The following is a 228,866-nucleotide window of genomic DNA, read 5'->3' on the forward strand; positions in this document are numbered from 1 at the left end:
GTTCGCCGTGTTCGCCGTGTTCGCCGTGTTCGCCGTGTTCGCCGTGTTCGCCGTGTTCGCCGTGTTCGCCGTGTTCGCCGTGTTCGCCGTGTTCGCCGTGTTCGCCGTGTGGTCCGCCATCCCTCGTGCCCTCCCCGTGTGCAGGGCACGAGCGTAGGGCAATCGCCCCTCACGCCACGGTCAGAATCCCGCGCATGAAGTGGTGGAAGGTGCAGAGGTACGAGTAGGCGCCCGGTTGGCTCGGGGCGGTCAGGGTGGCGGCGGCGCCCGGGGCGATGGGGCCGGTGTCGAAGGTGCCGTCCTGGGCGGTGAGGGTGTGGGTGGTGGTGCCGGTGTTGGTCACGGTCACCACCGCGCCCGGGCTGACGGTGAAGCTGTCGGGCTCGAAGGAGAAGTCGCGGATCGTCACCGTTCCCGCGAAGGGAGTGGGCGACGGGGCCGGAGAGGACGGCGCGGACGGCGCCACGACGGGGCTGGTGGTCTCTTCCGGCCCCGGTACGACGAACGAGCTGATGCAGCCGGTCAGCAGGGGACCGGCTGCGAGCAGCAGGGCGGCGGCCCGGACGGGCGACCGCATCAGGCGGTGGTGGCCAGCTTGACCCGCTTGGCGTCGGCGGCGGCCGACGGGGCGGCGCCGATGTTGGAGACGGTGGCGGTGAGGACGGCGTCGACGTCCGGGAGCCAGTTGGTGGTCTTGGACTGGACGACGACCTGCCGTTTCTGCGGCGTCCCGTCGCAGATCACGTCCGTCTCCGCCGTCCGGCTGGAGCCGAAGGCGATCGACGAGGTGTCCTCCGGGTCCTTCTGCTCCGCCGTGACGGTGAGCGAGCGGGCTTCGTCGGCGACGGTGCAGAGGTAGTCGACCTCCACCCGGATCCGGCCGGGGAGCCTGGGGTCGATCTTGGCGTCGCCGATGGTGACGCTGGTGGCCTCGGTGTCGGGGGTCTGCGTCGGATCGTCGGCCAGGGCGGGTACGGCGGCGCCGGTGAGACCGGTGAGCGCCGAGGTGAGTACCGTCAGGATGATCCACCGCTGCACTGCAACCTCCCGGTCCGAGAACGTGTTGCGGCCGACGCTAACCGCCCGGCGGCTCGCCCGCTCGCCCGACCGTCCCGAACGTCATACCAACAGCTCATCGCCCGGCGCCCGCCCCGCCACCGCCGCCGGAGCCAGACCGCTCAGGTCAGCGCCGAGCAGCCCGCGTACGCCACCAGAAACCCCGTGTACGCCGCGTCCCCGTTGCCGCCGGCCAGGAAGGACTGCCGGAAGGCGAGGTTCACCAGCACCCCGCCGAACGCCCCGATCGCGCCCGCGAGCCCGATCAGTGCCGCCGACCTGCGCCGGGATTCGGCCTCGGCAGTCGCGGCCGGGATCCGACGGCTTTCACCTCGATCTGCTTGCTGCTGCGGGAAGTTCGCTCGCTGTGGCCCGAACTTCCGTTCCACTGCTGCTTCCTGGACTTCGCCCAACCGTCCCTCCCCGAGGCTCTCGCCCAACTCGCGGACGCACAAACGGTCCTGGTTCCGCTCCTGATCTCCACCGGCTACCACCTACGGGTCGACCTGCCCGCCGCCCTCACCGTCATCGGCCTCCCGCTCACTCACCTCGCCGGCGCCCTCGGACCGCAGCCTCTGCTCGCCGAGGCCCTCGCCGACCGCCTTGCCGAAGCCGGCGCCGCGCAGCACGCCCCCGTGGTACTGGCCGGCGCCGGCTCCTCCGACCCCACGGCCCTCGCCGACACCACCCGGATGGCCGACCTCCTCGCCCATCGCCGTGGCCGCCCGGGCGGCCACGGCGCTACGGTCGGCCGCCTGACCGACCCGTCCCGATGGTGTGCGTGAGAAGTCGACCCGGCCGACTTCCCACGCGCACCGGGAAAGGGCGGCGGCCCGTGCCCCAGGACGCCTGGGGCACGGCGGAGCGCGCCGGGCGAAGCGGTGAAGACGGTGTCGGGGTCATCGCTCTCACGGATCCTGATAGTGCTGTCCGGAGCCGCCGCGAGTCAGGGTCTGTTGCGAAAGTGGATCAAGAATCGTGGTCGGCTCGGGCAGCTGTCCGGTCTGACCAGCCCCGCGACAGGGGGAGACGGCCGGATCGGAGCGCGTTGCGCTGTTCGGTCACCCAATGCTCAACGTGGTCCACGGATTCCGCGACGGGCTGATTCGTGGTGTCGAGCAGGTGGGTGCACCATCGCCGATCGTCAGCAGTCCACCCGGTCCAGCGGTGCCAGGCCATGCGGTGCCAGCTGTCGTCGATGATGACGTCGGGCCGGTACCGGGGGTCCTCGGCGTGCCGGCGGTGCCAGGCGGCCCAGCCGAGGAAGGCGTCAACCGCCGGAGCGTCCCATCGGCCCGAGTCGCGCATGGTGAGCCTGTCGCGCCGGACCTCGTCGGACACGTCGACCAGACACAATGCGATTCCGTCCAGCAGCGGGGCGGAAGGGCTGGCCAGGACCTCTCCCATCGGGGACTGCCCGGTCAGCAGGAGGTCGAAGCCGCAGTCCTGGTACTCCAGCGCGCGACGCACCCACCTCTCGGTCATATGGTTGCGCCACCGGCGGTGGGCGCCTTCCGGTACGCCGAGCTCGTCGAAGTCGTGCACGGCGACCCGCTCCAGCCGCTCGCCCACGGCGTAGGCGAGCGTGGTCTTGCCCGAACAGCTGGAGCCGGTCAGTTTGAGCAGCATCCGACCAGGATGGCGGGTCAGTAGTGGTGTCCTCGAAGGGTTTTCTGCGAGATGTTCCGCGCCCCCCTTGGCAGGTCCGTGAGCAGGCCCAGCACGAATGCCCGTGCACGGTGGCGCGGTTCCCCTCGGGAGAACCGGCCCGCCACCCGACCCATCAGGGCCTCGAAGACATGCTGCCACCGGGCGGGGTCTACGCTGTCGCCCACGGCCACCGGCTGATCTTCGTCTTTCCACACAACCGCCGGTGATCAACAGTGGTCGTCTCCACCTCCGGAAGCGCCCAGCAGACAGAACTGTGCGGGCGCGAGGCGGGCTGTCGAAGACTCGGCCAACAGTGCCGGGCGGGGAGCGGAACGTGATGGATGACACGGGGCAGGGCGCCGTTGCGCTGGCAGTGGCCCTTCGAGATGCCCATTTCAGGCTGAAACGGCTGGCACGGGCGTGGGAGGAACGCACACCGGCCGGTTCCGCACGCGGGCGTGAGTCGCTGGGGCCGCTCTGGCAGTACTCGGACGCCCCGGACGATGCCTCCTACACCGATGGCCACGTGCTCGGGCTGGCGGGCAACCTCACAGTGGTCTTCGAGCTGTCCATCAGGTTCAGGGCCAGTGGCACGGACATGCTGGCCGGCATCTCCGTCGAGGACAGTGCGGGGAACATCGCGGAACTACTGTCCGCAGGACCCGAGGAGTTTCCCCTGAGCGCCGACGATCTGGGCATCGAGATCGGCCGGTGCCTGGACCGCATGGAGCAACTGGATCTTTCGGACGTGATCCGCTGACCCAACCGATCACATGGCGGACTGCCCGAGACACGGTCTCGCTACGTGATCACGACCTGCAGCTGGAGCACGAGAGGCAGTTTGCTGCGTCTGCGCCGAAGCTGGACTTCTGCCAGTCATGAGCGGCCATGCGTGTGCGTGAGAAGTCGACCCGGCCGACTTCTCACGCACACCGGGGAGATGACGGCAGCCCGCGCCCCAGGACGCCTGGGGCACGGGCCGAGAGATGCACACCGCACAGGTCACGTCGTCAGGTGGTCGAACTCTCCCGCCCTCACGCCGCACAGGAGCGCGCCGAGCGCGCCAGGCGAAGCGGTGAGGACGGTATCGGGGTCATCGCTCTCACGGAGCTTGACGCTGTGATCAGGGTCTACGGCAAGGTAGATGCAGTTGGCCGACTCGGAACTGTAACTGGACTTCTGCCAGTTGAGGGCTGCCATGCGCGCTTCCTCTCAGGTGTCCTTCTCGATGCAGGCAATGAGATCACGTGACTTGGTAGGGCTGAGGGCGCAGGCTTCCATGATGTCCAGGACCTTCTGGTACTTCACCAGTTGCGCATGGGCGTCAAGGAACTCGGAGCCGTGATACGTGTCGAGCTGCACGGTGTCGAGTTGGGACACGACTGAAGAGCAGTAGACGATGGACTGCCCGGAGCCCGGGAACGTGCCCGCACCGAAGGGAATCACGAGAACCGAGACGTTCTCGCGGGTACTCGCCTCAAGCAGCTGCCTGAGCTGTGCACGAGCCACTGCGGGTCCACCGAACCCCATGCGCAGAGCGGCCTCATGGACAATCGCCGTGAGCGGGATCGCCCGCTGACCATAGAGAACGACCTGCCGTTTGATCCGGTACGACACCCGATGTTCCACCTCATGTGGAACCAGAGGCGGCACGGCACTACTGGCAAGCACACGCGCCTGATCGGCGGTCTGGAGCAGGCCTGGGATATGAATCACGGAGGCGATGCGCATCGCCGTGGAGTGGTGTTCCGTTTCGGCGAGATCGAGCATGTTCGGCGGCAGGATGTCGCGGTATTCCTCCCACCATCCGCGAACCCGCCGTCCCGTCATGCCGGCGAGAGCGTCGATCAGGTTCTGGTCCGTGCAGGTGTACGCGCGAGCGAACGCGCGGACCCGGTCTGCGCTCACCGCGTAGCGGCCCGCTTCGATTCGGCTCATGTGGGCCTGACTCACTCCCACCCGAGTGGCGGCGGCAGTTGAGCTGAGCCCAGCGTTCTCACGGAGTTTGCGCAGTTCGAACCCGAGGCGCTGCTGCCGCAAGGTCGGGGCGTCGCTCGGTGACATCGCGATCCTCTCGTTCACTGCCTGGAGTGAAATAGCAAGTCTTCAATGGACTGCATGGAAAGTATGCCACGCCAGCGCTACCGTATGACATGGATCAGTTACCGAAGGTGCTGTCCGTTGGCTCACCCATGCCTTGAGGCAGGAGACTTCCATGAGTGCTGCGCCCTCGCCAAACTCCCACTCGACCACGCCTCACCCGCCGGCCGGCCTGACCTTCGACCAGGAGCTGCGCGGGCTCGTGATCGACACCGCACCCCGACTCTTCGCCGTCGTTCAGGTGTGCGGCGAGGACGCTGACGGGTGGGTCGCGGCCTGGGGGCTCGCCGACTCGGACGGCCGGACCCACGTGATCGGCGTCGACGGGCGGACGCGCATGACCCTCGCGTCACCCGAGCGGGCCGTACGTCACTTCTCCAGGCGGCCGGATGTCACCGCCCGGCTGATCTGGCTCGCGCAGCCGGAGGCCGCCACGGCAAGCCGGAGCGCAGCCGCCTGACTCCGAGCCGGCGCCCTTCAGATCTGTTCACAAGCGGAACGGCGCGCAACCGTAGCGCGAACGGGGCACCCGTGCCAGCCTGTTCGAGGCCTCGGGGGCAGTGGTCCGCACGGGACTCGGCCCGCCCGGCCTTCCTGCACTGTCGACTGGGACGGGAGTACGGAATGCGCATCAAGATCGGACGGCGCACGGCCAGCATCGCGGCGGTGGCGGCGTTGACAGCCGGCACGGTGGCCATGGCCACCGGGAGCGCCTACGCCGCAGGTCCGGGCGGGGTGGAGGCGTGCCCCAACGGCAGCGTCTGCCTGTACTACAACTCGCCGGGAGTCGGCTGGGGATCGTTCGACAACTTCTCGCCGAACCAGAACCTCGACCTGCACAACTACACGTTCGCCCGCTACGCGAACGGCTCCGGCTACGGGGTGACGATGTACAACAACGCCGCCTCGATCGTGAACAACACCGGCCACACGGTGTGGGTCAGCAAGATCAGCGACGGCCTCTGGGTGCCCTTCGACAACGGGTACGCGGGATCGCTCAACGCCGCGGCGAACAACGACGCCCGCCTGTTCTCCTGACGCACCGCAAGACGCTCCGCAGGGCCTCCGCCGCGCGGGGGCCCTGCGGGCCTTCCAGGACTACCGCCCGACGGCGCCGATGAAGCCCAGCAGCCGTTCGTTGACCGCCTCCGGCTGTTCCAGGTTGAGTCCGTGTCCGGCGCGTTCCAGGATCTCCGCCCGCACGCCCGGCACCAGCCTCGTGACCCGCTCGACCACCTGGCGCGGCCGCAGCAGCGCACTGCGCCTGCCCACCAGGACGAGCACCGGCAGCTCGATCGACGCCAACTCCTCGTCCGTGAACGGCCGGGCCGGCGGGCGGCTGCCCGGCTTGTAGCTCCGCATGGCGAGCATCAGCGGGGCGATCATCTCGCGCGGCGCGCTCAGTGCCGGGTTGGCGAGCAGTCGGCCGACCGCCGGGCGCAGCGGGCGCGGGGCGAGCATGCCGAACAGGCCGCCGATCATGTGGGCGTAGAACCGGGCGGGGACCTTCTCGATCCCGCCCGGGTCGAGCGGCGCGATCGAGGCGAGCCGCTCGGGCGCGTGGATCGCCTGGTTGAGCGCCAGCCAGCCGCCGTACGACACCCCGACCAGGTGGACCCGTTCCAGCCCGAGGCCGGCCAGGACCTCCCCCAGCCAGGCCGCGTTCTCCTGCGACCCGGCCGCGACGGCGCGCTGCACGCTGCGGCCGGGGTCGTCCAGGGTGTCGATGGCGTAGACGGGGTGGTGTTCGCCCAGCGCCGCGATCTGCGGGTACCAGTTGGACGGGTGTCCGGCGTGGCCGTGCAGCAGCACGATCGGTTCGCCGGTCGTGGCGCCGTAGCGGTGGACGTGGACGCTTCCGTACGCGGTCTCGATGTCGAGTTCCTGGCGCGGGCCGGGCCACAGCTCCATCGCCCGGTCGTACGCCGCAAGGAACTTCGCCCGGGCGGCCTCGCTGACGAAGTGTCCGACGCTGGTCCTGGTCATGATCCCTCCCCTGTTTGGTGGTATGGTTGTACCACAAAAATATCCGGAAGGAACCCGATGCCGAAGCTGGTGGATCACGAGGAACGGCGGGCCCACATCATCGACGCGCTGCTCCGCTCGGCGGCGAGCAGCGGCCTGCACTCCGTCACCATGCGCTCGGTGGCAATCGAGGCGGGCGTCTCGGTGCGCCTCGTGCAGTACTACTTCGACACCAAGGAACAGCTGCTGCTCGCCGCCATGACCCGGCTGACGGCCCGCATGGGCGAACGGGTCCAGCGGCGCGTCCGCGCGAGCGGCGCCGCCGACCCGCGCGGCATCATCGAAGCCGTCCTGCTCGAAGCCGTCCCCACCGACGAGGAGAGCCGGGCCTTCCACCTCATCCACACCGAGTACGCGGTGCTCTCCGTCACCGATCCGGCGCTCGGCGGCCCCCAGTTCCTCGCCGCGCCCGACGAGATGGAGGCCTTCCTCGCCGCCCAGCTGACGGCGGCCCAGCAGGCCGGAGCCGCCGACCCCGGCCTGGACGCCCGCCACGAGGCCGTCGTCCTGCTCGCCGTCTCCGCCGGCCTGGGCCTCAGCGTCCTGCTCGACCAGCGGACGGCGGACGAGGCGACCACCGTCCTGCGCTACCACCTCGGGCGACTCTTCCCCGACTAGGACCTATACCAACACCGCCTCCTGGTCGGCGGGTTGGCGCGGAACGCCGTGGAACACCTGGCGCGCGTGCCACTCCCGATGCCGGTCCGCGACCGGCGGACGGCCGGGCTGCGGGCCGATGACCGGCCGTCCGGCCAGTGCGAGCACATGCCGGCGGCTGGCCTCACCGCGGCCGACGAAGCGGTCGGAGACCAGGATGCGACGGCCCTCCCCCAGGCCCAGCACGCCCTTGTCGAACAGCTTGTGGTGCAATGAGCACAGGCACAGGCCGTTGTCGACCTCGTCCGGCCCGTCGTGCGACCACCAGCGCACGTGCGCGGCCTCCAACCCGACCGGGCTCCCGCCGAGGGCGCCGTCGTAGCCGCAGAACGCGCACTGGAACTCGTAGGCGGTGAGTATCAGTTCACGCATCCGCCGGTCCCGCTGCCGCCGGGCCGCGACCTCGGTCCCGCCCACGGCCCCGGTCTCGGCCCGCTCCAGGTCGAGGCCGACGGCCTCGCAGAGGTCGGCGTGCAGGGACGCCGGGAAGTGGGCGTCCAGCAGCACCCTGGCCATCCGCCCCAGCATGGCCGGCTCCTCGCCGAGCGCCGCCCGCAGCGCGGGTGCGAGCCTGCCGGAGGCCCCGCTCGACCGGAGGATCCCGACCCCGCTGCCGGGGCTTCCCGCCCCCTGATCGGTGCGAACCTCCCACACCCCGTCGCCGACCAGGTGGTGGAACGGGTAGGCGGGGGTGGTCGGACGCGACGGCCCGTACTCGGCGAGCAGCCGCTTCAGCTCGTCCTCGACCGCGCTGTACCGCAGTTCGCCCTCCGCGTCCCGCTGGTACCCGCCGAGCGCGTAGAGCAGCAGCAACGGCTTGTGCGGCGCACGAACGCCGCCCTTCGTCCAGCGTCTCAGCCGCGCCACCCGATCGAGCCAGTCCGTGCCGGCCGGCGCAGTTCGCGGCACGGCGGAGGAATCAGCCGGGCCGATGGTCCGATCCGCCGTCATCCGGCGCTCAACTGATCGTACTGGTCCAGGAGTTCGGCCGTCGTGGCCTGGTCCGGCGCGAGCTCCAGGGCCGCGGCGAGGTGCTGGCGTGCCCGTCCGTCGCCGAGGATCCCGTAGACCACCATCAGGGCGCCGTGCCCGTAGCAGTCGAGCGCCTCGGTGGCGGCGAGGCCCTCGGCCAGCCACAGCGCCTCGGCGACGTTGCCGATGCCGACCTCCACCTGCACCAGACAGCGCTGGACGTCCGGGTTGTTCGGGGCCGTCCGGTACTGCGCCCGGAGGTCCCGCAGGGCGTGGTGGGCGTCGGTGGTTTCGGAGGAGGCGACCGCGAGCAGTCGGTCCGGGTTCGGAGCGACGGCCGGCGGGGCCGCGCGCCAGTGGTCGAGGTGCCCGGATCCGGGAGCGACCCGTTCCAGCGCCAGCAGCGCCGCGCGCCACTGCGGCTCGGCTCCCGCGTGGTGACTCGCCGCCGCGAGGATTTCCAGCACCTGCTCGTCGCCGTCGTCGAGTTGATGGGCCCGCTCCAGAACGCCCACGACCTCCGGCCAGTCCACGCCGCTGCGCGGGACCGCGGCCAGCTGGTACAGCACCTTCCCGAGGGCGAGGTGCTCGGTCGCACCGCCCGCCCCGTCGGCGGTCAGCAGGGAGAAGACCTCGGCCTGCTGCCGCAGGAGGTCCACGGTGTCCCCGTGCCACCGCAGCCAGGCCCGGACCTCGGCGAGCTGCCGGACGGCCGCCGGCCACTCGGGCCGGTCCGCGAGGATCCGCTCCAGTTCCCGCCCGGCCCGGTCCGCACTGCCGATCCGGGCGTAGGCGCCGGCCAGGTCGTAGCGCACGGCCGGGTCCTCCGGCTCCAGGAACGCCAGGAACTCCAGCAGTGGAACGGCCTCCGCCGGCCGCCCCGCGAGCAGGTGGGCCGACGCCAGCGCGTGCAGGTCCCCCACCTGCGCGCCCTCGGCCCGGGCCAGCTCCTTCAGGGCGGCCAGCCACCCCGGGTCCGACGTGGAGACGAACCGCTCGTAGCACTCGACGACCTGAGGGTTCGAGTGGGCGCCCCGGTACTGCGGCTCCCAGTCGATGGTCGGTTCCCCGCTCACAATCGCCTCCCCGGTCACCCGTTCGCTGCGTGGAATACCCAGGCCCCGTACGGTCTCACGCCGCACCGACACCCCGTCGCCCCCGCCCACCGCAGTGCTGCTCCGCGGTGCGCCAGGCGGCGGTGACGGCGCGGTGGGCGGCGGCGGTGGCCTCGGGGATGTCGCCGGGCAGGTGGAGCGGGGCGCCGAGGTGGACGTGCAGGGCGGGGCGACGCAGGGGGGCGGTGGCGAATCCGGCGAGCTGCTTGACGGTGCCGCCCGAGCTCAGTCGGCGGGCTCCGCACTGGCCGAGCGGCACCACCGGGGCTCCACTGGCCGCCGCGAGCCGGGCGAGGCCGGTGCGGAAGGCGCGCGGTTCCGCGTCGCGGGAGTCCCGGTGCTTCGGCAGGCCGCCCTCGCCGTAGATGAGGACGACCCGACCGGCGGCGAGCGCCGCGGCGGCCGCGTCCAGGGCGCCGGCCGCCCGGGTCGTCCCGCGGTGGACGGGAATGTGCCCGCCGGCACGCAGCGCCCCGCCGAGCACCGGCGCCCGCCACAGCCCGGCGGCGGCCATCACCACCGGTTCGGTGCCCAGCCGGCGCAGTGCGGCCAGCACCACACCCGGGTCGGCCAGCGAGCTGTGGTTGGCCGCGACGATGCTGCCAGGGGCGACCGGGCCGGCCGTCTCGGAGGTGACGGACAGCCGGCCGAGGGCGGGTACCAGGACGGCGGCGATCGTGCTGAGCATGGCTGTTCCCCCGTGTCCCGCGGCGATGTGGCACCTCCATGCTCGCGGTGCGCCGCCGCCGGCCGCCTGAGTAGCCGTACTCAGACCGGGCCGGGTGCCGGCCGGGTCAGCCGCGCTGCACGGTGACCCGGTCCACGGCCGTGCCGTCCTCGGTCAGGGAGCGCACCTCCATCCGGGCGGGCCGGCCCGCGGCGGCGGGGGTCACCTCGACCGCGACCAGGCAGTAGCCGGTGTAGCGGACCCTGGACCAGGTGACCTTGACGGTCTGGCTGTGGCCGCTCCGGTCGGCGACCACCATCGGCACGGGCTTGTCGTTGGCGCTCTCGTGCCCGAGGTAGGTGTCGGAGACCGGGAAGGAGTAGAGCCCGCCGCCACCGCCGCCCGCGACGACGTAGGTGGTGCCGTCCTTCGCGGGGTCGACGGTGTCGCCGGAGGCGGCCTTGCGGGTGGCCTTGCCGGCCCGGATGGGGTCGGTCCGCTCGTAGACGTGGTTGTGGCCGCTGAGCACCAGGTCCACCTGGTACTTGTCGAAGAGCGGGGCCCAGTCCTGCTGCGCGCCGAGTTCGGCGCCGTTGTCGTGGCAGGTGGAGTACGTGCACTGGTGCAGGTAGACGACGATGAAGTCGATGCCGGTGTCGGCGCGGAGCGCCGTGAGCCGGCTCTCCAGCCACTTCTTCTGCTTGCCCTTGGTGTAGTCGAGGTTGGCCGGGGTGTTGTAGCAGACGTCGTTGCCGTCGAGGCTGATCAGCCCGACGTTCTGGTACCGCCAGGAGTAGATGCCGGTGGACCGGCTCCAGGCGTTGTCGGGCGTCGTGAACCGGGCGCGCATGCCCCCGTAGCCGTCCGTCCCGTACCACGGCTCCATCTCGTGGTTGCCGATCGCCGGCATCCACGGGGTCCGTGCGGCGACGGGCTCGTTCTGCACGAAGAAGGAGTCCCACAGGCGGGCGTCGTACGCGTCGCTGGTCTTGCCGCTGCCGCCGGCGTTGGCGTAGGACAGGTCGCCCATGTGGAGGTGGAAGGCGGGGTCGAGGCCGGCGATCAGGTTGCCGGTGGCGGCCGCGTTGTACCCGATCCCCTGGTCGCCGAAGGCCGTGAAGGTGAACCCGCCGCCGCGGCCGGGGGCGGGTGCGGTGCGGAAGCTCGCCACGTCGCCGAGCCGGGCGCCCTGGCCCGCCGGGTCGTGGCCCTGGTGGCCCACGACGTAGTAGTACGTGGTGTCCGGGATCAGCTGGTCCAGCTGCGCGTGCAGGTAGTACTGGGTGACGGTGGTGGGCTTGATCAGCGGCTGGTCCTCGACCGGGTGCTGCCAGGAGAGCTTGCTGACCAGGGTGCGGACCTCGGCGGCGATCGGGGCGCCGAAGTCGCCGGGCTGGACGCCGATCCGGACGAAGGGCGCGGTCACCGCGTCCGGCACCTGCCAGGAGACGACGACCTGCTGGGAGGGGTCGGCCCCGTAGGCGAGGTGACGGCCGAAGGGCCGCAGCGCGGACCCGGCGGTCCGCTCGCTCCGGGGTGCGGGGCCGGTGGTGGCGGCTCGGCCGGTGGTGGCGTCGAGGGCGGTCGGGACGTCGAGGGCGGTCGGGCGCGGGGCGGCCAGGGCCGTGCCGGGCAGCAGCAGGCCGCCGGTCGCGAGGGCGGCGCCGCCCGCCGCGCCGGCCCGGAGGAGGTCGCGCCGGGAGTGCCGTGGGGTCTCGGTCTCGGACATGACATCAAGTTAGGAAACTTCCCTAACCTTTGACAAGAGGCCCGACACCATCGGATGTGCTTTCGATTCCCTTGCACCGCAGGCGAGTTGGAGCTTACGCGCGAGCCCGCCGCGCACCGTGCGCGACGGGCCCGCGGCGGCTCCTCGGCAGGCCCTCGGCGGATCCTCAACGGGTCCTCGGCGTCCGCCGGTGACAGGCCCGCCACCGGCGGGCGACGAGGACGACGGCCGATCGGCCGCGGGCCACCGAGGTGGTACCGGGCCGCCGTGCGGGTGACCTTCCGGACGTGTCGGCGCCGGAACACCCCGTCCGGCGTGCATGGGTGGAAGGGCGCCGTCCGCGGACGGCGCAGGTTCTGTCCCCCAGTCCGAGAGCCGCCCATGCCTCCCACCGTCTGTCTGCGCCGCATCGTCCCGACCGCGCTCTGCGCCCTCACCGTGGCCCTCGCCGCCGCCCCGGCGGCCCACGCCGCGCCACCGGGCCGCGACAGCGGGTCCGACCCCGGAAGGGCGGACGGCGGCAGTTACGACTGGGACCGCGTCGCGGCCTGCGAGAGCAGCGGCAACTGGCGCATCAACACCGGCAACGGCTACTACGGCGGCCTCCAGTTCGACCGGCCCACGTGGCGGGAGAACGGCGGCCTCGCCTACGCACCGCGTGCCGACCTCGCCACCCGCGAGCAGCAGATCGCCGTCGCCGAGCACCTGGCCGACCACCGCGGCCTCTCCCCCTGGCCCGTCTGCGGCGCCCGCGCCACCCGCGGCCACGGCCGCGAGGGCGTCCTGCCGCCGCCGGCCGCCGCCCCGGCCAGGGCCGTGTCCAAGGACGGCACCTGGACCGTCCGCGAGGGCGACACCCTCGGCGGCATCGCCGAAGTCCTGCGCGTCCCCGGCGGCTGGCCCGCGCTGTACGAGCTCAACGCCGCCGCCGTCGGCGAGGACCCGGACCTCATCGAGCCCGGTCTGGTCCTCGACCTCCCTTCCTGACCCCCGCCCCCGACCCCTTCACCGCCCCACCGACCCGCCGCCCGCGCCCGCCCCGGTGCGGGCGGCGGTCCGTCGTTCACGCCGTTCCCGTCCGACACCGTTCCCGTCCGACACGCCGACGGCCCGCCCGCTCACTCGGAGCGGACGGGCCGTCGGCGTATCGACCGGGCGGACGGGGCGGACGGGCCCCGGTCAGCCGACGTGCACGCGCGGGCGGCGCGAGCGGTCCGGCTCGGCCTCGCGCAGCACCTCGCGGGTGACCGGCGCGACCTCGCCCTGCCCGAACAGGAAGAACCGCAGGAACTGGGCGAAGGGGCTGCCCTCGGTCCACTCGAAGTAGAGGTGCGGCTGCTGCCCGGTGCGGTCCCGGATGTTCAGCGCCAGCGCGGCGAGCGCGTTCGGGATGCTGGAGCTCTCCAGGGTGAGCACCCGGTAGCGGCCGTGCAGCACCTCTCCGCGCACGGTGAGCTCGGCCTCGAAGTCGGAGGCGTCGCGGACGGTCACCTCGACGAAGACCAGGTCGTCCTCGCCGGGGATGTCGTTGTCGGCGCGGATCTGGCGGATCTTGTCGCGGTACTCGGCGACGTCGCGGTGGCTCGGCTCGTTGGCGATCAGTCGCAGCGGGCGGTGCGCGTAGTCCCTGATGAAACGTTCCGCCACATCGTCCATGACCACATTGGTGACACGCAGCTCGAAGGCGCGGCGCAGCCGGGAGAGCAGCGAGACCAGGATGATCCCGGCGATGAAGCAGGCACCGATCTTCAGACCGTCCGGCCGCTCCAGCACGTTCAGCACGGTGGTGTAGAGGAAGATCGCCGAGATGACCGCGAACGCGACGGTCCAGCCGCGCTCGCGCTTGCGGTAGGCGGCGATGGTCACCGCGATGGCGGCGGAGCTGATCAGCACCAGCACGCCGGTCGCGTACGCGCCGCCCTGGGCGTCCACGTTCGCGTCGAAGATCCAGGTGACCAGGAAGCCGATCAGGGTCAGCACGATCACCATCGGCCGCACCGCGCGCGCCCAGTGCGGGGCCATGCCGTAGCGCGGCAGGTAGCGGGGCAGCAGGTTGAGCATGCCCGCCATGGCGGAGGCGCCGGCGAACCAGAGGATCGCGATGGTGGAGAGGTCGTAGACGCTGCCGAAGGCGCCGCCCAGGTACTCGTGCGCCAGGAACGCCAGGGCACGGCCGTTGGCGTCGCCGCCGGGCTTGAACTGGTCGGCCGGGATGAGCAGCGTGGTGATGAAGCTGGTGGCGATCAGGAAGCAGCTCATGATCACGGCGGAGGTGGTCAGCAGCTTGCGGGTGCCGCGGATCCGGCCCGCCGGGTCGGCCTCGGTGTCGGTCGGGTCACCCTTGATGTGCGGCATCACGGCGACACCGGTCTCGAAGCCGGACAGGCCGAGCGCCAGCTTCGGGAAGGTCACCAGGGCCACGCCGACCATGACGATCGGGTTGCCGTGCTGGAGGGTCAGCGCGTGCGACCAGTCGGTGACCACGTGCGGCGCCTCGATGATCTTCCAGAGGCCGACGGCCACCACGACCACGTTCAGCACCAGGTAGGTCCCGACCAGGAACACCGCCAGGCCGATCGCCTCGCTGAAGCCCTTGAGGAAGACCGCGCCGAGCAGCGCCACCAGGACCAGCGTGATCACCACCTGCTTGCCGCCGAGGAAGCCGGTCAGGTGCGGGTTCTCCACCAGGTGCGCGCTCGCGTCGGCGGCGGACAGGGTGATGGTGATCAGGAAGTCCGTGGCCGCGAAGCCGAGCAGCGCGAGGACGAACAGCTTGCCCTTCCAGAACGACAGCAGCCGCTCCAGCATCGCGATCGAACCCTCGCCGTGCGGGCTCTCCTTGGCCACCCGCCGGTAGACCGGCAGCGCGCCCAGCAGGGTGACCACCACCAGCACGATGGTGGCGATCGGCGACAGCACGCCCGCGGCGAGGGCCGCGATGCCCGGCTGGTAGCCGAGCGTCGAGAAGTAGTCCAGGCCGGTCAGGCACATCACCCGCCACCAGCGCTGGCCGGCCTGCGCACCGTGCCCGGCGGAGTCCCCCGCCGCCGGGCCCTCGGGCGACGCCTCCGGGCCGCCCTCCGCCGCGGTCGGCTGCGCGGGCTTCTCCGCGGTCACGTCCTCCAGCAGCCAGCTGCGGAGGCGTATTCGCGCCGACGGCGCGTCCGTCTCCGCCGTCCCCGTCGTACCCGACGAAACCACCTTGCACCTCTTGTTTAAAGACCCCGTAAAACGCCGTCGGGCGACGGCCGTGCGAAACGCTATGCGACGGCCGTTAAGGATCCGTCATCGGGCCGCGTTAAGAAAACGTCATTACGGCGCAGGTCGGCGCGGGTGGCCGGGGTGGCACGGGGTGGCACGGCGCGACCGGACGGGTGCCGGGGAGGAAATGACCCCGAACCGTTCCGCCGGTTCGGGGTCATTTCGGGGGTCAAGTCCGGCATCCCCTTCCTCGGGGGGGGGGGGAGCCCCGGGTCAGGCCCGGTAGCCGAGGACGGTCATCATGCCCGTCTCCGCGTGGTAGACGTTGTGGCAGTGCACCATCCACAGCCCCGGGTTGTCCGCGTCGAAGTCGACGGCCAGGGTCGCGCCCGGCAGCACGACCGCGGTGTCCTTGCGCGGACCGTCGCCGGGCAGCGCGAAGCTGTGGCCGTGCAGGTGGACGGGGTGCCACATGGTGGTGCTGTTGCGGAACTCCAGCCGCACCCGCTCGCCCGCCGCCACCGGGTGGCGCTGCGCCGGGTCGTACCTGCGGCCGTTGAACGCCCAGTCGGCCTTCGCCATCCCCCCGGTGAGCTCCAGCTTCACCGTGCGGTCCGGCGCCCTGGCGGGCAACCGCACGCCCGGGGCCGCCCTGAGCTGCCCGGCGGTGACCAGCCGGCCGTCCAGCTCGGCCGGGCGGACGGCGGCCCCGGGGGCGGCACCGCCGCCGGTGCGCAGCACGGCCAGGGCGGTGGCGTTCTTGCCCTCGGCCAGCGCGGTCAGCGGGAAGACGCCGTCCCCGGCGGTGACCAGCACGTCGTAGCGCTCGCCCATGCCGAGCAGCAACGCCTGGGTGGTGGCCGGTTCGACCGGGAAGCCGTCGGTGTGGGTGACGGTCAGCTCGTGGCCGCCGAGGGCGACCCGGTAGGCGGTGTCGCCGCCCGCGTTGATCAGCCGGATCCGGATCCGGTCGCCGGGTTTGGCGGCGAAGGTCTCGGGCGCGGTCGCGAGCCTTCCGTTGACCAGGTGGAACGGGTACGCGACATCGCCGGCGTCACCGCCCAGCAGCGGGCTCCGGGCGCCCATCAGCATCCGGCCGGGGGCCGCGCCGCTCGGGGCGCCTCCCGTCCCGGGTGTCCCGGGCGTCCCCGGCGTCCCCGGCATGTCGCGGCCCGACATCCCCGACATTCCCGGCATACCCGTCATGTCGTGTCCGGAGCCGCCCGAGTGGTCCATCCCTCCCATGCCCTTGGCGAGTTCGGCGAGGACGGCGTCCGGGGTGCTGCCGTCGACGCCGTCCACCCAGTCGTCCAGGACGACGACCCACTCCTTGTCGTAGGCCAGCGGCTCCCTGGGGTCCTCGACGATCAGCGGCGCGTACAGGCCGCGGTCCTGCTGGACGCCGGAGTGCGGGTGGACCCAGTACGTGCCCGGGTGGGAGAGCGCGAAGCGGTACTCGAACGAGCCGCCGGGCCTGATGTCGGCCTGGGTCACACCCGGCACGCCGTCCATGTCGTTGCGCAGCGCGAGGCCGTGCCAGTGCAGCGAGGTGGACTGCGGCAGGTGGTTGGCCAGGGTGACGGCGAGGGTGTCGCCGAGGGTGGCGCGCACCTCCTGGCCGGGCAGCCGGTCGCCGTACGCCCAGCTGCGGACGGTGCGGCCGCCGAGGTCGAGGGTGGCCTCGGTGGCGGTGAGCGCGATCCTGCGCTCCGGGCCGGGGTTGCGCGCGGCCTCGGCCGCGGCGACCTCGGGGCCGTTCGGGGCGAGGTAGCCGGCCGGGGCGGCGGACGGGCCGGCCGAGCCGCTCGGGCCGGTCGCTCCGGTCGCTCCGGTGGTGGAGCCGTGGTTCATGGACGCGTGGTCCATGCCCTGCATGGAGTCGGAGGAGCAGGCGGCGAGCAGGCCGGTCCCGGCGGCGGCGAGCGCGGCGCCGAGGACGGTACGACGGGTGGGTGTGCGCATGGCGGAGTGCACCTCGTGCGGTGGGTGGGTGTGTACAGGGCGTCGCGTCGGCCGTTCCGTGCGCGGGCGCTGCGGGGCGCGAGCGGGCACATGGAGGTGCGCGCGGGCGCTCCCGAGCGGGCGCGGGCACGGGACGGCGGGCACGCGCCTACTGACGCAGCACCGAAAGCCGGGTGAGGAGGATCCGCCCGCCCCCGGGCGGGGGCAGCGCGCGGAGGGCCCGCAGCAGCCGGGCCCGTACCTCGGCGGCGGCATCGCCGCTGCGGCGCAGCAGCGGGCCGGTGAGGAGCAGCACCAGGGTCCAGCCGGCCAGGACGGCGAGGCAGACCGCCATCGGGTCCATGCCGCCGGGGACGGCGGGGTCGAGGGTGCCGACGGCGGAGGCGGCGGCGTGGACGGGTTCGGCGGCCGGGCTGTGGTGGACGGCGCCCGACTGGTGCATCGCGGAGGCGTGCATCCCCGGGCCGTCGTGCCCGACGGACCCGCCGTGCCCGCCGCCCGGATGGCCGAGCGTGTGCATGGTCACGACGCCGAGCAGCAGCGCGGCGAGCAGCAGCAGGCGCAGGGCCCACGGCACCGGCGGACCGAACGGCCGCGACCGCGCCATCCTCCGCCTCCCGTCCCCGACGCCCGCCAGATGTACCCCCGCAGGGTATCCCGACCTTACGCCGTCGGCCGGGCCAGGCCGCGCCGGACCGGGCCGCGACGCCCGCCCTCCTGTTCACTCCGTGGCGTGCGGGCCCGCACCCAGCACCGCCGCCGCCACGTGCTCGCGGAACCAGCGGTGGCCCGGATCGGCCGCGTTGCGCGGGTGCCAGGCCATCCCCAGCTCCAGCGGGGCGAGTTCGAGCGGGATCGGGAAGGTGCGCAGGCCCAGTGCGGCGATGGTGTCCGGCAGCCAGTCCGCCGGGACGAGGGTGATCAGGTCGCTGTCCCGGGCCAGCAGCATCGCACCGGTGTGGCTCGGCACGACGACCGCCACCCTGCGCTTCAGCCCGAGCGCGGCCAGCGCGGTGTCGATCGGGCCGAGGCGCTTGCCGCGCCGGGAGACGCCGATGTGGTCGGCGGCGGCGAAGCGACGGGCGGTGATCCGGCGGCCGTCGAACAGCGGGTGGCCGCCGCGGGCGAGACCGACCAGCGGGACGCTCATCAGCCGACGGGTGCGGACCTCGGGGTCCAGGTGGCCGAGCACGCCGAGCTCGACGTCCACCAGGCCCTGCCGCAGCGCCGGGCCGCCCTCCAGGGTCTCCGGCAGGAACACCACGTCCACCCGCGGCGCCTCGGCCCGCATCCGCTCGGCGAGCGCGCCGGCCGTCCGCACCAGCATCAGCTCACCGGCCTGCACCGTGAAGGTGCGGTCGAGGTGCACGGGGTCGAACCCGGCGCCGGGGCGCAGCACGCTGTCGCAGCCGCGCAGCAACGCGCCCACCTCCTCCCGCAGTTCGAGCGCCCGCGGGGTCGGGACGAGTCCCTGCCCGGCGCGCACCAGCAGCGGGTCCTCGACGGCGCGGCGCAGCCGGGCCAGCATCCGGCTGACCGCCGCCGGCGAGGTGCCGAGCCGCTCGGCCGCACGGGTCACGCTGTTCTCCTGGAGCAGGGCGTCCAGGGCCCGCAGCAGGTTGAGGTCCATCGATCACACGCTCCTGAGCTGTGTCTTTGCTTTTCGCGCAACTATCCGATGCCGATCCTTGCATTGTTCCCACCGGCACCGGGCCCCGAAGGTGGAGGTGACAGGTGATCACCTGTCACTCCTCGACCGCCCCTCGGAGCCCTCGTGTCCCAGCCCTCCCGCACCGCCCGCGCCTCCCGTGCCGCCCGTGCCGCCCGCGCCGGCGACGTCCTCGCCGTCGTCAGCCAGAGCGGCCCGACCGTCTCGTTCTTCGACGCCGCCACCGACCGGCACCTCGACACCCTCCAAGTCCTCGCCGAGCCGCACGAGTTGTGCTTCGACCCGACCCAGCGGCTGCTCTGGTGCAGCAGCGCTTACCACTCGGGCTACTACCACGCCAACAGCGGCCGCCGCACCGAGCTGACCGTCATCGACGCCGACACCCGCCGGATCGTCGAGGTGATCGACCTCGCCCCCGAGCACGGCCCGCACGGGCTGGCACTGGACACCGCCCGGGGCCGCCTCTACGTCAGCGTGGAGGGCGGCGAGGACCGCCCCGGCGGCGTCGTGGTCATCGACACCGCGACCCGGCGCCCGCTCGGCCGGATCGACACCGACGCCCCCGGCCCGCACTGGTTCGCCGTCTCCCCGGACGGCCGGACCGGCTTCGCCACCAACAAGGAGGCACCCTTCGTCTCGGTGGTGGACCTCGAACGGGGCACGCTGACCGCCAAGGTGGAGGTTCCCGGCAGCGAGGGCCTGGCCGTCTCCCCCGACGGCACCCGGGTCTACGCCGCCGGCCCGTACTTCTCAACCTCCGCCGCCCCCGCCGCGGCGCCGGGCATCCGCGTCATCGACGTCCCGACCGCGACCGTCACGGACGTCCTCCCGACGGACTTCCCGGCCCTGCCGGTCCACCTCACCTCGACCGGCCTGCTCCTGGCCGGCGAAGTCCGGTCGGCCCCCGCCCCCGGCTCCGCTCTGGGGCGCCAACTCCCGGGCCGCCTCACCGTGTTCGCCGCCGACGACCACCGCCGCCTCGGCTCCGTCGAGGTGGGCCTCTTCCCCCTCACCATCACCTCCTCCCCGGACGGCGGCCTCGCCTACGTCGCCGGCGTCGTCTCCTCCACCGTCGACGTCATCGACCTGGCCACTCTCACCCCCGTCTCCCGCCTGACCGTCCCCAAGCTCGCCGACCCGGGCGCCCACGGCCTGGCCTACCTCCCCCGCGCCGAGTGAGCCTCCGAGCGGCCGGGAGGTGACCGCCGGGATGCGGCCGCCGGGCAGCCGCCGTCCGGTCGAGGTGGACCGGCGGCCGCCCGGCGGCCGCGCCGCGTCATGATTCCGGTGACCGGTTCACCACCGGCGACCCCTTGGACGACACCCCTGGAGGGAAGACCGATGCGCTTTCGCAGCCTCGGACCTGACGGACGGTCCGCCAGTGCGCTCTGTCTCGGCACGATGACCTTCGGCACGACCGTCGACGAACGGACCGCGACGGCGATCCTCGACCGGTTCACCGAAGCCGGCGGAACGTTCATCGACACCTCGAACAACTACGCCTTCTGGGCGCCCGGCGCGAACGGCTACGAGAGCGAGGAACTTCTCGGCCGCTGGCTGGCCCGCAGCGGCAACCGCGACGACCTGGTGCTCGCCACCAAGGCCGGCGCCCGCCCGGTGCCCGGGCTGCCCTTCCCCGAACACGTCGAGGGCCTGTCCGCCCGCGCGCTGCGCGAGGCCGCGGAGGGCAGCCTGCGCCGCCTCGGCACCGACCGGCTGGACCTGTACTACGCGCACGTGACCGACCCGGCGACGCCGCTCGAAGAGACCATGGGCGCCTTCGCCGGGCTGGTCGCCGACGGCAAGGTCGCCGCCCTGGGCTGCAGCAACCACCGCGCCGCCGACCTGGCCGCCGCCAACGACCTCGCCGCCGAACGGGGTTGGCCCGGCTACCGGTGCGTCCAGCAGCGCCACAGCTATCTGCGGCCGCGCCCCGGCGCGGACTTCGGCATCCAGCGGCACGCCGACGAGGCCCTGCTCTCCCACCTCGCGGCCCGGCCGGCGCTGACGCTGCTCGCCTACTCCCCGCTGCTCGGCGGCTCGTACTGCCGCCCCGACCGGCCACTGCCCGAGCAGTACGGGTGGCCGGCGGCGCGGGCGCAGCTGGCCGCGCTGGCGGAGGTGGCCGAGGAGACCGGCGCCACCGTCAACCAGGTGGTGCTCGCCTGGCTGATCGGCCACCCCGTGCCGACCGTGCCGGTGCTCGGCGTCGGCTCCGTCGCCCAACTGGACGAGAGCCTGGCCGCGTTGGACCTCGTCCTCGACGAGGAGCAGCGCCGGCGGCTGGACACCGCGGCCTGACCCTCCGCCCCGCCGTCGGGGCCTGTCGTGCGGGACAGGCCCCGGCCCGCGCCGACCGACCCGCGCCCCGTCCGCACCCGTGGGCGTGGCGCGCTCCGTGCCAAGTTCGCGGTTTTCCACGATGCCCGAGCGTGGCGGTCGCGTGCCAGTCTGTGACCACCACCGCACCCCACGGCCGGGCCGGGGCGGGACCGATCCGCCACGGGTGACCGGCCGTTCACGTGGAACACCAGGAGGGACTTGTCATGAACAGGCGAATTCGCGCGGCTTCGCTCTGCGCCGCTCTCGCCGCCGCGGTTCTCGTCGGCGGCACCGCCCAGGCCTACGCCGCCGCGGCCTCCCCCGCCCCGGCGCACGCCGCCGCGACGCCCGCCGTCCAGGAAGGCGCCTCGACGCAGGCGATCGAGATCTGGCGCTACGCCGGCCGGTACGACTCCTTCGTCGCGGCGCAGGCGGCCTACTGGGTGCTCTACGGCCTCGGAAGCGCCATCAAGGACAAGATCGAGCAGGTCGTGGTCGACGGCGCGTACCGGTGGGACCTCTACATCCAGTGAGTCCCCCGGCGCCGGCATCGAGCCGTGACGCCCTCCGGATGGAAACAAGGCGAGCGTGAGACACGTCCGCTCGCCCGGCCTCGAAGAGAGTTGGTAGACCCATGCAGCGTACGACGTCCATCACCGGTCTGGGCCGCACGGCCGCCGGCGCCCTCACCGCCCTGCTGATGGCGGCCGGAGCGGTCGCCCTCGCCCCGTCCGCCCAGGCCGCGGCCGGACAGACCGGGCCGCAGGCGTCCGCGGCGCAGCGCCCGGCCGCCGAGAGCGAGTCGGCGAGCGTGCCGCGGATCACCGCGGACCGTTCAACGAAGGTCACCCTCTCCAACAACAGCGGGTCCGGCCTGACCAAGACGTGGGAGAAGCTCGACCACGGCTGCTGGACGAACGACATGCTGCCGTCCGACTACGTCCCCAACACCAAGTCGGCCAGCTGGCAGAGCGAGTCCTGCGGCTTCGCGACCGGGACCGAGGGGAACATCACCTACACGCTCGCCGACGGCGGCGAGGTCAAGCTGCACTGGAACAACCCCTACTGGGGCAGCAACGACTACAGCTGCTCCGTCCCGTACGGGTACACCTGCTCCCGGAGCGGTGGCAGCGGGGACAACACCTCGGTGACGTTCAGCATCGGGCGCGCGTCCCTGGCCGCCGCGTCCCCGGCCGCCGCGGAGTCGCCCAGCCTCCTCTCCGCCGCCCGGAGCACGTCCGTCAACCTGACCAACAACTCCGGCAAGCTGCTCACCCGCTCCGGCGCGAGCCTGCAGTGGGGGATCTGGTCGGACGGCGGGATGCCCCCGTCCATGGTCCAGTCCGGCATCACCGCGAAGTGGGCGAGCGAGTCGGACGGCTTCATGACCGGCACGGAGGGCGACGTCACCTTCGACGTGCTCGGGGAGCAGAACAAGGTGAAGGTGCACTGGAACAACCCCTACACCGGCAGCAACAGCTACAGCTGCGAGGCCCCGGCCGGGTACAAGTGCACCTGGCAGGGGGGCGGCGGTGACAACGCCGCGGTCTCCTTCACCCTCTCGAAGTCCTGATCGCGCCGCATGAACCGGCGCCGCCCCCGTCCGGGCCGGGTGCATCCGCACCCCGGGCGGGGGCGGCGCGATCCCCGGCCCGCCGCGGGTCCGGCCCCGCCCCGCCCCGGACCCGCCCCCGGTCGCTCGGTCGCTACCGCTCCAACACCGCCACCAGCTGGGTGCGCCGGGCGATCCGCAGCTTCCGGTAGGCGTTGGTGAGGTGCGTCTCCACGGTGCGGCGGGTGAGGCAGAGCGCGGAGGAGATCTGGGCGTTGGTGTGCCCCGCCGCCGCCAGTTCGGCCACGCGCCGTTCGGCGGGGGTCAGGGCGTGTCCGCCGTCCCTGTTCCGCACCCCGCCCTCGCGCAACGCCTCCTGCGTCAGGCCGAGGAGACGGCCGACGACGGCCGGCCCCCCGGCCTCCGGAACGGGTGCGGCCAGTCGCCGGGCCACGGCGTGCGCCTCGCGCAGCGTGTCGCGCCCCTTGCGGCCGTTGCCCGCTTCGAGGTGGGCCCGGCCGAGATCGACCAGCACCTCCACGAGTTCCACGGGAGCGGAACCCGGCCTGAGCAGTTCGGCGCCCTCGGTCAGCGAACACAGGGCCAGCCTGCCGCCCACGGTCGCGGCGTACGCCCGCAGCGCCCGGCCGACGGTGCGCGCGGTGCCCCAGGTCCGGGCGTGGCGCAGCTCCTCCTCGGCGAGTTCGCGCGCCTCCTCCCGCCGCCCGAGCCGCACCAGGGCGAGCGCCGCCCCGGAACGCCACGGCGTGGCGACCGGACTGACGAAGTCACGGGCGCTCTGGCCGGCTCCGCAGCGCAGGTAGTCGTCGAGGGCGGCCTGCCAGTCGCCGTCCGCCGCGTGCAGCAGGGCGCGGGTGTAGCCGAGTTCGTTCCACTCCCAGGACTTGTCGCTGCCGGACGGGCCGGCGAGGGCCACGGCGTCCCACGCCCCGGCGCGCCGGCCCGTCTCGCACAGGGCCGTCGCCACCATGGCCGCCAGATGCGGCAGTCGCACGCCCTGCCCCGCGGTCGCCGCCACCAGGGCGGCGTTCTCCGCGATGACGCGGTCGAACTCCCCCGCCCAGAGCGCCGCCTCGGCCCGGACGCTGAGCAGACACTGCAGACCCACGTCCGTCAGGTCCGGGGGGACGGGCGGGACGGGCAGGCACAGGCCGGTCAGCTCACGCGCCTCCTCCAGGCGGTCCGCCCACTGCAGCAGGGTGGCCGCGCTGCCGAGCCAGGCGGTCCGCAGCCGCGGGTCCACCGGCACCGCCAGGCGCGGCCGGACCCGGGCGAGCACCTCGGCCGCCGAGCGGAGGCCGGCCCCGGCTTCGTACTCGGTGATCAGTCCGCACACCAGCGGCTCGATGGCCGGGGGTACCGTCGGGGCCAGCGCGCGCAGGCCCGCGACGGCGCCGCGCCAGGCGTCGCCGTCGTGGGAGGAGACGAGCGCGCCGAGGGCCTGCAGCACCTGGACGAGCTCGTCGTCGTCGGCGGCACGGCTCACCTGGTGAAGGACCCGCAGCGCGGTGTCGGGATCCCGGCCCGCGACGAGGGCGGCACTCAGGGCGGTCGCCGCGGTCGCCCGTTCCCGCAGATCGGTGTGCAGTTCCAGCCCGGTGTGGAGCCTGCGGATGCCGGCGGTCGCGTTGTTCGGAAGCTCCAGGGCGCCGAGGCGCAGGCAGAGGGCGGCACGCCGGTCCGGATCGAGCGGGCCGCTCAGCGCGTGGCGCAGATACGCGGCGGACTCCGCGACCTGGCCGGCGCGCATCGCCTCCTCGGCGGCGTCGGCCAGCGAACGGGCCATCCACACCTCGCTCGGCCGGTCCACCCGCAGGAGCCGGGAGGCCACGGCCGTCGCCGGCGCACCGCTCTCGTCGAGCAGTTCCGCCATGCGCGTGTGCAGCTCGGCGACCTCCTCCGGTTCGGCGGCGGCGAGCACGGCCTCCCTCGCGAGGGGATGGCTCAGCAGCCTGCTCAGGCGGCGCACCGACCGCTCGCCCGGGGGACGCCGGGGCGTGCAGAGGCCGGAGAGCCGGCGGAGGAGGCCGGGGCCGGCCGGCATCCCCTCCTCGACCGCGACGACGAGGGCGAGGCAGGCGTGGCGCAGGCAGGGGTCCGCCCTCCGCAGCCAGTCGGCGATCGTGTCGCGGTAGCGGCTGTGCGACCGGGCGGACGACGGGCGAGGGAGCGGCCCGTCACCGAGGTCGGCGATCAGCGCCCGCACCAGGGCCGGGTTGCCGGCACCCGCCTCGACGCAGGTCGCGGCGGCCTTCTGGTCGAGGCCCGCGGCTCGGGCGATGCGGATGACCGCCGACACGCTGAGCGGGTGCAGGGCGACGGACGCCCCCGTGGCGGGCGGGAAGGCGGCCGGACCGGACCGGTCGGCGCACTCGGTGGCCACCAGCAGCACGGGGATGTCGGCGATGCGGCGGGCGAGGTAGCCGATCCAGCGGCGGGACGGCTCGTCGGCGTGGTGGAGGTCGTCCACCGCGAGCAGCGCCGGCCGCTCGGCGGCCGACCGGGCCAGGCGCGTCACCAGCCGGTGGAACAGCCGCTGTTCGTCCGGTCCGCCCGGCGCCGAGAAGGGAACGGCCTCGTCGTCCGCGAAGAGCTGCCGGACCAGCCCGAACGGGAACGCCGTCTCCTCCGGTACGCCGCGCGCCCGTCCGACGCGCATGGCGTCGCCGCCGGCCTGCTGCCGGACGATCGCCTCCAACGCAGCGGTCCGCCCCCGGCCGGCCACCGGCGCCGAGAGCAGGACCGAGCGCCCGCTGCCCGTCCGTACGGCCGCCGCTGCTGTCGCAGCCATGCCAAGAACCTCGTCGCGCTCCAGGAGCATCCGATCCCGTCCCTTCGTCCTGTCCACCCGCGGCGCCGGCCCGGGCCCGCCTCCCCCGCCCGGGCATCGCCGCCCGCGGCCACCGGATCCGCATTTCCGCGGTAATACCGTGGCGTTTCCCTTCCCGGTCCGATCCTCACCCAGTAGCGACACGAACCGACTCACCGCGCGGAAAACGGCGCGATCACGATTGTGGCAGAGCTTGATCCAGCCGCTTTTATCACGTTTCACGCACGAACTTTCCGCCCGCGACAACGGAGCGCACCGACCCCGAACCCGTCCGGCCGCATCCGGGACCAGCCCCGCGCAGGCAGCGGCCGAGGCGGCGGACCGCCACCCGCTCCCGCCTGCCACCGCGCGCCCACCGGTTCGCGCCGATACGGACCGATTCCCCCGGCCCGCCTTTCGACCGCCGGCCCGGCAGAGCCGGGTGAACCGGGAGTTCACCGGTTCGCCCACGACGAGCCGCTCGTCACCACCACCCCGGCACCGGGCAGCAGCACAAAGGGAAAGGCGATATCCGACAGTCCGTCGCGACGCACCCGGCAAATCCCCACGGGGAGTTGACGCCACCCGGACCCCTGCCCGAGACTGCGTCCCGGACCGGACCCTGAGGAACAACCCCTAAGGGCGTAGACACGCCCACCGGCGGGCATGGCACGGTCGTAGGGCAACGCCATCGGTCGTGAGAAGGTACCAAGCATGAGCGCAATAAGGTTCATCCTCAATGTCATCTGGTTGATTTTCTGCGGCATTTGGATGGCGCTTGCCTACACGCTCGCCGGAATCATCTGCTGCGTACTCATCGTCACGATCCCGTTCGGCATCGCGTCCTTCCGGATCGCCGGCTTCATCCTGTGGCCGTTCGGGCGCACCGCGGTGGAACGGCCGGACGCCGGGCCGGCGTCCTGCGTGGGGAACGTCATCTGGCTGGTCTTCGCCGGGTGGTGGCTGGCGATCGGGCACCTGATCACCAGCATCCCGCTGTTCCTGTCGATCATCGGCATCCCCTTCGGCTGGGCCAACCTCAAGATGATCCCGATCTCGCTGATGCCGCTCGGCCGCGAGATCGTGCCGACCGACCAGGAGTGGGGCGCGCGGTAACCGCCACACCCGCCGACGGCCGGAAGGCATGATGCCCTCCGGCCGTCAATGCTTCGCTGCTCAGGACAGCGTCAGCCGGAAGCGGAGCGGCGAAAGTGCACCATGCTGAGCATCCGAACGCGATCCCGACGTCATCTGGTTCGTCTTCGCCAGATGGTGGCTGGCGATCGAGCACCCGGCTTCGTCGCCAGCCTGATCGTCGAACTGGCCGCACGGGCAGCTTGCGCCACGCCGTCGACGCGGAACATCGACCCGCAGTTGCGAGGCGTTGCGGGCCTACAGCGCGATGGCCGGCAGGACGTCCCGCCTGGGGTCGCTGCTGATACCGCTGCCCCGGCTGTCGCTGTCGTCGTCCTGGTCAAGGTCCTCGTGCACGGATCCTCCGGGCAAGGCTATGGGGCGTTCCGGCGGCGGTGGGCCAGGTGCCGGAACGCGCGTGGGCGGCGGCCTGCCGAAGTGAGGGCGCCGGGGCGTCCGGGAGCTGCCCGCACCACCCTCCACGGATTCCGTGACCCGGACGTCGGCCGGCCCGCACAGGGTCGGGCGCAGCAGTTCAGGCGCGCGGTGGTCGAGTTCGGGGTCTCGGCAGGTGAGGACGGCCTGGAGCGAGTCGGGCCGTCGTCGTGGGAGAGGAGCACGAGGGGGCGACTCTTGCTGGGGTGTGTTCGCAGGGGAAGTCGCGGGGTACGGCGGTGAGTTGGTGTTCAGGCATACGGGGAGCTCGGTGCGGTGGAAGGCGCGCCACGGGGCATATGGCACAGAAAAGGGTGGAGTTCCGCTGGTGGGCGGGCTGCTGACGTGCCCCCGCCGGGTGGTGAGGCAGTCGCCCCTTGCTGGTTCCGCCGGTGCCACCGGCGGCCCGGGCCTGTCCGGCTGTAGGCCACTGCACTCGAGCTCTCACAGGGGCAGGGCCGGCAGCCGAACGTCGCAACCCACATGCGCGAGCGCGGCGGTCAGACCAGCCATCGCCTTCAAATGCCGGGGCCCACGGCGCTGTTCGCGTCGTGGGCCCCGGGGGGGTTGTAAGCGGTTACGGGTTGACGGGCTGGGGCGGGGTCCTGAGGGCGGGGAAGCTCCAGGTCTGGGCGGGTGTGCCGTTGCAGGTGAAGGCGGCGAGACGGCTGCCGGGGGTGGTGTCGTTGTTGGGCAGGTCGAGGCAGTGGTCGGTCGCCGGGTTGTAGAGACTGCCGTCGGCCCGGGGGAGCCAGACCTGGCTCGAGGCACCGGGGGTGCAGGGAGACAGGCCGATCCCGGCTCCGTTGGCGGTGTTGTTTCCGGTGATGTCGAGGCACATGCCGCGCAGGCTGATGGTGCCGTTGGTGGAGTCGACGGTCAGGTTCTGGGCGGCGGTGTTGTTGCAGGTGGTGATCTCGAGTCCCTGGCTGGTGTCGTTGTAGGGGACGTCGAGGCAGTTGTTGCTCGCGGCGTGGCGAATCGCCATGGCCGCGGTCGGCGGGTTGACGGGGGTGTTGTAGACGCCGAAGTTGGTGACGCTGCCGTTGAAGTACCCGCTCGGCTGGCCCTGGTACTGGTAGCGGCCGAGGACCAGGCCGCCGCTGGGGGCGGGGCTGGTGGCCGCGTTGTGGTGGCCGCTGCCGGCGAGGGTGCCGTTGACGTAGAGGCTCATCTGGCCGGTGTCGGCGTTGTAGCTGGCCGTCAGTCGGGTCCAGGCGCCGTTCTGGACCAGGGCGGCGCTGTTGCTGACCTTGGTGAAGTCGTAGGGCCAGGTGTTGTCGTCACCGCGCGCGAGCGCGAAGCGCCAGGCGCCTCCGGTGCCTTCGCTCCAGAGGAGGAAGCTGCTGGCGTGGACGGTGTTCTGGCTGGCGACGATCTGGCCGCTGCCGTTGGACTTCGCCCAGGTGCTGATGGTGAAGCTCTTGCGGGTGTCGACGACCGGCTTGTCGGTGGTCATGGCCGAGGTCGTGCCGTTGAAGACCGCAGCCTTGGTGCCGCGGCCGTCGACGGTGTCGTCCGCGAAGGCGAGGTCGGTGGCGGTCGTGTTGTAGGCGATGGCCGGGTCGGCGCTGAGGGCGGTCGTGTTGCCCTGGAGCTTCCACTGGGCGGTCGGGGCCTGGGTGTTGCCGCGGTAGTGGTCGGTGCCGAAGCCGGTGACCGTCTTGCCGGTGAGTGAGCCGGGCCAGGTGTGGAGCTTGCCGGAGCTGTCGAGGGCCCACAGGTCCGGGACGCCGTCGCCGGTGACGTCGCCGTCGGCGCCGACCGTCGGGAAGGCCCCGCTCGTGACGTCGGTGCCGATGCGGTGTGCGCTCGCCGGGGAAACCGCCGTGACGGTGGTGTACGCACCGAAACCGTCGGCGCGGGTCTCGGTGGTGAGGGTGTACTGGAGGATGTCTCCGGCAGTCCGGTTGCCCGTGGTGGTGCGGGCGCGTGCCCACAGGGCCGGGGCGGCCGGGGTGGTGCCGGCGGGATCGACGGCGAGGGTGTTGCCCGGGACCATCAGGTCGAGGGTGTCCCATCCGCCGGTGGAGACGAGGTTGGGCGGGAGCAGGGTGTGATTGGAGTCGGCGGCGTAGTACCAGAGGTTGCCGGCCTCAACGGCGAGGATGCCGGTGGCGTCCTTGACCTCACGGTTGGGGGTGCGGGTGTCCTTGGGCGAGCCGATCGGGGTGATCTGGGTGGTGTAGCGCCACTGCTCGTCCTGGTGGTAGCCGGGGCAGGACACGTCGCCACCCACACAGTTCGGGCGGTCCAGGACCCTCTTCAGGTTCAGGGTGAACCGGCCGGGGTCGGACTCCTTGTTGGCGTAGTAGTAGAGGAAGTTGCCGCCGTCGCGGTGGACGAACAGGTCGTCGGTGTTCCTTCCCGGGTCCAGGGAGCCGCGGTGGGTGACGTGGAAGTCCTTCCACGTCCGGCCTGCCTCAGGGGCCTGGTTGGCGGGGGCGGCGGTGCCGGTGGGCGGCACGTCGGTGCTGCCGGGGTCGGTGGCGCGGCCGTGGGTGATCAGGTTGCCGGCGCTGTCGGGGACGAGGATGTCGGGGTTGGCGTCGCCGGTGGTGTCGCCGAAGGCGACCGGGCCGGGGGCCCAGGGGACGTAGAAGGAGTACGACATGGTCTGCGAGGCGTTCGCGGCGTCGTCGAAGACCTGGGCGTAGAGGACGTTGGTGCCCCAGTGGGTGGGCTTCGTCCTGATCTCCGTGACGTTCAGTGTGTTTCCGGCCGGAGCGCAGTTCTGGGTGTAGTCGGTGAGTTGCGGGTCATAGCCGTAGCGGACGCAGACGACGCCCGAGGCCAGCAGGCCGGAGGGGTTGGGGTCGTAGGCGGTGAAGGGGATGGACCCTTCCTGGCCGAGGCGCAGGTTGGTGGTCTGGCCGTTGCCGGACGGCGGGAACTGGGTGTTCGGGTCGGTGAAGGTGCCGAACGCTGCGACCGGCGGGGTGGTGTCGACGGCGAAGTGGCACGCGGCCGTCTCCGGCCCGCGGAGGTAGCTGTCGTCGCCCTGGGCGGCCCAGCTGTAGTAGTGCCCGTCCTGCAGGGTGAAGCGGGGGACGTTGTAGGTGGCGCGGCTGCCGGTGGGTACGTAGGCCGACCAGCCCTTGCTGACTTCGGGTGAGCCGCCGACGGCGTTGTCCCAGAGCCTGACGTACTCGGTGAGTATTCCCTGGTTGTGGCTGCTGACGACGGAGGTCAGGTTGACCGTGGTGTCGGTCATCCAGCGGAAGGAGGAGACCGTTCCGTCGCCGCAGGCGTCGCCTTCGCCTCGGGTGACGCTGCGCGGGGCCGGCAGGGCACGGGGGTCGCCCGGTTGGAGCGGAACGTGGTCGAACTCGGTGGACAGGACGGCGTCGTAGGCGAAGCGCTTGAATGCCGCCTTGTCGCCGGTTCCTTCCGGGCCTCTGATGGCGAACGCCAGGGGTGTGCTGGTGTCGGCGAGGGCGTTGCGCATGGCGCTGGTGACGTTGAAGTCGACGGGGACGCCGGCCATGCAGGCGGCGTTGCCCCCATTGCCGGGGACGTTCTTGCCTTCGAGGAATTCGAAGATGTGGTGGGTGCTCCAGGAGATGCTGCTGTCGAAGGCTCCGGCCCGGTAGGCGCTCACCGGGTACGTGGTGGTGCACGAGAAATCGGCGGAGACGTACTGCCAGACGCGCAGGTTGGCGTAGTTGATGGCGGTGTCGGGCAGGTAGCCGTTCAGGTTGAACTCGTACAGTGCCCGTTCGATGCCTTTGGTGGTCTCCCAGCCCTGGTAGCCGACGCCGGGTCGGTCACGGTCGGTGGCGCCGGTGCGGTCGAAGTTGCCGGTCGTGTAGGCGGATTGGACCCAGGCATGATGGCTCTTGCCCCGGGCGTCGTTCGACCACGTCGGGTCGACGTAGATCGGGTAGCTGGTGTTCGGGCCGTCCAGGAGTTCCGGGCTGGGTGACAGGACGATGCTCTTGCTGCCGTTTGTGCCTGTTCCGGTCGTCACGGGGATGTCGGCGACCGTGGCCCCGGTCCCGGGGCCGCCTGCTGTACTCGGGGTGTTCGGTGACTGGCGGGCATCGCCGGAGCCGCTGCCCTTGGTGGGCGTGCTGGTCGGGGTGGGTACCGCCGCCGAGACCTGGGTGGTGAGCGATGCCTTCACCGATGTGGGGGCCGGCGTTGGTGTGGTGCTCTCCGGCGGGAGTCCGGAGGCCGGTGGTGCGGCCGACCACATCTGCGGCTTGGGGGCGGTGAAGACTTCCTTGCCGTCGCTGAGCGCCTTCAGGCTTCCGTCCTCGTTCGTGGACAGTTCCACGCCCTTGGTGCTGGTGGGGAAGGTGAGGGAGCGGACAGCCGGGTTCGCGGCGGCGGCGGGTGTGTGGAGGATCAGTACGGTGCTGTAGCCGCCGAACCGGGTCGCGGTCACCTGCAGGTCCGTGTCCGGTGCCACGGACGCGTACAAGGCGCTGTTGCCGTTCACGGTCGGGGCCGGCAGGGGTCCCGGGAACGGTGAGCCCACGGCGAATTGCTTGCCGTCCCTGGTCGTCATGGTCGCCAGCGTGCTGCTGCCGCCACCCGAGATGACGAGGTCCTCACTCGCCGCCGCGGGAGTGAGTGTGCCGTCGGTGCGCTTGAGCAGTGTGTCGTCCAGAGCCGCCCACGATCCGTCGGCACGCTTCACGCGCTGGGCGTCCAGGTGCCGTTCCTGGCGGAGCCTGCCGGAGGGCGTGGCGACCATGGTGCTGAACTCGTCCGTCAGCGACGGGACGGGGACGTCCTTGCCGATCTTCTTCGCCTCGATGATCGCGAGCTCGGCGGGCCGGGGATCCAGCAACTCCCCTGCGCGCTTGGCGTCCCCGGCGGTGACGGCTTCCTGCGCTGCCTTCCACGGGTCGGCGGCCGGGTCGGCTGCGGCAGGAGGCGAGGTGAGGCCGGGCAGCGTCACCGCGAGTGCCAGAAGTGCCGCCAGTGACGAGAAGCGGGGGCGAGCGGGGCGCGGTCTGGCGGCGCGCTCGGGCGATGGTCGACGGTCAGTCATATCCCTACCTGGAGCACCCATGGCATTTTTCCCTGGTCCGAACCCTCGGCGCCGGACGCGCAGAGGCCAGGCGGACGGTCTCAGCGAATCGGACGGGTCGTCAACGATTTTCTTTCCGAAATATCCGCATTGACTGGCATACACACCCCCACGCATCGCCGAGTGATACACGTCACGCATCGCGTTCTTGATACGAAGAGATCAACTTCCAGTCGCACCCATAGAATCCACCAGCCCTTTACCAGACCTTAGTTAACTCGCAGTCAGCTAAAGGACCGTCGATGCGTATTCGCAGAAGAAACGGGTCGCCACCGGTGAGCAGGCGCATAGCCTGCACCGTGGTGCTGGCCCTGACCTCATCACTGTTGGGCCCTGTCGTCTCCCAAGCCATCGCGGCGGAGCCCGACTTCTCCCGGGTCTGGTCGCCGCCCAACACCCCGCTGCCGCGAACCCCGTCCGTCAGAGCCGAGGCGGCACCGAAACCGTCCGAGACCGCCCCTCACTACCCCGTACCCGTGGCCTCGAACACCGTGCCTGCCAGGACTCCGGTCGAGCGGAAGAGCGCAACAGCCAGCCTGACAACAACTCCTTCGCAGGCGGGATCCCTCCCGGTCTGGGTCAGCGCACCTGAACAGGGCTCTGTGTCAGGCTCGGTCACGGTGGTGCAGGCCGACACGAAGACTGCGGACGCCGCCCAGGTGAGCGGCCTCCTGTTCTCCCTGAGCGCCGCCACACCTGCGGCCGGCGCACAGCCCGCAGGAGACAACGGTGCGCAGAAGGCGGCCGTGAAGGTGGCCGTCGATGCGGCAGCGCTGGACTCCGCCGGTGACTTCACCTCCCGCGGCCGACTGGTCACGATGCCGTCCTGCGCTCTGACAACACCGCAGGAGCCGTCCTGCCTGGTCCGCACCCCGGTGACCAGCACCTACGACGCCGCGTCGAAGCGACTGGTCGCCGACCTGGAACTTCCCACGGGCCACACCGGCGCGCAGAGGGCCAGCGGAGCGGTCAAGGCTGCGTACTCCGGCACCTCGACAACAGCTGCCAGCGTCGGAAGCATGCTTCTCGGCGCGGAAACGGGTCCTTCCGGCGGCGGTGGCACCTACCAGGCCACCAGCCTGTCGAGCTCCTCCGGCTGGGCAGCCGGCAACTCCTCCGGCGCGCTCACCTACGGCTACAACATCGAGGTCCCGCCCGCGCTCGGCGGAGCCGCACCGCTGGTGTCCCTCGGGTACAACTCCTCCTCGGTCGACGGGAAGACCTCGGCCACCAACGCCCAGGCGTCCTGGGTCGGTGACGGCTGGGACTTCAATCCCGGTTTCATCGAGCGCAGTTACACTCCGTGCGACAAAGACGGCATCACCAACTCCGGCGATCTGTGCTGGGGCGGCTTCAACGCCACCCTGTCCCTCGGATCGCACGCCGGGCCGCTCGTGCGTGTATCGAACACGGCTGCCGCGTCGGACGAAGCCACCGGTGTGTGGCGGCTGAAGAACGACGACGGTACCCGGATCGAGTTCGGTGCCGATCCTCGCAGCGCCAATGGCACCTACAACGGTGCGTACGCCAAGGTCACCGACATCTCCGGGACGGTGTTCTACTTCGGACTCAACCATTTGCCCGGTGGTGACCGGAGCGACCCTGCCACCCAGTCCGCCTCCACTGTTCCTGTCTATGGCCCTAACAGCGGCGACCCGTGCTTCGACGCCGTCAAGAGCAAGGCATCCTGGTGCCAGATGTGGCAGCGCCTGTCCCTCGACTACGTCGTGGACGCCCACGGAAACCTGATCACCTACACCTGGACGCCGGAGTCGAACTACTACTCCCGGGGCGCCGGCCAGAGCAATGGCAACGGGACGCGGACCTCGTACACCCGGGCGAACACTCTCGCACGTATCGACTACGGCCAGCGTCTCGTCGACCAGGTCGCGGCGAAGGGCACCCTCCAGCCCGCGGCCCGGGTCACCTTCACCACCGCCGAGCGGTGCCTCGCCGCCGGATCCGCCTGCGACCCGGCGAACCGCACGGTACCGAACAAGAACAACTGGCCGGACGTACCGGTGGACCAGGAGTGCAAGGACACCGGCACGTGCACGGTTCCGAGCCCGACGTACTTCACCACCAAGCGGCTGACCTCGATCGCCACCCAGGTGCGGGTCAACAACGCCTGGCAGGACGTCGACTCCTACGAGCTGAAGCACTCCTTCCTCGATCCCATGGACGTCACCAGCGACCCCAAGGACGCCCTCAGCCAGCGCGTCCTGTGGCTCGACTCCGTGCAGCGCACCGGAAAGACCGCCACGCCGAACCTCAGTACTCCCGCGGTGTCGTTCACGGCGGTCATGCTGGCGAACCGGGTCGACGGATCCGATCTCGTCCCAGCGCCACCGCGGATGAACCGGCCACGCATCCAGCAGATCCGCAACGAGACCGGCGGCGTCCTCACCGTCGACTACAACGAGCGCGACTGCTCCCGCGTCAACCACGTGATGCCGACCGCTGAGGACGACAACACCCGGGCCTGCTTCCCCGTGCGCTGGTCCGTACCCGGCTCTATCACCGGCTCCGACCCGGTCCTCGACTGGTTCAACCACTACACCGTCCGCACGATCGCCGAGAACGACTTCGCCACCGGCGCGCCCGCGAGAACCACCAGCTACGAGTACGGCCCTGCGGCCTGGCACCGCGACGACAGCCAGTTCACCGACTCCAAGGCCCGCACCTGGAACGACTTCCGCGGGTTCACCACGGTGACGGCCACTGTCGGCAGTGGCAACGACGGCCCCAAGACCCGGACCGTCACCACCTACCGGCCGGGCATGGACGGCGACATCCGCAAGAACGGAACCCAGCGCACCGTCCCCCCTCTCACCGATGCCCTCGGCCGCAACGTCACGGACGTCGAATGGCTCTCCGGCCAGGTTCTGCAGACCGAGGCAGTCGATCTGGCGACCGGCAAGACGATGGCTCAAACCGTCAATGGCCTGAGCCGGGAGTCGACCACAGCCACCCAGCCGCGTGGCAGCGGACTGCCGAACCTCGTCGCACGCTATACGGCCACGGTCAGCAGCACGACCAGCCGCACGCGCAAGGCAGATGGAACCTGGCGGGCCATCACCAAAACGATCACCGGCGACGAGAACCACGGCAACCGACCGATCACCTCACTCGACCGGGCCGACGGCCTGTCGGACCTGTGCACCCGAACGGCATACGCCACCGGACCGGACCCCCAACGCATCGATCAGATCGCCGAGACCCTGACCGTCTCCGGAGACGCCGCCTGCACCACCACGGCCACGGCAAGCAACACCGTCTCCCGCCAACGGATCTTCTACGACGGCAAGCCCTATCAACAGGCTGACACGACCGCTGACCAGACGGCCAAGCAGGTCCTCGACCGCTACGACAGCACCGGCGCCGCCGTGTTCACGACCGTGAGCACCACCGCGTTCGACGCCTACGGCCGACCGGTCTCCGTCACCGACCCGAACAGCACCGACGCCCAGCACCCCAACGGCACCACGAACACAACGTCCTACACAGCTCCTGCCGCCGGTGAGCTTTCCACCGCCATCACCGTGTCGGCTCCGGTGCCCGGTGCTGTCACCGGAACCTGGGAAACCGTCAGTACCTTCGACAGCCGGCGGACCCTGCCGCTGACGGTCAGGGACGCCAACGGCAAGACGGCCACCGAGACCTACGACGCCCTCGGCCGCCTGACAGCTGTCTGGTCACCCGGCCGCACCCCGGCACTCAACCCGAGCGCCAACCTGACGTTCAGCTACAACGTCTCCAACACCACCGGCGTCCCGTCGACCACCACAACCTCCACCCTCACCGTCGACGGCGAGCCCCCCGTCTACGCGCGGGAGGTCACCCTGTCGGACGGCTTCGCCCGTCCCCGTCAGACCCAGTCCACCCCGGCCGGCCCCGGGTACACCGGCCGGCTCATCACCGACACCCAGTACGATTCCCAGGGCCGGGCCTGGGCCTCCAACGCCACGTGGTACAACCAGGCATCGGGCCCCTCGACGACGCTGGTCATCGCCCCGGACAGCGACATCCCGGCACAGACGCGCCTGACCTTCGACGGCCTCGGCCGAACGGTCACCTCGGCGTTCTGGTCCCTGGGCGTCCTGCAGAACCAGACCACCACCGCCTACCCCGACGCCGGCCGGACCGACGTCATCCCCCCGCAGGGCGCCTGGCCCAGCACCATCCTGACCGACGCCCGCGGCCGCACCACCGAGGCGTGGCAGTACCGCACCGCCGTCGCCACCGGACAGGCCTCAGACGCCGCCGTCTCCCGCCGCACCTACACCCCGGCCGGACAGATCTCCGGCATGACCGACGCCGCCGGGAACACCTGGAGCTACACCTACGACCTGCGCGGACGCCAGACCAGCGCCACTGACCCGGACACCGGAACGACGACCCGTACCTACGACAGTGCGTCCCGCGTATCCACTTCCACCGATGCCAAGGGCCAGGTCCTCACCTCCACCTACGACCTGCTCGGACGGAAGACCGGCCTCTACCAGGGCACGGCCACCCCCGCCACGCAACTCGCGGCGTGGACCTTCGACACGGTGATGAAGGGCAGGCCCGCCTCCTCCACCCGCTACGTCGGCGGCAACAACGGCGGCGGCCAGGCCTACACGACCACCGTCACCGGCTACGACAACGGCTACCGCCCGACCGGCACCACCCTGACCATCCCCGGCACCGAAGCCGGCCTGGACTCCGGCACCTACACCTACGCCACCACGACCACCTACGACCAGATCACCGGTAACCCCAAGCTGACCACGTTGCCCGCCACCGGCGGACTTCCCCAGGACAGAGTGGCGTTCTCGTACAACGACTACGGCCAGATGTTCTCCTACGCCGGCGCCACCACCTACGACGTCCAGAGCGAGTACGACGCCTACGGCCGGCCCCTGCGCTCGACCGTCAACCCGTGGGGCTCCCAGGTTGTCGCCACCAGCGACTACGACCAGGCCACCGGCCGCGTCCGCGGCCAGTTCCTCGACAAGCAGACCTCCACACTCGGAGCTGTTCAGCAGACCAACTACACCTACAACCCCGCCGGCTCGATCACCTCGATCACCGACATCCCCGACAACAACCCGAGCGCGACCGACCGTCAGTGCTTCACCTACGACTACCTCGGCCGCCTCACCACCGCCTGGACCGACACCGGAAGCATCACCACCCCCGACCCGCTCCAGCACAAGACCCTCGACCAGGGCGCCTGCACCAACACCACACCCACCAGCGGCGCCATCGCCCCGGCCAAGACCACCGTCGGCGGAAGCACCCCCTACTGGCAGGAATACACCTACGACCTCACCGGCAACCGCACCTCCCTCATCCAGCACGACCAGTACGGCGACCCCTCCAAGGACGTCACCACCACCCAGCAGTTCCCGGCCCCCGGAACCGTCAACACACCGACCACCGCGGCCAACACCGGCGGCGGCACCGGCGGCGCCCACGCCCTGCTCGGATCCACCGTCAAGACCGGCACCACCACGACCGCCACCGGCACCACCCAGTACGACGCAACCGGCAACACCACCGCCATCCGCACCGGCGTCTCCGGCACCGGCACCTCAGCCCTGACCTGGAACAGCGAAGGCAAGCTCGCCGCCTACACCGCCCCCGCCCAGATCACCGGCAACGGCGGCACATGCATCACCACCACCGGCGGCAGCAACGCCAACGGCACCAACCTGCAGATCAACACCTGCAACAACAGCGGCAACCAGCTCTACACCGCCGCCAACAGCAAACTTGTCGTCCTCGACAAGTGCGTCCAGAGCATGGGCACCACCACAGGATCAGCCGTCCAGCTCCAGAACTGCGACAACTCCGCCGCCCAGACCTGGAACACCCGCCCCGACGGCACCATCCACAACCCCGCGTCCAACCTGTGCCTCGCCATCCCCGGCGACGTCACCACCAACAACACCGCCCTGGCCCTCGGTACCTGCGCCGGCACCGTCCCGGCCGGGCAGAAGTGGACCGTTCCCAACACCACCACCACCTACCTCTACGACGCCAACGGCAACCAGCTCATCCGCCGCAACCCCGGCCAGAACACCATCACCCTCGGCACCGACGAACTCACCGTCAACACGACAACCAAGACCCAGACCGGCACCCGCTACTACCCCATCCCCGGCGGCCTCACCATCGTCCGCCAAGGACCCGGCACCGCACCCGGAACCTTCGTCGTCCAGGCCACCGACCACCACGGCACCGGCACCACCAGCATCGACCTCGCCACCTCCGCCACCACCCGCCGCACCAGCGACCCCTTCGGCAACCCCCGAGGCAACCAGCCCCCACCCGGAACCTGGCTCGGCACCAAGGGCTACATCGGCGGCACCAAGGACGACACCACCAACCTCACCAACCTCGGTGCCCGCCAGTACCAACCCACCACCGGCCGATTCATCAGCCCCGATCCCATCCTCGACCAGACCAGCCCACAACAGTGGAACGCCTACGCCTACAGCAACAACAACCCCGTCAACCTCAGCGACCCAAGCGGACTGCGCCCACCAGGCAAGTGTGACGGCGACTGTCGCAACGTCGACGACAGCGTCGATCTCTGGGGCGGTGGCCCTGGCAACTGGCAATACGCCAATATTGCCGGACAGGTGACAGACACAGAGATCATCACCACCACCCAGTACATCAACTTCAAGGACCCCTCTCGATCCGTCATCGCCCAGGACAGGACCGCACGACCGAAGCCACCGAAGCCTGACAACCATTGCTACTACGCCATGGGATCGTGGGAAGGTCCCGGCTGCCACAGAGACGAACCCAAGGGCAACCCGAACTACCCGTCGACCTACATGAAGATCGACAGAGGTTCACTGGAAACCTGGCAGAAGATCCTCGTCGGTGTGATCGCGATCGTCAGCCTCGCGATTGTCGCCGCTCCTGTAGCCGCCACGGCAGCCCCAACCTGCCTCGCAGCGATCATTGCCTGCAGCGCAGCCATCGCCGACGTGGCGTCGGGCGAAGCCGCCGCAGGAAGCACAGCCCTAGCCGGCGCAGGAGTCACCACAGCCGCGCGCTTACTCGCTTGCAACGGCAATAGCTTCACCCCTGACACCCCAGTGCTTCTCGCCGACGGAACTGTCAAGCCCATCAGCGAGGTCAAACCTGGGGACGAGGTCGTCGCCACCGACCCGGCAACTGACACAACAAGTGTCGAACCCGTAACCGGCACCATCATCGGATCGGACGATCGTGACTTCACCAACCTGACGGTCGCTGACCCTTCCGATTCGTCCAAGTCGTCCACCATCACCTCCACCCAGAAGCACCCCTACTGGAACGAGACGACCAGGCGCTGGACCAACGCCAACGACCTGAGGATCGGCGACCACCTCCGAACCTCCGACGGCAAGGCCCGCTCAGTCCTCCAGGTTCGCAACTACCACACGAGCCCGCGGCCTGCCTACAACCTCACCGTCGCGAACCTCCACACGTACTATGTGGTGGGAGGGGATACTCCGGTTCTAGTTCACAACGCGGACCAGTGTGGCGGGGTGATAGCTGCCGGCAAAAGCATTGGTATGGCTACTAGGCAAATCCCTAGGGGTTCCGGGCAGCTTGATCATATCTCGCAGAGAGTAACCGAGCTCCAGCTCGATCAGAACCTGGCTGCGCAAGCTACTGATCACGCCGCCAAAGCTGCATTCGGCGAAACTGCTGGTGTAATTTCTTTGAAAAATGGAAATCTGGCAGTAATTCCCGCCCAACTGCAGGTTGGCGCATGGTTCGAAGTGACCCCTGGAGGGAGGGTATTCTCACAACGGGGGACGATCGGGTTCGGCGCCGATGGAATTGAGGTGACGCCGCACTAGATCACTCTGTCCATATGTTCTCTCAAAGGAGTTGTCAAGTGCCATCAAATGGCTTGGGAGTTCCCGAGTTTCAGAGGTATCTACTCAAGGTCATGGAACCTCCTACTGCTCTACTGGAGGCAGCCGTCAGGGGGATCGAATCAGATGGCAGAGTGACACAAGATGCAATCGAACAGATCTCCGAAATTCTCCGACTCGGACTCGGCAGGGCTGCAGAGGCCCGGGAGCTTCTGGCTGACGTACGACTGCCCCGTTCAAACTGTGCTGCGTCCGGAGAATCCATCGTCGAGCGGTACTCTCTTCCGCTCTGGCCTGATTTTGAATTCGAGATGGAGTTTGATCCATCGGGTCGACATCTAGTTCGGGCCGAGTTCTTCCGTTCATCCGAGTCATCTCTTCCAATTGGAATTCCCAGCCCCTGGAAATTTGTGAAGAGCGAGCTCTTCGGAGATTATGGTGATGTGCGGGATATTGATGGGTGGGGCCATTACGAGACATATTCTGCGTTGAGCATGGAGAGCGGGGGGAGATACTTCTTCAGGTTCGCCTGGGGCTTGCTGCAGGAGATCGAGGAGATGTAAGGATTACGTGTGCAGGCCAGACGGGATCGCACTTCACACGTATTGACCATTCAGTGACGACAGCGGCCCCAACGGAGTTTTGTTTCCGGTGGGGCCACTGTGGTTTGCAGGGTGGTACGACGGCAGTAATTGACGGCACCGTCTCCGGACGGGAGCTGCGCGAGGCGGTGGGCCCTCGCCTCATCGGGCCGGGCAGCCCAGTTGCCCCGGTCGTCGAGGACGTGGCCGAGGAGGTCGATGGCGTCGCCGCGAGCAAGAAGCCAGGGACACTAGGGCCGTGTTCCCGCTGCCGACATACGCCCCAGACTTGAACCCGCAAGAGGGCATCTGGCCGCTCGTCAAACGCGGCTGCGGCAACCTGGCAGCCGCCGACGTTGGCCAGGTCACGCGCGCCGTGAAGCGCAAACTCAGGATGATCCAGTGCCGGCCAGAGGTGATCGACGGCTACTTGGAGGGGACCGGACTGCCCATGCCGGAGCAATCATCAGAAGATCACGAAGAAGCGATGCCACCAGCGGGCCGCTGAACATGCGCGGGCAGGCGACTCGGCCCCTCATACCCGCCCTCCAGCAACTCTTCGGTAGCCACTGAGGAAGGAGGTCCTTGTCGGCCATCAGCGTTCGACGCTGTTCAGGCCTGTGTCAGTGTCAGCCGGAAGCGGAGGGGTGAACCTGCGCCATGCTGAGCGTCCGAACGCGATTCCGTTCGGCATCGCGTCCTTCCGGATCGCCGGCTTCATCCTGTGGCCGTTCGGGCGCACCGCGGTGGAACGGCCGGACGCCGGGCCGGCGTCCTGCGTGGGGAACGTCATCTGGCTGGTCTTCGCCGGGTGGTGGCTGGCGATCGGGCACCTGATCACCAGCATCCCGCTGTTCCTGTCGATCATCGGCATCCCCTTCGGCTGGGCCAACCTGAAGATGATCCCGATCTCGCTGATGCCGCTCGGCCGCGAGATCGTGCCGACCGACCAGGAGTGGGGCGCGCGGTAACCGCCACGAGCACCGATGGCCGACGAGGACGGAGATCCTCGTCGGCCATCACTGTTTTCACCGGTCGGGCCCGTGGCAGCGCCAGCCGGAAGCGGAGGGGTGAACCTGCTCCGTGCCGGGCACCGGGACGCGATCCCGCTCGCGATGGTGCCGCCGTCGGATCCGGCTCGGCCCGGGCATCTTGCTCGCCACGCACTCGTTGACGTACTTCCGGGCGTGAACGGGCGGACGGTCTGGTCCTGTTGACTGGATGTCTGTACAGTCAACCGTCATGGCGGCCGAAGCCCTGGAGCCCGCGTGTCACCTCGCTCACCTCATGTCAACGCCCGGCTGCGGGAAGCGTCCCGCGAACGGATCGTCACCGCCGCCATCGACGTCCTGGCCGGGAAGGGCTTCCACCAGGCCACCGTCTCCGACATCACCGAGCAGGCGGGTGTCTCGCGCGGGCTGATCAGCTACTACTTCCCGACCAAGCACGCACTCGCGGACGAGTTGCTGGACCGCTACCTGGAGGGCATCCACCAGCTCCTGGACGTCGAGGGCACTCCGGACGAACGGCTGTCCACCATCATCGACCGCGCACTGCTGGCGGCCCACCGCACGCGTCACATCCAGCAGATGACCCTGGGTCTCATGATCGATCCGGGGACGCACCCGCTGTACGCTGCGGCGGAGGCCAGGAAGGACCGGCTGCTCAGCGAACTGGAGGAGCGGCTCCGCGAGTTGTTCCACTCCCGCGGGGCCGAGGACCCCCATTTGGAGGGGATCATGCTCCGCAGCCTGCTGGAAGGGGTGACGGTCAAACTCGTCATCTACGCCGACCAGTACCCACTGGAGCCGATCCGCCGCCGGATCCACGCGATGTACCAACTTCCGTGCCCAACAACAGATCTGATCGAGGATCGCCCACGGCCGGCCGGGCCGATGCGCGCCACCGGCGCGACGCCCGAGCCGACCGGCCCGTCGCAGTGAACCCACACGGCCGGGTCACCCACCGCGCCGGCACGTTCTGGAGACGCGTATGACGTCCGCTGATTTCGCCGTCGCGGCAGCGACGGCGGCCGACCGGCTGTCCGGGACCGGACCGCCGACCGTCGACCGACCGCCCGCCGCCACCGGCCCGTTCCCGATGGAGACGGTCGGGCGGGCCGGCGAGCTCGCCGAGGTACTGGCCGTGCTCGAACGGCCGGACGTCGACGGCGTGCTGCTGTCCGGGGCGCCGGGGATCGGCAAGAGCCGGCTCGCCGAGGAGGTCGCGCTCGCCCACCGGACCCGCACCGGCGGAACGATCGGCCGGATCGCGCCGGCGCCCGGGGACGGCTGGGCGGACGGCCTGCGCCGCTGGATCACCCGGACCCGCGAATCCGAGGACGCCCCGTCCGTGCTGCTGTTGGACGGCGCGCGACGCGACCCCGACCGGCAGGTCCTGGCCCGGCTGGCCCGGGCGCTGGCCGGGACGGGCGTCAAGGCCCTGGTCACCGCGCGCCGGCCGGTGGCGCAGGACGGCTTCGCACACCGGAGCGTTCCCCCGCTCCCGGTGCCGCTGGACTGCTGCGCCATCGACGTCGAGGCGCTGGCCTCGGTGCCCTCCGTCGAGCTCTTCGTGGCCTGCCTGCGCGCCTTCAACCCCGCTTTCCAGGTCGAGCGACACAACCAACTGGCCGTCGCCCGCGCCTGCGTGGAACTCCACGGCAACCCCGGGGCGATCGGCCTGGCCGCACGGATCGCGGCCCTGGAGGGGCCGGAGGTCCTCTGGGCCGCGCTCGACGGCCAGTCCCCCCGGGCCGGAGCGCTTCCGGACCGGCCCCGGCCCGCCATCGACGGCCTCGCCCGGTTACTGGACGCGTACGGCCCGGACGACACCGAGCCCGAGGCGCTGCGCGGCCTGAGCCACGCCGGACGCCGACTGCTCGCCTGCGCCCGCGTGTTCAGCGGCGGCGCGGGACCCGAGTCGCTCCGGCAGATCTCCGGGGTCGGCCTCGACGAGTACCCGGCCGCCCTGGAGTCACTGCTCGGCCGGCACCTGCTCAGCCTCTCCGCGCTTCCCTCGGGCCGTCTCGACGGCTACACCCGTACCCGGCTGCACCTCTCCTTCGGCCGCTGGTCGTACCGATCGGACAAGCAGACGGCTGAGTCGGCGAACGGGCTGGAGGACGTCCGGCTCGCCCACGCCCGGCACCACGCCCGGCTGGCCGGATCCACCGTCCGCCTCATGACGGGCGGCCCGCAGGCCGGGGGGATCATCGCGTTCCGCAGCGAGGAGGGGAACATCCGCCGGGCGCTCGACACACTGGTCGCCGCCGGGCTCGCGGAAGAGGCACTCGACCTCGCCGAGCTGTCCCGGGTGTACCACTACGCGATCGGCACCCCGTTCGACTGGCCCGCCGGACTGGCCTCGCTGGGCGGCCCCGACGCCGACCGGGACAGCCGGTGGCGGGCGGCCCTGTTGCTGGCCGAGGCCGCCGTCCGCAACGACGAGCCGGAAGCGGCGCTGGCCATCCTCGACGGCGTTCAGCCCGGCGACGCGGGACACGAGGCCCCGGCGGACGGTGGGTTCAGTGTCAGGATCACGCACCTGCGCGGGATCGCCATCACCCCGAGCCGCCCGGACGAGGGGCTCGCGCTGCTGCACCGGGCCATCGAACCGGGCGCCGACGGCGGCCATCTGGCCCGTCGCCGGCTGCTCGACACCGCGCTGGCCGAGTTCCTCCACCGCTCCGCGGGCACCGCGGCCGCGCTCGCCACCCGCGCGCTCGCCGAGGCCATCCAGGCCCGGGACAACCTGGTCGCCGGCCTCGCGCTGCTGCACTTGAGCGCGTTCGCGGCGGCGGCGGGACGAGCGGCCGACTCGACCAACTACCTCGACCGCGCACTGGCCACGCTGCGCCCGCTCGGAGCCCCGGCCGCGCTCGGCGCGCTCCTCGCCCTGATGGGCAGCCCGCTGCTGCCGGGCCCCGCCGCGCGCGCCGCCGCGGTCGCCCGGGCGCTGGGCTGCTTCCACACCGTCCGGCGCCACCTGCTCGACGACCCGACGGAACCCGACTTCACCGTCGGCCGGGTCGAGCGGCGGCTGCTGCTCGGCGACCGCGAGTCGCTCGCCGCCATGGCGGCCGGTTCAGTGGTCGAACTCCCGGACCTGATACGTGACTTCGCGCTCGGCTGCGTCGCCGCGCGGACGCCCGGCGACCCGTCGGAACCCGTTCCGGACCGGCCCGCCGTGTCCCCCCGGGCCACGGCGGCCGAGCCGTCCGCCGACGCGATACTGACGCCCCGTCAGAGCGAGGTCGCCCGGCTGATCGCCGAGGGCCTGAGCAACAAGCAGATCGCCCGGCAACTGACCATCTCCGAATGGACCGTGGTGAACCACATCCGCGAGACCATGCGCAAGCTCGGCTGCTCCTCCCGGGTGGCGATCGCCGGCTGGGTCCACCGCACCGCGTCGACCCCCCGGGAGCGCTGAGCGCCGAACGCCGCCGCCGACACGGCCCGAAGCCCGTGCCGGCGCCACGACACGGAGCCGAACGCTCAGTTGCAACCCCTCACGATGACGGTGACCAACACCGAGATCGAGACCGTGATCGCGGGCGTGAACCCCTCCGTCCCGTCGGGGATCGACACCAGGTCGTTCCGCGCCGCATTCGGCGTGGTGTAGGCGGAGTAACCACCCATCAGGTCACTGCTGTCCATGCTGACTCCATTCGCTCACACATCCGCTGCCGGTCGCAGCGCCACGGGGACCCCGCCCCTTCGGGCTCGGTCAGGTAGGCGGGCTGTACGGGGCGCGGAGCCCGGCCGCCACGGGATCGCGGCGGCACGGGGTCCGTGCCGTGGGAGCCCGAGCCGGACGCTCGGAGCGCCCCTCCTACAGGAGGGACATGGTGGCCGGGCTCACGATGATCGAGATCACCGAGATGAAGGTGACGACGGGCGTGAACCCCTCCGTCCCGTCGGGGATCGACACCAGGTCGCTCCGCGCCGCACCCGGCGTGGTGTAGGCGGAGTAACCACCCATCAGGTCACTGCTGTCCATGCTGACTCCATTCGCTCACACATCCGCTGCCGGTTGCAGCACCATCAGCACACCAGCCGCCGCCCCCACCCGCCCAGAGGCAGACAACTGCGCCCCCGGGAAGGCGAATCCGGATCTCGCGCCAGTTCCCTGCCGGCACGTCCGACGTCCGGTCGGAACCTCACCGTTGCGCCCGCCGTCCGGCAGGGACGTGCGGCGCACGACCCCGTCCGGCAGGGCCCTGCCACCCCCGCCGCGGGCCGTTCCCGGCAGGACCGTGCGGCTGCCCGTCAGGGGGTGCCGCCGCCTACCGTGGCTCCCATGGCAGCGACGATCACCGCGATCCGGGACACGGCCGGAACGCCGACGGGGCCGGTCCCCGCCACGGACCCCACCGGCGTCTTCGCACCGGTTCCACTCGACCACGTCCCCGATGTCGTCCAGGCTCTCGAACGCCTGGGCGTGGCACCGTTCGCGGACCGGACGCCCATCAGCCGGCCCGGACGGAACGACAACTGGGCGGGCCCGACCGCCGACGGCCGGGAGGTGTTCGTGAAGCGGCTCGCGCAGCCGCTCGCCGCCGAACGCTTCGACCGGGCCCGCGCGTTCGAACAGGTGCTGGCCGCCGGTCGCCCTCCGGAGCACTGGCACTCGCCGGCCTTCCTCGGCGCCGACCCCGGGGCCCTGCTGCTGGTGCACGAGCGCCTGGTCGACGCGGTGCCGGGCAACCTGCTCGCCGATCAGGGCCGCTTCGACGCCGCGCTCTCGCACCGGGCCGGCCTGGCGCTCGCGGAACTGCACCGCATGCCGGTCCACCCCGCCGAGCTGCCCGAACCCGCCACCGGAGGGCGGGAAGGGTCCACCGCCCGGCTGGTCGAGCTGACCGCCGAGGACTACGCCGCCGCCAGCGGGGGCGAGTTGGAGGTGTGGTCGATGCTGCAGCACGACAAGCGGGTGCGGGCCGCCCTGCGGGAACTGGCCGGGTCGAGCGCGGCCGCGCCCGCGGTGCCGATCCACGGCGACCTGCGGCTCGACCAGTTCCTGCTGTCCGGCGACGACCTGTACCTGACGGACTGGGAGGAGTTCCGGATCGCCGACCCGGCCCGGGACGTCGGCGCGTACGTCGGGCAATGGCTCCACCGGGCGGCCGTCGGAATGTTCGCGGGCCTCGGGCCGGACACCCCGGTCCCGCCCGCCGAGGTCCACGAGGCGCTGATGCGCAGCGGCGCCGAGCAGCTCGACGCGGTGCGTCCGCAGATCACCGCGTTCTGGTCCGGATACCGCCGGGTTCGCTCCGAACCCGCCGCCGACGAAGAGCAGTTCACCGCTCGGGTGACCCGGTACGCGGGCTGGCACCTGTTCGAGCGCACGATCGCCACGGCGGCCCTCACCCACCGCCTCACCGCCGTCCTCCGCGGGGCCGCCGGGGTGGGCCGCAACGCGCTGCTCGACCCGCTCCGGTCCGCCGAGGTGCTCGGCCTCGTCCAGGACTGACCGCGGGCCCACGCCCACTCGTACGGATCGACAACGGGATCAGGAGACGATCGTGTCCCATCAGCATTCCCCGGCCCCGCTCTCCCCTGCCCTGCGCGCGGCGCTCGGCGGCCTGCGGATCACCGACGGCACGCCGCGGGTCGAGGTCGACGACGACCTGGTGGTCGCCGCGGACACCTGGGGCGAACTGCGCTCGGCGCTGGCCGGCCTGCTGTACGAACGCTGGCACGCCGGCATCGTGCGCCAGGAGGGCCCGGCCCGGATGCCGCGGCGCAGCGAGACCTTCGAGCGCGAGCTGATCGCGGCCACCGGCCACACCCGGACCGTCGCGGCGGGTGTGCTCCGCTCGCCGGTCGAGGCCGCCGACGGCGGGGCGGACGGTCCGGTGCGGGTCGAGTTGGGCCGGGTGCTGGTCGGCGTGCGGCCCGGCGCGGTGCGCTCGGACGGGCCGCCGGCCGTCGGCCGGCCCTGCGTGGTCGAGCTTCCGGCGGTGCGTCCGGCGCTGTCGCCCGGCTTCCTGCTGGTCGACGGGCCCGACGGTTCGCCGGTCCGGTCCGGCGAGGTGCTGCGGCTGTACGTGCACCTGGCGGAACCCGGTGCCGCCCCGCCGGTGTGGCGGGCACTGCTGGAGCGGCTGGCTGGCCTGGGTGTGCGGTACCGGGCGAAGGTGCTGTCCCGTCCGTGGACGTATCCGCGCCGGGACGCCGTGGTGGTGTACCTCGGCGCCGCGGACGCGGCCGTCGCGCCGGTGCTCGCGGACGCCGTGGCGGGCCTTCCGGGAGTCGCCGGGGACGCGTCGGTCTTCGCCTCCCCGCTGCGCCCCGGTGTCGCGCTCGCCTGGGAGCCGCGCGACGAGCGGGACGGCTGGGGCGGGCGCAGCTTCGGCCAGCACCGGGCGGCGGCGGTCGCCGACGGTGTCGTGCGCCGTGCGACCGATCCGGCGGGCCCGCCGTTGGAGGAGCAGGTCGCCCAGGCCCTGCGCGAGGCGTCGGCGTCCCCCGCCGAGCCGGCCCGCAACCTCGGTTCGCCGGCCCTGCCGGCACCGGCCGTGCCGGTTGCGGATGTGCCGGATGCGGATGTGCCGGATGCGGAAGTGCTGGTCTGAGGTGGCGGGGATGACGAGTTCGCGCAAGGTCTCGGTGCTGTATCCCGTCCAGGTCCAGGACCCACGGGATGTCCTGCCGCTGGCCGAGCTGGTCCGGGAGGGGGGCGCCGCGCGGCTCTGGCTGGGCCAGTCGGTGGCGTTGGAGTCGCATCATGTGCTGGCGTATCTGGCGGGTACGGGCTACCGGATCCCGGTCGGCCTGTCCGTGGCGCTGACGGCGCTCCGGCATCCGTACGACGCGGCCGTGCAGGCCCGCACGCTCGGCGCGCTGACGGGCCATCCGCCGGTGGTGGGTTACGGGGCGGGCGAGCCCGGCTTCGTGGCCGCGCTGCGCGGCGCGCCCTACGCCCGTCCGGCGGCGGCGGTGGCGGAGTACCTGGACGTCCTGCGCCGGCTGCTGCACGAGGGGCGGTTGGACCACCACTCGGGGCCGCTGTTCCCGATGCGCGGGGTGGTGCTGCCCAGGATGTCGGCGCCGGCCGGAACCGCGCCGCCGGAGGTCGGCGCGGGTGTGCTGCGCCCCGGCATGGCCCGGGCGGCGGGTTCGGTGGCCGACACGGCGATCACCTGGCTGACGCCGCCCGCCTATGTGCGGGACGTCCTGGCTCCGGCCCTGGAGAAGGGCGCCCGCGACGCCGGGCGGGAGCGGCCGCGGATCGTCACCGTCGTCCATGCCGTGCTGGACCGGCCGGGGCGCAATGCGATGGTGCTCGCCCAGCGCGGGACCAGATTTCATCTGTGCGCGCCCCACTACGTGGACATGCTGCGCCGGGCGGGTCTGGACCTCGATGTGTCCGACCCCGTCTCGTCCGCCCGGGAGTTGGTCGAGGAGGGCGTCTTCCTGTTCGGCGGTCTCCGGGAGATCCGGGCGGGCATCGAGCGCCATTTCGAGGCCGGTATCGACGAAGTGGTGATCAACCCGGTCGCTGTCGCGGAGTCCTACGGCGTCCCGGCGGCGGTCGCCGACCTGCGGGAGATCCTGGAGGGCGGCACCCCGGACCGGTCCCTGAGGCACACCCCCTGAGGGCCCGCGGCGGGAGGGGAAGCGCAGGTCCGTACGGGAGGGCGGTCACCCCGTGAGCCGTCCCTCCAGGGCGCGCAGGTCCGCGGTGAGCGCGGTGCGCACCCGGTGGGACAGCAGCGGGCCGGTCAGGCGGAAGCCGCCGCGGACGCGGATGCGGGCGAAGGTGCCGGCCTGGGTGGGCTCGAAGGTGCAGGTGACGCGCATGGGCATCGGTCCGGCGACGGAGACCATGTCGAGGAGCGTCGGCGGGTCGTGGCGTGCCACCCGCAGCACGTACGAGAAGGTCCGGCCCAGGAAGCGGGCGGTCCGGGTGATCTCGGCGCCCGCGCCGAAGCCGCCGGTGTCGGCCTCCCGGGTGAGGGTGGCGTCGCGGATGCCCTGGGTCCACTCGGGGTCGTGGCGCCAGTCCATCGCGTAGGCGGCGACCGTGGCGGGCGGGAGGGGGATCAGGCGTTCCACTGTGACGTCGAGGGGCATGATCACACTCTCCCGCCGGGCGGGCCACCGCGCTCCCCGGACGCGCCCGGGCGGAGGGGCGCCCGGGCCGGGGCGCGGGGTCTACAGCCCCAGGATCCGCTGGGCCTCCGCCCGCATCTCGACCTTGCGGATCTTCCCGGTGACCGTCATCGGGAACTCCTCGACCACGTGCACGTAGCGCGGGATCTTGAAGTGGGCGAGCCGGCCGGCGCAGTACGCGCGGACGGTCTCGGCGGTGAGCGGCTCGGCGCCCTCCCGCATCCGGATCCAGGCCATCAGCTCCTCGCCGTACCTGGTGTCGGGGACGCCGATGACCTGGACGTCGAGGATGTCCGGGTGGGCGTGGAGGAACTCCTCGATCTCGCGCGGGTAGAGGTTCTCGCCGCCGCGGATCACCATGTCCTTGATCCGGCCGGTGATGGCGAGGTAGCCGTCCTCGTCCATCACCGCGAGGTCCCCGGTGTGCATCCAGCGGGCGGCGTCGACGGCCTCGGCGGTGCGCTCGGGCTCGCCCCAGTAGCCGAGCATGACGGAGTAGCCGCGGGTGCACAGCTCGCCGGGTTCGCCGCGCGGGACGGTGCGGCCGGTGGCCGGGTCGACCACCTTGGCCTCCAGGTGCGGGCCGACCCGGCCCACCGTGGCGACCCTGCGCTCGACCGGGTCGTCGACCCGGGTCTGGGTGGAGACCGGCGAGGTCTCGGTCATGCCGTAGCAGATGGACACCTGCGTCATGCCCATCCGGCCGATGACCTCCTTCATCACCTCGCTCGGGCAGGGCGAGCCGGCCATGATGCCGGTGCGCAGGCTGCCGAGGTCGTAGCGGTCGAAGTCCGGGTCGGCCAGCTCGGCGATGAACATGGTCGGTACCCCGTACAGCGAGGTGCAGCGTTCGGCGGCGACGGCGGCCAGGGTGGCGCCGGGCTCGAAGGAGGGGGCGGGGATGACCGTGCAGGCGCCGTGCGAGGTGGCGGCCAGGTTTCCCATCACCATGCCGAAGCAGTGGTAGAAGGGCACCGGGATGCAGATCCGGTCCTGCTCGGTGTAGTTGAGCAGCTCGCCGACGAAGTAGCCGTTGTTGAGGATGTTGTGGTGCGAGAGCGTCGCGCCCTTGGGGAAGCCCGTCGTCCCGGAGGTGTACTGGATGTTGATCGGGTCGTCGGGGGCCAACTCGCGCTGACGCTCGGCGAGTCGGGAGGGGTCGGCCCGCCTGCCGGTGGCGGTCACGACTTCCCAGGCGGGGCTGCCGAGCAGCAGGACGCGCTCCAGCTCCGGGCAGCGGTGGCGGACTTCCTCGATCATCCCGGCGTAGTCGGAGGTCTTGAAGCGCTCGGCGGCGACCAGCAGCCGGATGCCGGCCTGGTTGAGCACGTACTCCAACTCGTGCGACCGGTAGGCCGGGTTGACCGTGACGAGGATCGCCCCGAGCTTGGCGGTGGCGTACTGGGTGAGCGTCCACTCGGCGCAGTTGGGGGCCCAGATGCCGACCCGGTCCCCCTTGGCGATCCCGAGCTCCAGCAGTCCGAGCGCCAGGGCGTCGACGTCGGCGGCGAGTTCGGCGTACGTCCAGCGGCGGGCGGTGGCCCGGTCGACCAGGGCGTCGCGCCCGGGGAAGGCGCGCACCGCGCGGTCGAGGTTCTCCCCGATGGTGTCGCCGAGCAGCGGGACGTCCGAGGTGCCGGAGGCGTAGCTGCGCGGGGTCGGCGTGGTCGGCACGGGCTGGCTCCTGGGGACGGCGGTGCGGGACGGGGACCATGGTCGCGGGCCCCGGCCCCGCGCCGCCACCCCCGAACGGGGGTGCGCACGCGGCGCTGGGGCCGTCCGTCGCGGTCGACGGGCGGCCCCAGCGCACGGGGTCACTTGTTGATGCAGGTGTTGCCGGTGACCGGGTTGAGGAGCGAGATGATGCCGATCGAGTTCCCGCAGACGTTGGCCTCCAGGTTGATCGGCACCTGGATCACGTTGCCGGACAGGATGCCGGGCGAGCCGATGGCGGCACCGTTGGCGGTGGCCTCGCCGGCGGAGGCGGTGCCGGCGCCGGCGAGGACCGCCGTGGCGGCGAGGGCGGCGGCGGCGAAGGTGGTACGCATACGCATTGCGTCACTCCTTGTGAGCAGAGCGGGTCGAAGTGTGACGATCACACCTCGCCCACGATCACAAGCGATCAGCTCCTCCGCACGCCGGATTGCCCCGTCCTAGGGCGTGTCGGCCTCCCGCCCCACCCGCGCCGCCACCGCGGGAGCGGCGACGTTCAGCGATTCCAGCAGCTCCCGGGCCGGATACAACCCCGGCTCGGCCGCCACCGCGCGGTGCAGCAGGCCGAGGGCGAGCGACTCGTTCCCGGCCGCCAGGGCGTCCAGCGCCCGGTTGTAGTCGATCCGTCCGGCGTAACGCAGCCGGAACAGCACGGACAGGTCCTCCCGGCAGGAGGGGCAGCGCAGGGTCTGCGGATCCGCCGGGACCCTGCACAGCGGGCACGGCACCTCGGGCGCGACCGGGATCCCCTGGACCCCCGGGGCCGCCGGGACCTCCGGCACCTGCGGGAAGGCGTCCACGGCGCTCATCGCGGCCCCGCCTCCTCCGGGCGGACCGGGCCGAGCGACTCCTGGGCCGGCTCGCTGCCCAGCTCCCGCTGCGCCTGCGCGTACAGGGCCAGCAGATTCGACATGTGGGTGTTGACCTCCGCCATGTTGGGCGCCTCCACCGCCTCGTCCAGCCCGCGCAGCTCGGCCATGATCAGCTGGCCCAGGGCGGGCGAGACCATGTTCTGGGTCACGTAGACGTTGCACATGGTCAGCATCCGCATGGTGTGCCCGAGCGCGTCGCACAGCTCGTCCGCCCGCTGGGCCGCGCGCACCGCGCCCTCCCAGTCGGCGGCCTCACGGCGCAGCCGCAGCTCCGCGGCCACCGACCGCAACTGGTCCAGGTCGCTCGGATCGAGGTGCTTCTCGCAGTAGTGGATGAACAGGCTCAGGTACGCCTCCGAACCGCGCACCCAGCGCTGGGCCTTGAGCTGCTGCTGGGCCCGCTCCAGCGCCGCGTCCACCGACCGGCCCCGGGTCTGCCCGGCCGCCAGGTCGTCCAGGCTGTCCATCAGCCGCTGCGCCTCGCGCATCTCGGCCTCGGTCAGCTCGCCGCCCCAGCGGTCGGTGAAGGACTCGATCTGCCGCTGCTGCTCCTCGACCTGCACCTTCAACTCGGGGTCGAGGGTGACCCGTTCCAGCTTGACGGTCTTCTCGGCGCCGCCCTGGATCCGCACCGACAGGGTGATGGTGCGGTCCCGGTCGAGGCCGAAGGAGACCTCCACCGGGGTGCGGCCGCCCAGGCCCTCGGGCAGCCGCAGGGTGAGGTGGCCGATCAACTCGTTCTGCTGGGCGATCTCGTGCTCGCCCTCGTAGACCGCGATCTCCAGCCGCTGCCGACCGCTGCCGGAGACCACGAACTCCCGGCTGACCGGCGAACTCGTCGGGTAGCTGGTGTTCTTGGGGATGATGACGGCGAGGCGGCCGTCGTTCAGCTCGATGCCGAGGTTCTTCGGGGTGATGTCGAACGGGTTGGTGACCTGCGCCAGCTCGCCGCAGCCCGGGCAGACCTCGCAGCCGGGCGGGTTCACCAGGCCGCAGGAGGCGCAGCGCAGGCCCACGTCCTCGGCGGCGGTGCCGGCCACCTTGGTGTGGCCGGGGGCGGCCGAGTTGAGCGGCTCGCCGCACAGTTCGCAGGCGGTGACGCCGGGGGCGGCCGGGGTGCCGCAGCGCGGGCAGTTGCCGCCGTGCACCACGGCGGTGGCCCGGGTCTGCTGCGGGACCGTCGCACCGGACCCGGTGGCGCCCGAACCGTCCAGCGCCCGCTCGCACTTGGGGCAGGCGGCGGCGTCGGCGTCGACCGGAATGTGGCAGGTCGGGCAGGAGACCCGGGCGCCGCCGAGCAGGGTGGTGGCGCAGTTGGCGCAGTTGGAGGCGGACAGGTCGCCGGGGGCCCGGCACTCGGGGCACTCCACCTCGCCGACCAGCGCGGACTGGACGGCCGCGCCGAGCGCCACGCACTGCATCGGGTTGACGCCGCGCCGGATCCGGCGCGGGCCGAATACCTCGCCGAGCCGGCGGGCGACCAGCGGGATCGCGGTCGAGCCGCCGACCAGCACCACCTCGTCGATGTCCCCGACCGTCAGGTTGGCCTGCATGATGGCCTTGTGGGTCAGTTCGATGGTGCGCTCGATCCGGGCCTCGATCAGCTCCTCGAAGCGGGCCCGCTCGAACTCCGTCTCCAGCACCAGCTGCCCGGCGCCCAGGCCCGGCAGGATGACCTCGGAGGACTCCTGGTTGGAGAGCTCGATCTTGATGGTCTCGGCGGTGGCGGCGATCTTCGGACGGTCGCGCAGGTCGGGCTGGTACTCCGCGCCGTACTCCTCGCGGATGTCCTCCAGCAGCGCGGTGGTGATCCCGCGGTCGAAGTCGTCGCCGCCGAGCAGGTTGTCGCCCTCGATGCCGAGTACCGAGACCGAGCCGGGCACCAGCAGCAGGATGGAGATGTCGAAGGTGCCGCCGCCGAGGTCGTAGACCAGGACGGTCCGCCCCTCGTCGCCCGCCTCGGAGGTGATGCCGTAGGCGAGGGCGGCGGCGGTCGGCTCGTTGATGATCCGCAGCACGTGCAGGCCGGCCATCCGGCCCGCCTCCTGGGTGGCGGCGACCTGCCGCTCGCCGAAGTAGGCGGGGACGGTGATGACGGCGCGGTGGAAGGGCTCGCCGAAGCGCTGCTCGGCGTCCTCCTTGAGGCGGTGCAGGATGATCGCGGAGATCTCGATCGGAGTGTACGAGCGGCCGTTGAACCAGACGTTGACGTCGCCGTCGGTGCCCGCGGTGACCTTGTAGTCCACCTCCTTCAGGGCCGCCTGCACCTGCGGGTCCTTGAACTTGCGGCCCATGAAGCGCTTGACCGAGCGGATCACGTTGACGCCGTCGACGGCGATCCGGCTGCGCGCGGTGGAGCCCACCAGCAGCTCGCCCTTGCGGCCGCTGCCGACCACGGAGGGCGTGGCCTCCTGGTTCTGCCGGTTGAAGATGATCTCCGGCTCGCCCCGGCGCAGGTGGGCGACCACGGAGTTGGTGGTGCCCAGGTCGATGCCGAGTGTGCGGTACATGTCGTTCCCCTCTTGCCCCTCGTGGTCCTGGCTACTTCTTGCGCTTGGCCTGCTTGGCCACGGCCTTGCCCCGGCGGCGGGCCCGGGGCGGGGCCGCCTTGGGCTGGGCCCGGGTGATCGGGTCGACGGCGGCGGCGGGCGCGGTCGCGAACGCGGCGGCGATGGCGGGCGGGACGGCCTCGGCGGCCCCGGGCGTGTCCGGCGCCTCGGGCTCGGCGGGTGCGGTGGTCCCGGCGGTCTCGGCGGCTTCGGTGACCTCGGTGGCTTCGGTGGCCTCGGCGGCTTCGGGCAGCTCCGGCTCCGGGAGCGGCGGCGGGAAGTCCTCCGCCGCGGCCCCCACCGGCCCGTCCCCGAGCTCCGGCCGCGGATCCGGCTCCGGCGCGGCGACCACCACCTGGGCCCGGCGCAGCACTTCGTCCCCCCAGAAGAACCCGGTCACCACCGTCCGCACCACCGTTTCCGGCGCCACCCCGGCGCGGGGCTCGGTGCCCACGATCTCGGTCAGGTCCGGGTCCGCCGTCATGCCCTCCAGCCGCATCGGCCGCACCCTGGCCTTGGCGAGCTGCCCGAGCAGCCGCCGCCGGGTGGCCTCCAGTCCGGCACCGCGCCCGAGCGCCACCAGCTCGCGGTCCAGGCCGAGGGCGGCGAGCGCGTCGTCCACCTCGACCAGGATGCCCAGCAGTTCGCGCTGCTCGGCCCGGGCGGCCTGCTTCTGCTCCGTCAGCTTGCTCCCCAGCAGCGAGGCCCGGAAGAGCAGCCGGCCGAACGCCTGCTCCAGGTCGACGTCCTCGACGCCGGGCGGGATCTCCAGCCGCCGGCGGCCGTCGAGCGGGTCTGCGGCGGGCGCGAGAGTGGGAGCGTCAGTAGGTACGTGAGTGGGTGCGTCGGTCATTCGGGAACCTCGATCTGCGGCAGCACGGACAGGTCCGCCGCGTAGCGGGCGGGGACGGGCGGTTCGGGGTCGGCGCCGCCGGGGGCGGGCTCGGCGAAGTCGGCGGCCAGCTCGGCGCGGTGGAGGGCGGGCAGGGCGGCCGGCGGCAGCGGTGGGCGCTCGATCACCAGCAGCGGCTCGGCGAGCGCGGGGGCGAGCAGCTCGGCGGCCTGGTCGACCGGCTCGGGCGGGAGGGGCTGCTGGAGGTCCGCCTCCAGGCGCCGGTCCGGGTTGCGCAGCAGCGCGGCGGCCTCCTGGATCTGCTGGCGGGTGTACCGGCCGGCCCGCATCGCCGGTCCGACGGCGAGGTTGATCTCGCGCACGCCGGCCGTGAGCGGGATGCCCAGGACCTCGTACGGCGACGGTTCGTTCAGTGGCATGGCGGGCGGTCTCTCTCCTCACGGTGTCGGGGACGGCTCGGGGCGGCGGCCCGGGTGGCGGCCTGCGGTCTGCGGTCTGCGGCGTACGGTCTAGGACGACGCCAACTTCCCTGCGGTTGCCGTCAGTAGAGCGAGTTGATCCGCCGCTGCATGACGTGCAGCTCGACGTCGTCCGGGCTGTACTCGACGGCCTTGCGGGCCAGGTCCCGGGCCTCGCGCAGCTTCCGGGCATTGGCCTGCTGGACGGCGAAGGAGCCGTAGACGATGCCGAGTTCGCGGCGCAGCTTGTCGGTGTCCTCCGCGGTGCCGGACAGTTCGAGCGCCTCTTCCAGCAGCCGGATCGCCGCGCGGTAGCGGCGGCCCTCGTAGTGGCTGATGGCCTTGCCGCGCCAGACGCTGACCATCAGCCGGCGGATGTCGGTGGAGTCGTCGTAGGACCTGGCCTTCTGGAGCATCGCGGCCTGGTCGGTGAACGGCTGGTCCTCCATGCCGTCCACCACGTGGTTGGCGAGCATCACCGAGACCCGGCGCGGGGCCTCCTGTTCGACCCCGCCCTCCCATTCCGGGTCGGCGCGCAGCGCCTCGGCCATCCACTCGACGGCGCGCCGGCGGTCGTCGGCGAAGGCGGCCGAGCGGGCGAGCTGGCGCAGCACGAAGGCGAGGCCGAGCCGGTGGTCCGGATCGGGGTTGAGTTCGATCAGCGCCCGCCAGGCTTCGGCGGCCTCCACGAGTTCCGCGTCGGTGGCGTCGGCATGGCTGAGCTGGCCGGCCCGGTTGCCGAGGGCGGCCTCCAGGAAGTGGCGGGCGGTCGGGTCGCCGGGTGCCAGCTCCAGGCTCTTCTCCAGCAGGGCGAGGGCGCGGGGGTAGTCCTTGTCCTCGTTGTTGATCTTGCGCGCCCACTGGGCGTAGGTGGCACCGAGGTCGCCCTGCACCTCGGGGTCGTCGGGGGCCAACGCCAGGGCCTTCTCCAGGAGTTCGGCGGCCCCGGCCTGGTCGTCCAGGTTGTTCTTGAGCAGCGCGCGGGCCGCTCGCAGGCCGGACTCGGCGGCGATGGCGGCGGCGTCGGCGGGCAGCCTGGCACCGGGGACGGACCGGGCGCGGGTGAGGCTCTCCAGGGCCTCGCGCCAGTCCTGGTTGCGGTGGTGCTCGCGGGCCTGGCTGACCAGGGACTCGCCGAGCAGCGACTGCCAGTCCTCGCCGCGCCGCTGTTCGGGCACCGCGTCCAGGGCGGCGACGGCGGCGGCCTGCCGGCCCTGGAGCTGCAGGTAGCGCTGTGCGCCGAGGTCGCCGAACAGGCCGAGGGCCCGGGTGGGCGCGGGCGCGTCGGGGCCGGCGGGTCGCCGCCAGGCCCGTACGGCCTGTTCGAAGGCCTCGGCCCAGCCCGGGAGTTCGGGGTCGTCGCGGAGCAGCCCTTCGAGGGCGGGGCCGAGCGCGAGACGGCGGGCCGGGCGGCCGGGCAGGGTGATCCGGATGTCCTCCTGGGCGAAGGCGTCCGCGCAGTGCGCCTCCATGCCGAGGCGCAGCGTCCAGGCGGTGACCTCGTCGCCGCTGCGTCCGGCGGCCCGGTCCAGGGCGCGCAGGTCGTCGCGGAGGCGGTCGAGCAGGGCGGCGCGGGCGGCGGCCAGCCGCTGGGGTTCGGCGGTGCGGCCGGTGATCCGGGCGGACTCGGTCCACAGCTCGGGCTGGTGCAGGGCGGCGACCAGGCAGCCGAGCGTCCAGGCCCAGACCTCTTCGCCGGAGGCGTCGGGGACCTCGGGGACGCCAGGGGTATCAGGGGCATCAGGGGTGCCGGAGGCAGCGGCGGCGGCGAGCCGGTAGCCGGCCAGGCCGAGGGCGTGCAGCAGCCGGGGGTGGGCCGGGTCCTTGACCAGCAGCTCGCGGTAGACCTCCCAGGCCTCGCGGTGGCGGCCGTCGAGGGCGGCCTGGTGCGCCTCGTGCTCGGCCAGCAGGACGAGCGCGCCGGCCGCCCGCTCGCGGCCCGGCAGCTCGTGTCCGGGGGCGAGTCGGAGCGCCTGGCGCAGGTCGACGGCGGCCGGGCCGAGCCGCCCGGCCGCGAGGGCGGCGCCCGCCCGGCGGACCAGGACGGCGGCGCGGGCCGTCCCGGCGTCCGCGGGCAGGCCGGCCAGGGCGTCGTCCAGCCGGCCGAGTTCGGCGCGCAGCAGGGCCAGGTCGAGCCGGACGGGCGCGGCGGCTTCGCCCTCGCCGAGCGCCTCGGCCCAGCGGGCGAGCACGGGTTCGGCTTCTTCCGGGGTGCCGGCCCGGCGGGCGCAGTCGAGGACGGCGCGCAGGGCGGGGGCGGCGCAGCGCACGCAGCGGGCCGAGCCGGCGGCCTCGGGGGTGTGCTGGTGGTCGGTGCAGGCCTCGCGGCCGCAGCCGCCGCAGGTGCCGGCGGCGGGGCGGTCGCAGAGCGCGCAGTCGCCGGTGGGTGCCGCGCCCGCCGCCGTGCCCGAGGCCAGGAAGTACCGGTACCAGTCCAGTGCGGCGGCCCAGTTGCCGGCCCGTTCGGCGAGCAGGGCGCGCAGTCGGGCGGTCGCCGGGTCGCCGGCCGGGTCGGGCGGGCCGAGCAGGGCGATCGTCCGGGCCGGGCGGCCCGCCAGCAGGGCGACGGCGGCCAGGTGGTAGCGGTCGCGCAGGCCGCTGCCGGCGTCGAGCAGGGCGGTGACCGGCTCCGGGGTGCCCTCGGCCAGGGCGAGGGCGGCCCGCAGCCGGGCCTGGCGGTGGGTGAGGGCGCCGGGCAGGGTGTCGGCGAGGGCGAGCGCGGCGGCGGCGCGGGCGCGCGGTTCGGCGTGGTCCCGGCCGGTGACCAGCAGGTGGGCGGCCTCGCGCAGGGCGGCTTCGCGCAGGGCGGCCCGGTAGCCGGGGGCGGCCGGGTGGTCGGCGGTGGCCTGCTGCCAGAGTTCGCGGGCGGCGGTCGGGTCGGTGGCCAGGCGGGTGCGGGCGAGCCGGTCGCGGGCCAGGGCCCGGCGGGGGCCCAGGTCCTCGTCGTCGAGCGATTCCCAGCGGGCGAGGGCGCCGGCCGGGTCGTCGGCGCGGGCGCGGGCGAGGCCGTGGTGGAAGGCGGCGACGGCGGTCCAGCGGCTTCCGGGTTCGGTGTCGGCCTCGGCGCGCAGGACCGGCTCGGCCTGTTCGGCCTGGCCGGCGGCGAGCAGGGCGGCGCCGAGCCGGACCCTGGCGGGGCGCCAGTCGGGGGCCCCGCCGAGGCCGGCCCGGTAGTCGGCGGCGGCCTCGGCGGGGCGTTCGGCCCGCTCGTGCACCAGGGCGAGGCCGAACCGGGCCGGGGCGAAGTCGGGCCGGACGGTCAGGGCGGCGGTGAACTGCTCCCGGGCCGGTTCGTCGGCGCCGAGCAGCAGGGCGAGCCGGCCGAGGGCGTAGCGGGGGCGGGGGTCGGTCGGGCTCTCGCCGGCGGCGGCGGCGAGGTCGGCCCAGGCCTCCTCGGTGGCGCCGAGGCGCTGGCGGGCCAGGCCGCGGAAGAGCAGGCTGTCGGTGCGCAGGGCCGGGCCGCGCCCCCACGGGGAGGGTTCGCCGGGGCCGCGGCGCAGGGCCTCGTCGAAGGCGGTGACGGCGGGTCGGTCGCGGTGCAGGGTGTAGAGCTGGGCGCCCCAGCGGAACCAGAGTTCGCCGCTGCCGGTGGGGGCGGCGGCGGCGAGCAGGGCCTCGGCGTCGGCGGCCCGGTCGGTGGCGCACAGCAGGGCGGCCCGGGCGAGCACGGGCCAGTCCCGGCCGGGCAGGGCGGCGAGGGCGGCGGCGGTGACGTGTTCGCGCTGGTCGGGGGCGCCTTCGCGGCAGCGGTGCTGCAGCCAGTCGACGGTGCGGGCGGCGGCTTCGGCCTCCTCGCCGGGCTCGGCGCCCGCGGCGGTGGCCCGGAGGAAGGCGAGCAGCGGGCCGAGGTCGCCGTCGGGGGCCCGCATCCGTTCCTCGGCGAGGCGGCGCAGGCTCCACCGGGGCAGCTGCCGGGCCGGGTCGGCGAGCAGCGGGTAGGCCTCGCGGTGCAGGGCGAGGGTGGCCTGCTGGTCGCCGGTGGGGGCGGTGGCCTCGGCCTGGCCGAGCAGGGCGAGGCCGCGCTGCGGGCGCAGTTCCTCGGGGGCGTCGGCGAGTCGGCGGGCCAGCCGGGCGTAGCGGCGGCGGGCCTGGGCGGCCCGGCCGGCGGCGAGCCGTTCGGCGGCCGCGGCCAGCGCCTTCGTCACCGTCGCGGCGTCCAGGGTCCGCCGGCGGCGGGCCAGGACGACGGCGGCCGCACCGGCCAGCGCCAGTACGACCAGCAGCACCGCTATCAGTGCCATGCACCGTCCCCCTGTGTTCGGACACCGACCATCGCATGATCAACTGCCTTTGGGTGATCATGAGTTGACGTCGTGTCGTGATGTTGCCCGGGCGCCATCAGAATAGGCCCTCGATCGGACGGACGAACAGGAAAGAGCACTATCCTGGGCATCGCGTCGCCGGCGGAACGGCAGCACGGCAGCGGCTCAACAGCAGCGCGCCAACAGCGCGTCCACAGCGGTCAGTAGCTTCGGGGGTCGTGTGTCGGAGTCGCGTTGGGTGCCCGGGCTCCGGTTCGGGCCGGAGTTCGACCCGGAGCAGTACGAGCTCCTGGAGTTCCACCACCGGGGCGGTGAGGCCGAGGTGTGGCGGGCGGTTCGCACCGGACACAACGGGCGCAAGGAGCTGGTCGCCGCCAAGATCATGCTGGAGCGCGACCCGACCGAGGTGCGGCGCTGGCTCGGCCGCTGGGACGACGTCTCGCACAACGCGCACCGGCTGGGCGTCACCGACCTGGTGGTGCCCAGCTTCCTGCTCGGCCCCTCCCCGCACCGGCCCGGAACCCCGCCCGGCGGGGCGCTGCTGGGCTACCAGATCTCGCCCTGGGTCGAGGGCGCGCCGCTGCACACCTGGGCGCGCGGCCAGCGCGGCGGCCCGTCGGCGGTGGCGGAGGTGCTGACCCGGCTCTGCCGGATCGTCGACGAGCTGCACCGCAAGCGCTGGGTGCACCGCGACATCTCCCCCGCCAACGTCCTGGTGGACGGCCAGGGGCAGGTCAAGCTGATCGACCTGACCTTCCTCGCCCCGCTGGACCACACCCTGACGGTCGCGGTGTTCACCCCCGGGCACGTGCCACCGGAGGCCGAGCAGGTGGGCGGCTTCCCGACCACCGCCAAGGACCTGTTCGCGGTCGGCACCCTCGCGCGCACCCTGCTGCTGCCCGACCACGGCCGGCTGGACCACCGGCTGGCCGCCGAGCAGGCCCGCGCCGAACTGCTGGCCGCGGGCTACGGCGAGGAGTTGGCGCGCTGGGCCTGCGAGCCGCTGGCCCGCGAGCCGGACCGCCGTCCCTCCCCGCTCGGCCCGTGGGCCGCCCGCGGCCGCGAACTGCTGCGCGGCCACCGGCCGGTGGCGCGCACCGCGGGTCTGGCCGTGCTGCCCGACCCGGCCGGGGGGCCGCTGGTGGTCACCGGCGGCGCCGACGGCACCGCGCTGGCCGGGCCGGGCAGCCGCGACCGGCGCCTTCCGGCCGGCCAGGGTCTTTCCGCCGTAAGGGAGTTGAGCGCCGGCTGGGCCGGACCCCAGGGCGAGCTGGTGGTCTGCGCCGAGGACCGCGGCGGCACCCTGTGGGTCGGTACGGCGACCGGCTGGTGGGAGGCGGCCCGCGGGGTCAACGGCCTGGCGGGCGCGGTCGGTTCGACCGGGGAGATGACGGTCTGGACGGCGGCCGGCGGCGCGCTGCGCTCCTACCGCTGGGCCCCCGGCCGCACCCTGACCGGGCAGGAACACCCCGGCTGCCCGGCCGACCGGGTGCTCGCCGCCGAGGAGGAGCGGCCCGGCGCCTGGCTGCTGCTGGTCGAGCACCGCGAGCGGGTGCTGAGCTGGCGGCCCGGCGCCGCGCGGCCGCCCGTCCCGGTGGGCCCGGCCGGTCCGCTGCGCGCCGGGGCGCTGGCCCGCACCTCCGCCGGACCGCAGGCCGCCACCCTGCGGGCGGACGGCTCGGTCCAGTTGCACACCCTCGGCGCGGCCGGGGCGGGCACCGAGATCGGCGACGGCGAGCCCTCGCTCGGCATCGCCATGGTGGGCCACCGCGGCGGCCCGACCGTCGCACTGGCCGGCGCGGGCGGCGTACGGCTGCGGCTGCCGGCCGGCGGCGCCTCCCGTCGGCCGCGCTGGTGGCGGCCCACGCTGCGCCCGGCCACCCGGGTGGCGCTGGCCATGGGCGACGACTGGCGGCTGTGCCTGGCGGCGGTGGTGGAGGGCGAGTTGCAGGTGTGGCAGGAGGACGCGGCGTACCGCTGGCAGGCGGTGGGGCTGCCGGAGGACTGATCGGCCGGACCGACGCCCGATCGGCCGGACCGCGCCGAGGCCCCGGAACCCTTTGCGGGGTTCCGGGGCCTCGGCCCGGCGGTGGGGAGTGGCTCGGGTCCTCGGCGCCTCGGCGCCCGGACGGACGCGGGGTCCCCGCGGAAGCGCGGACGAGGCGGAGGCGGCCGCTCAGCGGAAGCGGCGCAGCCGGAGGCTGTTGCCGACCACGAAGACCGAGGAGAAGGCCATCGCGGCCCCCGCGATCATCGGGTTGAGCATCCCGGCCGCGGCCAGCGGCAGGGCGGCGACGTTGTAGCCGAAGGCCCAGAACAGGTTGCTCTTGATGGTGCCCAGGGTCCTGCGGGAGAGCCGGATGGCGTCCGCCGCGGCCAGCAGGTCGCCGCGGACCAGGGTGAGGTCGCCGGCCTCGATGGCGGCGTCGGTGCCGGTGCCCATCGCCAGGCCCAGGTCGGCCTGGGCGAGCGCGGCGGCGTCGTTGACGCCGTCGCCGACCATCGCCACGACCTTGCCCTCGGCCTGCAGCCGCTTGACGGTGTCGACCTTGTCCTGCGGCATGACCTCGGCGATCACGTGCTCCGGAGCGATGCCGACCTCGGCCGCCACGGCCTCGGCGACCAGCTGGTTGTCGCCGGTGAGCAGCACCGGGGTCAGGCCCAGTGCGCGCAGCTTGCCGATCGCCTCGGCGCTGGTCGGCTTGACCGCGTCGGCGACCTCCAGCACGGCCCGTGCCTCGCCGTCCCAGCCGACCGCGATCGCGGTGCGGCCGGCCGCCTCGGCGGTGCGCTTGGCCTCGGCCAGCGTCTCGGGCAGGTGCTGCGACCACGCGTTCAGCAGGGCCTCCCGGCCGGCCACCACGGCGTGGCCGTCCACCACGCCCTGGACGCCGAGGCCCGGGACGTTCTCGAAGCCCTCGACGGCGGGCAGTTCGCCGGCCTTGGCGGCGGCGGTGGCGATCGCCCGGGCGATCGGGTGTTCGGAGGCGTGCTCCAGGGCGCCGGCCAGGCGCAGCACCTCGGCCCGGTCCACGCCCTCGGCGGTGTGCACCGCGAGCAGGGTCATCTGGCCGGTGGTGACGGTGCCGGTCTTGTCCAGGACGATGGTGTCGACCTTGCGGGTGGACTCCAGCACCTCCGGGCCCTTGATCAGGACGCCCAGCTGGGCGCCGCGGCCGGTGCCGACCAGCAGGGCGGTCGGGGTGGCCAGGCCGAGGGCGCACGGGCAGGCGATGATCAGCACGGCCACCGCTGCCGTGAAGGCGGCGGTCCAGCCCTCGCCGGTGCCCAGCCAGTAGCCGAGGGTGGCCACCGCGAGGGTGATCACGATCGGCACGAAGACCGCGGAGATCCGGTCGGCGAGGCGCTGGGCGGCGGCCTTGCCGTTCTGCGCGTCCTCGACCAGCCGGGCCATCCGGGACAGCTGGGTGTCGGCGCCGACCCGGGTGGCCTCGACCACCAGGCGCCCGCCCGCGTTGACGGTGGCGCCGGTGACGGCGTCCCCGACCCCGACCTCGACCGGGACGGACTCGCCGGTCAGCATCGAGGCGTCCACGGCCGAGGCGCCCTCGACCACCACACCGTCGGTGGCGATCTTCTCGCCCGGCCGGACCACGAAGCGGTCGCCCACCGCGAGGTCCGCGATCGGGATGCGCAGTTCGGTTCCGCCGCGCAGCACCGTCACGTCCTTGGCGCCCAGTTCCAGCAGCGCCTTGAGCGCGGCCCCGGCGGTGCGCTTGGAGCGCGCCTCGAAGTAGCGGCCGGCCAGGATGAAGGCGGTGACGCCGGCCGCCGCCTCCAGGTAGATGTTGGACGAGCCGTCGCTGCGGCCGATGGTGAACTCGAAGCCGTGCCGCATGCCCGGCATCCCGGCGTCGCCGAGGAACAGCGCCCACAGCGACCAGAGGAACGCGGCGAGGGTGCCGAGCGAGACCAGGGTGTCCATGGTCGCGGCGCCGTGCCGGGCGTTGGTGAACGCGGCCCGGTGGAACGGCCAGGCGGCGTAGGTGACGACCGGGGCGGCGAGGGTCAGCGACAGCCACTGCCAGTTGTCGAACTGGAGGGCCGGCACCATCGCCATCGCGATCACCGGCACGGCGAGCGCCACCGCGGTGAACAGCCGCTGGCGCAGCGGGGCCAGTTCGTCGGCCGGCCCGGGCCGCTCGGCGTCCGCGCCGCCCGCCGCGGCCGGGGGCGCGGGCAGCGCGGCGGTGTAGCCGGTGGCCTCGACGGTGGCGATCAGGTCGGCGACCTCGACCCCGCCCTCGAAGGAGACCTTCGCCTTCTCGGTGGCGTAGTTGACGCTGGCGGTGACCCCGTCCATCCGGTTGAGCTTCTTCTCGATGCGGGCCGCGCAGGAGGCGCACGTCATTCCGCCGATCGAGAGTTCCACCTCCGCGGAGGCGGGTGCCTGGGTAGTCATCGTCGCTCCTCGTGACGTCGTCGTGCGGTACGTTCGGCGGCCGGGCCTTCATACCTAGGAGGGGTATCGGGCGGTGCCGGGTTCATTTATACCCCCGAGGGGTATCGACCGCAAGGGTTGAGCGATACCCCTGGCAGGTATTTTTCCGGGGCGGCGATCGCTTGACTCGATACCCCCATGGGGTATTCACTCAAGGCATCGAACCCCGCCGGAACCCCGAGGAGGACCCCATGGCCGGCTACCACGACGACAAGGACCGGCTGCTGCGCCGACTGCGCCGCGTCGAGGGCCAGATCCGCGGCCTCCAGCGCATGGTCGACACCGACACCTACTGCATCGACACGCTCACCCAGGTCTCGGCCGCCACCAAGGCCCTCCAGTCGGTCGCCCTGCAGCTGCTCGACTCCCACCTCGCCCACTGCGTCCACGACGCCATCGCGGCCGGCGGCGCCGAGGCGGACGCCAAGGTCGCCGAGGCCACGCAGGCCATCGCCCGGCTCATGCGGGCCTGAGCGCCCGCCCGACCCCCCTTTCGCTCCGCGCCACGAGGAGAAACCGCGTCATGAACACCCCGCTGCGCATCACCGCCTTCGCCGCCGGACTCGCCGCCGCCTTCGGCCTCGCCCTCGGCGTCGGCCACGCCACCGGCAGCGGCGGCCCCTCCCCCAAGCCCGCCATGGCCGGGCACGCGGGGCACACCGAGGAGTCGGGCGGCGGCGCCGAGCACCTGCCCGGCGGGCTCCAGATCTCCGAGCGCGGCTACACGCTCAGCGTCGACAACGCTTTCGTGACCGCCGGCCCCCCCACCGACCTGCGCTTCCGCATCCTCGGCAGCGACGGCAAGCCCGTCACCGCCTACCAGCAGGAGCACGAGAAGGACCTGCACCTGATCGTCGCCCCGCGCGACCTGTCGACCTTCCAGCACCTGCACCCGACCCTGGCCGCCGACGGCACCTGGAGCGCCCGCACCGCCGTCCCCGCCGCCGGGGAGTACCGGGTCCTCGCGGACTTCACCCCGGCCGGCGCCGCCGAGGGACTCACCCTCGGCGCCGACCTGCACGCCGCGGGCGACCTGCGGCCCGCCCCGCTGCCGGAGACCGGACGGACCGTCACGGTCGACGGCTACACCGTCACCCTGGGCGGCGACCTCACGCCCGGGCGCAGCGGCAGGCTGACCCTGAGCGTCAGCAAGGACGGCAGGCCCGTCACCGACCTCCAGCCCTACCTCGGCGCGTACGGCCACCTCGTCGCGCTGCGCGCCGGCGACCTCGCCTACCTGCACGTCCACCCGGACACCGGCGCCCCGGGCCCGGAGATCGGCTTCACCACCACCGCCCCGAGCACCGGCGGCTACCGCCTCTTCCTGGACTTCAAGCACCAGGACACCGTCCGCACGGCGGCCTTCACCGTGACGACGGACGGCGCCGCCGGGGCCCCGGCCCCCGCCGACCACCAGCACTGAGCGGGCCCGTCCGCGGGGCGCCGGACGATCCCGCGCCGACCGCCCCGCCCGGACGGCGCGTACGACGCGTACGACCGCCCCGCTCGTACGACGCGTACGGCTCGTACGGCCGCGGGCCGCCGGTCCGCGTCAGCGGGAGCAGCCGATCCCCCAGGCCGCGGCCCGGGCCGCGGCGGCCGCGCGGTTGGGGAGGTCGAGCTTGGCGAGGATGTGCTCGATGTGGGTCCCCACCGTGCGCGGCGTGATGTACAACCGCTCGGCGATCTCCCGGTTGGTGCGGCCGGCCGTCAGTTCGGCCAGGACCTGGAGCTCCCGGGGCGAGAGTCCGCCGGGCCGGGCCGACGCGGGCGGGACGGCCGCGGTCGCGCCCTCGGGCCGCGAGCCCGCCCGGGGGGCGACGGCCGCGGCGAGCGCCTCGCTGAGCAGAGTGACCACGGCCCGGGCGGGATCGGGCGCGCGCCGCGGCCGACGGGTGCTCACGTTCAGCATCCCGACGTACCGGCCGTCGACGGCGAACAGGCACTGGGCCACGCCGTCCTCGATGCCGAGGGGGCGCAGCACCTCCCGGAAGCCCGGTGAGGCCGCGAGGAGCCGCCCGGGGACGTCCCCGAGCCACAGGCCGCCCCGGGCCGGACTGCGGAGCACGGGGAACACCGGATCGCGGTGCAGGCGGGTCTCGATGTACGCGGTGGCGTCGTCCGGGTAGCTCCCGGCCAGGGTGGTGTGGTGCCCGCGCAGCGGATCCCACCGGGCCAGGGAGGCGTGGTCGTACTCCATCACCTCCGACAGTGCCGCCAGGACCGCGTCGAGGCCGGTCGTACCGGCCGCGGCACCCCTGGCGGCCTCGCGGACCCGGACGGCCGCGTCCAGGATGTCCGTCCCGTTCCGTTCCGCCCCGCTTCGCTCCGCCGCCACCGTCCAAGGATGATCATGTGCCCGGAGTTACGTCAATCGCGCAGGGCGTCGTGCACGATCCGCCCGTCCATGACGGTGAGGAGGACGGGCATCGTCGGGATGTCGCGGGGATCGGCGGCGAGCAGGTCCCCGTCGAGCACGCACAGGTCCGCGGCCTTGCCCGGCTCCAGGGAGCCCTTCCAGTCGTCGGCGAAGTCCTGCCAGGCCGGGTCGATCGTGTAGGTGCGCAGCGCCTCGGCCAGCCCGATGCGCTGCTCGGGGCCGCTGACCCGGCCGGCGGCCTTGGACTCGCGCAGCATCATGGTGGCGACGCCCTGGCGCCAGTCCGGGTGGGTGACGGGCGCGTCGGATCCGCTCGTGACCCGCACACCGGCGTCGACGGCGTCGCGGTAGGGCCAGGCGTACGCGGCCCGCTCGGCGCCGACGAGTTCCTCCTCCATGTCGGCGACGGTCCACTTGATGGTGGGGTTCATGTTGACGCCGAAGCCGTGCGCGGCCAGCACCTCCATGCTGTGCGCGGTGAGGAAGTCGCCGTGGATGACGTAGTGGCGGGCGTCGGGCCGCGGGTGCTCGGCCACGGCCGCGGCGAAGGCGTCCGCGACGGTGTCGATGGCCCGGTCGCCGGTGACGTGGACGCCCAGCTGGTGCCCGGCGGTGTGGGCGAGCCGGATCATGGCCCCGATCCCGGCGGTCCGCTCGGTGTCGGTGTCGCCGCCGACGCACAGGGAGCCGCAGCCGCCGCCGACGTACGGCTCGTGCATCCAGGCCGTCCTGTTGGGGACGATGCCGTCGGCGAAGACCTTGACCCCGTGGACCGCGAGGCGGCGCGGGTCCGTGTCGCCGGGCCCACCGAGGGCGGCGAGGCCGCGGGCGAACTCCTCGGTGGTGCTCGCCATGCCGGTGGGCAGCAGCAGGACGCCGACGCGGGCGGTCAGTTCGCCGTCGGCCAGCAGCCGGCGGTACACGTCGAGGGTCTCCTCGCCGAGCGCGCCCCTCATGATGCCCTCGCCGCCGGGGCCGAGCCCGGGCTCCGTGTAGCTGGTCACGCCGAGCCGGGCGAGGGTGGTGAGGGTCGTCCTGATCGCGGCGGTCCGCTCCTGCCGGCCGAGCGGCGGCAGCGCGTTCCGGACGAGGGCCTGGGCCCCCTCGTGGAGCAGCCCGGTGGGCTCTCCCGCCCCGTCCACCACGATGGCCCCGCCGGGCGGGGCGACGGTGTTCCGGTCGATCCCGATGAGCTCCAGGGCCTTGGAGTTGACCCAGGTGGCGTGTCCGGAGAAGGAGTACAGCACGACGGGGTGGTCCGGGCTCACGGCGTCGAGGTCGTGCCGCGAGGGCTGCCGCGAAGGATCCAGGAGGCACTCGTCGAGGTACCCGGTGTCCCAGCCGTGCCCGGTGGCCCACTGCCCGGCCGGGGTGCGTCCGACGGCCTCCCGCACCGCCTCGGCCACGTCCCCGAGCGAGGACACCGCGGGGTGGCCGAGGTCGAGGGAGAGCGGCGGCGTCGCCATGCCGAAGGCGCATCCGTGCAGGTGGGAGTCGTTGATGCCGGGAAGCAGCGTCGCCCCCCGAAGGTCGACGACCCGGGTGCGGGGCCCGATCAGCGGCGCGACGTCGTCCTTTCCGCCGACGGCGCTGATGACCGCACCGGTCACCGCCAGGGCCGAGGCGACGGAGAAGTCCGCGTCGACCGTGACCACCCGCCCGCCGAGAAACACCAGATCCGCATACGCCGCACACGTGTCCACAGGACGTCCTTTCGGGAACCGGGCGCACCGCGGCCACCCGCGCACGCTCCTGCCAGGACTATGGCCGCGCCCCCGCCGCCCGCACATCGGTCATCCCACCGATGCGCGCGGGCCCGGCGAGGTGGACGGGCCCGGCGAGGAGGGCGGGGCCAGTACGGCGGTCAGTGCGGCGGTCCGTGCGGCGGCGGCCCGGATCAGCCTGCCGCCCGCGGGAGTTCGCCGACACGGTCGACCGCCCCCTTGACGAGGACCGCGGACGTGCCGACCACCGTCCCCGCCGGCCCCGCCTCGCCGGCCTCGCTGAGGACCGTGCGCTCGCCGAGGAACGCGTACGTGGTCCGGTCGAAGACCCACTGCGTCTGCCGCCCGTGCGCCGTACGGGCCACGGCGACGCCCTCCCGGCCGGCGGCGTCCCCGGCCGACGGGACCACGGTGACCCCGGGGATCCGCTCGGCGGCCCGGTAGAGCGCGGCACTGACCCGCGGCGGCGCCCAGGTCTCGGCCAGCAGGTCGCCGATCGCCGCGAAGGCCCGCTGGTCCGGGTCCTGGCCGGCGCCGCCCCGGCCCGCACCGGCCTGGCCCGCACCGCCGGTCTGTTCCCGGATCAGCCTCAGCAGGGCGTCCGGGTCGGTGGGCAGGGAGGCGACGTACGCGTGGGTCGGTTCGCCGATCGACGGGCCGCTCCCGCGCGAGGCGTCGGGCCGCGGCGACGCCCCCGGCCGGTCGAGGAGGAGGACCGGCCCGTCCTCGCCGAGCCGGGTGTCGGGCCCGCCCTCCTCGCGCAGCAGGCCGGGACGGCTGCCGTCGGCGGACAGCCAGACCTGCCGGGTGTGCGCGGGAGCCATCGCCACGGGACCGCCCGCCGCACTCTGCGCGGCGTAGGCCACCCTGCTCTCGATGAAGACGAACCGGTCGGCGCCGACCGTCGGCTGCTCCGGCCCCGCCGCGGCGGCGAGCGCGATCCGGTCGAGGAGCCGAGCCGCTTCGGAGGTGACGGCGGCACCGCCCTGCGCCACCGTGCGGTCGCGCCCGGCCGTCCCCTCGCCCCCGAGGTCCACCGCCAGGACACCGGCGACCGCGAGCGCGCAGGCCAGCGCCGGCACCGCGATCCGGAACCTTGCCGGACGCCGGAACGGGGCCCGCGGGGCGGAGCGGCGGCCCGGCGGCTCCGCGGATGCGGCGGCCCGGCGCAACACCTGTTCCCTCAGCAGCAGTTGGCGATCCGCGCCCAGGCCGGGCACCGCCGGCGGCGGCAGCAGCTCGGCGAGCTCGCGGCGCTCGGACTCCTCGGACGCGTCCGATCTCCCAGGTTCCTCGGGCCCCCCGGACTCCCCGGGCTCCCCGGACGACGGGCGCGGCCTACCGCGCCATGGGGTGGCGTTCATCCGTGGCTCTCCTGGGTCGACGGCCGGAGCGCGGGGAGGCGGCCCGGTACGGGCAGGGCGGGGACGGCGGCACGGGCCCTGGCATGCGCCCTGGCCGCGGCTCTGGCCTCGGCACGGGCCTCGGCCTCGGTGAGTTCGCGCAGTCTGGCGCGGGCCCGGGACAGTCGCGAGCGGACCGTGCCGACCGGCGTGCCGAGCGCCTCGGCCGCGCTCGCGTAGTCCAGTCCGGCCCACACCACGAGGGTGAAGACCTCCCGGTCGCGGCGCCGGAGCCGGGCGAGCGCCCGGCGGGCGGCACGCAACTGCTCCACGTCCGCGAGGTGCGCGACCAGGTCGTCGGCGAAGTCCGGGACCGAACCGCGCTCCGGGATCCGGGCGAGCGCGAGGTCACGGCGCCGACGGGCACGGGCATTGCGGCGCATGACGTTGGTCGCGATCCCCAGCAGCCACGGGCGCAGCCCGTCGCCGTCGGGGTGCAGCCGCTCCCGGCCGCGCCACGCCTCCAGGAAGGTCGTCGAGACGACGTCCTCGGCCTCCGCCCAGTCGCCCGTCACGCGCAGGGCGTAGCGGTACAACACCTGGGCGTGCTCGTCGTACAGCTCGCCCAGGACGTCGGGGTCGCCGCGGCGAAGACGCGTTCTCATGAGTGCTTCCACACTCTGCCCTGCCCGGTCCGGCGCCCGGGTTCCGGTGACGTGCGTCACAGGAACTCCCCCGTCCGTCCGAGCAGTACAGGACATGACCGCAACCTCCGCTCCCCGTTCCGCACGCCGCTCCGTCGCTCGTTCCGTCCCTCGCTCCGCCGCCCGCTCCGCCTCCCGTTCCGTTTCCCGCCGGAACGCCCTCCGGGCCCTGGCCGTCGCCGTCGCCCTGGTCGGCACCTCGACCCCCGCCTTCGGCGGCACGGCCCTCACCGGCACGGCCTTCGCCGCGGAGCCGGAGACGTACACCCTCACCGTCAAGCACCTGGACCGCGCCGGCCGTGCGACCGCGCCGTACCGGACCAGCGTCACCGGGATCTCCGGCCCCGGCGCCGACACCTCGGTCCAACTGGACGCCCCCTCCGGCACCACCACCGTGCGGCTGCCCAAGGGCCGGTACCTGCTGGACAGCAATCTGACCTCGGGCCTGGAGCCGGGCGGAACGATCTGGACGGACTGGATCGTCCAGCCGCGCCTCGACCTCGACCACGACACCACCGTCACCGTCGACGCGCGGACCACCGCCCTCGTCGACGTCCGGCCGCCGGACGACACCGCGCGCTTCCGGCACAGTGGGATGTTCGTCGAGGTCACCCACGAGGGTGCCACCCGGACCGTCAACGTCGCCAACGGGTCGCCGAACCTGCGCGTCGCCCACCTCGGGCCGGAGACCGGGGCCGGGGAGGTGAAGCAGTGGTTCGACGTCAACTGGGAGACCGGCACCCGCGGCTACCTGCTCGGCAGGACCTTCTCCGGCACCCGCGCGCTGACCGGGCTCAGCAAGCACTACTCCGCGCGGGAACTGGCCACCGTGAACATCCGCGGTGCCGCCGGACCGGGCGGCGCCGGCACCGCGCTCGTCAGCCTCCAGCCGACCGACGGGGCGAGCATCGGCGAGTCCCGGAGCATCGCCACCCCCGGCACCGCCACCTTCCTCGTCGCACCCGAGCGCGGCACCTGGGACATCGGCGTCACCGTCCCCCGCGCCGACGGCAGCAGGCCGAACCACTACACCGCCGACCGCCTCGCCGTCCGGGCCGGCACCACGACCACCCACACCTTCGACGGCCCCGTCTTCGGCCCCGCACTCACCGACCGGCCCGCCGTCTCCCGCGACGGCGACCGGATCACCGCCGACGTCCCGCTGCTCGCCGACGGCGACGGCCACGCGCCGTGGACCCCGTCGTTCGACACCGCCCACACCTCGCTGTACCGCGACGGCGTGCTGGTCGGCGCCGCGTCCGGCGCGGCGGGACGCGGCGAGTTCACCGTGACCCCGGACAAGGCCTCGTACCGCCTGGCCGCCACCGCGACCCGCAAGGCCGCGGCCGGCGCGACCACCCGCGTCAACGCGTCCTGGACCTTCACCTCGGCCGCCACCACCGGGCCGACCGCCCTCCCGGTGAGCGTCGTACGGTTCTCGCCCGAGCTCACCCCGGCCGGCACCGCGACGGCCGGCAGCCCGCTGCGCGTCCCGATCACCGTGCAGGGCGCCGCCGCGGAAGGCCGCGCCCGCTCCCTGACCGTCTCGGCCTCCACCGACGGCGGCGCCTCGTGGACCCGCCTCCCGGTCGAGGCCGGCGCCGTCACCGTCCAGAACCCGCCGGCAGGCACCGCCGTCTCCCTGCGCGCCGAACTCACCGACGCCGACGGCAACACCCTCGACCAGACCATCTCCGACGCCTACCGCACCCGGTGACCCCCGCCCACACCTGACGGCCGCCCACCGGAAGTCCCGGCCTCGCACGGGTGGAGTCCAGCGGGGTGGCCGGGCCGGTTCTCACCGGCCCGGCCGCCCATGACCGCCAACGGCAAGGGGCTCCCCGCGGCCGCCGGCCTCGCGGAACGGATCTGCGGGGGGAGTTCGGGGTCAGGCGGGGGTGGCGGCCAGGGGGCGGGCCGTCGGGTCGAGGTTGCGGTGGATCTCCAGTGCGGCGGTGGAGCGGTTCAGGGTGATGTAGTGCAGGCCGGGGGCTCCCTCGCGGAGGAGGCGCTCGGCCATCCGGGTGGCGTGGTCGACGCCGATGCGGTGGGCCGCCGCGCGGTCGCCGCGGGCCGCTTCCAGTCGCCGCGCCAGGCCGGCCGGGAAGGACGCGCCGCTGAGCTCGGCGAAGCGGCTGATCTGGCGCACGTCGGTGGCGGGCATGATCTCGGGGATGACCGGGGTGTCGCAGCCCGCCGCGGCCAGCCGGTCGCGCAGCCGCAGGTAGTGCTCGACCTCGAAGAACATCTGGGTGACGGCGTAGTCGGCGCCGGCGCGGCACTTGGCGACGAAGTGCCGGATGTCGCCGTCCCAGTCCGCCGAGCGCGGGTGGCGTTCCGGGAAGGCGGCCACGCCGACGGTGAACGCGCCGCATTCCTTGACCAGTTGGACCAGCTCGGCCGCGTACCGCAGGCCCTGCGGGTGCGGCTGCCAGGCGCCGTTGGGGTTGCCCGGCGGGTCGCCGCGCAGGGCGAGGACGTCGCGGATGCCGGCGTCCGCGTAGCGCCGCAGGACGGCCTGGAGTTCGGCGGTGGAGTGGCCGACGGCGGTCAGGTGGGCCACCGGGCGCAGGGTGGTCTGCGCGGCGATCAGCTCGGTGGTGCCGATGGTGCGGTCGCGCGAGGAGCCGCCGGCGCCGTAGGTGACCGAGACGAAGGTCGGCGCGACCGCCTCCACCCGCCGGATCGCCGCCCACAGGGCGCGTTCACCGGCCTCGTCCTTGGCGGGGAAGAACTCGAAGGAGTAGGTCCGCTCGCCGGCCGCGAGGATCTCGCGCAGGCCGCGCGGGGCGGCGGGCCGGGTGCTCTGGTCCATGGGGTTCACCTCTGGTGGTGGTGTCGGTCGTCCGGGGATGCGAGGCAGCTCCCCCACCTTGCCCGGGCACCCGCAACAGGACTGTCACAGAGCCGTGTTGAGGCCCGCGCCGCGCCGGACAGCACTGCGCCGGCCGGACGGGAGGTGCCGCGGCGAACCCTCTTCATTACCCTAGGGGGGTATGGTATGTTCACCAGCGAAGCAGCCGCCCGGACAGCCCGGCCGGCGCCGGACATCCACGACAGGAGCACACCCATGAGCGAGACCACCGTCACCGTCGAGTCCGCCGCCACCGAGACCTCCTCCTGCTGCGGCTCGTGCGGCACCGGTGCCGGCGCGGCCCCGGCCGCCGAGTCCGCCCGGACCTCGGTCTTCCAGGTGAAGGGCATGACCTGCGGCCACTGCGTCACCTCGGTGACCGCCGAGTTGAAGAAGCTCGACGGCGTCGACGACGTCGCCGTGGACCTCGCCACCGGCACGGTCACCGTCGGCAGCACCCGGTCGCTCGCCGACTCCGAGGTGGCCGCCGCCGTCGACGAGGCCGGCTACGAGCTGGTCGGCCGCGTCCAGGGCTGACCCGCGGACGTCGGCCCGGGCGGGCACCACCCCGCCCGTCCGGGCCGACTCCCCCTACCGCGCCGCCGGTAGAGTGTGGGCACGCCTCACCGCACAGGAACCGGAGACGGCCATGGCCAGCTACAGCTCCCACAAGGACGACTTCCTCAAGCGGCTCCGCCGCATCGAGGGCCAGATCCGTGGTCTTCAGCGCATGGTCGAGCAGGACACCTACTGCATCGATGTCCTGACCCAGGTCTCCGCCGCCAGTCGCGCCCTCCAGTCCTTCGCCCTCCAACTCCTCGACGAGCACATCGAATGCTGCGTCCGGGACGCCATCGCCGAGGGCGGCCAGGAGGCGGGCACCAAGATCCGCGAGGCCAATCAGGCCATCGCCCGTCTGGTCAGGTCCTGACCTTCGTCAGCGACGCAGGCTCCACCCCGGCTCCCGGCCGCTCACGCGCCGGGAGCCGTCGCCGTTACGGGGTGGGGGTATGCCCGACGGCCATCCGGCTTGTGGAGATGCCGACTTGGGGGATCAACCGGGTCGTCGATCGATGACGCCCCGACACCCCGACGCCCTCAGACCCGGTCGAGCGGGCGGTGCGGGCCGCCGGGCAGCTCGACCGCGACGGTGTCGCCGGGCCGGACCGGGCCGCCGGTGCGGACGATGCCCATGATTCCGGCGCGGCGCACGATCGTGCCGTCCTCGGCGCGGCCGACGACCTGCTTGAGCAGGCCGGGCCGGTAGGCGTCGATCTGGGCGCACGGGTTGCGCAGGCCGGTGATCTCCACCGCCGCCTCCGGGCCGATCCGCAGCACGGCGCCGACCGGCAGGCCGAGCAGGTCCACGCCCTCGGTGGTGATGTTCTCGCCGAGCGCGCCCGGTGCCACGTCGAAGCCCGACTCGCCGAGTTCGGTGAGCAGTTCGCGGTGGATCAGGTGGACCTGGCGCAGGTTGGGCAGGGTCGGGTCCTGGGCGACGCGGGAGCGGTGCCTGACCGTCACCCCGGCGTGCACGTCGCCCTCGACGCCGAGTCCGGCGAGCAGCGTGATGCCGTCCCGGTTCGGCTTGGTGAACGAGTACTCGGCGTTGCTGCTGACCGCCACCACGGTGCCGCTCATGTTCCGGGCTCCCTTCACGGATGTTCGTTCGATCGACGCTGAGGCACGGCCACCGCGCGGTCAACCCTCCGAGGGTGCCCGCAGCAGCGGCAGCACGACCTCGTCCAGGATCTCCTCCACCACCCGGTCCGGCGCCACCGTCCCGCCCGTCAGGAAGGCGTCGCGCAGCAGGTCGAGCGGGAGCGAGACGACCCTCGGGGTGATCCGGCCGGGGTTGATCTCGCCCCGGCCGGCGGCTCTGCGCAGCATCGTCTCCAGGGTGTTCACCGGGCCGTCGGAGGTCAGCGAGCCGGTGAAGCGGGCCCGGAGTTCCGGGTCGCGGAGCAGGTCGACCAGGAAGGCGTGCACGGCCTCGCCCGGCAGGTCGTCGAAGCGGTGCAGCAGGCTGCGCATGAAGAGCAGCATGTCGGCGCGCAACTCGCCGGTGTCCGGCGGTTCCTGGAAGTCCGGGGCGTTGCGGCCGAGGGCGGCGATGACCAGGGCGGGGCGGTTCGGCCAGCGTCGGTAGAGCACCGGTTTGCTGGTCCGGGCACGGGCGGCGACGCCGTCCATGGTGAGCCGGTCGTAGCCGTGCTCGACGAGTTCGCCCCAGACGGCGTCCAGGATCGCCCGTTCCAGTTCGTCGCCGCGCCGCCGCACCGGCTTGCCCTGCTCCACGGGTTTCCGCACCCACCCCTCGTAGATACGTTGCGTTTCTTGTGGGCCCGAGTCTACAGTCGGAAGCAGGAAACGCGCCGTATCTTATGGCCGGACGGCCGAGGGGGATCCGTCATGCGCACCGTTCACAGCACTCGCCCCGCCCACACCGACCGTGCGACCGAGGTCCTGGTGGTCGGCGCCGGCCCGGTGGGCCTCGCGCTCGCCGTCGGCCTGGCCCGCGCCGGGGTCTCCTGCCGCGTCGTCGAGCGGGAGCCGGGCTTCCGCGACCGGGGCGTGCGCGGCAAGGGGATCACCCCGCGCACGCTGGAGGTCTTCCACGACCTCGGCGTCGCGGACGCGATCCTCGACCGGGGCACGCTCAACCTCAAGGTCCGCACCTACGAGGGCGACCGGATCGTCGGGGAGGTCGACCCGGCGCCCACCAACCGCCCGACCCCCGACCGCCCGTACAACGGCATGCTGCTGCTCGCCCAGCACCACACCGAGGCCGTGCTGCGCGAGCGGCTCGCCGGGTACGGCGTCACCGTCGAGACCGGCACCGAGCTGGTCGGCCACACCCAGGACGCGGACGGCGTGCTCGCCACCCTCCGCCGCGACGGCCGCACCGAGCAGCTGGGCGCCCGCTTCCTCGTCGGCTGCGACGGCGGCCGCAGCACCGTCCGCAAACTGGCCGGCATCCCCTTCCTCGGCGAGACCTGGGACGAGGAACGCTTCCTGATGGCCACCCTGGACGTGGACGGCCTGGACGCCGACCGCATGCACCTGTGGAACCACCCCCGACTGGGGGTCGGCGCCCTGGTGCTGGTCCCGATGCGCGAGGACGACACCTGGGCCGCGCACGTCCTCGTCGAACCGGACGGGCACGGCGAGCTGCCGGCCCCGACCCCGGAGACCTTCCGCCGGCTGTTCGCCGAACGGGCCGGCCTGCCCGGGGTCCGGCTGCACGAGCCGACCTGGTCCACCGTCTGGCGGCCGACGGTCCGGATGGTCGAGCGCTACCGCGACGGCCGGGTGTTCCTCGCCGGGGACGCCGCGCACTGCCACTCTGCGGCGGGCGGCCAGGGCATGAACACCGGCATCCAGGACGCGCACAACCTGAGCTGGAAGCTGGCCGCCGTGCTGCGCGGCGCCCCCGAGGCACTGCTGGACAGCTACCAGGCCGAGCGGCTGCCGGTCGCCGCCGCCGTCCTGGCCGCCACCTCCGCCCAGCACCGCAGGCTGTTCAGCGCCGACGGCGCCCGCGCCCTCACCGACCAGTTCCGCACCATGTCCAACGCGGCGGGGGCCGACTTCACCGGGCTGTCGGTCGGCTACCGGGGCGGGCCTCTCGGCCGCGACCTCGACGACACCACCGGCATCCGGGCCGGCGACCGCGCCCCCGACGCGCCCTGCACCACCGCCGACGGCACGCCGACCCGGCTCTTCGACCTGTTCCGCGGCCCGCGCCTCACCCTGCTGACGGTCGGCGAGCACCCGGCCCTGGCCGCCGGCTCCACCCCGTCCGTCCCGTCCGACCCGTCGGACCCGTCGGACCCGTCGGACCCGTTCGATCCGCCCGCCCTCCCGGGCCTGCGCCGGGCCGCCGTGCTCGATCCCGACGGCCACGTCGCCCGGGCGTACGGGCTCCGCGGCGACGCCGTCGTGCTGGTCCGCCCGGACGGCTACGTCTCGCTGACCGGCGCCACCGTCGACCGGGCCACCCTCGCCGCCCACCTGGCGGACTACGCCCCGGTGGGCTGAGCCCCGCCCCGGGCCCGTTCGTCGACCCCGGCTCCGGCCCCGCTGCCGCCCCCGCCCCGGGCCCGTTCGTCGGCGTCGGCGTCGGCGTCGGCGTCGGCGTCGGCGTCGGCGTCGGCGTCGGCGAGCCACAAGTACACCGGTGCGAGCCCGAGTTCGATCGCCATCAGCACCAGCTGGAACCAGTGCGGCCGGCCGTCCACCACGATCGACAGCACCCGCGCGAGGCCGCCCAGCAGGAGCACCGCCGCCAGCCACCGGACCGTCCCGGCGGGCACCGGCGCCTGCCGGGCGGCCCGGATCCAGGCGACGCCGTACCCGGCGAAGACCGCGCCCATGAAGCGGCCGAAGCTGCCGACCGTCGGACCGGCGTCCGCGATCCCGGGCATCGCGTCGTTTCCCAGCAGGATGTGGAGGAACCCGATCGCCACGCAGGCGATCCCCATCGTCCACGTGAGCACCCGTAACGCCTTGGCCATGACCCACCCACCCGTCAGAGGTCTGGTTGACACGTGTCTACCAACCGTGCCGCACCAAGCTAGCGCCGACAAGTAGACATGTGTCAAGTAGCCTGGCCCGCATGCCAGTCCACGAACGACGCCGTCGGCTCTCCCTCGCCGAGCGACGCGCCCAGCTGCTCTCCGTCGGCGCCCGGATGTTCGCCGAACGGCCGTACGAGGAGGTGCTGATGGAGGAGGTCGCCGAGCGGGCCGGAGTCTCCCGCGCGCTGCTGTACCGGCACTTCGCGAGCAAGCACGACCTCTTCGCGGCGGTCTACCGGGAGGCCGCCGACGGCCTGCTCGCCAAGACCCGCTTCGACCCGGCCGACACCCTGATCGAGCAGCTGGTCGAGGGCATGGACGCCCACCTGGACTACTTCATCGCCAACCGGCACGCCGTGCTCACGGCCAACCGGGTGCTGGCCGGGGACCAGGTGATCCAGACGATCATCGCCGAGGAGCTCGACGCCCTGCGCGGCCGGCTGCTCGGCGTCCTCCCGCTCGCGGACGAGCGGGCGCGGCAGGCGGTGTCACAGGTCCTGCGCAGCTGGCTGGTGTTCGTCCGGGTGCTGGTCATCGACTGGCTGACCGAGGAGACCTGCACCCGCACCGAACTGCGGGACGCCTGCATCGGTGCCGTACTGGGCGCCCTCCGGCCGCTGCTGCCCACCGATCCGGCACCCGACCGGGGGCACCGAGGGCATATCATCGGGGCGTAACGGGAGAAGCACCGCAAGCGTCCAATTGCCTATGAATATATGACAATTACGCGCTTCGACTCCCCTCGACCAGCCGGACCTCCGAACCCCGCGAAGGGACCCATGGACTCCGTCGCAGCCGACCCCCGGACCACCCTCCCCCCACTCCACCGGCTCCCCCTCACCCCTGCCCAGCCGCCCCACCCCACCACCCTCCCGGACGGCACCCCCGCGTGGCTGATCACCCGCTACCACGACGTCCGGCAGGTCCTCGGCGACCCCCGGGTCACCCGGGCCGACCTGCATGACGTCGGCACCGCGGGTGCCACCGCCGACGTGGCCGCCAACCCGGCGTCCCTGTTCAACCAGGACGGGCCCGCCCACCGCCGGCTGCGCGGCACCGCCCAACGGGCCTTCACCCCGCGCGCCATCGCCGGCTGGCAGCCCTGGGTCGCCGCCGCCGTCCAGCAGTCCGTGGACCGGCTGGTCGCCGCCGGCCCGCCGGCCGACCTCGTCCCCGCGTTCGCCCGGCCGGTGCCGTTCGCCGTCACCACCCGGCTGATGGGGCTCGACGGGGACGGGCCCGACCACCTGGACGAGGAGCGGCTGCACCGCTGGACGCTCGCCCTGCTCGCCCAGGGCGAGGACGAGGGCGGGAACCAGAGCTCGGCCGATCTCCAGGCCGAGGACCGACGCGGCACCGAGACCGGTCACGACGACACCCTCGCCGAATTCGGCGCCTTCATGGGCGAGTTGGTCGCCCGCCGGCGCCGCGAGCCCGGTGACGACCTGGTCAGCCGGCTGGTCCGGGCCGCGGACCAGGACGGCGGCGTCCCCGAGGAGTCCCTCGTCTTCCTGGTCGCCGGGCTCACCGCCAGCGGCAACGAGAGCGTCGCCGGGGCCCTCGCCAACGCCCTGGTCTACGTGCTCGGCGAACGCCCCGAGCACTGGCCGCGCCTCGCCGACCCGGCCATCGCCGAGCGCACCGCCGAACGCCTGCTGCACTACATCCCGCTCGGCGACGACGAGGCCACCATCCGCCGCACCACCGCGCCGATCGAGGTCGGTGACGTCACCATCCCGGCCGGCTCGGTCGTCGCCGTCAGCCTCGGCAGCGCCAACCGCGACCCGGCCGTCCATCCCGAGGGCCTCGACGCCGACCTCGGCCTCCCGCTCGCCGCCCCCACCCTCGCCTTCAGCGCCGGACCGCACTACTGCATCGGCGCCTGGCGGGTCCGGCTGGAGATGCGCGAGTCCCTGCACCGCCTCGCAACCGCGCTGCCCGGCCTGCGCCTCACCGTCCCGGTCGCGGACCTCGCCTGGCAACTCGGCGGCACCACCCGGAGCCCGGCCCGCCTCCCGGTGGACTGGTAGCCGCGTCCGGGAGCGCGGTCGGCGCCCCGCTCGGCGTCAACAGTCGGGCAGGGCGCTCGGTCACCGCTCCCGGCGCCGCTCGACGCACTCGGCGTCGCCGCGCCGGTGCTCATGTTCCCGCCGGACAGCGGCTGTTCCTCCGCACCGTTCACCCGAACAGCTCATCCGAACAGCCCGTCCCCCAGCGTCCCGCCCTCGGGCGCGCCCGGCAGCACGTAGGCCACCGCCGAGGCCGTGTGCTCGACGAAGGCGTTGAGGGCGTCGCGGGCGGCCAGCCGGTTCTGGACCCGGGTGAACTGGGCCGGGTCGCGCATGAAGGCGCAGAACAGCAGGCCGCGGTCGCCCGGGCCGTCGTCGTAGCTGTAGCCGCGCCGCAGCATCCGGGCGCCGCCGTCCAGCCGGGGACTGGAGAGGCGGACGTGCGCGGTGGCCGGGATGACGTACGAGCCGTCCGGGTTCTTGGTGTAGATGTCCGGCTCGTCGTGCTCCGCCGTGCCGGTGAGCGGGGCGCCGTCGCCGGCCCGGCGGCCCATCACCTGCTCCTGGCGGTCCCCGGGGAGGGCGGCGAAGGCGGCGGTGTCCATCCGGATCCGGCGGTAGACCAGCGTCGTCCCGTGCTCGTACGGTCCCGGCGGACCCCAGACCCACTGCCCGCTGTCCGTACCGTCCGGGTTCGCCGTGCCGTCCTTGAAGCCGAACAGGTTGCGCGGGGTGGCGCCCCCGGTCGTCCGGGCCAGGAAGCCGGACTGCGTCCAGCGCACCGTCGCGCCGGCCGCCCGGGCCGCATCGCCCACGTGCTCGGCGACCACGGACAGCGGCCAGCGGTCCACCGCGCACAGCTGGACCACCAGGTCGCCGCCGCCGCGCGCCGGGTCGAGCCGGTCCCCGGGGAAGGCGGGCAGCTCGGTCAGCAGGGCCGGCGGAACGTTCAGCCCCAACCGGGCGGCGAGGCCCGGCCCGACCCCCACCAGGCTGCTGAGCCCGGCCGGCCGGCCGTCCCGCAGCCGCGCGTCCGCCGGGCTGGCGCCCGCCGCCTCGGCCAGCACCCGGGTCAGCCCGCCGAGCAGGCCGCGCAGGGCGGCCCGCCCGTCCGAGGTCGCGGCGGGCGCCAGGTCGAGGGCCAGCAGCTGGGTGGCCGGCTGCTGCGGGGCCGTCACCCCGGCCTGCCGTTCGCCGTGGAAGGGTTCGGCGGACGGCTCCGGCGCCGCTGCCGGCCGGCCGGGGTCCGCCCGGCCGTCGCCGCCGCCCAGGGCCAACGCCGCGGCCCCGGCACCGAGTCCGGCGGCCGCCACCGCCCCGCCCGTGATCAGGGCCCTCCGACCCACACCGGTCCTGACGGTCGGTGTCCGGTCCTGCGCCTTTCCGGCTTCGGCATGCATGGGCGACATTGGAGACGATAGAACACGCCGTATGCAACTTTTGACCACCCGTCACCCCGGTCCGACCGAAGCACCCCCACGCGGGGCCCGAACCGTCAGGCGTCTGCCCGCGCTGCTCGCCGCCGCCGTCCTCGCCCTCGCCGGCTGCTCCTCGGGCGGCTCGGCCTCCTCCGACGCCAAGCACCCGGACGGCACGGTCATCCGGGTCCCGCAGCACTTCCCGACCGTCCAGCAGGCCGTCGACGTGGCCCGCGAGGGGGACACCGTGCTGGTCGACCCGGGCACCTACCGGGAGAGCGTGCGCCTCACCAAGCCCAAGATCGTGCTGCGCGGCACCGACCGCAACACCGTGGTCCTGGACGGCGGCCTGCGGCTGGTCAACGGCATCACCGTCTCCGGCCCCGGCTCGGTGGTGGAGAACCTCACCGTCCACGGCTACCTCGCCAACGGCGTGCTGTTCACCGGCGTCACCGACGAGAAGCTGCAGCAGCACGGCGCCGGCGGCTCCGCCTACGACCCGCTGGACACCGTCCGCTTCCCGCCCGTCCAGGGCTTCCGCGCCAGCAACGTCACCGCGTACAACAACGGCCTGTACGGCATCTACGCCTTCGACGCCCGCGGCGGAGTCATCGAGGACTCGTACGCCTCCGGGGGCGCCGACTCCGGCATCTACGTCGGCCAGTGCAAGCCCTGCGACACCCTGGTGCGGGGCAACACCGTCGAGCGCAACGCCGTCGGCATCGAGATCACCAACGCCTCCGACAACCTCACCGTCGTCGGCAACCTGGTCCGCGGCAACCGGGTCGGCGTCACCCTCAACTCCAACGACCTCGAAGCCCTCGCCCCGCAGCACGGCGCGGTGATCGCGGGCAACGTCGTCACCGACAACAACGCCACCGACACCCCCCAACAGGCCGACGGCGCCTACGGCATCGGCATCGGGATCGGCGGCGGCACCGTCAACCAGGTGCAGCGCAACCTGGTCCGGGGCAACCGCGCGGCCGGGATCCTCGTCACCGACCCGCCCGGGCACCCGGCGAGCGGCAACCGCGTCGAGGACAACCGGGCCACCGGCAACGGCACCGACCTGGTGCTCGCCTCCGTCGATCCGGGCAACTGCTTCACCGGCAACCAGCCGGCCGTCCAGAGCCCGGACGGCCTGGAGGGCCTGGCGGGCTGCGCCGTCCAGGGCCGCGGCGCCCCGCCCCTCGGCCGGACCAGCCCGGTCCAGTCGCCGCCCGGCATCCCGTTCAGCCAGGTCCCGGCCCCGCCGGCCCAGCCGTCGCTGCCGGACCCGACCGCGCCCGGCCGCCCGGCGACCGACCTCCCGGGCCCGGTCGACCCCGGCGCCTACCCGCTGCCGGAGGCCGCGGACGCCGTGCCGAAGCACTGACCCCGGGCGCGACCGGGGGCGCGGGCGCTCGCGTCGCCCCGCCCGTGCCCGCCACGCCCCGCCCCGGCCGGGCGGGGCAGGCGGGCGGGGCGAGCGGGCAGGCGGGCGGGGCGAGCGGGCAGGCGGGCGGCCGGGAATCCGGCCGGATCCACCGAAGCCCACCGGACACTCCGGACACCGGCGGATGACCCCGACACCCTTCCCGACACGGACAGTTCGGGACACCTCAGGCAGTTCGGAAACCGCCCGAACGGCCCTCCGCGGACATGACATACTGCGTCGGTGACCTCAGCCGACCTGGCCGCGAAGCCCTCGAAAAGCCGTCCTCAACTGGGCCGGAAGTTCCACCTGCTGTGGTCCGCGTCGGCGATCTCCTCGGTCGGCGACGGCATGCGGGACTCCGCCCTGCCGCTGCTGGCGGTGGCCGTCTCCGACTCCCCCGGCGCGGTCTCCGTGGTCTCCGTCGCCGCGTCCCTGCCCTTCCTGCTGATGTCCCTGTACGGCGGAGTGCTCGCCGACCGGGCCGACCGGCGACGGCTGATGTGGACGATCGACGCGGCGCGCGCCGCCGTCGTCCTGGGCTTCGCCTGCTGGATCTTCGTCGCCGACCCGCCGCTGGTCGCGCTCGCCGCACTGGCCTTCCTGCTCGGCTGCGGCGAGACGGTCTTCTCCAACGCCGCCACCTCGGCCGTCCCCGAGCTGGTCCGCCCCGACCAGCTCGACGCCGCCAACGGCCGGATGCAGGCCAACATGCTCGTCGGCGGCAACCTGATCGGCCCGCTGCTCGGCTCGGCGCTGTTCGCCGTGGCCGCCGCGGCCCCCTTCACGGTGGACGGCGTGTCCTTCGCGCTCGCCGCCGTCCTGGTCGCCGCCACCGGCCGCTCCACCGCGCCGCGCACCCGGGCCGACCGCCGCCCGGTGCTCACCGAGATCCGCGAGGGCGTCGACTGGCTGCTCCGCCACCGCGACGTGCGGATGCTCGCCGTGCTCTCCACCCTCGGCGCGCTCGCCTGCTTCATGGGCACCACCATGATGGTCCTGATGGTCACCAGGGTCATCCACGCACCCGCCGCCGCCTACGGCATCGTCCTCGCGGCCGGCGCCATCGGCGGCACCACCGCGAGCACGCTGGCCGGCCGGCTCAGCCGGCTGCTCGGCCGGGGCACCCGGATCGCCCTCGCCTTCCTGCTGATGGGCGTCTCGCTGATCCTGATGGGCCTGAGCACCTCGGTGGCCGAAGTGGCCGTGCTGTACGGCGTGGTCGGCTTCGGGATCGTCACCTGGAACATCCAGGCGATCTCGCTGCGCCAGCAGGCCGTGCCGAAGGAGCTGCTCGGCCGGGTCAACAGCTGCTACATGCTGCTGAGCCGCCTCGGCATCATGGCCGGCGCCGCCCTCAGCGGCTGGATCGCCTCCGCCGTCGGCATCCGCACCCCGCTGCTGATCGGCGGCGGCCTGCTGCTCGCCCTGCTGGTCGCGGTGCTGCTCCTGCTCCCGCGGATGGCCGCGCTGGAGGCCGTCCCGGCGGGCGCCGCGTCGAACTCCGGCGCCGGCGTCGAGGCCGGGTCCAGGTCCGGGTCCGAGGCCGAGTAACCCCGGTGCCGGAAGGGCGGCTTTCGCGTCCTCCCACTCAACGGCCCCTGCCGGCCGGTATGGTGACCCGAGGGGTGGCGCCGGGAAGACTGGTCGGTGCACAGCACCGCATGCCCTGAGGAGAGCCGTGAACGCCAACCACCCCACCGCCGCGGACCGGTCGACCGCCTCCGACTCCCCCCACTCCCCCGATTTCTCCGCTGCCTCCGCTGCCTCCGCTGCCTCCGCTGCCTCCCGCGCCGAAGCGCCGCCCGTCGGCCTCGGCCCCCTGGTGCGGATCGACGGCGGCTGGTTCATCGGCGACCACGAGAGCACGGCGCACCTCGCCGTCCTCCCCGGGGGATTCGAGCACCGCGTCGCCGGGCGGGATCCGTTCCTGGTGCCGTGGGACCGCCTGATGAGCCTGCAACTCGGGTTCACCCGCGGCCGGTTCCCCAGCACGCCGGTCGGCGGCCTCCTGAACTCGTACGACGGCGCGATCGGCGCCCACGGCTCCTGCCTCAGCGCCATGGTCCGGCACCCCTACGACCTGTGGCGGCCCCGGTTCGTCCACCACGGGTGGTGGTACCCGGCGCCCGAGCTCACGGTGCTGCGCCAACTGCTGGGGGACATCGTCGACCTCGGCCACGTCGAACGTCTCGGTGACGATGCCTGGCTGACCTCGGCCGTCGAGGAACTGGCGGCGGACCGCCACCTCCGGAAGTGGCGGACCGGAAAGGCCGTCATGGAAGGCGTGAAGGAGATCATCACCCGCGGGGCGTGACCTTCGCCCGGAGCCCCGGACTCCCCATGGACAGGTCAATCCGTTGTCCGTAGAATTCTTCTGACAGGTCGACAGATCGGGGCGGCCGTGACGGCGCAGCCCCGGTCGGCCCGTACCGGGTGATGCGGCAAGGCCGCAGCCCCCGACGCCGAGCCGGGCGCCGGATCGCTCCCCCGTCGATCCGGCGCCCCTCCGCCCGAATGTCGCGCGCAGGGCACGTCGCACCACCGACCGGGACCGTGATCTCGCCGCCGCCTCCGAGGGCCTCTTCTCTCTTCCTGCGAACGTCGCGCTTGCCTCGGGCGCCGCTTCCGTCAGGCCTCGCCCTGCGCCGGTTCGCCGGTGGTCCGCGGGCGCCCGGCGTCCCCGAGGTGGGGGAACTCCCCAGCCGGGGACGGGGGTTAGCCCCATGGTCGATGGCTTTCGCACCGGGATAGCGTCGTCGGGTCCGCCCCGCGACGGGGCCCGTTCAGGAACGTCCTCCAGATCTGGGGAATGACATGCGCCAGCAGTACGGCCGTCTCGCGTCCTTCGTCGTCCTCGCGGCCGCCGTGGGCGGTCTCGGTGCCTGCGGGTTGGCTCCCGACAACAACTTCGACGACGACGCCGCGGTGAGCGGGACGATCACCGCGGTGAAGCTCGACACCACCTCCGGCGGCGTGACCCTGCGCGGCAGGGACGGCCTCGACACGGTCTCCGTGCACCGGTCGGTCAGCTACAAGAACGACAAGCCGGGCGCGACCAGTCGGGTCGAGAACGGCGTGCTGGTGCTCGGCGGCTGCGGCCAGCACTGCTCGGTCACCTACACCGTCGACGTCCCCGCGGGGCTGCCGGTCAGCGGCCGGACCTCCACCGGCGCGGTCAGCCTCTCCCGGGTGGGCGCCGTGCAGGTCTCCACCCACTCCGGGGCGGTCGACCTGGACGGGGTGAACGGCAGCACCGAGGTGAAGACCACCAACGGCGCCATCACCGGGCGCGGACTGAACGGCGACGGCATCCGGGCCGAGACCCACAACGGCACGATCGACATCACCTCGACCAGGCCGCAGGACGTCTCCGCGTCGACCTCCAACGGCGCCATCACCCTGCTCGTGCCGGCCGCCACGTACAAGGTGTCCGCGAAGAGCGACAACGGCCACCAGGACATCGGGGTCTCCGACGACCCGTCCGGCCGGTACCGGCTCACCCTGAGCACCAGCAACGGGCACATCACGGTCAAGCAGGCCTGACGATCCCCGCGGCGCGCTGCCGCCCGGCGGTCGGCCTGGCGGCAGCGGCCCGCCGGCGGTCCCGGCGAATCCGGTGGGGCTCCGATCCTCGTCGCGAGGAGGCCCCTTCGTACGAGGTCGACAGCAGCGGTATATCGAGCCGCCCGCCGGCGCTCCGCGGCCTCGGAGCCGGGCCGTCCGCTCGGTCCGGCGCCCCGGCCGGCCGTCGGCCACCGGGGTCACAGGCCCAGGTCGACGGCCAGGCAGTTGTAGAAGTTCCAGGAGCTCTCGGGGTTGTACGCGTCGTTCGCCGCGCCGCCCGGGCCGCCCGCCGCCTCCTCGGTCATGTCCTCGAAGCGGATGCGCTCGGGAAGGGTGCCGTAGCGGGCGTGCCGCGCCTCGGCGGCGGGGTCGCCCGCGGGCTGCTTGCTCATGGCCACTCTCCTGACCGGCGGTCACGGACGGCGCCCGCACGGCGCCGGGGACGACCTTCAGGGTGCACCGTACATCGTCACCCGTCAAGACGGTGATGACATCTGGGGCAAAACACCCGCGCCTCACACGTGCCTGGCCGATTCCGCACTCCCGACACCTTGTTGAAGATGCAGGGATCCGCCCCCGCCCCATTTCCAACCTCTCTCCAGCGTCCATGAGTTACCGGGTGGTCCCGGCGTGACGACGCGGCGCGGCCTCCCCTTGGGCGCCGCACCCTTTTCCGCCCTTCGGGCGTCACCATCTTGACAGGTGACGATCGGGCGCGGCAGTCTCATCACCCGTCAGGGCAGTGATGGCTTCGGTGCTGCCGACCGCCCCTTGCGGGGCCGCCGCCCGCGCCACCGCCCACTGACGGCCCGCCCCGCACCCGCCCCGCACCCGCCGCCCGGCACCGTCACCCGGCGGTGCCGGGCACGGGCCTGCGCAGGGGCCGGCCGCGGGGCGCGACGCGCCGGACGGACCGACAGGAAGGGGACGCGGGGCCACGTGGAACCGACCAACGGGAGGATCGTCGGCCGCGAGCACGAGCAGCGGGTGCTGTCCGGATTCGTGACGGCCGCCGAGGGCCGTTCCCTCGTGCTGCGGGGCGACGCCGGTGTCGGCAGGAGCACCCTGCTGGAGCACGCCGCCGGGCTCGCCGCCGACCGGAACCACCGGGTGATCAGGGCGTGCGGCGCGGAGGCCGAACGGGAGCTGCCGTTCGCGGGCCTGCACCAGTTGCTGCACCCGCTGCTGGTCGACCTCGGCCGGCTGGACGACGTCGACCGGGCGGCCCTCGACGTCGTGTTCGGCCGCGGCGGAGGCCCGTCGCCCTCGGTCATGGCCCTCGGCGTCGCCGTCCTCGGCCTGCTCTCCCGCGCGGCGTCCCGGCAGCCCCTGCTGCTGGTGCTCGACGACGGCCAGTGGCTCGACGGCCCCAGCACCGAGGTGTGCGGGTTCGTCGGGCGGCGCCTGACCGTGAGCCCGGTGAAGCTGCTGGTCGGGCTGCGCTCCGACGTGCCCTGCGACTTCGACCGGGCCGCGCTGCCGCCGCTGCCGGTCGGCGCGCTGTCGGGGCCGGCCTCGGAGCAGCTCCTGACCCTGCGCCATCCCGGCCTGGACCCCCGGATCCGGCGGCTGGTCCTGGACGAGGCCAGGGGGAACCCGCTGGCCCTGGTGGAACTGCCGCCGCAGGTCCTGCGCACGGCCCCCGCGCTGCCCGACGGCCGGGCGGCGGGCGGCCGGCCGGAGCTGCCGGGGTGCGCGGGCGTCCCGCTGCCCCGCCGGCTGCGGCACGTGTACGGCGCCCGGATCGGCGCGCTCGGCGAGGCCGTCCGCGCGGAGCTGCTGCGCGGAGCCCTGGACGGCGTCGCCGCGGGCGCGGTGCCCGGCCGCACCCTCCGCTCGCACTACCGGATGACGGGCGCCGAGGCGGCGGCGGACAGCGGGCTGCTGGACGTCGACCCGTTCAGCGGCGAGTTCGTCTTCCGGCACCCCCTGGTGCGGTCGACGGTCGTCCAGCTGGCGACTCCCGGTGAGCGGCGTTCGGCGCACGCCGTGCTCGCCCGGGTGCACCGCGAGGACCCGGAACGGCGCGCCCTGCACCTGGCGGCCTCGACGGTCGGCCCGGACGAGGCGGTCGCGGCCGCGCTGGAGAGCGCCGCCGGCTCGATCACCCGGCGCGGCGGGGCGGTGGCCGCGGTGACCTGGCTGACCCGGGCCGCGGAGCTGAGCGGGAGCCGCGCGGAGCGGTCCCGGCGGCTGGGCGACGCGGCCTTCGTGGCCGGTCACGCCGGCTTGCTGGACCGGGCGCGGCAGCTGGCGCGCTGCGACGGCGCGTCCGGCGCGGGCGCCTCCCCGGCCTCGGTGCTCGTGTCGGCGTACGGCGCGCTCCACGAGGACGGGGACGTCCGGTCCGCACGGCGCCAGGTCCTCGCCGCGATCGAGGGGATCCGGGACAGCGGTGGGCACGAGCCGACCGAGGCGCTCACCCGGCTGGTCGACCTGCTCCTGACCGTGAACCGGTACGCCGCCGACGAGACCGGGTGGGAGCGGACCCACGAACTCCTCGCCTCCCTGGGCGACCTGGTGCCACCGACCTCCCGCCTCTGCCAGGACGCCTGGAGCGACGTGGTCCGGCGCGGCGCCGGGGTGCGGGAGCGGGTGGAGCGCGCGTTCGCCGGCCCGGACACACCGCAGCCCTGGGAGCTGGCCCGGCTGTCGGTCGCCGCCCACCACGTGGACGCCCTCGGCCGGTTCCGGCCGCACCTGCGGCGCGGCGTCGAGCGCGAGCTGCGGACCGGGGCCGCCACGGCCGGTCTGACCATGCTGCACCTGATCATGCTCGACCAGCTGGCCGCCGGGGAGTGGGACGAGGCCGAGCGGACCGGGGAGCGCGGCCTGGAACTGGCCGCCGCCCACCAGCACCCGCTGTTCGCCCAGCAGACCCGCGCGCACCTCGGCCTGCTGGCCGCGATGCGCGGCCGGGCCGACCGCGCGCGGGAGCTCCGGGCCGACGTCGACGCCTGGGCCCGCCCCCGCGGCGTCGGCCTCCTCACCCAGCTCGCCGACGCCGTCGGCGCCGCCGCCGCCCTCGCGGCCGGCGACTACGAATCCGCCTACCTGCACGCCACCGCCATCACGCCGCCCGGCTCCTTCGCGCCCTGCGCGCAGCAGGCCTCCCGGACGCTGCTCGACCTGGTCGAGGCGGCCCTGCACACCGGCCGCCGCGAGGAGGCCCGCCGGCACGCGCTGGCCGCCCGGGAGGCCGGCCTGCCCGACCTCTCCCCGCGCCTGGCCCTGGTCACGTACGGCGCGCTCGCCATGACCGCCGCCGACCCGGCGGAGGCCGCCGAGTGGCGCCGCCGCGCCGAGGGCCACCCGGCGGCCGGCGCCTTCCCGTTCGAGCTCGCCCGGATCCGCCTCGCCCACGGCGTCCGGCTGCGCCAGGCCCGGGGGCGGAAGGCCGCACGGTCGTCGCTGACCTCGGCCGCGGAGGCGTTCGAGCGGCTCGGCGCGGCCGGCTGGGCCGAGCGGGCCCGGGCCGAACTGCACGCCACCGGCGCCTGCCCGCCGGCCTCCCCGGCCCACGGCGCGGCCCGTGTCGCGGCCCTGACCTGGCAGGAGCGCCGGATCGCGGACCTCGCCGCGGGCGGTCTGACCAACAAGGAGATCGGCCTGCGCACGCGGCTGTCCCCGCGCACCGTCGGCTCCCACCTCTACCGGGCGTTCCCCAAGCTCGGGATCACCTCCCGCGCCGCCCTGCGCGACGCCCTCGACCGGATGCCCGCCGCCCCGGACGCGTGACCCCGCCGTACGGCGGCTGTCCCGGCCACCCGCCTTGGATCGTCACCACCTTGACAGGTGACGGAGGTGCATGGAAACCTTGCGTCACCGGTCAGAGCAGTCACTTTTGATGAGGACACCCACCATGGCAGTCGTACGGTTCCATCTCGTCTCCGTGCTCGGCACGGAGGACGTCCTGGCGGTGCTGACCGACTTCGGCCCGTCCCGCGCCGAGGCCTGGCCGAGCATCGACGCCGAGCACTTCGAGGTCCACGCGCTCGGCGACACCTGGGCCGAGGTCACCGAGGGCACCTCGGCCGCCTGGGAACGCGCCCGCTACGAGTGGGAACCGGGCGGCGACACCGTCACCGTCACCACCCTGGACTCCAAGCTCTTCGGCCCCGGGGGCGGCTGGGTCTTCCGGATGACCCCCGAGCAGGACGGCACCCGGGTCGACGTCCAGCTGACGCGACAGCCGAACACGCTCAAGGGCCGGATGCTCGCCGCGCTGCTCCCGGTCGCCGCTCCCCCGGCCCTGCGCAAGTCCTTCGCGGGGCCCCTGCGGGTCAAGTGACCCCGCACCGAAGGGGCCGACAGCACCGGCTGTCGGCCCCTTCGGCATGCCCCGGCCGAGGCGAAGGCCGCTGCCACGAAGGGCAGTTGCCGGTCGACACCCACCGGGGCGCACACCCGTCCGGCCGTCCGGCGGCCGGCGGCTCCTGCTACAGTGGCCGTGACCTGTAGTCGTGTGATCGAGGAGTGGCAGACATGGCGGGTGACGACGACATCTCCGGGTGAGACCCGGATCTGACGGCCACCGGCCGGTGCTTCAGGAGCGCCGCCGAGGTGGTCGGCTTCGTCGTACCCATCTTCCGCACGTCTGCCCAGGGCAGAGGTCCATCTTCCTGCCCTCATTCCCTTCGAGGTCATCCCCATGTCCGACGCTGCCGTCGTCTGCTCCAACGTCTCCTTCGCCTGGCCCGACGACACCCCGGTCTTCCACGACCTGTCCTTCACCGTGCCCGCCGGCCGGACCGGCCTGGTCGCCCCCAACGGCTCCGGCAAGAGCACCCTGCTCAAGCTGATCGCCGGCGAACTCAAGCCCGCCACCGGCTCGGTGACGGTCACCGGACGGCTCGGGTACCTCCGCCAGAGCCTGCCCCTGACCTCCGGCCTCACCGTCGCCGAGGTGCTCGACATCGCCCGGATCATCCGGGCCATCGACGCCGTGGAATCCGGGGACGTCGACGAGCGGCACTTCACCACCATCGGCGACGACTGGGACATCGAGGAGCGCACCCGCGCCCAGCTCGACCGTCTCGGCCTGGCCGACCTCACCCTGGACCGCAGCCTGAGCACGCTCAGCGGCGGCCAGATCGTCTCCCTCGGCCTCGCCGCCCAACTGCTCAAGCGCCCCGACGTGCTGCTGCTCGACGAACCGACCAACAACCTCGACGCGCACGCCCGGCACAAGCTCTACGACGTGCTGGAGGACTTCAACGGCTGCCTGCTGCTGGTCAGCCACGACCGCGCGCTGCTCGACCGGATGCAGCACATCGCCGAACTCGGCAACGGCGAACTGCGCTTCCACGGCGGGAACTTCACCGCTTACGAGGAGGCCGTCCGGGCCGAGCAGGAGGTCGCCGAGAAGAACGTCCGCAACGCCGAACAGGAGCTGAAGCGGGAGAAGCGGGAGATGCAGCAGGCCCGCGAACGCGCCGAGCGCCGCCAGAGCAACGCCGCCCGCAACCTCAAGAACGCCGGCCTGCCCCGCATCTTCGCCGGAAACATGAAGCGCGGCGCCCAGGAGTCCGCGGGCCGGGCCGGCCAGATGCACGCGGCCCGGGTCGGCGAGGCCAAGGCCCGGCTCGACGAGGCCGGGCGCGCCCTGCGCGAGGAGCAGCGCCTCTCCCTGGAACTGCCCGACACCCAGGTGCCCGCCGGGCGCAACCTCTTCCTCGGCGAGGGCCTGCAGGTCCGCCACGCCGGCCGGCCGGTGTTCGCCGAGGGCGGCGTCGACCTGAGCGTCCGCGGCCCCGAGCGCATCGCGCTGACCGGGCCCAACGGCGCCGGGAAGAGCACCCTGCTGCGCCTGGTCACCGGCGAACTCGCCCCGGAAAGCGGGGAGATCAAGCGCAACGACGGGCGGATCGCCTACCTCTCGCAGCGCCTGGACCTGCTGGACCTCGACCGCACCGTGGCGGAGAACTTCGCCGCGTTCGCCCCCGAGCGGCCCGAGACGGAGCGGATGAACCTGCTCGCCCGCTTCCTCTTCCGCGGGGCCCGGGCCCACCTGCCGGTCGGGGTGCTCTCCGGCGGCGAGCGGCTGCGCGCCACCCTGGCCTGCGTGCTGTGCGCGGACCCGGCCCCGCACCTGCTGCTGCTCGACGAGCCGACCAACAACCTCGACCTGGTCAGCGCCGGCCAGCTGGAGAGCGCCCTGAACTCCTACCAGGGCGCCTTCCTGGTGGTCAGTCACGACGAGCGCTTCCTCGCCGAGATCGGGGTGAACCGCTGGCTCCGGCTGGCCGACGGCACGCTGAAGGAGACCGGGGCGCCCGCGGTGTGAGCCGCCGACGTGCGACGCGGCCCGCCGAAGCACCGTGCCCGGCGGGCCCACCACCCCTCACCTCGGAAGGTTCCCCGTGCTCCAGCACGCCCTGATCGCCCACGACCTCGTCCGCGACCTCGGCGGCCGACGCGTCCTCGACGGCGTCGGCCTGACCGCCGCCCCCGGCCACCGGATCGGCCTGATCGGGGAGAACGGCGCCGGCAAGTCCACCCTGCTGCGGGTGCTCGCCGGCGTGGACGAACCCGACGCGGGAAGCGTCTCGCGCCCCGCGGACCTCGGCTTCCTGCACCAGGAGATGGCCTTCGAGCCCGGCGCCACCGTCGCCGCCGTCCTGGACGACGCGCTGCGCGAGGCCCGCGAGGACCTCGCGGAGCTGGACCGGCTCGGTGCGGAGATCGCCCGCGTCCCGGAGTCCGACCCCGGCCACCCGGACCTCCTGGACGCCTACGGCAGGCGCCTGGAACAGGCCCGGTACCGGGAGTCGTGGGACGCCGACCGCCGGGCCGAACTGGTCCTCGACGGGCTGGGTCTGGACACGCTCGGGCACGACCGCACGCTCGGCTCGCTGTCCGGCGGGCAGCGCGGCCGGCTGGCGCTCGGCGCGCTGCTCGTGCGACGGCCGGCCGCGCTGCTGCTGGACGAGCCGACCAACCACCTCGACGACGGCGCCGCCGCCTTCCTGGAGGAGCGGGTCGGCGAACTGCCCGGCACCGTCGTCGTCGCCACCCACGACCGGGCGTTCCTCGACGCCGTCTGCACCGATCTGGTCGACCTCGACCCGGCGGTGGACGGACCGGTCCGCTACGGCGGCGGCTACAGCGCCTACCTGGGCGAGCAGCGCGCCGCGCGGGAGCGCTGGGAGCGGCGCCACGCCGAGGAGCAGCAGGAACTGGCGCGACTGCGCCAGTCCGCCGGTGCGACCGCCCACCTGGTCGCACCGGACCGGGGACCGCGCGACCACGAGAAGATGGGCTACGGCCACCGGGCGGGCCGGGTGCAGAGCCAGGTCTCCCGCCGGGTGCGCAACGCCACCCGGCGGCTGGAGGAGCTGGAGCGCGCACAGGTCCCCGCGCCGCCGCGCCCGCTGCGGTTCGCCGTCCGGGCGCTGGCCGCGGAGGTCGAGGCGCCGGTGGCAGCGGAGGTGGCGGCGGAGGTGGCGGCAGCGGCAGCGGCAGCGGACGTCAGCGCCCCGGCCGCGGACGCCGGTGCGCCGATCGCCGGCACCGGGGAGGACCCGCGGCCGCTGGTGTCGCTCCGGGACGTCCGGGTTCCCGGCCGGCTCGTACTGGACGCGCTGGAGGTGGCGGCGACCGACCGGCTGCTGGTCACGGGCGGCAACGGGACGGGCAAGTCGACGCTGCTCGCCGTCCTCGCCGGGCACCTCGCCGCCGAGGGCACCGTCCGCCGGCACCCCGGCCTGGCGGTCGGGCTGCTCACCCAGGACACCGTGTTCGACCGGCCCGACCGCACCGCCCGTGCCACCTACCGGCTGGCGCTGGGAGCGGCCCGCGCCGAGGAGGTGCCGCTCGGCTCGCTGGGGCTGCTGCCCGCGGCGGACCTGGACGAGCCCGTCGGCCGGCTGTCCGTCGGGCAGCGCCGACGGCTCGCACTGGCGCTCCTGGTCGCCGACCCGCCCGGACTGCTGCTGCTCGACGAGCCCACCAACCACCTCTCCCCGCGGCTGTGCGACGAACTGGAGGAGGCCCTCGGCACCGGTCCCGGCGCGATCGTCCTCGCGAGCCACGACCGCTGGCTGCGCCGGCGCTGGCGGGGCCGCGAGCTGCGGCTGGACCCGGCCGGCGCCACGCGTTATTGCACCTCGACACAGTCACCTGTCAGCATGGTGATGTGAACCTTGACCATGTCTTCGTCTGCGGGCACCCGGCCCTGGACTTCGCGGCCACGCTCCGTGCACGACGCACGGTCCGGTTCGAGATGTTCGTGACGCCGGAGCGCCTGAACGCCTGGTACCTGGACTGCGGGCTGGTGGACACGATCACGCCCGGTGACGAGCACGACGTCCGCGAGGCGACGACCGTCCGCGAGGCGATCTACCGGCTCGTCACCAACCGGCGGCTCGACGAGGCCTTCGACCGCGAGGCGCTCGCCGTGCTCAACGCCGCCGCGCGCAAGCCGCCCGTGACACCGCAGCTCACCATGACCGGGCGGCACAACGAGGCGACCCCCGAGCAGGCGCTGGCGACCGTCGCGCGCCAGGCGGTCGAACTCCTCAGCGGCCCGGACGTCCCCCTGATGAAGGAGTGCGGCAACCCGGAGTGCACCCGGGTCTACATCGACCGCTCCCGGGGCATGCGCCGCCAGTGGTGCGGCATGGAGTCCTGCGGCAACAAGATCAAGGCCGCCGCCTACCGCGCGCGGAAGAAGACGCCGTCCACCGCGGGCGCCCGGTAGTCCCTCCACGACCGCGCGCCCCGGCGGCCGGACCCCGGCACGGGTACCAGGCATCGCCATCCGTGCCGAGGGGGTGAACGGTTGCGACCCGCCGTCCGGCCGCGTCCGCTCGCCCGGACCGGCGGAACACCGGTCCGGGAAGTGACGAACACGCCCGGCCGCCCGGAGGCACGTGTGCGCCCGGGAAGGCGCGTGCCGCCCGCGCGCTCCGGCCGGTCGTGCGGTGCGGGGCGGGGCGGGGATGTGGGCAGGTCCCGTGCCGGACGGGGGAACAGGCGCGGGACCCGCCGTCAGGGGGTGCGGCTCAGGCGGCGACGCCGGCGTGGATGACGACCGGGATGTTGTCGCGCGTGGCCTTGGAGTACGGGCAGATCCGGTGGGCGGCGTGCGCCAGCTCCTCGGCGGTGGCCCCGTCCACGCCGCCGAGCACGGGGCGGAGGACCGCGGAGAGCGCGAACTCGTCGTCGTCGCCGTGGGTCAGGGTGATCTCGGCGGTGACGGTGGTGCTGGTGAGCCGGATCCCGCGGTCGCCGGCCGCCCGGCGAAGGGCCCCGAGGAAGCACGCGGCCCAGCCGGCCGCGAGGAGCTGCTCCGGATTGGTCGCCGTACCGCCGCCGCCGAGCTCCTTCGGAATGGCGAGACCGGTCTCCAGCAGCCCGTCGGAGGAACGGACCCGGCCGCCGTTGCGGCCCTCGCCGTCGACGTCGACAACGGCGGTGTAGCTGACTGCCATGACTGGCGCTCCCCATCTGGATCGAATCGGTGTCCGACCCGTCACGGTGACGCACTCACACCTTCGAAGCATCACCGGTCGAGCCGGTGACGAAATGATGGCAACCCGATGCGTCACCAGTCAAGCCGGTGACGCGCTCCGATGGTCTTCGCACCGCCGCCGAACCGCCTGCGGGAGAACGGCCCTGACGCGACGCCAGGCCGAGCGACGGCGACCACGGGGCGGATACCACACAACAGGCGGAAAGCCGGAGAAGATGCCGAAGCCGAACCGCCCCGAGGCCGGTACGTGCTATGGCCGACCGGCCGCACACATGCCATGCTCTCCGAGGCGACGGATGGGGACCGACCGGCGGGGGTACCGTGGAGTTCCATGTGCTCGGAGCAGTCGAACTGTCCGTCCACGGAAGGCCCGTGGCGCTCGGCACCAACAAGCTGCGCTGTCTCGCCGCGGCACTCGCACTCGACGTCGGCCGACCGGTACCGCTGGACACCCTGATCACCCGGCTCTGGGGCGACGAGCCCCCGGCCAAAGCCCGGGAGGCCGTGCACTCCTACGTCTCCCGGCTGCGCTCCGCGCTCCGGAAGGCGCAGCACCCCGACGACGGCGCGCCGCCCGCGGTGATCAACCGCAAGTCGCACGCCTACGCCCTGGACACCGATCCGAACCGGGTCGACTGGCCCCGGTACGTCCAGCTGGGGCGACGCGCCCGATCGCTCGCCGACGCGGGCAACGACCGCCAGGCGCTCGAACTCCTCCGGCGCGCCGACGACACCTGGCGGGGCGAGCCCCTCGCCGGCCTGCCCGGCCAGTGGGCCCGGGCCGCCAGAAGCACCATGCGCGACCAGTGGCTCGCCACCATGCTGACCCGCTGCGAGGTCGAGCTCAGACTCGGACACTTCGCCGAACTCGTCCCCGAACTGGCCGCGTTGGCGGAACAGCGACCGACCGACGAGCGGGTGGCGGGCCACCTGATCACCGCGCTCTACGGCTGCGACAGGTTCGCCGAGGCGCTGGACGTGTTCCGGCGGACCCGGCGGGAAATGCTGGAGTACCTCGGCGCCGAACCCGGCGAACAGCTCAGGGCACTTCAGCAACGCATCCTTCGCCGCGCCCCGATCGGCGAGATCCTGACCCGCCCGGGGCGGCCCGTCGCTCCGCCCATCGCCGCCGAGCACGGCCCCGCGCGCAGCAACTACCTCCCCGTGCGGCACCGGATGGTGGGCCGCGACGCGGAACTCCGGCACCTGCTGTCGGCGCCCACGAGCGGCTCGCCGGACGGCGCGGGCGGCTGCATCCGCGCGGTCTCCGGCATGGCCGGCACCGGGAAGACCAGCCTCGTCGTCACCGCCGCGCACCTCCTGCGGGACCGCTTCCCGGACGGCCGGTACTACGTCGACCTCCGCGCCAACGGCGGCGCCCAACAGCCGCTGGACACCGAGGCGGTGGCGACCTTGCTGCTCAGACAGTTCGGGGTCCCGGCCGCCTCGATCCCCACCGACCGGGACGAGCTGGCGTCCCGGTGCCGCGGCCTGCTCGCCGAACGCCGGGCCGTGGTCGTGCTCGACGACGCCCGGGGCCCCGGACAGGTCCGCCCCCTGCTCCCGGGCAATCCCGCCTCCTGCATCCTCGTCACGAGCCGTCACCGGCTCGCCGAACTCCCCTGCAGTCCGCTCTACCTCGACCCCATGTCGCCCGCGGACGCGGCCGGACTCTTCACCGCGCTGGTCGGAAAGGAACGGGCCGGCGACCCCGCGGGGGTCGACGCGCTCGTCGAGCGGTGCGGCAGGCTGCCGCTCGCCCTCGACCTGGCGGCGAGCCGGTTCAAGGCCCACCCCACGTGGTCCCTGGACCACTTCGTCCGGCGGCTGTCCCGCAGCGGCGGCCGGCTGAACGAACTCCGCCACGGGCTCGAAAGCGTGGCCCTGGCCTTCGACGTGTCGTACCGCTCGCTCTCCCGCACCCAGCAGGAGGCGTTCCGCCGCCTCGGCCTGCACCCCGGCCCCGACTTCGGCCCCGACACCGCCGCCGCCCTGATCGGACGGCCGCTGCGGGAGACCGACCGGATCCTGGAGAGCCTGCACGACCTGCACATGCTCCAGGAGAATTCGCCGGAGCGGTACGTACTGCACGATCTCCTGCGCGAGTTCGCCGTCGATCTCGTCACGGTCGAGGAACGGCAGCAGGCGGTTCGACGGCTCATCGGATTCGCGCTGCGGGCGGCCGATCGGGCCGACCGCCTCCTCAATCCCCGGCGCTTCCGGCTGTCCCTCCCCCGAGCGCCGCACCCCGCCCCCGTGGACGCGCTGGTGGACGGGCTCGACTGGCCCGACGACAAGGCCGTCAGGGCCTGGCTCGGGGTGGAACTCCCCGGCCTGGTCTCCGTGGAGGCCCACGCCCGGGCCACCGGCATGACCGAGGAGGCGGCCTGGCTCGCCCACGCCCTCGCCGACCACCTCGAAACCGAGGGGCTGTGGCGCGAGGCCGACGAGATGCACCGGGCCTCGGCACACCACTGGCACGGCCGGGGCGAGGACCTGGCCGAGAGCCACGCCCTCCTGGCCCTGGCCTCGATCCGGATCCGCACCGCCCGGTACGCCCTCGCCCAGCGGGCCGCGGAGCGCGCCCTCGCCATAGCGCGAGCGGCAGGCAGCGCCGAGTGCACCGCGGCGGCGCTGGAGAGACTCGCCCAGATCCGGTGGAGCCAGAGCGATCTGTCGGCTTCGCTGGCGACGCAGCGCGAGGTCGTCGAGACTCACCGGCAATCGGGGGACGAGTGGAACACGGCCCGCTGCCTGAACAATCTCGGCACCATCCTCCTGCACCTCGGCGACAGCCGGGCAGCGCTCGACGCCTTCTCCGAAGCGCTCCCCCTCGCCAAGGCCCTCGGTGCCGCACGACTCAGTCTGCAGCTTCTCGGCAATCTCGGCGGAATACACCTCAGTAGTCAGAACCCGACTGCCGCGCGCGACGCATTCGAGCAAATTCTGGCAACCGGGGAAAACATCCTGCCGCCGAACGATCTTGCCGCCATCCGCGTGAACCTCGCGGCCTCCCTGCGGCTCCCCGCCGAGGCCGACCGAGCCGCAGATCTCTACCGGGCCGCGCTCCGAACCTTCCGCCAGACGGGAAACCGACGGGCCGAGGCCGACGCCATGAACGGGCTGGGCGCCGTGCATCTGGAGACAGGGCGGTACGACGACGCCCTCGACCAGAACTCGCGCGCGCTCGAACTCGCCCGATCGATCGGCGCCCAGCGCGAGGAGGCCGGCGCGCTGCGCGGGTCGGGCCGAGCCGAGCACGCACTCGACCGGACGTCGGAGGCGCTCGACCATCTCCGCCAGGCCGTCGCTCTCGCCCGGCAGATCGAGGCACCGGAGGAGGAGGCCCACGCCTGTGAGGCATTGGCCGAATTGCAGCTGCGAACCGGCCAGACGGACGCAGCCCGCACGACACTCCGACGCGCCATTGAACTTTCCGAGTCGACGCGCACTCCGGAATCGAAAACAATGCGCAATCTCCGCAGGAAATTAGATCAAGCAAGCGAATAGAATTCGCCCGGCCGACCACTGCAGGCCTCGGACTCGATTTGATGGGCCGGGCAGCTCTGGTGTATCAATTCCGGTGTTATGTTCAGACGAACACCTGGAAGAATGCTCATGCGTAAGATTTTCTCGTGTGCGGCAGCCATTCTGACCATAGGTCTGGCCGTCCTGTCCGTTCCCGTACTCGCCACTTCGCACCAGCCGGCGGCGACCGCCAAGGCCTGGCTGCCCATCTGGGCGTTCCGCGCCGCGGTCGATGCCCCCGCCGCCGGGATCGAACCCACGGCCGGCACGGCTGCCTGAAGCACCCCGGTGCAGGACCGGGCCGGCATCTCCCTCACCGGCCGACACCGGCTCGGCGGCGATCCGTACGCCCCGTAAAGTTAGCTGAGGCACACCTAAGTCACACAGGCCGTACCCCTTCTCGCCGCACCGGCGCGGGCGGCCCTCGTCTCCGACCGGTGTCGGCGTCGGGGTGTGCCGGGCGAACGCTTCGGGACAGGGAGAGAGATGGCGAGGGACGGTCAGGAGGCCAGGCGTCCGCACGGGGAACTGGTCGCGGACGTGATGGCGGTGCTGTGGGCGGCCGGTGAGCCGATGACCGCGCAGCAGGTCAAGGCGGCGCTGCACCAGGACCTCGCCCGGACGACCGTGGCGACGATCCTCACCCGCCTGCACGAGAAGGGGACCCTGGAGCGCACGCGGCCAGGGCGTTCCTTCGCCTACGCGCCGGTCGCGGACGCCGCCGGGCTGGCGGCCGGGCGGATGCGCCGGGAGCTGGAGAAGGAGCCGCAGCGGGACCTCGTCCTGAAGCGGTTCGTGTCCTCGCTGTCCACGGACGACGGGGACGTCCTGCGGCGCCTGCTGATCGAGGCGGAGGCCGCGCCGGCTCCGGCCGGGGGCGAGGCCGTGCTGGAGGGCGGGTCGTGACGCTGTTCCTGGTGGTCGTCGCCCTCACCGTCGTCCTTCCGTGGGGAGCGGCGCCCGCGGCCCGTCGTCTGGCCGGGCTGCTCCCGCCGCGCGAGGCCTCCCTGACCCTCGCGGGGGCGGCGGTGCTGCTCGCGGGCGGCACGGTCGCGGCGCTGACGGGGCTCTTCCACGTGCCGTTCCTGGCGGGGCTGGAGCACCTGAGGTTCGCCCGGGTGACGGCGGACTGGCCGGCGGTGGTGCCGGTGTCCGGTGCCGCCGGGGTCCTGCTGGCCGTGCAGGCGGTGCGGCTGGTGCTGGCCGCTCGCCGGCAGCGTGCGCTGCTGTCCCGCGCGTGGGCGCTGACCGGCGGGGGGACGGCCGAGGGCGACGTGCTCGTCGTCCCGGGTGAGGAGGCGGAGGCCTTCGCCCTGCCGCGTTTCCGTGGCCGCGCCGCCCGCGTCGTCGTGTCGGAGGGCATGCTCAGGGCGCTCGGGCCGTCGGAGCGCACGGTGCTGTTCGCCCATGAGCGGGCTCATCTCCGCGGGCGGCACCATGTGCTCTCGGCCGTCGTCGACCTGGCCTCGGCCGTGCATCCGGCGCTCGCGCGCCTGGGGCCCGCGCTGGAGTTCCACCTGGAGCGGTGGGCGGACGAGGCCGCCGCGACGGCGGTGGGGGACCGGAGGGTCGCCGCGACCGCCATCGCCCGCGCCGCGCTGGTCGGCTCGGCCGGGACGGGGGTGCGCGACAGCCGGCTCCTGTCCGTGAGCACGGGACCGGTCCCCCGGCGGGTTCAGGCCCTGCTGGAGCCGGAGCCCGTCGGGCCCAGGGGGCGCGGGCCACGTGCGGTCGTGTCCGGTCTCGTCGCCGCGGTGGTGGTGTCGGCCCTGCTGGCGCTCGGCCTCGCCTACGGCCTGCACGAGTTCGTGGAGCACGCGGCGAGGAGGATCGTCGGCCCCCGACCGATCTGACGACATCGATGTAGACCAACGATCGGAAGCGTGGGTATGGTGAGCCTCGGTTTGCTGCTTTCGACGCCGAGGGCGTCGCGCTTTTCCGATGATGGGGACACGGTTTGTACGACGGACGGCAGGGATCGTCGAGTCCGTTCGAGCAGTCCGTCTACCTCCTGTCGGAGGCCGGGCGGGCCGTCGACCGTCTGCTGGCGGAGCGGCTGGAACACCGGGGGCTGACCCCGGTCCACCACGCGCTGCTGTCGGCGCTGGCGCAGCTGGGACCGCACGGTCGGCACGATCTCACCTCCCGGGTCACGGCGCCCGCGGCCGAGGTGGACCAGGCCCTCGACGATCTCCTGTCGGCACGCCTGCTGCAGTCGATGGTCGTCCACGTCGGCGGTCGGCAGGAGGTGCTGACCATCACTCCCACGGGTGAGTCCGCCCTGGACGTGCTCCACACCGATGCGTCGGCGACGCAGGACGACCTGCTGGCGTCCTTGACGAAGGGGCAGCGCGTCGAGCTCAACTCCCTTCTCCGGCGCGTGTGCGCGGCCGCCGCCCGCGGGGCCGGGCAGCGGCCGCGGCTCCGCGGGACGAGCGGCTGGACCCTGACCCGCGGTTCCCGGCGGACCTGGGCCAGGGTTCAGGAGGGCGTCGGCCAGGCCGAGGGGCCGGACGTCGGAACGCCGGGCTGATCCCCCCTGCGCGGAGAGCTCAGTTCGGCACCGGGCTCGGGGCCGCGCGGTGCTCCGTGAGCGGCACCCCGTCGGCGCCGTCGAGGGTGAGGAGGAGGTCCGCGTGGGCCGAGAGCAGCGGCAGGTCGTGGCTGACGAGGACGACGGCGAGGCCCTGGTCGGTCCGTAGGCCGCGCAGGAGTTCCATGATGTCCTCGGCGGTGTCGGCGTCGAGGGCGGAGGTGACCTCGTCGCAGAGCAGGACGTCGGGTTCGGCGGCCAGGGCGCGGGCGATGGAGACGCGCTGGCGCTGTCCGCCGGAGAGTTCGTGGGGGTGGCGGTCGGCGTGGCCGGGGGTGAGGCCGACCGCGGTGAGCAGTTCGGCGACGCGGGCGTCGCACCGGTCGGCGGGCCGTACGGAGTGGAGCTTCAGCGGGCGGATGAGGGCGGCGCCGACGGTGTGGGCGGGGTTGAGGGCGCCGAGCGGGTTCTGCGGGACGAGTTGGACGCGGCGGCGCTGGTCGCGGGTGCGCCGCCGGTAGGAGGAGGCCAGGAGTTCGCCGCCGAGGGTGATCCGGCCGGCCTCGGGGTGGTGGAGTCCCGCGAGGGCGCGCAGCAGCGTGGTCTTGCCGCACCCCGACGGGCCGGTGATCCCGGTCAGCGTGCCGGGCCGCAGGACGAGGTCGAGGCCGGCGAAGACCCGGTGGCGGTTGCGGCCGGTGCCGACCCGGGCGTCGAGTGCCTCCACCTCGACGACGGGCACCGCGTCGGCGCGGACGCGAGCCGGTGCGGGCACCGGGGGCGTTGCGGGCGTGCCCGGGGCCGTGACCGGACGGTCGGGCCACAGGGCGAGGACGTCGTCGGCGCAGCGGGCGACGAAGTCGGGGTCGTGGCTGGTGAGGGCGATGGCGATGCCGTCGCGGTCGGCGATGTCGTGCAGCAGGTCGGCGATGTCGTCGCGCAGGGCGGCGTCCAGGCCGGCGGTGGGTTCGTCGAGGAGGAGGATCGCGGGGCGGCGGGCGAGGGCACGGGCGAGGGCGACGCGCCGCTGCTGTCCGCCGGAGAGGTGCTCGGTCCGGCGGCGTTCGAGGCCTTCGCCGACCGGCAGGCGGACGGCGCGCAGCAGGTCCGTGGCGGAGGTGCCGCGGCGGTCGGCGGCGGTCTCGGTGATGAGGCGGTCGACGCGCATGCGGGGGTTGAGTCCGGAGCCCGGGTCCTGGCCGACGAAGGCGAGCTTGTGGCGGCGCAGCCGGCGCAGTTCCTCGGGCGGGAGGGCGAGGATGTCGTGGCCGAGGACGGTGAGGCTGCCGGCGGTGACGCGCGCGCCCGGCGGGAGGGCGCCGACGAGGGCGCGCAGCAGGGTGGTCTTGCCGGCGCCGGAGGGCCCGGTGACGGCGGTGACGCGGCCCGGGGCGAGGGTGAGCGTGGCGTCGGTGAGCAGCGGGGTGTCCCCGAGGGTGACGGACAGGGCGGCGGCACGGGCAGCGGGGTCGGTGGTGCTCACAGCGGGGTCTCCGGGGTGGGCCGGGCGGGGGCGAGGGCTTCGGCGGCGAGGTTGACGCTGATGGCGAGCAGGCCGATGGCGAGGCAGGGTGCTCCGACGGCCCACGGGTTGAGGGTGATGCCGGCGGCGTTCTCGCGGATCATCAACGCCCAGTCGGCTTCCGGGGGTTGGGGGCCGAGTTGGAGGAAGGCTGCGACGGAGACGATGTAGACGCCCTCGACGAAGCGCAGGCCGAACAGGGCGAGGACGGTGGAGCGCAGGTTGGGGAGGACCTCGTGGACGGTGAGGTGCCAGAGGTTCTCGCCGCCCGCGGCCGCGGCCTCGACGAAGCCGGCGGTGGCGAGGGGGGCGGCCGCGGCGGCGACGATCCGGACCGCGTAGGGGATGCCGAGGAGGGTGGCTGCGGTGGCGACGGCTAGGCGTCCGCCGCCGGGCCAGGCCAGGGCGATCAGCATGATGGCGAGGACGGACGGCAGCAGGATCGTCAGGTCCGCGGCGCGTTCGATCCACCGGCCGAGGGCCGGGCGCAGCACGGCGAGGATGCCGATGGCGGTGGCCGCCGCGGTGACGACGAGGGCGATGGCGAGGGCGGTGGCGATCAGGGGCGCGCCCCCGGTCAGCAGGCGGCTGAGGACGTCGCGGCCGAGCTGGTCGCCGCCGAGCGGCGCGTCGCCGCCCGCTTCGGCGTAGGGGAAGGTGACCGGGGTGTCGATCGGGTGCGGGGCGAGGAGCGGCCCGGCGAGTGCGAGGGCGACGAGGGCGAGGGCGGGAACCGCGCGCACGAGCACCCGTCGCTTCCCTCGGGTGGCGGGCGCGGGGGCCGCTGTCGGGGCGTCGGCGGTCATCGTCGCTCTTCTCCGAGGGTGGTGGTGCGGACGAGGTCGGCGAGCAGCAGGAGCAGGCTGATGGCGGCGCCGGCCGCGGCCACGACTCCGGCGACGAGCGGGGTGTCGCGGTCGGTGATGGCGCCGGCCAGGACGGCGCCGACGCCGGGGTAGTTGAAGAGGGTCTCGACGACGACGGTGCCGCCGAGGAGCATGCCGGCGGAGGTGGCGATGCCGACGGCGACGGCGGGCAGGGCGCCGGGGAGCATGTGGTGGCTGAGGATGCGCCGGCGGGGCAGGCCGTCGAGGACGGCGGCCTGGACGTGCGGCAGGGCGGCCTGGTCGGCGAGTGCGCCGCGCACGATGCGGGTGTTCCAGCCGATCTGGGGGACCGCCAGGGAGAGCAGGGGCAGGACGATCATGGTCCACGACTCGGGTCTGCCGTCCGCGCCGGTGAGGGTGACGGCGGGCAGCCAGCCGGTCCACTGGGAGAGCAGCAGGAGCAGGGCGACCGAGACGACGAACTCGGGGAGGGCGAACGCGGCGGTGGACAGGGTGTCGACGGCGCGGTCGACGCGCCCGCCGGGGCGCAGCGCGGCCCAGCCGCCGAGGGCGAGGGCTCCGGCGGTGCTGAGGGCGAGGGCGAGGGTGCCGAGCAGGAGGGTGTTGGGGAAGGGGCCGGCCAGGACGTCGGTGACGTGCTGTCCGCGCGCGGTGGTGCCGAGGTCGCCGGTGGGCAGGCCGGTCATCCAGTCCAGGAAGCGCTCGGCGACCGGGCGGTCGAGGCCCATGGCGGTGCGGCGGGCGGCGAGGTCGGCGGCGGTGACGCCCCGGTCGGAGCTCGCGCCGGCGGCGTCGCCCGGGAGGAGTTCGACGGCCGCGAAGACGGCGGCGAGCAGGACGACGAGCAGGACCAGGCGCCGTACGGCCTGCCGGGCGACCCGGCCCGCACCGGGGAGGATGCGGGCCGGGAGGGTTCGGGGCGCTTTCGCGTCCGCCGGGTGAGGGGTGGTCAACGCGCCAACCAGGTCTTCTCGAGCTGGACGCGGCCGTAGCCGGGGAGCTTGGGCAGGTCGCGCACGGCCGCGCCGGCGAGGTCGATGCCGTCGGCCATGCCCCACAGCAGGTAGCCGGACTTCGCGAACTCGATCTCCTGGAGCTGGTGGAGCAGCTTGCCGCGCTCGGCGGTGTCGGCGGTGCCCATGGCCTTGCGGTAGGTCTCGTCGAAGCCCGGCTCGTTCCAGCCGGACTCGTTCTGGCCCGCGTCCGAGAGCATCGTCTTGGAGGCGAAGAAGACGACGGAGTCGTTGGTGCCCCAGTAGCTGGTGTAGAGCGTGCCCTTGAGCCAGGTGTCGTCCCAGAACACCTTGGAGTCCTGCTTCACCACGTTGATCTTCACGCCGGCCTCGCGGACCTGGGTGGCGAAGAGGGTCGCGGACTCGGCGAGTCCGGCGATGTCCTCGGTGGTGGTCAGGTCGTAGGTCCTGGAGGTGTCGAAGCCCGCGTCGGCGAGCAGTTGCCTGGCCTTGGCGAGGTCGCGGGTGCGCTGCGGGATGTCCTTGGCGAAGGCGGGGTCGCCGGTGCCGAGGACGTCGTTGGCGACGCTGCCGTAGCCGGAGAGGACCTGCTTGACCATGGCGTCGCGGTCGACGGCGAGCTTGAGGGCCTCGCGCACCCGTGCGTCGGCGAACGGGCCGTCGGCGGTGCGCATGACGACGGGCATCGCCATGTCGTTGGGCCGGCGGACGATCTGGACGTCCTTGCGGGCCTCGGCGGTGCGGGCGGCGACGGCGCCGACGTTGGAGGCGACGTCGATCTGTCCGGCGAGCAGGGCGTTGGCCATGGCCTGGGGGCTCTCGAACAGGCGGACCTCGACGGCGTCCAGCAGGACCTTGCCGCCGTACCAGTTGTCGTTGCGCACCAGGCGGGCGTTGCCGTCGCGGTACCAGTCGAGCTTGAAGGGGCCGGTGCCCGGGGCGCCGGCGACCGCGTCGTCCTTGGTGTCCTTCTTGAGGACGAAGGTGGTCAGGCGGGTCAGCAGCGGCAGGTCGGCGTTGGCGTAGTCGGAGACCAGGACGACGGTCCTGGCGTCCTCGGCGGTGATGCCCTCGGGCTGGATGCCGGGCAGGCGGCTCTTGCCCGCCGGGGTGTTGCGCAGCCGCTTCAGCGACCAGACGACGTCGTCGGCGGTGACCGGGGTGCCGTCGTGGAAGGTGGCGCCGTCGGCCAGGGTGAAGCGCCAGGTCTTCAGGTCGTCCGACGGCTTCCAGGAGGCGGCCAGGCGGGGAGCGGTGTTGGCCGTGGCCCCGGGTATCGCGAGCGTGTCGTAGATCAGGCTGATGATGAGGTAGTCGCTCTCGTTGGCCTGGGTGCCGTGCGGGTCCCGGGTGACCGCCGAGGCCTTGCCGAGCGCACCGACCTTCAGCGTCCCTCCGGGGCGGGGCTGCTGGCCGGTCCCACCGGAGGCCGCGGCTTCCCCGGCGCCACCCTTGCCGCCACCGCAGGCGGCGAGCACGCCGATCGCCCCGGCTCCGGCTCCGGCCCACAGCAGCTGTCGTCTGGTGACGCCCACGTTCGATCCTCGTCTCGGTTCCGTGCTCGATTTGCTTAGGGTTACCTACCCTAAATTCAAGACAAGTCGCAAGCCGCCCGCTGGGGCGCACACGACTTCCGGCCATGCGCCCCAGCGCCCCAATCCGGCCCGCGAGCAGGGGAGTTGCCCCTGCGCCGCACGTGCGCCGCCGCCCGGAACCGAGACTACGTAAATGTAGACATCCAGCCGGGTAAGGCTTGCCTTACCTAAAAGTCGTTGTTACGTTTCCTGTCGTCCGGCCGTTCGAGCCGCCCCGGACCGATGCCCCACGCGCAGCTCCCGTCGCCGTCCCACACCGGCGAGGTGACGCCACGTGCCCGCACCCCGCACCACTTCTCCCCCTGTCCCCGGAAGGTCCCGCCGTGCCCACCTGCCCTGCCCCGGTACGCCGTCTCGACGCCGACGCCGTCGCGGAACTCACCTCCACCGCGGCCGAACTGCTGGCCCTCCACGGCTCCGCGACCAGCCCCGCCCTGCTGGCCGACCTGCCCGTGAAGTGCGCCCGGCTCGGCGAACCGCTGCGCCACCGACTGCGTCCGGTCGACACCGCCGACGGCCTGTTCGTGCTGCGCGGACTGGAGATCGACGACACCCGCCTCGGGCCCACCCCCGACCACTGGTCGACCGTCGGCGACTCCGGCGCGCTCTGGGACGTGGTGCTGCTGCTCGTCTCCACGGCGATGGGCACCCCGATCGCCTGGGACGGCCAGCAGGACGGCCGGTTCGTGCACAACATCGTCCCCACGCCGGGCCACGAGAGCGAGCAGACCGGGGCCTCCAGCTCCGTCCTCCTCACCCCGCACACCGAGGACGCCTTCCACCCCGGCCGCGCGCACCTGCTGCTGCTGTGCTGCATGCGCAACCACGACGCCATCGCCACCACCGCGGCCAGCGTGCGCCTGACCGACCTGCCCGACGCCGACGTCGAACAGCTGAAGCGGCCCGTCGCACCGATCCTGCCCGACGACGCCTACGAGCAGGCCCGGAAGTTCGGCGGCCGGCCCGCGCCGGTCCCCACCCTCTTCGAGGCCCCCGAGGGCCTGACCATGCGCTACGACCCCGCCTACACCCCGCTGGACGGGGCGGACGAGGCATGGCGCGCGGCGTACCGGCGCCTCGGTGACGAACTGGCCCGCGTCTCGGTCGCGGTGAGCCTGGAACCGGGTGACGTCCTGGTCGTCGACAACGACGTCGTCGTCCACGGCCGGGTGCCGTTCCGGGCCCGCTACGACGGCACCGACCGCTGGCTCAAGCGCGCCTCGGTACGCGTGGAAGGCCGCCCCACCCGCCCGCTCGCCGAGCACGACGAACACGGCTACGGCCAGGCCGCCCTCACCGCCAGAGCCGCCTGAACCACCCCTGCCGCCGCCTCACCACCTCGAAAGGGCACCCCCATGGACCGGGACGACACCACCCTGCGCGTACTGTCCACCAGCGACCTCGCCGGCCTGGACATCACCCTCGCCGACGTCGTCGACACCGTCGAACAGGCCTACCGCACCCTGGCCGCCGGGCAGTCCGACAATCCGCGCAAACTCACCGTCAAGCCCGCCGACGGCCACTCCGTCTCCTACGCCATGCTCGGCCGCGACGGCGTGCGCAACGTCGTCGCCGTCAAGACCTCCTACAAGCACGGCCTCGACGAGAGCCGCGAGAACCAGCACTACTACACGACGCTGACCATCTACGACGACGTCACCGGCCTGCCCGTCGCCATGATGGACTGCTCCCGCATCGGATCCCTGCGCACCCCGGCCGTCTCCGCCCTGCTGGCCCGCGAGTGCGCCGCCCCCGACGCCTCGACCGCGCTGGTGATCGGCACCGGCACCCAGGGGCGCCTGGCGCTGCCGTTCCTGCTCACCGCCCTGCCCGGGCTGGAGCGTCTCCTCCTGTCCGGGACCCACCCCGACGGCATCGCCGCCGTCCGCGCCGAACTCGCCCGGCACTTCCCCGACCGCGAGCTCGAACTGGTCACCGACCTCAGGTCCGCCGCCAGCGACGCCGACGTCATCGTCGCGACCGCCGGCGGCCACACCCCCGCCGCCGTCGAGGCCGACTGGCTGAAGCCCGGCGCGGTCTCGATCCTGGTCGGCCACGGCCTCGCCCCCTCCACCCTCCACCGGGCGGACCGGGTGATCGCCACCAGCGAGGCCCAGATGCGCGTCACCGGCACCGACATGGCCGACGCCGACGGCAAGCTCCCGGCCGTCGACCTGGAGCTGCCCGTCGTCATCTCCGGCGCCGCCGCCCGCACCGCCCCCGGGCAGCGGATCTTCGCCTACAACAGCGGACTCGTCGTCACCGACATCGCGCTGGGCCACCGCTTCGCCCAACTCGCCGCCGCCCAGGGCCTCGGAACCGAGGTGGCCCTGTGGCGCTGAGCCTGCCCGCCCACCCCGACCCGCTCACCGACCGGATCCACGACAGCGGACTGCTCCACGAACTCGCCCACGGCCTGGACGGCCCCTTCCACTACCTGCTGCCCGAACGCTTCGACGACAACCTCGCCGCGTTCCGCGCCGCCCTGGCCGACGCCGGGGTCGAGGGCCGCGTCCACTACGCGAAGAAGGCCAACAAGGCCTCCGTGTTCGTGGAACGCTGCGCCGCGGCCGGCGCCGGAATCGACGTCGCCTCCCTCGGCGAACTGCGTGACGCCCTCGGCCACGGCGTGCGCGGCGAGGACCTCGTCGTCACCGGCCCCGCCAAGAACGAGCAGTTGCTGCGCGTCGCCACCCGGCAGGGCGCGCTGATCGCCGTCGACGCCCCCGACGAACTGGAACGCCTGCTCGGCCTCGACACCGACCGTCCCGCCCGCGTCCTGCTGCGCCGGCACCCGCCGGCCCAGCCGCGCAGCCGGTTCGGCCTGGACGACCCGCAACTGCACCAGGCCCTGCGGCGCTGCGCCGAGGCCGGGGACACCGTACGGATGGAGGGCTTCAGCTTCCACCTCTCCGGCTACGCGGTCCAGCCACGCGCCGACCTCGCCGGAGAACTCGTCGAACTCTGCCTCAAGGCGCGGGCGTCGGGCCTGCCGGCGGACCGGATCAGCATCGGCGGCGGCTTCCCCGTCGACTACGTCGCCGCCGATGCCTGGGACACCTTCCTCACCGAACAGGGCCCCGGGCACTACCACGGCGAGAAGGCCTTCGCCGCGGGCGACTTCTACCCGTACCACTCCCCCGTCGCCGGCGCGGACGCACTGCGCGCGATCCTCGCCGCCCGCCCCGGCGGTACCGGACCGAGCCTCGCCGAGCGGCTGCGGCAGGCCGGCGTGACGCTCCTGCTGGAGCCCGGCCGCGCCCTGCTGGACCGCGCCGGGTCGTCGGTGTTCCCCGTCCAGGGCGTCAAGGACCGCGCCGGGTACGGCATCGTCACCGTCGACGGCACCAGCCTCAGCCTGTCCGAGCAGTGGTTCAACAGCGAGTACCTGCCCGACCCGGTCCTGCTCGGCGACCGCGCCGGACCCCCGGGACAGCCGTACCGGGCCTGCGTGGGCGGGGCCAGCTGCCTGGACTCCGACCTGCTCACCTGGCGCAAGATCGCCTTCCCCGCCCGGCCCCGGGTGGGCGACCTGCTCGTCTACCCCAACACCGCGGGCTACCAGATGGACTCCAACGAGTCCCCCTTCCACGAACTGCCGCTGCCGCCGAAGGTCGTCATCGACCACCACGGCGACCGCCCGCGCTGGCGCCTCGACCGCTGACCCCCGCACGAACCTCCCCGCCCCGCCGTCCCCACGGAGCTCCACCATGACCGACGCCCTGAACCGCCCCCCGGTGGTCAGCCGGATGTCCGACCTCATCGGCCGCACCCCGCTGTTCGAACTCGCCCGCGCCGACAACGGCGCCCGGCTGCTGCTGAAGCTGGAGATGTTCAACCCCACCGGCAGCGCCAAGATCCGCATGGCCCGCCAGATGGTCCTCGACGCCGAGGAACGCGGCGACCTGCGCGAAGGCGGCCACATCATCGAGTCCACCTCCGGCAACACCGGCCTGGGCCTGGCCGTCGTCGCCGCCGAACGCGGCTACCGCTTCACCGCCGTCGTCGACAACCACGCCGCCGCCGACAAGCTGCGCGGCATGAAGGCGATGGGCACCGAACTCGTCTTCGTCGACGCCGACACCGACGGCGAGGAACTCCACACCGCGGCCCGCGAGGAACTCGCCGAGGACATGGCCCGCGGCAAGGACAACACCTTCTTCACCGAACAGCACAACAACCCCAGCAACGCGGTCGGTTATTACGCCGTCGGCCGCGAGATCGCCCAGGCCCTCGACAACCGGGTCGACGTGCTGATCGGCGCGGTCGGCACCGGCGGCGGCCTGTGCGGCACCGCCCGCGAGCTCAAGCGCTCCGTACCCGGCGTCGCCGTCGTGGGCGTCGAGCCGAAGGGCTCGATCGCCTTCGGGCCGCCCGCCCACGACTACTACCAGTCCGGCACCGGCACCCCCGAGGGCGCCACCATCGGCCTGCTGGTGGACTACGACCTCATCGACGAGGGAGTGAAGGTCGGCGACATCGAGGCCTTCGCGACCGCCCGCGTCGTCGCCCGCCGCACCGGCCTGCTCATCGGCGGCTCCGCCGGAGGCGTCGTCCACGAGGCCCTGAACCGCCTGCCGGCCCTGGCGCCGGATGCCGTTATGGTCGCCTTCATCAACGACGGTGGCGAGAAGTACATGGACACCGTCTTCAACGACGACTGGATGAACGCCCGCGCACTGCTCGACGAGGCCGTGGAGGCCGACATCGACGAAACGCTCACCAAACTCCGCAGGCCCTGACTTCCGAGAAACGTGACACCCACGATGCAGCAGCTAGCCACCCTCGCCCGCGACAGCCGCGCACTCGCCGCACTCGCCGTCCCGCTCGCCCTCACCCAACTCGCCCAGGTCGCCCTCACCACCACCGACACCATCATGATGGGCGTGCTCGGCACCGAGGCCCTGGCGGCCGGCGGCCTCGCCCTGGTCGTCTTCAACCAGCTGCGCACCATGGGCGTCGGCCTCGTCACCTCCGTCGGCAACCAGGTCGCGGCCGCCGCCGCGCGCGCCGAACGGGACGAGGACGCGGCCGACGACGGCGACGAGGTCCGCGGCCTGGTCCGGGCGGCGATGGCCGTCGCCACCCTGGCCGGCCTCGCGGGCGCCGTCCTGATGGTGCTCATCGGCCAGGCCGCCACCTGGCTCGGCCAGGACGCGGAAGTCGCCCACCGCGCCCAGGGCATGCTCGCCGCCCTCGCCCCCGGCCTGGTCCCCTGCCTCTGGTTCCAGGCGATCCGCCAGTTCACCGTCGGCATGCGCCGCCCCCAGGCCCTGCTGCAGATCACCATCGCCTCCGTCGCCATCAACGCCGGACTCAACTGGCTGTTCATCCACGGCACTTGGGGCCTGCCCAAACTCGGCCTCACCGGCATCGGCGTCGCCACCAGCAGCGTCTACCTGCTCTCCTTCCTCGCCCTCTACGCCTCGGCCCGCCGCGACCCTCAGCTCGCACCCCTGCTGAGCCCGGACTTCTGGCGCGCCGACGCCCCCACCGTGCGCCGCCTGCTCGGCCTCGGCACCCCGATCGCCGCCACCTACGGCTCCGAGGCCGGCTTCTTCTCCGTCACCGCCCTGCTCGCCGGAAGCTTCGGCGCCGCCGCGCTCGCCGCCCACACCGCCGTCAACCAGCTGATCTACATCGTCTTCCAGGTCGCCGTGGGCCTCTCCCACGCGGCCTCCATCAACGTCAGCCGCGAACTCGCCCTCGGCGAGTACGCCGCGGCCCGCCGGATCAAGAACACCGCACTCGCCTGCGGCGCCGCCGTCACCACCCTCGTCGGCATCGCCTACCTCACCGTGCCCGACCTCGTCCTGCGGCCCTACTTCGACCCCGGCGCGGCCGCCGACCAGCAGGGCCTGCGGATCGCCACCGGACTCCTGGCCGTCGTCGCCGTGCTGCAGTTCTTCGACTGCGCCCAGAACATCGGCGTCGGCCTGCTGCGCGGCCTCGACGACACCCGGAGCGGCTTCCGCATCACCCTGATCGGCTACTGGCTCGTGGGCCTGCCCGCCTCCTGGCTCCTCGCCTACCCCCTCGGCGGCGAGACCCGCGGCCTCTGGCTCGGCCTGCTCATCGGCCTCGCCACCACCGCCGTCCTCCTGCTGCGCCGCTACGGCCGCGCCCTCTCGGCCAAGGCGGTCACCTCACCCGAAGCGGCCGTCGCCGGCTGAGCCGGCCGGCGGCACCCTTCCCGCGGGTACGGCCCGATGAGTCCAAAGGGCCGACACCGGTCCGCAGGTCAGCGCTCGCGCCCCCGCGCCTTCAACGGGACGGCCGGCAGCTCCGGGGCGGGCAGCCGCTCGCCTTCGTAGCCGTGCACCTCGCCGAAGCGGTCGCCGGTCGTCCAGTCGGCGCGCGCCCGCGCGATCTCCTCGGTGGAGCGGCCGATGAAGTTCCACCACATGACGATCCGCTCGTCGAAGGGCTCGCCGCCGAGGAGCAGCACGGCGGCGTCGCCGTGGGCGCGCAGCGGGAGGTCGGGGCGCCCGCAGCCGAGGTAGAGCATGGAGCCGGGCTCGACCGGGACGCCGTCGACGTCGACGCGGCCGGACATGGCGAGGACGGCGTACTCGAAGTCGGGGGCGAGCGGGAGGCGGAGGTCCGCGCCGTCGGCGAGGGCGAGGTCGGCGCCGACCAGCGGGGTGTGGGTGGTCCCGGGCGAGGTGGCGGTGTCGAGGGTGCCGAGGATGACGGTGGCGCGCAGGCCCCGGCCGGTGACCACGGGCAGGTCGGGGTGGTGCTCGAAGGCGGGGGCGATGTTCCGGCCGGCCTCCGGGAGGGCCACCCAGAGCTGTGCGCCGTGCAGGTAACGGGCGTGCGGGCGCGGGGACTCCTCGGAGTGCGAGATCGCCCGGCCGGAGGTCATCAGGCCCAGCTCGTACGGCCGGACGGCCCGGAGGCTGCCGAGGCTGTCGCGGTGCAGCACCTCGCCCTGGTGGAGCCAGCTGACCGTCTGGAGGCCCATGTGCGGGTGCGGCGGGACCCGCATGCCGGGCTCGTCGGCGATGTCGTCGGGCCCGTAGTGGTCCACGAAGCACCAGGCGCCCACCATCCGGCGGCCCAGGTTGGGCAGCAGGCGCCGGACCACCGCGCTTCCGCCGAGCGGGAATTGACGGGCCGTCAGCAGATCCTTCACCGGGCCGGCGCTGGCCTCGCGGCCGCAGCCGGCCGGGGCGGGCCTGAGGTCGAGGTTGCTCATCGCGGTTCCACCACCGTACGGAGAGGGGCCGGGCACGGTCCTCGGGGGACATCGTCACCGATCATCCGCCACGGCGCGGCGTTCCTCCACCCGCGCCCGGCCATCCGGCGGTGCCGGCACCGCCCCGACCAGCCCGGTGGCCTCAGTGCCCGCAGGCCCACCAGGCGTCCGCCGTCGCCTTGTCGGCGAGGTCCCGCAGCTTGCGGACCGCCTCGGCCGGGTCCTCGGCCCCGTACACCGCCGAGCCGGCCACGAACACGTCCGCGCCCGCCTCCGCGCAGCGCTCGATCGTGTTCGCCGCGACGCCGCCGTCCACCTGCAGCCACAGCTCCAGGTCGTGCTTGGCGATCAGCTCCCGGGTGCGGCGGATCTTCGGCAGCATGATGTCCAGGAAGGCCTGGCCGCCGAAGCCGGGCTCGACGGTCATGATCAGCACCATGTCGAGCTCGGGCAGCAGGTCCTCGTACGGCTCGATCGGGGTGCCCGGCTTGAGCGCCATCGACGCGCGGGCGCCCTTGGCGCGGATCTCACGGGCGAGCCGGACGGGCGCGGCGGCGGCCTCGACGTGGAAGGTGACCGAGCCGGCGCCGGCCTCGACGTACTGCGGGGCCCAGCGGTCCGGGTCCTCGATCATCAGGTGGAGGTCGAGCGGGGTGTCGGTGGCGCGGGCGAGCGACTCGACCACCGGGACGCCGAGGGTCAGGTTGGGCACGAAGTGGTTGTCCATGACGTCCACGTGCAGCCAGTCGGAACCCCGGACGGCCTCGGCCTCGTCGGCGAGCCGGGCGAAGTCCGCGGACAGGATGCTGGGGTTGATCTGGGCCATGACCGACTACCTTCGTACGAGGACCTGCGGGGGCTGGGCGCCCCCCGGGAGCGGGCACCTCATCCCATCATCCCGCGCCGTACCGCCGCCGGGCGCACAGCACCACCTCGGCGTGACCGTCATCACACCCCCGGCAGGATTACCGGGGCCCCCGCCGTGGTCATCAGCCCTTGAACGGGCCACGGCCCGCCGCGGCTCCCGCCGGGCCGTCCCGACCGCCGAGCTCCCCGGCCCGCCCGGAGCTCCGTCCGAGGAAGGTCTCCCGATGACCGATCTCGTCCATCCCGCCCGCGCGCTGTGGTGGCTCTTCGAGCCGGTGCACGCCGTCACCTACTTCCTGCCCGAGGGCCGCGCCGCCTTCGAGGAGGCCGGTCTGCACGGCCGCCTGCACGGCTACTTCGCCACCCGATCGGCCCCGCTCGGCGCGGTGGACGCCCCGCCGGTGACCGCCGCCTTCTTCAACTTCTCCCCCTCGATGGTCGAGCGCGCCCTGCCGGAGGTGTGGAACCACGCGAGCCCGGAGGAGGCGCTGACCGCCCGGCTGAAGGCCTCCGCGACGATCCTGGAGGGGCTGCTGGAGCACGTGGACAAGGAGCAGGTCGAGCTGGTCGCCGAGACCCTGGAGCAGGCCGCCACCCGGCTGGACTGCGCCGGGCGGGTGCTGGCCGCCGCCAACGCCGCGCTGCCCCGCCCGAGCGGCCTGTACGAGCGGCTCTGGCAGGCCGCCACCGTGATGCGCGAGCACCGCGGCGACGGCCACGTGGCCGCCCTGGTGGCGGCCGGGCTGGACGGCTGCGAGGCGCTGGTGGTCCGCTGCGCGATGGACATGCGGCGCGAGATGCTCCAGCCGCTGCGCGGGTGGACGGACGCCGAGTGGGAGGCGGCGGCCGACCGCCTGGTCGAGCGCGGCTGGCTGACCGCCGAGGGGACGGTCACCGAGCTCGGCCGGATCCGTCACCAGACCCTGGAGGCCGCCACCGACCTGGCCGCGGCCCGGGTCTGGGACGACTACCCGCGGACCGAACTCGACCGGCTCGCCGCGGCGTTGAAGCCGATCTCGGCGCTCTGTCGCGGCCGGCTGCCGATCAACCCGATGGGACTGCCGGACAACCAGTGACCGCTCCGCGACGTCAGGGCGAGGAGACCCGGGGCGGGCCGAGCACGATCCCGCGTCCGGCGTAGAACCGCCCGAACGACCGCCACGGCACGCGCGCGAAGGCCTGCGACTCCCCCGGGAACCCGGAGGGGTTGTGGATCAGCAGCGCCGTGTCCGTGGCACCCACCGCCAGGACCAGGTGCCCGCCACGCCGCACCGGCTCCGGCCCGTACGGCTCCCGGATCGACGGGTGCACCGAGACCATCACCAGCCGGCCGTCGGCCACCTCCGACGACACCTCCTCGGGCGTCAACTCCCGTGCCCGCGCGGCCAGTCCCCAGCGCCGCTCGACGTACTCGGCGAACGGCGCGTGGATCAGCCCGCGCAGGCTGTCACCGTCCCGCAGGTAGGCGCCGGCCGCCACGCACTCGCCCGCGAGCGCCAGCGCCGCCGGGGTCACGCCCCACCAGTGCGCCAGCGCCATCCGCAGACAGGCCACCCCGCACAGCCGCCAGGACCACCACGCGTACTCCTCCGCGGTGGCCGCGCCGGACTGCCCCCAGCGCGGATCGGCGGACGCCTCCAGCCGCCCGTCGACGATCTCCCGCACCAGCTCCGCCGACTCCCACTGCGCGCGGTACGGCACCTCGTGCACCACCCGCACCGACCGCGCCGGCGCCTGCGGCCGCGCGTCGCCCCGATCCACCATTCCCCGACGCTCTCACGGCACGGCGGCCGGGCGGCCCACGACACTCCCGGCGCAGCCGTACTCAGGCACCGGGGGCCGGCGCGGCCCCGACCTCGGACTCGCCCGCCCCGCCCGGCACCGTCCGCGCCCCACCGGCCTCCGGCTCCGACCGGCCGGCCGACGGCTGCGGCTGCGGCTGCGGCTGCGAACCAGCGGTCTCCGGCTCCGGTGCCGGCTCACGGTAGGCCAGCCGCTGCGCCGCGTGCCGGCCGCGCGCCTCCACCGGCAGCGAGCCGGTGGCGCCGGCCAGGCCGAACGGCGGCATGTCGAAGTAGATCGACTCGTACCCGCCCGGCGGCGCGATGTACGTCTCGTGCCAGAGCCCGACGTGCCCGCGGGCCTTGCCCTCCCGCAGCTTGCGGTTGGCGATGCCCCACACGGTGTGGTGGAAGCCGTCCGGCGCGCTCGCGTAGCCGTACAGCTTCTCCTTCGACTCCCAGTACTGGACCACGTAGTAGGTGCGCGGCGAGGCGGTCAGCAGGATGCGGCCGCGCAGGCCGCGCTCGGGGGCGCGGCGCAGGTCGTACAGCATCCGGAGCATCGAGAACATCACCGGGCCCCAGTGGTGCACGGCCCAGAAGCGGTTGATCCGCATGCCGATCAGCAGCACCACGGTGTCGCCGGTGGCGGCGGCGGTGGTGTAGCCCGGCTGCGGCTTGGCGAACAAGGCCAATTGTGCCTCCCCGTACCCTTGCCCATGTAAGCGGTGACTAGACCAGTGCCGGACGGCCCGGTCAAGGCTCGCCACCCTCACAATTCGGCTACTGTGCGGGCGGGTTGACGCCCACCCACTGCCGAGGCCACCGGTCCCCGGCCGGTTCCCCCGGGTGCGCGCGGGGCCCCGGCCCCCGACGAAGGGGCCGGGGCCGGACGCGGACGGCCTACCAGGCGTAGTCCTCCGGGGCGGGCCGGTGGCCCGGGAAGAGCTCGTCGAGGTGGTCGAGGGTCTTCTGGTCGAGCTTGAGGTCGAACGCGCCGATGGCGGCGTCGAGGTGGGCCGGGGTGCGGGGGCCGATGATGGGGGCCGTGACGGCCGGGCGGGAGAGGAGCCAGGCGAGGGCGAGGTCGGCGGGGTCGGCGCCGAGTTCGGCGGCGAAGTCCTCGTAGGCCTGGATGCGGTCGCGGTGCTTGGCGAGGAGGTCGCTGACGTAGGGCATGGCGCTGCGGTCGCGGGTGCCCTCGCGCTCCTTGCGCAGGACGCCGCCGAGCAGGCCGCTGCGCAGCGGGGACCACGGGATCAGCCCGAGCCCGTAGTGCTGGAGGGCGGGGACGACTTCGAGCTCGATGGCGCGGTCGAGCAGGTTGTAGAGGGACTGCTCGCTGACCAGGCCGAGGAAGTGGCGGGCGCGGGCGGTCTCCTGGGCCTGGGCGATGTGCCAGCCGGCGAAGTTGCTGGAGCCGACGTAGACGACCTTGCCCTGGGCGACCAGGACCTCCATCGCCTGCCAGATCTCCTCCCAGGGCGTGGCCCGGTCGATGTGGTGCATCTGGTAGAGGTCGATGTGGTCGGTCTGGAGGCGGCGCAGGCTGGCCTCGACGGCCTTGCGGACGGCGAGCGCGGAGAGCTTGCTCTCGTTGGGCCAGTCGCCCATGTCGCCGTAGGCCTTGGTGGCGAGGACGGTGCGCTCGCGGCGTCCGCCGCCCTTGGCGAACCAGCGGCCGATGATCTCCTCGGTCCGCCCCCGCAGCCTGCCCTCGCTGTCGCGGCCGTAGGTGTTGGCGGTGTCGAAGAAGTTGATGCCCCGCTCGTGGGCGGTGTCCATGAGGCGGTGGGCCTCGGCCTCCTCGGTGTGGGGGCCGAAGTTCATGGTGCCGAGGCAGAGGCGGGAGACGGTCAGGCCGGTGCGGCCGAGGTGGGTGTACTCCATGGCGCCCCACCCAAGACCACACCGGCTCCGCTGTCCAGCACATTTGGCGGGAGTGCCGGAACCCGGCGGATCACCGCCCGTGGGTGGCGAACTTCCGTACGGCGAGCGGCATGCAGACCGCCAGCAGCAAGGCGCTCCAGAGCAGTGCGGCGAGGACGGCGTGCTGCGTGGGCCAGGCGGAACCGGCCCCCGAGGGGTTGCCGAACAGTTCCCGGCAGGCCTGGACGACGGAGCTGACCGGGTTCCACTCGGCGAGGAACCGCAGCCAGCCGGGCATGCCGCCGGTCGGCACGTACGCGTTGGTGATCATCGCCAGCGGGAAGACCGCCACGGACAGCTGACCGGCCGCCTCCTCCTTGCCGACGGCCAGGCCGAGCAGGGTGCCGACCCAGGTCATCACGAATCGGAAGAGCAGCAGCAGCGCGAACGCCCCTGCCGCGTCGGCGAGTCCGTTCCGGGCCTGCCAGCCGGTGGCGAGCCCGACCAGGGCCAGCAGGGCCAGGACGACCATGCTGACCAGCAGGTCGGCGAGGGTCTGCCCGAGCAGCAGCCCGGTGCGGGAGACGGGCATGGAGCGCAGCCGGTCGGTGACTCCGCGCGAGACGTCGCGGGCGGCGCCGACCATGGTCGGCATGATGCCGTTGGTGGCCACCATGGCGAACAGGCCGGGCATCAGGAACTCCCGGTAGTCGCCGCCGCCCGGCACCTGCATGGCACTGCCGAGGACGTACCCGAAGACCACCACCATCACCACCGGCACGCCCAGGGAGGCGGCCAACAGGCCAGGTGAGTGGCGGTAGTTGAGCAGGACGCGGAGCACCGAGGTCCAGCTGCCGGTGGCGAGCCGGCCGATGCCGGACGGTCGCGCCGGGGCGATGTGCGCAGTGGTCACCGGGCGGCCCTCCCGGCGTCCGCGGACTCCTGGGTGAGCGCGAGGAACACGTCGTCCAGCGAGGGCGCCCGCACCGCGACGTCCTGCGCGACGACCCCGGCGCCGTCCAGCTCCCGGACCAGCGACGGCAGCAGGACGGACACGCCGGGCGTGGTCAGCACCGTGACGGTCCGCTCGGCGACGTCCACCCGGGCGTCGCCCCCGGTCATCGAGGACAGCACGACGGCGGTGGCGGCGAGTTGTCCGGGGTCGGCCAGGGTGACGGAGACCTGGCTGCCGATCGCCGCCTTCAGCCGGTCGGGCGGTCCGGTGGCGATGGCGGCGCCGTGGTCGACCACCACGATGTCGTCGGCGAGCCGGTCGGCCTCCTCCAGGTACTGGGTGGTGAGCAGCACGGTCGTGCCGCCGTCCGCGAGCTCCTTGACGGTGTCCCAGATCGCCTGTCGGCTGCGCGGGTCGAGCCCGGTGGTGGGCTCGTCCAGGAAGAGCACCGGCGGGCTGGTGACCAGGCTGGCGATGAGGTCGAGGCGCCGGCGCATGCCGCCGGAGTAGGTGCGCACGAGCCGGTCGGCGGCCTCGGCGAGGCCGAAGCGGGTGAGCAGTTCGTCGGCGCGCTCCCGGGCCCGGCGGGCGCCGAGGTGGTGCAGCCGGCCGAGCAGGCGGAGGTTGTCGCGGCCGGTGACGCCCTCGTCGACGGCGGCGTGCTGCCCGGCGAGGCCGATGGCGCGGCGGACGTCCTCGGCGGCGCGGACGACGTCGTGTCCGGCGACCCTGGCGGTGCCGCGGTCGGGGGCGACCAGGGTGGCGAGGACGCGGACGGCGGTGGTCTTGCCGGCGCCGTTGGGGCCGAGCAGGCCGCAGACGGTGCCGGCCGGGACGGCGAGGTCGAGGCCGCGCAGGGCCTCGGTGGCGCCGAAGCGTTTCTCCACGCCCGCCATCTCGATGGCGGGTCGGGCGGTGTCGGACATGGCTCTGCCCCTCTCTAGGTACAGCGTACGTAGAAGCGCGCGCAGGCGCATCCTACTACGTACGCCGTACGTATCTAAGATGGGGAAAGCGAGGTGATCTTCCAGTGCCGTCCAGCAAGCCCACGCCGTCCAGCACGCCCGCACCGGGCGGGTCCGCGCCGGCGTCCAGCAAGCCCACGCCCCCCGAGGCCCCCGAAGTGATCTGGCTGCGCCCCGAGCGCACCGGCCGCGGCCCGCGCCCGGCCCACAGCCGCGACTCGATCGCCGCCGCGGCCATCGGGATCGCCGACGCCGAGGGCCTGGACGCGGTGTCCATGCGGCGGGTCGCGGCGGCGCTCGGCGCGGGCACCATGTCGCTCTACAACTACGTGCCGAAGAAGGAGCACCTGCTCGACCTGATGCTCGACGCGGCCACCGCCGAGTACCGGTTCCCGTCAGCGCCGAGCGGCGACGTCCGGGCCGACCTCGCCGACCTCGCCCACCAGCAGCTCGGCATCTTCCGCCGCCACCCCTGGCTGCCCGCACTGGTGCTGGCCCGCCCCGGCATCGGCCCCAACGCCCTGCGCTACACCGACCACTTCCTCGCCGTCACCGCCCCCACCGGCCTCGGCGGGAGCGACCGGATGGAGGCGATGGCCCTGATCAACGGCTTCATCGCCCAGTTCGCCCAGTTCGAGCGGACGGCGGCCGCGGGCGCCAAGTGGCAGTCCGAGCTGGTCGGTTACCTCGGCCGGGCGGCGGCGAGCGGCGAATTCCCGCACCTGGCCCAGGCCTTCGCCGCCGCGGGCCCGCCCGCGGACCCGGACCGGGCGTTCGACCGCACCCTGGACCGGGTGATCTCCGCCGTCCTGATGCCGGCGGGCGACAGCTGACGCACCGTCAGTCCGCGAGGAACTCCCTGGTCAGCAGCCCCGCCACCCGGCCGTCCAGCAGCACCAGCACCGCGGGGCGCCCGCCCGCCAGCGCCGCCCGCGCCTCGGCCGCCGACTGCCCGACGCCGACCGTCGGCAGCGCCGGCCCGAGCAGTCCGCCCAGCGGGTCCTCCGGCCTGGCCCTGCCGTCCGCGAGCGCCGCCGTCAGCACCTCCCGGGACACCGAGCCCGCCACCTCGGTCGCGTTCACCCCGAACGGGCGCGCCGGCCGCGCCAGCACCGCCGGGGCGACGCCGCCCGGCGCGTCCCGCAGCGCCCGGGCCGCCTCGCCGACGGTGGTGCCGGCGTCGACCGTCACCAGCGGCCCGGCCGCCTCCAGCAAGGGGCGCAGGCCCTCCGCCTCGTCCTCCAGGAAGCCCCACTCCCGCATCCACGCGTCACTGTGCACCTTGGACAGGTAGGAGCGGCCCGAGTCGGGCAGCACCACCACGACCAGGTCGTCCGGCCCGAGCGTCCGCGCCACCCGCAGCGCCGCCGCGACCGCAGTGCCGGAGGACGGGCCGGCCAGCAGGCCCTCCTCGCGCGCGAGCCGGCGCGCCGTCAGCAGCGACTCGCGGTCCCGGATCCGCTCGAAGGAGTCGATCACCTCCGACCGGTAGGCCTGCGGCCAGCGGTCCTCGACGGTTTCGGGGTGGAGGAAGTGCCCGATGCTCTCGACGAACCACGGGCTGCCGTCCCCGCCCCCGTACGAGGAGGACTCCGGGTCCGCGCCGACCACGGTCACCGTGCCGCCGGAGACCTCCTTCAGGTATCCGCCGGTACCGGTGATGGTGCCGCCGGTACCGACGCCCGCGACGAAGTGGGTGACCCGGCCGCCGGTCTGCTCCCAGATCTCGGGGCCGGTGGTCCGGACATGCGCGTCAGGATTGGCCAGGTTGTCGTACTGGTTGGCCAGCCAGGCACCGGGGATCTCCTCGGCCAGCCGCTGGACCACCTTGAACAGGTGCCTCGGGTCCTCCTGGGGCACCAGGGTCGGCGCGAGCACCACCTCGGCGCCGTACGCGCGCAGGATGTCCGCCTTCTCGGCCGCCGCCTTGTCCGCCACCCCGGCGATCACCCGGTACCCGCGCTGCCGGCCGACGATCGCCAGGCCGATGCCGGTGTTGCCGGAGGTCGCCTCGATGATCGTCCCGCCCGGCCTCAGCAGGCCGTCCCGCTCGGCGGCCAGCACCATCGACAGTGCGGCGCGGTCCTTGACGCTGCCTCCGATGCTGAGGAACTCCGTCTTGGCGTAGATCGGCGCGGCGATCCCGGCGCCGAGCCGGGCGAGGCGGATCAGCGGCGTCCCGCCGATCGCGTCGAGGACGGATTCGTGAACTGCGGCCATCGTCGGCCCCTTTCGCTGGCGCTGTCCGTCCGAGCCTGCCCAGGCCAGGGGCCCGGTAGACGGCGGCGACACCGTTCCTCACGGACCGCCTTCGTCCAGGCCGTCGAAGCCCGCCCCTCCCCGCCTCACCGCCTGACCGCGCCGGCTGCGCTTCCCCGGGCCCCCGGTCAGGGTGGCCCAGAAGCCCCGGCGCTCCGACGACGGGGCCGCCGGGGCCGCCTTCGCCTTCGGCTTCGGCTGCGGTTGCGGCTGCGGCGCCGGTTGTTCCGGGACGATGCCCTGGGCCCGGGCGGCCGCGAGCCAGCTCGGCAGCTCGGAGAGCAGCAGGTCGTACAGGTCCTCGTCGGAGACCGTCCGGGGATCGCGCCCCAGGTGGACGAAGCCCGCGTTGTCGATCGGCCGCTTCTCCGGGACGGGCAGTTCGTCCAGCTTCCGCAGGAAGTCGAACTGCTTGCCGTCCGGATCCCCGAAGCCGATGAACTGCCAGAAGATCGGCAGCGTCGCCGCCTCACACAGCCGCTTCTCCGCCGCGCTCTTGCTGATCGGGCCGCCGTCCGTCTGGAACAGGACGAAGGCCGGCGCCGTGGCCCCGCTCTCCCGGTAGTGCCGGACCACCGCGTCCATCGCCAGGTGGTAGCTGGTCTTCCCCATGTGCCCGAGGCCCGCGACGATCCGGTCGATCCAGCCCGCGTGGTCCGCCAGGGCGATCTCGGCCTGGGCGTCGACCTCGGTGGAGAAGAAGACGACCGGCACGCTCCCGTCGTCGTCCAGGTGGGCCGACAGCCCCAGCACCCGGTCGGCGAGCGCCTGGACGCTGCCGTCCTTGTAGTAGGGCCGCATCGAACCGGAGTAGTCGACCACCAGGTACACCGCCACCCGCTGGCCGTTCAGCCCGCGCCGCTCCACCGAGGCGCCGGCCGTCTTGTAGAGGCTCACCAGCCCTGGCGCGCTCCGCTCGACCTTGCTCAGACTGACGGCCATGTCCCGCTCCCTTGCCCACTGCGGCAGCCGAGCTGCCGGCGCGCGTGATCGTCAACGCGCTCCCGACACTCTGCGGGGCGGACGGCGGCCACGGCAAGCCTTCGCCCCGACCCGCCGCTCACCAGCCGTCCGGGTGCCGCGACAGCCAGTCGGCGTGCCGCTCCTTCAACCGGTCGCGCTCCTCCGGCGTGGCCAGGTGGACGTCCGCGCCGCCGTCGTACGGGTGGTACAGCCGCCGCATCCCGGTGTCCGTGACGATCACCCCGGCCTCCCGCTCGTCGGCGACCCGGCGCAGCAGCCGGTCCAGGCCGCCCCGCCGCCACTGCCGCCGTTCCACGAAGACGTGGCAGTAGGTGCGGAACTCCGGCTCGGGGTCGTCGCTCTGGAGCCAGGTGCGCCAGTGCCTCGCGTCCCGGCGCATCCGGGGGACGCTCGTCCTGCTCGTCCACCTGGGCGTGAGGACGTACACCTCGGCGCCGGCGAACAGCTCGTCCAGCACGGTGTTGTGGCGTTCCAGGACGATCGCGTACTCGCGCTCGTCGTCGGGGTACCGCTTGGACTCCGGCAGGCTGTGGAAGCGCACCCAGACGTCCCGCGCCCGGCTGTCGATCTCGTGCCCGACGGGCTCCGTGCCGGGCCACCGCCGCTCCCAGAGCGCGGTCAGCGCCTCGCGATCCACCTGGTCCCCTCCTCCGTGCCGACGGGCGAGTCTGCCACATCCGTCCCACCAGCCCCGGCCTGGTGAAATCCCCTCGTCACGGCCGCCCGGCTCCCGTAGCGTGGTTCGGTCGATCTTGAGGGCAGAACGGGGCACCACATCATGCAGCAGCACCACGGCTGGGCCGACGAGCGCTTCGGCGCCGTCGCGGACGCCTTCGCCGCCAACTTCACCGAGTTCCCCGAACTGGGCGCCGCCGTCACGGTGTTCTCCGGCGGCCGGAAGGTGGTCGAGCTGTGGGGCGGCACGGCCGACGACCGCACCGGCCGGGCCTGGACGCAGGACACCGTCGTACCGGTGTTCTCCTGCGCCAAGGGCCCGGTGAGCATCTCCGCGCACCTGCTCGCCCAGCAGGGCCGGCTCGACCTGGACGCACCGGTCGCCCGCTACTGGCCGGAGTTCGCCCGGAACGGCAAGCAGGCCGTCACCACCCGGATGATCCTCGGCCACCGCGCCGGCCTCCCGGCCCTGGACGCGGCGCTCTCCTTCGAGGAGGTCGCCGCCTGGGATCCGGTGATCCGGGCGATCGAGGCGCAGCGGCCGCTCTGGGAGCCGGGCTCCACCCACGAGTACCACGGCCATGTGTTCGGCTTCGCGGTCGGCGAGGTGATCCGCCGGATCACCGGGCTGACCCCGGGCGTGTTCCTGCGCGAGGAAATCGCCGAGCCGCTCGGGCTGCCGGTCCGGATCGGCCTGCCGGAGAGCGAACTGCCGCGCCTGGCACGGCTGGTGGAGGCCGAGGGCCGCCGTCCGATGCCTGGCCCGGAGCACCTGCTCACCCGGATCGTCACCATGAACGGCGCCCTGGTCTTCCCCGGCCTGGACGTGCCGCACGGCTGGAACGACCCGGACCTGCACGCGATCGAGCTGCCCGGCGCGGGCGCCGTCGCCTCGGCCACCGGCCTGGCGGGCCTCTACGCGGCGGCGGCCACCGGCCTGGACGGCGGCGAGCGGCTGCTCTCCGCCGACACCGTGACCGACGCGGTGCGCGAAGTCTCCTCCGGCGCGGGCTTCCTGGGCTTCGACCTGGGCGCCCGCTGGGGCTCCGGCCTGCTGCTGGACTCCCCCGCCTTCCGCCCCCTGCTCGGCGCGCGCAGCTTCGGCAACGACGGCGCCGGCGGCCAGTTCGCCTTCGGGGACGACGAGTTCGGCGTCGGCTTCGGCTACGTCGCCAACCGGATGATCGGCCACGGCGACGCCCGGGCGAACCGCCTGATCGAGGCGGTGCGCGGGTGCCTGGGCTGACGGGCTTCCTCCCGCTCGTCACCGGGCTGGCCACCACCGGCGGCCTCGGCGAGCTGCGCTACGGTGCCTCACTGCCCGAACTCGCCGCCCACTACGGCGATCCGTGGGACGGCGGCCGCGTCCACCGCGGCCACCGGTGGCCGCACGCCTTCGGCTGGGGCGACGTGCAGACGGTGTTCTGCCGCTGCCGCCGGCTCCACGCGCTGTCGCTGCCGGTCTGGCACGGCGAGCTCGACCTCCCCCGGCCCGGCGGCGGCTCGGTGACGCTCGACACCCACGTCTCCGAGCGGGACCTGATGGCGGCGCTGACCGCCACCGGCCACAGCTGGCGGACGGTGACGTACGAGAACCTCCCGGGCCAGCGGAACCTGGAGTTCTCGCCGGCCGAGGAGGTCCGGGTCGAGCTGGTGCTCACCGACCGCGACGGCTACGACCAGCCGCCGCTTCCGGAGTGGGTGCTGCACAAGGCGGTGCTGTGGGGCTTCGAGCACGTCGAGTGCCCCGCGCCGGACGGCGACCTGCCGGACGACGGCTGGGGCGCCGGCGACCGGTAGGGCCGCTGCCGACCGGTGGGGCGGACGCCCGCCCGGGCCGCCCCGTCCCCGGTGGAGGGTCGGCCCGCCGCAACCGCGGCGGCGCGCCTCAGCCCAGCGCCCTCGGCAGCACCACGCGCACCCACTCCTCCGGCTGCGAGAGGTGCGGCGCGTGCCCGGCGCCCGCGTACAGATGGCGTTCCGGCTTGGGCAGGGCGAGGTCGATCAGGTCCAGCACCTCGCCGAACATCGGGGCGCTGTCGTCGCTCTGGGTGAGCAGCGCGGGCTCGCCGAACCGGGACAGCCCGGTGAGGTCGAGGTCGAGCGCGTCCGGGTCGCGCAGCTCGTCGAGGTAGGTGGGCGCGTTGCGGATGTAGGTGTGCCGGACCGGCGCGGGCAGTTGCTCCCAGGCGCCGGGGCCGAGGGCGAGGCTGTCCACGTACAGTTCGGCGGCGGCGGCCGACTCCGCCTGCTCCAGCAGCTCCCGGACGGCGGCGATCCGGTCGGCGAAGGCGGTGCCGATCGGGCGCAGGTCCGGGTCGGCGAGCAGGATTCCGGTCCCCGGCGGCTCGTGCACGGCGATCCCGCGCAGCAGGTCGGGCCGGGCGGCGGCGAGCCGGAGGGTGACCAGTGCCCCGTAGGAGTCGCCGTAGGCGAAGGCGGGCGCCAGGCCCAGCCCCTGGATCAGCCCGGCCAGGTCGGCCGCGTCCTCGTGCACCGAACCCTGGGTGAGCGGGTCCTCGCTGCGACTGTGCCCCCGGCGGTCGTAGGCGACCGCGGTGGTGGACTCGGCCAGGCCCGGCAGCACCCGCGCCCAGGAGTCCGCATCGCTCCAGGAACCGTGCACCAGGACGACGCCGGGGCCCTCACCACGGGCCTCGTAGTGCAGCGCCACCCCGTTCACCCTGATCTCGGCCATCACGAGTCTCCCGATCTCGGCGGTGCTCCCCCACCAGCGTGACACAACCGCCCGGAAGGCTCAGGTCCTCCGGTGGCGGGCCCGTCGAGGGCGGCCGGGCGGATCGCGCCGGCCCTCTCCGCGGGTGGTCGGGCGGATCGCGAGGGCCGCCTCCCCTGGTGATCGGGCGCCGCGGGGCCGTGCCGGACCGCCGGTCCCCCGGTCACCGCGGTCACCGCGGTCGCCCGGCGCCCAGCCCCGCCCCGCCCCGCCCCGCCCAAGGCGGTCACCCGGCGTCACCGGCCGCCCCGCCACCGCCCGTTGCGATGACGGTCCGTTACCGGTGTCCCGGGCGCGGTCCTCAGCTCAGCACCCGCACCGGCGGCTCGTCCCGGGTCCCGTCCTCCGCGACCACCGTGAACCGCTCCGGGCCCGACACCGACAGGTCCACCGGGTAGAGCGACGCGGTGTCGTTGACGTCCAGCACGGCGCTCTGCCGCCCGGTCGCCACCTCCACCCTGGTCACCCGGCCCCGGGTCATCGCCCACACCGAGCCGCCGTCCACCACCAGGCCGGTCACCTGGTCGTCCAGCCCCGCCGTCCAGCGCCTGCCGCCGTCCGCGAGCGAGTACGCCAGCAGCCGGCCGGTGGCGGTCCGGCTCGGGTGCTTGCCGCCGCTGATGCCGATGTCGCCGGGCTTCTCCCCCGGCACGACGAACAGGTCCCCCACCACCACCCCGCCGAACAGCGGCCGGGCGGTGAACTCGTCGAAGGCGTGCAGCCCGCCCAGCATCACGTCCAGGTCGTACTCGTCCCCGGCGACCGGTATCGCCGCCCGCTGCCGGCCGGTCCGGTCGTAGCTGAGCACCGCGTGGGTGCCGCGCTCGGCCTGGGCGTCCACCCACACCGCGAGCGGGTCGACCGACACCACCGCGAGGTTCTTCAGCCCGCCCGTCGCGGGCAGCGCGATCCGCTGCTGCTCCCGGCCGTCCGCCGGGGCGAGCGAGCGCAGCACAGGAGCGGTGTCGCCGCACTGCGCGACCGTGACGGCGTCCCCGGGGCCGCCCGCGACCTGCAGCGGGGTGCAGCCGGGATCGGCCGCGCTGTGCCAGACGTCCCGGCCGTCCGCCAGCCGAACGGCGCGCCAGCCGGCCTTCTCCTGGAGCAGGGCCTGCTGCCCGGCCACCGCGACCACGTCCGGCGTCGCGTCGTCCCCGTCCCGGGCGGGCGCGTCCACGGTGGCGGTCCAGCCCTCCCGGCCGTCGGCGAGGTCGAGCGCGGTGACGGCGGAGCAGGGCCCGTCGTGCGGCGAGTGGCCGATCAGGCCGAGGGCGTCGCCGCGGGCCGTCCCGTCGGGCCCGGTGCCGCGGCTCATCGCGCACACCGTGTCCTGCCCGGGCGGGGACCAGCTCCAGGCGACGGCCCCGGTGGCGCTGCGGTAGGCCACCACCAGGTCCGGGCGGACCCGCACCACGAGGTCCCCGCTGGTCCAGCTGCCCACCGCACGGACCGTGGAGGGCCGGTCCAGCGGCGCCTTCCAGGAGTCGTTGAGCCCGTCCCCGGCGAAGCCGACGAAGATCGCGAGCCCCAGCAGTGCCCCGACCGCGGCCGAGGGGAAGCCGGCCCTCGGGTGGATCAGCGCCCAGACGAAGCCCGCACCGCAGGGCATCAGCCCGAGGATGCTGATGATCCCCATGTACGCGAGGCTCTCGCCGCCGAACCCGTTCGCCGGGCCGAACAGCACGGCGAGCCCCATGCTCGCGAACATCGCCCCCAGCACCCCGCCGGAGACCACCATCCAGGTCTCCTTGTCCCAGGCGAACCTGGCTCCCCACCTCGCCCGGACGACAGTGTCCTCGGGCCGAACGGCCATGCCGGTCTCTCCCCTGCGACGCGCCGCCCACCGCGTCGGGGCGACGATCATCGGATCGTCGCAGAGCGCGCCATGATCCGGAACAAAGAGCAGGGAAAACCCCGGCCATGACCCGCACATACCAGGCCCCGAGCGCCGGGACCGTGACGAATCCTCCCCCCGCGCGCCGGCTGCCGCCCGTCCGCGCCCCGTCCACCGGCGGCCCCGTCCGCCCCTGTCCGGCCGCCGTCGGATCGCCGTCCGCCCCCCGTCCGGCCCCTGTCCGACCGCCGTCCGACCGCCGTCCGACCGCCGGAAATCGATTGCCCGCCGCTGGGGCGCTGGCTAGCGTTGCCCGACATGACCGCGACACCCGCCATCCCCGACTGGCGCACCGCCAACCGTGCGAACTGGGACGAGCGCGTGCCCGTCCACGCCACCGGCCCGTTCTACGACCTTCCCGGCTTCGTCGCGGGCCGTGACACCCTCCAGGACTACGAGCCCGCCGAGGTCGGCGACGTCACCGGTCGCACGCTGCTCCACCTCCAGTGCCACCTCGGGCTCGACACCCTCTCCTGGGCCCGCCGCGGCGCCGTCGTCACCGGACTGGACTTCTCCGCCCCGGCCGTCGCGGCCGCCGCCGACCTCGCCGCCCGGATCGGCGCCGACGACGCCCGGTTCGTCACCTCCGACGTCTACGACGCCGCCGAGGCGCTCGACGGACGGACGTACGACATCGTCTACACCGGCTTCGGCGCGCTCTGCTGGCTCCCCGACCTCGCCCGCTGGGCCCGGACGGTCGCCGCGCTCCTCGCCCCCGGCGGCTTCCTCTACCTCGCCGAGCACCACCCGGTGGCCGACGTCCTCTCCCACGACGGGCGCAGCTTCGAGGAGGACTACTTCGAGCGCACCCCGATCCTCGTCGACCACCCCGGCACCTACGCCGACCCGGACGCCCGGCTCGACGCCACCGTCACCGTCCAGTGGCAGCACGGCCTCGGCGAGGTCGTCACCGCGCTGGCCGAGGCCGGCCTCCGTCTGGACTTCCTCCACGAGCACGCCCACGCCCACTTCCGCGTCCCCGCCGGCTCCCCCGCGCCGCAGTCCTACTCCCTGCGTGCCACCCGGCCCCGCTGACCCCTCCCGGGCCGCGCCCGGCTCTCCGGCCGGTTCCTCACCGGTTCTTCGCCCGGTTCTTCACCGGCTCTCCGCCCGGCCCGGCGGCCTGCCCACGGGCGCGCCCTGAACGGCCTCCCGGAACGGCCTCCCTGGCGGGCACATATTGGCCCCTCAGCCTCGGCCCGGTTCCCCGCCCGGCACCCAGTTGCCGTGCAGGCCCAGCGGTACCCGCACCGGCAGGTGGACACGGGCGAGGGGCTCGCCGGTGAAGTCCTGGGCGGCGAGGATCACCAGGTCCGCCGCGCCCCGGTCCGGGTCGTGGACGTAGGCCATCAGACAGCCGTCGTCCTCCGCCGTCGGCGACTCCGCGGGCACGAACACCGCCTCGCCCACCGCCCCGTCACGCCCGAAGTCGTGGACCTCGACGGTCCCCCGGCTCAGGTCGTGCTTGAGCAGGGCGTTGCGGAAACCCTCGTCCGGGCGGTCGCCCCCGGGGCCGGCCGCGGGCGCGTAGAGCTCGACGGCGGCCGCGTAGCCGTAGCGGTAAGGGCGCCCGGTGTGACGGGAGTTGACGCGCGGGAATTCCTGGACCCGGTCGTCCAGCCGCTCCTCCCGCACCGTCCCCGCCGCCAGGTCGATCGTCCAGCGGTCGAGCGTGGGCCGGCTCGCGCCGATGTCGCGCAGGTCGATGCCCGGCGGGTGCCGCACGACGTCGACCACCAGTGAATCCGCCGTCCGCTCGTACGCGTTGAGGGTGTGGCCGACCAGGTGCGGCGCGAGCTCGAACCACCGCACCGCGCCGCCCTCGCGCGGCATCACCCCGATCCGCGCGGCGCGCCGCCCGTCCCAGGTGAAGGGCACCCCGGTGGCCAGGTGCGCCGCGCTGAACACCACCGGCGTGTCGTACAGCAGCACGAACCGCTCGGTGAGCGCGAAGTCGTGCATGTACGGGTTCCCGGGCACCTCGATCAACGTGCTGCGCCGGACGGCGCCGGCGGCGTCCATCACGATGTGCTGCACCTGGTCGGAGCCGTACCGGAAGGCCAGCGAGTGCAGTTCCCCGCTGTGCGGGTCGAGGATCGAGTGGGCGTTGGCGCTGAACCCCTCCGGCGTGGCGCCCAGTTCGCACGGCCCCACCGTGTCCAGCTCGTAGGTGAGTTCGTACGGGCGGATGCCGCCCTCGATCAGCGCGTAGGTGCGCCCGGCGAGGCCCGCGACCTGCACGTTGGGGGAGATGTCCAGCCGCTCGTCGACGGGCGTGCCGCGCCGGGGCTCGCCGAGCCGGTCGGCGACCGCACCGGAGCGGACCCAGCGGTTGCGGTACCACTCGGCGCGCCCGTCCCGGATCCGGACACCGTGCACCATGCCCGCGCCGAGGGTCCACAGGTGCGCGGCCGGATCCTCGATGCCCAGCGGATTGGGGCCGTTGCGCAGGTAGCGCCCGTCGAGGTGGGCCGGTATGCGGCCGGTGACGGGCAGGTCGTGGGCGGTGGTCTCCTCGGTCACCGGGGCGAAGTTCCCGCGCAGGAAGCGGTTGCGGCTCGTGCCGTCACGGTCCGGACCGTCGGTGCTCATGGTGTCGACCTCTCGTCAGGTGATGGGGTGGCGGCAGCGAAGGCCCGTCCCAGCGCGGCCATCAGCGCCTCGTAGCGCGCCCCGGCCTCGGCCGGCGCGAAGTGGCCGGCGAGTTCCAGGCTCACCGCGCCGTGGGTGGCCGCCCAGAAGAGCTTGGACACCTCGTGGGCGTCGGCGGGCCGGAAGACCCCGGCCGCGATGCAGGCCTCCACCGCGGCCACCGAGGCACCGAACGCGCCGTCCGCGACGGCCAACGCCTCGGCGCCCGGCCGGAATCCGGGGACCGGCTGCTCGAACATCACCCGGTAGTAGGCGGGTTCGGCGATCGCCCGCTCCCGGTAGGCCCGGCCGAGCTCGGTCAGATGGGCCAATGGGTCGTCCCCGCGCGGGACTTGCTCCTGCGCCCGGCGCAGCCGCCCGAAGCCCTCCCGGTACAGCGCGTCCAGCAGCCCCTCCTTCCCGCCGAACATCGTGTACAGCACCTTGGTCGAGGAGCCGATCTCGGCGGCGATCCGGCGCACGGTCAGTGCGGCGGGGCCTTCGGCGACGAGGAGGGCGATGGCGCGGTCGAGGATCACGGCGCGCACGGCACCCTGGCCGACCCGCTGCGCGTCCTGGTAGGGCGTGCTCATGGGCAACAACGTAACCGACGGGAAACAGTGTTACCACCCTTTGCGCGCAACGGTTTTCGACACCCACCCGGCCCGACCGTCCAGCCGCCCCGACTAGACTGGCGCGCTCGAAAACCGAGGGGAGTCAGCGATGAGCGGTGCCACCCGCTGCGACCAGGTCGCGGCCGAGGCGGGCCTGGGTGAACGGCGGCGGCTGTACCGGACCAGCCGCCGGATCGGCGACGGAGTGGGCAAGTGGGGCCTGGGACTGCCCGGCATCCTCGTCATCGCCGCCTCCGGCTGGACCTGGTGGGGCGCCGTCCTCGCGGTCGCCGCCGTGACGGCGGCCGCCTGGGCCTACAAGAACGTGCCGCCGCGCTCCGGGCTGATCGCCGTGGCGCGCTACGAAGGCGGCCTCGTCCTCCACCACGCCGGCGGCGACTTCCGCGCCCTGCCCTGGGACGCCATCGAGAGCCACGAGTACATACCCTCCCGGATGGAATTCCGCGGCAACCTGAGCATCGAGCACTTCGGCCGCGTCGTCATCCTGGCGCGCGGCCGCGAAACCCCCTTCGTGGTCTCGAAACTGGCGGGCCGTTACGAACCGGGGCTGGCCGAGGCCATCCGCGCGGGCCTGATGCCGCGCTACACCGCGCCGCTGCACGAGCGGTTCGAGGAAGAGGGGCACGTCGTATTCGGGACGGTGCTCGCCGTGCTGCCCGCGGGACTCCTCGTCGACCCCGGCAGCGACCACGGCACGGCCCCGCTGCCGTGGAGCGACCTCCAGGACGTCACCGCCGAGAACACGCGCGAGCTCCGGATCACGGCGCGCACCGAACCGAGCCCGGGCGGACGGGTCGTCACCCGGGTCCTCGCCGATGCGGACGTCGTCGCGGCGTTCCTCCGGGAGACCCGGGAGAAACTCCTGCCGGAGCAGCACGCCGAGTGACCGGGCCACCCGACCGGGGCCGCGTGACCGGGGCCGCGGCCCCGCCCCGAGCGCACCGGTCGACTCGACGGCCGTCCGCCAGGGCGCGCCAACCCCGCGCCACGGTGCGACCGTTGACATGCGCCGGGCATCCGTCGCAGCACCGGCGGCACCGGGTCCGCGCGCCGTGCTGCGCCGACCGGGTCAACCTCGGCACCGGACTGTACGCGGACGCCCGGTCGGCTCGTTCTGCTGTACATGCCTCCCCCGATCCCGACGCCACCGCCGCTGCCCGCACACAGCACCGCACGGAACGCCGCTCGGAGGTTCCCGTGGCCGTGATCGGCCGTGCGGCGGCCACCGTGGTCGCACTGGGCATCCTGCTCATCCCGGCGGCCGTCACGGCGGGCACCGACCTGCCGCCCGAGCTCGGCGCGGGCTGGTGGGAGGTGTCGGCCAACGCCGCCAACGTCCGGGTCGACCACTTCGGCGAGGAGACCGTCGTCGGGTTAGCCCGTTCGGGTGACCGGGTCGAGGTCGTGGACACCTGGACCTCACCGCTCGGCGCCCGCTGGGCGAAGGTCATGGTGGTGCGCACCCGGGTCTCCGGCTGGGTCCTGTGGTCCCTCCTCGCGCACCGGGACCCGTCCTCGGAACCGTAGAATCCGCCTGTACACATCAGGAGGGATTTCGCGTGTTCCGAGCGCAGCGTCCGCGCACCGCAGAGCTGACCGCACGACAGGGAGAGGGGCCGGTCGACGGCGTCGCCCTGCTGCTGCCGGGCGGATTCCTCCGCAGTCGGCGAGCACCGCTGAAGGTCGCCGAGCTGGGCCTGCGGGACCTGGCCGCCGAGCTCACCGACCGCGGCCGGCCGCACGGCCTCGCGGTGCACCTGCTGCGCTACCGCCACGGCGGCTGGAACGGCGCGGACGCCGACACCGCCGTCGACACCCTGTGGGCGCTCGACGAGCTGGCCCGGCTGTACCCGGGCGCACCCGTCGTCCTGATCGGCAACTCGCTGGGCGGGCGCGCCGCCTTCTGGTGCGCCGGGCACCCGTCCGTGGTCGGCGTTGCCGGGATCGCGCCGTGGCTGCCCAGCGGCGACCCGGTCGACCAGCTGGCCGGGCGGCGGGTGCTGATCGTCCACGGCACCGGGGACCACAGCTCGGCCAGTGCCACCCAGTCCCTGGAGTACGCGCTGCGCGCCCGCCGGGTCGTCCCGGACCTCGCGCGGTACGAGGCCCCGGGCGCCAACCACCTGCTTATCCGCGAGTCCCGCGACATCAGCGCGCTGACCACCGCGTTCACCCTCGCCGCCCTGGGCGCCGAGCCCGCCCCGCTGATGACGGGAGCGGTCTGCACCCGGCTCCCGGCCCGGGTCTAGGCCCGGCCCCGGCCCCAGGCCCCGGCCCCGCCGCACCCCGCGCCGTCCCGCGCCCCGGGCCTCCCCTGCCGATCGACAGGGGAGGCCCGGTCGCTTTCCGGCGGGATTCCTGCCGATCGGCACATGCGCGAACGGGGTTCCGGCGATCAGTCTTGGAGTCACCGCGACGGCGGCCGCCCGGGCCGCCGCGGAAGGGAGCCTCCACCGTGTTCCACGACCACGATCTCCACCTCCGCACCCACCGGATGCAACTGAACGGCAGTCAGCTCCGTGTTCTCCGGGGCGGATCACTCCGCCCCTCACCCGTCCTCACGGCACCGGAGAACTCATGCCCGCCACCAAGCCCGCCGCCCTCGCGCTCGGCCTCGCCGCCCTGCTCCTCACGGCCGTGCCTGCCGCACCCGCCCTCGGCCAGGCGCCGCCCGGCGGTCCCGATCCGGTCGTCCTCGACGCCGCGATCGCCGCCCGGCCGGGAGACCCTGCGGCGGGCGTGATCGCCCGGGTGACGGTCGACGGCCGGGCCTGGCGCGGCAGTGCCGGCGATCCGGTGAGCGGGCGGCCGGTGGCGTCGAACGCCTCGTTCCGGATCGGCAGCATCAACAAGACCTTCGTCGCCGCGGTGGTGCTCCAGCTCGCCGCCGAACAGCGGATCTCCCTGGACGGAACCGTCCAGCAGTACCTGCCCGGCACGCTGCCCGCCGACTTCACCCTGCCGATCACCGTCCGTCAACTCCTCGACCACACCAGCGGACTGCCACAGGCCGTCGAGGGTCCGAACACCCAGGATCCCGACGAACTGATAGCGCGCCGCTTCGGGCTGGAGACGCTCGACCAGGTCGTCCAGAGGACGCTCCGCCCCGAGGACGGGCACGTGGTCACTCCGTCCTTCACCCCGGGCGCCGCCCAGGAGTACAACAACTTCAACTACCGGCTGGCGGGCCGGATCATCGAGCAGGCGACCGGGCACACGATCAGGGAGGAGGTGACGGCCCGCATCCTGAAGCCGCTCGGCCTGCGGCACACCGAGGTGCCGGAGGGCAGGCCCACGATGCCCGAGCCTCATCTGACCGGCTACTTCGCCGACAGGGCCGGCACCCCGATCGACGTCTCCGAGCAGGGCGGCAACTCGGAGTCGATGGTGTCCACCCCGGCCGACCTGGACGTCTTCCTGCGCGCCCTGCTGGACGGCGAACTCCTGCCGCCCCAGCAGCTGAACGACCTGCTCACCCTGCCGCGGGACGCCTCCGGCCGGCTGCTGCCCGTACGCGGAGCCGGCGAGTGCCGGTTCGGTCCGGACAAGGGACGGGCCTGCTACAGCGCCGGGCTGATGGCCATCCCCCTGCAGGACGGCACGGTGCTCTGGGGCAAGACCGGGCACGACCTCGGGTACTCCGACGGCTTCTTCACCACCCCGGACCTGCGCAGGAGGCTGGTCTACTCCGTCGGCACCGGGAACGGCACCCCGGCACCGGCGCTCCGCCTCGCCGCCACGACCTTCGGCCCCTTCGCGCCCTGAGCCCGACCGGTTCGGCGCAGCCGCCGCCGGTCCTCCCCGCCGCCGACCGACCGCCCGCGCGCCCACCACTGGAAGGAACCCGCATGATCACCGTCCCCGCCGGGCTCCACCGGACCACCGTCGACCGCGAGGGAGCCCCCGGCGCGGCCTGGATCGCCGAACTCCCCGGCCTCGCCGCCGAACTGCTGGATCGCTGGAACTGCGTGCCGGACGGCGCCGCCACCCACGGCGGCGTCGGCCTGATCCTCCCGGTCCGCCGGGCAGCCGGGCGCGCGGCCGTGCTGAAGGTGTCGTTCCCCCACCCGGGCAACGTGCACGAGCCGGACGCCTTCGCGGTGTGGGCGGGCCGGGGAGCCGTCCGGCTGTACGAACGGGACGACGAGCGCTTCGCCATGCTGCTCGAACGGGCGGGCCCGACGACGCTCGCGGAGGTCCGGGACGGCGACGAGGTGCTGACGGCCGCCGGGCGGCTCAGCCGCCGGCTCGCCGTCCCGGCACCACCGGGCCTGCCCCGGTTGAGCGAGCGGGCCAAGGAATGGGAGGCCCGGCTGCGCACCGACGCGGCCTCCCTGCCCCACGACCTGTCGGCCCGCGCGGTGGACGCCGCCCTCGCGACCGTCCGCGACCTCGCCCGCGTCCAGCCGGAGGTGCTCGTCCACGGCGACCTCCACCCCCGCAACATCCTGCGGGCCGAGCGCGAACCCTGGCTGGCCGTGGACCCCAAGGGCTGCGTGGGAGACCGGGCCCACGACGCCGGCACCCTGATCACCGTCCACGCCCTGACCCTGGTCGACGCGACGAGCCTGCTCAACGCGACGGACGTGCGCCACGCCGTCCTCCACGCGCTCGACGTCTTCTCCGAGGCCGCCGGGCTGGACCGAGAACGCACCCGCCGCTGGGCCCAACTCCACGCCGTCCAGGCCGCCTTCCGGGGCCGACGGCACGGGTTCCGGCGTGCCCGGGGAGGCCCTGAGCTCGCCCGGCTCACCCGGTACGCGGACGGCCTCGCCGAAGCACTCACCCCCGTGTGACCGCATCCACCCGACCGCCCCCGCCCGACCGCTTCCACCCGGCGCACCCGCCGGGTCCGCGCCGCCGCTCGATCACCGGATCCATCACCGGACCGGGCCGCCGCGCCACCGCGCCGCCGAAATCGTGTTGGCGGCCGGCAGCCCGTGCTGCCTATGGTCGGGGGATGACCACTCGAACCTTCCGCATCATGGTGCGCGGCGTCTTCGACGGCCTCACCGACGAACAGCGCGCCGAACTGCTCGCCGCCGCACCCGCGCACGACGTGCTGCACGCCGCCTTCACCCGCGAGGGCCACCTCAGCTACGACCTCTCCGCACGGGCCGCCTTCACCTTCCGCTTCCTCGACGAGGGCGAGGCCGAGGAGGACATCCTGGAGGCCACCGAGCGGGCCGAGCAGTCGGCGCGGGACTGGCTGACCGAACGCGGCTACGGCTGCAAGAACCTCCGCTCCCAGGCCGAGGACCTCTCCCAGGCGCCGCTCGGCAAGCGTCAGCGCCGCGCCGCCGCCACCGGTCGCTGAGCCGACCCCTCCCCCTCCGCCACCTCCTTGACGGCTTCCTCCCGGGATATACTTGAGCAGTCAAGGAGGTGGCAATGACAGACCAGCCGGTCCAGCCCGAGCAGCCCGAGCAGCCCGACCGATCGAAGCAGGTGGGACCCGTGCAGCAGACCGCGACCGCACCGGCCACGCCGGACCCGAACCCCGACCCGTTGGACACCGCCCTGCGGCTGGTCCGCGCCCAGACGGCCGTGGTCAAGCGCTTCGACGCGAGCCTCAGCGGCCTGCACGGCGTCAGCCTGGCCGACTTCACGATGCTGCTCCACCTCTCCCAGGCCCCCGGCGGCCGGATGCGCCGGGTCGACCTCGCCGAAGCCCTCGGGCTCACCGCCTCCGGTGTGACCCGCGGCCTCGCACCGCTGGAGCGGATCGGCCTGGTCGCCCGCGAGGCCGCCGCCCGCGACGCCCGGGTCGCCTACGCCGCCCTCACCCCGACCGGCCGTGAGCGTCTCGCCGAGATGCTGCACACCGCCCGCCAGGTCGCCGCCGACCACTTCGCGACCGAGCAGTGGAGCCCCGAGGACCTCGGCCGGCTGTCCACCCTGCTCACCCGCCTCGGCGGAACCGCCCCCGGCCAGCGCCTCACCTGATCCGCCCGCACCGCGCACCCACCACCCGCCCACCCTGCCCGCACACACCGCCACCGCCCCCGCCAGTCCCGCCGTCGGACCCCACCTCCTAGGCTGGCCCCGCACGACCCGTACCGCCCGCACCACCCGAACCGACAGCACCGACAGCACCGACAGCACCGCGCGCACCGCACCACCCCGGGAAGGACAGCACCATGACCGACACCCCCGGCACCGGGCCCGGCCCGGAAAGCGCCCTCGCCGACGCCCAACGCGCGCACTGGCAGCAGACCTACGCCGCCAACCCGGGGATGTACGGCGAGCGGCCCTCGGCCCCCGCCGAGTACGCCGCCGAGGTGTTCGCCGCCGCCGGAGCCCGGGACGTACTGGAACTCGGCGCCGGCCACGGGCGCGACACGCTGCACCTCGCCCGTGCGGGCTTCCGCGTGCTGGCCGCCGACTTCAGCCCGACCGCCCTGCACCAGCTGCGCACCGCCGCCACGGACCAGGAACTGGCCGACCGGCTCTCGGTCCTCACCCATGACGTCCGCGACCCGCTGCCCCTTCCCGACGCCTCCGTCGACGCGGTCTTCGCCCACATGCTGCTCTGCATGGCGCTCTCCACCGAGGAGATCGAGGCGCTCGTCGCCGAGGTCCGCCGGGTCCTGCGACCGGGCGGCACCTTCGTCTACACCGTCCGCCACACCGGCGACGCCCACTACGGCGCCGGCACCGGCCACGGGGACGACATCTGGGAGCACGGCGGCTTCGCCGTCCACTTCTTCCCCCGCGTGCTGGTGGACGCGCTCGCCGAAGGCTGGCGCCTGACCGACGTCCATCCCTTCGAGGAGGGCGAACTGCCCCGCCGCCTCTGGCGCATCACCCAGGAGACCCCGCGATGACCGCACCCGACGCCGCCGCCCCCGACGCCGCCAAGGCCGGCACCCCCGACGTCGCCACCCCCGGCACCACCGCCCCCGACCTCACCGTCGACGGCACCGGCCTGCTCTGCGTCCAGCTGCTGCTCCGGCTGCGCGCGCAGATCGCGCACCTCCCGGCCGGCGCCGTGGTCCACATCCACACCACCGACCCCGCCGCCCCGCTCGACCTCCCCGCCTGGTGCCATCTGACCGGCCACGCCTACCTCGGCCAGGTCCCGTACGAGGCCACCGACCGCGAGGTGTACGCGCTGCGGCTCACCTCCGCCCCGGTCCGCACCCACCCCGACCGCCCCTGGCACCCGGCACCCGCCACCGACTGACCGGCCCCGCCCTCCGCTCGCCCCACGCCGCCGCTCGCGCCGTCCCGCCGGACGCCCACCCCGCCCGACCGCGTCGCCCGACCACCCCGCCCGACCGCGTCGCCCGGAAACCCCGCGCATCCACCCCCACCGCCGGGACAGACTGCGTCCATGCCCGCAGCCGATGCCACGCCCGCACCCCCGCCCTCACCCACACCCCCCACCGCCAACCACCTCCTCGGCCACCCGCCCGACGCCCGCCTCCTGCTGCTCAACTGCGACGACCTCGGCCTGGACGAGTCCGTCAACCTCGCCGTGGTCGACGCCGTCCGGAACGGCATCGCCGCCTCCTGCAGCCTGATGACGCCCTGCGCCGCCGCGCCGCACGCGCTCCGGCTGCTGCGCCGGCACCCTGAGGTCCCCTTCGGCGTCCACCTCACGCTGGTCTGCGAGTCCGCGGACCGCCGCTGGGGTCCGCTCGCCGCCCGTGACCGGGTGCCCTCCCTCCTCGACGACTCCGGAGGGTTCTTCGCCCCCACCCCCGCCGGACGCGCCGCACTGCTCGCCCGGGCCCGACTCGACGACGTCGAGCGCGAGTTCCGCGCCCAGATCGACGCGGTCGCGGCGGCCGGCCTCGCCCCGACCCACCTCGACTTCCACTGCCTGGCCGACGGCGGCCGCGAGGACGTCCTCGACCTCACCCTCGCCCTCGGCGCCGAGTACGGCCTGGCGGTCCGGGTCTGGCTGCCGCCCGCACTCGCCCGGCTGCGCGCACAGGGCCTGCCCGTGGTGGACCACGGCTTCCTCGACAGCTTCACCGTCCCCCTGGAGGACAAGCCCGCCCACTACGCCCGCCTGCTCGCCGCACTCCCCCCGGGCCTCACCGAGTGGGCCCTGCACCCCGGCACGGCCGGCCCGAGGACGGACCCGAAGGGAGATCCGAACCATCACGGCCCGAACCGTCACGGCCCGAACCGCCCCGCCCCGGAGGACGGTTGGCGCGTCCGGCGCACCGACCACGCGTTCCTCGTCTCCCCCGAGGCCCGCCGACTGCTCACCGAGCTCGGCATCACCGTCCTCGGCTACCGCACGCTCCAGGAGGCCTGGCAGCGGGCCCGAGGACGGCTCGCGGCCGAGGCCCCCGGGCAGCCCGGTGTGCCACGATGAGGAGGTACGAACGATCCAGCGCCACAGGGAGGTTGACCGCCGTGGACCCGATCATCAGCTGCCGCTGGCAGGACCCGAACGGCGAGTGGGCCCTGACCGTCGGCCACAACGGCGACGACTGGGAACTGCTCGCCTCCGCCCCCGCCTGGTCGGAGTCGATCCCCTTCTCGAACCCGGACGAGGTCCGCCGGCTCGCCCAGGCGCTGCTGGACCTGCCCGCCGACCCCGAGCCGTACGAGTTCGAATGGCAGCTCTCCCGCGCCGGTTCGGCCCCGGCCGAGGGCAAGCAGCAGCCGCACTTCGCGACCTTCGCCGTCGGCCTCGACCCCACCGACGACCACCGCCCCTACCTCGCCTACCAGTCCTACTACGACCTGGGCCGGGCGACCGGAATCGGCCTGGAGGTGATCTGCGAGGACCCGCCGGTCGACCACCTCCGCGCCCAGGCCCACGCCTTCCTCACCACCTTCCCCGGCCCCGCCCGCCGATAGCCCCACCCCACCCTCCGGCACCCCCAGCCGCTCCGCCAAACGGTCACGCAGCGCCCCGGCATCTCCCGGCACCGCCCCCGCGCACCACCGCCCGTACCGCTCCACCAACTCCGCGACGACGGCCGCCGCCTCCACCGAGTCCGGCTCCACCCCGGCCGCGACCGCCGGTCCGGCCAACTCCCTTACTGCCACGGCCAGTCCGGGCCTCGGCAGATGCGCAGCGGCCCGCACCGCCACGACCACCCCCTCCGCCGCGTCCGCCGCTTCCGCCCCGGCCACCCCCTCCGCCGCGTCCGCCGCTTCCGCCTCGGCCGCCTCGGCCTCGGCGAGCCCGCGCAGCAGCGCCCGGAACCCGGTGTCCCCCGCCAGCCGCGCCAACTCCACCCAGGCCTCGACCTGTTCGACCGAGGGTTCCTCCGGCAGCTCCGGCGTCAACGAGCGCGCCACGGCGGCGAACCGCCCGCCCCTCCCGATCCCACCGTCCCCTGTCCTGCCGTCCCCTGTCCCGTCGTCCCCGATCCTGCCGAACACCCCCGCCAGGAACTCCCCGATCAGGTGCCCCCGTTCGTCCTCCGTGAGCCGGGCCAACTGGTGCACGAGCGTCAACTCCTCAGGTGTCGACCCGAGCCTGGCCACCGTCCCGAGCACGGCCCGCCGCAGTCGCAGCACCCGGATCTGGACGTCGATCGCCTCCGCCTGCGCGGCGGCGACATCGGCCGGCGTCAGTTCGCGCTCCACCACCCGCCGGATCGCGGGCAGTCCGAGCCCGAGCTCCCGCAGGGTGCGGACCAGTTCCAGGCGGGCGACGGCGTCGGCACCGTACCGCCGGTGGCCGGCCGGGTTGCGGTCGGCCGGCGGCACGATCCCCTGGTTCGAGTAGAAGCGGACGGTCTTGACCGTCAGCCCCGTCCGTCGGGCCAGCTCACCGATGGTGTACGTCGTGTCGCCGTTCATGGCACCACCCTGCTACCTCCCCCCACGGGAGGTGCAAGCCCCCTCACCCGCGAGGCCCGCGAGGCCTGCGAGACCCCCGGGCCCCTGGGACCGGTGGGGCCCGTCGGGCCCGCGCTGGTGCTCGCCCTCCCGCCCGGAGATCCCGGAGCGCCCGGAGCGCCGGGAGCGCCGGGAGCGCCGGGGCGTCCGCCAGGCGGCGAACAGGACGCCCGCCGCGCCGATGACCGCCTGGAGCGCCCCCGCACCGGCCGTCAGGCAGATCAGGGTGCACACCGCCAGGATCGCCATCAGGGCGATCAGGTCGAGCGTCCGGCCGTCCGTCACGGCCCGGCGCACCCCGGGTCCCCGGGCACCGTTCCCCGAGCCGGCGGGTTCCCGCTGCGGCCGCTGAATCTCCGATGACACTGCGCGTCTCCCACGGTCCGGGAGGGCAGCCGCCGGGGAACGCGCCCAGCACGCAGAACAGCCGCATCGCGCCGCATGTCTCGTGGGGTTGCTTCCCCGGCTCCGCCGCGCGACGCGACGAAGCCTGCCCCCCAAAGATCATGCAGCCGAGCGGCTACACGAGAACCATGGAAACCGACGCCTGACGCGGTGTCAACCCGCCCCGGGCCGACGGCGGATCCCTGACGGAACGAGCCGCCGGTGTCGCCTCCCCACCTGGGGGAGGCGACACCGGAAGGGCCTCAGGCGGTGCGGCGCAGCAGCGCCAGGTACATCGCGTCGGTCCCGTGCAGGTGCGGCCACAGCTGCACGTCCGGCCCGTCGCCGAGCGCCGGGACGCCGGGCAGCAGCGGGCGCGCGTCGATCCACTCGACCCGGCCGTCCTCGGCCCGCAGCACGTCGTCCACGACCGCGCGGGTCTCCGCGAGGTGCGGCGAGCAGGTCGCGTAGCCGACCACGCCGCCGACCCGGGTGGCCTCGATCGCCGAGCGCAGCAGGTCCCGCTGGAGCGGGCCGAAGGCCGCGACGTCGGCCGGCCGGCGCCGCCAGCGCGCCTCAGGGCGGCGGCGCAGCGCGCCGAGGCCGGAGCACGGCACGTCGACCAGCACCCGGTCGAAGCCGCCGGACCGCCAGGCCGGGCGCGTCCCGTCGGCCGCGATCACGGTGTACGGGCCGGGGTTGCCGGCCAGCGCCCGCGCCACCAGCCGGGCCCGGTGCGGCTGCTTCTCGCTCGCGACCAGGGCCGCGCCCCGCTCGGCGGCGAGCGCGCCGAGCAGCGCGGCCTTGCCGCCGGGGCCGGCGCAGCCGTCCAGCCAGAGCCGGTCCGGCCCCTCCAGCGGCGCCGCCGCCAGCGCCAGTGCGACCAGCTGGCTGCCTTCGTCCTGAACGCCCGCCCGGTTCTCCTGCACCGCCGCGATCGATCCCGGGTCGCCGCCCTCGGCGAGCCGCAGCGCGAACGGGGACCAGCGGCCCGGCTCGGCCTCCGGCAGCGCCTCGGCGAGCTCGCCGACGGTGGCCCGGCCGGGGCGGGCGACCAGGGTGACCTCGGGCCGCTCGTTGTCGGCCCGCAGCAGCTCCTCCATCGCGGTGCGCCCGGAGGCGTCCGGCTGCCAGCGGCCGAGCGAGTCCCAGAGCGCGGAGACGACCCAGCGCGGGTGCGAGTGGACGACGGCCAGGTGGTCCTCGGCGTCCTTGTCGTACGGCGGGGCGACCTTCTCGATCCAGGCGTCCAGGTCGTGGGCGCTGATCCGGCGGAGTACGGCGTTGACGAACTTGGCCTTGCCGTCGCCGAGCACCACCCGGGCCAGTTCGACGGTCGCCGAGACGGCCGCGTGGCTGGGGATGCGGGTGGTGAGCAGCTGGTGCGCGCCGAGCGAGAGCACGTCCAGCACCGGCGGGTCGACCTTGCCGAGCGGCCGGTCGATGCAGGCGGCGATGACCGCGTCGTAGGTGCCCTGCAGGCGCAGGGTGCCGTAGACCAGCTCGGTGGCGAGGGCGGCGTCGCGCCGGTCCATGCCCTTCTGCTCGGCCTCGCGGAGCAGTGAGGGCAGGATCAGGTTGGCGTACGCGTCCCGCTCGTCGACGGCGCGCAGGGCGCGGAACGCGACGATCCGGGCCGGGTCCTTCTTCGGGCGGCGGTGCGGGCGGGGGGCGCGGTTGGTGCTGGGGGTGGTCACAGGTGCCTCAAGGTGCTGCGGTGGTTATCGACGAACTCGGACGAACAACAGATTTGAACGAACAAGGGCGATCTCAATCGATCTCAAACGAACAGTAGCGCCAAACCGGAGCGTCAGCCCCCGAGGCGCTCCCCCTCCTCCAGCCGCGCGCCCCGGGCCCAGTCGGCGGCCCGCATCTCCTTCTTCCCCTGCGGACGCACCTCCCCCAGCTCCACGTCGTGGCTGCCGGTGCCGACCCGGACGCTGTTCTTGCCCGCCATCGCGACCTCGCCCGGCGCCAGCTCGGCGGAGTCCGGCAGCAGCCGGACCGGCCCGGTGACCTTCAGCCGCTCGCCCCGGAACTCCGTCCAGGCGCCCGGCGCCGGCGCGCAGCCGCGCACGACCCGGTCGATCCGCAGCGCGGGGTGGCTCCAGTCGATCCGCGCGTCCTCGACGGTGATCTTCGGCGCGAGCGTGACGCCCTCGGCCGGCTGCGGCACGGCGTGCAGGGAGCCGTCCTCGATGCCGTCCATGGTGGCCGCGAGCAGTCGCGCGCCGGAGTGCGAAAGCCGGGTGAGCAGCTCGCCGCTGGTGTCGGCCGGGCGGATCTCCTCGGTGATCACGCCGTAGACCGGGCCGGAGTCCAGGCCCTGCTCGATCAGGAAGGTGGAGGCGCCGGTGACCTCGTCGCCGGCCAGCACCGCGTGCTGGACCGGGGCCGCGCCGCGCCAGGCCGGCAGCAGCGAGAAGTGCAGGTTGACCCAGCCGTACTCGGGGATCTCCAGCGTGCCGGGGCGCAGCAGGGCGCCGTAGGCGACCACCGGGCAGCAGTCGGGCGCGAGTTCGGTGAGCCGGGCGACGAAGTCCGGGTCGCTCGGCTTCACCGGCTTGAGGACCTCGATCCCGGCCTCCTCGGCGCGCTGGGCGACGGGGCTGGCGACCAGCTTGCGTCCGCGCCCGGCCGGAGCGTCCGGGCGGGTGACCACCGCGACGACCTCGTGCCGGTCCGAAGCGAGCAGGGCGTCCAGGGCGGGAACGGCGACCTCGGGGGTGCCGGCGAAGACGAGTCGCATCAAGGGCCTTTCTGCAAAAAGAAGTTCGAGGAGCCGGCGGAACCCGACCGGAGTCGGCGGGGAGCCGGCGGACGTCGACCGAGCCCGGCCGACGTCAGCGGAGATCAGCCGGAACCGGCGGAAGTCAGCGGGCGGAACCGAAGGTGCTGTGCGGCGAGACCTTGACCACCGGAGCCGACCCGCCGTCCCAGTCCGCCTCCCGGATCGCCTTCAGCGCGGCCTTGCGCTGCTCGCGGTCGAGCCGGTCGATGAAGATGATGCCGTCCAGGTGGTCGGTCTCGTGCTGGATGCACCGGGCGAGCAGCTGAGTGCCCTCCAAGGTCACCGGATCGCCGTACATGTTGAAGCCCCTGGCCACCACGCCGTACGCGCGCTTGGTGTCGTAGCGCAGGCCGGGCAGCGACAGGCAGCCCTCGGGGCCGTCCTGCTCCTCCTCGCTCAGCGACAGGTCCGGGTTGATCAGGTGCCCGGTGACGCCGTCCACGTGGTACGTGAACACCCGCAGGGAGACGCCGAGTTGGGGCGCGGCGAGGCCGGCTCCGGGAGCGTCCAGCATGGTGTCGGTGAGGTCGTGGACCAGCTTGCGCAGTTCCTTGTCGAAGGTGGTCACCGGCTTCGCGGTGGACCGCAGAACGGGGTCTCCGAAGAGACGGATCGGCTGGATCGCCACGGGGTACGGGCTCCTGTCCGTAGGGGCGCGGGCTGCGGTCGGCCGCTGGTTCACCCGCCAGTCTATGCAACCCGTACGGCCGTCCGCCGGGGGCTTCCCCGGGGCCCGGATCGGCGGCCGGCACGGCCCGACTGTGCCCAGCCGCGTTACCCCGGCCCCCGCTTCGGCGTTGGTCAAGAGAGATTGACCGGGCCGGGCGCACGGGACACCGCGTGCCGGCCGAGCCGAACCGTACGGAAGGTGGCACGTAGGCCATGGCCGAGCAGATCAACCACGACGCACGGGCGCGGGCGAGCCTGCACCTGCTGGTGCGGGACATCGAGCGGGTGAGGCGGCAGGTCGACGCGCTGCGGACGCTCACCGCTCAACTGGGCAACGTCTACCGTCCGCGCCGACCGAGCACCTCGGCCGGCTTCGTGGTGTACGGGCGGGCGCCGGCGCCGACCGTGCGCCTGGCGCAGGAACTGCGGGAGAGCGTGGAGACCCTGGTGGCGGCGGCGGTCGAGTTCGACCGGGCGCTGGGCTTCTCCTGGGACTCGGTGGGCTCCGCCCTCGGGGTCACCAAGCAGGCCGTGCACCGGCGCTACGGCATGCGCCGCCCGACCAGCGAGCTCCTCGCCGCGAGCGGTGGCGTCCCGGGCCAGAGCCGCCCGGACCGCGTCGACGAGCTGCCCCCGGCCGTCGAGCGCACCGGTCTGGCCACGACCGTCCCGGCGGCCCGCCAGGGCGGCCTGGACCGCAGCAGCCTGGACCGCGGCGCCCTGGAGCGCAGCACGATGGACCGCAGCACGATGGACCGCACCGCGATCGAGCGGGCGACGATCGACCGCACCGCGATCGACCGCGGCCCGATGGAGCGCACCCCCGTCGACCGCGGCACGCCCGACCGCGGCACCCCCGCCGACCGCCCCCAGGCGGACCGACCCGGCATCCCGCTGCGCGGCTGACCGAGCCGCCGCAGCCGGGCCGTCCGGGGCGGGGTGGCCCACTCACCCCGCCCCACCCGCCCACCGGGCCCGAAGCCCACCGGACCACCACCCCCGACCCCGACCAAGGCCCAAGCACCGACCCCGACCCCGACCCCGACCAAAGCCCCGAGACCCGACCAAGGCCCGGACCAGGCCCCCGAGCAGCGCTCCGGCCGACGCCGCTCAGCCGATGTCCGTCGGATCCACCCGCACCCGCACCGGCTCCGCCGTCCGCAGCGCGATCCGCGCGATCTGCGCCGCCTTGAGCGCAGCCGCCAGCGCCGCCCCCTGCCCGGGCGGCACCCGCAGCAGTGCGCGTTCCTGCTCCTCCCCCCGCAGCGCCGGTACCGGTACCGGCCCGAGCACGTCCGCCCCCTCGGGCAGCCGGATCAGGTTCAGCAGGTCCGTCACCGCCGAGGGGGTCCCGCTCACCGAGGCCATCCGGGAGACCGGCGGGAAGTGCAGCTGGGCCCGTTCGTCCCGTTCCAGCCCGGCGTGCCCCAGCGGGTCCCAGCGCACCAGCGCCTGTACCGGACGGGCCGAGGGCTCGGCCACCACGACCACCGTCCCGCCGTCCGTCGAGGGCCGCACCAGCGCGGCCGCCGCGAGCCAGAGCCGCAGCGTCTCCTCCCCCGCCCGCAGGTCGGGCCGGCCGAGCAGCGCCCAGCCGTCCAGCAGCAGCGCGGCCCCGTACCCGCCGCCGCCCTCCACGACCGGCTCCGCACCGGGTGTGGAGATCACCAGTGAGGGCTCGTCGGGCACGGTGGTGAGCACCGCTTCCCGGCCCGAGGTCCGCACCGGGAGGCGCGGGAACGCCTTGCCGAGTTCCTCCGCCGTCCGCCGGGCCCCGACCACCTGGGCCCGCAGCCGGAAGGACCCGCACTCGGGGCAGTGCCAGTCGTTCTCCGCCTCCCCGCACCAGCCGCAGCACAGCGGGGCGTCCGCCGAGGGCGCCTCCAGCGGCCCTTCGCAGCGCCGGCAGCGCGCGGGGGTCCGGCAGCGCCCGCAGGCCAGCCGGGGCACGTAGCCGCGCCGGGGCACCTGGATGAGCACCGGGTGCCCGGCGGCCAGCGACTCCCGGGCGGCCTCCCAGGCCACCGAGGGCAGCCGGGCGGCCTGGGCGGCGGCGTCCCGGTGCTGGTCCTGGTCGGTGACGGTCCGCACCCGGGGCGCGACCTGCCGCACCGTCTCCCGGTCCGCGACCAGCGGGCGCGCCCAGCCGGTGCTGACCAGCTGGGCGCCCTCCACCGTCACCGCGTGCCCGCCGAGCAGCACCGCCGCGCCCTCCTCGGCGGCGCGCAGCAGCGCCACCTCGCGCACGTGCGGGTGCGGGGCGCGCGGGTCGCTGTGGCTGCCGTCCCCGTCCGACCAGACGACGACCAGCCCGAGGTCCCGGACCGGCGCGAACATGGTGGCCCTGGTCCCGATCACCGCGTGCACCGAGCCGCGGCTCACCGCGAGCCAGCGCTTGTAGCGCTCGCGCGGGCCGAGGTCGGCCTCCAGCGCCACGTGCATCCCGGGGCCGAGCAGTTCGGTCAGCGCCTGGTCGACCCGGGCCACCGAGCGCCCCTCCGGGAGCACGACCAGCGCGCCGCGCCCGCCGGCGAGGGTCGCGGCCACCGCCCGGGCGATCTCGTACGGCCAGCCGGGGCCGGGCAGCGCCGCCCAGACCGCGCGCGGTGCGCCGCCCCCGGCGAGCGCGGCGAGGAAGTCGGGCCCGGCCGGGTAGCGCTGCCAGCCGCCGGGGGCCGGGGCGGCCGGGCGCGGCAGCGGCGGCGGCGAGGGCTCGGCCTCGGCCTTGGCGTGCCGGGGCGGGACGGCCAGCTGGAGCACGTCGGCCAGTGTCCCGGCGTACCGGTCGGCGACGGTCCGGCACAGCCGCAGCAGCTGCGGGGTGAGCACGGGCTCGGGCGAGAGCACCTGGGCCAGCGGGGCGAGCGGTCCGGCGAAGTCGCTCTTCTCCAGCCGGGCGACGATGAACCCGTCGTGCAGTTCGCCGCCCTCACGCTGGCCCTTCACCACCCGGGCCCCGAAGCGCACCCGCACCCGTACTCCGGGCTGGGCCTCCTCGGCCATGGCGGCCGGCACCTCGTAGTCGAAGAGCTTGTCGATGGTGAGCACGCCCTTGTCCACCACGACCCGGGCCACCGGCAGGTGCTCGGCCCGCTTGGCCCCGTGCCAGGTGCGCGGCTTGGCCCGCTTGACCGTCTCCCGGATGAACGCCAGCTGCTCCGGCTCGGCGGCCCCGTTCTCCCCTGTGCTGCTCATCGCCACCAAGTACTACCAGGTCACACCGACAATGCACGAAGCGGCGCCCACCCCCGTTCGGGGGCGGGCGCCGCTTCAGGCGCTACGGGCGCACGGGCCGCGGGCGCGCGCGCCACTGGCGACGGGCCGCGGGCGCGGGCGCCGCGGACGTCAGTCCTGGACGGCGGCCTTCAGCTGCTCCACCCGGTCGGTGCGCTCCCAGGTGAACTCCGGCAGCTCACGGCCGAAGTGGCCGTACGCCGCGGTCTGCGAGTAGATCGGGCGCAGCAGGTCCAGGTCGCGGATGATCGCGGCCGGACGCAGGTCGAAGACCTCGGAGACGGCCTTCTGGATGGTGAGGACCGGCACGGTCTCGGTGCCGAAGGTCTCCACGAACAGGCCGACCGGCTCGGCCTTGCCGATCGCGTACGCGACCTGCACCTCGGCGCGGCGGGCGAGGCCGGCGGCGACGATGTTCTTCGCCACCCAGCGCATCGCGTACGCGGCCGAGCGGTCCACCTTGGACGGGTCCTTGCCGGAGAAGGCGCCGCCGCCGTGGCGGGCCATGCCGCCGTAGGTGTCGATGATGATCTTGCGGCCGGTGAGGCCGGCGTCGCCCATCGGGCCGCCGATCTCGAAGCGGCCGGTCGGGTTGACCAGCAGGCGGTAGCCCTCGGTGGTCAGCTTGATGCCCTGCTCGGCCAGCGCCTTCAGCTCCGGCTCGACCACGAACTCGCGGATGTCCGGGGTGAGCAGCGACTCCAGGTCGATGTCGCTGGCGTGCTGGGTGGAGACGACGACGGTGTCCAGGCGGACGGCCTTGTCGCCGTCGTACTCGATGGTGACCTGGGTCTTGCCGTCGGGGCGCAGGTAGGGGATGGTCCCGTTCTTGCGCACCTCGGTCAGGCGGCGGGAGAGGCGGTGCGCCAGGGTGATCGGCAGCGGCATGAGCTCGGGCGTCTCGTCGGACGCGTAGCCGAACATCAGGCCCTGGTCACCGGCGCCCTGCTTGTCCAGGTCGTCCTCGTCGCCCTCGACACGGGCCTCGTACGCGGTGTCGACGCCCTGCGCGATGTCGGGCGACTGGGCACCGATGGACACCGAGACGCCGCAGGAGGCGCCGTCGAAGCCCTTCTTGGAGCTGTCGTAGCCGATCTCCAGGATCTTGTCCCGGACGAGCTGGGCGATCGGCGCGTACGCCTTGGTGGTCACCTCGCCGGCCACGTGCACCTGGCCGGTGGTGATGAGCGTCTCCACGGCGACCCGGGACGTCGGGTCCTCCCGCAGGAGAGCGTCAAGGATGGTGTCGCTGATCTGGTCAGCGATCTTGTCGGGGTGTCCCTCGGTCACGGACTCCGAGGTGAACAGGCGGCGAGACACAGCGCTCCCTGGGGTTGCAGCGGCTGCTGACTGAAGTTCCCCGGGGCGACCCGGGGAACTCCGGAAAGACTTGATTCCTGGAGTCTAACGGTCTGGTTCCGCCGAACGTCACCCGCTTCAGGAATTCTCGACCGCCGCGCGAGCGGTTCCGATCAGTTGCCGCCCGTTTCCAGCCGCTTTGCGACCAGATCCCAGACCACGTCCGCGAGCGCCTCCTTCGGGCCCACCGGAACGGCCGTCTCACTGCCGTCCGAGCCCAGTACCACGGCCTCGTTGACGTCGGTGCCGAAGGCCTTGCCGTTGCCCACCTCGTTCACCACGAGCAGGTCACAGCCCTTGCGGGCGAGCTTGGCCCGACCGTTGGCGAGCACGTCGTCGGTCTCCGCCGCGAAACCCACCACGAGTTGACCCGAACGGGCCCGGTGGGCCGACAGTTCGGCCAGGATGTCCGGATTGCGGACCAGTGCGACGGGTGCCGGCTCGACGCCCTCGACCTTCTTGATCTTGCCGGTCGCGTACTCGGCGGGCCGGAAGTCCGCCACCGCCGCGGCCATCACCACGGCGTCCGCGTCCTTGACCGCCTTCAGCGCCGCCTCGCGCAGCCCCAGCGCGGTCGACACGTGCACCACGTCCACCCCGGCCGGGTCCGGCAGCTCGGCGTTGGCCGAGAGCAACGTCACCCGGGCCCCGCGCGCCGCGGCCGTCACGGCGAGCGCGTAGCCCTGCTTGCCGGAGGACCGGTTGCCCAGGTAGCGCACCGGGTCCAGCGGCTCGCGGGTGCCGCCGGCCGAGACCACCACGTGCCGTCCCGCCAGGTCGGTCGGCACCGCCCCGCCGCGGCGCAGCACGGCCCGGCAGGCGTCGAAGATCGCCGACGGCTCGGGCAGCCGGCCCTTCCCGGTGTCCTTGCCGGTCAGCCGCCCGACGGCCGGCTCCAGCACGATCACGCCCCGGCGGCGCAGCGTGGCCACGTTCTCCCGGGTGGCCGGGTGCTCCCACATCTCGGTGTGCATGGCGGGCGCCACCACGACCGGACAGCGGGCGGTGAGCAGGGTGTTGGTGAGCAGGTCGTCGGCGAGGCCGTGGGCGGCCTTGGCGATCAGGTCGGCGGTGGCCGGGGCGACCACCACCAGGTCGGCCTGCTGCCCGATCCGCACGTGCGGCACCTCGTGGACGCGCTCCCAGGTCTCGGTGGCGGCCGGGCGGCCGGACAGCGCCGCCCAGGTCGCCTCGCCGACGAAGTGCAGCGCGGCGGCGGTCGGCACGACGGTGACCTGGTGGCCGGACTCGGTGAAGCGGCGCAGCAGCTCGCACGCCTTGTACGCGGCGATCCCGCCGCTCACGCCGAGGACCACGCGGGGGGCGTCCGCACTCAGGGTCATCTACCGGCCTTTCTCCGCCTCGGGAACGCATAACGCATCGGGAACGCGTCGCGGCCGTGCCGCGAACGCGCCCACCCTACGGCCCCCCGGCCGGCCCCCGCACCGCGCCCTGCCCTCCGGCGAGCGCCGGAGGGTCGCCGGCGAGCGCCGAAGGTCCGTCGGGGAACACCCGAGGGCCGCGGGGAACGCCGAAGGGCCCGGCGGAAACGATTCCGCCGGGCCCTTCCGAAACTCTGCGACTGCCTCAGGCAGCCTCGATCGCCTCGGCGGTCAGCATGCCCGCGTTGATCTCGCGCAGCGCGATCGACAGCGGCTTCTCGTGCACGTGGGTGTCGACCAGCGGGCCGACGTACTCCAGCAGGCCCTCGCCGAGCTGGGAGTAGTACGCGTTGATCTGGCGCGCGCGCTTGGCGGCGTAGATCACGAGGCTGTACTTGGAGTCGGTGGCCTCGAGCAGCTCGTCGATCGGCGGGTTGATGATGCCCTCGGGCGCGGTCATGGAAGAGGACACGCTAAAACCTTCCGAAAGGGTGGAAAAGACAGACAGGTCAGGCTACACCGAGCAAGGCTAGCAGTTCGGCCGCTACCTGCTCGACGGAGGTGTTGACAAGGGTCGTGTCGAACTCGGGCTCGGCCGCGAGCTCGACCTTGGCCGCCTCCAGCCGCTTCTCGATCACGTCCTGCGGCTCGGTGCCCCGGCCGGTCAGCCGGCGGACCAGCTCGTCCCAGCTCGGCGGAGCCAGGAAGACCAGCTGCGCCTCGGGCATCGACTCGCGCACCTGCCGGGCGCCCTGGAGGTCGATCTCCAGGAGCACCGGCTCGCCGCGCTCCAGCTTCTCCTGCACGGCCGCGCGCGGGGTCCCGTAACGGTTCCCGGCGAACTCGGCCCACTCCAGCAACTCGCCGTTGGCGACCAGCTTGTCGAACTCGTCGTTGTCGACGAAGTGGTACTGGACCCCGTTCTTCTCGCCCGGCCTCGGGCGCCGGGTCGTCGCCGACACCGAGAGCCAGACCTCGGGGTGCATCTTCCTCATATGAGCGACGACCGTGCTCTTGCCGACCCCCGAAGGGCCGGAGAGCACGGTCAGCCGCGGACGCTCACTCATGCACCGATTATCCCGGATCGCGGGGGATCCTGGGACCACGGGGGCACGGTCAGGCGGCGCCACCGCCGAACTCCCGCTCCAGGGAAGCGATCTGGTTCGTACCGAGGCCGCGGACGCGCCGGCTCTCGCTGATGCCGAGGCGCTCCATGATCTGCTTGGCACGGACCTTGCCGACGCCCGGAAGGGACTCCAGCAGGGCCGAGACCTTCATCTTGCCGATGACGTCGTTGTCGGCCTTTCCGGCCTTGATCACCTCGTGCAGGGAGGCGCCGGAGTGCTTGAGCCGGTTCTTGACCTCGGCGCGCTCCCGGCGAGCCTCGGCGGCCTTGGCGAGCGCGGCGGTGCGCTGTTCAGGGGTAAGGGGCGGAAGGGCCACGCCGTTCACCTCAGGGTGTGGATGGATGGATTGAGCTAGGACTGGTTCGGTACCGAGGACACCGTCCGCAAGGGGAACCACAAGGCCCTGACCTGCGGGAGCCACCGAAATAGCGGCTCGCCGATGACCTATCGCCGGACACTACCCGGATTGCGGCGCCACGTCAGGAAAAGAACACGAAAAGTCCTGGTCAGCCAAGGCCGACCAGGACTTTCCAGGGCAAAATGACCGCGATTGCGAGACTTTGGCGGTGCCGATGTGACGGCGCTCACGTCGCTTCGACGGCCACCGCGCGGTCCTGCGGACACTCCGCAGGGTCACCGCGCGGCTACCTGAAGGACGGGTTCCGCTACTTGACGGCGTCCGCGAACTCGCCGACGAAGCGCTCCGCCGCCTCCCGAAGCGCCGGCACCGAGGGGCCGTGCCTGAGCACGTCCCGGCTGACGCTCGGCACCACGTTGATCACCGAGGCGCCGAACACCCGCGGCAGGTCGGCCATGGTCGCGCCCTGGGCGCCGATCCCGGGGGCCAGCAGCGGGCCGTTGATGGCCAGTTCCACGCCCGCGTCGGCCAGCGTCGCGCCGACCACCGCGCCGAAGGAGCCGAGCGGCGCGGCGCCCTCGTTCTCGGCCGCCAGCTGACGCAGCACCGAGGCCGCGACCGGCTCGCCGTCCGCGCCCACCGCGCGCTGCACCTCGGCGCCCTCCGGGTTGGAGGTGAGCGCCAGCGCGAACACGCCGCAGCCCTGCTCCCGGGCCAGGTCCAGGGCCGGGCGCAGCGAGCCGAAGCCCAGGTACGGGCTGACCGTCAGCGCGTCCGAGAACAGCGGGCTGCCCGGCGACAGGAAGGCCTCGGCGTACGCGGCCATGGTGGAGCCGATGTCACCGCGCTTGGCGTCCATCAGGACCAGCGCGCCGGCCGCCCGGGCCTCCTCGACGGTCTTCTCCAGCACCGCGACGCCCTTGCTGCCGAAGCGCTCGAAGAAGGCCGCCTGCGGCTTGAGCACGGCCACCCGGTCGGCCAGCGCCTCGACCACGGTGCGGCTGAAGGTCTCCAGCCCGGCGAGGTCGTCGCCGAGCCCCCAGGCGGCGAGCAGGGAGGCGTGCGGGTCGATGCCGACGCAGAGCTGGCCGCGGGTGTCGAGGGCCTGGCGCAGCCGGGCGCCGAACGGGGCGAGGGTCATGTCGTCTCTTTCCGGAGGGGTGGGGAGGGGGTTCAGGAGCTGCGCACGGCGCTGCCGACGGCGTCGGCCAGGCTGCGGAAGCCGCCCGCGCGGACCTTGGCGGACAGGCCCTTGTGGATCCGCCGGCACCAGAACGGGCCCTCGTAGATGAAGGCGCTGTAGCCCTGGACCAGGTCGGCGCCGTGGACGATCCGCTGCCAGGCGTCCTCGGCGGTCTCGATGCCGCCGACCGAGACCAGGGTCAGCCGGCCCTCGGTGCGGGCGCGCAGCCGCTGGAGCACCTCCAGGGCACGGGCCTTGAGCGGGGCGCCGGACAGGCCGCCCATGCCGATCTCCGCGACCCGCCCGGCGTCGGTGCGCAGGCCCTCGCGGCCGATCGTGGTGTTGGTGGCGATGATGCCGTCCAGGCCCAGCTCCAGGGCGAGGTCGGCGACCGCGTCGACGTCCTCGTCGGCCAGGTCGGGGGCGATCTTGACCAGCAGCGGCACGCGGTGGGCGGTGCTGCGGTCGGCGGCCTCGCGGACGGCGGCGAGCAGCGGCCGCAGGTGGTCCACGGCCTGGAGGTTGCGCAGCCCGGGGGTGTTCGGCGAGCTGACGTTGACCACCAGGTAGTCGGCGTACTTGGCCAGCCGCTCGGTGGACTTCACGTAGTCGGCGACGGCGTCGGCCTCCTCGACCACCTTGGTCTTGCCGATGTTGACGCCGATCACGGGGGTGGAGCTGGTGTGCGGGCGGGCGGCCAGCCGGGCCGCGACCCGGGCCGAGCCCTGGTTGTTGAAGCCCATCCGGTTGATCAGCGCGCGGTCCTCGACCAGGCGGAACAGCCGGGGCGCCGGGTTGCCGGGCTGGGGCTCGCCGGTGACGGTGCCGATCTCGACGTAGTCGAAGCCGAGCATCGACAGGCCGTCGATGCCGACGCCGTTCTTGTCGAAGCCGGCCGCCAGGCCGAACGGGCCGGGCAGGTCGAGGCCGAGGGCGCGGGTGCGCAGGGCCCGGTCGCGCGGGGCGAGCACCAGCCGCACCAGGGTGCGCAGGCCGGGCACCGAGGAGCCGAGGCGGATCCAGAAGAAGGCGAGGTGGTGGGCCTTCTCGGGGTCCATCTTCTTGAAGACCAGGTCGAACAGAAGCTTGTACAAGGGTGGTTCAACTCCCGGAGCGGAGAGAGCAGACGGGCGCGGGCGCCGCCCGTCGGAGGAAGGGTGGCGGTGGGTGACGGGCGGGGCGGTCATGGCAGTGGGGGGCACCCGGCTGTTCCGGTGCCCCCCACTGCGGTGGTGCTACTTGCGGCCGGCGTTGATCAGCTCGGCGTGCTCCTGGAGCGACATCACCCCGACCTCGTCGCGCAGCAGCGCGTCCATGCCCTGCACGGCCGCGCCCATCGCCTGGACGGTGGTCAGGCAGGGCACCGCGCGGGCCACGGCCGCGGTGCGGATCTCGTAGCCGTCGAGGCGGCCGCCGGTGCCGTACGGCGTGTTGATGATGAGGTCGACCTCACCGTCGTGGATCAGCTGGACGATGGTCCGCTCGCCGTTCGGGCCCTCGCCCTCGCTGTGCTTGCGCACCAGCGTGGACGGGATGCCGCCGCGCTGGAGCACCTCGGCGGTGCCGGCGGTGGCGAGCACCTCGAAGCCGAGGTTGACCAGCGCGCGGGCCGGGAAGACCAGGTTGCGCTTGTCCCGGTTGGCCACCGAGACGAAGACCTTGCCCTTGGTCGGCAGCGCGCCGTACGCACCGGACTGCGCCTTCGCGTAGGCGGTGCCGAACACCTTGTCGATGCCCATGACCTCACCGGTCGAGCGCATCTCCGGGCCGAGCACCGTGTCCACCCCGCGGCCGTGGATGTCGCGGAAGCGGCTCCACGGCATCACGGCCTCCTTGACCGCGATCGGCGCGTCGGCGGGCAGCGTGCCGCCGTCGCCCTCGGCCGGGAGCAGGCCCTCGGCGCGCAGCTCGGCGATGGTGGCGCCGAGCGAGATCCGGGCGGCGGCCTTGGCCAGCGGCACGGCGGTCGCCTTGGAGGTGAACGGGACGGTGCGGGAGGCGCGCGGGTTGGCCTCCAGCACGTAGAGGATGTCGCCGGAGAGGGCGAACTGGATGTTGATCAGACCGCGGACGCCGACACCGCGCGCGATGGCCTCGGTGGAGGTGCGCAGGCGCTTGATGTCGTGGCCGCCGAGGGTGATCGGGGGCAGCGCGCAGGCGGAGTCGCCGGAGTGGATGCCGGCCTCCTCGATGTGCTCCATGACGCCGCCGAGGTAGAGCTCGGTGCCGTCGTAGAGCGCGTCGACGTCGATCTCCACCGCGTCGTCGAGGAAGCGGTCGATGAGCACCGGGTGCTCGGAGATCAGGCCGGCGTGGCGCTCCAGGTAGGAGGCGAGCGAGGCCTCGTCGTAGACGATCTCCATGCCGCGGCCGCCGAGCACGTAGGACGGGCGGGCGAGCACGGGGTAGCCGATCTCGTCGGCGATCGCCTTGGCCTCCTCGAAGGAGAAGGCGGTGCCGTGCTTGGGGGCCGGCAGGCCGGCGTCGCGCAGGACGCGGCCGAAGGCGCCGCGCTCCTCGGCGAGGTCGATCGCCTCGGGCTGGGTGCCGACGATCGGCACGCCGTTGTCCTTGAGCGCCTGGGCCAGGCCCAGCGGGGTCTGGCCGCCGAGCTGGACGATCACACCGGCGAGCGGGCCGGCCTGCTGCTCGGCGTGGACGATCTCCAGCACGTCCTCCAGGGTGAGCGGCTCGAAGTAGAGCCGGTCGGAGGTGTCGTAGTCGGTGGAGACGGTCTCCGGGTTGCAGTTGACCATGACGGTCTCGTACCCGGCCTCGGCGAGCGCGAAGGAGGCGTGCACGCAGGAGTAGTCGAACTCGATGCCCTGGCCGATGCGGTTCGGGCCGGAGCCCAGGATGATCACGGCGGGCTTGGTGCGCGGGGCGACCTCGTTCTCCTCGTCGTAGGACGAGTAGAAGTACGGGGTCTTGGCGGCGAACTCGGCGGCGCAGGTGTCGACGGTCTTGAACACCGGGCGGATGCCGAGGGCGTGGCGCACCTCGCGGACCACGTCCGGCTTCAGGCCGCGGATCTCGCCGATCTGCTGGTCGGAGAAGCCGTGCCGCTTGGCGTGGCGCAGCAGGTCGGGGGTGAGCTCGGCGGCCTCGGCCAGCTCGCCGGCGATCTCGTCCAGCAGGAAGAGCTGGTCGACGAACCACGGGTCGATCTTGGTGTACTCGAAGACCTCCTCCGGGGTGGCGCCGGCCCGGACGGCGTCCATCACGGTGTTGATCCGGCCGTCGGTCGGCACGACCGCCTTGGCCAGCAGCTCCGCCTTGTCGCCGACGGGGCCGGTCCAGGAGAACTGGGAGCCCTTCTTCTCCAGCGAGCGCAACGCCTTCTGCAGCGCCTCGGGGAAGTTGCGGCCCATGGCCATGGCCTCGCCGACGGACTTCATGGTGGTGGTCAGGGTGGCGTCGGCGCTCGGGAACTTCTCGAACGCGAACCGCGGCACCTTGACGACGACGTAGTCGAGGGTCGGCTCGAAGGAGGCCGGGGTCTGCTCGGTGATGTCGTTGGGGATCTCGTCCAGGGTGTAGCCGACGGCCAGCTTGGCGGCGATCTTGGCGATCGGGAAGCCGGTGGCCTTGGAGGCGAGCGCCGAGGAGCGGGAGACCCGCGGGTTCATCTCGATGACGATGACCCGGCCGTCCTCGGGGTTGACCGCGAACTGGATGTTGCAGCCGCCGGTGTCGACGCCGACCTCGCGGATGACGGCGATGCCGATGTCGCGCAGGATCTGGTACTCGCGGTCGGTGAGGGTCATCGCCGGGGCGACGGTGATCGAGTCACCGGTGTGCACGCCCATCGGGTCGAAGTTCTCGATGGAGCAGACGACCACGACGTTGTCGTTCTTGTCGCGCATCAGCTCCAGCTCGTACTCCTTCCAGCCGAGGATGGACTCCTCCAGGAGCACCTCGGTGGTCGGCGAGAGGGTCAGGCCCTGGCCGGCGATGCGGCGCAGGTCCTCCTCGTTGTGGGCGAAGCCGGAGCCGGCGCCGCCCATGGTGAAGGAGGGGCGCACGACGACCGGGTAGCCGCCGAGCGTGTCGACGCCGGCCAGCACCTCGTCCATGGTGTGGCAGATGACCGAGCGGGCGGACTCGCCGTAGCCGATCTTGGCGTTGACGGCCTCGACGACGCCCTTGAAGAGCTCGCGGTCCTCGCCCTTGTTGATCGCCTCGACGTCGGCGCCGATCAGCTCGACGCCGTACTTCTCCAGCGTGCCCGCCGCGTGCAGCGAGATCGCGGTGTTGAGCGCGGTCTGGCCGCCCAGGGTCGGCAGCAGCGCGTCGGGGCGCTCCTTGGCGATGATCTTCTCGACGAACTCCGGGGTGATCGGCTCGACGTAGGTGGCGTCGGCGATCTCCGGGTCGGTCATGATCGTGGCCGGGTTGGAGTTGACCAGCACGACCCGCAGGCCCTCGGCCTTGAGGACCCGGCAGGCCTGCGTACCCGAGTAGTCGAACTCGGCGGCCTGGCCGATCACGATCGGGCCGGAGCCGATCACCAGGACGGACTTGATGTCACTGCGCTTAGGCACGCTGGCCCTCCATGAGCTTCACGAAGCGGTCGAACAGGTAGGCGGCGTCGTGCGGACCGGCGGCCGCTTCGGGGTGATACTGCACGCTGAAGGCGGGGACGTCGAGTGCCTGCAGGCCCTCGACCACGTCGTCGTTGAGGCAGACGTGGGAGACCTCGACCCGCCCGTAGGGGGTGTCGCTCACCTTGTCCAGCGGGGCGTTCACGGCGAAGCCGTGGTTGTGGGCGGTCACCTCGACCTTGCCGGTGGTGCGGTCCTGCACCGGCTGGTTGATGCCGCGGTGGCCGTACTTGAGCTTGTAGGTGCCGAAGCCCAGGGCGCGGCCGAGGATCTGGTTGCCGAAGCAGATCCCGAAGAACGGGGTCCCGCGCTCCAGCACGCCCTGCGCGACGGCGACCTGGTGGTCGGCGGTGGCCGGGTCGCCCGGGCCGTTGGAGAAGAAGACGCCGTCCGGGTTGACGGCGTAGACGTCCTCCAGGGTGGAGTTGGCCGGCAGCACGTGCACCTCGATGCCGCGCTCGGCCATCCGCTGCGGGGTCATCGCCTTGATGCCGAGGTCCAGCGCGGCGACGGTGAAGCGCTTCTCACCGATCGCGGGCACCACGTACGGCTCGGTGGTGGCGACCTCGGCGCACAGGTCGGCGCCCTTCATCTCGGGCGACTGCTGCACCCTGGCGAGCAGGGCGGCCGGGTCGGCCAGCGCCTCGCCGGAGAAGATGCCGCAGCGCATCGCGCCGCGCTCGCGCAGGTGGCGGGTCAGCGCGCGGGTGTCGATGCCGCTGATGCCGACGACGCCCTGGTTGACGAGCTCCTCGTCGAGCGGGCGCAGGGAGCGCCAGTTGGAGGCGACCCGGGCGGGGTCGCGCACCACGTAGCCGGCGACCCAGATCTGCTTGGACTCGTCGTCCTCGTCGTTCCAGCCGGTGTTGCCGATCTGCGGGGCGGTCATCACGACCACCTGGCGGTGGTACGACGGGTCGGTGAGGGTCTCCTGGTAGCCGGACATGCCGGTGTTGAAGACCGCCTCGCCGAAGGTCTCGCCGATGGCGCCGTAGGCCTGTCCGCGGAAGGTCCGGCCGTCCTCCAGGACGAGCACGGCAGGCACTCGTTCCCGCCGTTGGCGCTGCGTGGTGGGGGCAGGTGCGGTCATTGCGCGGCCTCTTCCGTCTTCGTCTTCGTACGTGTTGCGAGTAGAGCGATCGCCTCGACCCAGGCGGCGTGCTCGTCGGGGTGGTCGGCCCGGAAGCCGGAGTCCAGCTCGGTGCCCTCGTGCGCCCAGCTGACGACGAGCAGCCCGGAGGGGACGACCTTGCCGGCGATCCCGGAGTCCGTGCGGGCACCGGTCAGGTGCTCGGCCGGGATCCAGAAGTCGACGTCACCGGGGCGCTGCACCAGCAGGCCGTCCTCGCCGAGGGTGAGGTCGGCGCGGCTGCGGGTGCCCAGGCCGTGGGCGACGACCCGGTCGAGCCAGTTCCCGGCGGTGGTCGTGCCGTGGTACCGGCCGCTGGTCTCCAGGATGGTGCGCCCGGCGCGGTCCGGCACGGCCGGCAGCGGCGGGATGCCGGACTGCAGGGTGCGCCGCCAGTTCCAGCCCTGGCGCATCAGCCAGTAGACCAGGCCGATCACGATCAGCAGGCCGATGGACCAGCCGATGTAACCGGGCCAGTCGGTGACCTTCGCCTGCTCCTGGGCGAGCGTGGCGTGGAGCATCACTCCATGCCGCCCTGCTCGGCGAGCTCCCCGGCCAGCACGGTGGCGCGCCCGCGCAGGAACGTGGCGTGCACCCGTCCGGGCAGGTCCAGGCCCTTGTAGGGGGTGTTGCGGCTGCGGGTGGCGAAGCTGTCCGGGTTCACGGCTCCACGGTACGCGGGATCGAACAGCACCAGGTTGGCGGGCTCACCCACCGAGATCGGCCGGCCGTGGCCGCTGAGACGGCCGATCCGGGCCGGGCGGTGCGACATCCGGTCCGCGACGGCCTCCCAGTTCAGCAGGCCGGTGTCGACCATGGTCTGCTGCACGACCGACAGCGCGGTCTCCAGGCCGACCATGCCCATCGCGGCCACGGCCCACTCGCAGTCCTTGTCTTCGGCCGGGTGCGGCGCGTGGTCGGTGGCGACGGCGTCGATGGTGCCGTCGGCCAGCGCCTTGCGCAGCGCCTGGACGTCCTCGGCGGTGCGCAGCGGCGGGTTCACCTTGTACACCGGGTCGTAGGTGCGGACCAGCTCGTCGGTGAGCAGCAGGTGGTGCGGGGTCACCTCGGCGGTGACGTCCCAGCCCTTGGACTTGGCCCAGCGGACGATCTCGACCGAGCCGGCGGTGGAGAGGTGGCAGACATGCAGCCGGGAGCCGACGTGCGCGGCGAGCAGCACGTCGCGGGCGATGATCGACTCCTCGGCGACGGCCGGCCAGCCGCCGAGCCCGAGCTCGCCGGAGACCTGGCCCTCGTTCATCTGGGCGCCCTCGGTCAGCCGCGGCTCCTGGGCGTGCTGGGCGACGACGCCGTCGAAGGCCTTGACGTACTCCAGGGCGCGGCGCATCAGCACCGCGTCGTCCACGCACTTGCCGTCGTCGGAGAAGACCCGGACGCCCGCGGCGGACTCGTGCATCGCGCCGAGTTCGGCGAGCTTCTTGCCCTCCAGGCCGACGGTGACGGCGCCGACCGGCTGCACGTCGCAGTAGCCGGACTCCTGGCCGAGCCGCCAGACCTGCTCGACCACGCCGGCGGTGTCGGCCACCGGGGTGGTGTTGGCCATCGCGTGCACGGCGGTGAAGCCGCCCATCGCGGCGGCCCGGGTGCCGGTGAGCACGGTCTCGGCGTCCTCGCGGCCGGGCTCGCGCAGGTGGGTGTGGAGGTCGACCAGGCCGGGCAGGGCGATCAGCCCGGTGGCGTCGATCTCGATGTCCGCCTCGACCGTCAGGCCGGTGCCGATCTCCTGGATCACGCCGTCGGCGAGGTGGAGGTCCTGCGGGTCGCCGCCCAGGATCTTGGCGTTGCGGATCAGGTAGCTGGTCACTGGGCGGTCTCCACGGAGTCGGTGCGGGTGGTGTCGGCGAGGGTGGCTCCGCCGAGCAGCAGGTACAGGACGGCCATCCGGACGGAGACGCCGTTGGCGACCTGCTCGATGGCGGTGCAGCGCGGCGAGTCGGCGACCTCGGCGGTGATCTCCATGCCGCGGACCATCGGGCCGGGGTGCATCACGATCGCGTGGTCCGGCAGCTGGGCCATCCGGCGGCCGTTCATGCCGTAGCGGCGGCTGTACTCGCGCTCGGTGGGGAAGAACGCGGCGTTCATCCGCTCGCGCTGCACCCGCAGCATCATCAGCGCGTCCGTCTTGGGCAGCACGGCGTCGAGGTCGTAGCTGATCTCGCAGGGCCAGTTCTCGACCCCGATCGGCAGCAGCGTGGGCGGGGCGACGAAGGTGACCTGCGCGCCGAGGGTGTTCAGCAGGTGGACGTTGGATCGGGCGACCCGGCTGTGCAGGACGTCGCCGACGATGGTCACGTGGCGCCCGGCCAGGTCGTTGCCGCTGCCCGGGTTGAGGTGGCGGCGCATGGTGAAGGCGTCGAGCAGCGCCTGGGTGGGGTGCTCGTGGGTGCCGTCACCGGCGTTGATCACACTGCCGTGCAGCCAGTCGGACTGGGCCAGCCGGGCCGGCGCGCCGGAGGCGTGGTGGCGGATGACCACCGCGTCGGCACCCATCGCCTGGAGGGTCAGCGCGGTGTCCTTGAGGCTCTCACCCTTGGAGACCGAGGAGCCCTTGGCGGAGAAGTTGATGACGTCGGCCGAGAGGCGCTTCTCGGCGACCTCGAAGGAGGTCTTCGTCCGGGTGGAGTCCTCGAAGAAGAGGTTGACGACGGTGCGGCCGCGCAGCGTGGGCAGCTTCTTCACGGCCCGGCCGGAGAGCTGGGCGAGCTCCTCGGCGGTGTCCAGGATCAGCAGCGCGTCGTCGCGGCTGAGATCGGCGGCGGAGACGAGGTGGCGCTTCACGCGGGTTACTCCGGGAGGTGCGGTTCGGAAGACTGGGGTGCCAGGGCCTGCGAGCTGCGGGCGGCGAAGTCGCGGTCGCCGACCAGGACGGCGTCCACGCCGTCGCTGTCGGACAGGCGCACCTGAACGGCCTCGCGCAGCGAGGTGGGGAGGTTCTTGCCGACGTAGTCGGCGCGGATCGGCAGCTCGCGGTGGCCGCGGTCGACCAGGACGGCGAGCTGGACGGCGCGCGGGCGGCCGATGTCGTTCAGCGCGTCGAGCGCGGCGCGGATGGTCCGGCCGGAGAAGAGCACGTCGTCGACGAGGATGACGAGCTTGCCGTCGATGCCGCCGGGCGGGATCTCGGTGTGCTCCAGGGCGCGGGCGGGCTTCAGCCGCAGGTCGTCCCGGTACATGGTGATGTCCAGGGTGCCCAGCGGGATCTCGCGCCCGGTGATCTGGGCCAGCCGGCCGTGCAGGCGGCGGGCGAGGTGGACGCCCCTGGTGTGGATGCCGAGCAGCACGACGTCCTCCGCGCCCTTGGCGCGCTCGACGATCTCGTGCGCTATCCGGGTGAGGACCCGGGCGATGTCCGTGCCGTCCAGCACCTGGTGCGGTGCCCGGGGCGTCGGTTCATGGTGTGTGGTCATGCCGAAGCGGACCTCCTTCCCCGCCTCACGGGACGGGTCTTAAAGGATGTCTGGGGACTGCCCCCGCCGACCGGGCGCGGGCTTCGGGCCATCCTAGCAGCGCGCCGGATCGCAAACAGACGGCCATCATTCCGCTTCCCGGGGTTAACACTCCGGACGCGCCGACGATGCGGGCCATTCGCACGACTGCCCCATTCGGCTTGACGCAACTACCTTACTCTACGTAACCTCACAGTGAGTTACGAGACGGACGTCGGACCCACCGGTAACGGCGTCGGCAATCGCCCGTGACCCACCACTGAACGCGAAGCAATCTCGTCCGGGGAGATCAATGTCCAGCGACTACGCGAAGCAACTCGGAGGCAAGCTCCGAGCGATCCGCACTCAGCAGGGTCTCTCCCTGCACGGTGTCGAGGAGAAGTCCCAGGGGCGCTGGAAGGCAGTCGTCGTCGGCTCGTACGAGCGCGGTGACCGTGCGGTCACCGTGCAGCGGCTGGCCGAACTGGCGGAGTTCTACGGCGTCCCGGTGCAGGAGCTGCTGCCCGGCGGTACGCCCGGCGGCGCGGCCGAGCCGCCGCCGCGCCTGGTCCTCGACCTGGAGAGACTGACCCAGGTCCCTTCGGAGAAGGCCGGCCCGCTGCAGCGCTACGCGGCGACCATCCAGAGCCAGCGCGGTGACTACAACGGAAAGGTGCTGTCGATCCGTCAGGACGACCTGCGCACCCTGGCCGTCATCTACGACCAGTCGCCGTCGATCCTCACCGAGCAGCTGATCTCCTGGGGCGTGCTGAACCCCGACGCGCGCCGCGCGGTGCGCGAGGAGGACGCGAGCTGAGGCTCACCGCACCGGCTCCCGCCGGCGGATCCAGGGACGACCCGGCCTGATTTCCGGTCGTACCCGCAAGCAGAAACGTCACGGCGCGGCTCCCCTGACCGGGGGCCGCGCCGCGGTGTCAGGGCCCCGGGACGGGGCCCCGCGGCGGAGCCGTCAGCAGACCGTTCCCAGGCCGTAGCCGGGCTGCGCCGCCACGCCGTCCAGCCGGACCGGCCGCTCGGCCGGCGCCCACTCCTGCCCGCCGCTCGACCAGGCCCAGGAGGCCTGCAGGTACTCCCCGCAGGAGGCGGCCGAACCCTGCGAGCCGTGCAGCACCGCGACGCCCGGCAGCTCCAGGGCCAGCCCGGTGCAGAGCACCGCGCAGACCAGCTCCAGGTCCTCGTCGTTGATCCGGACCACGCCGTCCTCCCACTGGAGGACCCGAGCCGCGGCGGTCAGCTTCCCGCCGGGCGCGTCCACCCGCAGGCGCAGCTCGTACACGCCGGCCCCCGCGCCGACCAGCATCCGGCGGAACACCTCGCCCCCGCGCTGGTAGGCGGCGCGCACCCAGGCGGCGTGCTCCTCGTCGGGCGCGCCCGCGCCCCCGTACAGGCCCCCGTCGAGCAGCAGGTCGGCGTGGCAGAGCGTCAGCCCGTTCTCCCGGGCGCGCACCAGGCGGGGCACGAAGTCCCCGGCCAGCTCCTCGCCCTGATAGGCCAGCAGCTGGGTCTGCAGGGCCGGGTTGACCAGGTAGCGGTCGCGGGCGGCGGGCTCGGCCGGGTCCAGCCCGTGCAGCACGCAGAACTCCTCGAAGTCCTGCGGGTGGAACATCCGGGCCCGGACGGTGTCGAACCGCTCCAGCGCCTCGGCCAGCAGCTCGGCGGTGTCGGCCAGGTAGCGCTCGTGGTCGGGGGCGTCGGAGATCCCCCAGGCGCGGGCCCGGGCGAAGTCCGCGGCGTTGGTCAGCACCCCGATGACAAAAGCCTGCTCGGCGCCGCCGGCCCGCTGTGGCCGGTGCGACGCCCGCACCGCGGGCCGCGAGCCGCCGGCGGTGCAGTCGGAGTTACGGCGGGCGCGACCCTTTTGACTCATCGGTGGCTCCTGGCTTCGGGGGTTGACGGTCCGCGGCACGCTCGCCGCTGACCGTCTTCCTCCCCATCCGCGCGCGCCGCACACGTACGGCGTGTCACAGGAATGTAACCACCGGTAATGCGGGGTCGCCGGGTCAGGCCCGGGGCGCCCGGGCCAGCTGGCGGGACTGCGCGACCAGGCGGCCGGACTCGTCCCAGACCTCCGCGTCCTCCTCGAAGTAGCCGCCGGCCAGGTTGCGGGTCGCGTGGGTGACCCGCAACCAGCCGGGCACGGGCCTGGCGCGCAGGTGGACGGTCAGCTCGATGGTGGGCGCCCAGCCCGGCATGCCGAGGTCGAAGGTGACCGGCGGCAGCGCGTCGGCGACCAGCAGGAGCAGCAGCGGGTCGGGCTCGCGGCCGTCGGCGAGCCGGAACCAGCCCTGGATCCGCCCGTTGCCGGAGGGCTGCCCGAGCGCCCAGCCGATGGTGGCCGGGTCCAGCCGCAGGTCGAACCGCTCCAGCAGGGCGGCCTGGGCGATCAGCTCCTTGGGCGCGTGCTCGACGCCGATGCACTGGTCCGGCGGCGGCAGCTGCGGCGGCCGCGCACTGGTGCGCACCTCGCCGTCGGCGGTGGCGAGGTCGCCGTGGCTGGCCACCACCCGCAGCCGCTCGACGCCGTCCTGGCTGAGCGAGGCGGTGCCGGTGGACAGGCCGCGGCCGGTGCGCAGCACCTCGGTGCGGACGGTGGCCGGGCCGGGGGTGGAGGCGGACAGGTAGTAACCGCTGATCGACACCGGGTCCGGGTGGGTGCCGTGCTCCAGCGACAGCGCGTGTCCGGCCACCGCGAGCAGCAGTCCGCCGTTCACCCCGCCGCCGATCTGCCAGCCGGCGCCGAGCTCGGCGTCGTAGCGGCCGGCCTCCTCGGGGTGCCTGGTCAGGGCGATGCCCTGGTCGAACTCGCTGCGGATCGCGGTGGTCATCTGGGGGGACCTGCCCTTCACGCGTGGTTCCGGACGTCAAGTTACTGACAAGTAGGGCCCCACCCTACGCCGACCGGGTGAAACGCGGAACGGCCGCCGGACACCTGTTCGGGTCCGACGGCCGTCCACGACGTCCACCTGTCTACCGGCGGATGCTCGGCTTCAGCTCCAGGAAGCGGGCGAGCATGCCGTTGACGAAGGCCGGGGAGTCGTCCGTGGAGAACTCCTTGGCGATCTCGACGGCCTCGTCCAGGACGACGGCGTCCGGGACGCCGTCCTCCCAGATCAGCTCGTAGGCACCGAGCCGCAGGACGTTGCGGTCCACGATCGGCATCCGGTCGAGCGACCAGCCGACGGAGTACTGCTCGATCAGGTCGTCGATGCGACGAGCGTGCTGGACGTACCCCTCGATGAGCTCCATGGTGTACTCACCGACCTGCGGGGTGCCCTCGTCGGGCCTGGGCTCGCGGGCGCGGGCCACCCAGTCGGCGAGGACCTGCTGCGGGTCGACCCCGCGGTGGTCGGCCTCGAAGAGGATCTGGAAGGCCCTGGTGCGGGCCTTGCTGCGTGCGGCCGACACGGACTTACTTCACCCGGCCGAGGTAGCTGCCGTCGCGGGTGTCGACCTTGACCTTCTCACCCTTGGTGACGAAGAGCGGCACCTGGATCTCGGCGCCGGTCTCCAGGGTGGCCGGCTTGGTGCCACCGGTGGAGCGGTCGCCCTGGACGCCCGGCTCGGTCTCGGCGATGGTCAGCTCGACCGCGGCCGGGAGCTCGATGTAGAGGACCGAGCCCTCGTTCTGCGCGACGAGGGCCTCGAAGCCCTCCAGCAGGTACTTGGCGGCGTCGCCAACGACCGACGGCTCGATGGTCAGCTGGTCGTAGGTGTCCATGTCCATGAACACGAAGTTCTCGCCGTCCTTGTACGAGAACTGCATGCCGCGCTTGTCGACGTTGGCGGTCTCGACCTTGGTGCCCGCGTTGAAGGTCTTGTCGACGACCTTGCCGGTCAGGACCTCCTTGAGCTTGGTACGCACGAAGGCCGGGCCCTTGCCGGGCTTGACGTGCTGGAACTCGACGACGGACCAGAGCTTGCCGCCCTCCAGCTTGAGGACCATGCCGTTCTTGAGATCGTTCGTGGAAGCCACGGGCGCACTAACTCCTGTATAGCTGTCAAGGAACCAAGGGATTGCGTCCTGCCTCCCACGGCCCCCGGGGGGCCGCGGTCACAGGGCGAGGAGCTCCTTGGTGGTGATGGTGAGCAGCTCGGGCCCGCCCTCTTCGAGGGGGCGCACGACGAGCGTGTCCTCGATCCGGACGCCGCCCCTGCCCGGGAGGTGGACCCCCGGACCGACGGTGACCGGCACGCGGCTGTCCAGTTTACCCATGTCCGACGGACCGAGGCGCGGCGCCTCCCGGATCTCCAGCCCGACGCCGTGGCCCACCGGGTGCGGGGAGGCCTCGGTGTGGCCGGCCGCCTCCAGGACCTGCCGGGCGGCCCGGTCGGGCACGCACTGCTCCACGCCCGGTCCGAGCGCCTCCCGCCCGGCCCGCTGGGCCCGGAAGACCAGCCGGTGCAGCTCCACCTGCCAGGGCGCGGGGGCCGCGCCGATCACGAAGGTGCGGGCGGTGGAGACGCCGTAGCCGCGGTACTGGGCGCCCATCACCACGGTCAGGAAGTCGCCCTCCTCCACCCGGCGGTCGGTGGGCTGGTGGGCGGCCTGGCCGGAGTGGCTGCCGGTGCCGACCGAGACCGGGAAGGCGGCCCGGTCGGCGCCGTGGTCGATCATCCGGCGCTCCAGCTCCATCGCCAGGTGCCGCTCGGTGCGGCCGACCAGGATCGACTCCAGCAGCTCGCCCAGCGCCTGGTCGGCGATCTCGGCGGCGATCCGCAGGTCGGCGATCTCGTGCTCGTCCTTGACCACCCGCAGCCGCTCGACCGTCTGGGCGAGGTCCACCAGCCGGGCCCCCTCGGTCAGGCCCCCCACCGCCCGGTGCCGGGTGACGGTCAGGTCGTGCTCCTCCACCGCCAGTCCCGACACCCCGGACCGCGCGGCGACGGCCGCGACGGCCAGCGCGGAGTCCGACCCGGCCGCCACCGGCAGCCGGGTGACGTCCGGGGCGATCAGGTGCTCCCCGGAGTCGTCCGGCGGCAGGTCGTCCGGCAGCGCGAGCAGCGCCCGCTCCCTGGTCAGCAGCAGGCTCGCCCCGCAGGGCGCGCAGCCCGTCAGGTACCGCACGTTCGCCGCGCGGGTGATCAGCGCCGCATCGGCCCCGGCCGCACTGCAGTGCTCCCTCACCCGCTCCCGCCGCCCCGCGTACGCATCCGCCATGCGTCGAGCCTACGAACCCCCGGCCCGAAGCGCCCGCCGAGCACCCCCGGCAGAACCCCCAATACCCCTTGCGCGCCCCCCTGCGCGACCGCGGCACCGTCCCCCTCGGGCCCTCACCCCGCCCCCCACGCAGCGTGCCGCCGAGGGGGCCCCGCACCCCCGGCGGCCCCTCGGACTCCTACCGGCCGCTACGCTCCGTCACGGATATGTCACTTCCGGTCCTGTGCGAGTGCGACCCGGTCGCCGGCCGGCACGTCGACTTCCGTGAGGAGCGCCGGCCCGGGGCGCACCAGGCCCCCCGGAACGCGCACGGCGCCTCCCCACCGCGGGGAGGCGCCGTTCCGGCGCGCGCGGGCAGGCCGCCGCTCGCGGCCGGGTGGCTCAGGAGCCCTCGGGCGTCCAGCGCTTCTCGACCCCGGCGAGCTTCCAGTACCCGATCGCGATCGCCCAGACGACCACGAACAGCCCGGCGATGGCGTAGCCGACGTTGTCCAGTGAGATGTCGGCGATGAAGCCGGTGACCGGGTCGGTCAGATCGAGCTTCTCGTGCAGCACCCCGACCAGCTCGATGGTGCCGATGACGAAGGCCACCGCGATCGACAGACCGGTGATGGTCAGGTTGTAGTACACCTTCCGCACCGGGTTGGCGAAGGCCCACTGGTACGCGAAGTTCATGAACGTCCCGTCCAGGGTGTCGAACAGGCTCATCCCGGCCGCGAACAGCAGCGGCAGGCAGACGATCGCGTACCAGGGCAGCCCGGAGGCGGCGCCCGAGCCGGCCATCACCATCAGGGTGACCTCGGTCGCGGTGTCGAAGCCCAGCCCCAGCACCATGCCCACCGGGAACATCTGCCCGGGCCGGGTGATCGAACGGGTCGCCCGGTTCAGCACCCGGGCCATGAAGCCGCGCGAGTCGAGGTGCGCCTCCAGCTCCTTCTCGTCGAACTTCCCGGCCCGCATCGAGCGGAACACCCTGAGGATGCCGAGCAGCGCCGCCAGGTTGAGCGCGCCGATCAGGTAGAGGAACACGCCGGAGGTGGTCGTCCCGATCACGCCGAGCCACTTGTGGGTGGCCGACTCGTCGTCCATCAGGGTGTTCGCCAGCTGCGCGCCGCCCGCCACCAGGGCGGCCATCAGCACCACCATCGAGGAGTGCCCGAGGGCGAACCAGAAGCCCACCGAGACCGGCCGCTTGCCGTCCGCCATCAGCTTTCTGGTGGTGTTGTCGATCACCGCGATGTGGTCGGCGTCGAAGGCGTGCCGCATCCCGAGGGTGTACGCGGTGATACCCAGGCCCACCCCGAAGACCTGGGTACCGACCGCGTACTTCTCGGGTGCGACCAGGAAGATCAGCGTGCCGAAGGCCACCACGTGCATGGCCACGATCACCGCCATCAGCCCGGCGGTACGGACGGTGTCCTCGCGCCGCCACTGGAAGCTGGGCAGCGCGGAGGGGGCCGGTTCGGCCCCGGCGGCAACGGTTTCGGGCAGGGTCATCTGCGGATCACGCTCCAGCACCTCGTGGAAAACCTCGTGAGATGCCGTGGCCGGTCTCCTGGCTGACGGGACACCCGCACCCGCCTTCCCAAGCGCACGAGGCGCCCAGTGGCTCCATGGGTACGGACGACGTTCCTCCGCGGACGGAGGAACGACCCGATCACAGTGGCGAGGGCCGCTCCGGGCTGGGACCCCTGAGGGTCCGTCACCGGTCTTCCCGAGCACCACGGCGGGGAACACCGTAGGGGTCACGCCCCGACCCGTGCAAGGTTGCGCACCTGCGCAGGTGTCCAGGATCACAGACCGCCGCCTGCGAGAATGTCCGCATGCATCTCGTACCGGCCGACCGCGCGGGCCACCGCACCATCGACGGGCACCGGGTCTGCGAGGCCATCGCCGCGATCGGCGACCCGGCCCACGTCCGGTCCTGGGCCGAGCGGTTCTCCCTGCTCGCCGACCCCGGCCGGCTCGCCCTGCTGCTCGCCCTCCACCGGGCCGGGCCGCTCGCCGTCACCGACCTCGCGGTCGCCACCGGCATGCGCGACCCCGCCGTCTCCCAGGCCCTGCGGCTGCTCCGCACGGCCGGCGTGGTCACCGGCGACCGGGACGGGCGCGTGGTGCGCTACCAGCTCGTGGACGAGGCCATGCGCCCCCTCCTCGACGAGTGCGCCGCCGGTGAACACCACGAGCCCACCGCGGCCACGGGCTGACCCACTGGCCCGGCCCCGGAACCGCGCCGCGGCCGGAGCGGATGAGTACGATCATGACGTGCCGTCCCGCCCCCACGCCTGGCCCGCCGACCGGTGGAACACCCGACCGGTCAGGGCCCGCGTGCTGGCGGTCGCCCGCACCCTCACCTCGGCCACCCGGGTCCTGGACGTCCTGACCCTGCTGAACCCGGACGGCATCGACCGGTACTTCACCGTCAACCCCGGCTCCGCCTTCGCCGACCGCGCCCTGGACGAGTACCTGCACGGCCTGCCCGGCTTCACCGTGCTGGACTGGGAGGACGCCGTCAGCCGCCGCTTCGACCTGGCCGTCGCCTGCGCCGTCCACTCCTCCATGCACCGGCTGGACGCCCGCCTCGTCGTCCTCCCGCACGGCGTCGGCTACAACCGGCTGGTCACCGAGTCCACCGGCGACACGGTCACCGCCGCCGGTCTGTCCCGCAACGAACTCACCCACCGCGGACGGGTGTTCGTGGACGTCCTCGGCCTCTCCCACCCCGAGCAGCTGGACCGGCTGCGGGTCTCCTGCCCCGAGGCGCTGGACGTCGCCCGGGTGGTCGGCGACCCCTGCTTCGACCGGATGCTCGGCAGCCGGCGCTCCCGCGACGGCTACCGCGCCGCACTCGGCGCCACCGGCGGCCGACGGCTCGTCGTCGTCAGCTCCACCTGGAGCGAGCACTCCTTGTTCGGCCGCCACCCGGACCTCCCCCGGCGGCTGGTCCGCCGGCTCCCCGCCGACGAGTACACGGTCGCCGTCGTCCTGCACCCCAACGTGTGGAGCCGCCACGACCCCGAGGCGCTGCTCGACGACGCCCGCCGGATGGGCCTGCGCCTGATCCCGCCCCACCAGGGCTGGCAGGCCGCGCTCGTCGCCGCCGACTGCGTGATCGGCGACCACGGCTCGGTCACCGTCTACGGCGCCGCCCTGAACCACCGCACCCTGCTCGTCGCCACCGGCGCCGCCGAACTCGACCCCCGCTCCCCCGGCTACGCCTTCGGCCAGGCAGCGCCCGTCCTCGACCCGGACGGGGACCTCGCCGCCCAGGTCGAACAGGCCCTCGCCCGGGACCCGGCCGACCTGAGCGCGATCACCGACCGCTCGCTCGCCCACCGCGGCGAATCCGCCCGGCTGCTGCGCCCGCTGCTGCACTCCTTCCTGGCCGGGCTGGACGAGCCCGGGGACGAACCGGCCCTGCCGCCCTACCCCAGGCCGGCCCCGTGCCCGGGCACCGTCGACCGGCCCACCGCCTACGACGTCGAGGGCCGGAGCGAGGGCACCGAGGTCAGCCTGCGGCGCTACCCCTTCGACCCGCACGACCACGCCCCGCGCGGCTTCCACGCCCTCACCGACGAGCACCCGGGCGACGCCCTGCGCTACACCGCCGAGGTCCTGGCCCGCACCGAGGTGCACGCCGAACGCCCCGCCGCCCGCTGGCTCGCCGACTCCGCCGCCGAACTCCCCGGCCTCGCCGTCGCGGTGGCCGCCCTCGGCCCGGCCCGCCACCTGCTCCGACTGCGCGCCGGCCTGCTGCTGGAGGCCCGCGCCGAACCGGACTGGACCTGCCCCGACCCCGCCGTCGACCCGCCGCTGCTCGGCTCCGCCGTGGCCTGCTGGCTCGCCGACGGCGGCGACCCGGCCGGCCTCCCCCGGCACGGCCTCACCGTCCGCACCGGCGAGCACCGCACCCGGGTGTCCTTCCGTACCGGCCCCTGAGAAGGGCGCTACTCCGGCAGCTCCCGCAGCCGCGCCCGGCTGCGCTCCGCGAGCTCCGCGTCGTCCAGCTCCTCGGCGAGGGCGAGCAGCAGGGTGTGGGCCTGCGCCTCCTTCGCGTACTGGCCGCGCTCCTCGGCCCGCCGGGCGCAGTCGCCCGCGTGGACGGCGGCGAGCTCCGGCTGCCCGAGCGCCCGGTGGGCCCGGGCGCGGACCAGCGGCAGCTTCATCAGCATGTCCTCGTCCCGCGTCCGCTCGGCCTGCGCGGTGGCCTCGGCCAGCCGGGCCAGCGCCTCCTGCGCGCGGCCGTCGGCGATCAGCGCCTGCGCCAGGTTGTAGCTCTGGACGATCTCGCCGTGCTCGTCGCCCCGGTTCGCCGCCAGAGCCAGCGTGAACCGCCGCACCGCGTCGCCCGGGCGGCCGTCGGCCAGGCAGAGCAGACCGTCCGTCTCGTGGAGCACCCCCACCACCCGACGGTCGGTCACCAGCGGGACCTGCTCCGCGGCGAGCGCCAACTGCTCGGCGGCGAGCCGGTATTCCTTGCGGTCGAAGTGGGCCCGGGCGAGCTGGTTGCGCATCCGGACCACGGCGGCCGGCTGGTTGTCCCACTGGGCCGACTCGATGCCGAGCCGGTGGGTGGCGATCCAGTCCTGGTAGAGCCTGCGGTCGTGGTACAGGAGCCAGAGCGACTCGCACAGCCGCCACACCTCGCCGTGCCACCCCTGCCGGGCCGCCTCCTCCACCACCGCGCGGAAGTTGGCCCGTTCCGCGTACAGCCACTCCAGGGCCGCGGTGTCGGAGGCGAAGCCGGGCAGCTCGTCGCCGCTCGGGTCCTGCAGGCGCAGCCTGCTCCCGGCCATCGCGCGGTCGGCGACCGAGGCCCGGCCCCGGTAGTACGCCACGACGGCGGCGAGGAGTTCCCCGCGGTCGGCCAGTTCCCGGGTCCGGCCGTAGGCGTGCAGCCGCACCACGTCGTGGGCCCGGAAGCGGTCCTCGCGGTCGCCGTCCAGCACCTCGTCCAGCACGTGGACGCCCCGCAGCTCCCCGATCGCCTGCCCGGCCCGCTCGACGCCGACCGCACGCGCCAGTTCGGCGGAGACGAAGGGGCCGGGGTGCACGCCGATCAGGTGGTAGAGCGCCCGGCCCGGCGCCGACAGCCGCTCGTAGACCAGGTCGTAGGTCGCGCCGAGATCGCTCTCCTCGTCCTCCAGCATCGCCAACCTGCCCTCCCGGTCGTGCAGTTCGGCCACCACCCGGCCGACCGGCAGGTGGTCCCGGTCCAGCAGCTGGCTCCCGACCGCGTTCAGCGCGAGCGGCAGCCCGCCGCACAGCTCGACCAGTTCCGCCAGTTCCCCGTCGGTGCCCCGCCCCGGGCCCACCCAGCCGCGCACCAGCTCGGCGCCCGCCCTCGCGCTCAGCGGGCCGAGCCGGCGCACCACGGCGCCGTCCGTCCGCAGCGCGGGCAGCCGCCGGCGGCTCGCGACCACCACCAGCCCGCAGGACGGGAGCAGCGCACGGACCTCCGCGGCGTGCTCGACGTTGTCCAGGAAGAACAGGCACCGGCGCTCGGCGGTGGCGGTGCGGAACGCCGTGAACCGCTCGGCCTCCGCGGCCGGGGGCTCGGTGCCGAGGGCGCGCAGGAATCCGGCCAGCAGCTCGGGGAGGTCCACCCCGCCCTGGTGCCGGTAGGCCTTCAGGTCGGCGTAGAGGTCCCCGCCCGGGAAGTGCTCCCGGTGCTCCTCGGTGAACCTGGCGATCAGCTCGGTCTTCCCGACCCCGCCGAGGCCGGTGAACACCACGACCCCGAGTCCGCCCTCCACGACCCGGCCCAAGGCCTCGGTCAGCGCGGCGAGTTCCGGCTCCCGGTTGACGAACGGGCCGTGCGGGGACCGGATCTGATGCGGCCTCGGCACCGCCCGCGGCTGGTGCAGGTGCAGCGCCCCGATGCTCCCGGCCTGCACCACGTGGCCGCCCACCGTGGCCCCCGACACGGTGTTGGCCACCTCGTGCCGCTCCATCCGCCTGCTCCCTCCGGCCGGTCGGCCCCAGCCTACGGGCTGGGCACCCGGCCGGAGGGGCACTCGGAGGTCACCGGGGGGTGATCTCGCCCATCTCCGCCCAGCCGTCCAGGCCGGGGATCTCGGTCGAGACGATCCGCGGCTTGGCGGCCACCGCGTACGACAGCTCCTCCATGGCCTTGGCGAAGTGCGCGGACTCCACGTGCTCCTTGCCCGCGTCGCCGTCGCGGAACGCCTCGACCAGGACGAACTCGTTGGGGTCGTCGACGCTGCGGGACCACTCGAAGAAGAGGTTGCCGGGCTCCTGGCGGGTGGCCCGGGTGAACTCGTCGACCAGGCCCAGCCACTCGTCGGCGCGCTCGGGGCGGACCGGGAACTTGACCGTGATGAAGATCATGGGACTTCCTTTCGCTCCACGTTCACACGTGGCCGTGCGGACAGGGGCGCGCGGCTCGGCGCGCTCGACGTCCATCGTCGCAGCTCAGAAGGGCTGTCCACGACACGGGGGCAGCACGCGTCACGATCGGGCGCCCGTCACGCCGACTGGCAGCCCGGGCACCAGAAGAGGTTGCGGGCGGCGTGCGCCTCCGTCCGCACGTCGGTGCCGCAGACCAGGCAGGGCATGGCGGCCCGCCGGTAGACGTACACCTCGCCGCCGTGGTCGTCCACCCGGGGCGGGCGGCCCATCGCCTCGGGGGTGTGCTCCGGGCGGACGGTGTCGATCCGGCCGGCGGTGACGCCCTCGCGCATCAGGGCGACCAGGTCGGCCCAGACCGCGTCCCACTCCCGGCGGGTGAGGTCGCGCCCGGCCCGGTGCGGGTCGATGCCGTGGCGGAACAGCACCTCGGCCCGGTAGACGTTGCCCACCCCGGCCAGCACCTTCTGGTCCATCAGCAGTGCCGCGACGGTCGTGCGGCTGCCCGATATCCGGCGCCAGGCGGCCTCCGGGTCGGCGTCGGCGCGCAGCGGGTCGGGGCCCAGCCGGGCGGCGACGGCGGCCTTCTGGCCCTCGGTGACGAGCGCGCAGGTGTTGGGGCCGCGCAGGTCGGCGTAGCCGTCCTCGTTCTCCAGCCGCAGCCGGACCAGCCCGACCGGCTCGGGCGCCGGGCCGGTGCCGAAGGTGAAGCCGCCGTAGAGGCCGAGGTGGACGTGCACCCAGGCGCCCTCCTCGAAGCCGAGGAAGAGGTGCTTGCCGGTGGCCTCCGCACCGGTGAGCAGCTGCCCGTCGATCACCTTGGCCTCGTCGGCGAACCGGCCCTGCGGGCTGGAGACCCGCACCGGGCGGCCGCCGAAGGCCTTCCGGTTCTCGGTGGCGAGGCGGTGGATGATGTGGCCTTCGGGCACGGGCGTCGGCTCCTCCGGGCGCGGCGACATGACCCGTCCATCATCGCAGCCGGCTCCGACAGCTCCGCGACGCCGCAGGCCGGCGGACCGGGAAGGGCGCGGCCCGGCGGACCGGGAAGGGCGCGGCTCCGCGGGGCCGGGGCGGCGGTTCAGCGGACCGGGATGCCCATCAGCCGGGCCAGGATGACGCGGTCCAGCTCGGCGGCCGTCCCGGCGACGTCCAGGGCGGAGTTGTCGATGATCGGCAGCCCGGAGTTGTACCAGCCGGCCATCCGCCCGTGGATGCGGGCGACCTCCTCGTCCCCGAGACGGCGGTTGCCGCTGCGCCGGGCATTGCGGTGCAGGACGGAGTCCAGGCTGGGCAGCAGGACGACCGGGATCATGCCGGGGCCGATGTGCCGCTTCCAGCCGCCGAGGCCGATCGCCGGGCGGTCCGGGAAGACGGCGTCGTCGATGATGCAGGAGATGCCGTTGGCCAGGTAGTTGCGGCACGCGAAGCCGCAGGTGCGGCGGGCCAGCCGGTACTGCGCCTCGGAGGCGTTGTTCCAGCCCGACTGCGGGTTCGCGAAGCCGGACTGCACCCACTCGCGGACGTCGTCCAGGCTGATGTGCGCGGTCGGGGTGGGCCGCCGCTCGGCCCAGTGGCGGGCGACGGTGGTCTTGCCTGCCCCGGCCGGTCCGATCAGCAGGACGGCGATCGGCCCGGTGGCCGCGTGCTGCCGCGGCGGGTGGGTGGGCAGTTGGACGGGCGCGCCGGACGGCAGCACGAAGTGCCCGGTGCCGCCGGCGGGCACCGGGGCGCTCGGCACGGGTGCGGCCGCGGGGGCCGGGGCGGAACGGGCGACGGGCCCGGGAGCGGCGGGGGCCGCGGGCGCCGGCCGGACCGGCGGGGACGGAGGGGCGAGCGGCGCCCCCGACGACGTCCCCCGTGTCCCGCCCCCCGGCGGCACCGGTGGAGCGACGGGACGCGGCGGGACCTGCCCACCTCCGGCGTACTGCGTCACGGCACCTCCCGACACCTCTCAGCGGGGACACTACACGGCGGCCCGGCGGCGGGCACAGTCCGCCGCCGGGCCACCGCCCGTACCCTCAGCGGGTGGTGAGCCGCTCGGCCAGCGCGCGCAGCGCCAGCTCGTAGGAGCCGAGCCCGAAGCCGGCGATGGTGCCGGAGGCCACCGCGGCGATCACCGAGGTGTGCCGGAAGGTCTCCCGGGCGTACGGGTTGGAGATGTGCACCTCGATCAGCGGCGCGGTGCGCTGGGCCGCGGCGTCCCGCATCGCGTACGAGTAGTGGGTGAACGCGCCGGGGTTGATCACCACCGGCACCTGCCCGTCGGCCGCCTCGTGCAGCCACTCCACCATCTGCTGCTCGGAGTTGGTCTCGTGCACCTCGACCTCGAAGCCGAACTCCTTGCCCAGCGCGGTGCAGCGCTCGACCAGTCCGGCGTACGAGGTGGCGCCGTAGACGTCCGGCTCCCGGCTGCCCAGCCGGCCCAGGTTGGGGCCGTTGAGCACCATCACCCTGGTCACGCCGAGACCTCCGCGTACGCGGCGACCAGCAGCGACGGGTCGGGGCCCTCCAGCACCGAGGTCTTGCCCAGGCCGTCCAGCACGATGAAGCGGATCAGGTCGCCGCGCGACTTCTTGTCGATCTTCATCGCGTCCAGCAGCTTCGGCCAGGCGTCCGCCCGGTAGCTCAGCGGCAGGCCGACCGAGGCCAGCACGGTGCGGTGCCGGTCGGCCGTCTCGTCGTCCAACCGCCCGGCCAGGCGGCCGAGTTCGGCGGCGAAGACCATGCCGATGGAGATCGCGGCGCCGTGCCGCCACTTGTACCGCTCGTTGCGCTCGATGGCGTGGCCGAGGGTGTGGCCGTAGTTGAGGATCTCGCGGCGGCCGGACTCCTTGAGGTCCCCGGAGACCACGTCGGCCTTGACCTGGATGGCCCGGCGGATCAGCTCGACGGTGTGCGGCCCGGCCGGCGTCCTCGCGCCCTCCGGGTCGGCCTCGATCAGGTCGAGGATGGCCGGGTCGGCGATGAAGCCGCACTTGATGACCTCGGCCAGGCCGGAGACGTAGTCGTGCTTGGGCACGGTCTCCAGGGTGCCGAGGTCGGCCAGCACGCCCACCGGCGGGTGGAAGGCGCCGACCATGTTCTTGCCCTCGGCGATGTTGATGCCGGTCTTGCCGCCGACGGCCGCGTCGACCATGCCGAGCAGCGTGGTGGGCATGGAGATCCAGCGCACCCCGCGCAGCCAGGTGGCGGCGACGAAGCCGGCCAGGTCCGTGGTGGCGCCGCCGCCGAGGCCGACGACGACGTCGCTGCGGGTGAAGCCGGTCTGCCCGAGCACCGACCAGCAGTACGCGGCGACCTCGACGCTCTTGGCCTCCTCGGCGTTGGGCACCTGCAGCGCGATGGCCTCGTAGCCCTCGCCGACCAGGTCGTCGCGGATCGCGTCGGCGGTGGCGGCCAGCGCCTCCGGGTGGATGATCGCGACCCGCTTGGCCCGGGCACCGATCAGCGGCGCCAGCTCACCGAGCAGCTGGTGCCCGATCAGCACGTCGTACGGGTCGTGGCCGGCGCTGCCGCCGACGTGGATCCTGACGGTGGTGTCAGTCATGGGGGGTCTTCAGCTCCAGTGCTTCCAGTACGGCGTCCGCGACCTGCTCCGGGGTGCGCCCGGCGGTGTCGACCACGGCGGTGGCCACCTCCAGGTAGAGGGGGCGGCGGGCCTCCATCAGCTCGCGCCAGCGGGCCCGCGGATTGACGGCCAGCAGCGGGCGCGGGGCGTCCAGGCCGACCCGTTTGACGGCGTCGGCGAGCGGCACCTCCAGGAGGACCACCGGCAGCTCGTGCAGCAGCGCGCGGGTGGCCTCGGCCAGCACCGCGCCGCCGCCGAGCGCCAGGACCCCGTCGTGCCCCTCGGCGGCCGCGCGCACGGCCGCCGCCTCCAGCGCGCGGAAGTGCGGCTCGCCCTCGTCGACGAAGATGTCCGGGATGGGCTTTCCGACGGTCGCCTCGATGTCGGCGTCGGTGTCCCGGAAGCCCACGCCCAGGCGCTCGGCCAGGACCCGCCCGACGGTGGACTTGCCACTGCCGGGCGGGCCGACCAGCACCACAACGGGACTGGTCATCGGATGATCAGGTTGTCGAGGTAGCTCTGCACGTTGCGGCGGGTCTCGGAGACGTTGTCGCCGCCGAACTTCTCGTTCATCGCGTCCGCCAGCACCAGCGCGACCATCGCCTCGGCGACGATGCCCGCGGCCGGCACCGCGCAGACGTCCGAGCGCTGGTGGTGCGCCTTGGCCGGCTCGCCGGTGCGCACGTCCAGGGTCTGGAGCGCCCGCGGCACGGTGGCGATCGGCTTCATCGCGGCGCGCACCCGCAGCACCTCACCGGTGGACAGGCCGCCCTCGGTGCCGCCGGAGCGGCCGGAGGTGCGCTTGACGCCCTCGGCGGTCGGGACGATCTCGTCGTGCGCCTTGGAGCCCGGCACCCGGGCCAGCTCGAAGCCGTCGCCGACCTCGACGCCCTTGATCGCCTGGATGCCCATCAGCGCGGCGGCCAGCCGCGCGTCCAGCCGGCGGTCCCAGTGCACGTGCGAGCCGAGGCCCACCGGCACGCCGTACGCCAGCACCTCGACCACGCCGCCCAGGGTGTCGCCGTCCTTGTGGGCCTGGTCGATCTCGGCGACCATCGCCTTCGAGGCGTCGGCGTCCAGGCAGCGCACCGGGTCGGCGTCCAGTCGCGCCTCGTCCGAGGGCAGCGGCACCACACCGGCCGGCGCCTTGGCGGCGGCCAGCTCGACCACGTGGCTGACGATCTCGATGCCGGCCACCTCGCGGAGGTACGCGCGGGCGACGGCGCCCAGCGCGACCCGGGCGGCCGTCTCCCGGGCGCTGGCGCGCTCCAGGATCGGCCGGGCCTCGTCGATCGAGTACTTCTGCATGCCGGCCAGGTCGGCGTGGCCGGGCCGGGGGCGGGTGAGCGCCTCGTTGCGGGCCAAGCCCGCCAGCACCTCGGGGTCGACCGGGTCGGCCGACATGACCTGCTCCCACTTCGGCCACTCGGTGTTGCCGACCATGACCGCGACCGGGCTGCCCATGGTCAGACCGTGCCGGACGCCGCCGAGGAAGGTCACCTCGTCCTGCTCGAACTTCATCCGCGCCCCGCGGCCGTAACCGAGCCGGCGGCGCGCCAGCGCGTCGGCCACCACAGCGGTGGTGACCGGTACACCGGCGGGCAGGCCTTCCAGCGTCGCGACGAGTGCGGGGCCGTGCGACTCCCCCGCCGTCAGCCAGCGCAACGTACCCAACGGAGCTCCTTCATCAGCGGACCGGACCTCGGCACCGCCGGGGCCCGCCCCGGGCGTGCCTTGTGCCTGAATCCTTTCATGCCCCAGCAGCACCTGGGGGCACAGTCCGCGTGCCGGACGGCAACCGGCCACCATCCGGCCGGGAACCACCCGGGGAACCGGCCGCAGGACGGGCCCGGCACCCGGCCGGAGGGCCGGGCCCGCGACCGGTGCCCCCGCCACTCGGCGCGGGGGGCTCAGTGCCCGGCGAGCGCCTTCTCCCCCGCCTCGCGCATCGCCGCCAGCGGCCCGGGCGTCCGCCCGGTGAAGGCCTCACTCTGCAGCACCGCCTGGTGCACCAGGAGGTCCAGCCCGCCCAGGACGGTCGCCCCGCGCCCGGCGCAGGCGGCGGCCAGCGCCGTCGGCCACGGGTGGTACAGCACGTCGAACAGCGCGCCCGGCTCGGCGGGCAGCGCGTCGGCGAAGACGTCCGTCGCGCCCACCGGCGTGGTGGAGACGGTCAGCGGCCGGGCCAGCGCCTCGGCGCCGCGCTCCCAGTCGGCGGTGCGGACGGCCACGCCCAGCCGCTCGCCCAGCTCGGCCATCTCCCGGGCCCGCTCGGCACTGCGCACGTAGACCGTCACCTCGCCGGTGCAGATCTGGGCGAGCGCGGCCAGCGCCGAGGAGGCGGTGGCCCCGGCGCCCAGGACGGCCGCCTCGGGCACCTCGGTGATCCCGCGCTCGCGCAGCGCGTTGACCAGCCCCGGAACGTCGGTGTTGTCCCCGGTGCGCCGACCGTCGGCGGTGAACACCACGGTGTTCACCGCGTCCACCGAGCGGGCCGTCGCGCTGACCTCGTCGAGCAGCGGGATGACCGCCCGCTTCAGCGGCATGGTGAGCGACAGCCCGGCCCACTCGGCCTCGTCCAGCGCGGCGACGAACCCGGGCAGCCCGGCCTCGTCGACCTCGAAGCGGTCGTAGCGCCAGCCGTCCAGTCCGAGCGCCGCGAAGGCGGCCCGGTGCAGGTCCGGCGAGAGCGAGTGGGCGATCGGCGAGCCGAGAACGGCCGCCCGGTGCTTGCTGGTCAACGCTGCCTCTCCGCGAACTGGCGGACTGTCGTCCGGCCGTGGCTACTTCTTGGTGGTGCAGTGACCGCGCGCCTCGTCGAAGCCCTGCCCCGCCGACTGGCAGTACTCCTTGACGTTGGCGTAGTGCTCCTTGCTCGTCTCGGCGAACCGGGTCTGGGTCGGGGACATCGCGATGAAGTACAGCCACTTCCCGTCCGCCGGGTGCAGCGTCGCGTTGAGCGCGTCGTCGCCGGGGTTGGAGATCGGACCGGGCGGCAGGCCCGGGTTGATGTAGGTGTTGTACTTGTTGGACGCGTCGTCCATGTCCTTCTTGTCGAGGTCCTTGCGGTTCAGCGAGTACTGGAGCGTGGTGTCCATGCCCAGCCGGTGGTTGATCTCGCCGCCGGCCGCCAGCCGGTTCTGGATGGTCTTGGCCATCTTGGCGAAGTCTTCCGGGTTGTTGCCCTCGCGCTGGAGGATGCTCGCCTCGATGAGCACCTCGTAGCCGGTCTTCAGCCCCACCGAGGCGGCCTGGGCGTCCAGGCCTGCGTACTTCTCGGTGGCGTTCTTCACCATCTGCTTGAGCAGGTCCTCGGGCTTCATGCCCTCGGCGATGTTGTAGCGGGTCGGCCAGAGGAAGCCCTCGATGTTGCCGTTGGCGTACGGCGGCAGGCCGAGGTCGTTGACCTGGGCCTTGGCGACGCCCGCCGTGGTGCCCGCCTGCAGCTTCAGCTTGGTGTCGATGAGGGTGTAGATCTCGGTGGAGTTCTTGCCCTCGGGGACGACGATCGCCGCGCCGCCCGCCTGGGCGAGCAGCTCCTTGAGCGCGGCCGCGGCCGGCATCTCCTTCTTCAGCCCGTAGTAGCCGTACTGGATGGTGCCGCACTTGGGCTCGGCCTTGCAGGCCGCGGAGAACGCGTCGACGCTCTTGACCACACCGGCGTTCTTCAGCGCCAGGCCGATCTGCCCGCCGACCGCGCCCTTCTTGACCTCGACCTGGACGGAGCCGGTGCCCTCGCCGGTGAAGTCCTCCGGCGGGCCGAAGTGGTCCTGGTAGAAGCCGTAGCCCCACCAGCCGGCCCCGCCCACGGCGCCGAGCAGCACCAGCGCGACCAGCAGACAGGCACCGCCGTTGCGGCGGCCCGACTTCTTGCCCTTCTCCTTGCGCTTCTTCTGGGCCTCGCGGGACTCGTCCTGCTCCCCGAGGAAGCCGGCGTCCCCGGCCTCGGCGTGCTCGTCGAGGTAGCCGTCGTCCTCGTGGCGGACGTCCTGGTGGCCGTCCCACTCGTCCGTCCCGGCCTCGCGCGGGGCACCGACCGGGTCGGCGCCGGCCTCCAGCGCGGCGGCCTCGGCCTCCCAGTCGATCCCGTCCGGGCCCGGACCGGAGGCCGGCGCGGGCGCCGGGGCCGCCGGCTGCTGCCGCCGTCGCCGCGGCGTCTGCTGCTGCTGCTGCTGCTGCTGGGGAGCCTGCTGGGACTGGTCCTGCTGGGGCTGGGCGTGCTGCTGGGGCAGGGGCACCTGCTGCTGGGGGGCCTGCTGCTGGGGGGCCTGCTGGCCGCCGGGGAAGCCCTGTTGGTAGCCCTGCTGCTGCATCGGCGCCTGCTGCTGGGGCATCTGCTGCTGCGGATAGCCCTGCTGCACCTGCTGCACCTGCTGCTGCGCGTACCCCTGCTGGGGGTAGCCCTGCTGCGGCACCTGCTGCTGCGGCACCTGCTGGGGGTAGCCCTGCTGACCGCCCGGGTAACCCTGCTGCGGCATCTGCGCCTGCTGCTGCGGATAGCCCTGCTGCGCCATCATCTGCTGCTGCATCTGCGGCGTCATCTGCTGCTGGGCGTACCCCTGCTGCACGTCCCCGTACTGCTGCTGGGCCGCCTGGCCCTGCTGCGGGTACTGCTGCTGCCACTGGCCGTCCTGCTGGCCGGGGACCGGCTGCCGGCCGTCGTACCCGGGATCACCGGGGTGCCACGGCTCGCCCTGGGGGCCGTAGCCCCCACCCAGATCGGTCATCGATCCCCTTAACCGACGGTGACGACCGGAGGATCAAACCGGCCGTCCGGGACGACGCGGTCCCGGCTGATTCTCGAACCGGCGTGCTAGCGCAGCGCCTGGAGGGAGACGTTACCGTACCGCAGCCTTACCCCCGCCCGGGCGGACGCACGGTCAGTGAGCGATCTCACCGACGGCACACAACACCGTTACGCTGCCCCCGACACCGTCACGGCGTCCCCGCACCGGACCCGGACGGCGCCCCGGCCCCGCCCGCGCCCCCCGGACCGGAGGGTGCCGGGGAGGACGGGCCCGCGTCCGGGGCACTGGGCCTGGCCGCCGCCCGGTTGGCGTTGAACTCGGCCACGTTGCGTTGCTGAACGTCGAAGCTGTCGGTGAAGCGGGTGTCCCCCGGTTTCACGGTGACGAAGTACAGCCAGTCCCCCGGCGTCGGGTCCAGCGCGGCCAGGATCGCCTGCCGCCCGGGGTTGGAGATCGGGCTCGGCGGCAGCCCGGGGTGCAGGTAGGTGTTGTACGGGGAGTCCAGCCTGGTGTCGGTCACCGAGGTGTTCAGGGTCGAGCGGCCGAGCGCGTAGTTGATGGTGGAGTCCAGCTGCAGGGGCATGCCCTTGGCCAGCCGGTTGTAGATCACCCGGGCCACCTTGCCCATGTCCTCGGTGTTGTCGGCCTCGCCCTGGACCATGCTGGCCACGGTGATCAGCCCGTACACGCTCTGCCCGAGGTTCTGCGCGACCACGGTGGCGTCGTCCCGGCCGAACTCCCGGCCGGCCCGGTCCACCATCTGCTTCAGCAGGTCGAAGGCGGTGGTGCCCTCGGTGACGCTGTACGTCGCCGGGAAGAGGTAGCCCTCCGGGCTGCCGTTGGTGAAGTCGGGCAGGCCGAGTTCGGCGCCCTGGTCCTGGGCGGTCTTCTGGGCGGTGCCCGCGGGCAGGTTCAGCTTCCGGTCGATGGCCGCGTAGATCTGGTAGCCGCGCCAGCCCTCGGGGATGGTCAGGCCGTTGGCGTTGGCCGGGTCGATCAGGATCGCCAGCGCCGCCGCGGCCGACATCTTCTGCTTCAGCGTGTACGTCCCGGGCTGGATCCGCCCGGCCGCCGCCGCGCTGCCCTTCGCGGCCCGGGTGAAGGCGAGCGAGCTGGCCACCACCCCGTTGCGGACCAGCGCGGAGGCGATCTGGGAGAGGCCGGCGCCCTCCGGGACGGAGACCTGCACGCTGCCGGTGCCCTGCCCGGCGAAGTCGGCGGCGGCCGGGGGTTTGCGCTGCGCCTGGAGCCAGGTGTAGCCGGTCAGCCCGATCCCGCCGAACACCGCGATCAGCGCGAGTGCGGTGAGCCCGCAGGCCAGCCCGTTGCGCCGTCGGTGCGGATCCGGCGCATCGAAGCGCGGGCGGGGCGCGCCCGGCGGACGGCCCTCCGGTTCCAGCACCGGCGCGCCCAGATGCCCCGGCGTGAGCCCCGGGTGGAAGTCCTGGTCGGTCATGGCTCGCGCCCCCTCGGCGGTCCCGGATCGATCCGGATCAATATGAATCGATATGAATCGATCCATAACGGACACGGAAGCGAACGAAAAAGGGTCCGTGCGGACGCGTCCGCACGGACCCCTCAAACGGGACGTTAGATCAGACCGGTCAGCCGACCGCCTCGACGCTCTCACCGGGCGGGCGTCCGCTCACCCGTTCGGACTCAAGGGCGGTCTGGAGGATCACCACCGCGGCGGCCTGGTCCACCACCGAGCGGCCCTTCTTCGCCTTGACCCCCGAGGCGCGCAGCCCGTGGGTCGCGGTGACGGTCGACATCCGCTCGTCCACCAGCCGCACCGGCACCGGGTAGAGCCGGGCGGCCAGCCGGGCCGCGTACGCCCGGACCTTCTCCGCCGCCGGGCCCTCCTTGCCGCTGAGCGAGCGCGGCAGCCCGACGATCACCTCCATCGCGCCGTACTCGTCGACGATGGCGGCGATCCTGGCCTGCGACTTCACCCCGGCCGGGACGGTCTCCACGGGCGTGGCGAGCACCCCGTCGGGGTCGCAGGACGCGACCCCGATCCGGGCGTCCCCGACGTCGACGGCGATCCGCCGCCCACGCCGGAAGGGCCTCTCCTCCTGCTCCATCAGCTGGCGCGCTCCGCGACCAGGCCGCGCACCGCGGCGATGGCCTCGCCGACCGCGGCCGGGTTGGAGCCGCCGCCCTGGGCGACGTCGTCCTTGCCGCCACCGCCGCCGCCGAGGGTCTTGGCCGCGGTCCGGACCAGCTCGCCGGCCTTGATGCCGCGGGCGCGGGCGTCCTCGTTGGTGGCGATGACGGTCAGCGGGCGGTCATTGGCCACCGTGAAGGCGGCGACCACGGCCGGGCGCGAGCCGAGGCGGCCGCGCACGTCCAGGACCAGCTTGCGCAGCTCGTCCGCGCCCACGCCGTCGGCGACCTGCGCGGCGACCACGGCGATGCCGTGCACGTCCTCGGCCGAGTCGGCCAGACCCGCCGCGGCGGCCAGCACCTTCTCGGCGCGGAAGCGCTCGATCTCCTTCTCGGCGTCCTTGAGCTTGGCGAGCATGCCCGAGATCTTCTCCGGCAGCTCCTCCGGGCGGCCCTTGACCAGCTCGGTGAGCTGGGCGACCACGGTGTGCTCACGGGCCAGGAAGCGGTACGCGTCGGTGCCGACCAGCGCCTCGACGCGGCGCACGCCGGAGCCGATCGAGGACTCGCCGAGCAGCTTCACCAGGCCCAGCTGGGCGGTGTTGCCGACGTGGGTGCCACCGCACAGCTCCTTGGAGAAGTCGCCGATGGTCACGACCCGGACCTCGTCGCCGTACTTCTCGCCGAACATCGCGATGGCACCGGCCTTGCGGGCCTGGTCCATCGTCATGACCTCGGCGGTGACCTCCAGCTCGCGGCCCAGCACGTCGTTGATCTTCTGCTCGACGTCGACCAGCACGCTGCCCGGGACGGCGGCGGGCGAGCCGAAGTCGAAGCGGAAGCGGCCGGGGGCGTTCTCGGAGCCGGCCTGGGCGGCCGTCGGACCGAGCGCGTCGCGCAGCGCCTGGTGGGTCAGGTGGGTGGCCGAGTGGGCCCGGGCGATCGCCCGGCGGCGCTCGATGTCGATCGTGGCGTACGCCGAGGCGCCCAGCACGACCTCGCCGAACAGCACCCCGCCGGAGTGCACCACGACGCCCGGGACGGGCTGCTGCACGTCGCGGATCTCCACCACCGCGCCGGACTCCAGCCGGATCCGGCCCTGGTCGGCGAGCTGGCCGCCGCCCTCGGCGTAGAACGGGGTGCGGTCGAGGATGATCTCGACCTCGTCGCCCTCGGAGGCGGCCGGCGACGGGACGCCGTCCACCAGCAGGCCGACCACGGTGGCCTCGCCCTCGGTGAGGGCGTAGCCGGTGAAGACGCTGGCGCCGGACTTGTCGGCGACCTCGCGGTACGCGGCGACGTCGGCGTGGCCCATCTTCTTGGCCTTGGCGTCCGCCTTGGCCCGGTCCCGCTGCTCCTGCATCAGGCGGCGGAAGCCGGACTCGTCCACCTGGAGGCCCTGCTCCTCGGCCATCTCCAGGGTGAGGTCGATCGGGAAGCCGTAGGTGTCGTGCAGCTTGAACGCCTGCTCGCCGGAGAGCACCGCGCCGCCGGCCTGCTTGGTCTCGGTGACCGCGACGTCCAGCAGGTTGGTGCCGGCCTTCAGGGTCTGGAGGAAGGCGCCCTCCTCGCCGACGACGACCGTCTCGATGCGCTTGCGGTCGCTCTCCAGCTCGGGGTACTGCGGGGCCATCGCCTTGATCGCGACGTCGATGAGCTCCTTGGCCACCGGCTCGGTGGCGCCCAGCAGGCGCATGTTGCGGATGGCGCGGCGCAGGATGCGGCGCAGCACGTAGCCGCGGCCCTCGTTGCCGGGGGTGACGCCGTCGCCGACGAGCATCAGCGCGGTGCGGATGTGGTCGGTGACCACGCGCAGCGAGACGTCCGACTTGTGGTCGGCGCCGTAGGTGTGGCCGGTGAGCTCGGCGGCGCGGTCGAGGATCATCCGGCTGGTGTCGATCTCGAAGAGGTTGTCGACGTCCTGCAGGATGGCGGCGAGGCGCTCCAGGCCGAGGCCGGTGTCGATGTTCTTGCTCGGCAGGTCGCCGAGGATCTCGAAGCCGTCCTTGCCGTCGCCGTGGCCGCGCTCGTACTGCATGAAGACCAGGTTCCAGATCTCCAGGTAGCGCTCGCCGTTGACGGCCGGGCCGCCCTCCTCGCCGTACGCGGGGCCGCGGTCGTAGTTGATCTCCGAGCACGGGCCGCACGGGCCGGGGACGCCCATCGACCAGAAGTTGTCCTTCATGCCCAGGCGCTGGATGCGCTCCGAGGGCACGCCGATGACGTCACGCCAGATCTGCTCGGCCTCGTCGTCGTCCTTGTAGACGGTGATCCAGAGCTTCTCCTTCTCCAGGCCGTAGCCACCGTCCGCGACGGGGGTGGTGAGCAGGTCCCACGCGAACTTGATGGCTCCTTCCTTGAAGTAGTCGCCGAAGGAGAAGTTGCCGCACATCTGGAAGAAGGAGCCGTGCCGGGTGGTCTTCCCGACCTCCTCGATGTCCAGGGTGCGCACGCACTTCTGGACGCTGGTGGCGCGCGAGAACTGCGGCTTGACCTCGCCCAGGAAGTAGGGCTTGAACGGCACCATGCCGGCGTTGACGAGCAGCAGGGTGGGGTCGTCGGCGACCAGGGACGCCGACGGAACGACGGTGTGGCCGCGCTCCTCGAAGAAGCGCAGCCAGCGGCGGCGGATCTCAGCCGACTCCATTAGTGGTCCTTCCGGTTCGGGGTGCCGCCCCGCGGCGGCAGGGCGCGGCGGGGCGTTTCTTCAGTGGTCCGGGGGGTGGTGCGGGAGCTGCGGGACGGAGGCAGGGCGGCGGCCGGGCTACCGGGCGCCGCCGAGATAGCTCGGTACTGCGGCTCGCCGGAGGGGGGCAGCGCGGAACGCTTCCCCAGGAGGGACCGGCGGTCGCCGCGGGGCTCCGCCACTGCGGTGCCGTGCAGCCCGAGGTCGTCCTTCAACTGCTCCTCGCGCTCGGCCATGCCGGCCTGCACGTCCCGGGCGAACTGCTTGGCCAGGTCGCCCAGGTGCAGCGCGCCGCGGGCGGCGGTGCCGGAGAGGCTGTCCGGGGTGAGCCGGTGCACGGCCTCGTTGGCCTTGTTCATGGCCCAGACGGTGGCGCCGGCGCCGACCGCCATCCAGAAGATGCGTCGCACCATGCCGTCAGCCCCTCACCGCGCGCCGGACCCGGGAGAACAGGCCGCTCCTGGGCGCGGTCGCGGCGCGCACCTCGGCCCGGATCAGCCTGGCCAGCTCCTCGCGCTCGCCGGCCTGCGCCGGCACCGGCGGCAGGCCGCCCTGCTGCCGGGCGACGGCCTTGCGCACGCCGTAGCTGAACGCCGCGACCTTCACCAGCGGTCCGCCCAGGGTGGCGGCCACGGTGGAGGAGAGCGCGTTGGCGTTGGCGGCGGCGTCCTGCACGTTGGCGGTGATCTCGTCGACCCGCTCCAGCTGCTCGTTGGCGCTGCGCACCGCGGCGCCCGCGTCGGTCAGCAGCGGAACGGCCTGTTCGGTGACCGCGGAGACCAGGACGGCGGCCTCCTTGAGCACCCGCGAGAGGCGGACCAGCACCACGGCGAGCAGGGTGACCAGGACCGCCCAGAACACGGCGACGAGCAATCCGGCCAGCTCTCCCACGGACACCTTTGCGCGCTCCCTCGCCTTGCAGTTCTCCTGGGCCTGTCAGACAGGCCCCAGCAGGAAACCCTATCGCGCCCGGGCCCGGTTTCCGGACCGGGTTGTTCGCCCGGCGATCCGGTCGGGTGTGCGATCCGCGCGCGTAACCTACCGATCGGTCACCTCGTTCTGCCTGGCAGGCCGTCGCCCGTACGGCCCGACGCACGTCCGGACCCCGACCGGTCCGGCCTGGAGCACGGGGAGCAGCCTTTGGCCGGGGACTGGACAGCACCCCGCGGGGAGCCCGCGGCGGGGCCGCACGGGCCGGAGCCCGGCCGGCTGCCGGCCGAGGTGACCGGCTTCGTCGGGCGGCGGGGCGAACTGGCGGAGCTGGCCGGGCTGCTGGACTCGGCCCGGCTGGTGACCGTCACCGGGCCGGGCGGCGTGGGCAAGAGCCGGCTGGCCCTGCGCGCGGCGGCCCGGGCGGCCGACGCCTTCCCGGACGGCACCTGGCTGGTGGAGGTGGCCCCGGTGCAGGACCCGCTGCTGCTCGGCCACGCCGTCCTGGAGGCGCTGCGGCTCGCCGACGGCTCCGCCCGTCCGCCGCTGGACGTCCTGATCGAGCGGCTGGAGGGCCGGCGCCTGCTGCTGGTGCTGGACGGCTGCGAGCACCTGGTGGAGGCCTGCGCCGAGCTGGCCGACGCGCTGCTGCGGGCGCTGCCCGGACTGCGGCTGCTGACCACCAGCCGCACCACCCTGCGGGCCTCGGGCGAGCACCTGCTGGCCCTCACGCCGCTGCCGGTCGGCCCGGCGCCCTCCGGCCCGGTGCGGCCGGACGCGCTGCCGGACGCGGTACGGCTGTTCGTCGAGCGGGCCGGGGCGGTGCTGCCGTCCTTCGAGGTGACGGAGGCCAACGCGGAGGCGGTCGGGTTGCTCTGCCGCCGGCTGGACGGCATCCCGCTGGCCCTGGAGCTGGCCGCCGGCCGGCTGCGCGCGCTGTCGGTGGAGCAGGTCACCGCCCGGCTGGACGACCGTTTCCGGCTGCTCACCCGCGGCTCCCGGACGGCCCTGCCGCGGCACCGGACGCTGCGCACGACGGTCGGCTGGAGCCATGAGCTGTGCACCGTGCAGGAACGTTTACTCTGGGCCCGCCTCTCGGTCTTCGCCGGCGGTTTCGACCTGGAGGCCGCCGAGTACGTGTGCGCCGGCGAGGGCATCGAGGCCGAGGAGGTCCTCGACCTGCTCGACGAGCTGGTCGCCCAGTCCGTGGTGCTGCGCGAGGACAGCGCCTTCGGCGTGCGCTTCCGGCTGCTGGACACCCTGCGCGAGTACGGCGGCCAGTGGCTGCGCGCCGCCGGCGATGAGCAGCGGCTGCTGCGCCGCCACCGGGACTGGTACCTGGGCGTCGCCACCTGGGGCGAGGTCGAGTGGTTCGGCCCCCGGCAGGCGGAGACCGCCGAGCGCACCGGGCTCGCCCACGGCAACCTGCGCGCGGCGCTGGAGTTCTGCCTCGCCGAGCCGGGCGAGGAGCAGATCGCCCTGCTGCTGGCCGGCACGCTCTGGTTCTACTGGATCGGCTGCGGCCACCTCGGCGAGGGCCGGCACTGGCTGGACCGCGCGCTCGCGCTGGACCGCGAGCCCACCGAGGCACGGGCCAAGGCCCTCTGGGTGACCGGCTACATGGCCACCCTCCAGGGCGACCTCGGCTTCGCCCGACCGGCACTGGAGGAGTGCCGCCGCCAGGCGCTGGACACCGGCGACGACCGGGCGCTGGCCTACGCCGTCCACCGCCAGGGCTGCGTCGCCCTGGTCGGCGACGACCCCGACCGGGCCGCCGAACTGTTCGAGGAGGCGCTCTGGCACTACCGGACCATCGGCGAGCTCAACAGCAACGTGGTGATGGCCATGCTGGAGCTGGGCCTGGCCCACCTCTTCCAGGGCGATCCGGACAGCGGCGAGCTCTGGTTCGGCCAGGCCCGCGAGCTGTGCGAGGAGCACGGCGAGCAGTGGGCCTACGGGTACGTGCTCTACGCGATGGCGTACTCGCACTGGCTGGACGGCGCCGTGCAGCCCGCCCGGGTGCTGGCCCGGGAGTGCGTGCGGCTGAACCACCTCTTCCGCGACCTGCTCGGCATCGTGCTGGGCATCGACCTGCTGGCACTGCTGGGGACCGAGCCGAGCGGACCGGGCGAGCCGGGCGACCTGCGCGAGGCCCGGGTGCTGCAGGGGGCCGCGCACCGGATCTGGCGCACGGTCGGCAACCCGTTCCTGGGCTCGCGGAACTTCTTCGGCCCGCACCAGGAGTGCGCCGAGCGGGCCCGGGCCGGGCTGACCGCCCAGGAGTACGAGGAGTGCTACGAGGCCGGGACCCTGCTGGACCTGGACGCGGCGGTCGCCCGGGCGCTCGGTGGCGGGGGCCGGGCGCAGGGCCCGGAAACGGCGCGGGGCCCCCGCTCGGTGCCGCCCGCGCCGGCGCCCTCGACGGCGCGGAATAGTTGAAACTTGCCGATTGCTTGAGGAGGCAAGGAACTGCCCGGAAGGAGCATCATGGCCGTCCACAACGCCGCCAACGAGTACCGCATGGCGAAGTTCTACTTCGATTCCAAGGCGTACACCGACGCGGCGCGCACGCTCGAAGGTGTCCTCGCCGAGGAGCCGACCAACCTCTCCGTCCGGATGCTGCTGGCCCGCAGCTACTTCCACTCGGCCCAGCTCCGCCGCGCCGAGGCCGAGCTGCTGCGGATCCTGGAGGCCGACCCGGCCGAGGACTACGCCCGGCTGATGCTCGGCCGCACCCTGGAGCGCCAGGGCCGGCCCGAGGAGGCCCGCCCGCACCTGCGGCTGGCCGCCGCGATGACCGGCGAGAGCATCTGACGGCAGCGGGAAGGACAGCGCGGCAAAGGGGCGAGCCCCCGTCGCCTCGAAAGGCGGCGGGGGCTCGCTCGTGGTGTCGCGAAGAGCGGAACCGGGTCAGCGCGAGTAGTACTCGACGACCAGCTGCTCGTCACAGATCACCGGGACCTCCTTGCGCTGCGGCGCACGGTCCAGGCGGAAGGCCAGGGCCTTCAGGTTGACCTCGAGGTACTTCGGGGTCTGGCCCTCACCCGCGTAGCCACCCTCACGGGCGACCTGGAAGGGGACCTTCTCCTTGGAGCGCTCGCGGACGGTGACCACGAAGCCCGGCTTCATCTGGAACGACGGCTTGTTGACCTTGCCGCCGTTGACCTCGATGTGGCCGTGGACGACCATCTGGCGGGCCTGGTAGATGGTGCGGGCGATGCCCGAACGCAGCACCAGCGAGTCCAGACGGGTCTCCAGGTCGGCGACGAGCGCCTCACCGGTCTTGCCCTCGGCCTTCTTCGCGCGGTCGAACGCGCGCGCCATCTGCTTCTCGCTCAGGTCGTACTGGGCGCGCAGACGCTGCTTCTCGAGCAGACGGACCTTGTAGTCCGAGTTCTGCTTGCGGCCACGGCCGTGCTGGCCGGGCGGGTACGGGCGGGCCTCGAAGTACTTGACGGACTTCGGGGTCAGCGGCACGCCGAGCGCACGCGCGATCTTGACCTTGGGACGCTTCTGGTTCGCCATGAACCAAACCTTCCTTGCTTACGAATACGGCTTCACCAGGTGTTGACGGAGGTCGCATCTCGCGACCCGGAGACAACCCATCGCCGAGGCGATGCGGTCAGCCGCTCTCCGGAGCCGGGCACGAAAGTGCTGGTCACACGGAGCGGCCCAGAATCTGGGCCGCCCGCGACACCGAAACGGTGCGCGACGCTCCTGGTGCGGGCCCCTCGGAGGGGGCCTACGGCCGGTGCCCCGCTGGTGCGGCCGGTCGGTGGGGTCTCCCCCGCCGCCGTCCCGGGACATGGCACTCCGACCGAGTATACCGGTGGATCACTCGCCCTTTTCCCCGGGCTGCTCCTCGGCCTTCTGCTCCGGCTTCGCGGGCGCCTTCCCGTCCTTCTTCCCGGCCTTGCCCTCCACCCTGCGCTCCCCCCGCAGCCGCCCGCGCGTCCACTCCGCCACGTCCGCGTACCGGGCCTCGCCGCCGCGCCTGGTCGGCCGGTAGTACTCCTTGCCGTGCACCGCGTCCGGCGCGTACTGCTGGGCGGCGATGCCCTCCGGCAGGTCGTGCGGGTACCGGTAGCCCTGGCCGTGGCCGAGCTTGCCCGCGCCGCCGTAGTGCGCGTCCCGCAGGTGGGGCGGGACGGCGCCCGCCAGGCCCTGCCGGACGTCCGCCAGCGCCGCGTCGATCGCCAGGTAGGCGGCGTTGGACTTGGGCGCCAGGGCCAGCGCGATGGCCGCCTGGGAGAGGATGATCCGGGCCTCCGGGAAGCCGATCAGGGCCACCGCCTGGGCCGCCGCCACCGCCGTCTGCAGGGCCGTCGGGTCGGCCAGTCCGACGTCCTCGCTGGCCGAGATCATCAGCCGGCGGGCGATGAACCGCGGGTCCTCCCCCGCCTCGATCATCCGGGCCAGGTAGTGCAGGGTGGCGTCCACGTCGCTGCCGCGGATCGACTTGATCAGCGCGCTCGCCACGTCGTAGTGCTGGTCGCCGTCCTTGTCGTAGCGCACCGCCGCCTGGTTGACCGCCGTCTCGGTGGTGGCCAGCGTGATGCTCGGCTCGCCCTTCTCCAGCGCCGCACCGGCCGCCGCCTCCAGGGTGGTGAGCGCCCGCCGGGCGTCCCCGCCGGCCAGCCGCACCAGGTGGTCCTCGGCCTCCACGGACAGCTCCAGCGCGCCCTCCAGGCCGCGCTCGTCGGCCACCGCGCGGCGCAGCAGCGCCCGGATGTCCTCGTCGGTCAGCGACTCCAGGGTGAGCAGCAGCGAGCGGGACAGCAGCGGGGAGATCACCGAGAAGTACGGGTTCTCGGTCGTAGCCGCGATCAGGGTCACCCAGCGGTTCTCCACGGCCGGCAGCAGCGAGTCCTGCTGGGCCTTGGAGAAGCGGTGGATCTCGTCCAGGAAGAGCACCGTCTCCCGGCCGGACATCCCGACCGCCCGCCGGGCGCCGTCGATCACCGCCCGGACCTCCTTGACCCCGGCGGTGATCGCGGACAGCTCCACGAAGCGGCCCTCGACCGCCTGGCTGATCACGTGCGCCAGGGTGGTCTTGCCGGTGCCGGGCGGCCCCCAGAGGATCACCGAACTGGTCGCCGCCGGGCCCCGCGAGCCCGCGACCAGCCGGCGCAGCGGCGAGCCGGGCTTCAGCAGCTGCCGCTGCCCCGCCACCTCGTCCAGGGTGCGCGGACGCATCCGTACGGCCAGCGGCGCCCGGCCGGGCTCCCTGCTCTGGCGTTCCTCGGCTGCGGCGGTGAAGAGGTCCGGTTCGTCCACACCGGAAGCCTATGCGAGGCCCCGGACAGCCCGGCAAGGCACGCGACGGGCCCGGCCTACTCCAGCCCGGCGGCGTGGTCCGGGACGTACTTCTGCAGGTCGCGCGGGGGCCGCTGGTAGCCGCGCGACGCGGGGCGGGGCGGCAGTTCGACCTGCCGGGCCCTGATCTCGCGGTACGGCACGGTGGACAGCAGGTGGGCGATCATGTTGATCCGGGCCCGGCGCTTGTCGTCGCTCTCCACCACGTGCCAGGGCGAGTCCGGGGTGTCGGTGTGGATGAACATCTCGTCCTTGGCCCGCGAGTAGTCCTCCCAGCGGGTGATCGACTCGACGTCCATCGGGGAGAGCTTCCAGCGCTTCATCGGGTCGCCCAGGCGGTCCCGGAAGCGCCGCTCCTGCTCGGTGTCGCTCACCGAGAACCAGTACTTGCGCAGCAGGATGCCCGACTCGGTCAGCATCCGCTCGAAGGTCGGGCACTGGTGCAGGAACTGCCAGTACTCCTCGTCGCTGCAGAAGCCCATCACGCGCTCGACGCCCGCGCGGTTGTACCAGCTGCGGTCGAACAGCACGATCTCCCCGGCGGCCGGCAGGTGCTCGACGTACCGCTGGAAGTACCACTGGGTCTTCTGCCGTTCGGTCGGCGTGGGCAGTGCCGCGACCCGGGCGATGCGCGGGTTCAGGTACTCCGTCACCCGCTTGATCGCTCCGCCCTTTCCGGCGGCGTCACGTCCCTCGAAGACCACCACCAGCCGGGCGCCCTCGGCCCGCACCCACTCCTGGAGCTTCACCAGCTCCTCCTGGAGCCGCAGCAGCTCCCGCTCGTACGGCTTCCTGGCCAGTTTCCCCGGCTTCCCGGTCCGCCGCTGCTCGGCCACCCTCGGGTCCTCCGTTCGGTCGAATGCTGATGAGCATTCACCGTAGGCGCCGGCGGCCGGATCCGCAGGTCGGCGAGGCCGTGGCGACCGGGCCGGTCTCGTGGACCGGCCCCGGGAGAGGCGCCCGAGGGAGCGGCGCTCGGGGTGGGGCAGGAGCCCGGAGGCAGGCTCTATACGGCGACGAAGGGCTCGGGGTAGCGGCAGAGCCCGCGCGGGGCGCCGTCGTACGCCGCCAGCGGCAGCGCCTGGAAGTACGCCTCCGGCACCTCGAACGGGCCGGAGACCTGGTGCCGCCCGGCCGGCGCGAAGCCGAACCGCCTGTAGTACTCCGGATCGCCGAGGACGACCACGAGCTTCTCGCCCGCCTCCTCGGCCGCCGCCAGCGCGGCCCGGACGACCAGCTCGCCGACGCCCCGGCGCTGCCACTCGGGCGCCACCGCGACCGGCGCGAGCGCCAGCGCCTTGCCGTCGCCGACCCGCAGCCGGGTCAGCAGCGCGTGGCCGATCACCAGCCCGGCACCGTCGACCGCCACCACGGACAGCCCGGGCAGCCAGGCGGGATCGCGGCGCAGCGCGTCCACCAGGTCCGCCTCGTCCGGCCCCGGGAACGCGGCCATGTGGACGCGTCTGGTCGCCGGGACGTCGTCCGGACATTCGACTCTCGTTGTGACCTGCATTGAGTCAACCCTCCCTGTGTCACACACCGTTGTGGACCGGCCCCGGACGACGGGCGAGCCGTCCGGGGCCGTTGCAGGTTAGCGGATGACGCGACGTCAGGACTTGGGCTGAGCCTCGCCCTTGGCGTCCTCGCGGACCTTCGGCTGGGCGTCCACGCCGGCCTCGCGACGCTGCGCCGGGGTGATCGGGGTCGGGGCGCCGGTCAGCGGGTCGCCGCCGGTGGACGTCTTCGGGAAGGCGATGACGTCCCGGATGGTGTCGTACCCGCCCAGCAGCGTGACGATGCGGTCCAGGCCGAAGGCGACGCCACCGTGCGGCGGCGGGCCGTAGTTGAAGGCGTCCAGCAGGAAGCCGAACTGCGAGGCCGCCTCCTCCTCGGAGAGGCCGATCGCGTCGAACGCCCGCTTCTGCACGTCGCGCTGGTGGATACGGATCGAACCGCCGCCCAGCTCCGAGCCGTTGAGGACCAGGTCGTAGGCGTTGGAGAGCGCCGAGCCCGGGTCGGTGTCGAAGGTGTCCAGCGACTCCGCGGTCGGGGCGGTGAACGGGTGGTGCACCGCGTGCCAGCCCTGGAACTGTCCCTTGTCGTCCTCGATCGGCTCGAACATCGGGAAGTCGACGACCCAGAGGAAGGCCCACTGGGACTCGTCGATCAGCTCGCAGCGGCGGCCGATCTCCAGACGGGCGGCGCCGAGCAGCTCCTGCGAGGCGCGCTCCTTGCCGGCCGCGAAGAAGATCGCGTCGCCGTTCTTGGCGCCGGCGGCGGCGGCGAGGCCGGCCAGGTGCTCCTCGGAGAGGTTCTTGGCGACCGGGCCGCGCAGCTCGCCGGTCTCGGCGTCGATGAGCACGTAGGCGAGGCCGCGGGCGCCGCGCGCCTTGGCCCAGTCCTGCCAGGCGTCCAGCTGCTTGCGCGGCTGCGAGGCACCGCCGGGCATGACCACGGCGCCGACGTACGGGGCCTGGAAGACGCGGAAGTCGGTGCCCTTGAAGTACGCGGTCAGGTCGGTGAGCTCCTGGCCGAAGCGGACGTCCGGCTTGTCCGAGCCGTAGCGGCCCATGGCGTCCGCGTAGGTCATCCGCGGCAGCGGGTTGGGGATCTCGTAGCCGTGGACCTCGCGCCAGACGGAGCCGATGATCTTCTCGCCGAGGGCCAGGATGTCCTCCTGGTCGACGAACGAGGCCTCGATGTCCAGCTGGGTGAACTCCGGCTGCCGGTCGGCGCGGAAGTCCTCGTCGCGGAAGCAGCGGGCGATCTGGTAGTAGCGCTCCATGCCGGCCACCATCAGCAGCTGCTTGAACAGCTGGGGCGACTGCGGCAGGGCGTACCAGTGGCCGGGCTGGAGGCGGACCGGGACCAGGAAGTCGCGGGCGCCCTCGGGGGTGGAGCGGGTGAGGTACGGCGTCTCGATGTCGAGGTAGTCGTTCTCCTCCATCACCCGGCGGATGATGTTGTTGACCTTGGAGCGCAGGCGCAGGCCCTTGGCCGGGCCCTCGCGGCGCAGGTCGAGGTAGCGGTAGCGGAGGCGGACCTCCTCGTTGACCGTGCCCGGCTCGTACTCGGCGACCGGGAAGGGCAGCGGGGCGGCCTCGGAGAGCACCTCGATCGCGCTGACGACGACCTCGACCGCGCCGGTCGGGATGTCCGGGTTCTCATTGCCCTCGGGGCGGACCCGGACGTCGCCGACGACCTTGACGCAGTACTCGGCGCGCAGGCCGTGCACCGAGTCGAGGTCGCGGACCACGATCTGCACGGTGCCGGAGGCGTCGCGCAGATCGATGAAGGCGACGCCGCCGTGGTCGCGGCGGCGGGCGACCCAGCCGGCCAGGGTGACGGTGGTGCCTGCGTGCTCCGGGCGGAGCGTGCCCGCGTCGTGCGTGCGGATCACAGCTGCTTCTCCTTCAGGGTGGTGACGAGTGCGTCGAGGGCGACGGGGGCCTGTTCGCCGGTGCTCAGGTCCTTGAGCTGGACGACGCCCTCGGCGAGGTCCCGGTCCCCGGCGATCAGGGCGAAGCGGGCGCCGGACCGGTCGGCGGACTTCATGGCGTTCTTGATGCTCTTGACGCCGAAGGCGAGGTCGGTGGCGACGCCGGCCCGGCGCAGCTCGACCACCTTGGCGAACAGGATGTTCTTGGCCTCCTCGCCGAGCGCGACGGCGTAGACGGAGGTGGCGGCCGGCAGGTCGAGGTCCACGCCCTCGGCCTCCAGGGCCAGGAAGGTGCGGTCCACGCCGAGGGCCCAGCCGACGGACGGCAGCGCGGGGCCGCCGATCATCTCGGACAGGCCGTCGTAGCGGCCGCCGCCGCCGATGGCGGACTGGGCGCCGAGGCCGTTGTGCACGAACTCGAAGGTGGTGCGGGTGTAGTAGTCCAGGCCGCGGACCAGCTTCGGGTCGTCGACGAAGGCGACGCCGTTGGCGGTGAGCAGCTCGCGGACCTTCTCGTCGTACGCCTTGCACTCCTCGCACAGGTAGTCGCGGAGCATCGGGGCGTCGGTGAGCTGGGCCTGAACCGACTCGCGCTTGTCGTCGAGGACGCGCAGCGGGTTGATCTCGGCGCGGCGGCGGGTCTCCTCGTCCAGGTCCAGGCCCGAGAGGAACTCGATCAGGGCGGCGCGGTAGACCGGGCGGCACTGCTTGTCGCCGAGGCTGTTGAGCAGCAGCGAGTAGTTGCCCAGGCCCAGCGAGCGGAAGGCGTCGTCGGCCAGGATGATCAGCTCGGCGTCCAGCGCCGGGTCCTCGGCGCCGATCGCCTCGGCACCGACCTGGGAGAACTGGCGGTAGCGGCCCTTCTGGGCGCGCTCGTAGCGGTAGTACGAGCCGGAGTACCAGAGCTTGACCGGCAGGTTGCCCTGCTTGTGCAGGTTGGCCTGGAGGGCGGCGCGCAGCACCGAGGCGGTGCCCTCCGGCCGCAGCGCCAGCTCGTCGCCGCCCTTGGTGGTGAGGGTGTACATCTCCTTGGAGACGATGTCGGTGGACTCGCCGACACCGCGGGAGAACAGCTTCACGTCCTCGAAGACCGGGGTCTCGACGTAGCCGTAGCCGGCCCGGCGGGCGGGTGCGGCGATGCGCTCGCGGATCGCCAGGAACGTCGCGGAGCTGGGGGGCAGCAGGTCGTAGGTGCCCTTGGGGGCGGTGAAGGTGCTCAACTTCTCTTCCGTCACATTCCTCGTCGCGGGAAAGCCGGGGCGCCGGCCGCCCCCGCTGCCTGTCGGAGGTAGGGGTTGGTGGCGCGCTCGCGGCCGATGGTGGTCTGACCGCCGTGGCCGGAGAGGACCACGGTGGAATCGTCGAGGGGCAGGCACACCCGGGCCAGCGAGTTCATGATCGCCGCGCTGTCCCCGCCCGGGAGGTCGGTACGCCCGATGGAGCCGGCGAACAGCAGGTCGCCCGAGAACAGCACCGGGGGGAGGTCCTCGGCACCGGGCGTCCGGAAGGTCACCGACCCCCCGGTATGGCCCGGGGCGTGGTCCACGGTGAGCTTCAGGCCGGCCAGCTCCAGCACGCTGCCGTCGGTGAGCTCGCGCACGTCGTCGGGCTCGCCGACGGTGAGCTCGCCCATCAGCTGGGTGCCCAGGGAGCGGCCGAGCGCCTTCTCCGGGTCGGACATCATGTACCGGTCCTCGGGGTGGATCCAGGCCGGGACGCCGCGGGCGCCGCAGACCGGGACCACCGAGGCCACGTGGTCGATGTGGCCGTGGGTGAGCAGCACGGCGACGGGCTTCAGCCGGTGCTCGCGGACCATCTCCTCGACGCCGCGGGCCGCCTGGTGGCCGGGATCGACGATGACGCACTCCTCGCCCGCCGCCGGGGCGACCAGGTAGCAGTTGGTGCCCCAGGCTCCAGCGGGGAATCCGGCGATGAACACGCGCGTCCTTCGGGTGTGCGGCGGTCGGCTGCGGCGGCTACCAGTGGTGATCGCTGCCAGTGGTGATGTAGGTGCAGCCTACCGGCGCCGCGGGTCCGGTTGCGAACCAGATAGGGGTGACGGGGCGCCGCGGCCCGGCAGGTTCACCGGGTTCTTACAGGCCCGGTCCCTACACTTGGCCGCCGAGGGATGCGATGATCCGCTCCGGAATCCATCCACTTTTCCCGCACATCCGTAGGAGACACGGCCGGTGGTCAGCAGCGAACAACGGCGGCGGCAGCTCGCCCGAGACAAGTACGAGCGCCAGTTGGAGCGCCGGGTCGCGGCCGCGGCCGCACGCAGGCGGCGCAACACGATCCTGGGCGCCTCGCTCGCCGTCGTGGTGCTGGCCGGCGGTGGCACCCTGATCGCCACCGGCGCGTTCAGCTCGGACGACAAGGGCGACAAGAAGGCCTCGGCGAACAGCGCCCAGGCGGCGCCGACCAGCACCGACGAGCCGTCCACCCCGACCCGCAAGCCGGTCGAGGGCTGCGCCGCCCCGGCGCCGGGCGCGCCCAACGGCAAGCAGTGGCAGGCCGAGCCGGCCATGACGGTCGACCCGGGCGGCTCGTACGCCATGACGCTGGACAGCAACTGCGGCAAGGTGACGATCGCGTTGGAGGCCGCGAAGGCCCCGCACACCGTGAACTCCTTCGCCTTCCTGGCCGGCGAGCAGTACTTCGACCACACCAAGTGCCACCGGCTCACCACCGACGGCATCTTCGTGCTCCAGTGCGGCGACCCGACCGCCAGCGCGACCGTCCCGGGCGGCACCGGCGGCCCCGGCTACAAGTTCGCGGACGAGAACCTGACCGGCGCGACCTACCCGGCCGGCACCGTGGCGATGGCCAACTCCGGCCCGGGCACCAACGGCAGCCAGTTCTTCCTGGTCTACAAGGACACCAAGCTGCCGCCGAACTACACCCCCTTCGGCAAGATCACCGGGGGCCTGGACGTGGTGCAGAAGATCGCCGCCGCGGGCACCCTGGAGGGCTCGCCGGACGGCCACCCGATGGCCGACGTCACCTTCAACTCCGTTACGGTGACGAAGGGTTGACCTACTCCGGGGCCCTGCGGGGGCGGCCTGCGCGCCGTCCCCGCAGGGCCCCGGACCGAAATCGCCCGGCCCGGATGCGGACAGCACCGGTCCCGGTCGCCTATGTTGGCGTTGTATAGGGTGCCCGCACCCGCCTGGCCGTCACCCTCGGCAGCAAGGCACGGCGGACGGGGACGGCGGACTCTTTCGGTCCGTCGCACATCAACTGTGGACGACGGACGCGCGCCGCCCCGGCGCGGGCGCGACGTCATGTGGAGGACGCGCTATGAGCAGCGACCCGTGGGGCCGTGTGGACGAGCAGGGCACGGTCTACGTCAGGACGGCCGACGGTGAACGCGTCGTCGGTTCCTGGCAGGCCGGCTCGCCCGAGGAGGCCCTCGCCTACTTCGAGCGCAAGTACCAGGGCATCGAGGTGGAGATCGGCCTGCTGGAGAAGCGGGTGCGCACCACCGACCTGGCCGCCAAGGACGCCCAGACCGCGCTGGAGCACCTGCGCGCCCAGGTGGTCGAGGGACACGCGGTCGGCGACCTGGAGGGCCTGGCCAAGCGGCTGGACACGCTCGCCGGCGAGATCGAGAGCCGGCGCGAGGAGCGCAAGGCCGCTCGCGCCAAGGCCCAGGACGAGGCCCGTACGGCCAAGGAGGCCCTGGTCACCGAGGCCGAGCAGCTCGCCGAGTCGACCCAGTGGCGGGAGGCCGGGGACCGGCTGCGCGCCCTGGTGGACACCTGGAAGGGCCTGCCGCGGCTGGACCGCAAGAGCGACGACGAGCTGTGGCACCGCTTCTCGCACGCCCGCTCGGTCTTCTCCAAGCACCGCAAGGCGCACTTCGCCACCCTGGACGCCGAGCGCGAGAAGGCGCGGCAGACCAAGGAGGCGCTGGTCACCGAGGCCGAGGCGCTGTCCTCGTCCACGGAGTGGGGCAGCACCGCGGCCGCCTACCGCGACCTGATGGCGCGCTGGAAGTCCGCCGGCCGGGCCCAGCGGGACATCGAGGACGAGCTGTGGGCGCGGTTCCGCGGCGCCCAGGACGTCTTCTTCCAGGCCCGCTCCTCGGTGTTCAGCGAGCGGGACGCCGAGCAGGTGGAGAACCAGAAGCTCAAGGAGGCGCTGGCCGCCGAGGCCGAGGCGATCCTGCCGATCACCGACCTCAAGACCGCCAAGGCCGCGCTGCGCGAGGTCAACGAGCGCTGGGAGGCCATCGGCCACGTGCCGCGCGAGGTCCGTCCGAAGCTGGACGGCCGGCTGAACACGGTCGAGCGGGCCATCCGCGAGGCCGAGGACGCCGAGTGGAAGCGCTCCAACCCGGAGGCCAAGGCCCGCGCGGCCGGCATGGTGGGCCTGTTCCAGGCCAAGGCCGACAAGATCCAGGCCGACCTGGACAAGGCCCGCGCGGCCGGCAACGCGTCCAGGACCGCCAAGCTGGAGTCCGAGCTGGCCGGCGTGCAGACCCTGCTGGAGCAGGCGCACCGGAGCCAGGAGGAGTTCAGCGGCTGACCGCCCCGAGCGCTGAACGGCGAAGGCCCCCGGGAACGCTCCCGGGGGCCTTCCGCGTACCCGCGCGCTACTTGCGGGCGGAGGTGACGCGGTAGACGTCGTACACGCCCTCGACGCCGCGCACCGCCTTGAGCACGTGGCCCAGGTGCTTCGGGTCGCCCATCTCGAAGGTGAAGCGGCTCATCGCCACCCGGTCCCGGGAGGTCTGCACCGCCGCCGACAGGATGTTGACGTGCTGGTCGGAGAGCACCCGGGTGACGTCCGAGAGCAGCCGGGAGCGGTCCAGCGCCTCGACCTGGATGGCCACCAGGAAGACCGAGGACTGGGTGGCCGCCCACTCGACGTCGATCATGCGCTCCGGCTGCTGGCTCAGCGCCTCCACGTTGACGCAGTCGGCGCGGTGCACCGAGACGCCGTTGCCGCGGGTCACGAAGCCGACGATCGGGTCGCCGGGCACCGGGGTGCAGCAGCGGGAGAGCTTGACCCAGACGTCCTCGACGCCCTTGACGATCACGCCCGGGTCGCCCTTGGCCCGGCGGCGCACCGCGCGGCGGTTGTCGTGGGTCGGGGCGGCGGTCTCCGCCAGGTCCTCGGTCGCCCCCTCCTCGCCGCCGAGCGCCTGCACCAGCTTCTGCACGATGTTCGGCGCGGCGACGTGGCCCTCGCCGATCGCGGCGTAGAGCGAGGAGATGTCGGGGTAGCGCATCTCGTGGGCCAGGGTGACCAGCGAGTCGCCGGTCAGGATCCGCTGGATCGGCAGGCCCTGCTTGCGCATCGCCCGGACGATCGCCTCCTTGCCGTGCTCGATCGCCTCCTCGCGGCGCTCCTTGGAGAACCAGGCGCGGATCTTGTTGCGGGCGCGCGGGGACTTGACGAAGCCCAGCCAGTCCCGGGAGGGTCCGGCGTTCTCCGCCTTGGAGGTGAAGACCTCGACGGTGTCGCCGTTCTCCAGGGTCGACTCCAGCGGCACCAGCCGCCCGTTGACCCGGGCGCCTATCGTCCGGTAGCCGACCTCGGTGTGCACCGCGAAGGCGAAGTCGACCGGGGTGGCCCCGGCCGGCAGGGCTATCACGTCACCCTTGGGGGTGAAGACGAAGACCTCGTTGCTGGCCAGGTCGAAGCGGAGCGACTCCAGGAACTCGCCCGGGTCGGCGGTCTCCTTCTGCCAGTCCAGCAGCTGCCGCAGCCAGGCCATCTCGTTGACGGCGCCGGCCTTGTCCTCCTTGCGGACCTGGGTCGGGGTGTCGGTGCGGACCTTGGACGCCCCGGCCACCGCGCGCTGCTTGTACTTCCAGTGCGCGGCGATGCCGTACTCGGCCCGCCGGTGCATGTCGAAGGTGCGGATCTGCAGCTCGACCGGCTTGCCCCCGGGACCGATCACCGTGGTGTGCAGCGACTGGTACATGTTGAACTTGGGCATCGCGATGTAGTCCTTGAACCGCCCCGGCACCGGGTTCCACCGCGCGTGGATGGTGCCCAGCGCCGCGTAGCAGTCGCGGACGGTGTCGACCAGGACCCGGATGCCCACCAGGTCGTAGATCTCGGCGAAGTCCCGGCCCCGGACGATCATCTTCTGGTAGACCGAGTAGTAGTGCTTCGGCCGGCCGGTGACGGAGGCGGTGATCCGGGCGCCGCGCAGGTCCGCCTGGACCTGGTCGATGACGGTCGCCAGGTACTCGTCCCGCTTGGGGGCGCGCTCGGCGACCAGCCGGACGATCTCGTCGTACATCTTGGGGTAGAGGATCGCGAAGGCGAGGTCCTCCAGCTCCCACTTGATGGTGTTCATGCCCAGCCGGTGCGCCAGCGGGGCGTAGATCTCCAGCGTCTCGCGGGCCTTCTTCTCCTGCTTCTCCCGCTTGAGGTAGCGCATCGTGCGCATGTTGTGCAGGCGGTCGGCGAGCTTGATCACCAGGACCCGCGGGTCCTTGGCCATCGCCACGACCATCTTGCGGACGGTCTCGGCCTGCGCGGCCTCGCCGAACTTGACCCGGTCCAGCTTGGTGACGCCGTCCACCAGCAGGGCCACCGAGTCGCCGAAGTCCTTGCGCAGGGTCTCCAGGCCGTAGTCGGTGTCCTCGACGGTGTCGTGCAGCAGCCCGGCCATCAGGGTCGGGGCGTCCATGCCGAGCTCGGCCAGGATCGTCGCGACGGCCAGCGGGTGGGTGATGTACGGGTCGCCGCTCTTGCGCTTCTGTCCGCGGTGCCACTTCTCGGCCACCGCGTACGCCTTCTCGATGTCGCGCAGCAGCGCCGGGTCGGCCTTGGGGTCGTTCGCCCGGATCGAGCGGAACAACGGCTCCAGGACGGGGTTCAGCACGCTGGAGCGCTGGCCGCCGAGGCGGGCCAGGCGGGCGCGCATGCCGCCGGTGGAACCGCGGCCGGACGGGCCGAGCGAACGCGAGGAGGTCGGCGCCGGGCGTGCCGGGGTGGCCCCCGAGGGCGTGGGACGGTCTTCGGGGGCGGCCGCTGCGGCCGTGGGCACAACCTCGTCGGGCAAGGACAACTCCTCGGGGCACCGGGGCCGGCCCCTGCCGGGGCCCGGACGTTCGGGGACAACCGGGAGGGGATGAATCTTCATGGTACCGAGCCGGGCGCCGGGGTGTTCATCCGGCCGGGCCAGGAAACGGAAGGACGGCGGTCGGATGTTCCGACCGCCGTCCTCCTGACGTATCCGTCAGACCGTGACCAGCGTCTCCAGCGGAGCGCCGCCCAGGTGCCCGGCCAGCCGCTCGCGGCCGTCCAGGAAGCCCAGCTCCATCAGCACCACGACGCCCGCCAGCTCGGCCCCGGCCTCCTTCACCAGGTCCAGCGAGGCGCCGATGGTGCCACCGGTGGCCAGCACGTCGTCCACCACCAGCACCCGCTCACCGGGCGCGAAGGCGTCGCACTGCACCTCCAGCGTCGCCGAGCCGTACTCCAGCTCGTACGAGCGCCGGAACACCTCGCCGGGCAGCTTGCCCTGCTTGCGGATCGGCACGAAGCCGAGCCCGGCCGCGAAGGCCGCCGGGGCCGCCAGCACGAAGCCGCGCGCCTCCAGGCCCACCACCTTGGTCGCACCGAGCTCCGCGGCCCGGTCCGCCAGCGCCCGGGTGAGGGCGCCGAAGGCCTCGGCGTCGGCGAGCAGCGGCGCGATGTCCTTGAACAGCACACCCGGCTTCGGGTAGTCCGGGACGTCCCGGATCCGGCTGTTCAGCAGCTCGGCCAGTGCGGTGTCGGCGGTGGTCACGGTGGTGTCCTTCACGGTCTGGTGGGGCCCCGGGGTCGTGGTCGGGGTCAGCGCTTGGTGGACGGACGGCCCTTGGCACGGGAGGTGCCGGCCGAGCGGCCACGCTGTCCGACCATACCCGCAGGCTGCTCCTCGCCCGTCGGCTCCTCGTCCGCAGCCTCGGCCTTGGCGGCCGCGGCGGCGCGGTGCTGGAGGACCCGCTTGCGCAGCGCCTTCATATCCGGCTGCTCCTCCTTGAGCTGCGCCAGCAGCGGGGTGGCGACGCAGATCGAGGAGTAGGCACCGGCCGCGAGGCCGATGAACAGCGCGAGCGAGATGTCGTTCAGGGTGCCGGCGCCCAGGAGGCCGCCACCGATGAACAGCAGTGCGGCGACCGGAAGCAGTGCCACCACGGTGGTGTTGAGCGAGCGCACCAGGGTCTGGTTGAGGCCCGCGTTCGCGGCCTCGCTGTAGGTGAGCTTGTTCTGCTTGGTGAGCCCCTTGGTGTTCTCCTTCACGGTGTCGAAGACGACGACCGTGTCGTAGAGCGAGTACCCGAGGATGGTCAGGAAGCCGATCACCGTACCCGGGGTGACCTCGAAGCCCACCAGGGCGTACACGCCGATGGTGATCAGGAGGTCGTGGATGAGGGCGACCAGGGCGGACACCGCCATCCGCCACTCGAAGGCGATCGCCAGGTAGACCGTCACAAGGACCATGAAGACGATCAGACCGGTGAGTGCCTTCTGGGAGATCTGCTTGCCCCAGCTGGGGCCGATCACCTGGGCCTCGACGGTGTCCAGCGGCACGTCGAGCTTCTGCGAGAGCTCGGCGCGGATCTGGTCGGAGCTCTTCGGCTCCTCGGTGCTGACCTGGATGCGGATCTTGCCGTTGTCGGTCGACTGCACCAGCGGGTGCGAGGAGACGACCCCGTCCGCGGTTTCCTGTGCCTGGGAGACCGTCAGGCCGGGCTTGGCCACGGTGTAGACCGAGCCGCCCTTGAACTCGATGCCCAGGTGCAGGCCCATGGCCAGGCCGATCGCCGCGACCAGCACGATCACGCCGGAGATGGAGTACCAGAGCTTGCGGCGTCCGACGAAGTCGAAGCTGACTTCACCCTGGTAGAGCCGGTGGCCCAGGTTGGAGAAGCGTGACACGGTGTCAGGCCTCCTTCACGGCGGCAGAGGAGGGGTTACGGCGACGGCTGCTGCGCAGCGGCGGGCGGGCGCCCAGCCGCTTCGGGTCCAGGCCGGACCACGGGTGGCCGTTCAGGAAGAACTTGCGGCGGGCCAGCAGCGTGATCAGCGGCTTGGTGAAGAGGAAGATCACCACGACGTCGAGCGCCGTGGTCAGACCCAGGGTGAACGCGAAGCCCTGGACCTTGCCGACCGAGACCACGTAGAGCACGGCGGCACAGAGGAAGGACACGAAGTCCGAGACCAGGATGGTGCGCCGGGCGCGCGGCCAGGCCCGCTGGACCGCCGGGCGCAGCGGGGCGCCCTCGCGGACCTCGTCGCGGATGCGCTCGAAGTACACGATGAAGGAGTCCGCCGTGATGCCGATCGCGACGATCGCACCGCAGACCGCCGGCAGGTTCAGCGCGAAGCCGATCGCGTTGCCGAGCAGGCTCATGATCGAGTAGGTCAGGGCCGCCGAGACGAGCAGACCGGCGATCGAGACCAGGCCGAGGCCGCGGTAGTAGACCAGCGAGTAGGCGACCACCAGCAGCATGCCGATCGCGCCGGCCACCAGGCCGGCCTTGAGCTGGTCGCTGCCGAGCGCCGGGGAGACGGTGGTGATGTCGCTCTTGACGAACTCCAGCGGCAGGGCGCCGTAGCCGAGCACGTTGGACAGGTCCTGCGCCTCGGTCTGGGTGAAGCGGCCGGTGATCACGGCGCTGCCGCCGGGAATCGCGTTCTTGACCTCGGGGTGCGAGACGACCTGGTTGTCCAGCACGATCGCGAACTGGTTGTTCGGCGGGGCCTGGGTGGCGAGCTGGCCGGTGATCTTGGTGAAGTCGTCGGTGCCGGTGCCGTTGAACTGCAGCTGGACCTGCCAGCCGGCGCCCGACTGGGTGTCGAGGCTCGGCTGGGCCTTGGAGACGTCCGAGCCCTTCACGGCGACGGGGCCGAGGGCGAGCTTCTCGTAGTAGCCGTTCTCGGGCTTCTGCGAGCAGGCGACGACGGCCTTGTCATCGGCGCCGGTCTGGGCGGTGCGGACCTCGGGCTTGGAGCAGTCCAGGGCGGCGAACGCGGCCGTCAGCTCCGGCGGCACGGTGCCCTGGGTCATCGCGGCGGTGAGGTCGGCGGCGCTCGGCGGGGTGGCCGCGGCACTCGGGGCGCCGGTGGCGGCCGCGGAGGGCGCGGTGCTCGCGCCGGTGGCGGCGGCGGTCGGGCTGGCGCCCTCGGCGGCCAGGGCCTCGCTCGCGGGGCGGCCCTGCTTGGTGGCGCTCGCGGACGGGCTGCCGGTCGCGCTGGCGGACGGGGTCGCCCCCGGGGTGCCGGTGGCGCCCGCGGACGGGGTGCCGGTCGGCACCGGAGCGGTGACGCCGCTGGGCGCCACGGCCAGGACCGGACGGAAGAACAGCTTGGCGGTGGTGCCCACCTGGTCCGCCGCGTTCTGCTGGTTGCCGCCCTTGGGGATGTTCACGATGATCGTGTTGTCGCCCTGGGTCTGGACCTCCGCCTCGGAGACACCCATGCCGTTGACGCGGCGCTCGATGATCCCGGTGGCGATGTCCATGTTGGACTTGCTGATCGCCTTGGGATCGGTCGACTTCGCGGTCAGCGTGATGCTGGTGCCACCGGCGAGATCGATCCCGAGCCTGGGCTTGGTGGTGCCCGTCCCGAACATGAGGGCGACCAGTCCGACGGTGACGACCAGGATGAGGGCCAGCGCCCGCCCTGGGTAGCCGTCGCGCGGGCGCGACTTGGGTGTTGCCACCTTGCTCGTTTCTCCCTGTCCATGCCACTTCCCCGACCGGACCCCCGTCCGGCTCGTGGCGGGACAGGGGTCCGGCGGTTCTGCGGCCCTGAGGTCCTGTGGGCTCGCGGCACTGTGCCGCGCGGCCGGGCGGGTTGCCCGTCCGTACTACTTGCTCGCGGGAGCCCCGCCCTCGACGTCACCCTTCTCGGCACTGTCCTTGCTGAGCGACAGCGGCTTGTCCTCGACCGGCTCGGCGTCGGCGTCCTCGGCCTCCGGCTCGGGCAGCTCGTCATCGGCGGGGCGGCCGTTGATGATCGCGTCGTACTCCTGGGGGTCCAGGACGGCCGCGATGGCGCTCTTGGTGAAGTGGGTGACCACGCCGGGCGCGATCTCCAGTTCGACGGTCTCGTCGTTGACCGCCTTCACCTGGGCGTAAAGACCGCCGATGGTGCGCACACCGGCCCCCGGCTCCAGCGCGGTCTGCATCTGCTGCATCTGCGACTGGCGCTTCTTCTGCGACCGGAACATGAGCACGATCGCGATGATCGGGAGGAGAAGGATGATGAGGTTCACTGCAGCCAGGGTCCTTTACGGGCCGCCGGCCGGCGGCCTGTGTGGTATTGGTCGGCCCGTCAGGTGAGAGGGGCGGTCCGGCGGAGTCTAGGCGACCCCGAATCGATCGGACAACGCCAAGCATCGCATCCTGCCACCGAAAGTGGCGAGCCTCCGCCTGCACAGTTTCCCCGGACCTCACTCCCGGCTCCTCCGTGTGCCACCACGGAAGCACCGGGTGGGAACCGACCGGACCGACTCACCCGTTCAGCCGATGGCGGTCAACTTTCATCGGCGGGGAACAGCTCCGGTTGCGCCGGAACACGTCCGCGAATGGTCTGGACCGGCGGGGTCAGACCGAGGTGCTGCCAGGCCGCGGCGGTGGCGATCCGGCCGCGCGGGGTGCGGGCGAGCAGGCCCTCGCGGACCAGGAACGGCTCGGCGACCTCCTCGACCGTCTCGGACTCCTCCCCCACGGCGACCGCCAGTGTCGACAAGCCGACCGGACCGCCGCCGAACAGCCGCAGCAGCGCGTCCAGCACCGCGCGGTCCAGCCGGTCCAGGCCGCGGGCGTCCACCTCGTAGACGTCCAGCGCCTGGGCGGCGATCTCGACGGTGACCTGCCCGTCGTGCCGGACCTGGGCGTAGTCGCGGACCCGGCGCAGCAGCCGGTTGGCGATGCGCGGGGTGCCGCGCGAGCGCCCGGCGATCTCGGCCGCGCCGGCCGGGTCTATCTCCACGTCCAGCAGCGCGGCCGAGCGGTGCACCACCCGCTGGAGCTCGGCCGGGGCGTAGAACTCCATGTGCCCGGTGAAGCCGAAGCGGTCGCGCAGCGGCGGCGGCAGCAGGCCGGCCCGGGTGGTGGCGCCGACCAGGGTGAACGGCGGCAGCTCCAGCGGGATGGCGGTGGCGCCCGGGCCCTTGCCGACGATCACGTCGACCCGGAAGTCCTCCATCGCCATGTAGAGCATCTCCTCGGCCGGCCGGGACATCCGGTGGATCTCGTCGAGGAAGAGCACCTCGCCCTCGGTGAGCGAGGAGAGGATCGCCGCGAGGTCCCCGGCGTGCTGGATGGCCGGGCCGGAGGTGATCCGGATCGGCGCGCCCAGCTCGGCGGCGATGATCATGGACAGGGTGGTCTTGCCGAGCCCGGGCGGCCCGCTCAGCAGCACGTGGTCGGGCGCGCTGCCGCGCTTGCGGGCGGCCTGGAGCACCAGCGACAGCTGCTCGCGCACCCGCCCCTGGCCGATGAACTCGTCCAGCAGCTTGGGGCGCAGCGCCGCCTCCACCGCCTGGTCCTCACCGTCGGCGGCGGCCGTGACCAGCCGGTCGGCGGGTTCAGGGTCGTACATCGTCGCGGGCTCCAGAGTCTCCAGTATCGACAAATGGACAGATCGTCAGGTGGTCAGCGGGCCCGGTTGAGGCCGCGCAGGGCGAGCCGGAGCAGGGCGCCGACGTCCGGCGTCGCCTGCGCCTCGGCCTCCGGGGTGACGGCCGCGACCGCCTCGTCCGCCTCGCGCGGGGCGTACCCGAGGCCGGTCAGCGCGGAGTGCAGCTGATCGCTCCACGGCGCCGGGCCGGTGGCGATCGGCTTCTGCGCCGGGACCGCGCCGTGCGGGGCGCCGAGCTTGTCCTTGTACTCCAGCAGCAGCTTGGCCGCCTTGGCCTTGCCGATGCCCGGCACCGCGACCAGCGCCTTCTCGTCGCCGCCCGCGACCGCGGCGCGCAGCGCGTCGGGGCTGTGCACCCCGAGGATCGCCTGCGCCAGCTTGGGACCGACGCCGGGCGCGGCCTGGAGGATCTCGAACACGCCGCGCTCGTCGTCGTCCGCGAAGCCGAACAGGGTCAGCGAGTCCTCCCGGACCACCAGCGAGGTGGCCAGCCGGGCCGGCTCGCCCAGCCGCAGCCCGGCCAGCGTGTTCGGGGTGCACTGCACGGCCATGCCCACCCCGCCGACCTCGACCACCGCGGTCCCGGAGGAGATGGCCGCCACGGGCCCTTGCACGAAGGCGATCATCGGACGGTGCCTTTCGGAGGAGTGGAGCGGGGGGTGGCCCGGGCGGCCCGGACGGCGGCCTCCAGCCGGTTGGTCGCCCCGCCGCGCCAGATGTGGCAGATGGCCAGCGCCAGCGCGTCGGCGGCGTCGGCCGGCTTGGGCGGCGCGTCCAGCCGCAGCAGGCGCTGCACCATGGCCGTGACCTGCGCCTTGTCGGCCCGGCCGGAGCCGGTGACGGCGGCCTTGACCTCGCTGGGGGTGTGCAGGGTGACGGGGATGCCGCGCCGGGTGGCGCAGAGCATCGCGACGGCGCTGGCCTGGGCGGTGCCCATCACGGTGCGGACGTTGTGCTGGGCGAAGACCCGCTCGACGGCGACCAGGTCGGGCCGGTGCTCGTCCAGCCAGGCCTCGATGCCCTGCTCGACCTGGAGCAGCCGCTCCCCGATCTCGGCCTCGGCGGGGGTGCGCACCACGCCGACCCCGGCCATCCGCAGCGGCCGGCCCGGCGCACCCTCGACCACGCCGACCCCGCACCTGGTCAGCCCCGGGTCCACGCCCAGTACCCGCACCACTCGCCCGTCTCCCTGTCACTCGCCACGAAGGACCTCCGCAGGCTACCGCCCGGGTCCGACAACCCCACCGACGACACCGGCCCGGTGGTCCAGGGACCACCGGGCCGGGCAGTGAGAACGGTCACTCACCGACGATCACTGGGCAGTGATCACTCGGCGTCGAGCTGCGCGCCGACCTCGTCGGAGATGTCGAAGTTGGCGAAGACGTTCTGCACGTCGTCGCTGTCCTCCAGGGCGTCGATCAGCTTGAGGATCTTGCGGGCGCCGTCGACGTCCAGCTCGACCTGCATGCTGGGGAGGAAGTTGGCCTCGGCCGAGTCGTAGTCGACGCCGGCGTCGACCAGCGCGGTGCGCACGGCGACCATCTTCGAGGCCTCGGAGACGATCTCGAACGAGTCGCCGAGGTCGTTGATCTCCTCCGGCTCCTGGTCGAGGACGACCTCGAACAGCTTGTCCTCGTCCACGCCGTCGGCCTTGGGGACGATGACGACACCCTTGCGGGTGAACAGGTACGACACCGAGCCCGGGTCGGCCATCGAGCCGCCGTTGCGGGTCATCGCGACGCGCACGTCGGAGGCCGCGCGGTTGCGGTTGTCGGTGAGGCACTCGATCAGGACCGCGACGCCGTTCGGGCCGTAGCCCTCGTACATGATGGTCTGGTAGTCGGCGCCGCCGGCCTCCAGACCGCCACCGCGCTTGACGGCGCGGTTGATGTTGTCGATCGGGACCGAGCTCTTCTTGGCCTTCTGGATGGCGTCGTAGAGGGTCGGGTTGCCCGCCGGGTCGGGACCGCCCGTGCGCGCCGCCACCTCGATGTTCTTGATCATCTTGGCGAAGAGCTTGCCGCGCTTGGCGTCGATCACGGCCTTCTTGTGCTTGGTGGTAGCCCACTTAGAGTGGCCGGACATCGCCAGCTCCTTTACGTCGCCAAAGGGAAATGAACAGATGAGATCTTACCGGTGTCGTCACCGGTGAAGCGCACACGGTCAGCGCGTGGTCGACGCCGTCAGCGCGCGTCCCCGGCGAGGTGCTCCTCGACCATCCGCACGAAGTACGCGTGCACCCGGTGGTCGCCGGTCAGCTCCGGGTGGAAGGAGGTGGCGAGCAGGTTGCCCTGGCGCACTGCCACGATCCGGCTCTCCGGGCCGTCCGCGGCGGGCAGCTCGGCCAGCACCTCGACGCCCGCGCCGACCGACTCGACCCAGGGGGCGCGGATGAAGACGCCGTGCACCGGCGCGTCGGCCAGGCCCGTGAAGTCGATCCCGGACTCGAAGGACTCGTTCTGGCGCCCGAAGGCGTTGCGGCGCACCGTCATGTCGATGCCGCCGACGGTCTCCTGGTCCTCGCGGCCGTCCAGGATCTTGTCCGCCAGCATGATCATGCCCGCGCAGGTGCCGTAGACCGGCATCCCGGCGGCGACCCGCTCGCGCAGCGGGTCCATCACGCCGAACAGCAGCGCCAGCTTGGACATGGTGGTGGACTCCCCGCCGGGGATCACCAGCGCGTCGACCTCGGCCAGCTCCTCGGCGCGGCGCACCGGACGGGCGAGCGCGTCGGCCTCGGCCAGCGCCACCAGGTGCTCGCGGACGTCGCCCTGGAGGGCGAGGACGCCGATGACAGGAGTGCTCACGGTCTTCAACCTCTATCGATCGTTACGACGGACTACGTGGCGCGGCCCGCCGCGCGCCGAGGCGCTGCGGCGGGCCGGCCCAGGACTACCGGGCGACTACCAGCCGCGCTTGGCGTAGCGCTCGGTCTCCGGCAGGGTGTCGCAGTTGATGCCGACCATGGCCTCGCCCAGGTTGCGGGACGCGTCCGCGATGACCTTCGGGTCGTCGAAGAAGGTGGTGGCCTTCACGATGGCGGCGGCACGCTTGGCCGGGTCGCCCGACTTGAAGATGCCGGAGCCGACGAAGACGCCCTCGGCGCCCAGCTGGCGCATCAGCGCGGCGTCGGCCGGGGTGGCGACGCCACCGGCGGAGAACAGCACGACCGGCAGCTTGCCGAGCTCGGCGACCTCCTTGACCAGCTCGTACGGGGCGCGCAGCTCCTTGGCGGCGGCGTACAGCTCGTTGTTGTCCAGGGCGCGCAGCTGGCCGATCTCGTTCTTGATCTGGCGCAGGTGGCGGACGGCCTCGACGACGTTGCCGGTGCCGGCCTCGCCCTTCGAGCGGATCATGGCCGCGCCCTCGGCGATGCGGCGCAGGGCCTCGCCCAGGTTGGTGGCACCGCAGACGAAGGGGGTGGTGAAGGCGAACTTGTCCGAGTGGTTGACCTCGTCGGCCGGGGTCAGCACCTCGGACTCGTCGATGTAGTCGACGCCCAGCGACTGGAGCACCTGGGCCTCGACGAAGTGGCCGATGCGGGACTTGGCCATCACCGGGATGGAGACCGCGGCGATGATCTCCTCGATCATGTTCGGGTCGGACATGCGGGCCACGCCGCCGTCCTTGCGGATGTCCGCGGGGACCCGCTCCAGGGCCATGACGGCGACCGCGCCGGCGTCCTCGGCGATCTTGGCCTGCTCGGCGTTGACCACGTCCATGATCACACCGCCCTTGAGCTGCTCGGCCATGCCGCGCTTGACCCGGGCGGTGCCGATCTGCGGCTGGTCTGCGGTGGTGGGGGTGGTGGACACGTGAGACCTCACTCGAAGATGAATCAGTGCTATCGCCCTATGGTAGGCAGAACGGGTGACCCAACCATGCGCCACCAAGTCCAGCCAGGACGACGGGACACGACAAACGGGCCGTATCCGGGGGACACCTTAAGCAGGTGCCCCTTCGGGCGTGAGAGCGGGCGGCGGGGCATCGTCCATTTCGAACGCCAGCGGGAAGGGCGCCTTCCCCGCCAGCCGGAAGTACCGCACCAGCCGGTGCTCGCGCACCGCCCGGGCCGCCCGCACCGCGTCGTTGTGGAACCGCCGGGCCATCGGCACCCGCCGCACCGCGGCCGTCAGATCACGAACCGCGTCCTCGCCACCCGGCTCGGCCGCCAGCGCCGCCATCTGCTCCGGCTCCTCGAACACCGCCCGCAGCGCCAGGCTCAGCTGGCTCTCCGCCACCTCGCGCTGCTCGTCGTCGGCCTGCCGGGCCGCGTGCGCCGCGTCCAGCAGCAGCAGCGAGGCCGCCGGATCCAGCAACGAGGACGTCGCCAGCTCCAACGCCACCGAGGCCCGGCGGACCAGCTGCGCGTCCAGCGCCGCGCGCGCGGCGTCGATCCGGGCGTGCAGCCGGTCCAGACGACCGGCCGTCCAACTCAGGTACATGCCGAACAGCACCACGGCCACGCCGGCCCAGATCCAGGTAGTCACGGGCCGCTACGTTACCGGGTGTCACCGGTTCAGCCCTGGGCGGTCGCGTTCCGGTAGCTCTCCCGGTCGATGTCCGCGATGTTCACCGCCGTGAACAGCCGGGTACCCGGCCGCGGCCGGACGTACTGCGCCAGCAGCGCCAGCACGCCCTCGCTCAGCGCCGCCTTCGCCTCCGGCGAACGGCCCGGGAAGATCTGGAACTCCACGAACACCTGGGCGTCGGCGGCCGCCCCGCTGGTACCGACCACCAGCACCTCGCTCTGCCGGAACACCGTCTTGCAGGACTCCGGCTTCGCGTCGATCGTCGCCTCCGCCAGCCGGTTGATCGCCAGGCCGAGGCCCCGGCGGTCGAAGGTTCCGGCCAGGCCGGCCGAGTAGTCGACGGAGATCTGCGGCATCGTTGCCCCCGTGGATCGCAGTGGTACGGACGCCCGACCCTAACGCCACCGGCGCCCCGGCCCGCCGCGCGGGACCGGTCCCGGACCGGCCCGGACCGCCGCGGCGGATCAGTCCCGGGCCAGCCCGAACCGGCGCCGCCCGCCGCGCACGTCCTCCTCGACCACCGCCGCCTCGCCGGCCGTCACCGTCTCGTACACCGCCAGGATGTCCGCGCCCACCGTCGACCAGTCGAACCGCCGCACATGCCGCGAGGCCGCCTCCCGCAGCTCCTCCAGCCGCGCCGGATCACCCAGCAGCCGCAGCGCCGTACGGGCCAGCGCGTCCGCGTCCTCCACCGGGAACAGCTCGCCCGCGTCCCCGCCGTCCAGCACCTGCTTGAACGCGTCCAGATCGCTCGCCAGCACCGGCGCGCCCGCCGACATCGCCTCGACCAGGATGATCCCGAAGCTCTCGCCCCCGGTGTTCGGCGCCACGTACAGGTCCACGCTGCGCAGCAGCCGGGCCTTGTCCCGGTCGCTCACCATGCCGAGGAACTCCACCTGCCGGCGCACCTCGGGCGCCAGGCCCGCGACGGCCTCCTCCTCGTCGCCCTTGCCCGCCACCAGCAGCCGCACCCCCGGCCGCTCCGCCAGGATCCGCGGCAGCGCCGCCAGCAGCGTCGGCAGGCCCTTGCGCGGCTCGTTGATCCGGCCGATGAAGCCGATCGTGCCCGGCTCCCCCTTCGCCGCGCCGCCGGTCCACCGCTCGTCCGGCTCGGCCGCCGCGAAGAACCCCACGTCCACGCCGTTCGGGATCACCACCGCGTCCCCGCCCAGGTGCTCCACCAGGGTGCGCCGGGCGTACTCCGACACCGCGATCCGGGCCCGCATCTTCTCCAGCCCCGGCTGGAGGATCGGCGAGGCCGCGATCATCACCCGCGAACGCGGATTGGAGGTGTGGAAGGTCCCCACCATCGGCCCGGTCGCCGACCAGGCGGCCAGCATCGACAGGCTCGGCGCGGCCGGCTCGTGCACGTGCAGGATGTCGAAGCGCCCGTCGTGCAGCCAGCGCCGCACCCGGGCCGCCGACAGGATCCCGAAACTCAGCCGCGCCACCGACCCGTTGTACGGCACCGCCACCGACCGCCCGGCCGGGACCACGTACGGCGGCAGCGCCTCGTCGTCCTCGGCCGGCGCCAGCACCGACACCTCGTGCCCCAGACCGATCAGGTGCTCGGCCAGGTCCCGGATGTGGAACTGCACCCCGCCGGGGACGTCCCAGTCGTACGGGCAGACGATGCCGATCTTCACGGGTTCCTCAAGCTCCTTCGGACAGTGGTGCGGGCGGGCAGGACGGAACGGCTCAGGACCCGGAGGCCTCGGCCGCGGGCTCCGGGACCGCCTCCGCGCGCTCCGCGGGCGCCGCCTTCACCGTCTCACGGACCGGCAGGTCGGCCAGCCAGAACTTCTGCAGCATGTGCCAGTCCTGCGGGTGCTCGCGGATGCTCCGCTCCCACACCTGCGCCATCGCCTGGGTCATCGCCCGGGTGCGCTCCTTGCGGTCGCCCTCCTCGGGCACCGGCACCTCGGGATGGATCCGCGCCCGCAGCACCGGGCCGTCGTACCAGAGGGTCACCGGCAGCAGCGCCGCCCCGGTGCGCTGGCACAGCGCCGCCGGACCGGCCGGCATCCGGGTCGGCTCACCGAAGAACGACACCCCGATGCCCGCCTCCGACAGGTCCCGGTCCCCCACCAGGCAGACCAGCCGGCCCTCGCGCAACCGCCGCGCCAGCGTGCCGATCACGTTCACCGAACCGCCGGTCAGCGCCAGGACCTCCATGCCCAGGCCCTCCCGGAACGCCACGAAGCGGTCGAACAGCCGCTCCGGCTTCAACCGCTCCGCGACCGTGGTGAACGGGTAGCCCTGCTGCGCCACCCAGGCCCCCGCGAGGTCCCAGTTGCCCATGTGCGGCAGCGCTATCACCGCGCCCCGCCCCGCCTCCAACGACTCCCGCAGGTGCTCGAAGCCCTCCACCTGGACGTCCCGGGCCACCCGCTCCCGGCTCCACACCGGCAGCCGGAACGACTCCATCCAGTACCGCAGGTACGAGCGCATCCCGGCCCGGGACAGCTCCCGCACCGCGGCCTCGTCCAGGCCCGGACGGACCCGGCGCAGATTCGCCTCCAGCTGGAGCACCCGCTTGCCGCGCTTGCGCCACGCGTAGTCCGCCAGCCGGTCGAACAGCCCGCGGGCCACCCGCTCCGGCAGGTGCTTCAGCAGCCCCCACCCCAGCGCGTACGCCCAGTACACCAGTCGGTCCGTCACCGCAGGACGCCCCCCATCAGCTCCCGGCCGCCGCTCGGTCGGCCTCGAACGCCTCCCGGCGCACGGTCAGCATCCGCTGGAACACCGTCACCAGGCTGCCCGCCGCCACCAGCCACAGCGCCACCGGCAGCAGCCACTCCACGTACGGCACACCGAATTTGTGCAGACCCGCGACCCCGGCCGCCACCAGGCTGGCCACCAGCCGCTCGGCCCGCTCCACCAGCCCCGACACGTCGCACGGCAGGCCCTGGCTCTCCGCCCGCGCCTTCGTGTACGACACCACCAGACCGCTCGCCAGGCAGAAGATCGCCACCGCACAGAGCAGGTTGTTGTCACCCTTGCCCGCGTACCACATCGCCAGACCGCCGAAGATCGCCGCATCGGCGACCCGGTCCAGGGTGGAGTCGAGGAACGCCCCCCACTTCGTGCTCCGGCCCAGCTGGCGGGCCATGTTCCCGTCCACCAGGTCCGAGAAGATGAACAGCGTGATCGTGATGGTGCCCCAGAAGAACTCCCCGCGCGGGAAGAACACCAGCGCACCGGCCACCGAGCCGGCGGTACCGATCAGCGTCACGGCGTCCGGGCTCACGCCCAGCCGGATCAGGAACGCGGCGAACGGGGTCAGGACACGTGTGAAGAAGGCACGCGCGTATTTGTTGAGCATGGCCTTCCCAGCCGCTCCGATCTCCCAGATACCCGCCTGGCGCAGAACGCGCGGCAGACGGCCGGGCGGATCAGCCCGTCCGGCCCACCCATCGTAGCCAGGCCGAGGACACGCTCCGGCGCACGCACCGCCGGACGCCGCCCCCGCCACGCCGTGCACACGCACGATCACCGATCGGCCGTACGACACGCGCCACTTCGACACCCGACCCTAGACTGCGATGGACAAGCCTCGGCGCCACGGGAGGAGACCCCGATGCCCGACCGCAGCACGGCACGAGCCGGCCAGGCACCCGCCGTCACCGGCCCGAAGGACCTGCGCAACGTCGTCCTCATCGGCCCCAGCGGTGTGGGCAAGACCACCCTCGCCGAATCCCTCGCCCTCGCCGCCGGCGCCACCGGCCGGGCCGGCCGCGTCACCGACGGCACCACCGTCTCCGACCACGAGGACATCGAGCACCAGCAGCAGCGCTCCGTCCAGCTCTCGCTCCTCCCGCTCGAATGGAAGGGCGTCAAGATCAACCTGATCGACCCGCCCGGCCACCCCGACTTCGCCGCCGACCTGCGCGCCGCCCTGCACGCCGCCGACGCCGCCGTCTTCGTCGTCTCCGCCACCGACCCGGTCACCGCCCCCACCCGCGCCCTGTGGCGCGAATGCGCCGCCGAGGGCATCCCCCGCGCCATCGCCGTCGCCAAACTCGACCTCGCCCACACCGGCTTCGACGACATCCTCACCGCCTGCCACGACGCCTTCGGACTCGGCCCGGACACCCTGCGCCCGCTCTTCCTGCCCGTCCACCACGACGGACACCCCGACGGCAGCGTCGACCTCCTCACCGGCGACACCTACGGCGACGCCGACCCCCTGCCCGACACCGCCCCCGCCCACGACAGCCTCGTCGAAGCCATCTCCGGCCAGGACGACACCCTCATGGAGCGCTACCTCTCCGGCGACACCCTCGACACCGACTCCCTCGAAGCCGGCCTGCGCCGCGAGGTCCTCTCCTGCGCCCTCCACCCCGCCGTCCCCACCAGCGAGAACGGCCTCGGCGCCGCCGAACTCCTCGACCTCGTCGCGCACACCTTCCCCGACCCCACCGAGCGCACCCGCCCCGCCCCCGAGTGCGACCCCGACGCCCCGCTCGCCGCCCAGGTCGTCCGCGTCACCGGCGACGCCTACGTCGGACGGATCAGCCTGCTGCGCCTGTACGCCGGCACCCTGCGCCCCGACACCAGGATCCGCCTCGTCGGCCCCGCCCACACCGCCGACCAGAACGGCGACGAACGCGTCACCGCCCTCACCAGCCCCTTCGGCAAGGCCCAGCGCCCCGTCCCGCACGCCGTCGCCGGCGACCTCGTCTGCGCCGCCAAACTCACCACCGCGCGCGCCGGCGACACCGTCCACGACCCCGGCCACCCCGTCGCCCTCGAAGGCTGGACCCTCCCCGAACCGCTCCTCCCGATCGCCGTCGAGGCCCACAGCAAGGCCGACGACGACAAGCTCTCCCAGGCCCTCGCCCGCCTCACCGCCGAGGACCCGGCGCTACGCCTGGAACAGAACCCCGACACCCACCAGCTCGTCCTCTGGTGCACCGGCGAGGCCCACGCCGACGTCGTCCTCGACCGCCTCCGCACCCGCCACGGCGTCCACGTCGACACCGTCGAACCCAAGGTCGCCCTGCGCGAGACCTTCGGCACCGCCGCCGCCGGCCACGGCCGCCTGGTCAAGCAGTCCGGCGGCCACGGCCAGTACGCCATCTGCGACCTGGAGGTCGAACCGCTCCCCGCCGGCTCCGGCTTCGAGTTCCAGGAGCACGTCGTCGGCGGCTCCGTCCCCAAGCACTTCATCCCCTCCGTCGAGAAGGGCGTCCGCGCCCAGCTCGCCAAGGGCGTCACCACCGGGTACCCGCTCGTCGACGTCCGGGTCACCCTCACCGACGGCAAGGCGCACTCCGTCGACTCCTCCGACGCGTCCTTCCAGAACGCCGCCGCCCTCGCCCTGCGCGACGCCGCCGAGCACGCCGTCATCCGCCTGCTCGAACCCGTCGCCGCCGTCAGCGTCCTGCTCCCCGACGACTACCTCGGCGCCGTCCTCGGCGACCTCTCCGCCCGCCGCGGCCGCGTCCTCGGCAGCGAGACCGGCGGCACCGGCCTCACCCTGCTGCGCGCCGAGGTCCCCGAGCTCGAACTCGTCCGCTACCCGATCGACCTGCGCTCGCTCACCCACGGCACCGCCGAGTTCTCCCGCGCCTACCTGCGCCACGAACCCATGCCCCCCGCGCTCGCCCAGCGCTACACCGACTGAGCGGCCCCACGGCCGGGCGGCCTCACGGCCGGACGGGCTTCCGGGCCGGCAGTTCGCACGCCGCCGTCCCGCCCGGCATCCGGTGCCGGTTGCGCGCCACCCAGCGGTAGGCCAGCCCCGCGAGCGGCCGCACCGGCGCCGCCGTCAACACAGCACCCAGGTACGCCCACACCCCGCCGGAGCGCATCAGAAGCCGCGCAACCGCCTGCGCGCCCCCGTACACCCGGCCGCTCGGCGTCACCCAGAGCACCTCGCGCTCCGCCCGCTCCGCCGACACCTCACCCCGGCCGCCCGCGCACCCGTCCAGGCCCGCCAGGTCCGCGAACTGGAACGGCACCGCCTCCCAGCCCCCCGAGGCCAGCGTCTGCCGCAGGTACCGCTCCGACCAGCGCACACAGGACGAACAGAACGAACAGTCCCCGTCGTAGACCAGCACCGGATCCTTCACGGCCGCTCCCCTTTCCTCGCTCCCACCGTCCATCCTGCCCCACCTCCCCCATCCTCCTCGCGACGGGTATCGACCCGCCCGAAGCTGGGCATCATGCCCCTCAGGCCTCCGGTGACGGTACTTCAGACGATCATCCGCGCGGGGGTGCCACGGCACGGTAACCTGCCGCTGACAAGGGGAGGAGGGGACGCCACCGTGACCACACTCGACATGACCCCGGGTGCGCAGATACCCCGGACCGACGCCGGCCCGCAGACCGCCATCACCCAGGGACTCTCCTCGACCGCGTACCGCGACGGCGAGATCAAGGGCTTCGTCGGCGCCGTCACCGACGCCACCGAGAAGAAGGGCCGCTTCGCGCTCTTCCGCCCCAACCTCGGCGAGGCCTTCAGCAAGGCGCTGATCTCCCGTGCCCTGGGCGGCGGCCGCAAGCCCATCGTCCCGGCCTTCGGAGTCGACACCCGCCAGGTCGTCGAACACTGCCTGGCCGCCGAGGAACTGCGCAACACCCGCGACCGGCAACTCAGCACCGTCTCCATCGCCACCGGCGTGCTCTTCCTCCCCGGCACCCTGATCTGGCTCGGCGCCTTCCAGCTCCGCGCCTGGCTCAAGCGGGACAACCCGAAGAACGCGGCCGTCTACGGCGGCATCGTGCTCGCCGCGGCCGCCGCCCTCGCCGTCCTGCTCGCGCTGCGCCCGCCGGCCGGCGGCTTCATCGGCGTCTACCTGCGCGTGACCATGCTCGCCCCGGTCGTCGGCTGGTACCTCGCCCGCCGGATCGTCGAGCGCTCCGCCAAGGACCTGCGCTCCCGCTGGCAGGCACTGGTCGAGGGCAGCGTGGTGGCCGCCTCCGTCGCCAAGGCCGTCCCCCGGGACGACCTCGACAAGAAGGCCGCCGACCTGCGCGACAAGCTCGGCCGCCTGGACGCCGAGCAGGAGACCAACATCCACCACTACGCCGGCCCCAAGGGCATCCTCGGTGCCGGCCGCCGCTGGGGCGAATGGCGCCTCGCCGACACCCTCCACCCCGCGGAGGGCCACGCCGACTTCCGCGCCTTCCACCCCTGGGACCTGATCCGCCGGATCTCCTCCCACCTCAAGGGCCTCGGCGTCAGCCACGTCGCCAACAGCGGCATGCCCAACGTCGCCATCAAGCAGTGGGTGGTCTTCGACATCGGCGAGGGCGCCGACGAGATCAGCCGCCCCGGCAACGCCGACATGGACGGCGACCGGATGCGCGACTTCGCCGTGCAGAGCGTCGCCGACAAGCAGACCTTCTCCGGCGGCCCCCGGCACTACCTCGCCACCCAGTTCATCACCCACGACGGCAAGCTGGTCCTCACCTTCACCGTCACCGTCACCCTGCTCGCCAACGTCCTGAACATCACCGTGTCCGGCTACGCGCTCGGCCCGGTCAAGGGCGTCTTCTTCGACAAGCCCAAGGACAAGGAGAAGTCGGTCGCCAAGACCGTGCGGTTCTGGGAGGAGCGCACCGTCAAGCTCCCCCTGATCGACAACGACGAGGTCGTCCGCCAGGCCGTCCGCGCCCCCTTCTACCGGATGCCCGGCCTGCTCGGCTGGCTCGGCGGCGGACTCGGCCTGCCCGAGCCCTTCGGGCTGCGGCACATCTGGGCCGGCCGCGCCTGGGAGAACCGCTCCATGGTCGACAACGCCCAGAACGCCGCCGTCCCGGTGCTCGCGGCGGTCCACGCCGCCACGCTGGAGTTCCTGGAGGAGCACGACCTGGACGCCGACCGCTTCTTCAAGAACCGCACCTCGATCATCAAGTCCGAGGCGCAGAGCCCCCGCCCCTACGACGTCGACACCTTCAACGCCGGCTGATCCGGCGCAGCGCACGCGGGAGGGCCCCACCGAGGATCTCGGTGGGGCCCTCCCGCGTTGTTCCTCGGATCAGCCCTGCGGCCAGGCCTCGGCCAGCATCTTCCGGGTGTCCGCCAGCAGCTGCGGCAGCACCTTGGTGTGGCCGACCACCGGCATGAAGTTGGTGTCCCCGCCCCAGCGCGGCACCACGTGCTGGTGCAGGTGCGCCGCGATCCCGGCCCCGGCCGCCGCGCCCTGGTTCATCCCGATATTGAACCCGTGCGCCCCGGAGGCCGCCCGCAGCGCCGTCATCGCCTTCTTGGTGAAGTCCGCCAGCTCGGCCGTCTCGGCCCCGTCCAGGTCGGTGTAGTCGGCGACGTGCCGGTACGGGACCACCATCAGGTGCCCGCCGTTGTACGGGTACAGGTTCAGCACCGCGAACACGGCACTCCCCCGGGCGATGATCAGCCCGTCCTCGTCGCTCAGGGACGGGATCGAGCAGAACGGACAACCGTCGTCCGGAGCCGGGCCGGTGGGCTTGTTCTCACCCTGGATGTACGCCATCCGATGAGGCGTCCACAAGCGGCGGAAGCCGTCCGGCTCACCGACGCCCCGCTGAAGTTCCGGCTCAGTCGTCATGCTGATCAGCATATTCGCCCGACGGTGCTTGCAAAGCCGCGCGGGGCAGACTCATCGAGAGCCTGCCCCGCGCCGTCCCCGCTCGGGCGGGGCCGAACTCACACCTGGATGCGGCTCTTCACCGCGTCCACGATCTCCTGAACCGCGTCGGCCAGCGGAACGCCGTTCTTCTGCTCGCCGTTGCGGTAGCGGAACGACACCGCACCCGCCTCGACGTCGTCGTTGCCGGCGATCAGCATGAACGGCACCTTGGTCTTCTGTGCGTTCCTGATCTTCTTCTGCATGCGGTCGTCCGAGGTGTCGACCTCGACCCGGATCCCGTGCTTCTTCAGCTCGGCCGCGACCTCCAGCAGGTACGGCACGTGCTCGTCGGTGATCGGGATGCCGGTGACGGTGACCGGGGCCAGCCACGGCGGCATGGCGCCGGCGTAGTGCTCCAGCAGCACCGCGAAGAAGCGCTCGATGCTGCCGAACAGCGCCCGGTGGATCATGACCGGCCGCTGGCGCGAGCCGTCCGCCGCGGTGTACTCCAGGTCGAAGCGCTCGGGCAGGTTGAAGTCCAGCTGGATGGTGCTCATCTGCCAGGTGCGGCCGATGGCGTCCTTCGCCTGCACCGAGATCTTCGGGCCGTAGAAGGCCGCGCCGCCCGGGTCCGGGACCAGCGGCAGGCCCTGCTTCTCGGCCACGCTCGCCAGGACGCGGGTGGCCTCCTCCCAGGTCTCGTCGCTGCCGACGTACTTGACCGGGTCCTTGGTCGACAGCTCCAGGTAGAAGTCGGTCAGACCGTAGTCGCGGAGCAGGTTGAGCACGAAGGTCAGCGTGGAGTCGAGCTCCTCCGCCATCTGCTCGCGGGTGCAGTAGATGTGCGCGTCGTCCTGCGTGAAGCCGCGGGCACGGGTGAGGCCGTGCACGACGCCGGACTTCTCGTAGCGGTACACCGTCCCGAACTCGAAGAGGCGCAGAGGCAGTTCACGGTACGAGCGGCCGCGCGCGTCGAAGATCAGGTTGTGCATCGGGCAGTTCATCGGCTTGAGGTAGTAGTCCACGCCCTCGTCGAGCTGCATGGGCGGGTACATGCCGTCCGCGTACCAGTCGAGGTGGCCGCTCTTCTCGAAGAGCTTCCCCTTGGTGGCGTGCGGGGTGTAGACGAACTCGTAGCCCTCCTCCTCGTGCCGCTTGCGCGAGTAGTCCTCCATCGCCCGGCGGATGATGCCGCCCTTGGGGTGGAAGACGGCGAGGCCGGAGCCGATCTCCTCCGGGATGGAGAAGAGGTCGAGCTCGTTGCCGAGCTTGCGGTGGTCGCGCTTCTCGGCCTCGACGAGGAAGTCGAGGTGGGCCTTGAGCTCGTCCTTGGTCGGCCAGGCGGTGCCGTAGATGCGCTGCAGCATGGGGTTCTTCTCGCTGCCGCGCCAGTAGGCGGCCGCGTTGCGCATCAGCTTGAACGCCGGGATGTTCCGGGTGCTGGGCAGGTGCGGGCCGCGGCAGAGGTCGCCCCAGCACTGCTCGCCGGTCTTGGCGTCCAGGTTGTCGTAGATGGTGAGCTCGCCGGCGCCGACCTCGACGTCGGCGCCCTCGCCCGCGGTGGCGGCGGAACCCTTGAGGCCGATCAGTTCGAGCTTGTACGGCTCGGCGGCCAGCTCCTCGCGGGCGGACTCGTCGGTGACCACGCGGCGGGAGAACTTCTGCCCGCGCTTGATGATCTCCTGCATCTTCTTCTCGATGGCCTTGAGGTCATCGGGGTGGAAGGGCTTCTCGACGTCGAAGTCGTAGTAGAAACCGTCCTTGACCGGCGGGCCGATGCCCAGCTTGGCCTCGGGGTAGAGCTGCTGCACGGCCTGGGCCATGACGTGCGCGGTGGAGTGGCGCAGGATGTCGAGGCCGTCCTTGCTGCCGATCTCGACCGGCTCGACCTCGTCACCGTCCTGGACGGCGTAGGCGAGGTCCTTGAGCTGGCCGCCGACGCGGGCGGCGATGATCGAGCGGTCGTCGGCGAAGAGCTCGGCGGCCGTGGTGCCCGTCGTCACCACGCGCTCTTCCCGATCGGGTTCGCGGCTGATGATTACCCGGACGTCCGTCACCGGTCTCTCCTGACGTGCTGGATTTCAGAGGACGCAACACTGCGCTGCGCGTGACGATGGTACCGAGAGCGCCGCCCCCGCCGTCCACCTACGCCCCTTCCCCCTCCCGCTCCGCCTTCTCCCCGAGCGCCTTCAGCAGCCGCTCGCGGTCCCCTTCCTCCCAGCCGCGGAGTTCCAGTCCGTGCGGGCGGGTCAGCCGGCGGAAGCCGCCGTGCCGCTCCAGCCGGCCGGAGACCCGGACCGGCAGGCCCGCGAGGTGGGCCTCGGCGGCGAGCCGGTAGTCGGGGTCGGGCAGGCGGAGCTTGAGCTCGCGGACCTCGGCGCCGGTGAGCACCCGCAGTCGTACCGAGCCGGGACCGGCCGGGTCGGCGCGCTTGAGCCGGGTGACCACGCCGACCACGGTGACGTCGACTGCGGGCTCGATCCGTTCCAGCAGCTCGGCGGCCTCCGCCAGGGCTGGCAGGTCGCCGGGCGAGAAGTCGAGGTCGATCCGGCGGTCCCCGAAGCCGCCCGGGGTCCCGGCGGCGGGCGACCAGGCGACGCTGAGCCGGGCGGCCGTCGCGTCGCGCACCAGCTCCTCGACGGACCGGACGAGCTCCCGGCTGACCCCGGCCCGGACGGCGTTCCCGAAGGCCTCGGGCCCGCCGCTGACCCGGCGGTAGTCGACGGCGTCGCGCAGTGCCTCCAGGGCGCGGACCAGGGTGGTGACGGCGGCGCGGCCCTCGGGGGCGGGGGTGTGGGCGGTGAGCACGGCGCCCTGTTCGACCAGCAGGACGCGGTCCAGGAAGTCCCCGGCGAGGGCGTCCAGCCGGGCGCCGAAGTAGCCGGCCCTGGTGCGGGCCGCCTTGGCGCCGGCGGCGAGCATCCCGCGGGCGGCCCGCCGGAGCCGCTCGGCCTCGTCCCAGGGGGTGGCCCCGGCGGGGCCGGACGGTTCGCGGTGCCAGCGCAGTTCGTCGCCGGGGACGGTGAGGGCGAGCAGGATCGAGCGGGCGGAGGGGGTGCGGGAGCGGGAGAGCGCGGTCACGGCGTCGGCGAGGAGTTCGACGGCGTCGTCGAAGCCGTCCCCGGCCGGGACGAGCAGGCTGGTGCCGGGCTCGTCGTCGGGCGGGGTCCAGCGTCCGTACCGGGCGGCCGGTCCGCCGCGGCGGACCCAGCCGTGCCGGGCGAGCAGGGTGGCCAGGACCGTCGGGTCGACGGTGGCCGGGTCGGGCAGGGGCCGGGCCGGTTCGCCCGGTGCGTGCGGCGGTGTCATGGGTCCGGTTCCTCCCTGCCGGGCCCGGGCCGTCACGGGCTGCCGCCCGCGCCGACCCGGGCCATGATGTCGCAGAGCGCGCGGTCGTCGAAGACCTTGGCGGTGGGCACCCGGACGTTGGTGCGCCGCTGCCCGGTGACCGGGTGGCCGGCCAGGTTGACCCAGTAGCAGCAGTGCCGCAGTTCCAGGGCGTCCGGGCGGGCCCGCAGCCACTGGTCGACCCGGCGCGGCAGCAGCAGCACGACCAGGATCCGCGGCACGGCGACCCGGGGCCGGGCGAGCTTGCGCAGGTGGTCGTTGTCCAGGGTGAAGCTGAAGAACGGCCCGGCCGGGTCGGGCGCGACCTGCTGGGTGGCCTTGAGCTGGATCTTGACGGTGACCTCGTCGTCCACCTCGTGCGCCCGGGAGCCGTGGCTGACGTGCCAGTCGATGCCGTTGTCCGGGAACGGCTGGGAGAGCGAGCAGCCGGCCGCGGCGGCGACCGCGTGCAGGTAGCCGACCTGCAGGGTCTCCATGCAGGCGGTGACCGCGAGGTTCCCGCGCAGTACGGCCGCCGCCGCCTCCTCGGGCTGCGGCTGGGTCAGTGCCATCGCCCCGTGCCCTCCCCCGGTTCCGGGCCCGTCCCGCTCCGGACGGGCCGGTCGATTCGAACGGGACAGTCATGGGCAGGATCCCCGGCCGGGCTTGGGCCAAACGGGTTGAAGGGGCGTCAGAACCGGGTATCAACCGGGCGCAACGCTCGTCTGAGGGGCAGTCATGCAGCAGCACTGGTACACCGGCCCGCTCGCCTCCTTCGACACCGAGACGACCGGTGTGGACGTGGAGAACGACCGGATCGTCTCCGCCGCCCTGGTCGTCCAGCTCGCGCCGGGCGAGCCGGCCCGGACCACGACCTGGCTCGCCGATCCGGGGGTCCCGATCCCGGACGGCGCCCGCGCGGTGCACGGCATCACCGACGAGCAGGTGCGCGCCCACGGCCGCCCGGCCCGCACGGTGGTGGCGGAGGTCACCCGGGCGCTGGCGGCCGAGGCGCGGGCCGGGCGTCCGGTGGTGGTGATGAACGCGCCCTACGACCTGACGCTGCTGGACCGGGAGCTGCGCCGCCATCACGGGCTGACGCTGGCCGCGGGGCTGGCGGCGTCCGGGCTGGTGGTGCTGGATCCCCGGGTGCTGGACAAGCACGTGGACCGCTACCGCAAGGGCCGCCGGACGCTGACCGACCTGTGCGCCCACTACGGCGTCGTCCTGGCCGGGGCGCACGAC

196 protein-coding genes, 4 pseudogenes and 1 riboswitch (1 of these 201 running past the window's edge) are annotated in these 228,866 nt (G+C 73.3%); of the genes and pseudogenes, 75 read left to right on the top strand and 125 right to left on the bottom strand.

The annotated features are described in order from the left end of the window. Window positions 1-169: 169 nt before the first annotated feature. Window positions 170-577, bottom strand: coding sequence for a cupredoxin domain-containing protein (locus ACGFSC_RS07420; RefSeq protein ID WP_359898846.1), 408 nt, complete (start codon window positions 575-577; stop codon window positions 170-172). Then, the gene (locus tag ACGFSC_RS07425) at window positions 577-1,038 is read right to left on the bottom strand and encodes a hypothetical protein (RefSeq protein WP_359898848.1); all 462 of its coding nucleotides are present in this window, start codon (window positions 1,036-1,038) and stop codon (window positions 577-579) included. The genes ACGFSC_RS07420 and ACGFSC_RS07425 overlap by 1 nt, the downstream gene beginning before the upstream one ends. 359 nt (window positions 1,039-1,397) lie before the next feature. On the opposite strand from ACGFSC_RS07425, the gene ACGFSC_RS07430 reads away from it, so the two are divergent. Further along, window positions 1,398-1,841, top strand: coding sequence for a sirohydrochlorin chelatase (locus tag ACGFSC_RS07430; RefSeq protein WP_380630861.1), 444 nt, complete (start codon window positions 1,398-1,400; stop codon window positions 1,839-1,841). A gap of 184 nt (window positions 1,842-2,025) precedes the next feature. Here ACGFSC_RS07430 and ACGFSC_RS07435 read toward each other — a convergent pair whose 3' ends face one another. Continuing rightward, a complete protein-coding gene (locus tag ACGFSC_RS07435; RefSeq protein WP_359905571.1) occupies window positions 2,026-2,685 on the bottom strand; it encodes a hypothetical protein in 660 nt (219 codons plus the stop codon). 65 nt (window positions 2,686-2,750) lie between these two features. Continuing rightward, window positions 2,751-2,891 (bottom strand): annotated as a pseudogene (locus ACGFSC_RS07440) (IS701 family transposase); the annotation flags it as partial. A 149-nt stretch (window positions 2,892-3,040) separates the two neighbouring features. Between ACGFSC_RS07440 and ACGFSC_RS07445 the strand changes: the two are divergent. Beyond that, a complete protein-coding gene (locus ACGFSC_RS07445) occupies window positions 3,041-3,466 on the top strand; it encodes a hypothetical protein (RefSeq protein WP_359905568.1) in 426 nt (141 codons plus the stop codon). A 242-nt stretch (window positions 3,467-3,708) separates the two neighbouring features. Here ACGFSC_RS07445 and ACGFSC_RS07450 read toward each other — a convergent pair whose 3' ends face one another. Both ACGFSC_RS07450 and ACGFSC_RS07455 read right to left on the bottom strand, forming a co-directional pair. Continuing rightward, window positions 3,709-3,906 carry a DUF397 domain-containing protein gene (locus ACGFSC_RS07450; RefSeq protein WP_359905565.1) on the bottom strand — a complete coding sequence of 66 codons (198 nt, stop codon included), beginning with the start codon at window positions 3,904-3,906 and terminating at the stop codon, window positions 3,709-3,711. A gap of 12 nt (window positions 3,907-3,918) precedes the next feature. After that, window positions 3,919-4,770, bottom strand: coding sequence for a helix-turn-helix transcriptional regulator (locus ACGFSC_RS07455; RefSeq protein WP_359905580.1), 852 nt, complete (start codon window positions 4,768-4,770; stop codon window positions 3,919-3,921). A gap of 151 nt (window positions 4,771-4,921) precedes the next feature. On the opposite strand from ACGFSC_RS07455, the gene ACGFSC_RS07460 reads away from it, so the two are divergent. Beyond that, window positions 4,922-5,266 (top strand): hypothetical protein, encoded by a 345-nt coding sequence (locus tag ACGFSC_RS07460; RefSeq protein ID WP_359905562.1) that lies wholly within the window; start codon window positions 4,922-4,924, stop codon window positions 5,264-5,266. 164 nt (window positions 5,267-5,430) lie between these two features. Then, the gene (locus ACGFSC_RS07465) at window positions 5,431-5,844 is read left to right on the top strand and encodes a peptidase inhibitor family I36 protein (RefSeq protein WP_359905559.1); all 414 of its coding nucleotides are present in this window, start codon (window positions 5,431-5,433) and stop codon (window positions 5,842-5,844) included. Between the two features lie 60 nt (window positions 5,845-5,904). On the opposite strand, the gene ACGFSC_RS07470 is transcribed toward ACGFSC_RS07465, so the two are convergent. Then, window positions 5,905-6,792, bottom strand: coding sequence for an alpha/beta fold hydrolase (locus ACGFSC_RS07470; protein WP_359905556.1), 888 nt, complete (start codon window positions 6,790-6,792; stop codon window positions 5,905-5,907). Window positions 6,793-6,849: 57 nt separating this feature from the next. Between ACGFSC_RS07470 and ACGFSC_RS07475 the strand changes: the two genes are divergently transcribed. After that, window positions 6,850-7,449 (top strand): TetR/AcrR family transcriptional regulator, encoded by a 600-nt coding sequence (locus tag ACGFSC_RS07475; RefSeq protein ID WP_359905553.1) that lies wholly within the window; start codon window positions 6,850-6,852, stop codon window positions 7,447-7,449. Window positions 7,450-7,452: 3 nt separating this feature from the next. On the opposite strand, the gene ACGFSC_RS07480 is transcribed toward ACGFSC_RS07475, so the two are convergent. From ACGFSC_RS07480 to ACGFSC_RS07495, 4 genes are all read right to left on the bottom strand, one after another. Next, the gene (locus ACGFSC_RS07480; RefSeq protein ID WP_359905577.1) at window positions 7,453-8,397 is read right to left on the bottom strand and encodes a phosphorothioated DNA-binding restriction endonuclease; all 945 of its coding nucleotides are present in this window, start codon (window positions 8,395-8,397) and stop codon (window positions 7,453-7,455) included. 38 nt (window positions 8,398-8,435) lie between these two features. Continuing rightward, entirely contained in the window at window positions 8,436-9,536 is a 1,101-nt protein-coding gene (locus ACGFSC_RS07485; RefSeq protein ID WP_359905550.1) for a tetratricopeptide repeat protein, read from the bottom strand. Window positions 9,537-9,591: 55 nt separating this feature from the next. After that, complete coding sequence (locus ACGFSC_RS07490) at window positions 9,592-10,263, bottom strand: lysophospholipid acyltransferase family protein (RefSeq protein ID WP_359905547.1); 672 nt, start codon at window positions 10,261-10,263, stop codon at window positions 9,592-9,594. A gap of 106 nt (window positions 10,264-10,369) precedes the next feature. After that, window positions 10,370-11,971: a metallophosphoesterase family protein gene (locus ACGFSC_RS07495; protein ID WP_359905544.1), complete on the bottom strand. Its 1,602-nt coding sequence runs from the start codon at window positions 11,969-11,971 to the stop codon at window positions 10,370-10,372. 381 nt (window positions 11,972-12,352) lie between these two features. On the opposite strand from ACGFSC_RS07495, the gene ACGFSC_RS07500 reads away from it, so the two are divergent. Continuing rightward, window positions 12,353-12,958: a transglycosylase family protein gene (locus ACGFSC_RS07500; RefSeq protein ID WP_359905542.1), complete on the top strand. Its 606-nt coding sequence runs from the start codon at window positions 12,353-12,355 to the stop codon at window positions 12,956-12,958. 192 nt (window positions 12,959-13,150) lie between these two features. Here the strand turns inward: ACGFSC_RS07500 and ACGFSC_RS07505 are convergent, their stop codons facing one another. From ACGFSC_RS07505 to ACGFSC_RS07520, 4 genes are all read right to left on the bottom strand, one after another. After that, on the bottom strand, window positions 13,151-14,962 hold the full coding sequence (locus tag ACGFSC_RS07505) for an amino acid transporter (RefSeq protein ID WP_359905574.1): 1,812 nt from the start codon (window positions 14,960-14,962) through the stop codon (window positions 13,151-13,153). A gap of 483 nt (window positions 14,963-15,445) precedes the next feature. Continuing rightward, a complete protein-coding gene (locus tag ACGFSC_RS07510) occupies window positions 15,446-17,134 on the bottom strand; it encodes a multicopper oxidase family protein (protein ID WP_359905539.1) in 1,689 nt (562 codons plus the stop codon). Between the two features lie 148 nt (window positions 17,135-17,282). Beyond that, window positions 17,283-17,741 (bottom strand): hypothetical protein, encoded by a 459-nt coding sequence (locus ACGFSC_RS07515; RefSeq protein ID WP_359905537.1) that lies wholly within the window; start codon window positions 17,739-17,741, stop codon window positions 17,283-17,285. A 114-nt stretch (window positions 17,742-17,855) separates the two neighbouring features. After that, a complete protein-coding gene (locus ACGFSC_RS07520) occupies window positions 17,856-18,764 on the bottom strand; it encodes a LysR family transcriptional regulator (RefSeq protein WP_359905530.1) in 909 nt (302 codons plus the stop codon). A 144-nt stretch (window positions 18,765-18,908) separates the two neighbouring features. Here ACGFSC_RS07520 and ACGFSC_RS07525 point away from each other — a divergent pair, with 144 nt between their 5' ends. From ACGFSC_RS07525 to ACGFSC_RS07540, 4 genes are all read left to right on the top strand, one after another. Beyond that, complete coding sequence (locus ACGFSC_RS07525) at window positions 18,909-19,982, top strand: YncE family protein (RefSeq protein ID WP_359905528.1); 1,074 nt, start codon at window positions 18,909-18,911, stop codon at window positions 19,980-19,982. A 162-nt stretch (window positions 19,983-20,144) separates the two neighbouring features. Then, window positions 20,145-21,104, top strand: a complete 960-nt coding sequence (locus tag ACGFSC_RS07530) for an aldo/keto reductase (RefSeq protein WP_359905525.1) — start codon at window positions 20,145-20,147, stop codon at window positions 21,102-21,104. Between the two features lie 245 nt (window positions 21,105-21,349). Then, complete coding sequence (locus tag ACGFSC_RS07535) at window positions 21,350-21,658, top strand: hypothetical protein (RefSeq protein WP_359905522.1); 309 nt, start codon at window positions 21,350-21,352, stop codon at window positions 21,656-21,658. A gap of 101 nt (window positions 21,659-21,759) precedes the next feature. Further along, window positions 21,760-22,698, top strand: a complete 939-nt coding sequence (locus ACGFSC_RS07540; RefSeq protein ID WP_359905519.1) for an aegerolysin family protein — start codon at window positions 21,760-21,762, stop codon at window positions 22,696-22,698. Window positions 22,699-22,831: 133 nt separating this feature from the next. Here ACGFSC_RS07540 and ACGFSC_RS07545 read toward each other — a convergent pair whose 3' ends face one another. After that, window positions 22,832-25,519: a LuxR family transcriptional regulator gene (locus tag ACGFSC_RS07545; protein ID WP_359905516.1), complete on the bottom strand. Its 2,688-nt coding sequence runs from the start codon at window positions 25,517-25,519 to the stop codon at window positions 22,832-22,834. A 702-nt stretch (window positions 25,520-26,221) separates the two neighbouring features. Between ACGFSC_RS07545 and ACGFSC_RS07550 the strand changes: the two genes are divergently transcribed. Continuing rightward, on the top strand, window positions 26,222-26,623 hold the full coding sequence (locus tag ACGFSC_RS07550) for a YccF domain-containing protein (protein WP_359905513.1): 402 nt from the start codon (window positions 26,222-26,224) through the stop codon (window positions 26,621-26,623). Window positions 26,624-27,653: 1,030 nt separating this feature from the next. On the opposite strand, the gene ACGFSC_RS07555 is transcribed toward ACGFSC_RS07550, so the two are convergent. After that, the gene (locus ACGFSC_RS07555) at window positions 27,654-32,078 is read right to left on the bottom strand and encodes a ricin-type beta-trefoil lectin domain protein (RefSeq protein WP_359905510.1); all 4,425 of its coding nucleotides are present in this window, start codon (window positions 32,076-32,078) and stop codon (window positions 27,654-27,656) included. Between the two features lie 515 nt (window positions 32,079-32,593). Between ACGFSC_RS07555 and ACGFSC_RS07560 the strand changes: the two genes are divergently transcribed. From ACGFSC_RS07560 to ACGFSC_RS07585, 6 genes are all read left to right on the top strand, one after another. Beyond that, complete coding sequence (locus ACGFSC_RS07560; RefSeq protein ID WP_359905507.1) at window positions 32,594-39,970, top strand: polymorphic toxin-type HINT domain-containing protein; 7,377 nt, start codon at window positions 32,594-32,596, stop codon at window positions 39,968-39,970. A gap of 38 nt (window positions 39,971-40,008) precedes the next feature. Next, window positions 40,009-40,551 (top strand): hypothetical protein, encoded by a 543-nt coding sequence (locus tag ACGFSC_RS07565; protein WP_359905504.1) that lies wholly within the window; start codon window positions 40,009-40,011, stop codon window positions 40,549-40,551. Between the two features lie 277 nt (window positions 40,552-40,828). Next, complete coding sequence (locus ACGFSC_RS07570) at window positions 40,829-41,077, top strand: transposase (protein WP_359905503.1); 249 nt, start codon at window positions 40,829-40,831, stop codon at window positions 41,075-41,077. A gap of 139 nt (window positions 41,078-41,216) precedes the next feature. After that, window positions 41,217-41,540, top strand: a complete 324-nt coding sequence (locus tag ACGFSC_RS07575; protein WP_359905500.1) for a YccF family protein — start codon at window positions 41,217-41,219, stop codon at window positions 41,538-41,540. Between the two features lie 297 nt (window positions 41,541-41,837). After that, entirely contained in the window at window positions 41,838-42,512 is a 675-nt protein-coding gene (locus ACGFSC_RS07580) for a TetR/AcrR family transcriptional regulator (protein WP_359905497.1), read from the top strand. 49 nt (window positions 42,513-42,561) lie between these two features. Next, on the top strand, window positions 42,562-45,000 hold the full coding sequence (locus ACGFSC_RS07585) for a LuxR C-terminal-related transcriptional regulator (RefSeq protein ID WP_359905494.1): 2,439 nt from the start codon (window positions 42,562-42,564) through the stop codon (window positions 44,998-45,000). Between the two features lie 65 nt (window positions 45,001-45,065). Here the strand turns inward: ACGFSC_RS07585 and ACGFSC_RS07590 are convergent, their stop codons facing one another. Beyond that, window positions 45,066-45,227 (bottom strand): hypothetical protein, encoded by a 162-nt coding sequence (locus ACGFSC_RS07590; RefSeq protein ID WP_359905491.1) that lies wholly within the window; start codon window positions 45,225-45,227, stop codon window positions 45,066-45,068. A gap of 175 nt (window positions 45,228-45,402) precedes the next feature. Further along, entirely contained in the window at window positions 45,403-45,570 is a 168-nt protein-coding gene (locus ACGFSC_RS07595) for a hypothetical protein (RefSeq protein WP_359905488.1), read from the bottom strand. 300 nt (window positions 45,571-45,870) lie between these two features. Here ACGFSC_RS07595 and lxmK point away from each other — a divergent pair, with 300 nt between their 5' ends. From lxmK to ACGFSC_RS07610, 3 genes are read left to right on the top strand one after another with little or no spacing between them, the layout of a single operon-like run. Beyond that, entirely contained in the window at window positions 45,871-47,043 is a 1,173-nt protein-coding gene (gene lxmK / locus ACGFSC_RS07600; protein ID WP_359905485.1) for a class V lanthionine synthetase subunit LxmK, read from the top strand. Between the two features lie 52 nt (window positions 47,044-47,095). Next, window positions 47,096-48,148 carry a T3SS effector HopA1 family protein gene (locus tag ACGFSC_RS07605; RefSeq protein ID WP_359905482.1) on the top strand — a complete coding sequence of 351 codons (1,053 nt, stop codon included), beginning with the start codon at window positions 47,096-47,098 and terminating at the stop codon, window positions 48,146-48,148. Window positions 48,149-48,158: 10 nt separating this feature from the next. Next, window positions 48,159-49,172: an LLM class flavin-dependent oxidoreductase gene (locus ACGFSC_RS07610; protein ID WP_359905479.1), complete on the top strand. Its 1,014-nt coding sequence runs from the start codon at window positions 48,159-48,161 to the stop codon at window positions 49,170-49,172. A gap of 45 nt (window positions 49,173-49,217) precedes the next feature. Here the strand turns inward: ACGFSC_RS07610 and ACGFSC_RS07615 are convergent, their stop codons facing one another. From ACGFSC_RS07615 to ACGFSC_RS07650, 8 genes are all read right to left on the bottom strand, one after another. Further along, complete coding sequence (locus tag ACGFSC_RS07615) at window positions 49,218-49,649, bottom strand: SRPBCC family protein (RefSeq protein ID WP_359905476.1); 432 nt, start codon at window positions 49,647-49,649, stop codon at window positions 49,218-49,220. Between the two features lie 81 nt (window positions 49,650-49,730). Further along, window positions 49,731-51,362 (bottom strand): AMP-binding protein, encoded by a 1,632-nt coding sequence (locus tag ACGFSC_RS07620; protein ID WP_359905474.1) that lies wholly within the window; start codon window positions 51,360-51,362, stop codon window positions 49,731-49,733. Between the two features lie 140 nt (window positions 51,363-51,502). Next, window positions 51,503-51,742 carry a chaplin gene (locus ACGFSC_RS07625; RefSeq protein WP_359905472.1) on the bottom strand — a complete coding sequence of 80 codons (240 nt, stop codon included), beginning with the start codon at window positions 51,740-51,742 and terminating at the stop codon, window positions 51,503-51,505. Between the two features lie 99 nt (window positions 51,743-51,841). Continuing rightward, a complete protein-coding gene (locus tag ACGFSC_RS07630) occupies window positions 51,842-52,210 on the bottom strand; it encodes a hypothetical protein (RefSeq protein ID WP_359905469.1) in 369 nt (122 codons plus the stop codon). Beyond that, the gene (locus ACGFSC_RS07635) at window positions 52,207-54,783 is read right to left on the bottom strand and encodes an Hsp70 family protein (protein ID WP_359905467.1); all 2,577 of its coding nucleotides are present in this window, start codon (window positions 54,781-54,783) and stop codon (window positions 52,207-52,209) included. Before ACGFSC_RS07635 ends, ACGFSC_RS07630 begins: the two co-directional genes overlap by 4 nt. 31 nt (window positions 54,784-54,814) lie before the next feature. Beyond that, a complete protein-coding gene (locus tag ACGFSC_RS07640; protein ID WP_359905465.1) occupies window positions 54,815-55,675 on the bottom strand; it encodes a nucleotide exchange factor GrpE in 861 nt (286 codons plus the stop codon). Then, complete coding sequence (locus ACGFSC_RS07645) at window positions 55,672-56,094, bottom strand: hypothetical protein (RefSeq protein WP_359905463.1); 423 nt, start codon at window positions 56,092-56,094, stop codon at window positions 55,672-55,674. The genes ACGFSC_RS07640 and ACGFSC_RS07645 overlap by 4 nt, the downstream gene beginning before the upstream one ends. Before the next feature lie 122 nt (window positions 56,095-56,216). Next, on the bottom strand, window positions 56,217-60,374 hold the full coding sequence (locus tag ACGFSC_RS07650) for a hypothetical protein (protein ID WP_359905460.1): 4,158 nt from the start codon (window positions 60,372-60,374) through the stop codon (window positions 56,217-56,219). Window positions 60,375-60,633: 259 nt separating this feature from the next. Here ACGFSC_RS07650 and ACGFSC_RS07655 point away from each other — a divergent pair, with 259 nt between their 5' ends. After that, on the top strand, window positions 60,634-62,403 hold the full coding sequence (locus ACGFSC_RS07655) for a hypothetical protein (RefSeq protein WP_359905457.1): 1,770 nt from the start codon (window positions 60,634-60,636) through the stop codon (window positions 62,401-62,403). Between the two features lie 168 nt (window positions 62,404-62,571). On the opposite strand, the gene ACGFSC_RS07660 is transcribed toward ACGFSC_RS07655, so the two are convergent. Further along, the gene (locus ACGFSC_RS07660; protein WP_359897294.1) at window positions 62,572-64,818 is read right to left on the bottom strand and encodes a heavy metal translocating P-type ATPase; all 2,247 of its coding nucleotides are present in this window, start codon (window positions 64,816-64,818) and stop codon (window positions 62,572-62,574) included. Between the two features lie 197 nt (window positions 64,819-65,015). On the opposite strand from ACGFSC_RS07660, the gene ACGFSC_RS07665 reads away from it, so the two are divergent. After that, window positions 65,016-65,330 (top strand): metal-sensitive transcriptional regulator, encoded by a 315-nt coding sequence (locus ACGFSC_RS07665; protein WP_359897476.1) that lies wholly within the window; start codon window positions 65,016-65,018, stop codon window positions 65,328-65,330. Between the two features lie 50 nt (window positions 65,331-65,380). Beyond that, entirely contained in the window at window positions 65,381-66,280 is a 900-nt protein-coding gene (locus ACGFSC_RS07670; protein ID WP_359897296.1) for a hypothetical protein, read from the top strand. 129 nt (window positions 66,281-66,409) lie between these two features. Here ACGFSC_RS07670 and ACGFSC_RS07675 read toward each other — a convergent pair whose 3' ends face one another. From ACGFSC_RS07675 to ACGFSC_RS07690, 4 genes are all read right to left on the bottom strand, one after another. Then, entirely contained in the window at window positions 66,410-67,195 is a 786-nt protein-coding gene (locus ACGFSC_RS07675) for a LuxR C-terminal-related transcriptional regulator (RefSeq protein ID WP_359897298.1), read from the bottom strand. 32 nt (window positions 67,196-67,227) lie between these two features. Then, window positions 67,228-68,910 (bottom strand): amidohydrolase, encoded by a 1,683-nt coding sequence (locus ACGFSC_RS07680; RefSeq protein WP_359897301.1) that lies wholly within the window; start codon window positions 68,908-68,910, stop codon window positions 67,228-67,230. Window positions 68,911-69,134: 224 nt separating this feature from the next. Beyond that, window positions 69,135-70,325 (bottom strand): CU044_5270 family protein, encoded by a 1,191-nt coding sequence (locus tag ACGFSC_RS07685; RefSeq protein ID WP_359897302.1) that lies wholly within the window; start codon window positions 70,323-70,325, stop codon window positions 69,135-69,137. After that, entirely contained in the window at window positions 70,322-70,969 is a 648-nt protein-coding gene (locus ACGFSC_RS07690) for an RNA polymerase sigma factor (protein WP_359897304.1), read from the bottom strand. Before ACGFSC_RS07690 ends, ACGFSC_RS07685 begins: the two co-directional genes overlap by 4 nt. Before the next feature lie 94 nt (window positions 70,970-71,063). Here ACGFSC_RS07690 and ACGFSC_RS07695 point away from each other — a divergent pair, with 94 nt between their 5' ends. Beyond that, window positions 71,064-72,725 (top strand): serine protease, encoded by a 1,662-nt coding sequence (locus tag ACGFSC_RS07695; protein WP_359897305.1) that lies wholly within the window; start codon window positions 71,064-71,066, stop codon window positions 72,723-72,725. A gap of 171 nt (window positions 72,726-72,896) precedes the next feature. On the opposite strand, the gene metF is transcribed toward ACGFSC_RS07695, so the two are convergent. Further along, window positions 72,897-73,823 (bottom strand): methylenetetrahydrofolate reductase [NAD(P)H], encoded by a 927-nt coding sequence (gene metF / locus ACGFSC_RS07700; RefSeq protein WP_359897307.1) that lies wholly within the window; start codon window positions 73,821-73,823, stop codon window positions 72,897-72,899. A gap of 255 nt (window positions 73,824-74,078) precedes the next feature. Here metF and ACGFSC_RS07705 point away from each other — a divergent pair, with 255 nt between their 5' ends. Next, entirely contained in the window at window positions 74,079-74,399 is a 321-nt protein-coding gene (locus tag ACGFSC_RS07705) for a cation transporter (RefSeq protein WP_359897309.1), read from the top strand. 112 nt (window positions 74,400-74,511) lie between these two features. Continuing rightward, window positions 74,512-74,793: a metal-sensitive transcriptional regulator gene (locus tag ACGFSC_RS07710; protein WP_380355567.1), complete on the top strand. Its 282-nt coding sequence runs from the start codon at window positions 74,512-74,514 to the stop codon at window positions 74,791-74,793. A 167-nt stretch (window positions 74,794-74,960) separates the two neighbouring features. On the opposite strand, the gene ACGFSC_RS07715 is transcribed toward ACGFSC_RS07710, so the two are convergent. Together ACGFSC_RS07715 and ACGFSC_RS07720 are read right to left on the bottom strand one after the other, a co-directional pair. Then, window positions 74,961-75,503: an MOSC domain-containing protein gene (locus ACGFSC_RS07715; RefSeq protein WP_359897312.1), complete on the bottom strand. Its 543-nt coding sequence runs from the start codon at window positions 75,501-75,503 to the stop codon at window positions 74,961-74,963. Between the two features lie 60 nt (window positions 75,504-75,563). Further along, entirely contained in the window at window positions 75,564-76,172 is a 609-nt protein-coding gene (locus ACGFSC_RS07720) for a TetR/AcrR family transcriptional regulator (protein ID WP_359897313.1), read from the bottom strand. Between the two features lie 102 nt (window positions 76,173-76,274). Between ACGFSC_RS07720 and ACGFSC_RS07725 the strand changes: the two genes are divergently transcribed. After that, window positions 76,275-77,903, top strand: coding sequence for an FAD-dependent monooxygenase (locus ACGFSC_RS07725; protein ID WP_359897315.1), 1,629 nt, complete (start codon window positions 76,275-76,277; stop codon window positions 77,901-77,903). Here the strand turns inward: ACGFSC_RS07725 and ACGFSC_RS07730 are convergent. After that, window positions 77,885-78,379 (bottom strand): DUF4345 domain-containing protein, encoded by a 495-nt coding sequence (locus ACGFSC_RS07730; protein WP_359897316.1) that lies wholly within the window; start codon window positions 78,377-78,379, stop codon window positions 77,885-77,887. The two genes, ACGFSC_RS07725 and ACGFSC_RS07730, sit on opposite strands and share 19 nt — an antisense overlap. Window positions 78,380-78,480: 101 nt before the next feature. Between ACGFSC_RS07730 and ACGFSC_RS07735 the strand changes: the two genes are divergently transcribed. Continuing rightward, window positions 78,481-79,119 (top strand): helix-turn-helix domain-containing protein, encoded by a 639-nt coding sequence (locus tag ACGFSC_RS07735; protein WP_359897318.1) that lies wholly within the window; start codon window positions 78,481-78,483, stop codon window positions 79,117-79,119. A gap of 102 nt (window positions 79,120-79,221) precedes the next feature. Further along, complete coding sequence (locus tag ACGFSC_RS07740) at window positions 79,222-80,472, top strand: cytochrome P450 (protein WP_359897319.1); 1,251 nt, start codon at window positions 79,222-79,224, stop codon at window positions 80,470-80,472. A 161-nt stretch (window positions 80,473-80,633) separates the two neighbouring features. Here ACGFSC_RS07740 and ACGFSC_RS07745 read toward each other — a convergent pair whose 3' ends face one another. Continuing rightward, window positions 80,634-81,851 (bottom strand): Dyp-type peroxidase, encoded by a 1,218-nt coding sequence (locus tag ACGFSC_RS07745; RefSeq protein WP_359897321.1) that lies wholly within the window; start codon window positions 81,849-81,851, stop codon window positions 80,634-80,636. A gap of 31 nt (window positions 81,852-81,882) precedes the next feature. On the opposite strand from ACGFSC_RS07745, the gene ACGFSC_RS07750 reads away from it, so the two are divergent. The 4 genes from ACGFSC_RS07750 (at window position 81,883) to ACGFSC_RS07765 (ending at window position 86,829) form a co-directional block, all read left to right on the top strand. Further along, window positions 81,883-83,244, top strand: coding sequence for a right-handed parallel beta-helix repeat-containing protein (locus ACGFSC_RS07750; RefSeq protein WP_359897322.1), 1,362 nt, complete (start codon window positions 81,883-81,885; stop codon window positions 83,242-83,244). A gap of 282 nt (window positions 83,245-83,526) precedes the next feature. After that, window positions 83,527-84,837 (top strand): MFS transporter, encoded by a 1,311-nt coding sequence (locus tag ACGFSC_RS07755; RefSeq protein WP_359897325.1) that lies wholly within the window; start codon window positions 83,527-83,529, stop codon window positions 84,835-84,837. A gap of 127 nt (window positions 84,838-84,964) precedes the next feature. Then, window positions 84,965-85,600, top strand: coding sequence for a hypothetical protein (locus ACGFSC_RS07760; RefSeq protein WP_359897327.1), 636 nt, complete (start codon window positions 84,965-84,967; stop codon window positions 85,598-85,600). 500 nt (window positions 85,601-86,100) lie between these two features. Continuing rightward, window positions 86,101-86,829, top strand: a complete 729-nt coding sequence (locus ACGFSC_RS07765) for a DUF4097 family beta strand repeat-containing protein (protein ID WP_359897329.1) — start codon at window positions 86,101-86,103, stop codon at window positions 86,827-86,829. A gap of 218 nt (window positions 86,830-87,047) precedes the next feature. Here the strand turns inward: ACGFSC_RS07765 and ACGFSC_RS07770 are convergent, their stop codons facing one another. Beyond that, a complete protein-coding gene (locus ACGFSC_RS07770; RefSeq protein ID WP_359897331.1) occupies window positions 87,048-87,242 on the bottom strand; it encodes a hypothetical protein in 195 nt (64 codons plus the stop codon). A gap of 547 nt (window positions 87,243-87,789) precedes the next feature. Between ACGFSC_RS07770 and ACGFSC_RS07775 the strand changes: the two genes are divergently transcribed. The 5 genes from ACGFSC_RS07775 to ACGFSC_RS07795 all read left to right on the top strand — a co-directional run bounded on the left by ACGFSC_RS07775 (window position 87,790) and on the right by ACGFSC_RS07795 (window position 95,551). Then, window positions 87,790-90,588, top strand: a complete 2,799-nt coding sequence (locus tag ACGFSC_RS07775) for an AAA family ATPase (protein WP_359897333.1) — start codon at window positions 87,790-87,792, stop codon at window positions 90,586-90,588. 124 nt (window positions 90,589-90,712) lie between these two features. Further along, window positions 90,713-91,141, top strand: a complete 429-nt coding sequence (locus ACGFSC_RS07780; RefSeq protein ID WP_359897334.1) for a hypothetical protein — start codon at window positions 90,713-90,715, stop codon at window positions 91,139-91,141. Window positions 91,142-91,501: 360 nt separating this feature from the next. Beyond that, window positions 91,502-93,136, top strand: a complete 1,635-nt coding sequence (abc-f, locus tag ACGFSC_RS07785) for a ribosomal protection-like ABC-F family protein (RefSeq protein WP_359897336.1) — start codon at window positions 91,502-91,504, stop codon at window positions 93,134-93,136. A 76-nt stretch (window positions 93,137-93,212) separates the two neighbouring features. After that, entirely contained in the window at window positions 93,213-94,991 is a 1,779-nt protein-coding gene (locus ACGFSC_RS07790) for an ABC-F family ATP-binding cassette domain-containing protein (RefSeq protein ID WP_359897337.1), read from the top strand. After that, window positions 94,988-95,551 carry a CGNR zinc finger domain-containing protein gene (locus tag ACGFSC_RS07795; RefSeq protein WP_359897339.1) on the top strand — a complete coding sequence of 188 codons (564 nt, stop codon included), beginning with the start codon at window positions 94,988-94,990 and terminating at the stop codon, window positions 95,549-95,551. Before ACGFSC_RS07790 ends, ACGFSC_RS07795 begins: the two co-directional genes overlap by 4 nt. A 304-nt stretch (window positions 95,552-95,855) precedes the next feature. Here the strand turns inward: ACGFSC_RS07795 and ACGFSC_RS07800 are convergent, their stop codons facing one another. Continuing rightward, window positions 95,856-96,284, bottom strand: coding sequence for an Ohr family peroxiredoxin (locus ACGFSC_RS07800; protein WP_359897341.1), 429 nt, complete (start codon window positions 96,282-96,284; stop codon window positions 95,856-95,858). A 374-nt stretch (window positions 96,285-96,658) separates the two neighbouring features. Here ACGFSC_RS07800 and ACGFSC_RS07805 point away from each other — a divergent pair, with 374 nt between their 5' ends. From ACGFSC_RS07805 to ACGFSC_RS07825, 5 genes are all read left to right on the top strand, one after another. Then, complete coding sequence (locus ACGFSC_RS07805) at window positions 96,659-99,835, top strand: tetratricopeptide repeat protein (protein WP_359897342.1); 3,177 nt, start codon at window positions 96,659-96,661, stop codon at window positions 99,833-99,835. 102 nt (window positions 99,836-99,937) lie between these two features. Continuing rightward, entirely contained in the window at window positions 99,938-100,132 is a 195-nt protein-coding gene (locus ACGFSC_RS07810; RefSeq protein WP_359897343.1) for a hypothetical protein, read from the top strand. A 207-nt stretch (window positions 100,133-100,339) separates the two neighbouring features. After that, window positions 100,340-100,759 carry a BlaI/MecI/CopY family transcriptional regulator gene (locus tag ACGFSC_RS07815; RefSeq protein ID WP_359897345.1) on the top strand — a complete coding sequence of 140 codons (420 nt, stop codon included), beginning with the start codon at window positions 100,340-100,342 and terminating at the stop codon, window positions 100,757-100,759. Beyond that, the gene (locus ACGFSC_RS07820; protein ID WP_359897347.1) at window positions 100,756-101,706 is read left to right on the top strand and encodes a M56 family metallopeptidase; all 951 of its coding nucleotides are present in this window, start codon (window positions 100,756-100,758) and stop codon (window positions 101,704-101,706) included. Before ACGFSC_RS07815 ends, ACGFSC_RS07820 begins: the two co-directional genes overlap by 4 nt. A 104-nt stretch (window positions 101,707-101,810) precedes the next feature. After that, window positions 101,811-102,386, top strand: coding sequence for a hypothetical protein (locus ACGFSC_RS07825; protein WP_359897349.1), 576 nt, complete (start codon window positions 101,811-101,813; stop codon window positions 102,384-102,386). A gap of 19 nt (window positions 102,387-102,405) precedes the next feature. Here the strand turns inward: ACGFSC_RS07825 and ACGFSC_RS07830 are convergent, their stop codons facing one another. Genes ACGFSC_RS07830 through ACGFSC_RS07845 form a run of 4 tightly spaced genes read right to left on the bottom strand, consistent with a single transcriptional unit; the run spans window position 102,406 to window position 107,265 of the window. Then, window positions 102,406-103,869: an ATP-binding cassette domain-containing protein gene (locus tag ACGFSC_RS07830; RefSeq protein WP_359897351.1), complete on the bottom strand. Its 1,464-nt coding sequence runs from the start codon at window positions 103,867-103,869 to the stop codon at window positions 102,406-102,408. After that, window positions 103,866-104,714: an ABC transporter permease subunit gene (locus ACGFSC_RS07835; protein ID WP_359897353.1), complete on the bottom strand. Its 849-nt coding sequence runs from the start codon at window positions 104,712-104,714 to the stop codon at window positions 103,866-103,868. The genes ACGFSC_RS07830 and ACGFSC_RS07835 overlap by 4 nt, the downstream gene beginning before the upstream one ends. Next, window positions 104,711-105,709: an ABC transporter permease gene (locus ACGFSC_RS07840; protein ID WP_380353077.1), complete on the bottom strand. Its 999-nt coding sequence runs from the start codon at window positions 105,707-105,709 to the stop codon at window positions 104,711-104,713. Before ACGFSC_RS07840 ends, ACGFSC_RS07835 begins: the two co-directional genes overlap by 4 nt. Beyond that, on the bottom strand, window positions 105,706-107,265 hold the full coding sequence (locus ACGFSC_RS07845) for an ABC transporter substrate-binding protein (RefSeq protein WP_359897355.1): 1,560 nt from the start codon (window positions 107,263-107,265) through the stop codon (window positions 105,706-105,708). Before ACGFSC_RS07845 ends, ACGFSC_RS07840 begins: the two co-directional genes overlap by 4 nt. Window positions 107,266-107,648: 383 nt before the next feature. Here ACGFSC_RS07845 and ACGFSC_RS07850 point away from each other — a divergent pair, with 383 nt between their 5' ends. Genes ACGFSC_RS07850 through ACGFSC_RS07870 form a run of 5 tightly spaced genes read left to right on the top strand, consistent with a single transcriptional unit; the run spans window position 107,649 to window position 113,498 of the window. After that, the gene (locus tag ACGFSC_RS07850) at window positions 107,649-108,638 is read left to right on the top strand and encodes a TauD/TfdA family dioxygenase (protein WP_359897357.1); all 990 of its coding nucleotides are present in this window, start codon (window positions 107,649-107,651) and stop codon (window positions 108,636-108,638) included. Between the two features lie 42 nt (window positions 108,639-108,680). Beyond that, entirely contained in the window at window positions 108,681-109,667 is a 987-nt protein-coding gene (locus ACGFSC_RS07855) for an ornithine cyclodeaminase family protein (protein ID WP_359897358.1), read from the top strand. Further along, a complete protein-coding gene (locus ACGFSC_RS07860) occupies window positions 109,658-110,989 on the top strand; it encodes a Y4yA family PLP-dependent enzyme (protein WP_359897360.1) in 1,332 nt (443 codons plus the stop codon). Before ACGFSC_RS07855 ends, ACGFSC_RS07860 begins: the two co-directional genes overlap by 10 nt. A gap of 46 nt (window positions 110,990-111,035) precedes the next feature. Then, entirely contained in the window at window positions 111,036-112,067 is a 1,032-nt protein-coding gene (locus ACGFSC_RS07865; RefSeq protein ID WP_359897361.1) for a cysteine synthase family protein, read from the top strand. Between the two features lie 24 nt (window positions 112,068-112,091). Next, window positions 112,092-113,498 carry an MATE family efflux transporter gene (locus tag ACGFSC_RS07870; protein WP_359897363.1) on the top strand — a complete coding sequence of 469 codons (1,407 nt, stop codon included), beginning with the start codon at window positions 112,092-112,094 and terminating at the stop codon, window positions 113,496-113,498. A 68-nt stretch (window positions 113,499-113,566) separates the two neighbouring features. Here ACGFSC_RS07870 and ACGFSC_RS07875 read toward each other — a convergent pair whose 3' ends face one another. After that, window positions 113,567-114,526 (bottom strand): pirin family protein, encoded by a 960-nt coding sequence (locus ACGFSC_RS07875; protein WP_359897364.1) that lies wholly within the window; start codon window positions 114,524-114,526, stop codon window positions 113,567-113,569. Between the two features lie 142 nt (window positions 114,527-114,668). Continuing rightward, window positions 114,669-115,352 (bottom strand): ribulose-phosphate 3-epimerase, encoded by a 684-nt coding sequence (gene rpe, locus ACGFSC_RS07880; RefSeq protein ID WP_359897365.1) that lies wholly within the window; start codon window positions 115,350-115,352, stop codon window positions 114,669-114,671. Between the two features lie 265 nt (window positions 115,353-115,617). Here rpe and ACGFSC_RS07885 point away from each other — a divergent pair, with 265 nt between their 5' ends. Next, on the top strand, window positions 115,618-116,469 hold the full coding sequence (locus tag ACGFSC_RS07885; protein ID WP_359897366.1) for a hypothetical protein: 852 nt from the start codon (window positions 115,618-115,620) through the stop codon (window positions 116,467-116,469). A gap of 13 nt (window positions 116,470-116,482) precedes the next feature. Here ACGFSC_RS07885 and ACGFSC_RS07890 read toward each other — a convergent pair whose 3' ends face one another. The 5 genes and pseudogenes from ACGFSC_RS07890 to ACGFSC_RS07910 form a co-directional block, all read right to left on the bottom strand. Beyond that, window positions 116,483-117,157, bottom strand: a complete 675-nt coding sequence (locus ACGFSC_RS07890; RefSeq protein WP_359897367.1) for a C39 family peptidase — start codon at window positions 117,155-117,157, stop codon at window positions 116,483-116,485. 217 nt (window positions 117,158-117,374) lie between these two features. Further along, a pseudogene (locus tag ACGFSC_RS07895) lies at window positions 117,375-117,863 on the bottom strand (DUF4188 domain-containing protein); the annotation flags it as partial. 214 nt (window positions 117,864-118,077) lie between these two features. Further along, the gene (locus tag ACGFSC_RS07900; RefSeq protein WP_359897369.1) at window positions 118,078-119,064 is read right to left on the bottom strand and encodes an aldo/keto reductase; all 987 of its coding nucleotides are present in this window, start codon (window positions 119,062-119,064) and stop codon (window positions 118,078-118,080) included. 70 nt (window positions 119,065-119,134) lie between these two features. Further along, window positions 119,135-119,956 (bottom strand): ABC transporter permease, encoded by an 822-nt coding sequence (locus ACGFSC_RS07905; protein WP_359897370.1) that lies wholly within the window; start codon window positions 119,954-119,956, stop codon window positions 119,135-119,137. Beyond that, window positions 119,953-120,924 carry an ATP-binding cassette domain-containing protein gene (locus ACGFSC_RS07910; protein ID WP_359897372.1) on the bottom strand — a complete coding sequence of 324 codons (972 nt, stop codon included), beginning with the start codon at window positions 120,922-120,924 and terminating at the stop codon, window positions 119,953-119,955. Before ACGFSC_RS07910 ends, ACGFSC_RS07905 begins: the two co-directional genes overlap by 4 nt. Window positions 120,925-121,028: 104 nt before the next feature. Here ACGFSC_RS07910 and ACGFSC_RS07915 point away from each other — a divergent pair, with 104 nt between their 5' ends. Continuing rightward, window positions 121,029-121,796 (top strand): TetR/AcrR family transcriptional regulator C-terminal domain-containing protein, encoded by a 768-nt coding sequence (locus tag ACGFSC_RS07915; protein WP_359897374.1) that lies wholly within the window; start codon window positions 121,029-121,031, stop codon window positions 121,794-121,796. Window positions 121,797-121,803: 7 nt separating this feature from the next. On the opposite strand, the gene ACGFSC_RS07920 is transcribed toward ACGFSC_RS07915, so the two are convergent. From ACGFSC_RS07920 to ACGFSC_RS07930, 3 genes and pseudogenes are all read right to left on the bottom strand, one after another. After that, complete coding sequence (locus ACGFSC_RS07920; RefSeq protein WP_359897375.1) at window positions 121,804-123,183, bottom strand: pyridoxal-phosphate dependent enzyme; 1,380 nt, start codon at window positions 123,181-123,183, stop codon at window positions 121,804-121,806. Window positions 123,184-123,453: 270 nt separating this feature from the next. After that, window positions 123,454-124,164: pseudogene (locus tag ACGFSC_RS07925) on the bottom strand (vWA domain-containing protein); the annotation flags it as partial. Window positions 124,165-124,282: 118 nt separating this feature from the next. Then, a complete protein-coding gene (locus ACGFSC_RS07930) occupies window positions 124,283-124,843 on the bottom strand; it encodes a hypothetical protein (protein ID WP_359897377.1) in 561 nt (186 codons plus the stop codon). Between the two features lie 141 nt (window positions 124,844-124,984). On the opposite strand from ACGFSC_RS07930, the gene ACGFSC_RS07935 reads away from it, so the two are divergent. Both ACGFSC_RS07935 and ACGFSC_RS07940 read left to right on the top strand, forming a co-directional pair. Continuing rightward, window positions 124,985-126,127: a serine hydrolase domain-containing protein gene (locus tag ACGFSC_RS07935; protein WP_359897379.1), complete on the top strand. Its 1,143-nt coding sequence runs from the start codon at window positions 124,985-124,987 to the stop codon at window positions 126,125-126,127. After that, window positions 126,115-126,681: a hypothetical protein gene (locus ACGFSC_RS07940; protein WP_359897380.1), complete on the top strand. Its 567-nt coding sequence runs from the start codon at window positions 126,115-126,117 to the stop codon at window positions 126,679-126,681. The genes ACGFSC_RS07935 and ACGFSC_RS07940 overlap by 13 nt, the downstream gene beginning before the upstream one ends. Window positions 126,682-126,769: 88 nt before the next feature. Here the strand turns inward: ACGFSC_RS07940 and ACGFSC_RS07945 are convergent, their stop codons facing one another. Together ACGFSC_RS07945 and ACGFSC_RS07950 are read right to left on the bottom strand one after the other, a co-directional pair. Continuing rightward, window positions 126,770-127,579 (bottom strand): alpha/beta hydrolase, encoded by an 810-nt coding sequence (locus ACGFSC_RS07945; RefSeq protein WP_359897382.1) that lies wholly within the window; start codon window positions 127,577-127,579, stop codon window positions 126,770-126,772. A gap of 340 nt (window positions 127,580-127,919) precedes the next feature. After that, window positions 127,920-129,431 carry a PQQ-binding-like beta-propeller repeat protein gene (locus ACGFSC_RS07950; RefSeq protein ID WP_359897384.1) on the bottom strand — a complete coding sequence of 504 codons (1,512 nt, stop codon included), beginning with the start codon at window positions 129,429-129,431 and terminating at the stop codon, window positions 127,920-127,922. Window positions 129,432-129,770: 339 nt separating this feature from the next. On the opposite strand from ACGFSC_RS07950, the gene ACGFSC_RS07955 reads away from it, so the two are divergent. Next, window positions 129,771-130,547 carry a class I SAM-dependent methyltransferase gene (locus tag ACGFSC_RS07955; protein ID WP_359897385.1) on the top strand — a complete coding sequence of 259 codons (777 nt, stop codon included), beginning with the start codon at window positions 129,771-129,773 and terminating at the stop codon, window positions 130,545-130,547. 153 nt (window positions 130,548-130,700) lie between these two features. Here the strand turns inward: ACGFSC_RS07955 and ACGFSC_RS07960 are convergent, their stop codons facing one another. Together ACGFSC_RS07960 and ACGFSC_RS07965 are read right to left on the bottom strand one after the other, a co-directional pair. Then, window positions 130,701-132,104 carry a carotenoid oxygenase family protein gene (locus ACGFSC_RS07960; RefSeq protein ID WP_359897387.1) on the bottom strand — a complete coding sequence of 468 codons (1,404 nt, stop codon included), beginning with the start codon at window positions 132,102-132,104 and terminating at the stop codon, window positions 130,701-130,703. Further along, window positions 132,101-132,736, bottom strand: a complete 636-nt coding sequence (locus ACGFSC_RS07965; RefSeq protein WP_359897388.1) for a TetR/AcrR family transcriptional regulator — start codon at window positions 132,734-132,736, stop codon at window positions 132,101-132,103. Before ACGFSC_RS07965 ends, ACGFSC_RS07960 begins: the two co-directional genes overlap by 4 nt. Before the next feature lie 130 nt (window positions 132,737-132,866). On the opposite strand from ACGFSC_RS07965, the gene ACGFSC_RS07970 reads away from it, so the two are divergent. From ACGFSC_RS07970 to ACGFSC_RS08020, 11 genes are all read left to right on the top strand, one after another. Next, complete coding sequence (locus tag ACGFSC_RS07970; protein WP_359897390.1) at window positions 132,867-133,664, top strand: hypothetical protein; 798 nt, start codon at window positions 132,867-132,869, stop codon at window positions 133,662-133,664. Between the two features lie 311 nt (window positions 133,665-133,975). Continuing rightward, window positions 133,976-134,305 (top strand): hypothetical protein, encoded by a 330-nt coding sequence (locus ACGFSC_RS07975; protein WP_359897392.1) that lies wholly within the window; start codon window positions 133,976-133,978, stop codon window positions 134,303-134,305. A 32-nt stretch (window positions 134,306-134,337) separates the two neighbouring features. Beyond that, entirely contained in the window at window positions 134,338-135,027 is a 690-nt protein-coding gene (locus ACGFSC_RS07980) for an alpha/beta hydrolase (protein WP_359897393.1), read from the top strand. Between the two features lie 328 nt (window positions 135,028-135,355). Further along, window positions 135,356-136,543, top strand: coding sequence for a serine hydrolase domain-containing protein (locus ACGFSC_RS07985; protein ID WP_359897395.1), 1,188 nt, complete (start codon window positions 135,356-135,358; stop codon window positions 136,541-136,543). A gap of 83 nt (window positions 136,544-136,626) precedes the next feature. Further along, the gene (locus ACGFSC_RS07990) at window positions 136,627-137,574 is read left to right on the top strand and encodes an aminoglycoside phosphotransferase family protein (RefSeq protein ID WP_359897397.1); all 948 of its coding nucleotides are present in this window, start codon (window positions 136,627-136,629) and stop codon (window positions 137,572-137,574) included. A 164-nt stretch (window positions 137,575-137,738) separates the two neighbouring features. Further along, a complete protein-coding gene (locus tag ACGFSC_RS07995; RefSeq protein WP_359897398.1) occupies window positions 137,739-138,095 on the top strand; it encodes a DUF6204 family protein in 357 nt (118 codons plus the stop codon). A gap of 74 nt (window positions 138,096-138,169) precedes the next feature. Next, entirely contained in the window at window positions 138,170-138,724 is a 555-nt protein-coding gene (locus ACGFSC_RS08000) for a MarR family winged helix-turn-helix transcriptional regulator (RefSeq protein WP_359897400.1), read from the top strand. Between the two features lie 194 nt (window positions 138,725-138,918). Then, complete coding sequence (locus ACGFSC_RS08005; RefSeq protein ID WP_359897402.1) at window positions 138,919-139,605, top strand: class I SAM-dependent methyltransferase; 687 nt, start codon at window positions 138,919-138,921, stop codon at window positions 139,603-139,605. Beyond that, on the top strand, window positions 139,602-139,964 hold the full coding sequence (locus ACGFSC_RS08010) for a sulfurtransferase TusA family protein (protein ID WP_359897404.1): 363 nt from the start codon (window positions 139,602-139,604) through the stop codon (window positions 139,962-139,964). The genes ACGFSC_RS08005 and ACGFSC_RS08010 overlap by 4 nt, the downstream gene beginning before the upstream one ends. Window positions 139,965-140,114: 150 nt before the next feature. Beyond that, window positions 140,115-141,110, top strand: a complete 996-nt coding sequence (locus ACGFSC_RS08015) for a polysaccharide deacetylase family protein (protein ID WP_359897405.1) — start codon at window positions 140,115-140,117, stop codon at window positions 141,108-141,110. A 41-nt stretch (window positions 141,111-141,151) separates the two neighbouring features. Next, on the top strand, window positions 141,152-141,601 hold the full coding sequence (locus ACGFSC_RS08020; RefSeq protein ID WP_359897480.1) for a hypothetical protein: 450 nt from the start codon (window positions 141,152-141,154) through the stop codon (window positions 141,599-141,601). 741 nt (window positions 141,602-142,342) lie between these two features. Here the strand turns inward: ACGFSC_RS08020 and ACGFSC_RS08025 are convergent. The 5 genes and pseudogenes from ACGFSC_RS08025 to def all read right to left on the bottom strand — a co-directional run. Beyond that, window positions 142,343-142,555: pseudogene (locus tag ACGFSC_RS08025) on the bottom strand (MerR family transcriptional regulator); the annotation flags it as partial. A gap of 12 nt (window positions 142,556-142,567) precedes the next feature. Further along, the gene (locus ACGFSC_RS08030) at window positions 142,568-142,879 is read right to left on the bottom strand and encodes a hypothetical protein (protein WP_359897407.1); all 312 of its coding nucleotides are present in this window, start codon (window positions 142,877-142,879) and stop codon (window positions 142,568-142,570) included. A 362-nt stretch (window positions 142,880-143,241) separates the two neighbouring features. Continuing rightward, window positions 143,242-144,675 (bottom strand): transcription antitermination factor NusB, encoded by a 1,434-nt coding sequence (locus ACGFSC_RS08035; RefSeq protein ID WP_359897409.1) that lies wholly within the window; start codon window positions 144,673-144,675, stop codon window positions 143,242-143,244. A 113-nt stretch (window positions 144,676-144,788) separates the two neighbouring features. Beyond that, complete coding sequence (fmt, locus tag ACGFSC_RS08040; protein WP_359897411.1) at window positions 144,789-145,727, bottom strand: methionyl-tRNA formyltransferase; 939 nt, start codon at window positions 145,725-145,727, stop codon at window positions 144,789-144,791. A gap of 124 nt (window positions 145,728-145,851) precedes the next feature. Then, complete coding sequence (def, locus tag ACGFSC_RS08045) at window positions 145,852-146,397, bottom strand: peptide deformylase (RefSeq protein WP_359897412.1); 546 nt, start codon at window positions 146,395-146,397, stop codon at window positions 145,852-145,854. 254 nt (window positions 146,398-146,651) lie between these two features. On the opposite strand from def, the gene ACGFSC_RS08050 reads away from it, so the two are divergent. Then, window positions 146,652-147,344: a hypothetical protein gene (locus ACGFSC_RS08050; protein ID WP_380353045.1), complete on the top strand. Its 693-nt coding sequence runs from the start codon at window positions 146,652-146,654 to the stop codon at window positions 147,342-147,344. 204 nt (window positions 147,345-147,548) lie between these two features. Here ACGFSC_RS08050 and ACGFSC_RS08055 read toward each other — a convergent pair whose 3' ends face one another. From ACGFSC_RS08055 to pyrR, 14 genes are all read right to left on the bottom strand, one after another. After that, entirely contained in the window at window positions 147,549-149,633 is a 2,085-nt protein-coding gene (locus tag ACGFSC_RS08055) for a primosomal protein N' (protein ID WP_359897414.1), read from the bottom strand. Between the two features lie 150 nt (window positions 149,634-149,783). Next, the gene (metK, locus tag ACGFSC_RS08060) at window positions 149,784-150,992 is read right to left on the bottom strand and encodes a methionine adenosyltransferase (protein WP_359897416.1); all 1,209 of its coding nucleotides are present in this window, start codon (window positions 150,990-150,992) and stop codon (window positions 149,784-149,786) included. Between the two features lie 152 nt (window positions 150,993-151,144). Then, window positions 151,145-152,374: a bifunctional phosphopantothenoylcysteine decarboxylase/phosphopantothenate--cysteine ligase CoaBC gene (gene coaBC / locus ACGFSC_RS08065; RefSeq protein WP_359897417.1), complete on the bottom strand. Its 1,230-nt coding sequence runs from the start codon at window positions 152,372-152,374 to the stop codon at window positions 151,145-151,147. 244 nt (window positions 152,375-152,618) lie between these two features. Then, window positions 152,619-152,885 (bottom strand): DNA-directed RNA polymerase subunit omega, encoded by a 267-nt coding sequence (gene rpoZ, locus ACGFSC_RS08070; RefSeq protein ID WP_030240625.1) that lies wholly within the window; start codon window positions 152,883-152,885, stop codon window positions 152,619-152,621. A gap of 37 nt (window positions 152,886-152,922) precedes the next feature. Then, window positions 152,923-153,480, bottom strand: a complete 558-nt coding sequence (gmk, locus tag ACGFSC_RS08075; RefSeq protein WP_359897418.1) for a guanylate kinase — start codon at window positions 153,478-153,480, stop codon at window positions 152,923-152,925. Window positions 153,481-153,529: 49 nt separating this feature from the next. Then, a complete protein-coding gene (gene mihF / locus ACGFSC_RS08080; RefSeq protein ID WP_030056187.1) occupies window positions 153,530-153,856 on the bottom strand; it encodes an integration host factor, actinobacterial type in 327 nt (108 codons plus the stop codon). A gap of 349 nt (window positions 153,857-154,205) precedes the next feature. Beyond that, entirely contained in the window at window positions 154,206-155,039 is an 834-nt protein-coding gene (pyrF, locus tag ACGFSC_RS08085) for an orotidine-5'-phosphate decarboxylase (protein ID WP_359897419.1), read from the bottom strand. 32 nt (window positions 155,040-155,071) lie between these two features. Beyond that, entirely contained in the window at window positions 155,072-156,175 is a 1,104-nt protein-coding gene (locus ACGFSC_RS08090; RefSeq protein WP_359897420.1) for a quinone-dependent dihydroorotate dehydrogenase, read from the bottom strand. Window positions 156,176-156,316: 141 nt separating this feature from the next. Beyond that, window positions 156,317-159,625, bottom strand: a complete 3,309-nt coding sequence (carB, locus tag ACGFSC_RS08095; protein WP_359897422.1) for a carbamoyl-phosphate synthase large subunit — start codon at window positions 159,623-159,625, stop codon at window positions 156,317-156,319. Further along, window positions 159,618-160,775 carry a glutamine-hydrolyzing carbamoyl-phosphate synthase small subunit gene (gene carA / locus ACGFSC_RS08100; RefSeq protein ID WP_359897424.1) on the bottom strand — a complete coding sequence of 386 codons (1,158 nt, stop codon included), beginning with the start codon at window positions 160,773-160,775 and terminating at the stop codon, window positions 159,618-159,620. The genes carB and carA overlap by 8 nt, the downstream gene beginning before the upstream one ends. After that, entirely contained in the window at window positions 160,772-161,335 is a 564-nt protein-coding gene (locus ACGFSC_RS08105) for a hypothetical protein (RefSeq protein ID WP_359897426.1), read from the bottom strand. Before ACGFSC_RS08105 ends, carA begins: the two co-directional genes overlap by 4 nt. Beyond that, window positions 161,335-162,639, bottom strand: coding sequence for a dihydroorotase (locus ACGFSC_RS08110; protein WP_359897428.1), 1,305 nt, complete (start codon window positions 162,637-162,639; stop codon window positions 161,335-161,337). The genes ACGFSC_RS08105 and ACGFSC_RS08110 overlap by 1 nt, the downstream gene beginning before the upstream one ends. Further along, on the bottom strand, window positions 162,636-163,613 hold the full coding sequence (locus ACGFSC_RS08115) for an aspartate carbamoyltransferase catalytic subunit (protein ID WP_359897430.1): 978 nt from the start codon (window positions 163,611-163,613) through the stop codon (window positions 162,636-162,638). Before ACGFSC_RS08115 ends, ACGFSC_RS08110 begins: the two co-directional genes overlap by 4 nt. Before the next feature lie 5 nt (window positions 163,614-163,618). Beyond that, complete coding sequence (gene pyrR, locus ACGFSC_RS08120) at window positions 163,619-164,242, bottom strand: bifunctional pyr operon transcriptional regulator/uracil phosphoribosyltransferase PyrR (protein ID WP_359897432.1); 624 nt, start codon at window positions 164,240-164,242, stop codon at window positions 163,619-163,621. A gap of 331 nt (window positions 164,243-164,573) precedes the next feature. Between pyrR and ACGFSC_RS08125 the strand changes: the two genes are divergently transcribed. Next, the gene (locus ACGFSC_RS08125) at window positions 164,574-165,077 is read left to right on the top strand and encodes a transcriptional regulator (protein ID WP_030056198.1); all 504 of its coding nucleotides are present in this window, start codon (window positions 164,574-164,576) and stop codon (window positions 165,075-165,077) included. Between the two features lie 153 nt (window positions 165,078-165,230). On the opposite strand, the gene ACGFSC_RS08130 is transcribed toward ACGFSC_RS08125, so the two are convergent. The 6 genes from ACGFSC_RS08130 to ACGFSC_RS08155 form a co-directional block, all read right to left on the bottom strand. Beyond that, a complete protein-coding gene (locus ACGFSC_RS08130; protein WP_359897434.1) occupies window positions 165,231-166,148 on the bottom strand; it encodes a hypothetical protein in 918 nt (305 codons plus the stop codon). Window positions 166,149-166,281: 133 nt separating this feature from the next. Further along, window positions 166,282-167,106, bottom strand: coding sequence for a thioesterase family protein (locus tag ACGFSC_RS08135; RefSeq protein WP_359897436.1), 825 nt, complete (start codon window positions 167,104-167,106; stop codon window positions 166,282-166,284). A 142-nt stretch (window positions 167,107-167,248) separates the two neighbouring features. Next, window positions 167,249-167,686 carry a transcription antitermination factor NusB gene (gene nusB / locus ACGFSC_RS08140; protein WP_359897437.1) on the bottom strand — a complete coding sequence of 146 codons (438 nt, stop codon included), beginning with the start codon at window positions 167,684-167,686 and terminating at the stop codon, window positions 167,249-167,251. Between the two features lie 4 nt (window positions 167,687-167,690). After that, window positions 167,691-168,254 carry an elongation factor P gene (gene efp, locus ACGFSC_RS08145; protein WP_359897438.1) on the bottom strand — a complete coding sequence of 188 codons (564 nt, stop codon included), beginning with the start codon at window positions 168,252-168,254 and terminating at the stop codon, window positions 167,691-167,693. Between the two features lie 78 nt (window positions 168,255-168,332). Further along, window positions 168,333-169,439 (bottom strand): aminopeptidase P family protein, encoded by a 1,107-nt coding sequence (locus ACGFSC_RS08150; protein WP_359897439.1) that lies wholly within the window; start codon window positions 169,437-169,439, stop codon window positions 168,333-168,335. Between the two features lie 381 nt (window positions 169,440-169,820). Further along, window positions 169,821-170,936, bottom strand: coding sequence for a HoxN/HupN/NixA family nickel/cobalt transporter (locus ACGFSC_RS08155; protein ID WP_359897440.1), 1,116 nt, complete (start codon window positions 170,934-170,936; stop codon window positions 169,821-169,823). Window positions 170,937-170,966: 30 nt separating this feature from the next. After that, window positions 170,967-171,180, bottom strand: a riboswitch (cobalamin riboswitch). An 82-nt stretch (window positions 171,181-171,262) separates the two neighbouring features. Here ACGFSC_RS08155 and ACGFSC_RS08160 point away from each other — a divergent pair. Continuing rightward, window positions 171,263-171,646 carry a metalloregulator ArsR/SmtB family transcription factor gene (locus tag ACGFSC_RS08160; RefSeq protein ID WP_359897441.1) on the top strand — a complete coding sequence of 128 codons (384 nt, stop codon included), beginning with the start codon at window positions 171,263-171,265 and terminating at the stop codon, window positions 171,644-171,646. A gap of 58 nt (window positions 171,647-171,704) precedes the next feature. Continuing rightward, complete coding sequence (locus ACGFSC_RS08165; RefSeq protein WP_359897442.1) at window positions 171,705-173,378, top strand: hypothetical protein; 1,674 nt, start codon at window positions 171,705-171,707, stop codon at window positions 173,376-173,378. 8 nt (window positions 173,379-173,386) lie between these two features. Here the strand turns inward: ACGFSC_RS08165 and ACGFSC_RS08170 are convergent, their stop codons facing one another. The 15 genes from ACGFSC_RS08170 to ACGFSC_RS08240 form a co-directional block, all read right to left on the bottom strand. Beyond that, entirely contained in the window at window positions 173,387-175,393 is a 2,007-nt protein-coding gene (locus ACGFSC_RS08170) for an AAA family ATPase (protein WP_359897443.1), read from the bottom strand. A gap of 70 nt (window positions 175,394-175,463) precedes the next feature. Further along, a complete protein-coding gene (locus ACGFSC_RS08175) occupies window positions 175,464-175,790 on the bottom strand; it encodes a putative quinol monooxygenase (protein ID WP_359897444.1) in 327 nt (108 codons plus the stop codon). 137 nt (window positions 175,791-175,927) lie between these two features. Beyond that, window positions 175,928-176,737, bottom strand: coding sequence for a DNA-formamidopyrimidine glycosylase family protein (locus tag ACGFSC_RS08180; RefSeq protein WP_359897445.1), 810 nt, complete (start codon window positions 176,735-176,737; stop codon window positions 175,928-175,930). A 149-nt stretch (window positions 176,738-176,886) separates the two neighbouring features. Further along, the gene (locus tag ACGFSC_RS08185; protein ID WP_380351174.1) at window positions 176,887-177,546 is read right to left on the bottom strand and encodes an AAA family ATPase; all 660 of its coding nucleotides are present in this window, start codon (window positions 177,544-177,546) and stop codon (window positions 176,887-176,889) included. 280 nt (window positions 177,547-177,826) lie between these two features. After that, the gene (aroQ, locus tag ACGFSC_RS08190; RefSeq protein ID WP_049653999.1) at window positions 177,827-178,255 is read right to left on the bottom strand and encodes a type II 3-dehydroquinate dehydratase; all 429 of its coding nucleotides are present in this window, start codon (window positions 178,253-178,255) and stop codon (window positions 177,827-177,829) included. Window positions 178,256-178,263: 8 nt separating this feature from the next. Further along, complete coding sequence (gene aroB / locus ACGFSC_RS08195; protein ID WP_359897446.1) at window positions 178,264-179,355, bottom strand: 3-dehydroquinate synthase; 1,092 nt, start codon at window positions 179,353-179,355, stop codon at window positions 178,264-178,266. Then, complete coding sequence (locus tag ACGFSC_RS08200) at window positions 179,348-179,869, bottom strand: shikimate kinase (protein ID WP_359897447.1); 522 nt, start codon at window positions 179,867-179,869, stop codon at window positions 179,348-179,350. Before ACGFSC_RS08200 ends, aroB begins: the two co-directional genes overlap by 8 nt. Beyond that, window positions 179,866-181,050, bottom strand: coding sequence for a chorismate synthase (gene aroC, locus ACGFSC_RS08205; protein ID WP_359897448.1), 1,185 nt, complete (start codon window positions 181,048-181,050; stop codon window positions 179,866-179,868). The genes ACGFSC_RS08200 and aroC overlap by 4 nt, the downstream gene beginning before the upstream one ends. A 236-nt stretch (window positions 181,051-181,286) precedes the next feature. Further along, window positions 181,287-182,117, bottom strand: coding sequence for a shikimate dehydrogenase (locus ACGFSC_RS08210; RefSeq protein WP_359897450.1), 831 nt, complete (start codon window positions 182,115-182,117; stop codon window positions 181,287-181,289). Window positions 182,118-182,159: 42 nt separating this feature from the next. After that, window positions 182,160-184,103 carry an endolytic transglycosylase MltG gene (gene mltG / locus ACGFSC_RS08215; RefSeq protein ID WP_359897452.1) on the bottom strand — a complete coding sequence of 648 codons (1,944 nt, stop codon included), beginning with the start codon at window positions 184,101-184,103 and terminating at the stop codon, window positions 182,160-182,162. A 208-nt stretch (window positions 184,104-184,311) separates the two neighbouring features. Beyond that, window positions 184,312-185,580, bottom strand: a complete 1,269-nt coding sequence (gene mltG / locus ACGFSC_RS08220) for an endolytic transglycosylase MltG (RefSeq protein ID WP_359897453.1) — start codon at window positions 185,578-185,580, stop codon at window positions 184,312-184,314. A gap of 148 nt (window positions 185,581-185,728) precedes the next feature. After that, on the bottom strand, window positions 185,729-186,208 hold the full coding sequence (ruvX, locus tag ACGFSC_RS08225) for a Holliday junction resolvase RuvX (protein ID WP_359897454.1): 480 nt from the start codon (window positions 186,206-186,208) through the stop codon (window positions 185,729-185,731). Next, complete coding sequence (gene alaS, locus ACGFSC_RS08230; protein WP_359897455.1) at window positions 186,208-188,877, bottom strand: alanine--tRNA ligase; 2,670 nt, start codon at window positions 188,875-188,877, stop codon at window positions 186,208-186,210. The genes ruvX and alaS overlap by 1 nt, the downstream gene beginning before the upstream one ends. Further along, window positions 188,877-189,329, bottom strand: coding sequence for a DUF6167 family protein (locus tag ACGFSC_RS08235; protein WP_359897456.1), 453 nt, complete (start codon window positions 189,327-189,329; stop codon window positions 188,877-188,879). Before ACGFSC_RS08235 ends, alaS begins: the two co-directional genes overlap by 1 nt. Before the next feature lie 4 nt (window positions 189,330-189,333). Further along, a complete protein-coding gene (locus tag ACGFSC_RS08240) occupies window positions 189,334-189,813 on the bottom strand; it encodes a DUF948 domain-containing protein (protein ID WP_359897457.1) in 480 nt (159 codons plus the stop codon). Window positions 189,814-190,056: 243 nt separating this feature from the next. On the opposite strand from ACGFSC_RS08240, the gene ACGFSC_RS08245 reads away from it, so the two are divergent. Together ACGFSC_RS08245 and ACGFSC_RS08250 are read left to right on the top strand one after the other, a co-directional pair. After that, entirely contained in the window at window positions 190,057-192,285 is a 2,229-nt protein-coding gene (locus ACGFSC_RS08245; RefSeq protein ID WP_359897458.1) for a regulator, read from the top strand. 48 nt (window positions 192,286-192,333) lie between these two features. Beyond that, on the top strand, window positions 192,334-192,660 hold the full coding sequence (locus ACGFSC_RS08250; protein WP_359897459.1) for a tetratricopeptide repeat protein: 327 nt from the start codon (window positions 192,334-192,336) through the stop codon (window positions 192,658-192,660). Window positions 192,661-192,756: 96 nt separating this feature from the next. Here ACGFSC_RS08250 and rpsD read toward each other — a convergent pair whose 3' ends face one another. The 7 genes from rpsD to ACGFSC_RS08285 form a co-directional block, all read right to left on the bottom strand. After that, a complete protein-coding gene (gene rpsD / locus ACGFSC_RS08255) occupies window positions 192,757-193,371 on the bottom strand; it encodes a 30S ribosomal protein S4 (RefSeq protein WP_030240707.1) in 615 nt (204 codons plus the stop codon). Between the two features lie 309 nt (window positions 193,372-193,680). Then, entirely contained in the window at window positions 193,681-195,123 is a 1,443-nt protein-coding gene (locus ACGFSC_RS08260) for a replication-associated recombination protein A (protein ID WP_359897460.1), read from the bottom strand. A 56-nt stretch (window positions 195,124-195,179) separates the two neighbouring features. Beyond that, entirely contained in the window at window positions 195,180-195,998 is an 819-nt protein-coding gene (gene ppk2 / locus ACGFSC_RS08265) for a polyphosphate kinase 2 (protein WP_359897461.1), read from the bottom strand. A 170-nt stretch (window positions 195,999-196,168) separates the two neighbouring features. After that, a complete protein-coding gene (locus tag ACGFSC_RS08270) occupies window positions 196,169-196,675 on the bottom strand; it encodes an N-acetyltransferase (RefSeq protein WP_359897462.1) in 507 nt (168 codons plus the stop codon). Between the two features lie 96 nt (window positions 196,676-196,771). Beyond that, complete coding sequence (aspS, locus tag ACGFSC_RS08275; RefSeq protein ID WP_359897463.1) at window positions 196,772-198,562, bottom strand: aspartate--tRNA ligase; 1,791 nt, start codon at window positions 198,560-198,562, stop codon at window positions 196,772-196,774. Continuing rightward, window positions 198,559-199,821 (bottom strand): histidine--tRNA ligase, encoded by a 1,263-nt coding sequence (hisS, locus tag ACGFSC_RS08280; RefSeq protein ID WP_359897464.1) that lies wholly within the window; start codon window positions 199,819-199,821, stop codon window positions 198,559-198,561. The genes aspS and hisS overlap by 4 nt, the downstream gene beginning before the upstream one ends. A gap of 11 nt (window positions 199,822-199,832) precedes the next feature. Then, window positions 199,833-200,540, bottom strand: a complete 708-nt coding sequence (locus ACGFSC_RS08285; RefSeq protein WP_359897465.1) for an MBL fold metallo-hydrolase — start codon at window positions 200,538-200,540, stop codon at window positions 199,833-199,835. Window positions 200,541-200,790: 250 nt separating this feature from the next. Between ACGFSC_RS08285 and ACGFSC_RS08290 the strand changes: the two genes are divergently transcribed. Together ACGFSC_RS08290 and ACGFSC_RS08295 are read left to right on the top strand one after the other, a co-directional pair. Then, complete coding sequence (locus ACGFSC_RS08290; protein ID WP_359897466.1) at window positions 200,791-201,636, top strand: peptidylprolyl isomerase; 846 nt, start codon at window positions 200,791-200,793, stop codon at window positions 201,634-201,636. A gap of 265 nt (window positions 201,637-201,901) precedes the next feature. Continuing rightward, complete coding sequence (locus tag ACGFSC_RS08295; protein WP_359897468.1) at window positions 201,902-203,131, top strand: DUF349 domain-containing protein; 1,230 nt, start codon at window positions 201,902-201,904, stop codon at window positions 203,129-203,131. Window positions 203,132-203,198: 67 nt separating this feature from the next. Here the strand turns inward: ACGFSC_RS08295 and ACGFSC_RS08300 are convergent, their stop codons facing one another. The 16 genes from ACGFSC_RS08300 to pgsA all read right to left on the bottom strand — a co-directional run bounded on the left by ACGFSC_RS08300 (window position 203,199) and on the right by pgsA (window position 219,061). Next, the gene (locus ACGFSC_RS08300; RefSeq protein ID WP_392862737.1) at window positions 203,199-205,709 is read right to left on the bottom strand and encodes a RelA/SpoT family protein; all 2,511 of its coding nucleotides are present in this window, start codon (window positions 205,707-205,709) and stop codon (window positions 203,199-203,201) included. 96 nt (window positions 205,710-205,805) lie between these two features. Then, entirely contained in the window at window positions 205,806-206,357 is a 552-nt protein-coding gene (locus ACGFSC_RS08305; RefSeq protein WP_359897469.1) for an adenine phosphoribosyltransferase, read from the bottom strand. A gap of 47 nt (window positions 206,358-206,404) precedes the next feature. Further along, on the bottom strand, window positions 206,405-207,493 hold the full coding sequence (secF, locus tag ACGFSC_RS08310; protein WP_359897470.1) for a protein translocase subunit SecF: 1,089 nt from the start codon (window positions 207,491-207,493) through the stop codon (window positions 206,405-206,407). Window positions 207,494-207,497: 4 nt separating this feature from the next. Continuing rightward, complete coding sequence (gene secD / locus ACGFSC_RS08315; RefSeq protein ID WP_359897471.1) at window positions 207,498-209,279, bottom strand: protein translocase subunit SecD; 1,782 nt, start codon at window positions 209,277-209,279, stop codon at window positions 207,498-207,500. 147 nt (window positions 209,280-209,426) lie between these two features. Next, a complete protein-coding gene (gene yajC, locus ACGFSC_RS08320) occupies window positions 209,427-209,834 on the bottom strand; it encodes a preprotein translocase subunit YajC (RefSeq protein ID WP_359897472.1) in 408 nt (135 codons plus the stop codon). 260 nt (window positions 209,835-210,094) lie between these two features. Next, complete coding sequence (gene ruvB, locus ACGFSC_RS08325) at window positions 210,095-211,165, bottom strand: Holliday junction branch migration DNA helicase RuvB (RefSeq protein WP_359897473.1); 1,071 nt, start codon at window positions 211,163-211,165, stop codon at window positions 210,095-210,097. A 53-nt stretch (window positions 211,166-211,218) separates the two neighbouring features. After that, entirely contained in the window at window positions 211,219-211,830 is a 612-nt protein-coding gene (gene ruvA, locus ACGFSC_RS08330) for a Holliday junction branch migration protein RuvA (protein ID WP_359897474.1), read from the bottom strand. Further along, entirely contained in the window at window positions 211,827-212,378 is a 552-nt protein-coding gene (gene ruvC, locus ACGFSC_RS08335; RefSeq protein ID WP_359897479.1) for a crossover junction endodeoxyribonuclease RuvC, read from the bottom strand. The genes ruvA and ruvC overlap by 4 nt, the downstream gene beginning before the upstream one ends. Before the next feature lie 152 nt (window positions 212,379-212,530). After that, on the bottom strand, window positions 212,531-213,289 hold the full coding sequence (locus tag ACGFSC_RS08340; protein ID WP_049651428.1) for a YebC/PmpR family DNA-binding transcriptional regulator: 759 nt from the start codon (window positions 213,287-213,289) through the stop codon (window positions 212,531-212,533). 98 nt (window positions 213,290-213,387) lie between these two features. Beyond that, entirely contained in the window at window positions 213,388-214,011 is a 624-nt protein-coding gene (pdxT, locus tag ACGFSC_RS08345) for a pyridoxal 5'-phosphate synthase glutaminase subunit PdxT (RefSeq protein ID WP_359897475.1), read from the bottom strand. Window positions 214,012-214,107: 96 nt separating this feature from the next. Further along, window positions 214,108-215,019, bottom strand: coding sequence for a pyridoxal 5'-phosphate synthase lyase subunit PdxS (gene pdxS / locus ACGFSC_RS08350; RefSeq protein WP_359914516.1), 912 nt, complete (start codon window positions 215,017-215,019; stop codon window positions 214,108-214,110). A 129-nt stretch (window positions 215,020-215,148) separates the two neighbouring features. Continuing rightward, the gene (locus ACGFSC_RS08355; protein ID WP_359914514.1) at window positions 215,149-215,694 is read right to left on the bottom strand and encodes a hypothetical protein; all 546 of its coding nucleotides are present in this window, start codon (window positions 215,692-215,694) and stop codon (window positions 215,149-215,151) included. 29 nt (window positions 215,695-215,723) lie between these two features. Further along, window positions 215,724-216,092, bottom strand: coding sequence for an isomerase (locus ACGFSC_RS08360; RefSeq protein WP_359914511.1), 369 nt, complete (start codon window positions 216,090-216,092; stop codon window positions 215,724-215,726). Window positions 216,093-216,200: 108 nt separating this feature from the next. Next, complete coding sequence (locus ACGFSC_RS08365) at window positions 216,201-217,382, bottom strand: glycosyltransferase family 4 protein (protein ID WP_359914508.1); 1,182 nt, start codon at window positions 217,380-217,382, stop codon at window positions 216,201-216,203. Window positions 217,383-217,434: 52 nt separating this feature from the next. Further along, window positions 217,435-218,397 (bottom strand): phosphatidylinositol mannoside acyltransferase, encoded by a 963-nt coding sequence (locus ACGFSC_RS08370; protein ID WP_359914505.1) that lies wholly within the window; start codon window positions 218,395-218,397, stop codon window positions 217,435-217,437. A gap of 16 nt (window positions 218,398-218,413) precedes the next feature. Then, window positions 218,414-219,061, bottom strand: coding sequence for a phosphatidylinositol phosphate synthase (pgsA, locus tag ACGFSC_RS08375; protein ID WP_224278759.1), 648 nt, complete (start codon window positions 219,059-219,061; stop codon window positions 218,414-218,416). 255 nt (window positions 219,062-219,316) lie between these two features. Here pgsA and ACGFSC_RS08380 point away from each other — a divergent pair, with 255 nt between their 5' ends. Continuing rightward, window positions 219,317-221,365, top strand: a complete 2,049-nt coding sequence (locus ACGFSC_RS08380; protein ID WP_359914502.1) for an elongation factor G-like protein EF-G2 — start codon at window positions 219,317-219,319, stop codon at window positions 221,363-221,365. A gap of 22 nt (window positions 221,366-221,387) precedes the next feature. Here ACGFSC_RS08380 and ACGFSC_RS08385 read toward each other — a convergent pair whose 3' ends face one another. Continuing rightward, window positions 221,388-221,813, bottom strand: a complete 426-nt coding sequence (locus tag ACGFSC_RS08385) for a DUF393 domain-containing protein (protein WP_359914499.1) — start codon at window positions 221,811-221,813, stop codon at window positions 221,388-221,390. Window positions 221,814-222,008: 195 nt separating this feature from the next. On the opposite strand from ACGFSC_RS08385, the gene ACGFSC_RS08390 reads away from it, so the two are divergent. Then, window positions 222,009-223,655, top strand: coding sequence for a hypothetical protein (locus tag ACGFSC_RS08390; protein ID WP_359914496.1), 1,647 nt, complete (start codon window positions 222,009-222,011; stop codon window positions 223,653-223,655). A gap of 69 nt (window positions 223,656-223,724) precedes the next feature. Here ACGFSC_RS08390 and ACGFSC_RS08395 read toward each other — a convergent pair whose 3' ends face one another. The 4 genes from ACGFSC_RS08395 to ACGFSC_RS08410 all read right to left on the bottom strand — a co-directional run bounded on the left by ACGFSC_RS08395 (window position 223,725) and on the right by ACGFSC_RS08410 (window position 228,193). Further along, window positions 223,725-224,285, bottom strand: a complete 561-nt coding sequence (locus tag ACGFSC_RS08395; protein WP_359914493.1) for an HIT domain-containing protein — start codon at window positions 224,283-224,285, stop codon at window positions 223,725-223,727. Between the two features lie 86 nt (window positions 224,286-224,371). Further along, window positions 224,372-226,351 (bottom strand): threonine--tRNA ligase, encoded by a 1,980-nt coding sequence (thrS, locus tag ACGFSC_RS08400; RefSeq protein WP_359914491.1) that lies wholly within the window; start codon window positions 226,349-226,351, stop codon window positions 224,372-224,374. An 88-nt stretch (window positions 226,352-226,439) separates the two neighbouring features. Next, a complete protein-coding gene (locus ACGFSC_RS08405; protein ID WP_359914489.1) occupies window positions 226,440-227,603 on the bottom strand; it encodes a hypothetical protein in 1,164 nt (387 codons plus the stop codon). Window positions 227,604-227,635: 32 nt separating this feature from the next. Further along, window positions 227,636-228,193 (bottom strand): DUF4365 domain-containing protein, encoded by a 558-nt coding sequence (locus ACGFSC_RS08410; protein WP_359914486.1) that lies wholly within the window; start codon window positions 228,191-228,193, stop codon window positions 227,636-227,638. 166 nt (window positions 228,194-228,359) lie between these two features. Between ACGFSC_RS08410 and ACGFSC_RS08415 the strand changes: the two genes are divergently transcribed. Next, a protein-coding gene (locus ACGFSC_RS08415) for an exonuclease domain-containing protein (RefSeq protein WP_359914483.1) crosses the window boundary here: on the top strand, window positions 228,360-228,866 show its 5' portion. Its footprint extends 261 nt past the window's final position; the window shows 507 of its 768 coding nt (coding positions 1-507); the start codon lies at window positions 228,360-228,362; the stop codon falls past the right edge of the window.

Source organism: Kitasatospora sp. NPDC048715 (assembly GCF_043198905.1).
Taxonomy (GTDB): Bacteria; Actinomycetota; Actinomycetes; order Streptomycetales; family Streptomycetaceae; genus Kitasatospora; species Kitasatospora lactacystinica.

What these genes read in the sequence shown, in the direction of transcription:
- ACGFSC_RS07530 (WP_359905525.1), top strand. Translation starts at nt 20,145, where the DNA reads ATGCGCTTTCGCAGCCTCGGACCTGACGGACGGTCCGCCAGTGCGCTC.
- ACGFSC_RS07510 (WP_359905539.1), bottom strand. Translation starts at nt 17,134, where the DNA reads ATGCGCACACCCACCCGTCGTACCGTCCTCGGCGCCGCGCTCGCCGCC.
- ACGFSC_RS07555 (WP_359905510.1), bottom strand. Translation starts at nt 32,078, where the DNA reads ATGACTGACCGTCGACCATCGCCCGAGCGCGCCGCCAGACCGCGCCCC.
- ACGFSC_RS08410 (WP_359914486.1), bottom strand. Translation starts at nt 228,193, where the DNA reads ATGGCACTGACCCAGCCGCAGCCCGAGGAGGCGGCGGCGGCCGTACTG.
- ACGFSC_RS07955 (WP_359897385.1), top strand. Translation starts at nt 129,771, where the DNA reads ATGACCGCGACACCCGCCATCCCCGACTGGCGCACCGCCAACCGTGCG.
- abc-f (WP_359897336.1), top strand. Translation starts at nt 91,502, where the DNA reads ATGTCCGACGCTGCCGTCGTCTGCTCCAACGTCTCCTTCGCCTGGCCC.
- ACGFSC_RS07420 (WP_359898846.1), bottom strand. Translation starts at nt 577, where the DNA reads ATGCGGTCGCCCGTCCGGGCCGCCGCCCTGCTGCTCGCAGCCGGTCCC.
- metF (WP_359897307.1), bottom strand. Translation starts at nt 73,823, where the DNA reads ATGGACCAGAGCACCCGGCCCGCCGCCCCGCGCGGCCTGCGCGAGATC.
- ACGFSC_RS08405 (WP_359914489.1), bottom strand. Translation starts at nt 227,603, where the DNA reads ATGACACCGCCGCACGCACCGGGCGAACCGGCCCGGCCCCTGCCCGAC.
- ACGFSC_RS07865 (WP_359897361.1), top strand. Translation starts at nt 111,036, where the DNA reads ATGACCGACGCCCTGAACCGCCCCCCGGTGGTCAGCCGGATGTCCGAC.
- ACGFSC_RS07550 (WP_359905513.1), top strand. Translation starts at nt 26,222, where the DNA reads ATGAGCGCAATAAGGTTCATCCTCAATGTCATCTGGTTGATTTTCTGC.
- ACGFSC_RS07900 (WP_359897369.1), bottom strand. Translation starts at nt 119,064, where the DNA reads ATGGAGTACACCCACCTCGGCCGCACCGGCCTGACCGTCTCCCGCCTC.
- rpsD (WP_030240707.1), bottom strand. Translation starts at nt 193,371, where the DNA reads ATGGCGAACCAGAAGCGTCCCAAGGTCAAGATCGCGCGTGCGCTCGGC.
- ACGFSC_RS08200 (WP_359897447.1), bottom strand. Translation starts at nt 179,869, where the DNA reads ATGACCAGTCCCGTTGTGGTGCTGGTCGGCCCGCCCGGCAGTGGCAAG.
- ACGFSC_RS07450 (WP_359905565.1), bottom strand. Translation starts at nt 3,906, where the DNA reads ATGGCAGCCCTCAACTGGCAGAAGTCCAGTTACAGTTCCGAGTCGGCC.
- coaBC (WP_359897417.1), bottom strand. Translation starts at nt 152,374, where the DNA reads ATGACCCTGAGTGCGGACGCCCCCCGCGTGGTCCTCGGCGTGAGCGGC.
- ACGFSC_RS07500 (WP_359905542.1), top strand. Translation starts at nt 12,353, where the DNA reads ATGCCTCCCACCGTCTGTCTGCGCCGCATCGTCCCGACCGCGCTCTGC.
- ACGFSC_RS07650 (WP_359905460.1), bottom strand. Translation starts at nt 60,374, where the DNA reads ATGGCACTGATAGCGGTGCTGCTGGTCGTACTGGCGCTGGCCGGTGCG.
- ACGFSC_RS08015 (WP_359897405.1), top strand. Translation starts at nt 140,115, where the DNA reads ATGCCCGCAGCCGATGCCACGCCCGCACCCCCGCCCTCACCCACACCC.
- ACGFSC_RS07455 (WP_359905580.1), bottom strand. Translation starts at nt 4,770, where the DNA reads ATGTCACCGAGCGACGCCCCGACCTTGCGGCAGCAGCGCCTCGGGTTC.
- carA (WP_359897424.1), bottom strand. Translation starts at nt 160,775, where the DNA reads ATGACCGCACCTGCCCCCACCACGCAGCGCCAACGGCGGGAACGAGTG.
- aroB (WP_359897446.1), bottom strand. Translation starts at nt 179,355, where the DNA reads ATGACTGACACCACCGTCAGGATCCACGTCGGCGGCAGCGCCGGCCAC.
- ACGFSC_RS07625 (WP_359905472.1), bottom strand. Translation starts at nt 51,742, where the DNA reads ATGCGTATGCGTACCACCTTCGCCGCCGCCGCCCTCGCCGCCACGGCG.
- ACGFSC_RS08270 (WP_359897462.1), bottom strand. Translation starts at nt 196,675, where the DNA reads ATGCAGGTCACAACGAGAGTCGAATGTCCGGACGACGTCCCGGCGACC.
- ACGFSC_RS08170 (WP_359897443.1), bottom strand. Translation starts at nt 175,393, where the DNA reads ATGGAGCGGCACGAGGTGGCCAACACCGTGTCGGGGGCCACGGTGGGC.
- ACGFSC_RS07890 (WP_359897367.1), bottom strand. Translation starts at nt 117,157, where the DNA reads ATGGTGGATCGGGGCGACGCGCGGCCGCAGGCGCCGGCGCGGTCGGTG.
- ACGFSC_RS07950 (WP_359897384.1), bottom strand. Translation starts at nt 129,431, where the DNA reads ATGGCCGTTCGGCCCGAGGACACTGTCGTCCGGGCGAGGTGGGGAGCC.
- ACGFSC_RS08295 (WP_359897468.1), top strand. Translation starts at nt 201,902, where the DNA reads ATGAGCAGCGACCCGTGGGGCCGTGTGGACGAGCAGGGCACGGTCTAC.
- ACGFSC_RS07920 (WP_359897375.1), bottom strand. Translation starts at nt 123,183, where the DNA reads ATGGCCGCAGTTCACGAATCCGTCCTCGACGCGATCGGCGGGACGCCG.
- rpe (WP_359897365.1), bottom strand. Translation starts at nt 115,352, where the DNA reads ATGGCCCAGATCAACCCCAGCATCCTGTCCGCGGACTTCGCCCGGCTC.
- ACGFSC_RS07970 (WP_359897390.1), top strand. Translation starts at nt 132,867, where the DNA reads ATGAGCGGTGCCACCCGCTGCGACCAGGTCGCGGCCGAGGCGGGCCTG.
- ACGFSC_RS08135 (WP_359897436.1), bottom strand. Translation starts at nt 167,106, where the DNA reads ATGACCACCGCGATCCGCAGCGAGTTCGACCAGGGCATCGCCCTGACC.
- pgsA (WP_224278759.1), bottom strand. Translation starts at nt 219,061, where the DNA reads ATGCTCAACAAATACGCGCGTGCCTTCTTCACACGTGTCCTGACCCCG.
- ACGFSC_RS07685 (WP_359897302.1), bottom strand. Translation starts at nt 70,325, where the DNA reads ATGAACGCCACCCCATGGCGCGGTAGGCCGCGCCCGTCGTCCGGGGAG.
- ACGFSC_RS07770 (WP_359897331.1), bottom strand. Translation starts at nt 87,242, where the DNA reads ATGAGCAAGCAGCCCGCGGGCGACCCCGCCGCCGAGGCGCGGCACGCC.
- ACGFSC_RS07945 (WP_359897382.1), bottom strand. Translation starts at nt 127,579, where the DNA reads ATGGCCGAGATCAGGGTGAACGGGGTGGCGCTGCACTACGAGGCCCGT.
- ACGFSC_RS07985 (WP_359897395.1), top strand. Translation starts at nt 135,356, where the DNA reads ATGCCCGCCACCAAGCCCGCCGCCCTCGCGCTCGGCCTCGCCGCCCTG.
- ACGFSC_RS08380 (WP_359914502.1), top strand. Translation starts at nt 219,317, where the DNA reads ATGCCCGACCGCAGCACGGCACGAGCCGGCCAGGCACCCGCCGTCACC.
- ACGFSC_RS07885 (WP_359897366.1), top strand. Translation starts at nt 115,618, where the DNA reads ATGACCGATCTCGTCCATCCCGCCCGCGCGCTGTGGTGGCTCTTCGAG.
- ACGFSC_RS08395 (WP_359914493.1), bottom strand. Translation starts at nt 224,285, where the DNA reads ATGCTGATCAGCATGACGACTGAGCCGGAACTTCAGCGGGGCGTCGGT.
- mltG (WP_359897452.1), bottom strand. Translation starts at nt 184,103, where the DNA reads ATGACCGATCTGGGTGGGGGCTACGGCCCCCAGGGCGAGCCGTGGCAC.
- ACGFSC_RS07910 (WP_359897372.1), bottom strand. Translation starts at nt 120,924, where the DNA reads ATGTCCGACACCGCCCGACCCGCCATCGAGATGGCGGGCGTGGAGAAA.
- ACGFSC_RS07935 (WP_359897379.1), top strand. Translation starts at nt 124,985, where the DNA reads ATGCAGCAGCACCACGGCTGGGCCGACGAGCGCTTCGGCGCCGTCGCG.
- ACGFSC_RS07740 (WP_359897319.1), top strand. Translation starts at nt 79,222, where the DNA reads ATGGACTCCGTCGCAGCCGACCCCCGGACCACCCTCCCCCCACTCCAC.
- ACGFSC_RS07615 (WP_359905476.1), bottom strand. Translation starts at nt 49,649, where the DNA reads ATGCCCCTCGACGTCACAGTGGAACGCCTGATCCCCCTCCCGCCCGCC.
- ACGFSC_RS07735 (WP_359897318.1), top strand. Translation starts at nt 78,481, where the DNA reads ATGCCAGTCCACGAACGACGCCGTCGGCTCTCCCTCGCCGAGCGACGC.
- alaS (WP_359897455.1), bottom strand. Translation starts at nt 188,877, where the DNA reads ATGGAGTCGGCTGAGATCCGCCGCCGCTGGCTGCGCTTCTTCGAGGAG.
- ACGFSC_RS07810 (WP_359897343.1), top strand. Translation starts at nt 99,938, where the DNA reads ATGCTCATGCGTAAGATTTTCTCGTGTGCGGCAGCCATTCTGACCATA.
- ACGFSC_RS08160 (WP_359897441.1), top strand. Translation starts at nt 171,263, where the DNA reads ATGCATCTCGTACCGGCCGACCGCGCGGGCCACCGCACCATCGACGGG.
- ACGFSC_RS07540 (WP_359905519.1), top strand. Translation starts at nt 21,760, where the DNA reads ATGCAGCGTACGACGTCCATCACCGGTCTGGGCCGCACGGCCGCCGGC.
- ACGFSC_RS08105 (WP_359897426.1), bottom strand. Translation starts at nt 161,335, where the DNA reads ATGCTCCACGCCACGCTCGCCCAGGAGCAGGCGAAGGTCACCGACTGG.
- ACGFSC_RS08055 (WP_359897414.1), bottom strand. Translation starts at nt 149,633, where the DNA reads ATGAGCAGCACAGGGGAGAACGGGGCCGCCGAGCCGGAGCAGCTGGCG.
- ACGFSC_RS08340 (WP_049651428.1), bottom strand. Translation starts at nt 213,289, where the DNA reads ATGTCCGGCCACTCTAAGTGGGCTACCACCAAGCACAAGAAGGCCGTG.
- pyrF (WP_359897419.1), bottom strand. Translation starts at nt 155,039, where the DNA reads ATGACCCTCGCCCCGTTCGGCGCCCGGCTGCGCCAGGCCCTCGACACC.
- ACGFSC_RS07870 (WP_359897363.1), top strand. Translation starts at nt 112,092, where the DNA reads ATGCAGCAGCTAGCCACCCTCGCCCGCGACAGCCGCGCACTCGCCGCA.
- ACGFSC_RS07630 (WP_359905469.1), bottom strand. Translation starts at nt 52,210, where the DNA reads ATGAGCGCCGTGGACGCCTTCCCGCAGGTGCCGGAGGTCCCGGCGGCC.
- ACGFSC_RS08005 (WP_359897402.1), top strand. Translation starts at nt 138,919, where the DNA reads ATGACCGACACCCCCGGCACCGGGCCCGGCCCGGAAAGCGCCCTCGCC.
- ACGFSC_RS08130 (WP_359897434.1), bottom strand. Translation starts at nt 166,148, where the DNA reads ATGAGTCAAAAGGGTCGCGCCCGCCGTAACTCCGACTGCACCGCCGGC.
- ACGFSC_RS07965 (WP_359897388.1), bottom strand. Translation starts at nt 132,736, where the DNA reads ATGAGCACGCCCTACCAGGACGCGCAGCGGGTCGGCCAGGGTGCCGTG.
- ACGFSC_RS07725 (WP_359897315.1), top strand. Translation starts at nt 76,275, where the DNA reads ATGCGCACCGTTCACAGCACTCGCCCCGCCCACACCGACCGTGCGACC.
- gmk (WP_359897418.1), bottom strand. Translation starts at nt 153,480, where the DNA reads ATGAGTGAGCGTCCGCGGCTGACCGTGCTCTCCGGCCCTTCGGGGGTC.
- ACGFSC_RS07645 (WP_359905463.1), bottom strand. Translation starts at nt 56,094, where the DNA reads ATGCCACTGAACGAACCGTCGCCGTACGAGGTCCTGGGCATCCCGCTC.
- ACGFSC_RS08235 (WP_359897456.1), bottom strand. Translation starts at nt 189,329, where the DNA reads ATGGTGCGACGCATCTTCTGGATGGCGGTCGGCGCCGGCGCCACCGTC.
- ACGFSC_RS07715 (WP_359897312.1), bottom strand. Translation starts at nt 75,503, where the DNA reads ATGAGCGGCACCGTGGTGGCGGTCAGCAGCAACGCCGAGTACTCGTTC.
- ACGFSC_RS07610 (WP_359905479.1), top strand. Translation starts at nt 48,159, where the DNA reads ATGACGAGTTCGCGCAAGGTCTCGGTGCTGTATCCCGTCCAGGTCCAG.
- ACGFSC_RS07695 (WP_359897305.1), top strand. Translation starts at nt 71,064, where the DNA reads ATGACCGCAACCTCCGCTCCCCGTTCCGCACGCCGCTCCGTCGCTCGT.
- mltG (WP_359897453.1), bottom strand. Translation starts at nt 185,580, where the DNA reads ATGACCGACCAGGACTTCCACCCGGGGCTCACGCCGGGGCATCTGGGC.
- ACGFSC_RS08150 (WP_359897439.1), bottom strand. Translation starts at nt 169,439, where the DNA reads ATGGCGGATGCGTACGCGGGGCGGCGGGAGCGGGTGAGGGAGCACTGC.
- ACGFSC_RS07595 (WP_359905488.1), bottom strand. Translation starts at nt 45,570, where the DNA reads ATGGACAGCAGTGACCTGATGGGTGGTTACTCCGCCTACACCACGCCG.
- ACGFSC_RS07585 (WP_359905494.1), top strand. Translation starts at nt 42,562, where the DNA reads ATGACGTCCGCTGATTTCGCCGTCGCGGCAGCGACGGCGGCCGACCGG.
- ACGFSC_RS08050 (WP_380353045.1), top strand. Translation starts at nt 146,652, where the DNA reads ATGGCCGAGCAGATCAACCACGACGCACGGGCGCGGGCGAGCCTGCAC.
- ACGFSC_RS07705 (WP_359897309.1), top strand. Translation starts at nt 74,079, where the DNA reads ATGAGCGAGACCACCGTCACCGTCGAGTCCGCCGCCACCGAGACCTCC.
- ruvA (WP_359897474.1), bottom strand. Translation starts at nt 211,830, where the DNA reads ATGATCGCCTTCGTGCAAGGGCCCGTGGCGGCCATCTCCTCCGGGACC.
- ACGFSC_RS07875 (WP_359897364.1), bottom strand. Translation starts at nt 114,526, where the DNA reads ATGAGCAACCTCGACCTCAGGCCCGCCCCGGCCGGCTGCGGCCGCGAG.
- pyrR (WP_359897432.1), bottom strand. Translation starts at nt 164,242, where the DNA reads ATGACCACACACCATGAACCGACGCCCCGGGCACCGCACCAGGTGCTG.
- ACGFSC_RS07765 (WP_359897329.1), top strand. Translation starts at nt 86,101, where the DNA reads ATGCGCCAGCAGTACGGCCGTCTCGCGTCCTTCGTCGTCCTCGCGGCC.
- ACGFSC_RS08000 (WP_359897400.1), top strand. Translation starts at nt 138,170, where the DNA reads ATGACAGACCAGCCGGTCCAGCCCGAGCAGCCCGAGCAGCCCGACCGA.
- ACGFSC_RS08300 (WP_392862737.1), bottom strand. Translation starts at nt 205,709, where the DNA reads ATGAAGATTCATCCCCTCCCGGTTGTCCCCGAACGTCCGGGCCCCGGC.
- ACGFSC_RS07470 (WP_359905556.1), bottom strand. Translation starts at nt 6,792, where the DNA reads ATGACCAGGACCAGCGTCGGACACTTCGTCAGCGAGGCCGCCCGGGCG.
- ACGFSC_RS07435 (WP_359905571.1), bottom strand. Translation starts at nt 2,685, where the DNA reads ATGCTGCTCAAACTGACCGGCTCCAGCTGTTCGGGCAAGACCACGCTC.
- ACGFSC_RS07995 (WP_359897398.1), top strand. Translation starts at nt 137,739, where the DNA reads ATGACCACTCGAACCTTCCGCATCATGGTGCGCGGCGTCTTCGACGGC.
- ACGFSC_RS07690 (WP_359897304.1), bottom strand. Translation starts at nt 70,969, where the DNA reads ATGAGAACGCGTCTTCGCCGCGGCGACCCCGACGTCCTGGGCGAGCTG.
- ruvB (WP_359897473.1), bottom strand. Translation starts at nt 211,165, where the DNA reads ATGTACGACCCTGAACCCGCCGACCGGCTGGTCACGGCCGCCGCCGAC.
- ACGFSC_RS08175 (WP_359897444.1), bottom strand. Translation starts at nt 175,790, where the DNA reads ATGATCTTCATCACGGTCAAGTTCCCGGTCCGCCCCGAGCGCGCCGAC.
- ACGFSC_RS07710 (WP_380355567.1), top strand. Translation starts at nt 74,512, where the DNA reads ATGGCCAGCTACAGCTCCCACAAGGACGACTTCCTCAAGCGGCTCCGC.
- ACGFSC_RS07590 (WP_359905491.1), bottom strand. Translation starts at nt 45,227, where the DNA reads ATGGACAGCAGTGACCTGATGGGTGGTTACTCCGCCTACACCACGCCG.
- ACGFSC_RS08010 (WP_359897404.1), top strand. Translation starts at nt 139,602, where the DNA reads ATGACCGCACCCGACGCCGCCGCCCCCGACGCCGCCAAGGCCGGCACC.
- ACGFSC_RS07475 (WP_359905553.1), top strand. Translation starts at nt 6,850, where the DNA reads ATGCCGAAGCTGGTGGATCACGAGGAACGGCGGGCCCACATCATCGAC.
- ACGFSC_RS07960 (WP_359897387.1), bottom strand. Translation starts at nt 132,104, where the DNA reads ATGAGCACCGACGGTCCGGACCGTGACGGCACGAGCCGCAACCGCTTC.
- ACGFSC_RS08125 (WP_030056198.1), top strand. Translation starts at nt 164,574, where the DNA reads ATGTCCAGCGACTACGCGAAGCAACTCGGAGGCAAGCTCCGAGCGATC.
- ACGFSC_RS07495 (WP_359905544.1), bottom strand. Translation starts at nt 11,971, where the DNA reads ATGTCCGAGACCGAGACCCCACGGCACTCCCGGCGCGACCTCCTCCGG.
- ACGFSC_RS07670 (WP_359897296.1), top strand. Translation starts at nt 65,381, where the DNA reads ATGAACACCCCGCTGCGCATCACCGCCTTCGCCGCCGGACTCGCCGCC.
- ACGFSC_RS07815 (WP_359897345.1), top strand. Translation starts at nt 100,340, where the DNA reads ATGGCGAGGGACGGTCAGGAGGCCAGGCGTCCGCACGGGGAACTGGTC.
- ACGFSC_RS07780 (WP_359897334.1), top strand. Translation starts at nt 90,713, where the DNA reads ATGGCAGTCGTACGGTTCCATCTCGTCTCCGTGCTCGGCACGGAGGAC.
- ACGFSC_RS07515 (WP_359905537.1), bottom strand. Translation starts at nt 17,741, where the DNA reads ATGGCGCGGTCGCGGCCGTTCGGTCCGCCGGTGCCGTGGGCCCTGCGC.
- ACGFSC_RS07460 (WP_359905562.1), top strand. Translation starts at nt 4,922, where the DNA reads ATGAGTGCTGCGCCCTCGCCAAACTCCCACTCGACCACGCCTCACCCG.
- aroQ (WP_049653999.1), bottom strand. Translation starts at nt 178,255, where the DNA reads ATGGTGCTCAACGGCCCCAACCTGGGCCGGCTGGGCAGCCGGGAGCCG.
- ruvX (WP_359897454.1), bottom strand. Translation starts at nt 186,208, where the DNA reads ATGGAGCAGGAGGAGAGGCCCTTCCGGCGTGGGCGGCGGATCGCCGTC.
- ACGFSC_RS07730 (WP_359897316.1), bottom strand. Translation starts at nt 78,379, where the DNA reads ATGGCCAAGGCGTTACGGGTGCTCACGTGGACGATGGGGATCGCCTGC.
- ACGFSC_RS07490 (WP_359905547.1), bottom strand. Translation starts at nt 10,263, where the DNA reads ATGCTCAGCACGATCGCCGCCGTCCTGGTACCCGCCCTCGGCCGGCTG.
- lxmK (WP_359905485.1), top strand. Translation starts at nt 45,871, where the DNA reads ATGGCAGCGACGATCACCGCGATCCGGGACACGGCCGGAACGCCGACG.
- ACGFSC_RS08250 (WP_359897459.1), top strand. Translation starts at nt 192,334, where the DNA reads ATGGCCGTCCACAACGCCGCCAACGAGTACCGCATGGCGAAGTTCTAC.
- ACGFSC_RS07505 (WP_359905574.1), bottom strand. Translation starts at nt 14,962, where the DNA reads ATGTGCCTGACCGGCCTGGACTACTTCTCGACGCTCGGCTACCAGCCG.
- ACGFSC_RS07640 (WP_359905465.1), bottom strand. Translation starts at nt 55,675, where the DNA reads ATGACCGACGCACCCACTCACGTACCTACTGACGCTCCCACTCTCGCG.
- ACGFSC_RS07990 (WP_359897397.1), top strand. Translation starts at nt 136,627, where the DNA reads ATGATCACCGTCCCCGCCGGGCTCCACCGGACCACCGTCGACCGCGAG.
- ACGFSC_RS07750 (WP_359897322.1), top strand. Translation starts at nt 81,883, where the DNA reads ATGCAACTTTTGACCACCCGTCACCCCGGTCCGACCGAAGCACCCCCA.
- ACGFSC_RS07800 (WP_359897341.1), bottom strand. Translation starts at nt 96,284, where the DNA reads ATGGCAGTCAGCTACACCGCCGTTGTCGACGTCGACGGCGAGGGCCGC.
- ACGFSC_RS08360 (WP_359914511.1), bottom strand. Translation starts at nt 216,092, where the DNA reads ATGCCGCAGATCTCCGTCGACTACTCGGCCGGCCTGGCCGGAACCTTC.
- ACGFSC_RS07835 (WP_359897353.1), bottom strand. Translation starts at nt 104,714, where the DNA reads ATGACCGCCGACGCCCCGACAGCGGCCCCCGCGCCCGCCACCCGAGGG.
- ACGFSC_RS07745 (WP_359897321.1), bottom strand. Translation starts at nt 81,851, where the DNA reads ATGCATGCCGAAGCCGGAAAGGCGCAGGACCGGACACCGACCGTCAGG.
- ACGFSC_RS07545 (WP_359905516.1), bottom strand. Translation starts at nt 25,519, where the DNA reads ATGCTCCTGGAGCGCGACGAGGTTCTTGGCATGGCTGCGACAGCAGCG.
- ACGFSC_RS08155 (WP_359897440.1), bottom strand. Translation starts at nt 170,936, where the DNA reads ATGACCCTGCCCGAAACCGTTGCCGCCGGGGCCGAACCGGCCCCCTCC.
- fmt (WP_359897411.1), bottom strand. Translation starts at nt 145,727, where the DNA reads ATGCGACTCGTCTTCGCCGGCACCCCCGAGGTCGCCGTTCCCGCCCTG.
- ACGFSC_RS07660 (WP_359897294.1), bottom strand. Translation starts at nt 64,818, where the DNA reads ATGACTACCCAGGCACCCGCCTCCGCGGAGGTGGAACTCTCGATCGGC.
- ACGFSC_RS07855 (WP_359897358.1), top strand. Translation starts at nt 108,681, where the DNA reads ATGGACCGGGACGACACCACCCTGCGCGTACTGTCCACCAGCGACCTC.
- ACGFSC_RS07535 (WP_359905522.1), top strand. Translation starts at nt 21,350, where the DNA reads ATGAACAGGCGAATTCGCGCGGCTTCGCTCTGCGCCGCTCTCGCCGCC.
- ACGFSC_RS07465 (WP_359905559.1), top strand. Translation starts at nt 5,431, where the DNA reads ATGCGCATCAAGATCGGACGGCGCACGGCCAGCATCGCGGCGGTGGCG.
- ACGFSC_RS07520 (WP_359905530.1), bottom strand. Translation starts at nt 18,764, where the DNA reads ATGGACCTCAACCTGCTGCGGGCCCTGGACGCCCTGCTCCAGGAGAAC.
- ACGFSC_RS07635 (WP_359905467.1), bottom strand. Translation starts at nt 54,783, where the DNA reads ATGTACCGCACACTCGGCATCGACCTGGGCACCACCAACTCCGTGGTC.